This is a genomic window from Phytohabitans flavus, from assembly GCF_011764545.1.
Lineage (GTDB): Bacteria > Actinomycetota > Actinomycetes > Mycobacteriales > Micromonosporaceae > Phytohabitans > Phytohabitans flavus.
Window position 1 is genome coordinate 5,433,799 of the sequence record NZ_AP022870.1, and the last position, 227,004, is coordinate 5,660,802.

The 227,004-nt window shown below is 70.4% G+C and carries 213 protein-coding genes, 3 tRNA genes and 18 pseudogenes (2 of these 234 cut by a window edge); 119 read left to right on the plus strand and 115 right to left on the minus strand.

Translation table 11 applies throughout. The features are described 5' to 3' along the window. The 4 genes in view from Pflav_RS23640 to Pflav_RS23655 are tightly spaced (at most 48 nt apart) and all read right to left on the minus strand, a layout consistent with a single transcriptional unit that may run on beyond the window. Nucleotides 1–551, minus strand: the beginning of a protein-coding gene (locus Pflav_RS23640) for an HAD-IIIA family hydrolase (RefSeq protein WP_232071816.1). The gene continues 1,006 nt to the left of window position 1, outside the view; only the first 551 of its 1,557 coding nucleotides appear in the window; it begins with the start codon at nt 549–551; its stop codon lies off the left edge, out of view. Between the two features lie 35 nt (nt 552–586). Beyond that, nucleotides 587–1,543, minus strand: a complete 957-nt coding sequence (locus Pflav_RS23645; protein ID WP_173038278.1) for a glycosyltransferase family 2 protein — start codon at nt 1,541–1,543, stop codon at nt 587–589. Beyond that, nucleotides 1,540–3,177, minus strand: coding sequence for a carbamoyltransferase family protein (locus tag Pflav_RS23650; RefSeq protein WP_173038280.1), 1,638 nt, complete (start codon nt 3,175–3,177; stop codon nt 1,540–1,542). The genes Pflav_RS23645 and Pflav_RS23650 overlap by 4 nt, the downstream gene beginning before the upstream one ends. Before the next feature lie 48 nt (nt 3,178–3,225). Next, complete coding sequence (locus Pflav_RS23655; RefSeq protein ID WP_173038282.1) at nt 3,226–3,918, minus strand: DUF4097 family beta strand repeat-containing protein; 693 nt, start codon at nt 3,916–3,918, stop codon at nt 3,226–3,228. A 164-nt stretch (nt 3,919–4,082) separates the two neighbouring features. Between Pflav_RS23655 and Pflav_RS23660 the strand changes: the two genes are divergently transcribed. The 3 genes from Pflav_RS23660 to Pflav_RS23670 are packed head-to-tail and all read left to right on the plus strand — an operon-like array spanning nt 4,083 to nt 6,597. Then, nucleotides 4,083–4,889, plus strand: a complete 807-nt coding sequence (locus Pflav_RS23660) for an SAM-dependent methyltransferase (protein WP_173038284.1) — start codon at nt 4,083–4,085, stop codon at nt 4,887–4,889. Next, nucleotides 4,886–5,437 (plus strand): GGDEF domain-containing protein, encoded by a 552-nt coding sequence (locus Pflav_RS23665; RefSeq protein WP_173038286.1) that lies wholly within the window; start codon nt 4,886–4,888, stop codon nt 5,435–5,437. Before Pflav_RS23660 ends, Pflav_RS23665 begins: the two co-directional genes overlap by 4 nt. Continuing rightward, entirely contained in the window at nt 5,380–6,597 is a 1,218-nt protein-coding gene (locus Pflav_RS23670) for a putative bifunctional diguanylate cyclase/phosphodiesterase (RefSeq protein WP_173038288.1), read from the plus strand. Before Pflav_RS23665 ends, Pflav_RS23670 begins: the two co-directional genes overlap by 58 nt. Before the next feature lie 3 nt (nt 6,598–6,600). Here the strand turns inward: Pflav_RS23670 and Pflav_RS23675 are convergent, their stop codons facing one another. Together Pflav_RS23675 and Pflav_RS23680 are read right to left on the minus strand one after the other, a co-directional pair. Further along, nucleotides 6,601–8,196 (minus strand): phytoene desaturase family protein, encoded by a 1,596-nt coding sequence (locus Pflav_RS23675; RefSeq protein WP_173038291.1) that lies wholly within the window; start codon nt 8,194–8,196, stop codon nt 6,601–6,603. 9 nt (nt 8,197–8,205) lie between these two features. Further along, complete coding sequence (locus Pflav_RS23680) at nt 8,206–8,607, minus strand: ChaB family protein (RefSeq protein WP_173038293.1); 402 nt, start codon at nt 8,605–8,607, stop codon at nt 8,206–8,208. 101 nt (nt 8,608–8,708) lie between these two features. Between Pflav_RS23680 and Pflav_RS23685 the strand changes: the two genes are divergently transcribed. The 3 genes from Pflav_RS23685 to Pflav_RS23695 are packed head-to-tail and all read left to right on the plus strand — an operon-like array spanning nt 8,709 to nt 10,577. Beyond that, the gene (locus Pflav_RS23685; protein WP_173038295.1) at nt 8,709–9,683 is read left to right on the plus strand and encodes a YihY/virulence factor BrkB family protein; all 975 of its coding nucleotides are present in this window, start codon (nt 8,709–8,711) and stop codon (nt 9,681–9,683) included. Nucleotides 9,684–9,693: 10 nt separating this feature from the next. Beyond that, complete coding sequence (locus Pflav_RS23690) at nt 9,694–10,107, plus strand: DUF2795 domain-containing protein (protein WP_173038297.1); 414 nt, start codon at nt 9,694–9,696, stop codon at nt 10,105–10,107. A 23-nt stretch (nt 10,108–10,130) separates the two neighbouring features. Continuing rightward, on the plus strand, nt 10,131–10,577 hold the full coding sequence (locus Pflav_RS23695) for an SRPBCC family protein (protein ID WP_173038299.1): 447 nt from the start codon (nt 10,131–10,133) through the stop codon (nt 10,575–10,577). Here Pflav_RS23695 and Pflav_RS23700 read toward each other — a convergent pair. Both Pflav_RS23700 and Pflav_RS23705 read right to left on the minus strand, forming a co-directional pair. Then, a complete protein-coding gene (locus tag Pflav_RS23700; protein WP_173038301.1) occupies nt 10,568–11,752 on the minus strand; it encodes an MFS transporter in 1,185 nt (394 codons plus the stop codon). The genes Pflav_RS23695 and Pflav_RS23700 overlap by 10 nt on opposite strands. Nucleotides 11,753–11,783: 31 nt before the next feature. Further along, nucleotides 11,784–13,415: an alkaline phosphatase D family protein gene (locus Pflav_RS23705; RefSeq protein WP_173038303.1), complete on the minus strand. Its 1,632-nt coding sequence runs from the start codon at nt 13,413–13,415 to the stop codon at nt 11,784–11,786. Between Pflav_RS23705 and Pflav_RS23710 the strand changes: the two genes are divergently transcribed. The 3 genes from Pflav_RS23710 to Pflav_RS23720 all read left to right on the plus strand — a co-directional run bounded on the left by Pflav_RS23710 (nt 13,414) and on the right by Pflav_RS23720 (nt 14,826). Beyond that, nucleotides 13,414–13,749, plus strand: coding sequence for a hypothetical protein (locus Pflav_RS23710; RefSeq protein WP_232072728.1), 336 nt, complete (start codon nt 13,414–13,416; stop codon nt 13,747–13,749). The genes Pflav_RS23705 and Pflav_RS23710 overlap by 2 nt on opposite strands. A gap of 100 nt (nt 13,750–13,849) precedes the next feature. Further along, nucleotides 13,850–14,218 carry a DUF6401 family natural product biosynthesis protein gene (locus tag Pflav_RS23715; RefSeq protein WP_173038305.1) on the plus strand — a complete coding sequence of 123 codons (369 nt, stop codon included), beginning with the start codon at nt 13,850–13,852 and terminating at the stop codon, nt 14,216–14,218. A 191-nt stretch (nt 14,219–14,409) separates the two neighbouring features. Continuing rightward, nucleotides 14,410–14,826: a hypothetical protein gene (locus Pflav_RS23720; RefSeq protein ID WP_232071818.1), complete on the plus strand. Its 417-nt coding sequence runs from the start codon at nt 14,410–14,412 to the stop codon at nt 14,824–14,826. Between the two features lie 247 nt (nt 14,827–15,073). On the opposite strand, the gene Pflav_RS23725 is transcribed toward Pflav_RS23720, so the two are convergent. The 3 genes from Pflav_RS23725 to Pflav_RS23735 form a co-directional block, all read right to left on the minus strand. Beyond that, nucleotides 15,074–17,113 carry a glycerophosphodiester phosphodiesterase family protein gene (locus Pflav_RS23725; RefSeq protein ID WP_173038307.1) on the minus strand — a complete coding sequence of 680 codons (2,040 nt, stop codon included), beginning with the start codon at nt 17,111–17,113 and terminating at the stop codon, nt 15,074–15,076. 57 nt (nt 17,114–17,170) lie between these two features. Next, nucleotides 17,171–18,064 (minus strand): cellulose binding domain-containing protein, encoded by an 894-nt coding sequence (locus Pflav_RS23730; protein ID WP_173038309.1) that lies wholly within the window; start codon nt 18,062–18,064, stop codon nt 17,171–17,173. 76 nt (nt 18,065–18,140) lie between these two features. Beyond that, nucleotides 18,141–18,494 carry a VOC family protein gene (locus Pflav_RS23735; protein WP_173038311.1) on the minus strand — a complete coding sequence of 118 codons (354 nt, stop codon included), beginning with the start codon at nt 18,492–18,494 and terminating at the stop codon, nt 18,141–18,143. Between the two features lie 172 nt (nt 18,495–18,666). On the opposite strand from Pflav_RS23735, the gene Pflav_RS23740 reads away from it, so the two are divergent. The 3 genes from Pflav_RS23740 (at nt 18,667) to Pflav_RS23750 (ending at nt 21,258) form a co-directional block, all read left to right on the plus strand. Next, entirely contained in the window at nt 18,667–18,987 is a 321-nt protein-coding gene (locus Pflav_RS23740; RefSeq protein ID WP_173038313.1) for an STAS domain-containing protein, read from the plus strand. A 154-nt stretch (nt 18,988–19,141) separates the two neighbouring features. Beyond that, nucleotides 19,142–20,542 carry a glycoside hydrolase family 6 protein gene (locus tag Pflav_RS23745; protein WP_173038315.1) on the plus strand — a complete coding sequence of 467 codons (1,401 nt, stop codon included), beginning with the start codon at nt 19,142–19,144 and terminating at the stop codon, nt 20,540–20,542. A 122-nt stretch (nt 20,543–20,664) separates the two neighbouring features. Beyond that, nucleotides 20,665–21,258, plus strand: a complete 594-nt coding sequence (locus Pflav_RS23750) for a hypothetical protein (protein ID WP_173038317.1) — start codon at nt 20,665–20,667, stop codon at nt 21,256–21,258. A gap of 18 nt (nt 21,259–21,276) precedes the next feature. Here the strand turns inward: Pflav_RS23750 and Pflav_RS23755 are convergent, their stop codons facing one another. The 3 genes and pseudogenes from Pflav_RS23755 to Pflav_RS23765 all read right to left on the minus strand — a co-directional run bounded on the left by Pflav_RS23755 (nt 21,277) and on the right by Pflav_RS23765 (nt 24,079). Further along, nucleotides 21,277–22,461, minus strand: a complete 1,185-nt coding sequence (locus Pflav_RS23755) for a zinc-dependent alcohol dehydrogenase (protein ID WP_173042601.1) — start codon at nt 22,459–22,461, stop codon at nt 21,277–21,279. A 29-nt stretch (nt 22,462–22,490) separates the two neighbouring features. Beyond that, nucleotides 22,491–23,446: pseudogene (gene ligD, locus Pflav_RS23760) on the minus strand (non-homologous end-joining DNA ligase). A gap of 3 nt (nt 23,447–23,449) precedes the next feature. Continuing rightward, entirely contained in the window at nt 23,450–24,079 is a 630-nt protein-coding gene (locus Pflav_RS23765) for a glycerophosphodiester phosphodiesterase (protein ID WP_232071820.1), read from the minus strand. 106 nt (nt 24,080–24,185) lie between these two features. Between Pflav_RS23765 and Pflav_RS23770 the strand changes: the two genes are divergently transcribed. Then, nucleotides 24,186–24,692: a general stress protein gene (locus Pflav_RS23770; RefSeq protein ID WP_173038319.1), complete on the plus strand. Its 507-nt coding sequence runs from the start codon at nt 24,186–24,188 to the stop codon at nt 24,690–24,692. Nucleotides 24,693–24,725: 33 nt separating this feature from the next. On the opposite strand, the gene Pflav_RS43870 is transcribed toward Pflav_RS23770, so the two are convergent. The 9 genes and pseudogenes from Pflav_RS43870 to Pflav_RS48915 all read right to left on the minus strand — a co-directional run bounded on the left by Pflav_RS43870 (nt 24,726) and on the right by Pflav_RS48915 (nt 32,259). After that, entirely contained in the window at nt 24,726–25,601 is an 876-nt protein-coding gene (locus tag Pflav_RS43870) for a HoxN/HupN/NixA family nickel/cobalt transporter (protein WP_197938715.1), read from the minus strand. A gap of 74 nt (nt 25,602–25,675) precedes the next feature. Then, on the minus strand, nt 25,676–26,260 hold the full coding sequence (locus tag Pflav_RS43875) for a hypothetical protein (protein ID WP_197938716.1): 585 nt from the start codon (nt 26,258–26,260) through the stop codon (nt 25,676–25,678). Then, nucleotides 26,257–27,621 carry a tetratricopeptide repeat protein gene (locus Pflav_RS23780; RefSeq protein ID WP_173038321.1) on the minus strand — a complete coding sequence of 455 codons (1,365 nt, stop codon included), beginning with the start codon at nt 27,619–27,621 and terminating at the stop codon, nt 26,257–26,259. The genes Pflav_RS43875 and Pflav_RS23780 overlap by 4 nt, the downstream gene beginning before the upstream one ends. Then, a complete protein-coding gene (locus Pflav_RS23785; RefSeq protein ID WP_173042603.1) occupies nt 27,618–27,959 on the minus strand; it encodes a sortase domain-containing protein in 342 nt (113 codons plus the stop codon). The genes Pflav_RS23780 and Pflav_RS23785 overlap by 4 nt, the downstream gene beginning before the upstream one ends. Further along, nucleotides 27,857–28,246 carry a class F sortase gene (locus Pflav_RS23790; RefSeq protein WP_173038323.1) on the minus strand — a complete coding sequence of 130 codons (390 nt, stop codon included), beginning with the start codon at nt 28,244–28,246 and terminating at the stop codon, nt 27,857–27,859. The genes Pflav_RS23785 and Pflav_RS23790 overlap by 103 nt, the downstream gene beginning before the upstream one ends. Before the next feature lie 120 nt (nt 28,247–28,366). Further along, nucleotides 28,367–29,892: pseudogene (locus Pflav_RS23795) on the minus strand (DUF4331 domain-containing protein). A 368-nt stretch (nt 29,893–30,260) separates the two neighbouring features. Further along, nucleotides 30,261–31,601 (minus strand): AlkA N-terminal domain-containing protein, encoded by a 1,341-nt coding sequence (locus tag Pflav_RS23800; RefSeq protein ID WP_173038325.1) that lies wholly within the window; start codon nt 31,599–31,601, stop codon nt 30,261–30,263. A gap of 10 nt (nt 31,602–31,611) precedes the next feature. Continuing rightward, entirely contained in the window at nt 31,612–31,908 is a 297-nt protein-coding gene (locus Pflav_RS23805) for a putative quinol monooxygenase (RefSeq protein ID WP_173038327.1), read from the minus strand. Between the two features lie 84 nt (nt 31,909–31,992). Further along, nucleotides 31,993–32,259, minus strand: coding sequence for a DUF1684 domain-containing protein (locus Pflav_RS48915; protein ID WP_173038329.1), 267 nt, complete (start codon nt 32,257–32,259; stop codon nt 31,993–31,995). 6 nt (nt 32,260–32,265) lie between these two features. On the opposite strand from Pflav_RS48915, the gene Pflav_RS23815 reads away from it, so the two are divergent. Both Pflav_RS23815 and Pflav_RS23820 read left to right on the plus strand, forming a co-directional pair. Beyond that, entirely contained in the window at nt 32,266–32,514 is a 249-nt protein-coding gene (locus Pflav_RS23815; protein WP_173033947.1) for a hypothetical protein, read from the plus strand. Continuing rightward, the gene (locus Pflav_RS23820; protein WP_332107791.1) at nt 32,508–32,825 is read left to right on the plus strand and encodes a type II toxin-antitoxin system PemK/MazF family toxin; all 318 of its coding nucleotides are present in this window, start codon (nt 32,508–32,510) and stop codon (nt 32,823–32,825) included. Before Pflav_RS23815 ends, Pflav_RS23820 begins: the two co-directional genes overlap by 7 nt. A 38-nt stretch (nt 32,826–32,863) precedes the next feature. Here the strand turns inward: Pflav_RS23820 and Pflav_RS23825 are convergent, their stop codons facing one another. Beyond that, nucleotides 32,864–33,448 (minus strand): DUF1684 domain-containing protein, encoded by a 585-nt coding sequence (locus tag Pflav_RS23825; RefSeq protein ID WP_173038333.1) that lies wholly within the window; start codon nt 33,446–33,448, stop codon nt 32,864–32,866. Between the two features lie 148 nt (nt 33,449–33,596). Here Pflav_RS23825 and Pflav_RS23830 point away from each other — a divergent pair, with 148 nt between their 5' ends. Genes Pflav_RS23830 through Pflav_RS23840 form a run of 3 tightly spaced genes read left to right on the plus strand, consistent with a single transcriptional unit; the run spans nt 33,597 to nt 35,960 of the window. Then, nucleotides 33,597–34,457, plus strand: a complete 861-nt coding sequence (locus tag Pflav_RS23830; RefSeq protein WP_173038334.1) for an NAD(+)/NADH kinase — start codon at nt 33,597–33,599, stop codon at nt 34,455–34,457. A 35-nt stretch (nt 34,458–34,492) separates the two neighbouring features. Further along, complete coding sequence (locus Pflav_RS23835) at nt 34,493–34,957, plus strand: MarR family winged helix-turn-helix transcriptional regulator (RefSeq protein WP_173038336.1); 465 nt, start codon at nt 34,493–34,495, stop codon at nt 34,955–34,957. A gap of 10 nt (nt 34,958–34,967) precedes the next feature. Then, nucleotides 34,968–35,960, plus strand: a complete 993-nt coding sequence (locus Pflav_RS23840; RefSeq protein ID WP_173038338.1) for a pirin family protein — start codon at nt 34,968–34,970, stop codon at nt 35,958–35,960. 19 nt (nt 35,961–35,979) lie between these two features. Here the strand turns inward: Pflav_RS23840 and Pflav_RS47585 are convergent, their stop codons facing one another. From Pflav_RS47585 to Pflav_RS23855, 4 genes are all read right to left on the minus strand, one after another. Further along, nucleotides 35,980–36,105: a hypothetical protein gene (locus tag Pflav_RS47585; RefSeq protein WP_269474533.1), complete on the minus strand. Its 126-nt coding sequence runs from the start codon at nt 36,103–36,105 to the stop codon at nt 35,980–35,982. A 137-nt stretch (nt 36,106–36,242) separates the two neighbouring features. Further along, nucleotides 36,243–37,349 (minus strand): protein-L-isoaspartate O-methyltransferase family protein, encoded by a 1,107-nt coding sequence (locus Pflav_RS23845; RefSeq protein WP_173038340.1) that lies wholly within the window; start codon nt 37,347–37,349, stop codon nt 36,243–36,245. Between the two features lie 29 nt (nt 37,350–37,378). Continuing rightward, nucleotides 37,379–38,644, minus strand: coding sequence for an asparaginase (locus Pflav_RS23850; RefSeq protein ID WP_173038342.1), 1,266 nt, complete (start codon nt 38,642–38,644; stop codon nt 37,379–37,381). Between the two features lie 83 nt (nt 38,645–38,727). Next, on the minus strand, nt 38,728–39,708 hold the full coding sequence (locus Pflav_RS23855; RefSeq protein ID WP_332107792.1) for an MBL fold metallo-hydrolase: 981 nt from the start codon (nt 39,706–39,708) through the stop codon (nt 38,728–38,730). Between the two features lie 120 nt (nt 39,709–39,828). Here Pflav_RS23855 and sthA point away from each other — a divergent pair, with 120 nt between their 5' ends. Together sthA and Pflav_RS23865 are read left to right on the plus strand one after the other, a co-directional pair. Then, entirely contained in the window at nt 39,829–41,232 is a 1,404-nt protein-coding gene (sthA, locus tag Pflav_RS23860) for a Si-specific NAD(P)(+) transhydrogenase (protein WP_173038346.1), read from the plus strand. A gap of 937 nt (nt 41,233–42,169) precedes the next feature. Next, entirely contained in the window at nt 42,170–43,432 is a 1,263-nt protein-coding gene (locus tag Pflav_RS23865; protein ID WP_173042604.1) for an IS4 family transposase, read from the plus strand. A gap of 254 nt (nt 43,433–43,686) precedes the next feature. Here the strand turns inward: Pflav_RS23865 and Pflav_RS23870 are convergent, their stop codons facing one another. Continuing rightward, nucleotides 43,687–45,609 (minus strand): HelD family protein, encoded by a 1,923-nt coding sequence (locus Pflav_RS23870; RefSeq protein ID WP_173038348.1) that lies wholly within the window; start codon nt 45,607–45,609, stop codon nt 43,687–43,689. 50 nt (nt 45,610–45,659) lie between these two features. On the opposite strand from Pflav_RS23870, the gene Pflav_RS23875 reads away from it, so the two are divergent. After that, nucleotides 45,660–46,289, plus strand: coding sequence for a TetR/AcrR family transcriptional regulator (locus Pflav_RS23875; protein ID WP_173038350.1), 630 nt, complete (start codon nt 45,660–45,662; stop codon nt 46,287–46,289). Here Pflav_RS23875 and Pflav_RS23880 read toward each other — a convergent pair. Next, nucleotides 46,236–47,422, minus strand: a pseudogene (locus tag Pflav_RS23880) (fumarylacetoacetate hydrolase family protein). The gene Pflav_RS23875 and the pseudogene Pflav_RS23880 overlap by 54 nt on opposite strands. Before the next feature lie 19 nt (nt 47,423–47,441). Further along, the gene (gene hppD, locus Pflav_RS23885) at nt 47,442–48,635 is read right to left on the minus strand and encodes a 4-hydroxyphenylpyruvate dioxygenase (RefSeq protein ID WP_173038354.1); all 1,194 of its coding nucleotides are present in this window, start codon (nt 48,633–48,635) and stop codon (nt 47,442–47,444) included. A 110-nt stretch (nt 48,636–48,745) separates the two neighbouring features. On the opposite strand from hppD, the gene Pflav_RS23890 reads away from it, so the two are divergent. Beyond that, the gene (locus tag Pflav_RS23890) at nt 48,746–49,258 is read left to right on the plus strand and encodes an Lrp/AsnC family transcriptional regulator (RefSeq protein WP_173038356.1); all 513 of its coding nucleotides are present in this window, start codon (nt 48,746–48,748) and stop codon (nt 49,256–49,258) included. 65 nt (nt 49,259–49,323) lie between these two features. Next, nucleotides 49,324–51,201 carry a sigma-70 family RNA polymerase sigma factor gene (locus Pflav_RS23895; RefSeq protein ID WP_173038358.1) on the plus strand — a complete coding sequence of 626 codons (1,878 nt, stop codon included), beginning with the start codon at nt 49,324–49,326 and terminating at the stop codon, nt 51,199–51,201. 427 nt (nt 51,202–51,628) lie between these two features. Here the strand turns inward: Pflav_RS23895 and Pflav_RS23900 are convergent, their stop codons facing one another. Genes Pflav_RS23900 through Pflav_RS23935 form a run of 10 tightly spaced genes read right to left on the minus strand, consistent with a single transcriptional unit; the run spans nt 51,629 to nt 61,199 of the window. Continuing rightward, nucleotides 51,629–51,853: a helix-turn-helix transcriptional regulator gene (locus Pflav_RS23900; protein WP_173038360.1), complete on the minus strand. Its 225-nt coding sequence runs from the start codon at nt 51,851–51,853 to the stop codon at nt 51,629–51,631. Nucleotide 51,854: 1 nt separating this feature from the next. Next, the gene (locus Pflav_RS23905; protein ID WP_173038362.1) at nt 51,855–52,277 is read right to left on the minus strand and encodes a hypothetical protein; all 423 of its coding nucleotides are present in this window, start codon (nt 52,275–52,277) and stop codon (nt 51,855–51,857) included. 20 nt (nt 52,278–52,297) lie between these two features. After that, a complete protein-coding gene (gene manD / locus Pflav_RS23910) occupies nt 52,298–53,506 on the minus strand; it encodes a D-mannonate dehydratase ManD (RefSeq protein ID WP_173038363.1) in 1,209 nt (402 codons plus the stop codon). Continuing rightward, the gene (locus tag Pflav_RS46120) at nt 53,503–53,967 is read right to left on the minus strand and encodes a hypothetical protein (protein WP_232071822.1); all 465 of its coding nucleotides are present in this window, start codon (nt 53,965–53,967) and stop codon (nt 53,503–53,505) included. The genes manD and Pflav_RS46120 overlap by 4 nt, the downstream gene beginning before the upstream one ends. Beyond that, nucleotides 53,940–54,539 (minus strand): hypothetical protein, encoded by a 600-nt coding sequence (locus Pflav_RS46125; protein WP_232071824.1) that lies wholly within the window; start codon nt 54,537–54,539, stop codon nt 53,940–53,942. The genes Pflav_RS46120 and Pflav_RS46125 overlap by 28 nt, the downstream gene beginning before the upstream one ends. Beyond that, entirely contained in the window at nt 54,536–55,828 is a 1,293-nt protein-coding gene (allB, locus tag Pflav_RS23920; RefSeq protein ID WP_197938719.1) for an allantoinase AllB, read from the minus strand. Before allB ends, Pflav_RS46125 begins: the two co-directional genes overlap by 4 nt. Further along, complete coding sequence (locus Pflav_RS43885; RefSeq protein WP_197938720.1) at nt 55,825–56,973, minus strand: DUF6986 family protein; 1,149 nt, start codon at nt 56,971–56,973, stop codon at nt 55,825–55,827. The genes allB and Pflav_RS43885 overlap by 4 nt, the downstream gene beginning before the upstream one ends. After that, on the minus strand, nt 56,974–58,503 hold the full coding sequence (gene aceB / locus Pflav_RS23925) for a malate synthase A (RefSeq protein WP_173038365.1): 1,530 nt from the start codon (nt 58,501–58,503) through the stop codon (nt 56,974–56,976). It lies immediately after the preceding gene. A 9-nt stretch (nt 58,504–58,512) separates the two neighbouring features. Continuing rightward, entirely contained in the window at nt 58,513–60,045 is a 1,533-nt protein-coding gene (locus Pflav_RS23930; protein WP_332107793.1) for an NADH-quinone oxidoreductase subunit NuoF family protein, read from the minus strand. A gap of 11 nt (nt 60,046–60,056) precedes the next feature. Next, a complete protein-coding gene (locus Pflav_RS23935) occupies nt 60,057–61,199 on the minus strand; it encodes a hypothetical protein (protein WP_173038366.1) in 1,143 nt (380 codons plus the stop codon). A gap of 75 nt (nt 61,200–61,274) precedes the next feature. Between Pflav_RS23935 and Pflav_RS23940 the strand changes: the two genes are divergently transcribed. From Pflav_RS23940 to Pflav_RS23960, 5 genes are all read left to right on the plus strand, one after another. Then, complete coding sequence (locus Pflav_RS23940; RefSeq protein WP_173038367.1) at nt 61,275–61,499, plus strand: hypothetical protein; 225 nt, start codon at nt 61,275–61,277, stop codon at nt 61,497–61,499. A gap of 15 nt (nt 61,500–61,514) precedes the next feature. Then, a complete protein-coding gene (locus Pflav_RS23945) occupies nt 61,515–61,670 on the plus strand; it encodes a hypothetical protein (protein WP_173038368.1) in 156 nt (51 codons plus the stop codon). 33 nt (nt 61,671–61,703) lie between these two features. Further along, nucleotides 61,704–61,844, plus strand: coding sequence for a hypothetical protein (locus Pflav_RS23950; protein WP_173038369.1), 141 nt, complete (start codon nt 61,704–61,706; stop codon nt 61,842–61,844). A gap of 581 nt (nt 61,845–62,425) precedes the next feature. Beyond that, entirely contained in the window at nt 62,426–62,803 is a 378-nt protein-coding gene (locus tag Pflav_RS23955) for a type II toxin-antitoxin system RelE/ParE family toxin (protein ID WP_197938721.1), read from the plus strand. Further along, nucleotides 62,800–63,135, plus strand: a complete 336-nt coding sequence (locus Pflav_RS23960) for an XRE family transcriptional regulator (RefSeq protein WP_173038371.1) — start codon at nt 62,800–62,802, stop codon at nt 63,133–63,135. The genes Pflav_RS23955 and Pflav_RS23960 overlap by 4 nt, the downstream gene beginning before the upstream one ends. A gap of 13 nt (nt 63,136–63,148) precedes the next feature. Here the strand turns inward: Pflav_RS23960 and pucD are convergent. The 7 genes and pseudogenes from pucD to uraD all read right to left on the minus strand — a co-directional run bounded on the left by pucD (nt 63,149) and on the right by uraD (nt 69,647). Continuing rightward, a pseudogene (gene pucD / locus Pflav_RS23965) lies at nt 63,149–65,358 on the minus strand (xanthine dehydrogenase subunit D). Then, nucleotides 65,355–66,689, minus strand: coding sequence for an 8-oxoguanine deaminase (locus Pflav_RS23970; RefSeq protein ID WP_173038372.1), 1,335 nt, complete (start codon nt 66,687–66,689; stop codon nt 65,355–65,357). The pseudogene pucD and the gene Pflav_RS23970 overlap by 4 nt, the downstream one beginning before the upstream one ends. Beyond that, nucleotides 66,686–67,129 (minus strand): (2Fe-2S)-binding protein, encoded by a 444-nt coding sequence (locus tag Pflav_RS23975; RefSeq protein WP_173038373.1) that lies wholly within the window; start codon nt 67,127–67,129, stop codon nt 66,686–66,688. The genes Pflav_RS23970 and Pflav_RS23975 overlap by 4 nt, the downstream gene beginning before the upstream one ends. Continuing rightward, nucleotides 67,126–67,974: an FAD binding domain-containing protein gene (locus Pflav_RS23980; RefSeq protein WP_173038374.1), complete on the minus strand. Its 849-nt coding sequence runs from the start codon at nt 67,972–67,974 to the stop codon at nt 67,126–67,128. Before Pflav_RS23980 ends, Pflav_RS23975 begins: the two co-directional genes overlap by 4 nt. Beyond that, entirely contained in the window at nt 67,974–68,825 is an 852-nt protein-coding gene (pucL, locus tag Pflav_RS23985) for a factor-independent urate hydroxylase (RefSeq protein ID WP_173038375.1), read from the minus strand. The genes Pflav_RS23980 and pucL overlap by 1 nt, the downstream gene beginning before the upstream one ends. A 5-nt stretch (nt 68,826–68,830) precedes the next feature. Continuing rightward, nucleotides 68,831–69,103 (minus strand): hydroxyisourate hydrolase, encoded by a 273-nt coding sequence (gene uraH, locus Pflav_RS23990; protein ID WP_232071826.1) that lies wholly within the window; start codon nt 69,101–69,103, stop codon nt 68,831–68,833. Between the two features lie 49 nt (nt 69,104–69,152). Continuing rightward, nucleotides 69,153–69,647 carry a 2-oxo-4-hydroxy-4-carboxy-5-ureidoimidazoline decarboxylase gene (uraD, locus tag Pflav_RS23995; RefSeq protein WP_173038376.1) on the minus strand — a complete coding sequence of 165 codons (495 nt, stop codon included), beginning with the start codon at nt 69,645–69,647 and terminating at the stop codon, nt 69,153–69,155. A 109-nt stretch (nt 69,648–69,756) separates the two neighbouring features. Between uraD and Pflav_RS24000 the strand changes: the two genes are divergently transcribed. Further along, nucleotides 69,757–69,912, plus strand: a complete 156-nt coding sequence (locus tag Pflav_RS24000) for a hypothetical protein (RefSeq protein ID WP_173038378.1) — start codon at nt 69,757–69,759, stop codon at nt 69,910–69,912. Next, the gene (locus Pflav_RS24005; protein WP_173038380.1) at nt 69,906–71,279 is read left to right on the plus strand and encodes a helix-turn-helix domain-containing protein; all 1,374 of its coding nucleotides are present in this window, start codon (nt 69,906–69,908) and stop codon (nt 71,277–71,279) included. The genes Pflav_RS24000 and Pflav_RS24005 overlap by 7 nt, the downstream gene beginning before the upstream one ends. A gap of 257 nt (nt 71,280–71,536) precedes the next feature. Here Pflav_RS24005 and Pflav_RS24010 read toward each other — a convergent pair whose 3' ends face one another. Together Pflav_RS24010 and Pflav_RS24015 are read right to left on the minus strand one after the other, a co-directional pair. Beyond that, nucleotides 71,537–72,646: an XdhC family protein gene (locus Pflav_RS24010; RefSeq protein WP_173038382.1), complete on the minus strand. Its 1,110-nt coding sequence runs from the start codon at nt 72,644–72,646 to the stop codon at nt 71,537–71,539. Then, nucleotides 72,639–73,220, minus strand: a complete 582-nt coding sequence (locus tag Pflav_RS24015; protein WP_173038384.1) for a nucleotidyltransferase family protein — start codon at nt 73,218–73,220, stop codon at nt 72,639–72,641. The genes Pflav_RS24010 and Pflav_RS24015 overlap by 8 nt, the downstream gene beginning before the upstream one ends. An 18-nt stretch (nt 73,221–73,238) precedes the next feature. Here Pflav_RS24015 and Pflav_RS24020 point away from each other — a divergent pair, with 18 nt between their 5' ends. From Pflav_RS24020 to Pflav_RS24035, 4 genes are all read left to right on the plus strand, one after another. After that, nucleotides 73,239–74,402 (plus strand): epoxide hydrolase family protein, encoded by a 1,164-nt coding sequence (locus tag Pflav_RS24020; protein WP_232071828.1) that lies wholly within the window; start codon nt 73,239–73,241, stop codon nt 74,400–74,402. 82 nt (nt 74,403–74,484) lie between these two features. After that, nucleotides 74,485–76,590 (plus strand): glycogen debranching protein GlgX, encoded by a 2,106-nt coding sequence (glgX, locus tag Pflav_RS24025; protein WP_173038388.1) that lies wholly within the window; start codon nt 74,485–74,487, stop codon nt 76,588–76,590. Continuing rightward, nucleotides 76,590–78,827: a malto-oligosyltrehalose synthase gene (gene treY, locus Pflav_RS24030; protein WP_173038390.1), complete on the plus strand. Its 2,238-nt coding sequence runs from the start codon at nt 76,590–76,592 to the stop codon at nt 78,825–78,827. Before glgX ends, treY begins: the two co-directional genes overlap by 1 nt. Beyond that, nucleotides 78,824–80,320, plus strand: coding sequence for a DUF3459 domain-containing protein (locus tag Pflav_RS24035; protein ID WP_173038391.1), 1,497 nt, complete (start codon nt 78,824–78,826; stop codon nt 80,318–80,320). Before treY ends, Pflav_RS24035 begins: the two co-directional genes overlap by 4 nt. Nucleotides 80,321–80,329: 9 nt before the next feature. On the opposite strand, the gene Pflav_RS24040 is transcribed toward Pflav_RS24035, so the two are convergent. Together Pflav_RS24040 and Pflav_RS24045 are read right to left on the minus strand one after the other, a co-directional pair. Then, entirely contained in the window at nt 80,330–81,037 is a 708-nt protein-coding gene (locus Pflav_RS24040; protein ID WP_173038393.1) for a hypothetical protein, read from the minus strand. Between the two features lie 53 nt (nt 81,038–81,090). Beyond that, entirely contained in the window at nt 81,091–81,813 is a 723-nt protein-coding gene (locus tag Pflav_RS24045; RefSeq protein WP_173038395.1) for a PP2C family protein-serine/threonine phosphatase, read from the minus strand. A 200-nt stretch (nt 81,814–82,013) separates the two neighbouring features. On the opposite strand from Pflav_RS24045, the gene Pflav_RS24050 reads away from it, so the two are divergent. From Pflav_RS24050 to Pflav_RS43895, 7 genes are all read left to right on the plus strand, one after another. Further along, entirely contained in the window at nt 82,014–85,040 is a 3,027-nt protein-coding gene (locus Pflav_RS24050; RefSeq protein ID WP_232071830.1) for a glycoside hydrolase family 9 protein, read from the plus strand. Nucleotides 85,041–85,108: 68 nt separating this feature from the next. Next, entirely contained in the window at nt 85,109–85,360 is a 252-nt protein-coding gene (locus Pflav_RS24055; protein WP_173038399.1) for a CPCC family cysteine-rich protein, read from the plus strand. A 145-nt stretch (nt 85,361–85,505) separates the two neighbouring features. Beyond that, the gene (locus Pflav_RS24060; RefSeq protein WP_173038400.1) at nt 85,506–85,943 is read left to right on the plus strand and encodes a DUF3307 domain-containing protein; all 438 of its coding nucleotides are present in this window, start codon (nt 85,506–85,508) and stop codon (nt 85,941–85,943) included. Between the two features lie 10 nt (nt 85,944–85,953). After that, a complete protein-coding gene (locus Pflav_RS24065; RefSeq protein ID WP_173038402.1) occupies nt 85,954–86,460 on the plus strand; it encodes a GNAT family N-acetyltransferase in 507 nt (168 codons plus the stop codon). A gap of 245 nt (nt 86,461–86,705) precedes the next feature. Then, nucleotides 86,706–87,494 carry a Rossmann-fold NAD(P)-binding domain-containing protein gene (locus Pflav_RS24070; RefSeq protein ID WP_197938724.1) on the plus strand — a complete coding sequence of 263 codons (789 nt, stop codon included), beginning with the start codon at nt 86,706–86,708 and terminating at the stop codon, nt 87,492–87,494. Between the two features lie 14 nt (nt 87,495–87,508). Beyond that, nucleotides 87,509–88,237, plus strand: coding sequence for an LLM class flavin-dependent oxidoreductase (locus Pflav_RS24075; protein WP_197938725.1), 729 nt, complete (start codon nt 87,509–87,511; stop codon nt 88,235–88,237). Then, entirely contained in the window at nt 88,234–88,386 is a 153-nt protein-coding gene (locus Pflav_RS43895) for a hypothetical protein (RefSeq protein ID WP_197938726.1), read from the plus strand. Before Pflav_RS24075 ends, Pflav_RS43895 begins: the two co-directional genes overlap by 4 nt. Nucleotides 88,387–88,434: 48 nt before the next feature. Here Pflav_RS43895 and Pflav_RS24080 read toward each other — a convergent pair whose 3' ends face one another. Both Pflav_RS24080 and Pflav_RS24085 read right to left on the minus strand, forming a co-directional pair. Next, nucleotides 88,435–88,692, minus strand: a complete 258-nt coding sequence (locus Pflav_RS24080) for a UBP-type zinc finger domain-containing protein (protein ID WP_173038404.1) — start codon at nt 88,690–88,692, stop codon at nt 88,435–88,437. Nucleotides 88,693–88,694: 2 nt separating this feature from the next. Further along, a complete protein-coding gene (locus Pflav_RS24085; RefSeq protein ID WP_173038406.1) occupies nt 88,695–90,260 on the minus strand; it encodes a Na+/H+ antiporter in 1,566 nt (521 codons plus the stop codon). 139 nt (nt 90,261–90,399) lie between these two features. Between Pflav_RS24085 and Pflav_RS24090 the strand changes: the two genes are divergently transcribed. Beyond that, the gene (locus tag Pflav_RS24090) at nt 90,400–91,254 is read left to right on the plus strand and encodes an SGNH/GDSL hydrolase family protein (protein ID WP_173038408.1); all 855 of its coding nucleotides are present in this window, start codon (nt 90,400–90,402) and stop codon (nt 91,252–91,254) included. Here Pflav_RS24090 and Pflav_RS24095 read toward each other — a convergent pair. Together Pflav_RS24095 and Pflav_RS24100 are read right to left on the minus strand one after the other, a co-directional pair. Beyond that, complete coding sequence (locus tag Pflav_RS24095; protein WP_232071834.1) at nt 91,226–91,948, minus strand: EcsC family protein; 723 nt, start codon at nt 91,946–91,948, stop codon at nt 91,226–91,228. The genes Pflav_RS24090 and Pflav_RS24095 overlap by 29 nt on opposite strands. 69 nt (nt 91,949–92,017) lie before the next feature. Beyond that, nucleotides 92,018–92,782 carry a peptidase M23 gene (locus Pflav_RS24100; protein ID WP_173038410.1) on the minus strand — a complete coding sequence of 255 codons (765 nt, stop codon included), beginning with the start codon at nt 92,780–92,782 and terminating at the stop codon, nt 92,018–92,020. A 581-nt stretch (nt 92,783–93,363) separates the two neighbouring features. Between Pflav_RS24100 and add the strand changes: the two genes are divergently transcribed. Both add and Pflav_RS24110 read left to right on the plus strand, forming a co-directional pair. Continuing rightward, complete coding sequence (gene add / locus Pflav_RS24105; RefSeq protein WP_232071836.1) at nt 93,364–94,335, plus strand: adenosine deaminase; 972 nt, start codon at nt 93,364–93,366, stop codon at nt 94,333–94,335. 33 nt (nt 94,336–94,368) lie between these two features. Next, nucleotides 94,369–95,292 carry a proteasome assembly chaperone family protein gene (locus Pflav_RS24110; protein WP_173038413.1) on the plus strand — a complete coding sequence of 308 codons (924 nt, stop codon included), beginning with the start codon at nt 94,369–94,371 and terminating at the stop codon, nt 95,290–95,292. A gap of 69 nt (nt 95,293–95,361) precedes the next feature. Here Pflav_RS24110 and Pflav_RS24115 read toward each other — a convergent pair whose 3' ends face one another. Continuing rightward, complete coding sequence (locus Pflav_RS24115; RefSeq protein WP_173038415.1) at nt 95,362–96,114, minus strand: ROK family protein; 753 nt, start codon at nt 96,112–96,114, stop codon at nt 95,362–95,364. 610 nt (nt 96,115–96,724) lie between these two features. Between Pflav_RS24115 and Pflav_RS48920 the strand changes: the two genes are divergently transcribed. Continuing rightward, nucleotides 96,725–97,171, plus strand: coding sequence for a phosphoribosyltransferase (locus Pflav_RS48920; protein WP_173038417.1), 447 nt, complete (start codon nt 96,725–96,727; stop codon nt 97,169–97,171). On the opposite strand, the gene Pflav_RS47590 is transcribed toward Pflav_RS48920, so the two are convergent. The 4 genes from Pflav_RS47590 to Pflav_RS24140 all read right to left on the minus strand — a co-directional run bounded on the left by Pflav_RS47590 (nt 97,168) and on the right by Pflav_RS24140 (nt 101,043). Next, entirely contained in the window at nt 97,168–98,658 is a 1,491-nt protein-coding gene (locus Pflav_RS47590) for a PQQ-dependent sugar dehydrogenase (protein WP_173038420.1), read from the minus strand. The two genes, Pflav_RS48920 and Pflav_RS47590, sit on opposite strands and share 4 nt — an antisense overlap. A 65-nt stretch (nt 98,659–98,723) precedes the next feature. Continuing rightward, nucleotides 98,724–99,338, minus strand: a complete 615-nt coding sequence (locus tag Pflav_RS24130; protein WP_173038422.1) for a class F sortase — start codon at nt 99,336–99,338, stop codon at nt 98,724–98,726. 3 nt (nt 99,339–99,341) lie between these two features. Then, nucleotides 99,342–99,830 carry a hypothetical protein gene (locus Pflav_RS24135; RefSeq protein ID WP_173038424.1) on the minus strand — a complete coding sequence of 163 codons (489 nt, stop codon included), beginning with the start codon at nt 99,828–99,830 and terminating at the stop codon, nt 99,342–99,344. A gap of 85 nt (nt 99,831–99,915) precedes the next feature. Continuing rightward, on the minus strand, nt 99,916–101,043 hold the full coding sequence (locus tag Pflav_RS24140; protein ID WP_197938727.1) for a cellulose binding domain-containing protein: 1,128 nt from the start codon (nt 101,041–101,043) through the stop codon (nt 99,916–99,918). Nucleotides 101,044–101,164: 121 nt separating this feature from the next. Here Pflav_RS24140 and Pflav_RS24145 point away from each other — a divergent pair, with 121 nt between their 5' ends. Both Pflav_RS24145 and trmB read left to right on the plus strand, forming a co-directional pair. After that, nucleotides 101,165–101,797 (plus strand): hypothetical protein, encoded by a 633-nt coding sequence (locus Pflav_RS24145; protein WP_173038428.1) that lies wholly within the window; start codon nt 101,165–101,167, stop codon nt 101,795–101,797. A gap of 64 nt (nt 101,798–101,861) precedes the next feature. After that, nucleotides 101,862–102,551, plus strand: coding sequence for a tRNA (guanosine(46)-N7)-methyltransferase TrmB (gene trmB, locus Pflav_RS24150; protein WP_173038430.1), 690 nt, complete (start codon nt 101,862–101,864; stop codon nt 102,549–102,551). A 21-nt stretch (nt 102,552–102,572) separates the two neighbouring features. Here the strand turns inward: trmB and Pflav_RS24155 are convergent, their stop codons facing one another. Further along, the gene (locus Pflav_RS24155) at nt 102,573–103,607 is read right to left on the minus strand and encodes a response regulator transcription factor (protein ID WP_173038432.1); all 1,035 of its coding nucleotides are present in this window, start codon (nt 103,605–103,607) and stop codon (nt 102,573–102,575) included. A gap of 271 nt (nt 103,608–103,878) precedes the next feature. Here Pflav_RS24155 and Pflav_RS24160 point away from each other — a divergent pair, with 271 nt between their 5' ends. Both Pflav_RS24160 and Pflav_RS24165 read left to right on the plus strand, forming a co-directional pair. Next, on the plus strand, nt 103,879–104,871 hold the full coding sequence (locus Pflav_RS24160) for a TrmB family transcriptional regulator (protein ID WP_197938728.1): 993 nt from the start codon (nt 103,879–103,881) through the stop codon (nt 104,869–104,871). Between the two features lie 22 nt (nt 104,872–104,893). Next, nucleotides 104,894–107,376 (plus strand): annotated as a pseudogene (locus Pflav_RS24165) (DEAD/DEAH box helicase). Nucleotides 107,377–107,741: 365 nt separating this feature from the next. Here Pflav_RS24165 and Pflav_RS24170 read toward each other — a convergent pair. From Pflav_RS24170 to Pflav_RS24195, 6 genes and pseudogenes are all read right to left on the minus strand, one after another. Next, a pseudogene (locus Pflav_RS24170) lies at nt 107,742–108,811 on the minus strand (IS110 family RNA-guided transposase). Nucleotides 108,812–109,409: 598 nt separating this feature from the next. Then, nucleotides 109,410–110,186: an IS21-like element helper ATPase IstB gene (gene istB / locus Pflav_RS24175; protein ID WP_173032803.1), complete on the minus strand. Its 777-nt coding sequence runs from the start codon at nt 110,184–110,186 to the stop codon at nt 109,410–109,412. Further along, the gene (locus Pflav_RS24180; RefSeq protein WP_173032598.1) at nt 110,183–110,395 is read right to left on the minus strand and encodes a hypothetical protein; all 213 of its coding nucleotides are present in this window, start codon (nt 110,393–110,395) and stop codon (nt 110,183–110,185) included. Before Pflav_RS24180 ends, istB begins: the two co-directional genes overlap by 4 nt. A 128-nt stretch (nt 110,396–110,523) precedes the next feature. Then, a pseudogene (istA, locus tag Pflav_RS24185) lies at nt 110,524–112,044 on the minus strand (IS21 family transposase); the annotation flags it as partial. Nucleotides 112,045–112,221: 177 nt separating this feature from the next. Then, complete coding sequence (locus Pflav_RS24190) at nt 112,222–113,145, minus strand: endonuclease domain-containing protein (RefSeq protein ID WP_173038434.1); 924 nt, start codon at nt 113,143–113,145, stop codon at nt 112,222–112,224. A gap of 120 nt (nt 113,146–113,265) precedes the next feature. Continuing rightward, nucleotides 113,266–116,361, minus strand: coding sequence for a M14 family metallopeptidase (locus tag Pflav_RS24195; RefSeq protein ID WP_173038435.1), 3,096 nt, complete (start codon nt 116,359–116,361; stop codon nt 113,266–113,268). A 178-nt stretch (nt 116,362–116,539) separates the two neighbouring features. Between Pflav_RS24195 and recQ the strand changes: the two are divergent. Next, a pseudogene (gene recQ, locus Pflav_RS24200) lies at nt 116,540–118,380 on the plus strand (DNA helicase RecQ). Here the strand turns inward: recQ and Pflav_RS24205 are convergent. From Pflav_RS24205 to Pflav_RS24220, 4 genes are all read right to left on the minus strand, one after another. Next, nucleotides 118,360–118,920, minus strand: coding sequence for a DUF624 domain-containing protein (locus Pflav_RS24205; protein WP_173038436.1), 561 nt, complete (start codon nt 118,918–118,920; stop codon nt 118,360–118,362). The pseudogene recQ and the gene Pflav_RS24205 overlap by 21 nt on opposite strands. Continuing rightward, nucleotides 118,917–119,747: a carbohydrate ABC transporter permease gene (locus tag Pflav_RS24210; RefSeq protein ID WP_232071840.1), complete on the minus strand. Its 831-nt coding sequence runs from the start codon at nt 119,745–119,747 to the stop codon at nt 118,917–118,919. The genes Pflav_RS24205 and Pflav_RS24210 overlap by 4 nt, the downstream gene beginning before the upstream one ends. After that, complete coding sequence (locus Pflav_RS24215) at nt 119,744–120,610, minus strand: carbohydrate ABC transporter permease (protein ID WP_232071842.1); 867 nt, start codon at nt 120,608–120,610, stop codon at nt 119,744–119,746. The genes Pflav_RS24210 and Pflav_RS24215 overlap by 4 nt, the downstream gene beginning before the upstream one ends. Before the next feature lie 86 nt (nt 120,611–120,696). Further along, nucleotides 120,697–121,965, minus strand: a complete 1,269-nt coding sequence (locus Pflav_RS24220; RefSeq protein WP_173038439.1) for an ABC transporter substrate-binding protein — start codon at nt 121,963–121,965, stop codon at nt 120,697–120,699. Nucleotides 121,966–122,435: 470 nt separating this feature from the next. Here Pflav_RS24220 and hrpA point away from each other — a divergent pair. Both hrpA and Pflav_RS24230 read left to right on the plus strand, forming a co-directional pair. Next, nucleotides 122,436–126,136: pseudogene (gene hrpA, locus Pflav_RS24225) on the plus strand (ATP-dependent RNA helicase HrpA); the annotation flags it as partial. 93 nt (nt 126,137–126,229) lie between these two features. Beyond that, a complete protein-coding gene (locus tag Pflav_RS24230; protein ID WP_173038440.1) occupies nt 126,230–126,685 on the plus strand; it encodes a DUF6232 family protein in 456 nt (151 codons plus the stop codon). Nucleotides 126,686–126,765: 80 nt separating this feature from the next. Here the strand turns inward: Pflav_RS24230 and Pflav_RS24235 are convergent, their stop codons facing one another. Continuing rightward, nucleotides 126,766–128,970 carry a peroxidase family protein gene (locus tag Pflav_RS24235; protein WP_232071844.1) on the minus strand — a complete coding sequence of 735 codons (2,205 nt, stop codon included), beginning with the start codon at nt 128,968–128,970 and terminating at the stop codon, nt 126,766–126,768. A gap of 289 nt (nt 128,971–129,259) precedes the next feature. On the opposite strand from Pflav_RS24235, the gene Pflav_RS24240 reads away from it, so the two are divergent. The 8 genes from Pflav_RS24240 (at nt 129,260) to Pflav_RS24275 (ending at nt 139,113) form a co-directional block, all read left to right on the plus strand. Next, complete coding sequence (locus Pflav_RS24240) at nt 129,260–130,516, plus strand: acyl-CoA dehydrogenase family protein (RefSeq protein WP_197938729.1); 1,257 nt, start codon at nt 129,260–129,262, stop codon at nt 130,514–130,516. Nucleotides 130,517–130,578: 62 nt separating this feature from the next. Beyond that, a complete protein-coding gene (locus Pflav_RS24245) occupies nt 130,579–131,616 on the plus strand; it encodes a carbohydrate-binding protein (protein WP_173038445.1) in 1,038 nt (345 codons plus the stop codon). A gap of 44 nt (nt 131,617–131,660) precedes the next feature. Beyond that, nucleotides 131,661–132,698, plus strand: a complete 1,038-nt coding sequence (locus tag Pflav_RS24250; protein ID WP_173038447.1) for a LacI family DNA-binding transcriptional regulator — start codon at nt 131,661–131,663, stop codon at nt 132,696–132,698. 5 nt (nt 132,699–132,703) lie between these two features. Further along, a complete protein-coding gene (locus tag Pflav_RS24255) occupies nt 132,704–133,972 on the plus strand; it encodes a sugar ABC transporter substrate-binding protein (RefSeq protein WP_173038449.1) in 1,269 nt (422 codons plus the stop codon). A gap of 1 nt (nt 133,973) precedes the next feature. Further along, nucleotides 133,974–134,918 carry a carbohydrate ABC transporter permease gene (locus tag Pflav_RS24260; RefSeq protein ID WP_173038451.1) on the plus strand — a complete coding sequence of 315 codons (945 nt, stop codon included), beginning with the start codon at nt 133,974–133,976 and terminating at the stop codon, nt 134,916–134,918. Between the two features lies 1 nt (nt 134,919). Then, nucleotides 134,920–135,747, plus strand: coding sequence for a carbohydrate ABC transporter permease (locus Pflav_RS24265; RefSeq protein WP_173038453.1), 828 nt, complete (start codon nt 134,920–134,922; stop codon nt 135,745–135,747). Nucleotides 135,748–135,832: 85 nt separating this feature from the next. After that, complete coding sequence (locus Pflav_RS24270; protein ID WP_269474636.1) at nt 135,833–137,278, plus strand: glucoamylase family protein; 1,446 nt, start codon at nt 135,833–135,835, stop codon at nt 137,276–137,278. Then, nucleotides 137,275–139,113 (plus strand): GH39 family glycosyl hydrolase, encoded by a 1,839-nt coding sequence (locus Pflav_RS24275; protein ID WP_232071846.1) that lies wholly within the window; start codon nt 137,275–137,277, stop codon nt 139,111–139,113. Before Pflav_RS24270 ends, Pflav_RS24275 begins: the two co-directional genes overlap by 4 nt. A 171-nt stretch (nt 139,114–139,284) precedes the next feature. On the opposite strand, the gene Pflav_RS24280 is transcribed toward Pflav_RS24275, so the two are convergent. Then, nucleotides 139,285–140,121, minus strand: a complete 837-nt coding sequence (locus Pflav_RS24280) for a helix-turn-helix domain-containing protein (protein ID WP_173038456.1) — start codon at nt 140,119–140,121, stop codon at nt 139,285–139,287. Between the two features lie 198 nt (nt 140,122–140,319). Next, complete coding sequence (locus Pflav_RS24285) at nt 140,320–140,559, minus strand: DUF397 domain-containing protein (protein WP_173038458.1); 240 nt, start codon at nt 140,557–140,559, stop codon at nt 140,320–140,322. A 321-nt stretch (nt 140,560–140,880) separates the two neighbouring features. Between Pflav_RS24285 and Pflav_RS24290 the strand changes: the two genes are divergently transcribed. Together Pflav_RS24290 and Pflav_RS24295 are read left to right on the plus strand one after the other, a co-directional pair. Further along, on the plus strand, nt 140,881–141,066 hold the full coding sequence (locus Pflav_RS24290) for a hypothetical protein (RefSeq protein WP_232071848.1): 186 nt from the start codon (nt 140,881–140,883) through the stop codon (nt 141,064–141,066). 147 nt (nt 141,067–141,213) lie between these two features. Further along, the gene (locus tag Pflav_RS24295; RefSeq protein ID WP_173038462.1) at nt 141,214–142,815 is read left to right on the plus strand and encodes a flavin monoamine oxidase family protein; all 1,602 of its coding nucleotides are present in this window, start codon (nt 141,214–141,216) and stop codon (nt 142,813–142,815) included. Nucleotides 142,816–143,440: 625 nt separating this feature from the next. Here Pflav_RS24295 and Pflav_RS24300 read toward each other — a convergent pair. Next, nucleotides 143,441–144,583, minus strand: a complete 1,143-nt coding sequence (locus tag Pflav_RS24300) for a glycosyltransferase (protein WP_173038464.1) — start codon at nt 144,581–144,583, stop codon at nt 143,441–143,443. Between the two features lie 69 nt (nt 144,584–144,652). On the opposite strand from Pflav_RS24300, the gene Pflav_RS24305 reads away from it, so the two are divergent. Next, nucleotides 144,653–145,603 carry a 50S ribosomal protein L11 methyltransferase gene (locus Pflav_RS24305; protein ID WP_173038466.1) on the plus strand — a complete coding sequence of 317 codons (951 nt, stop codon included), beginning with the start codon at nt 144,653–144,655 and terminating at the stop codon, nt 145,601–145,603. Here the strand turns inward: Pflav_RS24305 and Pflav_RS24310 are convergent. Then, on the minus strand, nt 145,594–146,778 hold the full coding sequence (locus tag Pflav_RS24310; RefSeq protein WP_173038468.1) for a 4-hydroxybenzoate 3-monooxygenase: 1,185 nt from the start codon (nt 146,776–146,778) through the stop codon (nt 145,594–145,596). The genes Pflav_RS24305 and Pflav_RS24310 overlap by 10 nt on opposite strands. Then, nucleotides 146,778–147,566 carry a hypothetical protein gene (locus Pflav_RS24315; protein WP_173038470.1) on the minus strand — a complete coding sequence of 263 codons (789 nt, stop codon included), beginning with the start codon at nt 147,564–147,566 and terminating at the stop codon, nt 146,778–146,780. The genes Pflav_RS24310 and Pflav_RS24315 overlap by 1 nt, the downstream gene beginning before the upstream one ends. A gap of 512 nt (nt 147,567–148,078) precedes the next feature. Here Pflav_RS24315 and Pflav_RS24320 point away from each other — a divergent pair. Then, on the plus strand, nt 148,079–148,348 hold the full coding sequence (locus Pflav_RS24320; protein WP_173038472.1) for a DUF6343 family protein: 270 nt from the start codon (nt 148,079–148,081) through the stop codon (nt 148,346–148,348). 44 nt (nt 148,349–148,392) lie between these two features. Here Pflav_RS24320 and Pflav_RS24325 read toward each other — a convergent pair whose 3' ends face one another. The 3 genes from Pflav_RS24325 to Pflav_RS24335 form a co-directional block, all read right to left on the minus strand. Next, nucleotides 148,393–149,634, minus strand: coding sequence for an RNA polymerase sigma factor (locus Pflav_RS24325; protein WP_173038474.1), 1,242 nt, complete (start codon nt 149,632–149,634; stop codon nt 148,393–148,395). Beyond that, nucleotides 149,634–149,972 (minus strand): YciI family protein, encoded by a 339-nt coding sequence (locus Pflav_RS24330; protein WP_173038475.1) that lies wholly within the window; start codon nt 149,970–149,972, stop codon nt 149,634–149,636. The genes Pflav_RS24325 and Pflav_RS24330 overlap by 1 nt, the downstream gene beginning before the upstream one ends. A 237-nt stretch (nt 149,973–150,209) precedes the next feature. Next, a complete protein-coding gene (locus tag Pflav_RS24335; RefSeq protein WP_173038476.1) occupies nt 150,210–150,725 on the minus strand; it encodes a 2'-5' RNA ligase family protein in 516 nt (171 codons plus the stop codon). 131 nt (nt 150,726–150,856) lie between these two features. On the opposite strand from Pflav_RS24335, the gene Pflav_RS24340 reads away from it, so the two are divergent. The 8 genes and pseudogenes from Pflav_RS24340 to Pflav_RS24375 all read left to right on the plus strand — a co-directional run bounded on the left by Pflav_RS24340 (nt 150,857) and on the right by Pflav_RS24375 (nt 157,827). Further along, complete coding sequence (locus tag Pflav_RS24340; RefSeq protein WP_173038477.1) at nt 150,857–151,069, plus strand: hypothetical protein; 213 nt, start codon at nt 150,857–150,859, stop codon at nt 151,067–151,069. Next, entirely contained in the window at nt 151,062–151,577 is a 516-nt protein-coding gene (locus tag Pflav_RS24345) for a DUF6879 family protein (RefSeq protein WP_232071850.1), read from the plus strand. Before Pflav_RS24340 ends, Pflav_RS24345 begins: the two co-directional genes overlap by 8 nt. Before the next feature lie 23 nt (nt 151,578–151,600). Continuing rightward, nucleotides 151,601–152,452: a helix-turn-helix domain-containing protein gene (locus Pflav_RS24350; protein WP_232071852.1), complete on the plus strand. Its 852-nt coding sequence runs from the start codon at nt 151,601–151,603 to the stop codon at nt 152,450–152,452. A 223-nt stretch (nt 152,453–152,675) separates the two neighbouring features. Beyond that, nucleotides 152,676–153,683: a helix-turn-helix domain-containing protein gene (locus Pflav_RS24355; RefSeq protein ID WP_173038479.1), complete on the plus strand. Its 1,008-nt coding sequence runs from the start codon at nt 152,676–152,678 to the stop codon at nt 153,681–153,683. Beyond that, nucleotides 153,680–153,961 carry a hypothetical protein gene (locus tag Pflav_RS24360; protein ID WP_173038481.1) on the plus strand — a complete coding sequence of 94 codons (282 nt, stop codon included), beginning with the start codon at nt 153,680–153,682 and terminating at the stop codon, nt 153,959–153,961. Before Pflav_RS24355 ends, Pflav_RS24360 begins: the two co-directional genes overlap by 4 nt. Before the next feature lie 63 nt (nt 153,962–154,024). Further along, nucleotides 154,025–154,309, plus strand: a pseudogene (locus Pflav_RS48925) (calcium-binding protein); the annotation flags it as partial. A gap of 14 nt (nt 154,310–154,323) precedes the next feature. After that, nucleotides 154,324–154,638, plus strand: a complete 315-nt coding sequence (locus Pflav_RS24370) for a calcium-binding protein (protein ID WP_173038483.1) — start codon at nt 154,324–154,326, stop codon at nt 154,636–154,638. A 108-nt stretch (nt 154,639–154,746) separates the two neighbouring features. Beyond that, entirely contained in the window at nt 154,747–157,827 is a 3,081-nt protein-coding gene (locus tag Pflav_RS24375; protein ID WP_173038485.1) for a tetratricopeptide repeat protein, read from the plus strand. Here Pflav_RS24375 and Pflav_RS24380 read toward each other — a convergent pair. From Pflav_RS24380 to Pflav_RS24390, 3 genes are all read right to left on the minus strand, one after another. Then, entirely contained in the window at nt 157,799–158,263 is a 465-nt protein-coding gene (locus Pflav_RS24380; RefSeq protein WP_173038487.1) for a calcium-binding protein, read from the minus strand. The two genes, Pflav_RS24375 and Pflav_RS24380, sit on opposite strands and share 29 nt — an antisense overlap. A gap of 899 nt (nt 158,264–159,162) precedes the next feature. Further along, complete coding sequence (locus Pflav_RS24385) at nt 159,163–159,495, minus strand: PadR family transcriptional regulator (protein WP_173038489.1); 333 nt, start codon at nt 159,493–159,495, stop codon at nt 159,163–159,165. Nucleotides 159,496–159,551: 56 nt separating this feature from the next. Beyond that, nucleotides 159,552–160,214, minus strand: a complete 663-nt coding sequence (locus Pflav_RS24390) for a CPBP family glutamic-type intramembrane protease (protein ID WP_232071854.1) — start codon at nt 160,212–160,214, stop codon at nt 159,552–159,554. A gap of 138 nt (nt 160,215–160,352) precedes the next feature. On the opposite strand from Pflav_RS24390, the gene Pflav_RS24395 reads away from it, so the two are divergent. Then, a complete protein-coding gene (locus tag Pflav_RS24395; RefSeq protein WP_173038491.1) occupies nt 160,353–160,766 on the plus strand; it encodes an STAS domain-containing protein in 414 nt (137 codons plus the stop codon). Here Pflav_RS24395 and Pflav_RS24400 read toward each other — a convergent pair. Together Pflav_RS24400 and Pflav_RS24405 are read right to left on the minus strand one after the other, a co-directional pair. After that, nucleotides 160,671–161,639: a sigma-70 family RNA polymerase sigma factor gene (locus tag Pflav_RS24400; protein WP_173038493.1), complete on the minus strand. Its 969-nt coding sequence runs from the start codon at nt 161,637–161,639 to the stop codon at nt 160,671–160,673. The genes Pflav_RS24395 and Pflav_RS24400 overlap by 96 nt on opposite strands. A gap of 162 nt (nt 161,640–161,801) precedes the next feature. Then, entirely contained in the window at nt 161,802–163,208 is a 1,407-nt protein-coding gene (locus Pflav_RS24405; RefSeq protein WP_173038495.1) for an FAD-dependent oxidoreductase, read from the minus strand. Between the two features lie 94 nt (nt 163,209–163,302). On the opposite strand from Pflav_RS24405, the gene Pflav_RS24410 reads away from it, so the two are divergent. The 10 genes from Pflav_RS24410 (at nt 163,303) to Pflav_RS24450 (ending at nt 172,131) form a co-directional block, all read left to right on the plus strand. Beyond that, nucleotides 163,303–164,292 carry an NAD-dependent epimerase/dehydratase family protein gene (locus tag Pflav_RS24410; RefSeq protein ID WP_173038497.1) on the plus strand — a complete coding sequence of 330 codons (990 nt, stop codon included), beginning with the start codon at nt 163,303–163,305 and terminating at the stop codon, nt 164,290–164,292. Next, the gene (locus Pflav_RS47595; protein WP_197938732.1) at nt 164,289–164,900 is read left to right on the plus strand and encodes an amidase family protein; all 612 of its coding nucleotides are present in this window, start codon (nt 164,289–164,291) and stop codon (nt 164,898–164,900) included. Before Pflav_RS24410 ends, Pflav_RS47595 begins: the two co-directional genes overlap by 4 nt. A gap of 2 nt (nt 164,901–164,902) precedes the next feature. Then, nucleotides 164,903–165,703, plus strand: coding sequence for an amidase family protein (locus tag Pflav_RS47600; RefSeq protein ID WP_197938733.1), 801 nt, complete (start codon nt 164,903–164,905; stop codon nt 165,701–165,703). A gap of 117 nt (nt 165,704–165,820) precedes the next feature. After that, complete coding sequence (locus tag Pflav_RS24420) at nt 165,821–166,648, plus strand: SMP-30/gluconolactonase/LRE family protein (protein ID WP_173038499.1); 828 nt, start codon at nt 165,821–165,823, stop codon at nt 166,646–166,648. Between the two features lie 70 nt (nt 166,649–166,718). Further along, nucleotides 166,719–167,534 carry a class I SAM-dependent methyltransferase gene (locus tag Pflav_RS24425; RefSeq protein WP_173038501.1) on the plus strand — a complete coding sequence of 272 codons (816 nt, stop codon included), beginning with the start codon at nt 166,719–166,721 and terminating at the stop codon, nt 167,532–167,534. A gap of 7 nt (nt 167,535–167,541) precedes the next feature. After that, nucleotides 167,542–167,790 (plus strand): hypothetical protein, encoded by a 249-nt coding sequence (locus tag Pflav_RS24430; RefSeq protein ID WP_173038503.1) that lies wholly within the window; start codon nt 167,542–167,544, stop codon nt 167,788–167,790. Then, nucleotides 167,787–169,331: an AfsR/SARP family transcriptional regulator gene (locus Pflav_RS24435; protein WP_173038505.1), complete on the plus strand. Its 1,545-nt coding sequence runs from the start codon at nt 167,787–167,789 to the stop codon at nt 169,329–169,331. Before Pflav_RS24430 ends, Pflav_RS24435 begins: the two co-directional genes overlap by 4 nt. A 178-nt stretch (nt 169,332–169,509) precedes the next feature. Beyond that, nucleotides 169,510–170,196 carry a carbon-nitrogen hydrolase family protein gene (locus Pflav_RS24440; RefSeq protein ID WP_173038507.1) on the plus strand — a complete coding sequence of 229 codons (687 nt, stop codon included), beginning with the start codon at nt 169,510–169,512 and terminating at the stop codon, nt 170,194–170,196. Between the two features lie 64 nt (nt 170,197–170,260). Beyond that, nucleotides 170,261–171,034 carry a sugar phosphate isomerase/epimerase family protein gene (locus Pflav_RS24445; protein WP_173038509.1) on the plus strand — a complete coding sequence of 258 codons (774 nt, stop codon included), beginning with the start codon at nt 170,261–170,263 and terminating at the stop codon, nt 171,032–171,034. Further along, nucleotides 171,031–172,131, plus strand: coding sequence for a Gfo/Idh/MocA family protein (locus Pflav_RS24450; RefSeq protein WP_173038511.1), 1,101 nt, complete (start codon nt 171,031–171,033; stop codon nt 172,129–172,131). Before Pflav_RS24445 ends, Pflav_RS24450 begins: the two co-directional genes overlap by 4 nt. A 48-nt stretch (nt 172,132–172,179) precedes the next feature. On the opposite strand, the gene Pflav_RS24455 is transcribed toward Pflav_RS24450, so the two are convergent. The 4 genes from Pflav_RS24455 to Pflav_RS46150 all read right to left on the minus strand — a co-directional run bounded on the left by Pflav_RS24455 (nt 172,180) and on the right by Pflav_RS46150 (nt 175,744). Further along, nucleotides 172,180–173,418 (minus strand): hypothetical protein, encoded by a 1,239-nt coding sequence (locus Pflav_RS24455; protein WP_173038513.1) that lies wholly within the window; start codon nt 173,416–173,418, stop codon nt 172,180–172,182. A 2-nt stretch (nt 173,419–173,420) separates the two neighbouring features. Continuing rightward, the gene (locus Pflav_RS24460; RefSeq protein WP_173038514.1) at nt 173,421–173,933 is read right to left on the minus strand and encodes a SigE family RNA polymerase sigma factor; all 513 of its coding nucleotides are present in this window, start codon (nt 173,931–173,933) and stop codon (nt 173,421–173,423) included. 258 nt (nt 173,934–174,191) lie between these two features. Beyond that, complete coding sequence (locus Pflav_RS24465; protein ID WP_197938734.1) at nt 174,192–175,214, minus strand: Gfo/Idh/MocA family oxidoreductase; 1,023 nt, start codon at nt 175,212–175,214, stop codon at nt 174,192–174,194. Beyond that, the gene (locus tag Pflav_RS46150) at nt 175,211–175,744 is read right to left on the minus strand and encodes a hypothetical protein (protein ID WP_232071856.1); all 534 of its coding nucleotides are present in this window, start codon (nt 175,742–175,744) and stop codon (nt 175,211–175,213) included. Before Pflav_RS46150 ends, Pflav_RS24465 begins: the two co-directional genes overlap by 4 nt. Before the next feature lie 12 nt (nt 175,745–175,756). On the opposite strand from Pflav_RS46150, the gene Pflav_RS46155 reads away from it, so the two are divergent. Further along, entirely contained in the window at nt 175,757–176,092 is a 336-nt protein-coding gene (locus Pflav_RS46155; protein ID WP_232071858.1) for a hypothetical protein, read from the plus strand. Nucleotides 176,093–176,097: 5 nt separating this feature from the next. Here Pflav_RS46155 and Pflav_RS48930 read toward each other — a convergent pair. Next, nucleotides 176,098–176,400 (minus strand): annotated as a pseudogene (locus Pflav_RS48930) (Gfo/Idh/MocA family oxidoreductase); the annotation flags it as partial. Next, nucleotides 176,397–177,467, minus strand: a complete 1,071-nt coding sequence (locus Pflav_RS24480; protein ID WP_173038517.1) for a zinc-binding dehydrogenase — start codon at nt 177,465–177,467, stop codon at nt 176,397–176,399. The gene Pflav_RS24480 and the pseudogene Pflav_RS48930, both read right to left, overlap by 4 nt. A 102-nt stretch (nt 177,468–177,569) precedes the next feature. Here Pflav_RS24480 and Pflav_RS24485 point away from each other — a divergent pair, with 102 nt between their 5' ends. The 5 genes and pseudogenes from Pflav_RS24485 (at nt 177,570) to Pflav_RS24500 (ending at nt 181,463) form a co-directional block, all read left to right on the plus strand. Beyond that, nucleotides 177,570–178,502 carry a sugar phosphate isomerase/epimerase family protein gene (locus Pflav_RS24485; protein ID WP_173038518.1) on the plus strand — a complete coding sequence of 311 codons (933 nt, stop codon included), beginning with the start codon at nt 177,570–177,572 and terminating at the stop codon, nt 178,500–178,502. Further along, nucleotides 178,499–179,230 carry an orotidine 5'-phosphate decarboxylase / HUMPS family protein gene (locus Pflav_RS24490; protein WP_173038519.1) on the plus strand — a complete coding sequence of 244 codons (732 nt, stop codon included), beginning with the start codon at nt 178,499–178,501 and terminating at the stop codon, nt 179,228–179,230. Before Pflav_RS24485 ends, Pflav_RS24490 begins: the two co-directional genes overlap by 4 nt. Nucleotides 179,231–179,283: 53 nt before the next feature. Further along, nucleotides 179,284–179,916 (plus strand): annotated as a pseudogene (locus Pflav_RS48085) (sugar phosphate isomerase/epimerase family protein); the annotation flags it as partial. An 80-nt stretch (nt 179,917–179,996) separates the two neighbouring features. Further along, nucleotides 179,997–180,116, plus strand: a pseudogene (locus tag Pflav_RS48090) (sugar phosphate isomerase/epimerase); the annotation flags it as partial. A 153-nt stretch (nt 180,117–180,269) separates the two neighbouring features. Continuing rightward, the gene (locus tag Pflav_RS24500) at nt 180,270–181,463 is read left to right on the plus strand and encodes an epoxide hydrolase family protein (RefSeq protein WP_173038520.1); all 1,194 of its coding nucleotides are present in this window, start codon (nt 180,270–180,272) and stop codon (nt 181,461–181,463) included. Here Pflav_RS24500 and Pflav_RS24505 read toward each other — a convergent pair. The 10 genes and pseudogenes from Pflav_RS24505 to Pflav_RS46175 all read right to left on the minus strand — a co-directional run bounded on the left by Pflav_RS24505 (nt 181,456) and on the right by Pflav_RS46175 (nt 192,389). Continuing rightward, complete coding sequence (locus Pflav_RS24505; RefSeq protein WP_173038522.1) at nt 181,456–182,505, minus strand: tartrate dehydrogenase; 1,050 nt, start codon at nt 182,503–182,505, stop codon at nt 181,456–181,458. The two genes, Pflav_RS24500 and Pflav_RS24505, sit on opposite strands and share 8 nt — an antisense overlap. Continuing rightward, a complete protein-coding gene (locus tag Pflav_RS24510; protein ID WP_173038524.1) occupies nt 182,502–183,329 on the minus strand; it encodes a DeoR/GlpR family DNA-binding transcription regulator in 828 nt (275 codons plus the stop codon). Before Pflav_RS24510 ends, Pflav_RS24505 begins: the two co-directional genes overlap by 4 nt. A 40-nt stretch (nt 183,330–183,369) precedes the next feature. Beyond that, a complete protein-coding gene (locus Pflav_RS24515) occupies nt 183,370–184,275 on the minus strand; it encodes an aldolase (RefSeq protein ID WP_173038526.1) in 906 nt (301 codons plus the stop codon). A 10-nt stretch (nt 184,276–184,285) separates the two neighbouring features. Beyond that, nucleotides 184,286–185,161, minus strand: a complete 876-nt coding sequence (locus tag Pflav_RS24520; protein ID WP_173038528.1) for a carbohydrate kinase family protein — start codon at nt 185,159–185,161, stop codon at nt 184,286–184,288. Nucleotides 185,162–185,169: 8 nt separating this feature from the next. After that, the gene (locus Pflav_RS24525) at nt 185,170–186,015 is read right to left on the minus strand and encodes a carbohydrate ABC transporter permease (RefSeq protein WP_173038530.1); all 846 of its coding nucleotides are present in this window, start codon (nt 186,013–186,015) and stop codon (nt 185,170–185,172) included. After that, nucleotides 186,008–186,994, minus strand: coding sequence for a carbohydrate ABC transporter permease (locus tag Pflav_RS24530; protein ID WP_197938735.1), 987 nt, complete (start codon nt 186,992–186,994; stop codon nt 186,008–186,010). The genes Pflav_RS24525 and Pflav_RS24530 overlap by 8 nt, the downstream gene beginning before the upstream one ends. A gap of 7 nt (nt 186,995–187,001) precedes the next feature. Beyond that, nucleotides 187,002–188,308 (minus strand): annotated as a pseudogene (locus Pflav_RS48935) (ABC transporter substrate-binding protein). 279 nt (nt 188,309–188,587) lie between these two features. Next, a complete protein-coding gene (locus Pflav_RS24540) occupies nt 188,588–190,063 on the minus strand; it encodes a cellulose binding domain-containing protein (protein WP_173038532.1) in 1,476 nt (491 codons plus the stop codon). Continuing rightward, complete coding sequence (locus Pflav_RS46170) at nt 190,063–190,329, minus strand: cellulose binding domain-containing protein (protein ID WP_232072731.1); 267 nt, start codon at nt 190,327–190,329, stop codon at nt 190,063–190,065. Before Pflav_RS46170 ends, Pflav_RS24540 begins: the two co-directional genes overlap by 1 nt. Continuing rightward, nucleotides 190,227–192,389, minus strand: coding sequence for a hypothetical protein (locus Pflav_RS46175; RefSeq protein ID WP_232071862.1), 2,163 nt, complete (start codon nt 192,387–192,389; stop codon nt 190,227–190,229). Before Pflav_RS46175 ends, Pflav_RS46170 begins: the two co-directional genes overlap by 103 nt. A gap of 223 nt (nt 192,390–192,612) precedes the next feature. Here Pflav_RS46175 and Pflav_RS24550 point away from each other — a divergent pair, with 223 nt between their 5' ends. From Pflav_RS24550 to Pflav_RS24575, 7 genes are all read left to right on the plus strand, one after another. Then, the gene (locus Pflav_RS24550) at nt 192,613–193,215 is read left to right on the plus strand and encodes an NAD-dependent epimerase/dehydratase family protein (protein WP_232071864.1); all 603 of its coding nucleotides are present in this window, start codon (nt 192,613–192,615) and stop codon (nt 193,213–193,215) included. Between the two features lie 264 nt (nt 193,216–193,479). Beyond that, nucleotides 193,480–194,814 carry a sugar ABC transporter substrate-binding protein gene (locus Pflav_RS24555; protein WP_232071866.1) on the plus strand — a complete coding sequence of 445 codons (1,335 nt, stop codon included), beginning with the start codon at nt 193,480–193,482 and terminating at the stop codon, nt 194,812–194,814. After that, nucleotides 194,811–195,629, plus strand: coding sequence for a carbohydrate ABC transporter permease (locus Pflav_RS24560; RefSeq protein WP_232071868.1), 819 nt, complete (start codon nt 194,811–194,813; stop codon nt 195,627–195,629). Before Pflav_RS24555 ends, Pflav_RS24560 begins: the two co-directional genes overlap by 4 nt. Then, complete coding sequence (locus Pflav_RS47605; protein WP_269474534.1) at nt 195,626–195,760, plus strand: hypothetical protein; 135 nt, start codon at nt 195,626–195,628, stop codon at nt 195,758–195,760. Before Pflav_RS24560 ends, Pflav_RS47605 begins: the two co-directional genes overlap by 4 nt. Further along, nucleotides 195,757–196,620 (plus strand): carbohydrate ABC transporter permease, encoded by an 864-nt coding sequence (locus tag Pflav_RS24565; protein ID WP_173038534.1) that lies wholly within the window; start codon nt 195,757–195,759, stop codon nt 196,618–196,620. Before Pflav_RS47605 ends, Pflav_RS24565 begins: the two co-directional genes overlap by 4 nt. Before the next feature lie 25 nt (nt 196,621–196,645). Beyond that, nucleotides 196,646–197,551: a 5-dehydro-4-deoxyglucarate dehydratase gene (locus Pflav_RS24570; RefSeq protein WP_173038536.1), complete on the plus strand. Its 906-nt coding sequence runs from the start codon at nt 196,646–196,648 to the stop codon at nt 197,549–197,551. Continuing rightward, the gene (locus Pflav_RS24575; RefSeq protein ID WP_173038538.1) at nt 197,548–198,285 is read left to right on the plus strand and encodes a sugar phosphate isomerase/epimerase family protein; all 738 of its coding nucleotides are present in this window, start codon (nt 197,548–197,550) and stop codon (nt 198,283–198,285) included. Before Pflav_RS24570 ends, Pflav_RS24575 begins: the two co-directional genes overlap by 4 nt. Here the strand turns inward: Pflav_RS24575 and Pflav_RS24580 are convergent. Both Pflav_RS24580 and Pflav_RS24585 read right to left on the minus strand, forming a co-directional pair. Beyond that, nucleotides 198,261–198,653: a hypothetical protein gene (locus Pflav_RS24580; RefSeq protein WP_173038540.1), complete on the minus strand. Its 393-nt coding sequence runs from the start codon at nt 198,651–198,653 to the stop codon at nt 198,261–198,263. The genes Pflav_RS24575 and Pflav_RS24580 overlap by 25 nt on opposite strands. A gap of 55 nt (nt 198,654–198,708) precedes the next feature. After that, nucleotides 198,709–199,719, minus strand: coding sequence for a hypothetical protein (locus Pflav_RS24585; RefSeq protein WP_173038542.1), 1,011 nt, complete (start codon nt 199,717–199,719; stop codon nt 198,709–198,711). A gap of 272 nt (nt 199,720–199,991) precedes the next feature. Between Pflav_RS24585 and Pflav_RS24590 the strand changes: the two genes are divergently transcribed. Continuing rightward, on the plus strand, nt 199,992–200,612 hold the full coding sequence (locus Pflav_RS24590; RefSeq protein ID WP_173038544.1) for an L-threonylcarbamoyladenylate synthase: 621 nt from the start codon (nt 199,992–199,994) through the stop codon (nt 200,610–200,612). A 31-nt stretch (nt 200,613–200,643) separates the two neighbouring features. On the opposite strand, the gene Pflav_RS24595 is transcribed toward Pflav_RS24590, so the two are convergent. Together Pflav_RS24595 and Pflav_RS24600 are read right to left on the minus strand one after the other, a co-directional pair. Further along, nucleotides 200,644–201,492, minus strand: coding sequence for a spermidine synthase (locus tag Pflav_RS24595; RefSeq protein ID WP_173038546.1), 849 nt, complete (start codon nt 201,490–201,492; stop codon nt 200,644–200,646). A gap of 54 nt (nt 201,493–201,546) precedes the next feature. Continuing rightward, on the minus strand, nt 201,547–201,909 hold the full coding sequence (locus Pflav_RS24600) for a hypothetical protein (protein WP_173032640.1): 363 nt from the start codon (nt 201,907–201,909) through the stop codon (nt 201,547–201,549). Between the two features lie 46 nt (nt 201,910–201,955). Here Pflav_RS24600 and Pflav_RS46180 point away from each other — a divergent pair. The 13 genes and pseudogenes from Pflav_RS46180 to Pflav_RS24665 form a co-directional block, all read left to right on the plus strand. After that, nucleotides 201,956–202,156: pseudogene (locus Pflav_RS46180) on the plus strand (methionine adenosyltransferase domain-containing protein); the annotation flags it as partial. A 194-nt stretch (nt 202,157–202,350) separates the two neighbouring features. Beyond that, complete coding sequence (locus Pflav_RS24610) at nt 202,351–202,956, plus strand: ArsR/SmtB family transcription factor (protein ID WP_173038550.1); 606 nt, start codon at nt 202,351–202,353, stop codon at nt 202,954–202,956. Then, complete coding sequence (locus Pflav_RS24615; RefSeq protein ID WP_173038552.1) at nt 202,953–203,684, plus strand: SRPBCC family protein; 732 nt, start codon at nt 202,953–202,955, stop codon at nt 203,682–203,684. The genes Pflav_RS24610 and Pflav_RS24615 overlap by 4 nt, the downstream gene beginning before the upstream one ends. A 423-nt stretch (nt 203,685–204,107) precedes the next feature. Further along, nucleotides 204,108–205,184, plus strand: coding sequence for a hypothetical protein (locus tag Pflav_RS24620; protein ID WP_173038554.1), 1,077 nt, complete (start codon nt 204,108–204,110; stop codon nt 205,182–205,184). A gap of 10 nt (nt 205,185–205,194) precedes the next feature. After that, nucleotides 205,195–205,929 (plus strand): prepilin peptidase, encoded by a 735-nt coding sequence (locus tag Pflav_RS24625; RefSeq protein WP_173038556.1) that lies wholly within the window; start codon nt 205,195–205,197, stop codon nt 205,927–205,929. Nucleotides 205,930–206,217: 288 nt separating this feature from the next. Then, the gene (locus tag Pflav_RS24630; protein WP_197938736.1) at nt 206,218–206,424 is read left to right on the plus strand and encodes a Flp family type IVb pilin; all 207 of its coding nucleotides are present in this window, start codon (nt 206,218–206,220) and stop codon (nt 206,422–206,424) included. 28 nt (nt 206,425–206,452) lie between these two features. Continuing rightward, nucleotides 206,453–206,827 carry a TadE/TadG family type IV pilus assembly protein gene (locus tag Pflav_RS24635; RefSeq protein WP_173038558.1) on the plus strand — a complete coding sequence of 125 codons (375 nt, stop codon included), beginning with the start codon at nt 206,453–206,455 and terminating at the stop codon, nt 206,825–206,827. A gap of 5 nt (nt 206,828–206,832) precedes the next feature. Further along, nucleotides 206,833–207,969 (plus strand): Tad domain-containing protein, encoded by a 1,137-nt coding sequence (locus Pflav_RS24640; RefSeq protein ID WP_269474637.1) that lies wholly within the window; start codon nt 206,833–206,835, stop codon nt 207,967–207,969. Nucleotides 207,970–207,990: 21 nt separating this feature from the next. After that, the gene (gene cpaB, locus Pflav_RS24645; RefSeq protein WP_173038576.1) at nt 207,991–208,779 is read left to right on the plus strand and encodes a Flp pilus assembly protein CpaB; all 789 of its coding nucleotides are present in this window, start codon (nt 207,991–207,993) and stop codon (nt 208,777–208,779) included. A gap of 33 nt (nt 208,780–208,812) precedes the next feature. Next, nucleotides 208,813–209,895 carry an AAA family ATPase gene (locus Pflav_RS24650; protein ID WP_173038578.1) on the plus strand — a complete coding sequence of 361 codons (1,083 nt, stop codon included), beginning with the start codon at nt 208,813–208,815 and terminating at the stop codon, nt 209,893–209,895. Between the two features lie 104 nt (nt 209,896–209,999). After that, a complete protein-coding gene (locus Pflav_RS24655) occupies nt 210,000–211,511 on the plus strand; it encodes a CpaF family protein (RefSeq protein WP_232071870.1) in 1,512 nt (503 codons plus the stop codon). Further along, nucleotides 211,511–212,497: a type II secretion system F family protein gene (locus Pflav_RS24660; RefSeq protein ID WP_173038581.1), complete on the plus strand. Its 987-nt coding sequence runs from the start codon at nt 211,511–211,513 to the stop codon at nt 212,495–212,497. Before Pflav_RS24655 ends, Pflav_RS24660 begins: the two co-directional genes overlap by 1 nt. A gap of 1 nt (nt 212,498) precedes the next feature. Beyond that, on the plus strand, nt 212,499–213,434 hold the full coding sequence (locus Pflav_RS24665) for a type II secretion system F family protein (RefSeq protein ID WP_173038583.1): 936 nt from the start codon (nt 212,499–212,501) through the stop codon (nt 213,432–213,434). 350 nt (nt 213,435–213,784) lie between these two features. Here the strand turns inward: Pflav_RS24665 and Pflav_RS24670 are convergent, their stop codons facing one another. The 3 genes and pseudogenes from Pflav_RS24670 to Pflav_RS24675 all read right to left on the minus strand — a co-directional run. Further along, complete coding sequence (locus tag Pflav_RS24670) at nt 213,785–214,018, minus strand: hypothetical protein (RefSeq protein ID WP_173032642.1); 234 nt, start codon at nt 214,016–214,018, stop codon at nt 213,785–213,787. A 9-nt stretch (nt 214,019–214,027) separates the two neighbouring features. Then, nucleotides 214,028–214,210: pseudogene (locus Pflav_RS48940) on the minus strand (serine/threonine-protein kinase); the annotation flags it as partial. 71 nt (nt 214,211–214,281) lie between these two features. Then, a pseudogene (locus Pflav_RS24675) lies at nt 214,282–214,971 on the minus strand (serine/threonine-protein kinase); the annotation flags it as partial. Here Pflav_RS24675 and Pflav_RS24680 point away from each other — a divergent pair. Both Pflav_RS24680 and Pflav_RS24685 read left to right on the plus strand, forming a co-directional pair. Beyond that, complete coding sequence (locus Pflav_RS24680; RefSeq protein WP_173038587.1) at nt 214,903–215,289, plus strand: hypothetical protein; 387 nt, start codon at nt 214,903–214,905, stop codon at nt 215,287–215,289. The pseudogene Pflav_RS24675 and the gene Pflav_RS24680 overlap by 69 nt on opposite strands. Nucleotides 215,290–215,342: 53 nt before the next feature. Further along, nucleotides 215,343–215,579, plus strand: coding sequence for a hypothetical protein (locus tag Pflav_RS24685; protein WP_173038589.1), 237 nt, complete (start codon nt 215,343–215,345; stop codon nt 215,577–215,579). 126 nt (nt 215,580–215,705) lie between these two features. On the opposite strand, the gene Pflav_RS24690 is transcribed toward Pflav_RS24685, so the two are convergent. Further along, nucleotides 215,706–216,716: a hypothetical protein gene (locus Pflav_RS24690; protein WP_173038591.1), complete on the minus strand. Its 1,011-nt coding sequence runs from the start codon at nt 216,714–216,716 to the stop codon at nt 215,706–215,708. A 67-nt stretch (nt 216,717–216,783) separates the two neighbouring features. Between Pflav_RS24690 and Pflav_RS24695 the strand changes: the two genes are divergently transcribed. The 4 genes from Pflav_RS24695 to Pflav_RS24710 all read left to right on the plus strand — a co-directional run bounded on the left by Pflav_RS24695 (nt 216,784) and on the right by Pflav_RS24710 (nt 219,987). After that, nucleotides 216,784–217,371: a TetR/AcrR family transcriptional regulator gene (locus Pflav_RS24695; RefSeq protein WP_173038593.1), complete on the plus strand. Its 588-nt coding sequence runs from the start codon at nt 216,784–216,786 to the stop codon at nt 217,369–217,371. Nucleotides 217,372–217,617: 246 nt separating this feature from the next. Then, nucleotides 217,618–218,388, plus strand: a complete 771-nt coding sequence (locus Pflav_RS24700) for a hypothetical protein (protein WP_232071872.1) — start codon at nt 217,618–217,620, stop codon at nt 218,386–218,388. Next, nucleotides 218,385–219,188, plus strand: coding sequence for a hypothetical protein (locus Pflav_RS24705; RefSeq protein WP_173038597.1), 804 nt, complete (start codon nt 218,385–218,387; stop codon nt 219,186–219,188). The genes Pflav_RS24700 and Pflav_RS24705 overlap by 4 nt, the downstream gene beginning before the upstream one ends. Before the next feature lie 19 nt (nt 219,189–219,207). Continuing rightward, nucleotides 219,208–219,987: a hypothetical protein gene (locus tag Pflav_RS24710; RefSeq protein ID WP_173038599.1), complete on the plus strand. Its 780-nt coding sequence runs from the start codon at nt 219,208–219,210 to the stop codon at nt 219,985–219,987. 654 nt (nt 219,988–220,641) lie between these two features. On the opposite strand, the gene Pflav_RS24715 is transcribed toward Pflav_RS24710, so the two are convergent. After that, nucleotides 220,642–221,331 (minus strand): hypothetical protein, encoded by a 690-nt coding sequence (locus Pflav_RS24715; protein WP_173038601.1) that lies wholly within the window; start codon nt 221,329–221,331, stop codon nt 220,642–220,644. 884 nt (nt 221,332–222,215) lie between these two features. On the opposite strand from Pflav_RS24715, the gene Pflav_RS24720 reads away from it, so the two are divergent. The 3 genes and pseudogenes from Pflav_RS24720 to Pflav_RS24730 form a co-directional block, all read left to right on the plus strand. Continuing rightward, nucleotides 222,216–222,701, plus strand: a complete 486-nt coding sequence (locus Pflav_RS24720; RefSeq protein WP_232071873.1) for a hypothetical protein — start codon at nt 222,216–222,218, stop codon at nt 222,699–222,701. A 47-nt stretch (nt 222,702–222,748) separates the two neighbouring features. Further along, the gene (locus tag Pflav_RS24725) at nt 222,749–224,611 is read left to right on the plus strand and encodes a tetratricopeptide repeat protein (protein ID WP_173038603.1); all 1,863 of its coding nucleotides are present in this window, start codon (nt 222,749–222,751) and stop codon (nt 224,609–224,611) included. Nucleotides 224,612–225,200: 589 nt separating this feature from the next. After that, nucleotides 225,201–225,836 (plus strand): annotated as a pseudogene (locus tag Pflav_RS24730) (LacI family DNA-binding transcriptional regulator); the annotation flags it as partial. 105 nt (nt 225,837–225,941) lie between these two features. On the opposite strand, the gene Pflav_RS24735 reads toward Pflav_RS24730, so the two are convergent. From Pflav_RS24735 to Pflav_RS24750, 4 genes are all read right to left on the minus strand, one after another. Next, nucleotides 225,942–226,016 (minus strand) — tRNA-Val (locus Pflav_RS24735). Between the two features lie 12 nt (nt 226,017–226,028). Then, nucleotides 226,029–226,099 (minus strand) — tRNA-Cys (locus Pflav_RS24740). A gap of 37 nt (nt 226,100–226,136) precedes the next feature. Further along, a tRNA-Gly gene (locus Pflav_RS24745) sits at nt 226,137–226,209 on the minus strand. Between the two features lie 143 nt (nt 226,210–226,352). Continuing rightward, nucleotides 226,353–227,004 carry the 3' portion of a class I SAM-dependent methyltransferase gene (locus Pflav_RS24750; RefSeq protein ID WP_197938738.1) on the minus strand. Its footprint extends 104 nt past the window's final position, so only the last 652 of its 756 coding nucleotides appear in the window; its start codon lies beyond the right edge, outside the window — the gene reads right to left on this strand; the stop codon is at nt 226,353–226,355.

Consider the following 227,004-nt stretch of genomic DNA (forward strand, 5'->3'; position numbering starts at 1 on the left):
CGGGCCGTACCCGCCGGCACGAGGCGGGCGCGGCGCAGGATCTGGTGTACCGCCGCATCCAGGTCGCCGGCCACAGTGGGCGCGGCGGCAACCTCCTCGGGTCGGGTGACCGCCGTGGGCACCAGGATGCCGGCCGCACCGGCGGCACCGGCGGCCGCCATGTCGCGGCCGATGTCGCCAACGACCACGCAGCGCTGGGGTGTGGTCCCCAGCGCCGCGGCGGCATCGATGATCAGGCCAGGCTGTGGCTTGCGACAGCGGCACCCGTCACGCTCCCCGTGCGGGCACACCTGCCACGTGTCGAACGGCCCGAGCAACTCCTCCACCCGCGCGTTTACCTTCGCCACATCCTCAGCGGTCAGGAGACCGCGACCCACGGCTGACTGATTGGTCACCACGCCGAGCTTGAAGCCGGCCGCGCGAAGCCGATCCAGGGCCGCCCGCGCGCCGAACATCGGGCGCACGAGTGCTGGATCCCCGTTGTACGGCACGTCCTCGACGAGCGTGCCGTCGCGGTCGAAGAGCACCGCGTCGAACAGATGGCTTCGCACCTGACGCTGGTTCCCGGCAAGAGGAGCAGTAAACATCACCTCAACCCGCCCCCGAGCGGGCGAGCGCCCCGCCATTTCCACCAGCCGCGCAGCCACTGCGCGGTCGCCAGTGGAGGGATGAAAACGCTGGTCAGAAGCGTCGTGCCCACCTCTCGGACGGTCCTCGGGCCGGGCCCGACACGGGCGGCCGCGAACTCGGCCGTACCGCCGAGCCAGAGCGCCGCCGCGACGAGCCGAAGGCGTGGCACAGCGACCGCCACAGCGAGCGCCGCGGTGACCACCACGTGCCACGGCCGCCGTCCGGGCAGCGCTTCCACGAGCGCCCGCCACCGCGGCCCGTACATGTGCCACAGCAGCGCGTCGTCGGCGTTGCCGCGCTGCGCCCGCAGGCACACCCACGGCCCCTCGGATCGCACCGGATGGGTGACCCGGCGCAACCCGCGCACGAGGTCCCAGCCCGCGCGCCGCACCCGGTAGGCGAGCTCGGCGTCCTCCCGGTACGCGCGCGGGAACCGCTCGTCGAACCCGCCCGCCTCGGCGAGCGCGGCCCGCCGGTACGCCATGTCCGCCGTGACCCATGGGGACCGTTCCAGGCCTGCCGTGGAGCGCTCCCAATCCGTGGGCCGGCGGTCCGTGGGCAGCGGCACCCGCACCCGGCCCTGCACGCCGCCCACCCGCTCGGGCACGTCCAGGTCGGCGCGGAGGCGCGTAAGCCAGTCCGGGTCGGGCTCCACGTCGTCGTCCAGAAACGCCACCCATGGGAAGCGGGCGGCCCGCCAGCCCGTGTTGCGCGCCGCCGCCGGCCCGAGGCCGCGCCCGGCAAGCAGTTTCGGGTACGCGTCGAGGCCGGCCGGGAGGCTCAGCTCGCCCACCCGATCGGGGCGGTCGTCGACCACCAGGATCTCCGCGCCGTCGCTTGTGGACGGCGCGAGGCGCTCCAGGAGCGTGGCGAGGCTGGGCCGCCCGACGGTCGGCACCACGATGGAAATCAACGGAACGACTCCGCGCGGTGTACCGCGTACGGGCCGATCGCGAGCAGGTCGACCGGCGCCGAGCCGAACAGCTCCATCGCCTCGCGCGGCGTGTCCACCATCGGCCGCCCGGCGGTGTTGAGCGAGGTGTTGACGACGACGGGCAGCCCGGTCAGCCGGTCGAACTCGGCCAGCATCCGCGCCACCAGCGGCTCGTCGGCACTGTCCACTGTCTGCACCCGCGCCGTACCGTCCACGTGCACCACCGCCGGGATCCGGTCCCGCCACCGCGGCCGTACCGTGTGGACGAACAGCATGTACGGGCTCGGCAGCACGCCCTCGAAGACCTCGGCCGCACGCTCGGCGCGCACCATCGGCGCGATCGGGCGAAACTGCTCACGCCCCTTCACGTCGTTCATCCGGCGGGTCGTGTCCGGATCGCCCGGGTGGGCGAGCAGCGAGCGGTGGCCGAGCGCCCGGGGGCCGTACTCAGCGCGCCCCTGAAACCACGCCACGATGCCGTTGCCGGCCAGTACCCGCGCGGCCTCGGCGGCGATGGAGTCGGGCCGGCTGAACGGCAGCGCGGCGCGGCGCAGCTCGGCCTCGATCTCGTCGTCGCTCCACCCGCGCCCCAGCGCGACGCCCGGCATGGGCTCCGGGCGCGGGCCGCTCGCGCGTGCCAGGTGCAGCGCGGCACCGAGCGCGGTACCGGCATCCCCCGCGGCCGGCTGCACCCACACGTGGTCGAACGGGCCCTCGGCGGCGATCCGGGCGTTGGCGACGCAGTTGAGCGCGGTACCGCCGGCCATCGCCAGCACCCGCGGCCCGCCGGCCGCCTCGTACGTCCACCGGGCCAGGTCGAGCAGTACCTCCTCCAGCCGCGTCTGCACGCTGGCGGCCAGGTCCGCGTGTTCCCCCGTGATCTCCTCGCCGGCCGCCCGGGGCTTGGCGAGCGTGTGCCACGCGATCGGCTCGACGGTGAAACCGCCGTCGCCGTTCGCCCGCACTAGCTCGCGCAGGAGGGGCAGGTGCCGCGCCGCGCCGTACGACGCGAGCGCCATCACCTTGTACTCGTCGCTGGAGTGCTGGAATCCCAGGTGGCGGGTCAGGTCCTCGTAGAGCAGGCCGAGCGAGTGCGGCAGCCGCTGGGCGTACAGCGGGGTGAGGTAGCCGTCCCGGTACACGCCGGCGAGGTGGCTGGCGGACTCGCCCCGCCCGTCCAGCACGAGCACGGCGGCGTCCTCGCGGTACGGCATCGCGAGCCCGGCCGAGGCGGCGTGCGCGACGTGGTGGGGTACGAACCGGACCGCACCCGGGTCCAGCCCGGGCAGGGCGGTGGCCAGGAACTGGGGCGCCCGCAGGGCGTACTCCACCCGCAGCCACTCCCAGGGGTCGCTCTCGCCGAGGTCGTCGCCGCAGAGCGCCGGGTCGTACGAGTAGGCGACCGCGTCCAGGTCACCCGGCTCCAGTCCGGCCGCCGAAAGGCACCACGCGGCGGCCAGTTCGGGCAGCTCCCAGGCACTGAAGGCGACCGGACGTTTGCCGTGCTTGCGGCGGCTGAACCGCTCCTCCTCGGCGGCCGCCACGATCCTCCCATCCACCACGAGGGCCGCCGCCGGATCATGAAAGATCGCGTTGATACCGAGCACCCGCATACCGCGGGCGATACCCCTCAAATCCGGCTTTAACCTTCGACCGGCGCTCTAGGCGGCGCGCACCGTGACGTTGCCGACGTCGGCGGTCAGCTTGACCCGGTTGTCGGCGTCGGGGCGGTTGGGCAGGTCGATCGTGGAGTCGCCAAGGTCCATGCGCACCTCGAAGTGGTACTCCTCGTCGGTCGGCAGGTAGACGGTCGTGCTGCCCACGTCGTTGCTGACGTCGAGGCTCGCCGGCGCCGCGCCGTACCGGAGATTGACGTCGCCCACGTTCGTACGGATGCGTGTCGTGCCGGCCAGGCCGGTGCCGTTGACCGCGCCGACGTCCGTGCTGACGTCGATCGGGCCGGTGATGCCGGTGATCGTTACCGGCGCCGCGTCCGCGTCGATCTTCACCGCGATACCCGCGGGCACCTCGATCCGGTAGTTGGTCTCGCAGGTCTTCCGGATCCTGAGCTGCGCCTCGCAGCCCTCGTCGACGAGGTAGAGCGTGCCGCCCTCGGTGCGGTGGCTGGTCCTGGGCGCGGTACCGCTGTAGTCCCGGCGCTCGGTCACCCGGACCCCGCCGGCGCCGGCGACGACCTCGATGAGGCCGGCCTGGCCCTTCACGTCGATGTTCTTGATCTCGCCGGAGACGTCGTAGGTCTCGGCGGTGCTGGACTTCTCGTCGAGCACGCCGCACCCGGCGGCGGCGAGCAGGGTCGCGGTGGCGATGCCCAGAGTGGACAGTCTGACAAGCATGTGTCGATCGTCCCGGCGTGTCGCACCTAATCGGATCCGGCTTCGACCCTGACCCGGCCCGGAACCCTTGCCCCTACGGGCGCCGATGCGAATGAATCGATCGCGGAATTGAGCCGTGGGGCGGAACACAGGATACTTGGGGTCCCACCCACCAAAGGAGCGCGATGACGGACCAACCGGACTGGGCACCCGCCGAGGTCGACCAAAACACCGCGACCGTGGCCCGAGCGTATGACTACCTGCTCGGTGGGTCGCACAACTTCGCGGCCGACCGGGCGCTGGCCCGCCAGCTGATCTCCGTCTTCCCCGATGTCAAGGTCCAGGCGAGGATCAATCGGGCATTCCTGCACCGCGCCACGCGGTACGTGCTGGACCAGGGCATCCGCCAGTTCCTCGACATCGGCTCGGGCATCCCCACGGTGGGTAACGTGCACGAGATCGCCCAAAAGGTGGACTCCGAGGCGCGCGTGGCCTACGTGGACATCGACCCGATCGCGGTCGCGCACAGCCGGCAGATCCTGGCCGACAACCCGCGGGCCACGGCCATCCGTGAGGACCTGTCCCAGCCGCGCGCGATCCTCGACGACCCGTCGGTGGCCAAGCTGCTCGACTTCGACGAGCCGGTCGCGCTGCTGCTTGTCGCCGTGCTGCACGCGGTACGCGACGACCGCGACCCGTACGGCGCACTCGAAGTGCTCAAGGAGCGGCTGGCCCCGGGGAGCTACCTGGTGATCGGGCACGGCACCCACGAGAGCCACCCGGACGAGTACCGCGAGGCGGCCAAGGCCATCGAGCGCACGCCCACCCCGCTGGCGATGCGCACGCATGCCGAGATCCTGCGGTTCTTCGACGGGTTCGAGCTGGTCGAGCCGGGCCTGGTCTGGACGCACGAGTGGCGCCCCGAGTCGCCGGACGACGAGCCGAGCGGCCTATCCGCACTCAACTACGGGGGTGTGGGACGCAAGCCATGACACCGGCCGAGCGGTTCGCGCGCGTGTGGAGCCGGTCGGTCCACGACGCCAGCTATGTGCTCCTGCCCAGCGCCGAGCGGGACGCGTTCTTCCTCGACCTGACCCGGCGGATCGTCGCGGCGCTGGGCGCCGACCGGTTCGACCCGGCGGTGGGCTACCAGGTCGGCGTCGACCTGGCCAGCACCGAGGAGATCGCGCCGGAGGCGCTCGGGCGCACCATCACCGAGCTCTCCACCCGCCTTCTCTCCACACTGGAGCTGTCCGATGTGGTCAGCCGCGACCGGCTCACCGCGCTTGTCGAGGCGCTGTCGATGGGGTATGCCACGGCGCTGCACGACCACACGCTCGACCGGCAGGAGGCGGTTCGCCGGGCCGACATCGCCGCGCGCTCGGAGACGGAGCTGGCCCTGCGCCGCAGCGAGGAGCGGCTGCGCCACGCCGCCCTGCACGACTCGCGCACCGGCCTGCCCAACCGGGCCCAGCTCACCCATTGGCTCGGCGAGCTGCGCACCGACCCGCCGGGCCGGCCCGCTTCGGGGTCTGCCTGATCGGCCTCGACCGTTTCGGCGCGGTCAACAACAGCCTGGGCTACGCGGCCGGCGACCGCGTCCTCGCCGCGGCCGCCCAGCGGCTCGCCGAGCTGCCCGACGGCGTCGCCTGTCATCTGGGCGGTGCCGTGTTCGCGCTGCTGATCCGCGGTACGGCCGAGCCGGAAGACGCCATCAAGGCGGCCGACCGCGCGTTGGCGGCGCTGCGTACGCCGTTCGAAGTGGACGGTCACGAGTTGCCGATGTCCGCCAGCGCGGGCGTCGTGGAGCGGGCCGTGGACGACGGCGATCCGGCCGACGCGCTGCGCGCCGCCGCGATGGCGCTGCAATGGGCCAAGGTGGACGGTCGCGACCGGTGGCGGTTCTTCGACGAGGCGCGCAACGCGAACGCGGTGGACCGGTACCGGCTGTCCGCCGAGATGCCGGCCGCGCTGGCCCGGGGCGAGTTCGGGCTGGCGTACCAGCCGATGGTCGACCTCACCACCGGCGGGGTGGTGGGCGTGGAGAGCCTGGCTCGGTGGGACCATCCGGAGCTTGGGCAGCTCGCGCCCGACCGATTCATCGCGCTCGCCGAGGACTCGGGCTTCATCCTGCCGCTCGGCATGCACCTGCTGGAGATGGCCTGCCGCCAGGCTGTGCGCTGGCACGGCGACGGCGCTGAGCCGCCCTTCGTGAGCGTCAACCTGTCCGCTCAGCAGCTCTGCCATCCGGGCCTCGCGGCCGAGGTCGCCGTCGTGCTCGACCAGGTCGGCCTGCCACCGCACCGGCTCCAGCTGGAGATCACCGAGCACGCGGCGATGACCGCCGAGGGCGACGCCATCGACAACGTACGCGCGCTCGCCGGCATGGCCGTGCGGGTCGCGCTCGACGACTTCGGCACCGGCTACTGTGGACTGTCCTACCTGCGCCGGCTGCCGGTGCACGCGATCAAGCTGGCCGGCTCGTTCGTCGCCGGCCTCGACGGCGACGGCGTCACCTGCCGTACCGACGAGGCCGTGCTCGCCTCCCTGATCCACCTTGGACACACGTTGCGGCTCACCGTCACCGCTGAGGGCATCGAGTCGGAGCGGCAGCGCACACGGCTGTACGAGCTCGGTTGTGACCTGGGCCAGGGCTGGCTGCTGGGCCGGCCCACGACGGCCGACAAGCTCTTCCGCTAGGGGTCAGTAAAGCGCGCGGTACGCACCCGCGATCACCGCGTGGTACGCGTCGCCGGTCAGGAAGCGATTGCGGGCCAGTGCCGCGCGGGCCGCGTTCGCACCGGGGCCGCCGTGCACGCCGCCGCCTGGGTGCGCCGACGAGCTGGCCAGGTAGAGCCGGTCGACGGGCGTGTCCGCCCGGCCCAGTCCGGGGATCGGCCGCAGGAAGAGCTGCTGGTACGCCGCCGAGGTGCCGCCGCCCAGCGCGCCGCCGACCAGGCTCGGATTCTCCTGCTCCAGGTCACCCGGGCCGGCCACGTGCCGCCCGACCACGAGCCGGCCGAAGCCCGGCGCGTACTCCTCCAGCACGCTCTCCATCCGCGCCACGTGTGCCAGCACCTCCTCCGCGTGCCACTCGTGGCGGAACGGCAGGTGGGTGTAGCACCACAGCGACTCCGTGCCCGCCGGCGAACGGGACGGGTCGGCGGTCGTCATCTGCCCGACCAGGAGGAACGGGTCGCGGGGCACCTCGCCGACGGCGAGCTCGGCCGCGTACCGGGCCAGCCCGTCGAGGTCGGCGCCGAGGTGGACGGTACCCGCGCCGCCCGTGGCCGGGTCCTTCCACGGCATCGGCGCGGAGAGCGCCCAGTCGACTTTGACCGTCGAGCCGTCCCACCGGAAATGGTCCAGGTCCTCGACAAGCCGGGACGGCAGGTGCGCCGCGCCGACGAGGTCGAGGTACAGCGCGGGCGCGGGCACGTCGGCGAGCACCGCCCGCCGGGCCCGCCACAGCTGACCGTCCGCCGTGGACACGCCCATGGCACGTCCGCGCGCGGTCAGTACGCGCTCGGCGCGGGCGCCGTACTCGATGTGCCCGCCACTGACCCACAGCCGGGAAACGAGCGCGTCGGTGATCTTCTGAGCCCCGCCCTCAGGGACCGGCCAGCCGTACTCCTGGCCCAGCATCGCCAGGAGCCACCCGAACACGCCGCTGCCGGCGTCGTCGACGGACAGGTCCGTGTGCAGCGCGCACCCGGCCATCAGCAGCTGGGCGCCCTCGCCGCGGAAGATCTCCTGACCGAGCTTGCGGGCGGGCACGACGATCCGGCGGGCCAGGCGCAGGGCGCCGTACAGCCGGAGCCGGGCGAGCAGCCCAGCGCCGCCGCGCACCGGTGGAAACGGCGTGAAGAGCGTCTCCAGCATTGGTGCGGAGACATTGGCCCACTCGGCGTACGCGTGTTGCCAGCGCTCCCCGTCACCGGCGGCGAACTCCTCGACCGAGGCCGAGGTGGTCTCCAGCTGCCGGTTGAGCCGGGCCGCGCGCCCGTCCGGGAGCACGTGCGCCAGCACGTCCGGCGCGTGCCGCCAGGTGAGCCCATGGTCGCCGAGGTCGAGCGCGTGCATCACCGGCGAGGCGTACCCCAGCGGGTAGAACGCGCTGTACAGGTCGCTGAGGTAGCCGGGCGCGGTGACCTCGGCGGACCTGACGGCGCCGCCGGGTGCGGCCGCGGCCTCGAGTACGACCACGTCCCACCCGGCGTCTGCCAGCAGGTTGGCGGCGACGAGGCCGTTTTGCCCCGCGCCGATGACGACGGCGTCGGCGACCTCGGCAGTTGTCACTCCAGCAAGCTACCGCTCGCGGGCCTTCGCCGTGCGGCGATTGTTTGCCTTCTCAATGGCCTTGACCAGCTCTGCCTTGTTCATGTCGGTTCGGCCGGGGATGTCGAGCTTGCCGGCCACCTCCACGAGGTGCTCCTTGGACGCGTTCGCGTCGACGCCACCCGCGGTCGGGACCGGGGTTTCGCGGTAGGAGCGCTCGGACTGCTCGTCGCTCGGGCCCTTACGACCCTTCGGCTCCCAGTGGTCGCCGACCTTCTCGAACGAATGCTTCAGCGCGGCGAACGCGGTGCGGTGCGACCGCTCCCCCTCGCCGTACGTCTCCACGGCCGAGTCGTGCGTCTTCGCCCAGGTGTCCTGCGCCTTCTCGTTCGAGCGTCGGATGGTGCTGGGCATGTCCTCACGTCCAGGCATGGCCACCTCCTCGGTACTCGTGTGAATGCTCCACCCCATCCCCTACCCTCCGCCCGGAGGCGCAAACGTTTGTGCACGTCACGGGGTGGGTAGAGGCGGTCATGGCGTCAACCGCGGCATCCGCCGGCACCACTGCCCGGAGAGCGTCCCGGGCGTCCTTCTCGACCTGGCGGGGCGTGGCCGTCCGCGCCGTCCGCGAGTTCATGGACGACAACTGCACTGACTGGGCGGCCGCGCTGACGTACTACGGCGTGCTCTCCCTCTTTCCCGCGATGATCGTGATCGTTGCGCTCGTGGGGCTGGTCTCCGAGGGCGAGCGCACCGTCGACACCATCGTCGAGATCGCCTCTAGCCTGGGCGCCGGCTCGGTCGTCAACAACCAGAGCGTCATCGCCCAGATCCGCGAGGTGACCAGTGGGGGTTCGGCGAGCGTGCTGCTGAGCTTTGGCCTCATCGGCGCGCTCTGGTCCGCCTCCGGCTACATCGGCGCGTTCACCCGGGCCTCGAACGCGATCTACGACGTCAGGGAGAGCCGCAAGTTCTACAAGCTCCGCCCGCTCCAGCTGCTCATCACCGCCGCCGCGCTGGTGCTGCTCGCGATGTTCGCACTCATGCTGATCGTCAGCGGCCCCGTCACCACCGCGATCGGCAACGCGTTGGGTGTCGGCGACACCGCACGCATGATCTGGTCGATCCTGAAGTGGCCGGTACTCGTGCTCGTGGTGATGCTCCTGCTCGGGCTGCTGTTCTGGATCGCGCCGGACGTCGAGCAGCCGCGCTTCCGGTGGATCACGATCGGCGGCGCGGCGACGCTCGTGGTGTGGGCGGTCGCGTCGTTCGGCTTCGGGCTCTACGTCGCCAACTTCAGCTCCTACCAGGGCACCTACGGCACGCTCGGTGGAGTGATCGCGTTCCTGGTCTGGCTGTACCTGTCGAACTGCGCGGTCCTGCTCGGCGTCGAGATCAACGCGGAGGCCCGCAAGGTCGCGATGCCGGAGAAGGGCGTCGAGATCAACGCGGAAGCCCGCAAGGTCGCCATGCCCGAGAAGGGGTTTGCCTCCGAAAAGCCCGGGTAGGACCAACCGCATGGATCGGGGCAGCAGCAAGCACGGCCCGCGCTTGGACGAGGAGATGGCCCGCGAAGTCGAGGGCACCGTCCAGGGCAGCGTGGCCGGATCGCGGGTCGAGGAATGGCGCGAGCCGGAACCGTCCGGCGAAGACCAGCCCGACGCCGCTCAGGTGCCGGCGGGAGATCGCCGGTCCGGGGCCCCGCAGGGCATGACGAACGAGGAGGTGGACCAGCGCAGCGAGTTGGGCAAGTACCTCGACCTGTCCGTGCTGCCCGCCGACCGCGCGGCCCTGCTGCGTTCGGCCCGCAAGAACCAGGCACCGGACAACATGCTCGACGCGCTGGACCGCCTCCCGGCGGACCGGACGTTCCGGACGGTGTCGGAGGTGTGGGCCGTACTCGGGCACGCGAACGAGACGACGCGCTGGTAGAAGCGCTGGTAGGAGGCCCCCAAATGGGTGGTGTGACCGAATCTGTGGACGTGGCGGTCCCCGTACGGACCGCCTACAACCAATGGACCCAGTTCGAAGAATTCCCCCACTTCATGCAAGGTGTCCAGGAGGTCCGGCAGCTGTCGGACACCATGACCCACTGGAAGACCGAGATCGCCGGCGTCAAACGCGAGTTCGACGCCCGGATCACCGAGCAGATCCCCGACGAGCGGGTGGCCTGGAAATCGACCGAGGGCACCCACCAGGCCGGCGTCGTCACCTTCCACCGGCTGGACGACAACCACAGCCGGGTGACGGCACAGATGGAGTTCGAGCCGCACGGCGTGGTGGAGCAGACTGCCGACAAGTCCGGCGCCGTAACCCACCGGGTGAAGGCCGACCTCAAGCGGTTCAAGGAGTTCATCGAGGCCCGCCGCCAGGAGACCGGCGCCTGGCGCGGTCAGGTCTGAGCGGTAGCAACAGCTTTCGTCGTCGTCTCGTCGCCAACCCGGCGGCGGGACGACGCCGCGTAGAGGAGCATGAGCACCAGGCTCATCACGACCAGGGACGGGCCGAGTGCCTCCACGTCGATGCGGCTGAGCAGGATGCCGACCAAGCCGGGCAGGAGCGCGCCGCCGAGGGCCGAGCCGCCGAGCTGTACGCCGATCGTCCGGTCCGCGTGCGCCTCGCCCACCCGGCTCGCGGTCATCAGCGTCATCAGCGGGAAGACCGGCGCGGCCGAGAAGCCGATGATGCCCAGGCCGAGCGCCGCCACCCAGCCCGGTGCGGGCAGCGCGACGAGTACCGCGCCGCCTGCCATACCGGCGAGACTTGCCCACAGCACCTGGCCGCTGCCCACCCGCTCGGCGACCACGCCCTGCACGACCCGGCCGAGGAAGAGGCAGGCCCAGTACCCCGAGACGCAGATGCCGGCCACCGCGTCGCTGAACCCGCGCCCCTCGGTCAGCAGCGTGAACGCCCACAGGCCGGCCGCCACCTCGACCGCGACGTACACGGCGAAGGCCGACGCGCCCAGCCACACCGCCGGGATCACGAGCGTGGCGCGGATCGGCACCGGGGCCGGCGCGGGGGCGTCAGCGTGCGCCGGCCGGTGTACGGCCCAGCGGTTCACCGTCACCACGAACGCGGTCGCGAGCACTACCTGGGCGGCGGCGACCACCCCGTACCCCCATCGCCAGGACAGGCCCGCGGAGAGCGCGGTGGTCATGATCAAGGGGCCGATGGCGACGCCGAGGCCGAAGAACGCGTGCAGCCAGTTCATGTGGCGGGGGCCGAAGGCCGCCGCCGCGTAGGCGTTGAGGCCCGAGTCGATCGCGCCGCCGCCGAGGCCGAGCACCAGCGCGAACGCGACCATCACGCCGAGCGCCGGGGAGACCGCGTACGCGGCGAGGCTGATCGAGCAGAGCGCGGTACTGCCGGCGAGCAGCCGCCCCACGCCCAGCCGTGCGATCGTGAACCCCGCCGCAACGCTCGACGTCAGGTAGCCCACAGTGCCGACCGTGAGCAGCACGCCCACCGTCTCGCGCGGTACGCCGAACTCCTCGCTGACCGACGGCCAGCCCACACCGAGCAGGCCGTCGGGCAGTCCGAGGCTGATGAACGCGAAGTAGGCCAGGAGCAGCATGCCCCGCGGGTACGAGTCACGAAGACCGATCTTATGCCGGTGCCGACTCCCGGCGGATCTTGGACGATCCCGTGCCCACCGACCAGCCGGCCACCCAGCGCGCGGTCGTGTTGGCGCGGGTGCGATCGGCCAGGTGGTACCAGTCCATCCGGCAGCGCTGCGTGGTCACGTCGAACACCCCGAACCCGTGGCCGTCGAGCTCGGTCCACTTCACGTGCGGGTTGGCCGCGCGCACGATGCTGGCGGCGAGGACGCTGAGCGCGCCGCCCGGGCTTGTACCCAGGAAGTCGTTGATGTTGTCGCTGGTCACCGAGGGCACCACGAACTCCGCCGCGGCCGGGTTGCCGGATCCGGTGGTGCGGGTGACGAGCTCGTTTGCCCAGGAGGTGTGGATGTCGCCGGTGAGGAAGACCACGTCCTTGGTACCTGTCGCCCGCAGGTGGTTGACAAGCTCGTCGCGGTCGGCGTTGTAGCCGTCCCACTGGTCGGTGTTGACCGCGAACCCGTTCGCCGGGATGCCGAGCAGCTTGCCGAGCGGACCGAGCAGCCAGGCCGGGAGCGTGCCGACGTCCAGCCGCGAGATCATCACCGGGTTGCCGACAAGCTTCCACTTCGCCTGCGACGACACGAGGCCCTGCTTGAGCCAGCTCATCTGGTCGTCACCGGTGATCGTGCGGGCCGGGTCGTCCACGGCCGTGCCGGAGGCCTGGAGCGAGCGGTAGGTGCGAAGGTCCAACATGGACAGCTCGGCGAGGCGCCCGAACCGCACCCGGCGGTAGATCGAGCCGCTGGCTCCGAGCCGGACGGGCATCCATTCCGCGTACGCCTGGCGGGCCGCCGCCAACCGCGCGGCGAACGCACCCTCGGTGGCCGGCGTGTGGTTTTCCGCGCCGCCCGCCCACTGGTCGTTGGCCACCTCGTGGTCGTCCCAGGTGATCACCCAGGGCACGGTGGCGTGCAGCGCCTGGAGGTCCGGGTCGGTCTTGTAGAGCGCGTGCCTGATCCGGTAGTCGGCCAGCGTCAGCACCTCGTGCGCCGGCCGCACCTGCCGCACGACGCTTCCGCCCGCGTCGAACTCGCCGGTCCCGTACTCGTACAGGTAGTCGCCCAGGTGCAGCACCAGGTTGAGGTCGCCGCGAGCGGCCAGGTGCCGGTACGCCGCGAAGTAGCCGGCCTCCCAGTTGGAGCAGGAGACGACGCCCATGCGTACCCGGTCGATGGCCGCGTCCGGCGCCGGAGCGGTCATCGTGCGACCCACCGGCGACCAGCCGCCGGCGTAGCCGAAGCGGTACCAGTACGTCGTACCCGCCGCGAGGCCGTCGATGTCCACCTTGACCGTGTGGTCGCGCTGCGGTCCGGTGGTGAGCGAGCCTTCTCGGGTGATGCTGGTGAAGTCCGGGTCCGCCGCGACCTGCCAGGTCACCTGGACCTCGGGGCCGGCGCCCGAGCCGGGCTGCGCGTCTTCCGTGGGCGTCACCCGGGTCCACAGCAGGATGCCGCCGGGCAGCGGATCGCCGGACGCGACCCCGTGCCGGAAAGCGGACGACGCGGCCGCGGCGGGGGATCCGGCTGGGCCGGCGGCGGCGATGGTGGCGAGCGTCGCGCCGGTGGTGAGGCCGGCGGCACGCAGTAGAGTACGGCGATCGAGCGGCACGTTGGTCATGGTCGATGTATCTATCAGCGGTACCTTGCGCTCCGCCGACGCCCAGACGTCCAAACCGGACGCACACGGCAACATCGGCCGAACGACCGACGGGCGATGCGGGCAGATCGCGCAAAACTGTCCGGATGCGCCGTTCCCCCAAGCCATCGGCTTCCTGACCGCACGCCAGCGCAAGCTCGCCTGGCTCGGCTTCATGCTTGTCGCGTGCCAGGCGCCCGTCGCCGCGAAGGTACTGCCGGACGCCTCGTGGCTGTTCAGCATCGTGGTCGCCCTGACGGTAGCGACGGTCATCATGGCGGATGACTCGATGCGACGGCGTCCCGCCGCAGAGTAGTCACGCTGCGTGAGGTCCGTCTCAACCCGAGCGGACCAGCCCAAGATTCAACCGACCGGCGGAGGCTGGCCAGGCCACGCCCCCGCTAGCGTCGATCCCCATGACTGGGCTGTTCAGCGGCTTTACCTCACGCGCCGCCACGCGTTCGGCACGTTCCGAGATCAACGGAATGATGTCGGCGTTCGGTGCGGCCGGCCTCGAGGCCGCCGCCCGCCACCCCGGCCTGCTCGCCACGCTCGACCAGCACGCCGCGGCGATCCGCGACAGCCTCCTGGGCGACCTGCGGCCGCTCACGCCGGTACACCTGGCGGGCTACGCGGAGGGCGTCCGCGACGCGGCCGCCGAGCACGGGTGGCGCCTGCCCGCGGGCCGGATCGACTGGTCGGCCCGTCCCGACTGGGTGCTGACCCGGCTGCTCGCCGTCTGCTACCTGGCCCACGCCCCCATACCCGCGCCACGCCGCAGCTGACCGCTCTTCGCGCGCTCCCAGGCTGGCCCTTCGCCTCGGCCCTTCTGCTGAGGCGGCCTCGGCCGAAGCGGCCGGCCTACACCGAATGACGGGTAAACGACAGTCGCCGCCCGCCGCCAACCGATACCCTCGCCCGCGGAGCGGCCTGGGACGGGTCGTCCTAAAACGTGCGTTGTAGACAGGAGATCCGAATGGCCCGCCGGGTGTTCATGGGGATGGCCGCGCTCGTGCTAGCGCTCGGCGTCGGCGCCTGCGGCAAGGACTCCCCCGACCCGGCCCCGTCGTTCTCCCAGCCGCCCAGCACGCCGGCGCCGGGCCGGGAGGCCATCGCCGGCATCGCGCCCGAGCCGGACCAGGCGACCGCACTGGACTACGTGGACGCGCTGATCAAAATCGACCGCGACATCGTGCACAACAAGGAAGAGAAGGCCGTCGACCGCGGCCGCGACCTGTGCTCCGCGGTAAAGAGCACGCCCGGCGACGAGAAGAAGCTGGTCGACGCCACGCTCCAGCGCTTCACGTCGCCCAACCACCCGGACGGCTTCGGCGAGGCCAAGTCCAAGCGCATCCTGGCCGCCACGCGCAAGTACATCTGCCCGTCGTACTGACCCGCGCCGCGCGTATCCATCCACAACAAAGACTGAGCTACCGCGACGTCCGCGGTGGTCCAGACCGCCGCTCCCGCAGCCTCACCCTCCGCGCTTCACAACCCCGCCGGCATGGCCGGCGGTGAGGCCGCGGGAGCACCTGGTGCGCGCGATGCGCAGATCTGGCGAATGTCGACCTGCTGTGCCGCCAAGGGCTGGGAAAAGCGGAAGCCCGCCCCGAAGGGCGGGCTTCCTGGGAGCGGGAACGTCAGCGGAGGCCGTTGCGGATCGCGACCGAGATGAGCGTGTCGGGGTCGTCGGAGATGATCCCGTCCACGCCCAGGTCGATCACGCGCTGAATGACCGCCGGGTCGTTGACCGTGTAAGGCACCACCTTGAGGTCGTACCGGTCCTGGAGCACCGGCACGGTCGGGCCGTGGAAGTAGGTCGGGTCGGTGCGCAGGTACCAGTCCGGGTTCTGCGCCGCGACCTGAGCCGGGTCGTGCACCTGCCAGTTGGACGAGACGGTGGCGGCACCCGCGGCGCGGACAAGCTTGCCCAGGTCGCGGTACTTCCACCAGTCAAGCCCACCGGTCCACGGGCTCTTCACCTTCGAGTTGCCGTACACCGCCTGGAGCGAGCACTCGTCGGCGAGCGTCGAGCACTCGGCCGGGCCGTACTGCCAGACCAGCGCCACCGTCTCGATCCGCCGGTCGAGCTTGCGGGACAGCAGGATCGTGCGCCAGTCGAACGACTGGATCGTCACCCGGTCCTCGAAGTCCGCCTTCTGGATCGCCTTCACCAGGAGCTTCGTGAAGACGTCGTACGGCGCGGTGTCGTTCGCGGTCGGGCTGATCTTGGTCTCGATGTTCATCCGGATGTCGTGCCGGCCGGAGGCCTTGACGAGCGCGAACACCTCGCCCAGCGTGGGGATCCGGGCACCCGGCGCCGCCACCTGCTGCGGGAACTCGGCCAGCGTCTTCGACCCGCAGTCGATCGTCTTGATCTGCCGCAGGGTCAGGTCGTGCACCCGCTTGCCCACGTACGGGTACTCCGGGTCACCCGCGAACGCCGGCGCCGTGTCCTCGCAATGCGAGCCGTTGATCGTACGGTCGTGGATGACCACGAGCTGCCCGTCCTGCGTGACACCGGTGTCCAGCTCCAGCGTCGAGACAGCGCGGTTGGCGAGCGCGTACTCGAACGCGGGGAGCGTGTTCTCCGGCCGCACCGCGCGCGCACCCCGGTGGCCCTGGATGTCGAACGGCGACGTGTACCCGCGCGGAAGCTGGTACCCGCGCTGCGCGATCAGCCCGCGAAGCCGGTCGGGGTAGTCGGTGATGATGCCGTCCACACCGTCGTCGATGAGCTTGGCCATCGTCGGCAGGTCATCGATGGTCCACGGGATGACCTTGATGCCGTTGCGGTGGGCGTGGCGGACCATCTCCTTGGTCACGTACGGCTTGTAGCCGGGGTCGACCACCGAGCCGTTCTGCGGCGTGCCGTGCACCGGCGAGAAGGCGTACGCCCCGAAGCTCTTGATCGCCTTGATCGGGTCGCCACCGAAGTTGTCGATGTCGATGCCGCCCAGCCACGGCGAAGCGCCCGGCTGACCGGTCTGGAGGAAATCGATGTTCGTGAGCGCCACCACGGGGAGGCGCGGCTCGACCTGGCGCATGCGCATCAGCGCGCCCCAGTCGAAGCTCTGGATCGTGACCTGGCGCAGCAGCCCAGCGTTGCGGATCTCCCGCGCGGTCACCTGGACGAACTGCTCCCGCGGCGCCGTCTCGGTCGGCGCCCCGGCCTCCACCTTGGTCTCGATGTTGAGCTTCACACCGTCCGCGCGGTACCGCTTGACCAGCGCGAACACCTCGCTCAGCAGCGGCATCCGCGCGCCCGGCACGGCGAGCTGGCCAGGCTTGTCGGCCAGCGTCTTGCTGCCACAGTCGAGGGTGCGAACCTGGGCGAGGGTGAGCGTGTTGACGTACTTGCCCACGTACGGGTACTCGGAGTCGCCCGGGGTGGCCGGGGCGGTGTCCGTGCACTTCGTACCGGTCACGCGACGGTCGTGGGTGACCACCGCCTGGCCGTCCTCGGTGATCTGCACGTCCAGCTCCAGCGTGGTGACGCCGAGCTGGAGAGCGTTGCCGAAGGAAGCGAGCGTGTTCTCCACCCGCAGACCGAGCCCACCGCGGTGGGCCTGGACGTCGAACTCCGGTTTGTGCTTCGGGTGCGCCACAGCCGCGCCGGGCAGCGCCGTGACGGTCAGGCCCGCGGCCAGGGCCGCGAGCGCGATTCTCCTGGTTATCACGGGCGTGATCGTCGCGAAGCGGAGCAGCCTTGGCGCGTGCGCGGGGTGAACAAGAAGCTAACTACTACAGCTACGGCCGTTGATCGCGCATCCGGTGGGCTCGCCGGCCAGCAGTCCCGGCACCTCGAACGTGAACGCGACCGACCCGCCGGCCACAAGCTCGCGATTGCCGGGCAGCGGCGTGAACGTCACCAGCTCGCCCTCCTGCCGCGCGTCCGCCCCCGTCACACTGTCCACTTTCTGTCCAGTGGGGAGGCTGAGCGTCACGGTCCAGCCGTCGGCCGCGCCCTTGCCCTGGTTGGCGATGGTGACCTGGCCGCGGTAGCCGGTGAGCCCGAGCAGGCCGGTATTCGCCTCGCGGGAGTAGCGCGCGACAAGGTCGGCCGGCACGGGCGGCGCGCTGGACGCCTCGGGCGTGGGCGGCGCGCTGCTGACCGCCGCCGCGCCGTCTCCAGTGGACGGATCGGCGCCGCCGCTCGGTGCCGCGTCCGGCGTTGGCTCGGCGCTCGGCCCCGCTGCCCCGGGCGCGCTCTGTGTGGGCTCGGCGGACACCGTCGGGCCCTGCTCCCCCGCCGTCTCCACCGGCGGCAGCGGCAGCCGCACCGCTCCGGTGGGCGGCCGGCTGGCCATCAGAACGGCATAAGCTCCGCCGACGATGGCCACCGCGGCCACCAGCACGAACGCGACCGCAAGACCCACTTCCGTGCGGCTCCACGGTGGTCGCCCTTGCTTTTTCGATACGCGGAACGGCGCCCCGGTCGCCGGCGATCCGTGCCCTCCGTGGCCTCGATCCGGGTGCGATGGCGTCGGCGGCTCCGCCGCGTGGTCCTGCGCGGTCATGCTGTCGTCGAACTGCTGAAGCTCGGCGACATACCCCATCACGCCGGCGTCGCGCTGCCGCGGGAGCGACGCGTCGACCGCCTCGTGCGTCCCGGTGCGATCAGCCGTCACGCCGCGACTATATGCGTGCCGCTCATATCGGGCGCAACCCCCTAATCCCTAGTCCTGAATCCCTGGTCGTGCGGGATTACCAGCAGAGGCAGAACGGGTGGCCGGCGGGATCCGCGTAGACCCGGAAGGTGACCTTTCCCTCCGGCGTCGGCAGCGGGCGCGCGCCCAGCGCCAGCGCCTTGGGCTCCGCCTCGTCGATGTCGTCGACCGTGATGTCGAGGTGGAACTGCTGCGGGAACGCCGGGTCGGGCCAGCGCGGCGGGACGTGGTCGGGCGCCTCCTGGAAGCTCAGCGTGGTCACGCCGTCGCTGATGTCGACCCAGTCGCGGTCGTCGCTGGTGATCGGCATACCGAGCAGCTCGGAGTAGAAGCCAGCCAGCACGTGCGGATCGGGGCAGTCGAGCACCACTGAGGACAGGCGACCGATCATGATGCGCTCCTTCATGGGGGTTTTCCTCGGCCGTCCGATCCTGCTCCACAGGTACGACAGTTTCGGGATTGGTGTGATCGTTGCCGTACGGTGACCGTTTGCCGATGTGCACGTGAAATCCCACCGCACTACCGTGTCCACTAGGCGATACCCCGCGTTGGGAGGGCACGGCGTGGTCGGAGCCTTGGTCCGCACTCGCGTGGCGAGCAACGGCACTATGGTCGTGCAGGTGCGCGGCCATGTCAGCGAGGCTGCCACTGTGCAGCTCCGGCGTGCGCTCCTGCACGCCCTGCTCCGGGTCCGCGCGGGCCGCCTTGTCGTCGACCTACGCCACGCCGGCTGGGTCGACCCGCTCGGCGTGGGTGCCGTGGTCGCCGGCTGCCAGGTCGCGAGCGACAGGTCCGTCTCGGTGGTCGTGCACCGCCCCACGCACGGCGTGGCCCGCCGCCTAGAGGCCGCCGGCCTGCCCGAGAAGGCCCTCCTGCGCCGCTAGCCTAGCAGGCGTCATCGACCTTCGTCGATTTTTTCGAAACGCGGGAAGCCGGTTCGACGCGGGGTCTTCACATCCGCGCAACATACCCGTACGGTAATCGATGTCCATGGGAGCGCTTCCAACGAGGAAGCTCTATGCCGGGAAGGAGTCCCGCATGCGCAGGAGATCCGCGCTCTCCGCCATCGGCGCGGCCGCCGCCGCAGCGCTAGCCACGGCGACGGTGGTCGGTGTCGGGCTGCTGCAGCCCCAAGCCGCGTCGGCCGCCGATTCCGTGTTCTATGTGGATCCGGAGACCAACGCGGCCCGCTGGGTCGCCGCCAACCCCAACGACTCGAAGGCCGCCGTGATCCGCGACCGGATCGCGAGCGTGCCCCAGGCTCGCTGGTTCACCACCACCAACACCTCGGCTGTACGCGGGCAGGTGAACACCTTCGTCGGTGCCGCCGCCGCGGCCGGCAAGATCCCGATTCTCGTTGTCTACAACGTGCCCAACCGCGACTGCGGCGGCGCGAGCTCCGGCGGCGCGCCAAGCCACCAGGCGTACCGCGCGTGGGTGGACGAGGTCGCGGCCGGGCTCGCCAACCGCCCGGCGTACATCGTCCTCGAGCCCGATGTGCTCGCCCTCATGAGCGACTGCCAGAGCGCCGCCCAGCAGGCGGAGACGTCCGCCTCGATGGCGTACGCGGGCAAGCGCCTCAAGGCCGGCTCGTCGCAGGCCCGGGTCTACTTCGACGCGGCGCACTCGGCCTGGCTCTCGGCCAGCGAGATGGCACGCCGCCTGGTCGCCGCCGACATCGCCAACAGCGCGGACGGCATCTCGCTCAATGTCTCCAACTACCGGGCCAACTCGGAGCTCATCTCGTACGGCAAGGCCGTCATCGCGGCCACCGGCCGGAGCAGCCTCAAGATGGTCCTCGACACGAGCCGCAACGGCAACGGGCCGGCCGGCTCGGAGTGGTGCGACCCGCCGGGGCGCGCGATCGGCATCCCCAGCACCAACAGCACCGGTGACGCCGCGGTCGACGCGTTCCTCTGGGTCAAGCTGCCGGGCGAGGCGGACGGCTGCATCGCCGGCGCGGGTCAGTTCGTCCCGCAGCGGGCGTACGACCTGGCGATCGCCGCCGGACCGGTCACCACGCCGCCGACCACCCGGCCACCCACGACCCCGCCCACGACTCCCCCGACGACCCCGCCCACCACGCCCCCGACGACCGGGCCGACCACGGGGCCACCGCCCACCACGGCGCCGCCCGGCACGTGTGGCGTGGTCTTCGTGCCCAACCAGTGGACCGGTGGCTTCACCACCGACGTGCGGATCACCAACCGCGGCGCGGCGGTGACGAGCTGGACGCTGCGGTTCACGGTGGGCTCGGGCGTGCGCCTCACCAACGGCTGGAACGGCACCTGGAGCCAGTCCGGCACCCAGATCACCGTCACCAACGCCGGCTGGAACGGCAGCATCCCGAGCGGTGGCACGGTCAGCACCGGCTTCCAGGGCACCGGCACCCTGGGCACACCGACCGGAATCACCTTGAACGGCACGGCCTGCACCTGACGTACCACCCCTCCTGATGGGTGGCCCCGCGCGGGTGTGGCGCGGGGCCACCCTCCAGGTCCCCCTAGATTGCCCCCTTTCCTCTAGATAAGCCGGTTTCCTCCAGATAGGACGGTGCCGACATGACCGCCGACCTGACCACCGCCACGGATCCCCTCGCGCCGCCCCCGCGCCGCCGCAACCGGGCCCGGTGGATCGCCGTCGCGGTGGTGGTGGTCGCCGCCGCCGTGCTGGCGGTGCTGCTGCGGGTCGCCGGCTCCGGTGGCCCGTCCCGCCCGCCGACCCTGGAAAACCAGCTCTCCGACCGGATCGTCGCGATCATGGAGCAGGCCACGCCGACAGATCACCACCAGCACGGCCACGGCAGCATCGGCGAGGTCAAGGGCCAGGTGCTGTGTGCGGCGAAGACGCTCGGCTTCGAGCCGGCCGGCGCGAAGACGGTGGCCGAGGTCCGCATCGTGTACGGGTACCACCTGTGCGCGGTCGTCGAGCCGGGCCGGGCGTGGGACTTCGCCCAGAAGCTCTCCGGCCCGATGTCGGTACAGCTCACCGAGCCACCGGTGGTCAAGGTCGCCGAGGGTGGCGAGGGCTTCCAGGACCGGGTCCGCGAGATCATCCCGCCGCCGTACCAGGAGGCGGCGCTCCAGGAGCTCCTCGACGAAGACCAGATGCGCGACCTGCGCGAGCGGTTCGACAAGGCGTTCAGCAAGGTCTGACCGCTCCCGCTGCGCGGGCTACGGCTGGAGAAGGATCTTCACGGCGCCGTCCCGCTTCTTCTGGAACATGTCGTACGCGCGGGCGGCCTCGGCCAGCGGCATGTGGTGGGTAGCGAAGGTATCCACGCCGAGCGGGTCGTCGTCCCGGGCGAGCAGCGGCACGAGGTCGTCCACCCACCGCTTGACGTTCGCCTGGCCCATCCGTACCTGTACCTGCTTGTCGAAGAGCGTGAGGATCGGCAGCGGGTCGGCCATGCCACCGTACGAGCCGATCAGCGAGACAGTGCCGCCGCGGCGCACGATGTCGATCGCGGAGTACAGGGCGGTCAGGCCGTCCACGCCGGCGCGTTCCATCGCCTTGGCCGCCAGCATGTCGGGGAGCAGGCCGGCCACCTGCTGTACGAGCCTGGCACCCGTGGAGCCGTGGGTCTCCATGCCGACCGCGTCGATGACGGCGTCGGGACCGCGGCCGCCGGTACGGTCCCGGATCTCGCCGACCAGGTCGTCGGTCTCGCGCAGGTCGATCACCTCGATGCCACGGTCGCGGGCGCGTTCCAAGCGTGCGGGCACGAGGTCGACGCCGATCACCCGGCCGGCGCCGCGGAAGGTGGCGATGCGGGCGGCCATGTCGCCGATCGGGCCGAGGCCGAGCACGACGAGGCTGCCGCCGTCCGGGATGCCCGCGTACTCGACTCCCTGCCACGCCGTCGGCAGCACATCCGACAGGTACACGAAACGGTCGTCCGGCATGCCCTGCGGCACCTTGATCGGCATGTACTGGGACTGCGGCACGCGCAGGTACTCCGCCTGGCCGCCGGGCACCCCGCCGTACAGCCTCGTGTAGCCGAAGCGCGCGGCGCCCATCCCGTGCTCCCGCACCTGCGTGGTCTCGCACTGGCTCTGCAAGCCCTCGCGGCACATGTGGCAGTACCCGCAGCAGATCTGGAGCGGGACCACCACGCGGTCCCCGGGCGCGACCGTGCGTACCTCCGGCCCAGCCTCCTCCACGATCCCCATCGACTCGTGCCCGAGGATGTCCCCCTCGCTCATGAAAGGCCCCAGCACCTCGTACAGGTGCAGGTCCGAGCCGCAGATCCCGGCCGACGTGATCCGGACGATCGCGTCGGTGGGTTCCTGGATCTTCGGGTCGGGGACGTTGTCCACACTCACGTCCCGCCGGCCCTGCCAGGTCACAGCTCGCATGCCCACGGGGCTTCCCCCGGCGGTACCCCTCAAACCCCCTCGCGACGGGCGCGGGCCCGGCGCTTGCCCTCGTGCATCGCCTGCACGCGGGCGATGGGGATCGCGTGGCCCTCCTCGACGAGATCGTCGGGAAGCCGTTGCGGCGCGGGCATCCGCTCGGCCCACGGGTCGGCGTCGCCGAGCAGCCCGACGGCGGTGTGGATATTGAAGTCGGCGGGCTTGACCCGGTCGAGATCCTCCCAGGCGACCGGGAACGACACCGGCAGGCCGGGACGCAGCCGCGGGCTGTACGCCGCCACGACCGTCGCGCCACCGGCCCTTGTGGAGTCGAGGAAGACCTTGCCGGCCCGGTCCTCCTTGATGAACGCGGTCGTCGCGACCTCCGGGTCGATCCGCTCGGCGCGGGCCGCGAGCGCGCGGGTGGCGGCGGCGACATCCATGATGTTCACGGACTCGTCGACCGGTACGAAGATGTGCACGCCCTTCGAACCGCTCGTCTTCACGGCGCCCTCGAGCCCGGTGTCCGCGAGCGCCTGCCGCACCAGGTGGGCGGCGGCCACAACCTGGTCGAACGCGTCACCCTCCGGCGGGTCGAGGTCGAGGATGAGGTCGGTGACCGCGTCCCACCGCTCGGCGCGCATGAGCGCCGGGTGGTACTCGATCGCCCGCTGGTTGCCGAACCACAGGAGCGTGCGGCGATCGTTGCAGAGCGCGTAGTGCACCTCGCGCTTGGACGCGTCCGCCCAGCGAGTCACGGTCCGGACCCAGTCAGGCGTGTACTTGGGGACGTTCTTCTGCATGAACGCGTCCTGCCCGCGCAGGATCCTGATCACCGAGAGCGGCCGGTCGTGCAGCATCGGGATGATGCGGTCGCGCATCGCGTCGAGATAGTCGACGAGCTGCCGCTTGGTGGCGCCGGCCCCTCGAACAGCTGCTGGTCCAGGTTGGTCAGTGCGACGCCGTCCCGCTCCTCGTCAGCTGCCATACCTCACCCTGCCATCACTTCGCGGAGCAGGTCCAGGTTCTTGCTGATCACCGCCGTCACGCCGAGGCGGCGGGCGTGCGCGAGCGCTTCCGGCGTGTCCACCGGCCAGACCATCACGACCTCGACCGACTCGCGCAGCTCGGCGACGATCGCCGGGGTGAGCAGCTCGCGGCGGATCGATACCCCGTACGCCGGCTGCCGCCGCACCCGCGCGCGCAACCGCCCCAGCGTGAACCGGTTGCTGGACGAGTACACCCGCCGCACCGGGTCCTCGAACGAGTCGAGCATCTTCCACTGCTTCGTGCACACCGTGATCGGCGCGTCCGGGGCCGCCTCGCGCAACAGCGACGCGACCCTCGGCGCGAGCGCCGCGGCCGGACCCTTCAGGTCGAGCATCAACCGAGAGTCACCATTCGCGGCGGTGAGGACCTCGTGCAGCTCTGGGAGGACGATGTCGCGCCGCCGCTTGAGGATCCACGTGTCCCAGAGCCAGTCCGGGCCCAACGTCTTCATGTGGCGCACCTCGATCGCGCCCTTGAACAGGTGGATGTCGGCCTCTACAAGATCAACTCCGGCGTCGAGGGCGGTCCGCAGACCGATCGGGTCGTTTCCGGCGCGGTGCGCGATGGCCATGATTGGAGGCACGACTCAGCGTAACCCGGCTCGTTTGTCTGATCCTGTAGCGGGAAGCTGACGCCGGGTGGCACGCTGATGGCGAATGCGGCACGAGGAGGCTCTCATGGCCACATCTTGGACAGGGCCACCGGTCGGCGGTGCGGACACGCCCGCGCGACCCACGGTAAGCATGGTGAGCTACTCCGACTACCCCTCGGCCCAGCGGGCGGTCGACTACCTGTCGGACCACGAGTTTCCGGTCGAGCGCACGGCCATCGTCGGCACCGACCTGCGCCTGGTGGAAAACGTGCTGGGCCGTATGACCGTGGGCCGCGCCGCCCTGGCCGGCGTGGCCACCGGCGCCTGGTTCGGGCTCTTCATCGGCCTGCTGTTCGGCCTCTTCAGCGAGTCCAACTGGCTCGGCGTGATCCTCGCCGGCGTGCTGATCGGCGCGGTGTGGGGCGCGGTCTTCGGCGCGATCGCGCACGCGATGACCGGCGGTCGCCGCGACTTCACCTCGCGCAGCTCACTCCAGGCCGCGCAGTACGCGGTGACGGTCGACGCCGAGCACGCCGAGGCCGCCCGCCAGCTGCTCACCCGCCTCAACTGGCAGGCCAGCGGCGCCAGCTGACCCGGGGGTCGGGACCGGCTGCGATTAGCGGCACTAGGTGCCGAGGCGGAGTAGCGGTCCGAGCGTCTGGGCGGCCAGGACAAGGCCGACGACAAGGACCAGGGTCGCGGTGGCCAACGGGGTAGCGGCCGCGACCCTCCCGGAAACGGCGTCGACCCGGTGGGCGAGGCGTCCGTGCAGGTGAACCAGGAGAAGTCCGGCGGCGGTGAGGGCGGTGGCCATGCCCAGGCCGTAGGCAATGACGAGCAGGACCCCGAACCAGGTACGACCCAGCGCGATCGCGCCGAGCAGGACGATCAGGGCGGAGGGGCTGGGTACGAGGCCGCCCGCGACGCCGATACCGATCAGCCCTCGGCGGCCCGCCTTGCGGTGCGGATGCGGGTGCGGGTGACCGACCCGATGTGCGTGGTCGTGTTGATGCTGGTGCTGGTTTACCGGTGCGGCTGCGACGGCGACCAACTGCGGATTCGCGTGGGCGTGATCCCCGCACGGCAGGGGATCGGGCGCCCGCCGGCGCCTTCGCTGTGCCGTGAGTGCGGAGGTGAGCAGTCCGATTCCGATGGCGGCGATGAGCAGCCCGCTGGTGAGCCCGAGCCAGCCCAGGAGTGTTTCCCCGGCGAGGCTGGTGACGGTGGTGAGGAGCAGTCCGACTACGAGTACGCCGCTGGTGTGCGTGGCGGTGACGGTGACGCCGACGGTGATCGCGTCGCGGTAGTTGCCCTGGCGGCCGGCGATGTAGGCGGCCATGACCGACTTACCGTGCCCGGGTAGGGCGGCGTGGGCGGCGCCGAGCAGGAGGGCGAGCAGGATGCCGAGCAGCCCGGCCAGTGGGGTGAGATGGTCCGATCCGACGATGTTGTTGAGCCGGTCCCCCAATGTGCCCACCGCGCGGCTCAACGGCCCTGCCATCGAAACTGATGCTTGGGCCACGCCGTCCGTGCCGGTGTTGCCTGGGGCGGTGCGGAGTTCGACTGTTCGTTGATTCAGGGGCGAGGCGAGCAGATCGTTGGGGTAGGTGCGGAGTTCGTCGCTGATACTCGTCGCGGGGACCGGGGATCCTTGATCCCTACTCCGTGGCCGGTGGCGGTGATCTCGTGCCAGCCGATCCGGTTCGGTTGGTAGCTGTCCCGCAGGGTTACGGTCGCCGGCCGGCGCAGGTCGGCGACGGCGGTGAGCTGGCATTCGGTTCTACCGGTTTGGAGGTTCGCCGCGCCGGGTCGGTAGGTGAAGTCAGCGCTGGTGACCTGCCATGGGAACGCTTTTCCACCGATGTCGATCCGCAGGTTGTCCGCGAACTGCTGGCAGGTGGTGATGGCGTGGTGGGCCCGCTCGGCGGGGCTGACCGTGCCGTCGCCATCTCCGTCGAGCGTGGCACGACGCTGGAGGGTGGGTATCTCGGCGTCGTCCAGGACGGCGGTGTCGTCGATGCGGTCCGGGTGCAGGCGCAGGCCGTGGTAGTGGTTGACGGTGAAGTTGCCCAACGGGTGCGCGCTGGCCGGCGAGATCGGGGCGACGACGACCGCCACGGCGGCGAGCGCGACGAGTGCGCAGCGTCGCGGCCAGCTCATGCCGGGCCGCCGAGCGCGTCCAGGACGATACGCGCGATCGGCGCCTGGAGGACGTCGAAGTGCGGGTTGATCGCCAGTGCGGTGCTCAGATCCCGGCGGGCCTGGGCGCGGTGGCCGAGCGTCTCGTGGATCACCCCGCGGTGGTAGTAGAACGTCGCGTTGCGCCAGCCGAGGCTGGTGGCCGTCGTCGCGTACTCCAGCGCCTCGGTGTCGCGGCCGTTGCGATGCAGCGCCCAGGCCAGCGCGTCGGCGGCGAGCACGCTGCGGCGGGCCTCCCACTCGGCCTGTGCATGGGTGAGCGCCTCGGCGGGCTGACCGTGGTCGGCGAGGAAGGTCGCCGTGGTGAGGTGGTCGACGGCACCGTTGCCGGTGAGGAGTTCCCGCGCCGCGTCGACGAGCTCGTACTGCTCTTTCGCCTTGTCCGGCTGCCCGGCCGCGGTCAGCGCGTCGCCGTACTCGGCAAGGATCTCGGGTAGCGGCAACACCCGCGTGACGCGGTCGTATCCGTCGAGAGCCTCGGCCGTCTGGCCGAGGGCGGCCTGTGCCTTGGCACGGCCGGCGTGCAGCAGGCGGTACTCCGGGTCGGTCGCGATCCCTTGCTCGTACTGGCTGAGCGCTTCGGCCGGGTCGCCGTTGTTGAAGGCGAGTTCGCCGAGGTAGTAGCGACAGAAGGCGATGTCGGCCGGGGAGACTGCGTCGGTGAGTGCGCGTTGCAAAGCGTCGCGGGCCTTGGCCACCTGACCGCGCTGTTCGAAGTCGTACGAGGCGCGGGTGAACGACGACACCCCGGGTTCGAGGTCCAGCATCCGCTGCAACGAGTTACGCGCCTGCTCGTACTCGCCGAGTTGGGTCAGGGCGTCGACCAGCACACCGTGGACGCTCCCGGCAGACGGGTTGACGCGTTCGGCCCGCCGACCCCAGTCGAGCGCGGCCTTGAAATCGTGGCGGGCGTTGGCCAAGGCGGCCATGCCGACCATGGCCTGCCAGTTCGTGGTGCTCTCCAGCTCGAGTGACCGCTTCAGCGAGCCATCGGCCTTCGGGTAGTAGGACGGGTCGGCGGTGATCCGTCCCTGCTGGACGTAGGCAGCCCCGAGCTGCGCCCAGGTCGACCAGTCCCTGGGCACCTCTTTGAGCCGCTGCTGCGCGGCTTCGATCGCCGATTCGAACGCCCGCCCACCCGCTTGCGGGCCGATGGGTACGGCCGGCCCGGGCTTGGCCCGTTCAGATCCGGAATCGTCGCGCCGGTCCCAGACGAGTGGTGTGCCGGCCACCAGCACGAGGCCGGCTAACACCAACACGACCGGCACACGCGTCCATCCCCGGGCGAAGGCGGCGACTCGCCGGGCGACCCGACTCTTCATGATCCATCTTTCGAGAGCATGGCGTAGGCGACGAGGTTGCCGCGGTAGCTGCCCGCTCGACGGTCGAAGTCACCGGTGCAGGTGATCAACCGCAGCTCGGCCCGCTCTTTCGGGGCGTAGACCTCGTTGGCCGGGAAGGCGGTCTTCGCGTACTCGGCGACGCGGTAGACGGTGAAGCGGCGGACCACGTTGTCGATACCCCGGACCTCGATGGCACTGCCCGGCTTCAGCTCTCTCAGCCGGTAGAAGACGGCAGGGCCGTCTTCCGAGTCGACGTGTCCGGCGATGACCGACGGTGGGCCGCCACCTTCGCCGGGGTCGGGCCATTGGCGTACCAGCCGGCGACCTGATAGTCCGACGGGACGGTGAGAGTCCCGTCCGGGTTGCGGTTGAGATCCACCAGGGGCGTCCGGACGCCGATCGACGCGATGGTGAGCTCGGCGGGCGGTGCGTTTTCCGCCGGCAGCCCCACGACCTTCGGCTTACCTGAGGCGGCGGCGTACACCGGTGGCGCGACGCGCGGCGCCGGTGGGGATGCTGGTGCGCCCGTGTAGACGATGGCGAGTGCCATTCCGGCGGTCACGAACGCCACGGCGGACGCCAGCCGCCAGCCGATGCGATTCATCGCCGTCTCCTTCCGGCCCGGGGTGCGGCGCGACCAGCTCGTCGCGCCGCACCCGCGAGGTTCACTTACCGCTGACCGCCGTGGTGCTCAGACCGGTCCGCCGGCGACGCCGGGCGAGGACTAGCCCGGCACCGAGGAACGCGATGGCGCCAAGCCCGCTGGCGAGCCGTACCCAACCGGTCGCCGTGGGGCCGTGCCGCCGGCACCGCCGGGGACGCCGCCGGACGGCATGCCGACGTCGATCTGGTTCACCGCGACATTGCTCGGCAGCGCGAGGTACGGGAACGTCTTCCCGAACGGCACGTTGTTCGTGTTGACCTTGTCGCCCGCGGCCAGCGCCGGCACCAGGGCACCGGTCTGGGCCGCGCCCTCGAACGCCTGCAACTCGATGTCGAGCACGTCGTCGGCGAGCCGGCGCCCGTTCGGGAAGCCCTGGTTGTCACCGGCCAGTACGCCGAGACGGTTCGGGTTGGTGGTCACCGGCACGCTCATGTTGAGCCGCAGCTCCTCCGCCGGCACGAAGTTCTTCGGGTCGACATCGCCGTTGAGGATCTGCGAGTTCAGATCGGCCTGGATCGGCGGCGTCGAGCCGTCCAGCGTCGGCGCGTCCTTCGCGATGCCGGTCAGGAAGATCTCCACCAGGTCGTTGCGCGGGGTCGCCGGAGCCGGGATGTTGTAGAGCGTCTGGATCACCTGCGGCAGCTCCGGATTCAGCACCCGGTCCACCAGCGCCTGGTTCTTGGCGTCGTCGGCCGGCGTACTGGCGTTGAAGGCATCCTTTTGGTTTGCCGCCGGCACCAGCTCGTTTACCAACGGGTTGCCCAGACGGGACACCTGGACCTGCGCACCACTGGCCTCCGCATCCTTGACGTTCATGCTCGCCTTGGACGTCGCGCTCCAGATCCCGATCACCGGGTTCTTCGTCTCGTCCCCGTTCAGCGCCAGCGCCGATTTGGGCACCTGCAAGGCGATGGACTGCACGTTGTAGCCGGCAAGGGTGTCCTGACCACGCTCCGAGAGGTTGGCGCCGTAGATCAGATCAAAGACCCGCAGGTCCAGGAAGAACGGATCCTCGGCCTGGCCCACGTACGTCACCCCGCCGCCCTCGACGGGTGTGATCGCCTGGGTACGCAGGCGCCCATAGTTCGGTATTGAGGCCGGGCCCACGTTTGACGGGCCACGATCCCGTCCTCGACCAGCACCCGCTCGCTCTTACCGCTGATCGCGGTCAGGGTGTACCGCTGCTTGAACAGCAGCGTCGGGTCGGTCAGGTTATTGACCACCCCGTTGTTGTAGAGGAATGTTTTCCCGTCCCGCTGGTCGTCGTTGGTGAACACCCACCGGTACGTGATGTCCGCAACGGCGTCACCATTGTTGTCGATGTTGATGTCATAGTTCGCGTTCGTCTGGAAGAAGTAGAAGTTTGGCCCGCCATTCGGCTCCTGAAAAGGCAACCAGTTCGCGATCAACGTGACCGTGTCCTGCTTGTCCGGGCTGACGAACGCGTACACATCGGTGTTGTCGACCGTCGGATCCCCGCGATCAGTGGCGCCTCCCGGTGACTCGACGCATCGGCGACCTCCGTGACGAGACTTGCCCCACCGCCGCCGGCGACCACGGCGAGCGCTAAGGCCGCCGTACCACACACCAAGGGCCCATGCCCTGGCCTGCGTAACACTCTGCTCCGTGCCATATCCGACTTCCCCCGCAACAGCTTCAACCGATGAGGCAAAACACAGTCAGGGCCGATTCAAACCGGCATCATGACGTGAGCTGCGAGAAATCTCTGACGTTCCCCGATAGCGTGGAGGCCAGAGCCGCGGCAGGGCGGCCGCAGCGTCAGGCTCACACCCGCGAGCGGCGACCTCATCGTTATGGGCGGCCGCTGCCAGCGCGACTGGCGCCACGCGGTGCCGAAGCAGGCGACGCCCGCTGGCGCCCGAATCAGCGTCAACTTCTCCAGCCTCACCCAGGCAACCCGCGACTAGCGCGCCCGCTGTTCGCGTTCAGCGGGTCAGAGCGGCCGGGGCAACTCGTCGGCGAGCAGGTGGGTGGCGGCGAGCGCGCGCCAGGGCCGCCACGCCTGCGCGACCGCCACCGCGTCCGGGCCCAGGGCCGCCACCAGCGCCGGGTCGCCAGCCGGAAACGCGTCCCGCTCCCCAAGCCGCATCGCGAGGTGGTGGGCGGCCGCGTCGCCGATACCCGGGATGGCGGTCAGCGACGCGACGAGGCCGGCCAGGTCGTCGGTGCCGTCCAGGCGGATCTCGCCGGCGCCGACCGCCGCGGCGAAGCGGCGGACCGGGTCGGGCACACCGGCGGCCGACGCGACGACCTCGGCGGCGGGAAACACGCGGTCCAGGCCACCGTCGAGGCCGGGCACCACCGGCCCGTGGTCCCGCGCCAGCCGGCCGAGCAGCTCGCGCGCCCCGGCGGTGTCGTGGTGCTGGCGGGCGATCGCCGCGACGCCCGCCTCGAAGGGTCCCCACGCGCCGGGCACCCGCAGCCCCGGCCGCTCCTTGAGCAGCGGCCCGACGATCGGGTCGCCGGCCAGGTGGCCGGTGGCGGCGAAGTCGACATCGAGGCCGAGCATGCGCCGCACGCGTTCGACGACGTGGATAAGCCCCTCCCAGTAGGGCAGGTGGGCGCGGAGCAGCAGGTGGTCGTGGCCGCCCCGCCAGATCTCGAGCAGGCCCGGCCCGCCGTCGAGCGTGATGGTGCGGCGGTAGGTGCCGCCGTCGACGGCCTCGACGCCCGGGATCGCCCCGCCGGCGAGGAACGCGAGCGTCGCGTCCCAGTCGTACGGCGGCTCTACCGGCAGCCGCAGCCCCAGCCCACCGTCGGCGGTCAGCCGGTCCGCGCGCCGCCGCCGCTCACGCAGGGCCTGGGGCGTGGCCCGGAAGACCTCGCGCATGGTGCGGTTGAACTGCCGCAGGCTCCCGAACCCCGACGCGAACGCCACGTCCGCCACCGTCAGGTCGGTGTCGTCCAGCATCCGCCGCGCGAAGTGCGCCCGCCGCGAACGGGCGAACTGGTCGGGCGTCACGCCGAGGTGCTCGTGGAACAGGCGCCGCAGGTGCCGGCTGGACATGCCGAGCCGCCGCCCGAGATCCGCCTCGGTGCCCTCGTCGAGCGCCCCGCCGATGATGAGCTGCACCGCGCGGCAGACCAGCTCGGGCGCGTCCCAGGGCAGCTCACCGGCGATGCGGTAGGGGCGGCAGCGCAAGCACGCGCGAAAGCCGGCCGCCTCCGCGGCGGCGGCCAGCTCGAACGTGCGGACGTTCTCCGCGCGCGGCCGCGCACCGCAGCCCGGCCGGCAGTAGATGCCGGTCGTGACCACGGCGGAGTACGTCGTCATGGCGCCATGCTCAGTGCGCGACCAGCAGCTCGTGGTCGATCTCCACGAACTCGACGATAAGCCCCGCGAACTCCCCCGCGATCAGCTCGCGGTAGGCAGCCGACGAGGTGTGCGCGTCGTACGCCGCCTGGTCCGCGAAGTGCTCGACGAAAAGCAGATAGTCCGGCTGCGTCGAGTCGCGGTACACCCGGAAGGAGAGGGTCCCCTCCTCGACCGCCGGCCCCTTCGGCGCGAACTCCCGCACCACCGCCTCCGCCTTCGCCTGCATGCCGTCCTTGAGCTTGATGGGAAACACCTTTGCCAGCACGGAATTTCTCCTCCTGATTGATGGTCGTTCTCGCAGGAGAGAGCTTTCCGGCCCCGACCCGCCGGGTCTGGCCATATCTGGACATCAGTGGTAGGCCAGCTCGCCGGCCTCGATGGGAGCGGTGAGCCGGCTCTCCTCCGGAGCGAGCGGACAAGCCCACCGGTCGTCGTACGCGCAGCTGGGGTTGTACGCATCACAAATGTTGAATGACTGCCCACAGCGTCGGCGAGGCCAGACGCTGGCGACGGGCCTCCGACCAGCTGGTTCGGTCACCCTTGGCACGCTTGTCGCGTCGGGCGATGGCGGGGGCCCTCGCACGGCACCCCGCCTCGGCGGGTCGAGCGGTAGCATAAAAGTATGACCGTCAAGCTCAGCATCAGCGTGCCCGACGACGTCGCCGCCTACCTACAAAGCCAGGGCAACGCGTCCGCCGCCATCGTCGATGCCGTGCGGCGCGTCCTGCCGCAGGCACGCCGCGAGCGGCAGCGGGCGGCAGCTCAAGCCTACGGAGAGTACATGCGCCGCCGGTCGGCACAGCAGGCCGAGGACGACCAGGCGATGATCGAACACAGCAACGACATCGCCCTACGCGACGCCCAGTGGTAAGGCGCGGGCAGGTCTGGACTCTCCTACGCGGCGGTAGTCAGCATCGCGTCCTGGTGGTCAGCAACGACGAGTACAACAGCGTCGAAGAACTCGCTATCTGGTCCCTGACCGTCGTTCGCGACGTACCGCACCCCAACCACCTGGTCGTCCGTCTCGATGCCGACGACCCGCTCACCGGCGCGTACGTCAGAATTCACAGTGTCGTGCAGATCCTGGACCGGACGGCGCTGCGCGACAACCACGGCTTCGTCTCGTACACGACCATGAACGCCGTCGAAGCAGCATTGCGCGAATTCCTCGAACTGCCGTAGCAAAGGTCACCCGGGCCTCACCAACGCGGAGCCAGCCATCAGTGATAAGTCAGCTCGCCGGCCTCGATGGGGGCGGTGAGCCGGTTCTCGTCCGGAGCGAGCGGACAAGCCCACCGGTCGTCATAAGCGCAGCTGGGGTTGTACGCGTAGTTGAAGTCGAGCCGCACCCGGTCGCCGGGCAGCAGCACCACTCCCCGCCCGAACGTCCCCTTCACCGTGTCCGCCAGGTAACGCCCAGCCCCGTACGTCATCGACCCGTACGTGCCGTCGCGGAACGGCAGGAAGATGCCACCCCCATACGCCTCGATCCAGAAGAGCGTCAGCGGGCCCCACGGCGTGATCGCGCGGGCCACCCGCCGGTACCGCATGACGCCGTCCGGGCCGCCGGTGTCGATCTCCAGCGTGCCCTCCGCCGCTTCGAGGGGCGCCTCGACCACCGCCGTCGGGTTCTCCGGGAAGTACCGGAGGCCGGCGAACGTGGCCCGCTCGCCCGGCGGGATCGGTGACTGTGTGTGTTCGGCGAACAACCGGTCGCGGGCGACGCGGAATTCGCCCAGGTCGAGCCCGGAGAGGTACATGCGCGCGACCTGCTCGCGCCAATCCGCCAGATCCAGAATTTCCACGCTCTCGAACCCTAACCGCCCATCCAACGTATTCACGGCGGATGAGGCACTACTTTGCCCCTACGGCCCCGGGGCCGCGCGAACGCCGGCAAGCCCAGCCTGGCGGCCGCCGCTGATACCGTTTCTCCGTGACGTTCCGGACACCCCGATGATCCACACGGTCGGGCTGGTGCTGCATCCACAGCGTGACAGCCGTGCGGCCATGTCGACCATCGGTGCCTGGGTGCGCGGGCATCAGGCTACGCTCCTCGGGCTGCCGGAGGAGGTGGCGCGGACCGAGGGTGCCACGGCGGTCGCGGCGGAAAAGCTCGCCGAGCATTCCGACCTCATCGTGAGCCTCGGCGGTGACGGCACGATGCTGCGCTCGATGCGCCTCGCTTCCGGCGGCCGCGCGCCGGTGCTCGGCGTCAACCTGGGGCGCCTCGGATTCCTCGCCGAGATCGACGTGCCGCAGCTCCCCGAGGCGCTGTCCGCGATCGACGACAAGCGGTTTACGGTCGAGGCCCGGTCCGCGGTGCGGTCCCGGTTCCACGAGCAGGAGGTGCTGGCCTTCAACGAGGTCGCGCTGGTGCGCCGCCCGGGTGGGCCGATGGCCGCGATCGAGCTGTTCGTCGAGGGGCACCCGTTCATCCACTACGTGGCCGACGCGCTGATCGTGGCGACGCCGACCGGCTCGACGGCGTACAGCTTCTCGGCCGGCGGCCCGATCGTCTCGCCGCTCGCCCAGGGGCTTGTGGTGACGCCGGTCGCGCCGCACTCGGCGTACAACAGGGCGCTCGTGCTGTCGGAGAGCGAAAAGGTGGCGCTGCGGGTGCTGCCGGCCAGCGGCGACTTGGAGGTCGAGTCGGACGGGGCGGTCGTCGGCCGTCTCTGCCCCGGCGACACCGTCGAGGTGTCCGCGGTGCCCGGCGCGGCGAAGGTGGTGCGCCTCGGGCACACGACGTTCTACCAGCGCGCCCAGCGCAAGCTCCGCCTGACGGGCTCGACCGAGGTCGACCGCTCCTGGTAGTTGGTTCAAATCTGAAATAGAGCTACCGTGGGGGCATGGCCGAGCCGCTCACCCCCACGGAGATGGTTGGCTGGCGGGCGTATATCGAGTCCAGCCAGCGGCTGATGACCCAGCTTGAAGAGGATCTGCGCGCCGACAGCGGGCTGACCTTCAACGACTACCACGTCCTGGTGCTGCTTTCCGAGGCGCCGGGCCAGCGCCTGCGGATGGGTGAGCTGGCCAGCCGGCTGGTGTTCTCGCCCAGCCGCTTGACGTACCAGATCGGCTCGATGGAAAAGCGCGGGCTGGTGGCCCGCGAGAGCTGCCCGGATGACCGCCGGGGCAGCGAGGCCGTGCTGACGGCCGAGGGCCTGCGCGCGCTGCGCGAGGCCGCGCCGCACCACCTTCGCTCGGTGCGCGCCAATTTCATGGACGACCTCGACGAGGCCGAGATCGCCGTCCTGACCCGCGTCTTCACCCGGCTCGGCGAGCGCCTGCGCGCCGAGCGGGTCGCTCAGTAAGGAGACCGAAATGCCCGCCATCACCGTCGACGACGTACTCGTCCTGCCCCGACTGCCCAAGCTGGATGCGGCCACGACCGAGTACCGCGCGGTCCGTCGCCTCATCACCGCGCCCAGTGGCTTCGAGGGCGAGGGCTTCCCGGTGCGCCGCGCCTTCGCCGGCGTGCCGCTGACCGAGCTCGACCCGTTCATCCACCTCGACCAGATGGGCGAGGTCGACTACGCGCCAGGCGAGCCGAAGGGCACGCCGTGGCACCCGCACCGCGGCTTCGAGACCGTCACGTACATCATCGACGGCATCTTCGACCACCAGGACTCCAACGGCGGCGGTGGCACGATCACCAACGGCGACACCCAGTGGATGACCGCGGGCAGCGGGATCCTGCACATCGAGGCGCCGCCGGAGCACCTGGTGGTGAGCGGTGGCCTCTTCCACGGCCTCCAGCTCTGGGTCAACCTGCCCCGCGCGAAGAAGATGAGCCCGCCCCGGTACCAGGACATCCGCGGCCGCGAGGCGAGCCTGCTCACCACGCCCGACGGCGGCGCGCTGATCAGGGTCATCGCCGGCGAGGTCGACGGCCACCAGGGACCGGGCACCACGCACACCCCGATCACGATCGCGCACGTCACGCTCCAGCCGGGCGCCGCGCTCGACCTGCCGTGGCGCAGCGACTACAACGCACTTGTGTACGTGCTGGGTGGCCGTGGCAAGGTCGGTACCGAGGGCCGCCCGGTCCACACGGGACAGTTGGCGGTGCACGGGCCGGGCGAGGCGCTGCGGGTGACCGCCGACGAGCGGCAGGACGCGCACACCCCGGCACTGGACCTGTACATCATGGGCGGTGAGCCGATCCGCGAGCCGGTGGCCCACTACGGCCCGTTCGTGATGAACACCCGCGAGGAGCTTGTGCGGGCGTTCGAGGACTACCAGGCGGGCCGGCTGGGGGTCATCCCCGCGAAGCGGGTCCCGCACTCGGGTGGCGAGGAACCGCCCGTTTCTTAGGGGTTCCTCGCCTGAAGCGTCACAGGGACACGAGGTACATACCGGCGACGCCGAGCAGGACCATCAGCAGCATGGTCAGCAGCAGGCCGCGGCCGGTATCGACAGGCGCCTTGGCCTGGTCGGTGGTGATGGACTCGGTGGTCACTGTGGCCTCCTGGGGGTCTCGCTCGGGTCACATTGACGTTATGGCGGCACCCGTACCTGGGTAATCACGGTTTCGTGCCGCCGACGAACGCGGTCCCCTCATACCCACTGCGCCGGAAGGAAACACCACCCCGCGGGTCAGGGAGCCAGGCGCCAGTCGTCGGGTACCCAGATCGGGTTGGCCGGCTCGCCGTCCAGAGTCATCGGCGTGCGCCAGGCGGGTACCGCGGGTCGACCGCTCGCCACCCAGCGGTCGACAAGGCCGCTCGCGCGCTCGGCGTACATCTGCGCGTGCGGGCCGCTGCCGTCGACCGCGCCGTCCGGCCAGATCGTGGCGCCGCCGCCGGAGGTCTCGTCGAGCAGCGCGCAGCCGCCGTTTCCGGCGCTGTCGGGCGTCTGGGCGTACGAGGTGCGGGCGTCCCACGCACCCAGCGCGAACCACATGTCGTGGTAGCGGAAGACGTCCAGCGGCGGGTCGAAGCGGGTCGGGTGGCTCACCGCCGGCGGGGGCAAGGGGGCGCCGCCGAGCGGGTGCGCGCCCGGGTACACAGCGGAGAGCGGGCCGGCTGCGGACATAAAGCCAGCCGGGCAGACGCCCACGGCGTGCACCGTGCCGTCCGGACCGGGCGCGATGCGGAGCACCGGGTGGTGGCCGGCGTGGCGGATCGGCGCGAGCACGAAGCCGCCGGGCGCGAGCTGGTCGAGCCACAGGGGCGAGGTGCCGGCGACGCCGACGGTCACGATCACCCGGTCGTACGGGGCGCCGGCCGGCCAGCCCGCGTACCCGTCGCCGAGCTGAAGATCCACAGTGGCGGAAACGCGGGACAGGGCGGCGGCGGCCCGCTCGACCACGTCCGGCTGTACGTCCACTGTGGTCACTCGCGCGCCGGTGGTGGCCATGAGCGCGGCGTTGTACCCCGTACCCGCGCCCACCTCCAGCACCCGCGTGCCCGGCGTGAGGTCGAGCGCCTCGATCATCGCGGCCATCAGCGACGGCTGGCTGGACGAGCTTGTCGCGCGGCCGTCCACGACCTTGGTGACGAGGACGTCGTTGGTGTACACGGCGTCCAGGAAGTTGCCGGCGTCCGGGGCGACCCACGTACCGTCCCGGCCGTGGAAGCCGTCCGTTACGAACGCCTCCCTCGGCACCGTCGCGAACGCCTCCGCCACCTCGGGACGCGTGATGGCCCCCTCGCGCCACAGCGCATCGGCGAATCGCCGGCGCAGCTCGCTTGAGGAGGCCATCACACCACCGTAGAGGAGGAGGTCACCTATTAGGACAGGTCGAACTCCGGGTTGCCCTCCTCGGTCACCCACTTGCGGACCTTCTCGACGTCGCCGCCCGAGAACGCCAGGCTGAGCATCAGCAGCAGCCGTGCCTTCTGCGGCAGCAGGTCGTCACCGGCGATGATGGGCTGGGTCGTGCTGCCGCCGTACACCGAGCCGGAGCCGGTACGCGTCGTGCTCACGAAGACCACGCCCTTGGCCGCCGCCGCGGTGCGGGCAGCGCTCTGCGCGGACGAGAGGCCGCCGGCACCGGTACCGGCCGTGACGATGCCCTTGACGCCCGCGTCCGCGAACGCCGTGATCGCCTCGCCGCCGGCCTGCTGGTAGCCGGTCACCACCTCGACCCGGGGCAGCGCCTCGGGGCCGACCTTGGTGAGGTTGAACGGCGTGTACCACTTGCTCTTGTCGTCGCACTCCTGGATCCGGGCCGGGGCGCGGCCGACCTTGATGTTCGGGCCGTCGATCCAGCCGAGCACGCCGAACTCGCGGGTCTGGAAAGTGTCCATCCGGTACGAGCTCGTCTTCGTCACGTCACGGGCGGCGTGGAACTCGTCGCCGAGCATCAGGACCGTGCCGTAGCAGTACGTGGCCTGGCTGGCGGCCAGCACGATCGCGTTGTAGAGGTTGGCCGGGCCGTCCGCGCCGATCACCTTCGGGCCGTCCGGTGCGACCGCGGCCCACGGGCGCATCGCACCGGTGAGCACCACCGGCTTCTGGCTGCGCACCGAGAGGTCCAGCCAGTACGCGAACTCCTCCATCGTGTCGGTACCCGTGGTCACCACCACGCCGTCGGAGGACTTGAGCGCCTTCTCCACGGCCAGGGTCAGCGCGTGGAACTCGGGGATCGTGTACCCGCCGGAGCCCTTGTTGCCGAACTGCACGGTGGCGACGTCGGCGACCGCGCCGATCTCCGGCTGGAGGTAGCCGACCATGTCACCGATGGCGATCTGGCCGGAGCGGTAGTCCTGGAAGCTGCTGCGCGAGGTCGCGACCCCGGAGATGGTGCCGCCGGTGCCGATGACGGTCACCTTGGGCTTCTTGGTCTTCGCCAAGGCGACGGCCTGGGTGTACGCGACGCTTTCGATATTCGTCAGGGTTTCGACGCCGTCGACCTTGACGGACGTGGAGTCAGTTTCAGGAGCGGGGGCCGCCGACGGCTGGCCCAGCGCGGAGACGACCAGAGCCGCGGTGACCGCGGCCGATACGACGGGGAGCAGTAGGGCGCCGAGGCGCGAAAACGATCTCTTCGGCATGCGGGAGATCGTCAGGGCCACTCGTTTCAGTCACGTTGCCCCGACGTTGCGTGGCTTGATGATCTATACGAGAAACCGCATGATCAGCCACTTAACGGCTGCCACCAGGCGTCGACCACCGGCGGCGCGCCCACGTCGACCCGCTCGCCCGGCCGCGGGATGGCCACCCGCACGTCGAACGCCTTCGCCTCCCGCCACAGCCGCTCGACCGGCTCGCTCCACCCGTGGTACGAGAGCACGAACGTCGCCCAGTGCACCGGCAGCAGCAGCCCGGCGCGCAGGTCGACGTGCGCCTTGACCGCGTCCTCCGGCGTCATGTGGATGTCCGGCCAGGCCACGCTGTACGCGCCGATCTGGATGAGGCTGGCCTCGAACGGGCCGTACTGCTCGCCGATCGCCGCGTACCCCTCGAAGTAGCCGGAGTCACCGGTGTAGAAGACCTTCCGCCCAGCGACCTCGACCACCCACGAGCCCCACAGCGTACGGTCGCGGGCGATGCCCCGGCCGGAGAAGTGCCGCGCGGCGGTCGCGGTGAGCCGCAGGCCGGCGAGGTCGATGCCGTCGTCCCAGTCGAGCTCGACGATCCGCTGCCGAGGCACCCGCCAGCGGTCGAGGTGTGCGCCCACCCCGAGCGGTACCAGGAATGGCGCCTCCTGCGTGCGGACCAGCTCACGGACGGTGTGCAGGTCGAGGTGGTCGTAGTGGTCGTGCGAGATGACGATCGCGTCCACCTGCGGCAGCGCGCCGAGCGGTACCGGCGGCGGGTGCAGCCGGCGCGGCCCGGCGAACTGGAACGGCGAGGCCCGCTTGCTCCACACCGGATCGAAGAGCACCCGCCGCCCGTCCAGCTCGACGAGCGAGCTGGCATGCCCGTACCAGGTGAGATGCAGGCCCTCGGCGGGCGCCGCACCGGCCCTGACCAGCGGGACCGGTCCGGTGGGCCGGCGCACCTCCTTGCCGAAGAGCAACCTGCGCGCGGCCGTCCGCGCCGCGCCCGGCGGGAGCACGGTGGCCGCCACCGTGTTGTGGAAGCGCCCGTCCCGGTACAGCGGGGACGCACCCACCACGGCGGTGTCAGGGCGCCCCCGAGCGCGGCGGGACCAAACCTCATCGCCCAACCGTACGACGACCATGACCGTTTCTTCGTAAGGCTTCGGTAACCAGGGCCTGCGAGAATGGTCCGCGTGTATGACTTCGACGTGCTCGTGCTGGGCTCCGGCCCCGGCGGGCAGAAGGCCGCGATCGCCGCCGCCAAGCTCGGCCGCCGGGTCGCCGTGATCGAGCGACGTCACATGATGGGCGGGGTGTGCATCAACACCGGCACCATCCCGTCGAAGACGCTGCGTGAGGCCGTGCTCTACCTGACGGGGCTCAACCAGCGGGAGATGTACGGGCAGAGCTACCGACTCAAGGACGACATCACCGTCGACGACCTCACCGCGCGCACGCAGCACGTGATCGGGCGGGAAATCGACGTCATCCGCAGCCAGCTCGCCCGCAACCGCATCCGCCTCCTGACCGGCACCGGCACCTTCGCCGACCCGCACACGCTGCGCATCGTCGACGACACCGGCCGCGAGTCCACGGCGACCGCGGAGAAGATCGTGGTGGCCGCCGGCACCCGCCCGGCGCGCCCGGCGTCGGTGCAGTTCGACGACCGCACGATTATCGACTCCGACGGCATCCTCAACCTGGAGCACGTCCCCCAGTCGCTGGTCGTGGTCGGCGCGGGCGTGATCGGCATCGAGTACGCGTCGATGTTCGCCGCGCTGGGCTCCAAGGTGACCGTTGTGGAGCGGCGCGACCGGATGCTGGAGTTCTGCGACCTGGAGATCATCGAGGCGCTCAAGTACCACCTGCGCGACCTCGCGGTGACGTTCCGCTTCAGCGAGACGGTCGCCTCGGTCGAGCACCACGCCAACGGCGCGCTCGCGGTTCTGGAGAGCGGCAAGCGGATCGCCGCCGACGTGCTCATGTACTCGGCGGGCCGCCAGGGCATGGCCGACCAGCTCAACCTCGAGGCGGCCGGGCTGACCGCGGACAACCGCGGCCGGATCAAGGTGGACGAAAACTTCCGCACCGAGGTGCCGCACATCTACGCGGTCGGCGACGTGATCGGCTTCCCGGCGCTCGCGTCGACATCGATGGAGCAGGGCCGCCTGGCCGCCCACCACGCCTGCGACGAGCCGGTGCGCGCGATGCACCAGCTCCAGCCGATCGGCATCTACACGATCCCCGAGATCAGCTTCGTCGGCCGCACCGAGGACGAGCTGACCGAAAACCGGGTGCCCTTCGAGACCGGCGTGTCCCGCTACCGCGAGCTGGCCCGCGGCCAGATCATCGGCGACTCGTACGGCATGCTCAAGCTGCTCGTCTCCCCCGACGACCGCACGCTGCTCGGCGTGCACGTCTTCGGCACCGGGGCCACCGAGATCATCCACATCGGACAGGCCGTGATGGGCTGCAAGGGCACGATCGACTATCTGGTCGACACGGTCTTCAACTACCCGACGCTGGCCGAGTCGTACAAGGTGGCCGCCCTGGACGCGATGAACAAGATGCGCAGCATCGACCGCATGCGCGCATAGACAATCCTTTCCAGACCAAAGATTTTTGAGCTACCGCCACCTCTGTCGTGGTCTGGATTCATTGCCACTGAGCCTAGTTTGATCTAGAGGCTATATTCCAAGGCAGATCTGGATTCCAAGGCAGATCTGGGCTGCCGCGATGTCCGTCGGGGTCCGGACCGCTGCTCCCGCGGCCTCACCCTCCGCGCTTCACAACCAACCCGACCCGCACGCCACCGGCGGGCGACATCCGGGCCAGGCCGCAGACGGACCAGCGGCAAGAGGTGAGCGCGCCAACGATGGGCGGGCCCCGGCGCTTGGCCGCTGCTTGGGTTGTGTCCCGCCGCCTCGCCTTCCGCGGCGACAAGCCCATCCCCCATGGGCTGGCAGGCAACGCTCCGCCACGCATCGGCCCGGTCCACGCGATCTCGATCACCTGCCGCCGGCCTTCCGGCCGGGTTGGCAGCAAAATCCCTGATTTTGCTGTGACAGGCGGCCTTGGAAGCAACAAAATCAGGGATTTTGTCAGGATCTTGACCAGTGATGCCGCCGCGTGAGATCTAGGGGAGTTAGGGTTGGTATGACGCGCTAGCTCCCCCTAGATCTCGACAGACCTGGACCTCGAAGCCGAGGTGCGGCGGGATGTCGATCTTGATTCTGGCGGCGATCTCATTGCGGCTGGTGCCCAATACCTGAGCGATGAGCCGTTCGGGACGGACCGGCATGGGAGGCGCGTGGAGTGCCCAGCATCCGTCCCAATCAAGCGCGAACCGGTTGTGCCGGGCGATCGACGGGGTCGGGAAGGGTATCCACGGCCGCGCCAGCTGGGTTGGGTTGTGGACCGCGGAGGGTGAGGCAGCGGGAGCAGCGGTCCGGACCCAATGCCACTCACCTTAGTTTGATCTTGGTGGGTGGGTGTGTCGGTGTGGGTTGGTGGTGTTGGTGTGGGTGATGATCGCTGGTTGTGTTTGGGGCTGGTGGGCGGTTGACGGACTGGGTCTCGGTGGGGGTGTTGGCCGGGTCGGTGCCGCGGGATGTGGTCGATGCGGCGGTGGCGGTGTATGGCCGGGAGTCGAAGCGGTCGGATGGGAAGTTGCCGGCGCATGTGATGGTGTACTTCGCGATGGCGTTGGCGTTGTTCGCTGAGGATGACTATGAGGGGGTGCTCGCGCGGCTGGCTGAGCCGTTGATGGCGTGGGGGTGTTGGGATGCGAGTTGGTCGATGCCGGGTTCGGCGGGGATTACGCAGGCCCGGCAGCGGTTGGGGGCCGAGCCGGTGCGGGAGGTGTTCGAGCGGGTGGCTCGGCCGGTGTGTGGGGTGTTGACCCGGGGTGCGTGGCTGGCTGGGCGGCGGTTGGTGTCGGTCGATGGAAGTGAGCTTGATGTGCCGGATAGTCCGGCCAACGCGGAGTTCTTCGGCTATGCCGGCGGGGCTACGAGACGTTCGGCGTTTCCCAAGGCCAGGTTGGTCACGTTGGTCGAGACCGGTTCGCGGGCGCCGATCGGTGCGGTGATCGGGCCGGTCGTGGGTAAAGGGCAGGGGGAGCAGAGCCTGGCCCGTGGGTTGTATCCGTTGCTGGAGCCGGGCATGCTGCTGTTGGCCGATCGTAACTTCTACGGCTGGCGCGACTGGTGTGCGGCTACCGATACCGGCGCGGACGTGTTGTGGCGGGCCGGTGGCGCTGGCGGCGCGATCGCCCTACCCGTCGTGCAAGATCTGCCCGACGGCTCGTATCTGACCGTGGTGTATGCCTCCCGGACGCGTCCAAGCGAACGTGACCGGATCCTCGCGCTGGCCCGTGACCCGGCCACCCGGGCCGACATCGACCCGCACCGCGCCCGCATCGCCCGGGTCGTGTCCTATCAGGTCACCGACCGCGCGGACAACGACGAACCGATCAGCCTGCTCACCAGCATCCTGGACCCGGCCGACGCCCCGGCCGCCGTGCTGGCCGAGGCATACCACCAACGGTGGGACCACGAAACCAGCAACGGCCAACTCAAAACCCACCTGCGCGGCCCCGGACGGGTCCTACGCTCGAAAAGCCCGGCCATGGTGACCCAAGAAATCTACGGCTACCTGCTGACCCACTACGCGATCAGCGCCCTGATCTGCCAGGCCGCCACCGAAGCCGACATCGATCCCGACCAGGTCAAATTCCACCGCACCGTGCGTATCCTGCGCCGTCGGGTCCAAGACCCGACGGCATTTTCCCCCTGACCACCGCCACCACCTCATCGCCGCCATCGGCGCCGACATCACCCACCACCGACACCTCAACCAACACCGCCACCGCAGCTACCCCCGCGTCGTCAAACGCATGCGCCACAACAGCTACCGAGTCAAACAACCCCACGACACCGGCACCCGCCACACCAACCCACCCACCACCAAGATCAAACTAAGGTGAGTGGCATTGGGTCCGGACCACCGCGGACATCGCGGTAGCTCAAATCTTTTGTGTTGAAATTTGCCTAGGCGATCGCTGGCGGCAGCGGGCGGTGGTGGACGATGTCGAGGCGAGAGACTGCCCTCGTCAGGGCTACGTAGAGCAGGCGTGGCGGGAGGTCGGCGGGCTCGACGAGCACGACGTGGTCGAACTCTAGGCCCTTCGCCATCGCCGGGTGCAGCACCGTCACGCGGTCGGCGGTCAGTGCGAAGGGCTCGCGTGTGATGACGCCGATCGAGCCCTCGTGCCCTAGTGCCTCGCGCACCGCCTCGGCCGTCGCCGCCGCCAGGTCGTCTGCACGGCGGACGTGTAGCGACCCCTCGCCGCGGACCGCACGGGTCGGCGGCACGTCCACGTCGAGTGTGGCGAGCAGCCGGTTGGCCAGCGCCAGCACGGCAGCCGGCACCCGGAAGCCGGCGGTCAGCGCCACCACCCGCGCCTTTGGCTTGCCGAGGTGGGTCAGCTGCTCGTACCAGCTCGTCGCCGCCCACGGTGTGGTGCCCTGGGCGAGGTCGCCGAGCACGGTCAGCGAGCCGTGCACGCTGCGCCTGGCCAGCGCGCGGCACTCCATCGGGGACAGGTCCTGCGCCTCGTCGACGATGATGTGCCCGTACGACTCGGGGTGGTCGATCAGCCCGGCGACCTCGTCGACCAGCACAAGGTCCGCGGCCGACCACCGCGCCCGGCGCCGGACGATCGCCTCCTGCTCCGCCGGCGTCAGGATCCCGTCGGCGGCCGCGGACGGGTCGCGGAGCAGCTCGGCCACCACGTCCGCCGGGCGCACCGCGGGCCACACCTGGTCGAGGAAGTCGCGTACCGGGCGGGAGCGGCCCATCCGCTGGATCCAGGCGGCGCCCGGGGCATACCCGCGCGCCTCGGCCTGGCGCTGGAGGAGCCCGACCACGCGGGAGCGGAGGCGTTCGCGGCCGATGCCGTACGGCAGCGACTCCTGCCAGACCTGCCCGATGAGTCGGCCCAGCGCCGCTTCCGGGATCCGCCACCGGGCCGAGTTCTCGGCGACCGTGAGTGGGCCGGAGGGCTCGCCGAGCCGGGCGTACAAGGCGCGGCTGAGCACCGAAGCCATCCGCGCGTCGTGCTTCACGGCCGCCGCCGCGTCGCTGTCGGTACCGGTGACCCGGCGGCGGGCGAGCACCTGGTCGAGCGTGCGCTGCGCGATGTCGACCTCGCCGAGGGCCGGGAGGACGGCCGAGATGTACCGCAGGAACGCGGGGTTGGGGCCGATGACGAGCACGCCGTCCCGCTTGAGCCGGCGGCGGTGGGAGTAGAGCAGGTACGCCGCGCGGTGCAGCCCGACCGCAGTCTTGCCGGTGCCGGGCGCGCCCTGTACGCACACCGACTCGTCCAGGTCGGCGCGGACCAGGTCGTCCTGGTCGGGCTGGATCGTGGCGACGATGTCCCGCATCGGCCCGACGCGCGGCCGCTCGATCTCCTCGGCGACAAGGCGACTCGCGAGAAGGCGACTCGCGACAGGCCGGCTCGCGACAAGCTGACCGGCACCCAGGTCCTCGTCCTCGAAGCCGGTCAGGGTGCCGCCCTGCCACCCGTACCGCCGGCGCACCGCGACGCCCATCGGATCGCGGGCGCTGGCCCGGTAGAAGGTGCGGGAGACCGGCGCCCGCCAGTCGATGACCATCGGCTCGCCCGCCTCGTCGGTGATGTGCCGGCGGCCGATGTAGTAACACTGTCCACTGTGGTCACCGGCGGCCGGGCCCGTGCCGAACCGCAGGCGCCCGAAGTAGAGCGGCCCGTCCGGCTCCTCGGCAAGCTCCTTGGCGTAGCTCTTGAGCATCCGGCCGAGCATCTCCGCGGTGTACCGGTCACCGGCGACCTGCTCTCCGGTGGCGACGCGGTGCCGCGCGAGGTCGAGCATGCGGGCCAGCGCGGCCCGGGAGGCCGCGAGGTGCGCCCGCTCCTCTTCCAACGTCATGCCACTAGCTTAACTCAGTAAAGAATTTATCCGAGTGTAGTATCGCTGGCATGGCCGGCCTCCGCGAGCGCAAGAAGCAGCGCACCCACGACACGATCTCCGCGGCCGCGATCGCGCTGTTCCTGGACCGCGGCTACGACGCCGTGTCCGTGGCGGACGTGGCGGACGCGGCCGAGGTCTCCAAGCCGACCCTGTTCAAGTACTTTCCGACGAAGGAAGACCTGGTCCTGCACCGCATCGCGGACCATCAGGGCGAGGCGGCCCGCGTGGTGCGGGAGCGGCGGCCCGGCGAGAGCCCGCTCGCCGCGCTGCGCCGGCACTTCCTCGACGGCCTCGACCGGCGCGACCCGGTGACCGGCCTCAACGACCACGAGCGCGTGCTCGCGTACCACCGGATGGTCTTCTCGACGCCAAGCCTCGCGGCCCGGGTGGCCAGCTTCGCCGAGGCGGACGAGGTCGCGCTGGCCGAGGCGCTCGGCGGTGGCCTCACCGCGCGGGTGGCGGCCGGCGCCATCGTCGCGGCCCAGCGCATCCTGGCCCGGGACAACTGGCAACGCCTGATCGACGGTCAGCCGGCCGAAGAGGTCCACCCAGAGGCGGTGGCGGCGGCCGATCGCGCCTACGACCTACTGGAGTCGGGGCTCGGCCACCACTACCCCGGTGACCTCGCCGAGGGCTAGCTCCGGGCGGCCTGGGGCGGCGGGCACCCTCCCCGGATCACGACTTCGTCGCCGTCCTCCAGAAACGAGCTAGTCACGCCGGCGTGGCTCAGCTCCATCAGCGATCCCGCCTGGTCCGGCTCCGGGCCGCTGACCGTACCCGAGGCGAAGAGGTCGCCGGGGCGGATCGAGGCGCCGTTGACGGTCATGTGGGCGAGCATCTGCGCGGCGGTCCAGTACATCGCCGGGAAGGGCGGGCGGGACACCACCGTGCCGTTGAGCTCGACCTCCAGCGCGATGTCGAGCCCCCAGGGTGGCAGCGCCGCATCGTCCAGATAGGACGCGAGCGGTACGTTGCGCGGCGGGGGCGGCGTCCGGGCATTGTGGAAGGCGTCCAGCGGTACCACCCACGGCGAGACCGACGTGGCGAAGGACTTGCCGAGGAACGGGCCGAGCGGCACGTACTCCCATGCCTGGAGGTCGCGCGCGGACCAGTCGTTGACAAGACAGACGCCGAAGACGTGCTCGGCCGCGTCCGCGAGGGCCACCGGCTCACCGAGGCGGGTACCGGCGCCGAGCACGAAGCCCACCTCGGCCTCGATGTCCAGCCGCAGGCTCGGGCCCACCTCGACGCCGTCGCCGACCCGGCGCTGCCCGTGCGGGCGGGCGATCGGGGTACCCGAGACGACCACCGTGCCGGACCGCCCGTGGTACCCGATCGGCAGGTGCTTCCAGTTTTCCGGCAGCGGCGGCGAGTTGGGGCGGAAGATGCGGCCGATCGCCGAGGCGTGGTGCTCGGAGGCGTAGAAGTCGACGTAGTCACCGAGGCTGAACGGCAGGTGCGTCCGGCCGATCGGCGCCAGCAGCGGCTCGACGACGGGCCTGACTGATTCGTCAGTGAGCCAGGAGCGCAGCGCCACCCGGAGCCGGCGCCAGGTCGTGGCCGGCTCGGCCAGCAGCGGGTTGAGCACCGGCTCGGACACCAGCGGCGCCAGCTCAGGCAGCAGCCGCTCGCAGGCCCTGGCCAGGTCGAGCGCCACGTCGCCGATCCGCACCACCAGCCGCGATGCGCCGTCCCCTGTGGATACCGCGCCGTACGGCAGGTTGTGCACACCATACGGGTGCCCGGCATCGACACCGGGCACCCAGGTCACGAGGCTCACAGGACAGACACTAGAGGTTGCCCCGCCGCTGCTGCTCGCGTTCGATGGCTTCGAAGAGCGCCTTGAAGTTGCCCTTGCCGAAGCCGAGCGACCCATGCCGCTCGATGAACTCGAAGAACACCGTGGGCCGGTCCCCGATCGGCTTCGTGAAGATTTGCAGCAGGTAGCCGTCCTCGTCCCGGTCGACCAGGATCTTCCGCTTCTGTAGCTCCTCGACCGGTACCCGCACATTGCCGATGCGGGCGCGCAGCTCGGGGTCCTCGTAATAGGAGTCCGGCGTGTCGAGGAACTCCACACCGGCCGCCCGCAGCCTGTCCACCGTGGACAGGATGTCGTTGGTGGCGAGCGCGAGGTGCTGCGCGCCAGGCCCGCGGTAGAACTCCAGGAACTCGTCGATCTGGCTCTTCCGTTTGCCCACGGCCGGCTCGTTGAGCGGGAACTTCACCCGGTGGTTGCCGTTGGCGACCACTTTGGACATCAGCGCCGAGTAGTCCGTGGCGATGTCGTCGCCGATGAACTCGGCCATGTTCGTAAAGCCCATGACCCGGTTGTAGAAGGCGACCCACTCGTCCATGTGGCCCAGCTCGACGTTGCCGACCACGTGGTCGAGCGCCTGGAAGAGGCGAGGGCGCTTGGGGAGCGTGGAGGCGCGGGCGACGTACCCGGGCAGGTAGGGGCCGTGGTAGCGGGAACGGTCGACGAGCGTGTGGCGGGTGTCGCCGTACGCCGCGATCGCCGCCAGCCGCACCGTGCCGTGCTCGTCGGTCAGCTCGTGCGGCTCTTCGAGGATCCGCGCGCCCTGCGCCCGTGCGTGCGCCACGCAGGCGTCCACGTCGGGCACCTCGAGCGCGATGTCGCTCACCCCGTCGCCGTGCCGGTCGTGCAGCGCCACGAGCGGGCTCTGCGGGTCGACCGCGCCGGCGAGCACGAACCGCACGGCGCCGCTGCGCAGCACGTACGCGCAGTGGTCGCGGTTGCCCGTCTCGGGGCCGGAGTAGGCGACCAGCTCCATCCCGAAGGCAAGCTGGTAGAAGCGGGCGGCCTGGGTCGCGTTGCCGACCACCCACACGATCGCGTCCCAGCCGATCACCGGGAACGGGTCGGCCTGCTCGTCGTACTCCACCAGCCCCACGAGTTGCTTGAGCTGCTCGAGGCTCAGATCCGCGAGCCGCTCGTCATCGGTCAGGACGTGTTCGACGGTCATGCCCACCATCTGAACGCTTCCTCAGGCGCTATGCAACTGGCGTACCGTGAGCTAGTCATGTTGAGCAATTGGCACAGGGATTCTCGCAAAGAGCTAGGCGGATTGACTAGATGGATCTTGACGCACTCGACGTGGCCCTGCTGCGGCTGCTGACCGAGCACCCGCGGATCGGCGTGCTGGAGCTGTCCCGCCTCGCCGGGGTCGCCCGCGCCACCGTCAGCGCTCGGATGGAGCGGCTGCGCACCTCGGGCGTCGTAACGGGGTACGGGCCGCAGGTCGACCTCGCCGCGGCCGGCTATCCGGTGCAGGCGTACGTGACGCTGGAGATCGCGCAGGGGCGGCTGGACGAGGTTACCGAGCACCTCGTGGCGCTCCCGGGGGTGCTGGAGGCGTACGCGACGACCGGCACGGGCGACGTGCTCTGCCGGCTCGCCGCCCGCTCCAACGACGATCTCCAACAAATCCTGCTCGAACTCAACCGCTCGGCCGGTATCCGCCGTTCCACAAGTGTGGTGGTCCTCTCGACAGTGGTCGCGCATCGCACGCTGCCGTTGCTCACTCACGGTCCGCAGCGGGGCGCACACCACGCGCCGTCGTACAAGAATCGCCCTGAGTTTCTGTAATGCGGTGGCTGCACCGCCGGTCTCCATTTACAAACGGTCGATGCTGTGAAGAGGGAGGCAGGCGGATGTCCCGTCCCGGTCGGGCCACACCGGACGCCGCGTTGGTCAACGCGGCGCAGCAGGGCGGTGCGCACGCGCTCGACGCGCTTGTCGCGGCCTCGCTCCCGCTGGTCTACAACATCGTCGGGCGCGCGCTCCGCGGCCACGCGGACGTCGACGACGTGGTCCAGGAGACGCTGGTACGGGTGGTGCGTTACCTGCCCGACCTGCGCGACCCGAGCGCCTACCGCCCCTGGCTGGTGGCGATCACGATCCGCCAGGTGCGCGACTGGGACCTGCACCGGCGTACCGCCCCGACGCGGGCGATGGCCGTCGAGGCGATACAGGAAGTGCCCGACCCCGGCCCCGACTTCGCCGACCTCACCATCGCCCGGCTCGGCCTGACCGACCAGCGGCGCGAGGTGGCCGAGGCGACCCGCTGGCTGGACGCCGACGACCAGGAGCTGATCGCGCTCTGGTGGCTGGAGGAGGCAGGCGAGCTGGAGCGCTCCGACCTCGCCGGCGCGCTCGGCCTCTCCCCCAACCACGCGGGCGTGCGGATCCACCGCATGAAGGAGCAGATCCAGACCGCCCGCACCGTCGTGCGCGCGCTCCGCGCCCGGCCCGGCTGCGCGGCCCTCCGCGCGGTCGCCGCCACGTGGAACGGCAAGCCCGACTCGCTCTGGCGCAAGCGGCTCGCCCGGCACGTGCGCGAGTGCGGCGTGTGCGCCCGTACCTCCGGTGACCTGGTCCCGATCGACCGCCTGCTCGCCGGCATCTCCATGCTGCCGGTGCCGGCGGCGCTCGCCGGCAAGATCGCCGGGCCCACCGCCCAGACCGTGGTGGTGGCCAAGGCGGGGGCGGCGACGGCCAAGGCAGGCATGGCGGCGAAGGCGGCGGCGGCCGCGGGTTCGAGCGGCTTCGCCATACCGATCACCGCGGCGGCCACCGTCGTCGTGCTGGTGACGGCGACCCTGATCGGGGTGAAGCTCAATCGTTCCCCCGAGCCCGAGCCGGCCGCGAATCCCCTGCCGGTGCTTGTCACACCCGCCAGCACCCCTTCCGCGACGCCGACTCCGCCAGCGCCGACCACCACGCCGCCGGCCTCGCCCACCGCGACCCCCAAGGCCCGTCCCACCACCAAGGCGCCCGCCCCTCCACCGGCCGCCACGTCGCCCAAGAAGGGCGTCGCGGTCTGGAACTTCAACGGCGTCAGCCAGGCGCTCGCCAACTCAAAGGCGAGTTGGTACTACACCTGGAACCCGCGACACGAGGGCGTCACCACGCCGAAGGGCGCGCAGTTCGTACCGATGATCTGGGGTACGAAGGACATGAACGACTCCGCGCTGGCGGCGGCGAAGGCGGCCGGGCCTTACCTGCTCACCTTCAACGAGCCGGACCTGGACGGCCAGGCCAAGATGACCGTGGAGCAGGCGCTCGAACATTGGCCCCGGCTCCAGGCGACGGGTAGCAAGCTGAGCAGCCCGGCGGTAGCGTTCGGCGGTAACGACCCGGGCAGCTGGCTCGACCGCTTCATGTCCGGCGCCAAGTCCCGCGGCTACCGGGTCGACTTCATAGCCTTGCACTGGTACGGCGGTGACTTCGTCACCCAGAACGCGGTCGACCAGCTCCGCCGCTACCTCCAGGCGGTGTACGACCGGTACAAGAAGCCGATCTGGCTGACCGAGTTCGCGCTCATCGACTTCTCCAGCGGCGGCCGCTTTCCGACCCAGGCTCAGCAGGCCGCGTTCATGACCGCGTCGGCCAAGATGCTCGGCGGCCTCTCCTTCGTGCAGCGGTACGCCTGGTTCGGCCTGCCCGCGACGGACAAGGACCAGAGCGGCCTCTTCAGCAGCGGCACCACACCCACAGCCGTAGGCCGCGCCTTCATCGCAGCCCGCTAACACGATGCGATGGCCTCGCCCACCTTTCAGGGGAGGCCATCGGTCATGCCTTCGGCGCCGGGGATTGACGCAAAGCAAACGACCTATTCCAAGACAGATTTGAGCTACCGCGATGCCCGCGGTGGTCCAGACCGCTGCTCCCGCGGCCTCACCCTCCGCGGTCCCCGACCCCCAGTGGTCAATGTCCCGGATATTGCCCACTGATCCGGGCTTTCCGGATCTTGAACGCTCGGATTAGCCTGCGGCGTCGTGGCCCGCCGCACACGACCTCGCCTTCTTGGGGTTTGTGAACGTTTCCCGTTGCTGGGGCAGCGGTAAGCGTTCACAAAGGCTGGAGCCTGGCCGAGTGGTCTCTGCGGTCGCTGCGGCTGCCTGCCGCAAGGCCGGCGGCGGGGGTTGTGAATCGCGGCGGGTGAGGCCGCGTCTCTTAGTCGGTCTCGTCTGGGTATTGGAAGACGTCGTCTAGTGGGACTTTGAAGACTCTCGCTATGCGGAAGGCCATCTCCAGTGACGGTGAGTAGCGGCCTTGCTCGATCGCGATCACCGTTTGGCGGGTCACGCCGATCCGGTCGGCCAGGTCGGCTTGGGTCATCTCCCCGGCGGCGAAGCGCAGGGCGCGGATCGAGTTGGTGACGCGGGTGGGCTTGACCATGTCAGAAGCCCCGCCGGTACGCCACGATCTTCGACACCGCGGAGCCGAGCGCGGCCAGGCAGAACGCGAAGTAGAGCGAGCTGGCGATCCAGAAGTAGGCGGCCTCGGTCATCGCCAGCACCAGCGGCGCCAGCGCGCCGATGCTCATGACATGGAAGCCGACCCACTCGCCGCGGCGGTGGATCTCTCGGTCGCGCTCGTCCTTCTTGTCGACGTCCTCGCGGCGGGAGAACATGCCGGCGACGATGTTGGCCAGGATGTTGAGCACCATGGCGGCGACGATCGCGGTGATCAGCGGACGGATGTATGCCACGTCGGCGGCGCTCGTGTCGGCGAGCCGGGACAGCATCACGGCCGCGTAGACCGCCGGCACGACAACCGCGATCGCCGCGTAGATCCACGACCGCTTCTCCTCGAAGGACATGATGTCAAGCATACTTGACATCACCAGCTGTGCAGGGTGCCGTCCTCGAGGCGGTTCACAGGCAGGGCCGCCGGCTTGTACGGGTACCGCGCCGCCAGGTCCTCGTCGATGTCCACGCCGAGCCCCGGCTCCTCGGATGGGTGCAGGTAGCCGTCCTCGAAGCGGTACGTGTGCGGGAAGACCTCGTCGGTCACATCCCCGTGCGGCATGTACTCCTGGAGCCCGAAGTTGGGGATGCTGATGTCGAGGTGCAGCGCCGCCGCGAGGCAGACCGGCGACAGGTCGGTGGCGCCGTGCGAGCCGCTGCGCACGTGGTAGAGCGCCGCGTAGTCGAAGATGCGCCGCAGGTGGCTTATGCCGCCCGCGTGTACCACGGTCGCCCGCACGTAGTCGACGAGCTGCTCGCTCACCAGCTGCTGGCAGTCCCAGATGCTGTTGAAAACCTCGCCCACCGCGATCGGCGTCGTGGTGTGCCGCCGGATCAGCCGGAACCCTTCCTGAAGCTCGGCCGGGACCGGATCCTCCATCCAGGTCAGCGCGTACGGCTCCAGGCTCTTGCCCAGCCGCGCCGCCTCGATCGGCGTGAGCCTGTGGTGTACGTCGTGCAGGAGCTTGAGGTACGGCCCGAACTCCTCCCGCACCCGCGCGAACACCGTGGGCACGTGGTCGAGGTAGCGCTCGGTGGACCAGACCGCCTCGGTGGGGACGGCCGCGTTCGCCGGCTCGTACCGTCCCGGGCCGGTGTGCACGCCGTACACATCGGACAGCCCAGGGATGCCGGCCTGCACGCGTACCGCCTTGTAGCCCCGACCTACGAAGTCGGCCACCCGCGCCAGCACACCGTCCACTGTGTCCGCGCTGGCGTGCCCGTACACCGTGACGCCCTCGCGCGACCGCCCACCCAGCAGCTGATAGACGGGAAGGCCGGCCACCTTGCCCTTGATGTCCCACAAAGCGGTGTCGACCGCGGCGATCGCGCTCATCGTGACCGGCCCGCGCCGCCAGTAGGCGCCCTTGTAGAGGTACTGCCAGGTGTCCTCGATGCGCGCCGCGTCCCGCCCGATCAGCAGCGGGACGACGTGCTCGCTCAGGTAGCTCGCGACGGCCAGCTCACGCCCGTTGAGGGTCCCGTCCCCGACGCCCGTCACGCCCTCGTCGGTGACCAGCTTCAACGTGACGAAGTTGCGACCGGGGCAGCTCACGATCACCCGGGCGTCCACAATCCTCACTCGTCGTCACTCTCCTGAACTGCGCGGGTCGTGGCTTGCCAGCGGGCGGACAGCGTGACCCGGGCGTCTTCGGTCAGCTCGCCGTAGAGGCGGAGCCGGGCCATCCCGCCATCCGGGAAGACGTCCAGTCGCACGTGGGTGGCGGCCTGTGGCGCCGGTGGGATCGGGAAGCGGTGGCGGGTGTCGGGCTGGAGGCGGGTGCGGGGCAAGATGTCGAACCAGCTCGCGGGGTCGTCCACGTCCGCGCTCCGGGCGTCCACGCCGCGCAGGCTCGCGGCGCCGGGGGCGTTGCCCTTGAAGTGGCTCGTGTCCAGCTCGGCGATGTGTACGACACCCGGCGCGGCCAGCTTGACCAGCACCCAGTCGTTGCCGTCGTCGCGGCGGCGGGCGGTCTCCCAACCCTCACCCATCACGCGGGCCAGGCCGGGCGCGATCAGGCGGTGGGGCGGGCCGTAGAACATGTTGCTGCACCCGACAACCTGGCCACCGTGCTCCATCGCGGCCAGGTCCAGCACGGCGGGAGCAGGGTGGGGTCAGGCACGACCTCGCCGTGTACGCGTAGGCGGGCCACGCCGCCGTCCGGGTAGATGCTGAGGCGTACGTGCGTCCAGCGGTGTGGATCGTCCACTTCGAACTCGTTGCGCGTGTCCCCGGCGAGCGGCGACTTCGGCACGAGCGGGCTCCAGGCCGCGGACGCCAGCTCGGCCGGGCTCGGGTAGCCGTCCACCGCCACACCCTCGATCGAGGCGTACGGCGGGTAGTTGCCGGTGAAGAACGCCGTGTCCACCACGACGCCGCGCACGATGCCCGGCGCGCCGAGCCGCACGATGGCCTGGTCAACCCCTGGCTCGCGGCGCCGGCGGGTCTCCCAGCCGTCGTAGACCTGGCCCTTCGGCCCGAAGGTGCGCGCCTCGAAGCTCGGCGGCGCGTCGGTCACCAGGTTGTCGCCGGCCGCGAAGAGCTCGTCCGAGACGTACGGGACACCGCCGCCCAGCGATCGGGCCGCGAGGTCGGGCAGCAGCCGCCAGCTCACGCCGCACCTCGGGTCAACAGACGGCCACGCGGGCTCACACCGTCCACAACGGAGCCGCGCAGCCAGGTGGTTTGGACCTTTCCCAGCAATGCGCGGCCGTGGTACGGCGTCACCGGGTGGCGGTGCCGCAACCGTTCCGCGTCCACCACGAAGGCGGCGTCCGGCTCAAAGGCGACAAGGTCGGCGTCGTACCCCACGGCGATCCGCCCCTTGCGGGTCAGGCCGGCGATCTCGGCCGGGCGCGCGGCCATCCAGCGCACCACGTCGGCCAGGCCGAAGCCGCGGGCGGCGGCCTGGGTCCAGACCACGGGCAGGCCAAGCTGGAGCGACGCGATACCACCCCAGGCGGCCGCGAAGTCGCCGGTGTCAGCGCGCTTCAGCTCAGGGGTACAAGGCGAGTGGTCGGAGACGACACAGTCGATGGCGCCGCTCGCCAGCCCTTGCCAGAGCGCGTCGCGGTTGGCCGCGTCCCGGATCGGCGGGCAGCACTTGAACTCGGTCGCCCCGTCCGGCACCTCCTCGGCGCTCAACGTGAGGTAGTGCGGGCACGTCTCGACCGTCACATTGGGGACGTCCACGGTGGAGGGCAGGGCCGAAGCCGCGGACAGGTGCAGCACGTGCAGCCGCCGTCCGGTCTCGCGGGCCGCCGCCACGACGGTACCGACCGCGCCGGTCTCCGCGCTCGGTGGGCGGGACGCGACGAAGTCGGCGTAGTGCGGCGAGGCGGCCGCCGGGGCGATGGCGGCCGGGTCCTCGGCGTGGATGACGAAGAGCGCGTCCACAGCGGACAGCGCCTCCTTCAGCTGCGCGGGCGAGAGCGGCGGAAACTCCGGCACGCCCGAGTCGACGAGGAACGCCTTGAAGCCGAAGACGCCGGCCTCGTACAGCGCCGGCAGCTCGCCCGCGTTGCCGGGGATCGCGCCGCCCCAGAAGCCGGTGTCCACATGGCACTGGCCCTCCGCCGCGGCCCGCTTGACCGCCAGCGCGCCGGCGTCGACGGTCGGCGGCAGCGAGTTGAGCGGCATGTCCACGATGGTCGTCACACCGCCCGCCGCCGCGGCGCGGGTGGCGGTGGCGAAGCCCTCCCACTCGGTGCGGCCCGGCTCGTTGACGTGTACGTGGGTGTCGACGAGCCCGGGCAGCAGTGCCACGTCGCCGAGGTCGATACCCTCGACTGCCTCGTACGGCTCGATCGCGGCTATGCGACCGTCCGAAATACAGACCGCAGCCGGCCGCTCCCCTTCCGGCAGCACCGCCCGACGCGAGCGGACAACGAGATCGAACGTCACGAAGCCTCCGATGGGTCGAGCGCGCCACAGTGGACACCGCGCGCCAGGAAGCCTTCGAGCGCCCGCGCGGTCGCCGGCTCGTCGAGGATGCCCCCGGCGCGCCGCTCCCGGTAGGCGGCCAGGCGCGCCCTGGCTGCCGGGGCACCGTCGCGGAAGAACCCGTACGTCGCCGCGAAGCGGGTGGGCAGCTGCGCCGGGTGCAGGTCCCAGCCCTGGTAGAAGCCGCGCTCCAGCGAGCGGCGCACAAGCCGGGAGTGCAACGCCCATGCCTCTTGCACCGCTGAGGTGTCGCCGACCGGGAGTACGTTCGTCGAGCCGTCGGAGAGGCGTACACCTGTGCCGGCGACCGCCACCTGCATGACCGCCTTGGCGTGGTCGGCGGCCGGGTGCTCCATGCTCTGCTGGACGGCGGCGATGCCGAGGCTGGCGCTGTAGTCGTACGTGCCGTAGTGCAGCCCGGTGAGCCGTCCCGCCGCAGCACCGACGAGCTGCGCTACCGTCGCCCGGCCATCCGCGCCGAGCACCGCGGGTGGCGTCTCGACCTGCGCCTCGAAGCGGAGCGCGCCGGCCGCCAGCCCGTACGCCTCCTCAAGCCGTCCACACAGGACCACCATCGCGGCGACCTGCTCCGCCGCGCTCACCTTGGGCAGCGTCACGACGAAGCCGGGTGGCAGGCCGCCGTACCAGAAAAGGAAGACCGCCAGCGTGCGGGCCGCGCGCCGACGGGTGGCCGCCTCCAGGCTCTTGACCCGCAGCCCCACGAACGGCGGCACTGGCCCGTCCCGCAGCGCCGCGGCGGCGGCCACCGCGTCGGCGTCCTCGGTGGCGTCGTCGCGGATCCCATACCCGTCTTCGAAGTCGATCCGCAGGTCTTCGATCGGCTCCCGCTCCAGTTTGGACAGCACCCGCTCGCGCAGCTCCTCGCCGAACGGCAGTGGCGGGTGTGCCTTCAACGCCTCCCGCGCCGCGGTGCCCCACTCGTCCAGCAGCCCGGGGTGCATCCGGTCGGCGGGCACGTACACCGTGTGGACCGGCTGCCGCCCCTCCGCGTCACCCGGGTAACGCTCGGCCAGCGCCGCGTCGACCCCGCCGAGCAGGCCGTCCAGCTCGGCGAAGACGGAGTCCAAAAAGGAGTCAGGGTGCATCTACACCTCGATCAGCTCATAGGCCGGCACGGTCAGGAAGTCGGCGAAGTCGTCGGCCAGCGCGACCCGCTCGAAGAGGTCGCGGGCCACTTTGTACCGCTCAACGTCCCCGAGGCGAGCCAGCTCCTCGTCGCCGATCCGCCGTACCAGCTCGGCGGTGATGGGGGTGCCGTCCTCCAGCCGTACCCCCTGGTGGGCCCATTGCCAGATCTGCGACCGCGAGATCTCCGCGGTGGCCGCGTCCTCCATCAGGTTGTTGATCGCGACCGCGCCGTTCCCGTGCAGCCACGCCTCGATGTACTGGAGGGCGACCGAAACGTTGCCGCGCAGCCCCGCCTCGGTCACCGCGCCCGGAGTGGCCGCGATGTCGAGCAGCCTGTCCGCGGTGACCACGACGTCCGGCCGCAGCCGGTCGACCTGGTTGGGTTTGTCGCCGAGCGCGGCGTCGAAGACCTCGCGGCACACCGTCACCAGGTCGGGGTGGGCCACCCACGAGCCGTCGAAACCGTCGCCCGCCTCGCGCTCCTTGTCCTCGCGCACCTTGCCGAGCGCCACCTCGTTTACCGCCGGGTCGCGCCGGCTCGGGATGAAGGCCGCCATGCCGCCCATCGCGAAGGCGCCGCGCCGGTGGCAGGTGGCGACGAGCAGCTCGGTGTACGCCCGCATGAACGGCGCGGTCATCGTCACCGAGGCCCGGTCGGGCAGGACGAACGCGGGGCCGGCGTCCCGGAAGTACTTGATGATGCTGAAGAGGTAGTCCCACCGGCCGGCGTTGAGCCCGGCCGCGTGCGGGCGCAGCTCCCACAGGATCTCGTCCATCTCGAACGCGGCCGGGATCGTCTCGATGAGCACCGTGGCCCGGATCGTGCCCTGCGGGATGCCGAGCACCTCCTGGGCGTACGTGAAGACGTCATTCCACAGTCGAGCTTCGAGGTGACTTTCTATCTTGGGCAGGTAGAAGTACGGCCCGCTGCCCCGCTCGACAAGCTCGCGCGCGTTGTGGAAGAAGTACAGTCCGAAGTCGACGAGCGCGGCCACCGCCGGTCGCCCGTCGACGGGCAGGTGCCGCTCGTCGAGGTGCCACCCGCGCGGGCGCATGACGATCGTCGGGTATGGCCCGCCACCCAGCTCGTAGTGCTTGTCCCCGGTGTCCAGGGAGATGGTCCGGCGTACGGCGTCGTAGAGGTTTTGCTGGCCACCGACCACGTTGGACCAGTGCGGGGTGTTGGCGTCCTCCAGGTCGGCCAGCCACACCTTCGCCCCGGAGTTGAGCGCGTTGATGGCCATCTTCCGCTCGGTCGGTCCGGTAATCTCGACGCGCCGGTCGGTGAGGTCGGCCGGGGCGGGTGGGACGTGCCACTCGGTGAGGCGGATCTCGGCGGTCTCCGGGAGGAAGTCGAGCCGCCCGGTACGGGCCACCTCCGCGCGCCGCTCGGCACGGCGGGCGATCAGCTCGTCGCGGCGGGACACAAACCGCCGATGCAGGTCGGCGACGAACTCCCGGGCCTCGTCACTGAGTATCTCGGTCACTCAAGAACGTTAACCCCTAGCGGAGCGGTTTTGACGGCCTGCGCTTGGGTTCCTTCGTCTTGCCGCGCTTGCCACCTGGCGTGATGCCGGTGAGCCGGAGCGCGAGGCCCGGGCACATGTCCACAGCGCGCCGGGCATCCGCCTCCAGCCAGGCCGGGACGGGGTGTCGGCGATCGCGGGGTACCCGTTGCCGTCCAGCCGGATCAGCTCGGGCACCAGGTGGGCGCAGAGCCCATGCCCGTCGCACCGGGTCCAGTCGACGACGAGCTTGCCCACGCCGCCGGTCGTACCCTCGGTCTCCGGCGAGCTCGACAGCGGGAGCACGCCCTTGACCGGCCGGCCGCAGCCTTCGCTGTACGCGTGGGTGGCGATGTCCTCGGCGAAGACCTCCAGCGCGGAGAGCGCGAAGCGCGACGTGCCGTCCGGGTGGCTGCACGCGCCGCGCCCCTTCACCACGCCGGCCGCCGCGCGCACGGCGGCCTGGCCGCCGCCGCCCTGGACCAGCTTGGAGACGGTACGCGCGAGGTCGGGCAGGCCGAGGCGGCAAGGCCCGCACTGGCCGGCGGACTCGGCCGCCATGTAGTGCATGACCCGCTCCACCTCGCCGAGTGGGCAGGTGTCCTCGGGCAGCGGGATCATGATGCCCGCGCCGAGCGTGCCGCCGACCTCGGTGAGGCTCTCCCGGGAGATCTCCGCCCGCGAGGCGGCCTCCGCGGTTATCCACTTTCCGTGGTACCCGCCGAGGAGCAGCCCCTGCCCGGGGTTGGTCCCGCACATGCGCAGGACCTCCTTCAGCGGTACGCCGGTCGGCGCCTCCACCACGCTCGGCTTGCCGTTGGCGGTGATGGTGAGCAGGACGGTGCCCGGCTCCTTGGCGGTACCGACCGCGGCGTAGTCGTACGGCCCGAGGCTCGCCGCGAACGCGAGCTGGGCGTACGTCTCCGCGTTGGACAGCAGCGTGGGCAGCCCGTCGACGCCGGAGTCGCTGGACCGGATCTTGCGGCCGGGCGGGATATGCGCCTCGCCGTTGATACCGCGGACAAGCGCGCCACCCTCACCCGAGATGAACCTGTGCGGCACGCCGACGATGCGGGTCGGCGCCGGCATCCGCCGCTCGGCGAGCGCCTGCCGCAGCGACTCGTGGCCGACGTGGTCCTTCTCCACGCCGATCACGATCTCCTCCGCTTCGAGCGCCCACGCGGCGAGCGAGGCACCGTCGAGGATCAGGTGCGGCGCGCGGGCGAGCAGCACCTTGTCCTTCCACGCGGCCGGCTCGCCCTCGGTGGCGTTCACGACCACCACGATCGGCTTCTCCTGCCGCATCGCCGAGTCGATGACCGCGCGGACCTTGCGTGCGAACGGGAACGCCGCTCCGCCTCGCCCGGTGAGCTTGATCTGTTCGGCGAGGGAGATCAGCTCCGCGCTCGACAGTGGGCGCAGGTCACCGTGGACCTGCTGGTGATCCCAGAGATCCAGCCGCCCGAACTGTTCAAAGCCCGCAGTCAGCCGGGCCGGGCCGGCACGACCAACGGCCGGAACCATCCCTCCACCACTCACCGCCCGCTACCCTCCCTAGGTCGGGTCCAGTAGGCACCGTTGTCCATGTCCTCGCCACCCGCGGCACGGCGGCCACTGCGTGACCGGCCCGCGGGCACCGGGTCCACCACCGGCGGGTACGGGCCGGGACGCTCGCGCTCGTACTCCGGCTCGGCCGCGTACCGGATCGGGCCCTCGTCGTCCTCGCCGAGGCTGTGCCGGCCGTCGTCCCGCCGGCTTTGCCGCGGCTCCTCCTGGCCGCGCGACGAGCGCGAGCGGCGCGAACGGCCGGGCTTGTCCTCGCCGGTCACCAGGCGGAGCGCGGCCCGCCGGGGCGCCTCATCCTCGTACCGGGGCTCGTCGTAGCGGCTCTGGTCGTAGCGCGGCGCCGGACCCGAGACCGGCTCGCGGCTCTGGTCGTAACGCGGGGCCGGGCCGGAGACCGGCTCCCGGCTCTGGTCGTAACGCGGGGCCGGGCCGGAGACGGGCTCCCGGCTCTGGTCGTAACGACCGACCGGCGCCGATACCGGGTCGATGTCCGCGTACCGCTCGTCGGCGGGCGAGGTCCACCGCTCATCGCGGGTCTCGGCCCGGCGCCGGCCACCGCTCTGCTCGCCACGGGCGTACCGCTCGCGCTCCTGCCGTGGCACCCGCTCCTCGCGTGGCGCCCGCTCCTCGCGCGGCACGCGCTCCTGACGCGATACCCGCTCCTGACGCGGTGCCCGCTCCTCGCGCGGTGCCGGTGAGGAGGGCGCCGGGCCGTAGTCGGAGACCGGCTCGTTGCCGCGCAGGCTCTCGTACCACTCGCGCTCGGTGGCCTGGGCCTCGTCCTTCTTTCCGCCCTTCGACCGCTTGCGCCACTGGGTCGCGCTGCGCTTGTCCTCGGTGCGGGATCCGGAACGGGACGCGCGGCGCTCCTGCTGGCGCAGGTCGTCGAGTCGCTCGCCCACGTCGGCCCGCTCATCGCGGCGGGCCGGGGCCCGCTCCAGGACGCGGCGCTCCTCAGCCCGCTCGTCCATCTGCTCCAGCCGCGAGCGCCGGGCATCCGAGCGCTCCGGACGCTCCGAACGGGACGCACGCCGCTCGCCCGGCGATACGAGCTCGTCCGGCGTCCGCTCCTCTTCGCGGGGGCCGCGCGGCTCGGCCGTCGCAACCGGCATCGCGTACCCGACGCGGGTTTCCTGCCGCTCGCTCTCTTCCCGCTCGCGGGCGGGCGGGCGGTGGTCATCATCCGGGTGGCGGTGTTTTCCAGCTCCTCGTCGCGGATGGCGCGCTGCTCGCGGGTCGAGGTCATCAGCCCCTCAGGGCGGAACCCGCCGTCGGTGACCCGCGGGATGATCGCGGTCTCCACGTTGACGCCGACCGCGGACGGCCCGGTCTTGCCGGTGGTCCGGCGACCGAGGCTGACGTACACCCGGACCAGCAGCGCGATCAGCACACCGACCAGGCAGGCGGCGTAGCTCAGCACCACCCAGGTGGCGGCCGGCCGGCCGGCGTTGAGCCCGTGGCCGAGCGCGGCCGGCCAGGCGACGTACGAGCTGGCGTGCAGCGTGCGCCACATCCACGGCTTGCCGCTGCCGGCGAAGCGCGCCCGGATCAGGCCAGTCCAGAAGGTGGTGACCATCAGGTAGCTGGCGACCGTGCCGAGCCCGATGTAGACCGGGTTGAGCGTGTTGGTGAACGGCACGACCGGGTCGATCAGCGTCGCCGACCCGGACAGCACCTTCATCGCGATATGCAGCCCGAGGAAGACCATCGCGATGATCGCCGTCGCGCGGTGCAGGCCCTGGAAGAAGACCCGATGACCGATCTTCAGGAAGAAGCGGTCCGTGGCGACCAGGCCACACATGACCGTGAGCGAGAGCGAGACCAGCGTGACCACGCCGGCGAAGAAGTTGAGGAACGCGAACACGTAGACGGAGGCCAGCGCGCCTCCGAACGTGGTGCTCGCGGCCCACATCGCCAGGGCGAGGAAGACGACACCACCGAGCAGCGGGAGCCGCGGAAGCTTCCGCTTTGCGCCGGTCGTGCTACTTGTCGTCTCCACCGTCCCTGTGTCCTCGTCGCGTTCCACGGAGCGCTCTTCGTACTTCCGCTTCAGCAAGACTTACCGACCTTCCGCAACCTAGTGACTTGCCCTTCACCCGGTTCGATCGTGCTCACTGCATCGGGGGCTCCCTCGCCTCGCACAGACGTCTCCGTCCCACGTGTACGTACCGGGGGCGAACTTGGTTGAACCGAGTTTGGAAGTCCTGCGTGTCTTAAGGGACGCATAAGGGGGCGCTAACCGGGCGCTGCGGTCCGAAACCGCTGGTACACGACCGACCCTCCTTTGAGCCCCTAGTCGCTCTGGCACCAACTTAACCCCTGCGTTAAGCTAGGTCGCGTGCAGGGCTGGCAGATCCTCCTGGTTGACGACGTCGCCGAGTGGTTCGATGACCTGACCAAGAATGACCCGAAGTCCGCTGACCTGGTCGAAGACGCCGTCGACCGGCTCGCGGCCGACGGGCCAACACTCGGCCGTCCACTCGTCGACCGGATCAAGAGCTCCCGGCACCACAATATGAAGGAACTGCGGCCGGGTTCGACCGGCGCCAGCGAAGTTCGGATCTTGTTCGCCTTCGACCCGGTGCGCCGCGCGCTTCTGCTCGTCGCCGGGGACAAGTCAGGCAACTGGCAGGGGTGGTACGACACCGCCATCCCGCTGGCAGACGACCGCTACGACGCACACCTGGCCGAGCTCGAAACGAGGGAATACCGATGACCGTCAATTGGGACGATGCCAAGCGGCGCGCCGAGCAGACCCGGCGCGCGGCGGGCCATCCCGTGCGCTCAGACGCCGAGCGAGCGGCCGGCCAGCGACGTATCGACGACGAGATCCACGCCTGGCGACTGGCCGAGGTCCGACGCAACCGCTCACTTACACAGCGCGAGGTCGCCGAGACAATGGGTGTGTCCGGGCCGCGCGTGTCCGACGTCGAACGCGGCCGGCTCGATGTCGTATCTGTCTCAGTGCTGCGTGCATACGTGGAGGCACTGGGTGGCCATCTGAAGGTCACCGCCGAGTTCGACGATCACAGCTACGTCGTCGCCTGACCCGCTGGCCGTGTCAGGTGGTGATGTGTTCGGGGCGGATGGGGACGCGGCGGAGGGCTTTGCCGGTAGCGGCTCGTACGGCGGAGACGATCGCGGGGGTGGACGAGATCGTCGGGGGTTCGCCCACGCCGCGCAGGCCGTACGGGGCGTGGGGGTCGGCCAGCTCCAGCACGTCCACGGTCATCGGGGGTATGTCGAGGATCGTGGGGATCAGGTAGTCGGTGAAGGACGGGTTGCGGACCACCCCGTTCACGACCTGGATCTCCTCCATCAGTGCCAGCCCCAGCCCCTGTGCCGTACCCCCTGGATCTGGCCTTCGACGGCGAGCGGGTTGACCGCCTTGCCCACGTCCTGCGCGGTGGCGATCTCCACCACCTTGACCAAGCCCAGCTCGACGTCGACGTCCACGGTGGCCCGGTGGGCCGCGAAGGCGTACTGCACGTGCGCGTTGCCCTGCCCGGTCTCCGGGTCGATCGGGTACGTCGGGCGGTGCCGCCACTCCACCGTCTCCTCGATCGGCTCGTCGCCGATCGCCTCGGCCAGGTCGGCGACCACCAGGCCGGCGGCGTTGACCACCTTGCCGCCCACGATGCCGGCGCCGCCCACGCGAGCCAGCAGCGTGGCCCGTACTGCCTGGCAGGCGGCCCGCACCGCGCCGCCGGTCATGTACGTCTGGCGGGAGGCGGACGAGGAGCCGGCGCTCCCCACGGTGGTGTCCGCGGTAGCGACCGTCACCCGCTCGACGCCGAGCTCGGTACGGGCGATCTGCGCCTGCACCGTCACCACGCCCTGCCCCACCTCGGCGGCCGCGGTGTGGACAAGTACCGCCGGCTCGCCGCCGATCAGCTCCAGGCGCACGCGGGCCGTGGAGTAGTCGTCGAAGCCCTCGGAGAAGGCGACGTTCTTGATGCCGATCGCGTACCCGACGCCGCGCACCACGCCTTCACCGTGGGTAGTGTTGGCAACACCGCCGGGCAGCTCACGCAGGTCCAGGGTGGACGGTGGTGGCGCGGGGCGGGCGCGGACCCGAGCGAGCAGCGAGGCGACCGGTGCCGGGCCCTCCACGACCTGGCCGGTGGGCATCCGCGAGCCGGCCGTCATCGCGTTGCGGATGCGCACCTCGACCGGGCTCATGCCGAGCGCGGCGGCCAGCTTGTCCATCTGCGACTCGTACGCGAAGCAGGCCTGCACCGCCCCGAACCCCCGCATCGCGCCGCACGGCGGGTTGTTCGTGTAGTACACGCTCGCTTCCATGTCCACATTGGGCACCTCGTAGGGGCCGATGCCCAGCGTGGCCGCGTTGGCCGCCACCGCTGTGGAGCTTGAGGCGTAGGCGCCGCCGTCGAGCACGATCCGCGCCCGCACGTACACAAGGTCGCCCCCGCTCGTGGCGCCGTGCTCGTACCGCAGCTTGGCCGGATGCCGGTGCACGTGGCCGTAGAACGACTCCTCGCGGCCGTACACCATCTTGACCGGGCGCCGCGTGTGCAGCGCAAGCATGCTGGCGTGCACCTGCATCGAGAGGTCCTCGCGGGCACCGAACGCGCCACCCACCCCGGACAGGCTGAGCCGCACCTTCTCGGCGGGCAGCCCGAGGCAGGCCGCGACCTGTTTCTGGTCGACGTGCAGCCACTGCGTCGCGACGTACAGTTCGACGCCGCCGTCCTCGGCCGGCACCGCGAGCCCCGACTCCGGGCCGAGGAACGCCTGGTCCTGCATGCCGACCTCGTACTCGCCGGTGACCACCACGTCGGCCGTCGCGTGTGGGTCGCCGGTGCGCACCGGTACGCGGCGCAGCAGCTCGCCCTCTTCCGGGTCGGTGACCGGTGGCAGCTCGAAGTAGTCGACCGCGATGTGGCCGGCCGCCCGGCGCGCGGTCTCCGGGTGGTCGGCCGCCACGATCGCGACCGGCTCACCCTGGTAGCGCACCTCACCCATCGCGAGCACGGGCTGGTCGGCGATCTCCAGGCCGTACCGCTTGGCGCCCCGCACGTCCTCGTGCGTCAGGACGGCATAGACCCCCGGCAGCGCGAGCGCCGCGGTCAGGTCGATGCCGCGGATCCTGGCACGGGGGTACGGGCTGCGCAGCGTCGCACCCCACAACATGTCCTCGTGCCAGAGGTCGGAGGAGAACGCGAACTCCCCCTTCACCTTCAGCGTCCCGTCCGGGCGGCGCGGGCTGGTGCCGATCCCGTCCCGCACCGCCTGGTCCACAGTGGTCATCTCACGAGCCTTTCGTGTGCGCGGATGCTACGGCGGGCCAGGTCCCTCGCGTCGGCGGTGCGCAGCTCGCCCCGCTCCACCACCGGCCGCCCGCCAACCAGCAACAGCTCCACAGTGGCCGGCGGGCCGAACACCAGCGCGGCCACCGGATCGTCGATGCCGGCGTGGCCGAGGTCGTCGATCCGCCACAGCGCCACGTCGGCGAGCTTGCCAGGCTCCAGCGAGCCCAGCTCACCGGCCCGCCCCAGGCACCGCGCCCCGCCCATCGTGCCGAGCGACAGGGCCTGCCGGGCGGTGAGCGCCTCGGGGCCGCCGCGCAGCCGCGCCGCGTACAGCGCCATGCGCAGCTCAGCCCCCAGCTGCCCGCCCTCCTGCGACGCCGCGCCGTCGACGCCGAGGCCGACCGGGGCGCCGGCGGCCAGCAGGTCCGGTACGGGCGCCACCCCCGCGCCCAGCCGAGCGTTGGAGCTGGGGCAGTGCGCGACCCCGGTACCCGTGGCGCCGAACTTCGCCACCGCGCCCGCGTCGAGGTGTACCGCGTGCGCCAGCCACACGTCGTCGCCGAGCCAGCCGAGCCGCTCCGCGTACTCGACCGGGGTGCAGCCGAACTTCTCCCGGCAGTACTCGTCCTCTTCCGCCGTCTCCGCGAGGTGGGTGTGCAGCCGTACGCCCCGGCGGCGGGCCAGCGCGGCTGCCTCGCTCATCAGCTTTCCGGTGACCGAGAACGGCGAGCAGGGCGCCACCGCGATCCGTACCATCGCGCCCGGCAACGGGTCGTGAAAGCGGTCGATCGCCTCCTCGGTGGCGACGAGCGCGGCCTCGGTGTCCTCCACGACCTCGTCCGGCGGCAGCCCGCCCGAGGAGCGGCCGAGGTCCATCGAGCCGCGGCACGGGTGGAAGCGCAGCCCGATCTCACCCGCCGCGGCCACCTGCGCCGCCATGAGGTCGCCCACGCCGGAGGGGTAAACGTAGTGGTGGTCGGTGCTTGTCGTGCACCCGGACAGCGCCAGCCACCCGAGCCCGGCCGCGGTCGTCGCGGCCACCACCTCGTCGTCGAGGCGGGCCCAGATCGGGTACAGCTCGGTCAGCCAGCCGAAGAGGTTTTCCTGCTGGGCGAGGCCGCGCGTGGCCCACTGGTACAGGTGGTGGTGGGTGTTGACAAGCCCGGGAGTGGCGAGGCAGCCGGTGCCGTCGACCCGCTCCCCCTCCCCGGGGTAGCGCCCGGCGCCGACCGCGACGATGCGGTCCCCCTCGACGGCGACGTGCCCGCTGGTGTACTCGGTGCCGTCGACGTCCACCGTCGCGACCGCGCACCCCTCGATGACGATCATCGGGCCGCCAGCCGCACGGCATCGAGGATCTTCTCGTACCCCGTACACCGGCACAGGTTGCCCGCCAAGGCTTCGCGGATGTCCGGGTCACTGGGTCTCTCGTTGCGCGCCAGCAGGTCGTGCACCGCCACCACGAGTCCCGGCGTGCAGAATCCACACTGGACCGCGCCGGTCGAGAGGAACGCCTCCTGCACCCGCCCGAACTCCAGCCCTTCCACCGTCACCACGTCCCGCCCCTCGGCCTGGCCAGCGGCGACGAGGCACGAACAGACCGGCGTGCCGTCGAGGTACACCGTGCACGAGCCGCACTCACCCTGCTCGCAGGCGTTCTTCGAGCCGGGCAGGCCGAGCCGCTCGCGGAGCACATACAGCAGGCTCTCGCCCGGCCACACGTCGTCGGCCTGGCGCTTCTCGCCGTTGACCGTGCAGTTCACTCTCATCGCAGTCCCTCCCAGGCCCAAACGAGCGCGCGGCGGGCGAGCACCGACAGCGCGTGCCGCCGGTAGGCCGCGGTGCCGCGTACGTCGTCGATCGGGGCCGCGGCCGCCGCCACAAGGCGCCCGAACTCGGCGGCCACGCCGGGCGGCACCGCGCCGCGCGAGTCCCAGTCCAGCTCCGCGACCAGGAACGCTTCGGCCGCCGTCGCGCGTACGGGGGTCGGCGCCGCCGAGCCGATGCCGGTGCCGACCGTCCGCCGGACCGGGTCCAAGGCCAGCGCGAACGAGCACACCGCGATCACCATCGCGTTGCGCGTGCCGATCTTGGCGAACTGCTCGCCGGCCCGGGCGGTACGCACCCGGAACGCCGCGATCAGCTCGTCCGGCGCCAGCACGCTCCGCTTCGGGCCGGTGAAGAACGACTCGACCGGCACACGCCGCACGCCGCGTACCGATGCCAGCTCGACCTCGGCGCGGGCGGCCAGCAGTGGCGGATGGGCGTCGCCGGCGGGTGAGGCCGAGCCGAGGTTGCCGCCCACCGTGCCCCGGTTGCGGATCTGCGGCGAGCCGACCGTGCGGGCCGCCATCGCCAGTCCGGGCAGCCGGCCGCCGAGCTCTTCGATGATCCGCCGGTACGGCACACCGGCACCCACCCGCAGCATGTCGCCGTCCGTGCCCCACTCCGTGAGCGGTGCGACGCGGGAGAGGTCGAGGAGCGCGGGCGGGCGGCGGCGGTCGAAGTTGAGCTCCACCATCACGTCGGTACCGCCCGCGATCGGCACGGCGTCGGGGTGCGCGGCCTTCGCGGCCAGCGCCTCATCCCATGTGGACGGTTGGAGGAAGTCCATCAGAACGCCCCGTCGTACGAGGGTGCGTCCGAGCGCAGGACCGCGCCTTCGATCAGCCCGTACGGACGGTCCGCCGCCACGAACACCTCGTTGGGGTTGTCCAGCTCGAACGGTGACAGGTCGACCAGCAGGTGGTGCTTGTTGGGCAGCGCCAGCCGCACCTCGGCCACCTCGGGGCGCTCCTCCAGCACCCGCCGGCCCATCGCGTAGAGCGTCTGCTGGAGCGAGAAGCTGTACGTCTCGACGAACGCCGCCACGAGCGCCGCCCGCGCCGCCTCGTACGAGGCGGCCCAGTCGGTCGCGTCCGAGTAGCGCCATCGGGCCGACACCGCGGTCGCCAGCACGCGCTCCTTGGTCTCCGGCAGCGTCGTGTACGGGTCCTTCACATACCCCCAGAACTCCGAGTCGGTCGAGTTCAGCAGCACCAGGTCGGCGAGGCCGGCCACCACCCACTCGCCGGCACCGTCCACAGTGACGGTCGCGGTGCGCGTCTCGGCGCCGTCGCGCTGGAACGAGTGCGGGCCGAGGCGGCGCCACCCGTACTGTTCGATGTGGACGCGGGCACCGTGGATGGTCGGCTGCGTCGCGACGAAGTGGCGGGCCAGCCGCAGACCGAAGTCTTCCGGCTGGTCGACGCCGTACTCCTTGGCGAACGCGTACACCGTGTTCTTCTGGGTATCGGTGGGGAGCACGCCGGCGTTGTCACCGGACAGGTGAGTGGCATCGAGGTCGCCGGAGAGCGCGACGCTCACGTTGAGGTCGCGCAGCTCGTGCCGCTCACCGTCGCGCACTACTCGGACGACTCGGGTCTCCGCCTTGCCGTACCGGTTGGGCCCCAGCACGATCCCCATTTGCGTCAGCTCCCCCGGTAGGTCGTGTAGCCGTACGGGCTCAACAGCAGCGGTACGTGGTAGTGCCGGGTCGGATCGGTGACCCGGAACGCGACCACGACCTCCGGGAAGAACGCGTCCGGTCCACTGTGGGCGGCGGTGTCGAAGACAAGGCGGTACCCGCCCGGGCCCCACATCTCGGCGGGGACCCAGTCCCGCAGGCGGCCGTCAATGTCGGTGTGACCTGCGGCGAAGGTCCGCCAGCCGTCGCCGGCCCACCGCTCCAGCCGTACCGGCACCCCCGCGCGGGCTCTCCGGTCGCGTTGTCGAGCACGTGTGTAGATAGACTCATGGCACTATTCTCTCCAGCCGCAGCAGGGCGATCTTGCGCAGCTCCTCCCGCACGACGGGGCGCTCGGCCTCCTCGTCGTGCGCCAGCCGCGCCCGCGCCGCCGCGAGCATCTCCGGCGCGCTCTTGCCGGTCGCGAAGATCAGAAACACGTACCCGAACCGCTCCTCGTACTCCCGGTTGGCCTCGACCAGCGCCGACGCGACCGACGGGTCGTCCGCCCCGGCCTGCTCCCGCCGCGACCAGGCCGCCTCCCGCCCGTCGCCCGCCGGCCGCTCCCCGATCCGCGGGTGGGCGGACAGGGCAAGCAGGACGTCCGCCCAGGTCAGCCCTCGTGCGGCAGCGTCGCCCGCCGCCTTCAGCGCCATCCGGTCCGGGTACGGGCGACCGCCCGCAACCGCCTTCGCCCAGGCGGGTGCGGCACAGCACGCGAGCAGCTCCCGCTCGGCCTCGGCGAGCGGGAGCGCATTGAAATCGACGAGACCCTCGCTCATTCGGCCAGTAGACCAGTCCGACAACCGGCCATGAACCGGCTCTGACACCGAAACCGCAACATACGCGCCGTAGTGTTTTCGTAGGTTCCTACAAGCGGCCCCTTGGGAGATGCGAGCGATGCTGCTGCGCGAGGTGCTCGACCAGCCTCGGCTGAAGCTTGCCCTGCTCACGGGCGCGGAGGGGCGCGAGCGGCCGGTCACCCGCCTGTACGTCACCGACCTCCCCGACCCCGCCGCTACCTGGCCGGCGGCGAGATCGTGCTGACCGGCATGGTGTGGCGGCGCGGGCCGGAAGACTCCGAGGCGTTCGTGGCCGCCTGCGCCGCCGCGAAGGTCACCGCGATCGGCGCGGGCGACGCGGTCTTCGGCACCGTCCCGCCCGACCTTGTCGAGGCGTGCGCCCGCCATCGCATCCCGCTCTTCGAGGTGCCGGTCGAGGTGTCGTTCCGCGAGATCGTCGACGCGGTCAACCCGTCACTGTGGGCGCAGCGGGCGAGCGGACTCGCCACCGTACTCGGGCGGCAAAGAGGACTTGTGGCGGCGATGGCCGCGGGTGCCCGGCTGGCCGACCTGCTGTCACCTGTCGCCGCCGACCTCGGCCTGGCCTGCTGGGTGTACTCGCCGACCGGTCGGCCCATCGCCGGCTCGGACGCCGCGCCGCCCGGCGGTGAGCTCGCCCGCGCGTTCCTCGGGGCCACGCGGCTGCCGGCGACGGCCGGTGGTTACACGCTGACCGGCGTGCCCGGGCGGCCGGAGCACCGGCTGGCGTCGTGGTTCGTGGCGTTCTCGGCGGAGGCGGCGGCACCGTCGGGGCTGCCCGACGGCGCCGAGGAGCTGGTCAGCCTTGTCGCGCTGGAGCGCGCCCAGCTCGACGAGGTGGTGCGCGTGGAGCGCCGCCTCGCCGATGGTCTCGGTCGCCAGCTGGCGACCGGCGCGGGCGCGGCCGACCTGCGGGCCGGGGTGCTGTCGTGCGGGCTGGAGCCGGAGGCGACGTTCGTGGCGGTGGTGGCCGGCCTGACCGGGCTGCGCACGCCGCCCGACCTGACCGTGGCGGTACTGGAGGAGGCGCTGCGCGCGGTCTGCCCGCACGCGGCCGTCACCCAGCTCGCCGACCAGGCCGTCCTTGGCATCGTGACGGTGGCGCCCGAGGTGGACGTGCCGGCCGCGCTCCGGTCCGCGGTCGAGGCGCTCACCCCCGGCCTCGGCAGCGGGCGGCTGGCGATCGGCGTGAGCGCGCCCGCGGTCGGCCTGGCCACGCTGCCCGGCGCGGTCGCGGAGGCCAGGCACGCACACCGGTCGGCGAGCGGCCGCACGGCGGTGGTCTGCTCGACCGAGCTGGCCTCACACCAGCTGCTGCTGGCCCGGGTGCCGGCCGACGCCCGCGACGCGTTTCGGGATCGGCTGCTGGGGCCGCTTGTCGCGTACGACAAAGCCCACGACGCCGACCTTGTGCGCACGCTGGCCGAGTTTCTGGAGTGCGGCGGATCGTGGAGCCGGTGCGCGGAGCGCCTGCACGTACACGTCAACACGCTGCGCTACCGGATCAGCCGGGTGGAGGCGCTGACCGGCCGGGACCTGGGTCGCTTCGAAGACCGCGTCGACTTCTTCCTCGCCCTCCGCCTGTCCCGCTGAGCCGCTTGGTCCCGGGCAGGCAGGCGTGGCGTGGCGACCGCCGAAGCCGCCACGCCACTCTCCCATCGAGGAGGGCCTGCGGCACCGGCGCCGATCGACGCCGGTGAATAGCGAGTATCACACCGAACCCGAAAGGGAGTCAACGGTTTCCGGAAAGGTACCGATATCAGGCCGGACCTTAGCCGACAGCAGTGCCCTCCCACGACCAGCACAAATGCATGATTGCAAAGAGCCGAGGCCCGGCGCGTATTCGAGAGCTACCGGTGGATCCGGCCGGTTGTCTCGGAAAGTCGGACCCCGCGGCCACCCCATCGGCTCGCGATGATCTCGGCGGCGATGCTGACCGCGGTCTCCTCCGGCGTACGCGCGCCGAGGTCGAGCCCGATCGGCGAGGCCAGATTGGCCAACGCGTCGTCGCGCACGCCCGCCTCGCGCAGCCGGGCCAGGCGGTCGTCGTGAGTGCGGCGGGAGCCCATCGCGCCGACGTACGCGAGCGGCATGTCCAGCGCGACCTGTAGCACCGGCACGTCGAACTTCGGGTCGTGGGTCAGCACGCACACCACCGTGCGCTCGTCGATCCGCCCGCCCTCGGCCTCAGCCGTCAGGTAGCGATGCGGCCAGTCGACGATCACCTCGTCGGCCTCGGGGAAGCGCTTGGCCGTGGCGAACACCGGCCGCGCGTCACACACCGTCACCCGGTAGCCGAGGAACCCACCGATCCGGGCCACCGCCGCCGCAAAGTCGATCGCGCCGAAGACGATCATGCGCGGTCGTGGCGCGTACGCCCGCACCAGCACGCTCAGCCCACTGCCTCGGCGCTGCCCGTCAGGTCCATAGTGGAGCACGCCGTTGCGTCCGGCGGCGAGCAGCCCGCGCCCGTCGTCGGTGGCCGCGTCGTCGAGCCGCGCGGAGCCGAGCGTGCCCTGCCGCTCGCCCGGCCCGATCACCAGGTGGCGCCCCAGCCGCTCGGGCGGCCCGTCGACGCAGGTGAGCACCGCGACAGGCTCGCCCTTGTCGATCGACTCGGCCACCTCCGCCAGCCAGGGGAAGCTCTCCCGGTCGACCCGCTCCACGAAGAGCTCGATCGTGCCGCCGCAGGTGAGACCCACGGAGAAGGCGTCGTCGTCGCTCACCCCGTACCGCTGGAGGCGCGGCACCCCGTCGGCGATGGCCTCCTGGGCAAGGTCGTAGACCGCGCCCTCGACGCACCCGCCGGAGACGCTGCCGACCGCCGTGCCATCCGGGCCGACAAGCATCGTCGCGCCTGGCTGCCGGGGCGCGCTCTTCCACGTCGCCACCACCGTCGCCATCCCCACTGGCTGGCCCGCCTGCCACCAGCGCAGCAGGTCGTCGAGGACGTCACGCATGAGATCCAGTGTGCTCCTCCGGCGTGTCCACATCACGATCATCTGCCACGTCCTCGCACGGGACGACCCGCACGGCCGCACTGTGCGCGGACAGGTATGGGCGCGCACCCACGTCACCGATCGCGACCGCCGCGACGCCCGCCCAATGCTCGCGTCCGAGCAGGACCGGATGCCCCCTGCGGGGCCCATAACCCGCCATCACCAGCGCGTCGGGCGAGGCCAGCGCCGCGACCCGGCGCACCGCCGCTGGGGTCACTCCAGGAAGATCAACCAGGAGTACGAGCGCCGCCTGCACGCCGAGCTCCAGGGTTGCCCGGAGGCCGCTTCCGAGTGACGAACCCATGCCGGTCGGCCACTCCGGGTTTTCCACCACGATCGCGTCGCCCAGGCTCGCCTCGGCGCGCACCCGATCGGCGGCCGCACCCAGCACCACCACGACCGGCTCGCACCCGCCCGCGCGCAGCGTCTCCGCGGCCCGCTCCACGAGCAGCCGCCCGCCCATCCGGACGAGGGCCTTCGGCATGCCGTACCGGCGGCCGGCCCCCGCCGCGAGCAGCAGCCCGGCGACGGTCATCGCCCTACTCTATTGCCCGTGGAGAAGTTCGAGATCGACGTAGCGGAAGCCGTTCTCACCGACCTGCGCGACCGCGTCCGCAACACCCGGTGGCCCGACCCCGCACCGGGCGAGCCGTGGGCACAGGGCACCGACGAGACGTACCTGCGTGACCTGCTCACTTACTGGGCGGACGGGTACGACTGGCAGGCCCAGGAGCGGGAGCTCAACCGCTTCGCGCACTTCCGTACCACCCTCGACGGGACGCGAGTCCACTTCGTCCACGCCCGTGCCACGGGTGGCGGTGGCATCCCGCTCGTCCTCACGAACGGCTGGCCGAGCACGTTCGCCGAGCTGCTCCCGCTTGTACCGCTGCTCACCGACCCGGCCGCGCACGGCATCGACGGGCCGGCGTTCGACCTGGTGCTCCCGTCCCTGCCCGGCTACGGCTTCTCGGCGCGCCCGCCGCGCACCGGTGTCACGTACCGGTACGTCGCCGGCCTGTGGCACCGCCTGATGCGCGAGCTGGGGTACGAGCGGTACGCCGCGGGCGGCAGCGACTTCGGCGCGGGGGTCGCCACGTACATGGGGCTCGACGACCCCGCCCCGCTCATCGGCCTGCACTTCAGCACGCCGGAGATCCCGCCCTACACCGGGCCCGGCTCGCGCCCGCTCAGCGAGGCGGAGCGCGCGTACCGCGAGGGCTTCACGCGGTGGGGGCTGACCGAGCGGGGCTACCAGGAGATCCAGTCGACCAAGCCGCAGACCCTCGGGTACGGCCTCGCCGACTCCCCCGCCGGCCTGGCCGCCTGGATCCTCGAGAAGTGGCGTGCCTGGTCCGACCCGGCCTGCACCATCGACCGCGACGTCCTCCTCACCACCGTCACGCTCTACTGGATCACCGGCACGATCACGTCCTCGATGCGCGACTACTACGACAACCGGTGGTTCCGGGAGCCGCTCGGGCCGGACGACTTCGTGGACGTGCCGACGGGCTTCGCCAAGTTCAACAAGCACTTCGCCGACGAGGGCGACATGCCGCGCGAGTGGATGGAACGCCTCTTCGCCGTCCGCCGCTGGACGCCTATGCCCCGGGGTGGCCACTTCGCGGCCGCCGAGGCTCCGGAGCTGCTGGCCGCCGACATCGCCGCCTTCTTCGGCTCGGTATGGCGATCGCGGCATGACGGCGTGATCCTCGGGTAACCAGGGTCAACCGGTTCAAACCGTCAATCGAATCACGTGCCTATGCCGATCAAAAGTCCAGGTCAGGACGTACTGTGAGGTCATGTTGGTCTGGCCTGGGCGCCGATACCCCTTAGGCGCGACTTATGACGGTGTAGGCACGAATTTCGCTCTCTACTCCGAGGTGGCGGAGGCGGTCGAGCTCTGCCTCTTCGACGCGGACGGCACCGAGCAGCGGATCGAGCTGCACGAGGTCGACGCGTTCGTCTGGCACGCCTTCCTGCCTGGCGTCGAGCCGGGCCAGCGCTACGGCTTCCGGGTGCACGGGCCGTACGACCCGGGCCGCGGGGTCCGCTGCAACCCGAACAAGCTGCTCCTCGACCCGTACGCGAAGGCCGTCGACGGCGATGTGCGGTGGGACCCGGCGCTCTACGGGTACGACCTGGAGCACCCGGAGCGCATGTCCGAAGTGGACTCGGCGGCGTTCATGTCGAAGGCGGTCGTGGTCAACCCGTACTTCGACTGGGGCAACGACCGCCCGCCGCGCCGGCCGTACCACGACACGCTCATCTACGAGGCGCACGTCAAGGGGCTCACCTGGCGGCACCCGGGCATCCCGGAGCAGCTGCGCGGTACCTACGCCGGCATCGCCCACCCCGCGATGATCGACCACCTCACTCGGCTGGGCGTGACCGCGATCGAGCTGATGCCGGTGCACCAGTTCATCCACGACCACCGCCTCGACGAGCGCGGGATGCGCAATTACTGGGGCTACAACACGATCGGCTACTTCGCGCCCTACCACGGGTACTCGGCGATGGGGCACCTGGGACAGCAGGTGCAGGAGTTTCGGGGCATGGTGCGGGCGCTGCACGCCGCCGGCATCGAGGTCATCCTCGACGTGGTCTACAACCACACCGCCGAGGGCAACCACCTCGGCCCAACGCTCGCCTTCAAGGGCATCGACAACGGCGCGTACTACCGGCTCGTCGACAACGCCCCGCAGCAGTACATGGACTACACCGGGTGCGGCAACAGCCTCAACATGCGCGGCCCGCAGACGCTCCAGCTCATCATGGACTCGCTGCGGTACTGGGTGCAGGAGATGCACGTCGACGGCTTCCGCTTCGACCTGGCCGCCGCGCTGGCACGGGAGTTCTACGAGGTCGACCGGCTCTCCACGTTCTTCGAGGTGGTGCAGCAGGACCCGGTGGTCAGTCAGGTCAAGCTCATCGCCGAGCCGTGGGACATCGGGCCGGGCGGCTACCAGGTCGGCAACTTCCCTCCCCTGTGGACGGAGTGGAACGGCAAGTTCCGCGACACCACCCGCGACTTCTGGCGCTCGCAGCCGGTGCTCGCCGAGTTCGCCAGCCGGATCAGCGGGTCGGCGGACCTCTACCAGGACGACGGGCGGCGCCCCTTCCACAGCATCAACTTCGTCACCTGCCACGACGGCTTCACGCTGACCGACCTCGTGTCGTACAACGACAAGCACAACGAGGCGAACGGCGAGGAGAACCGCGACGGCGAGAGCTACAACCGCTCGTGGAACTCCGGGGTGGAAGGCCCCACCGACGACGCCGACGTGCTCGCGCTGCGGGCCCGGCAGCGCCGCAACTTCCTCGCCACGCTGCTGCTCTCGCAGGGCGTACCGATGATCAGCCACGGCGACGAGCTGGGCCGCACGCAGCGTGGCAACAACAACGTGTACTGCCAGGACAACGAACTGTCCTGGGTCGACTGGGAGAACGTGGACGAGCGGCTGCTCGACTTCGTACGCGGGCTGACCGCCTTCCGGGCCCGCCACAAGGTGTTCCGCCGCCGGCGCTTCTTCACCGGCGACCTGGTCAAGTCGCGCAGCGCGTCCACCCCCGTCGCGGACATGGAGTGGTTCACGCCGGACGGGCGCCAGATGCAGGCCACCGACTGGGACAGCGACGTCGGCGCGCTGGCGGTCTTCGTCAACGGCGAGGGGATCCGCGAGCGCGGCCGGTACGGCGAGCGCCAGTCGGACGACTCGTTCCTGCTCTGCTTCAACGGCCACCACGAGCCGATCGAGTTCGTGCTGCCGCCGGCGGAGTACGGCGAGAAGTGGCAGACGGTCATCGACACGTCCGAGGCCGGACCGTTGAGCCCGGTGATGCTCGGCGCGGACGCGAAGGTGACGGTGCCGGAGAGATCCCTGCTGGTCCTGGACCGGGCAGTCTGATGAGCGGGCCGCACCCCACGTACCGCATCCAGGTGCGGCCGGACTTCGACCTGCTCAAGACCGCCGAGCTGGTGGACTACCTCGCCGCGCTCGGCGTGGGCGCCCTGTACAGCGCGCCGCTGCTCGCCGCCACGCCCGGCTCCGCACACGGGTACGACGTCGTGGACCACTCGCGGGTCAACCCGGAGCTGGGCGGGGCGGCGGCGCTCGACCGGCTGCGCGCGGCCCTGCGCGGGGCCGGCCTCGGCCTCGTCGTGGACATCGTGCCCAACCACGCCGGGGTCGCGGTGCCCTCGGCCAACCCGGCCTGGTGGGACGTGCTGCGCCGGGGACAGGGCTCTCCGTACGCACCGTGGTTCGACGTCGACTGGGCGCAGGGCCGGATCCGGCTGCCCGTACTCGCCGACGATCGCGCGGCGCTGGACGACCTCAAGGTGGTCGGCGACGAGCTGGTGTACCAGGAGCAGCGCTTCCCGATCGCGGACGGCACCGGCGGGGGCGAGCCGCGCGAGGTGCACGACCGGCAGCACTACCGGCTCGTCTCGTGGCGGGAGGGCCCGAGCTACCGGCGGTTCTTCGCGGTGTCCACGCTGGCCGGCCTGCGCGTCGAGGACCCGGACGTGTTCGGCGCGACGCACGCGGAGATCCTGCGCTGGGACGCCGACGGCATCCGGGTGGACCACCCCGACGGGCTCCGCGACCCCGGCGCCTACCTGGCCCGGCTGCGCGCGGCGGCGCCGTCCGCGTGGCTGCTGGTGGAGAAGATCTTGGAGCCGGGCGAACGGCTGCCCCGCTCCTGGCCGGTGGACGGCACGACCGGGTACGACGCGCTGGGCGAGGTGTGCGGGCTCTTCGCCGACCCGGAGGGCGAGGAGACGTTCAGCCGCCTCGCCGGGAGCGCGAGGTGGCCGGACATCGCGTACAAGGCCAAGATGGAAGCCGCCACCACGCTGCTGGCCGCCGAGCGGGACCGGCTGGCCCGGCTCGCGCCGGAGATCCCGCGCGCCGCGGACGTGCTCGCCGAGCTCGCCGCCGGCTTCGAGGTGTACCGCTCGTACCTGCCCGGCGGCGCCCGCCATCTCGCGGCCGCACGGGTCGAGGCCGGCCTGCGCCGCCCCGACCTCGCCGACGAACTGGACGCGCTCACCGCCCGGCTCGGCGACCCGGAGGACGAGCTGGCGATCCGCTTCCAGCAGTACACGGGCGCGGTGATGGCAAAGGGTGTCGAGGACACCGCCTTCTACCGGTACACCCGCTTCGTCGCGCTCAACGAGGTGGGCGGCAATCCCGGCCGCTTCGGCGTGACACCGGCGGCGTTCCACCGCGCGGCCACGGTGCGCGAGCGGGACTGCCCGCACACGATGACGACGCTGTCCACGCACGACACGAAGCGGTCCGAGGACGTGCGGGCGCGGCTCGCCGTTCTGACGGAGATGCCGGCGGAATGGGCGGCGACGCTGCGCCGGTGGACGGCGGCCGCGCCACTCCAAGATCCAAATACTGCCCTTCTGCTTTGGCAGACCGTGGCCGGCGCCTGGCCGATCGAGCGGGAGCGGCTGCACGCGTACCTGGAGAAGGCGGCGCGCGAGGCGGGCGTCTCGACGAGCTGGGGCGACCCGGACCGCGACTTCGAGGCGGCGATGCACGCGGCGGTCGACCGGGCCTACGACGACGAGGCGCTACGCGCGGACATCGCCGCCTTCGTCAAGACCATCACGCCGTACGGCTGGTCGAACTCGCTCGGCCAGAAGCTCGTACAGCTCGCGATGCCGGGCATACCGGACACGTACCAGGGCACGGAGCTGTGGGACAACTCGCTGGTCGACCCGGACAACCGCCGGCCCGTCGACTTCGGCGCCCGGCGTGACCTGCTCGCCCGCCTCGACACCGGGTGGCTCCCGCCGGTAGACGAGACCGGGGCGGCGAAGCTGCTCGTGACGAGCCGGGTCCTGCGGGCGCGGCGCGACCACCCGTTCACCGGCTATTCACCGGTGGCGGTGGAGGGTCCGGCGGCCGAGCACGCGGTGGCGTTCGACCGGGGTAGCGTTGTGGCCGTAGCCACCAGATTGCCAGCTAAGTTGGCATGTCGTGGGGGCTGGGGCGGCACTAAGCTTGCGTTGGCTCCGGGGCGCTGGACCGACACGTTGACGGGACGCACGTGGCAGGCCCGGCGGGTGCTGATATCGGAAGTGCTGTCCGCCTATCCAGTTGCTCTTTTGGTGGTGGCTGCCAGATGACGCGTTTTAGTGTGTGGGCGCCGGAGGCCTCCCGGCTTCGCGTGCGCATCGACGGGATCGACCATCGCATGGCGCTCGACGCCGGCGGGTGGTGGCGCACCGACGTCGACTGTGCCGCGCACGGCACCGACTACATGTACCTGCTGGACGACTCCGACGAGCCGCTGCCGGACCCGCGTTCGCGCTGGCAGCCGTATGGGGTGCACGGTCCCAGCCGCACCTACGACCACGCCGCCTTCCCGTGGACCGACGACGAGTGGACCGGGCGTGACCTGTCCGGCGGCGTCATCTATTCGGTCCGGGTGGGCGGTTTCACGCCGGACGGCACCTTCGACGCCGCGATCGCCCGCCTCGACCACCTCGCCGACCTGGGCGTCGACGCCGTCGAGCTGCACCCGGTCAACGTCGAGCGCGGCTCGGCCCACCACAGCGCGTGCTGGTACACGCCGCACCCGTCGTATGGCGGTCCGGACGGGTTGAAGCGCTTCGTCGACGCCTGCCACGAGCGCGGTATCGCGGTGGTGCTCAACCTGGCGTACGACCACCTCCAGCCGGGCGCCGGCGCGCACCGCATCGGGCCGTACCTGGCCGAGGTGGCCAACACGTGGGGCCACACGCTCGCGCTCGACGGACCGCACGGCGCTGGCATGCGCAGCTTCATCACCGACAACGTGCTGATGTGGCTGCGTGACTACCACGCCGACGGGGTCCGGCTCGACGCCGCGCACACGCTGATCGACCGCGACGCGCTGCTGCTGCTCGACGAGCTCTCCGCCGCGGTCTCCGCCCTCTCGATCGGCCTGGGGCGCCCGCTGGCGCTGATCGCCGGCTCGGGGCTCGCCGGTGCCCGGTTCATCCCCGGCCCCGGCGCCGACCTGGCCGAGCTGCTCGCACCCTCACCGGGCGGCGCGGCCGGCATCCCGGCGCTCGACCGTGACCACCGCGCCGAGTTCGGCTCGCTCGAGCAGCTGTTCGGCATCCTGCGCGCCGGCTTCGCCACGGTGCTCACCACCGACCGCCCCACCGCCGCCCTCTCCCCCGGCCTGCTCCGGATCGGGGCGACGCTGCTGCTCACCGCGCCCTCGACGCCGGTGCTCCAGATGGGCGAGGAGTGGGCCGCGCGGATGCCCTTCGGGCCCGACGGGGTGTCGACGCCCGGCGCGCTGGACTGGTCCGAGCTCGACAAGGCCGAGCACCGCGACATGCTCGACCTGCACCGGCGGCTGATCGTGCTGCGCAAGAGCCAGCCCGACCTCGCCTCGCCGGTGCTCCGTCGCAGCGAGGTCTGGCACGGCGGCAGCTTCCTCGCCATCCGCCGCGGTAGCTGTGTGGTGGTCGCCAACCTGCGCCGCACGACCCAGCGCATCAACCTGCACGGCACCGCGCGTTCGGTGCTGGCCGCGACCGAGCCGGGCCTTGTGCTCGTCCACGACGCCGCCGACCTGCCCGGCGAGTCGGCCGCGGTCATCGCCTGCTGCCGCTTCGACCGCTGAGCCCTTTCGTTACTGCGGCGCGGAGTTGATCCGCTGAAGCTCGATGGTCCAGGTCGGGCCGATCTGGAGCAGCGAGTTGCCGTCGCACGTGTACCGCTCCGGGTCCACGCTGCCGCTCAGCTGCGTGCGACCGGTCTCCCGGCCGCTCTGCCGCCAGATCACCGTGCCCGTCGCCCTCGCGTTGCTGTACAGGATCTGGCCGCCGCCGGTCTGCCAGTTGTAGTCCATCCGGCCGGTCGTGATGACCTCGTAGGTGCGGTTGTTGACCTTGGCCCGCGCGTTGATGCCGCGGTCGCCGTACCGGACCTGGAGCGTGCCGTCGGCCCGGAAGTGCTGGACCGCGCCCGAGCTGCGCAGCCGTACCCGGACCCCGTCGATCGTCGTGTCGGTCTCGTGCGAGGTCTCCCGCCAGGTGCCGATCAGGCACGAGTCGTGCCGCGGATCCTCCGAAGTGGACGGCTCCGGCGACGGGGACTCCTGCGGCGCGGCCGAGGAGGCCGAGGGCGCCGGAGACGACTGGGACGCGGTCGGGGAGGCGGCCACCGGCACGGGATCGTCGTTCTCCAGCCCGGAGGAAATGATCATCGCGGCGGCGATGATGCCGATGATCAGCAGCACCACGAGCCCGCCGACGAGGACCGGCAGGGCAGCGCCAACCTGGTTGTTGGGCTGTGCGGGCTGCTGCGGCGGGGGCTGGTGTGGCGACCCGGGATGCATGGACGGAACGTTATCCCGTCACCGCACCACCGGCTACGCGCCCGTCGATCGGCTCAGCCTTCGGCGACCATGTCCGCGATCACGACCGTGATGTTGTCCGGCCCGCCGGCCCGCAGCGCCAGGTCCACCAGCCGCGCGGCGCAGTCACCCGGATCCGGGTACCCGCTGAGCACCTCCTGCATCGTCTCCGCGCTGACCACATTGGACAGGCCGTCGCTGCACAGCAGCCACCGGTCGCCCACGGTCGGCCGCATGAACGTGTACGCGGGGGTGGCGTCGCCGCCCTGGAGCGCCTGCGTGACCACCGCCCGCCGCGGGTGGTGGCTGGCCTGCTCGGGAGTGATCACACCCTCGTCCACGAGCATCTGCACGAACGTGTCGTCCCTGGTCATCTGCTGTAGCTGCCCATCGCGGAGCAGGTACGCGCGGGAGTCGCCGACGTGCCCGAGCGCCAGGGCGGTACCGGTGAAAAGCACGGTCGTGAGGGTGGTGCCCATGCCGTCGCGGCTCGGGTCTTCGGCCACCGCCTCGCGGATGCGACCGTTGGCCGTGGCGAGCGCCTCGCGCAGCGCCTCGATCAACCCATCGTCGGGAATCTCCCGGTCCAGCGGCGCCACGGACTCGATGACGATGCGGCTGGCGAGGTCACCGGCGGCCATACCACCCATGCCGTCGGCGACGGCGAGCAGGTGTGGTCCGGCGTGCACCGAGTCCTGGTTCGCGGGCCGAACCAGACCGGTATCGCTCACCGCCGCGTAGCGCAGCTTCAGGGTCATGGCAGGGAGCCTGCCAGGGCGACGTTTGGATGTCTCTAGTAGATCACCGGTCCCGCCCGTTATGGGGTTAAATTCCTTTTTGTTCTACGGGATGCTCGGGGACGGCGGCGACATCCCGAGACATCGATTGACATCAGCGAAACGCGCTGGCAACATCGATGGCGATTGGGAGCGCTCCCACATCCGGAAGGGATCCGCCCGTGACCCGACGCCCCACCGCCATCCTCGCGGCCCTCGCCGCCGCCTTCCTGGCCGCCACCGCACTCACCGGGACGGCCCACGCCGAGGAGGTCGAGCACATAGACAACGGCACCTTCGACGGCACGACCGCCCCTTGGTGGAACACCCCCAACACCCCGATCGCCGCCGTCGACGGCCGCCTCTGCGCCGAGGTGCCGGGCGGCACTGCGAACCCTTGGGACGCCAGCATCGGCCACAACGACATCCCGCTCGTCGACGGCGACGCGTACCGGCTGACCTTCACCGCCTCGGCCACCGCGTCGGGGCCGGTCCGCGCGAACGTCCAGCTCAACGAGACGCCGTTCACCACGGCACTGTCCCGCGAGGTCGTGCTCACGACCACACCGCAGACCTTCACGTACGAGTTCGACGGCAACATCGACTCCACGAACGGCGCGTTCACGTTCCAGCTCGGCGGCTCGGCCAATCCCTTCACCTTCTGCCTCGACGACGTCTCGCTCACCAGCGAAGGCTCCGCGGGCGGCGGCGGGCCGGAGCAGGTCGAGAACGGTGACTTCAACGACGGTACGGCCGGCTGGTACTCGTACGGCACCACGTCAACGGCCGTGCTCGACGGCCGGCTCTGCTCCGAGGTGCCCGGTGGCCTCGCCAACCCGTGGGACGCGGGCGTCGGGCAAAACGGCGTGCCACTTGTCGCCGGCTCCGCGTACACGTTCTCGTTCGACGCCTCGGCCGCACCGGGCGCCACAGTCCGCGCGGCCGTACAGCTCGGCGTCGACCCGTTCACCGCGTATTTGAGCCGGGACGTGACCGTGACCGGCGAGACCCAGCACCTCGAGTTCACCTTCACCTCGCCGGTCGACACCGACCAGGCGCAGGTCGCGTTCCAGGTCGGCGCCAACCCGACCGCGTACACCCTCTGCCTCGACAACGTCTCCCTGCTCGGCGGCGAGGAGGAGCCGCCGTACGTGCCGGAGACCGGCCCCCGCGTCCGGGTCAACCAGGCCGGCTACCTTCCGTCCGGCCCCAAGGGCGCGACGGTCGTCACCACCGCCACCGAGGCGCTGCCCTGGCAGCTCAAGAACGGCGGCGGCACCGTGGTGGCCAGCGGCCAGACCGCGCCGCGGGGCACCGACCAGGCGTCCGGGCAGAACGTCCACACCGTCGACTTCGGCTCCTTCAAGACGGTTGGAACGGGGTACACGCTGACCGCCGACGGCGAGACGAGCCATCCGTTCGACATCGCGGGCGACGTCTTCAAGCAGCTCCGCTCGGACTCCCTCCAGTTCTTCTACGCCCAGCGCAGCGGCATCGCGATCGACGGTGGGCTGATCGGCGAGCAGTACGCCCGCCCCGCCGGCCACCTCGGCGTGGCCCCCAACAAGGGCGACACGGACGTACCCTGCCAGCCCGGCGTCTGTGACTATCGGCTCGACGTGCGCGGCGGCTGGTACGACGCGGGCGACCACGGCAAGTACGTCGTCAACGGCGGCATCGCCACGGCCCAGCTGCTCAGCTCGTTCGAGCGGACCAAGACGGCACCGACGGCCGGCGGCGGCGCGGGGCTGGCCGACGGTACCCTCCGCGTGCCGGAGCGGGGCAACGGCGTGCCGGACGTGCTCGACGAGGCCCGGTGGGAGCTGGACTTCCTCATCCGCATGCAGGTGCCGGCCGGCAAGCCGCGCGCCGGGATGGCGCACCACAAGATGCACGACGCCAACTGGACCGGCATCCCGATGGCCCCGGAGGACGACCCGCAGCCGCGCGAGCTGCACCCGCCGTCCACGGCCGCCACGCTCAACCTCGCCGCCACCGCCGCGCAGGGCGCTCGCCTCTTCGCGCCGTACGACGCGGCGTTCGCGGCGAAGGCGCTCACCGCGGCGAAGACGGCCTACGCGGCGGCCAAGGCCAACCCGGCCGTGTACGCCAACCCGCAGGACGGCAACGGCGGCGGCACATACAGCGACAACGATGTGACCGACGAGTTCTACTGGGCGGCCGCCGAGCTGTACCTGACCACCGGCGAGGCGCCGTACTTGACGGACCTGACCGCCTCACCGCACCACACGAGCGCGGACGTCTTCGGCTCGACCGGCTTCGGCTGGGGCAGCACCGCCGCGCTCGGCCGGCTCGACCTGGCCACTGTCCCGAGTGGACTGCCGGCCGCCGAGCGGGACCGGCTGCGCGCCTCGGTGCTTTCCGCCGCCGACGCGTACCTCACCACCCAGGCCGGCCAGGCGTACGGCCTGCCGATGCCGGGCCACCGGGGCGCCTACTTCTGGGGCGCCAACAGCAACATCCTCAACAACATGGTGGTGCTGGCCACCGCGTTCGACATCTCGGGCACGGCCAAGTACCGGGACGGCGCGATCCAGGGCGTGGACTACATCCTGGGCCGCAACGCGCTCAACCAGTCGTACGTGACCGGGTGGGGCGAGAAGGCGTCGCAAAACCAGCACAGCCGCATCTTCGCCAACCAGGCGGACGCCTCGCTGCCACACCCGCCGGCCGGCTCGATCGCGGGCGGGGCGAACGCCAGCCTGGACGACCCGTTCGCCAAGCAGCTCCTCGACGGGTGCCAGCCGATGTTCTGCTACGTCGACCACATCGAGTCGTACGCGACGAACGAGGTGGCCATCAACTGGAACTCGGCCCTGGCCTGGGTCGCCTCGTTCCTGGCCGACCAAGGTGCGGCCGGTCCGGCGCCGGCGACTCGCTGCCAGGTGAGCTACGTCGTGCACGGCACCTGGACCGGCGGCTTCACCGCGCAAGCCACCATCACGAACACCGGTACTTCCGCGATCGACGGGTGGTCTCTGCGCTGGGCATTCCTAGGTGGACAGAAGGTCACCCAGTCCTGGCTGGCCGACACCACCCAGTCCGGTGCCACGGTCACGGCTCGGAACCAATCGCACAACCGCCGCATCGAACCGGGCGCTTCGAAGACGTTCGGCTTCAATGCCTCGACCAGCGGACCCAATCCGTCACCTGGCTTGTTCGCCCTGAACGGCGCCACGTGTAGCTGAAAGATCGCCCATATAGCCACCCGTCCCCGGGTTACGCCGGGGGCGGGCGGCGTGAAAGGGTAGAGCGCGTGGGTGGTAAGGGTCAGGCATCGGTCGTAAGCCGCTGTCCATGCTGTGGTTACCGGACCGGGTGCGTGACATGCCCGGTCTGTTTCTGGACCGACCCCGCGCAGGCGGATCCGGGGGCGTTCGTCGCGGTGGGCGGGCCAAACGGCGATCTCACGCTGAGCGAGGCCAAGCTCAACTTCGCGCTCTACGGCGCCAGCCATCCGAAGTATCGGGACGTGGTGCGCAAGCCGCGACCCGAAGAGATCGTGTAGCCGTCACCGTAGCCAGTCGAGCAGCTTGTCACGGCGCTTGAGACCTCGGCTCATCCCGGCCGAGGCCCGTGAAACCTTCGCCACAATCCTCAGAACTGTCAGGTACCACGCTGATCTAATCTGAGCCGTCGCGCAGGATGCCATGATGAGCGCCGAGCAACTGACCATCCAGGCCACCTTCGGGGTGGCCCTTCTCGCGTTACTGATCGGGCACCAGCTCGGCGACCACGTCGCGCAGACCGACAAGCAGGCCGACAACAAAGCCGCCAGCGGAAGCGCCGGAGTCCGGGCGATGGTTGGACATCTGCTGAGTTACCACCTCACCGCCGGCGCGGTGCTCGCCGGTACCGCGTTCACGCTGGAGCTGCCGCTGTCGCTGCCCGGCGTCGTCGCGGGCTTCGCCTTCTCGGTCGTCAGCCACGCGATCCTCGACCGCCGCACGCCGGTACGCCAGTTGCTGCGGTATACCCGCTCCCCGGTCTTCGCCGAGCAGACGTCCCCGGTCTGCGGCATGTACGTCGCCGACCAGGCCCTGCACTGGTTCTCCCTTCTCGTCTCGGCGCTACTCATCGCGAGGCTGTAGAAAGGCACCCATGCGCATCACCCCCGGCGGGCCCGGCGACATCGACACAGTTCTCGGGCTGCTCGACGACGCGACGGCCTGGCTGGTGAGCATCGGCCGCACCGGCCAGTGGGGCACCCAGCCGCGCTCGGCAAACCCTCGGGCGGTCGCCCAGATCACCGAGTGGGCCGAAGCCGGCCGGCTGCACCTGGCCCACCTCGACGGGCAGGTCGCCGGCGCATTGGGAGTCGGTGCGGCGATGCACTACGTACCGCCGGCAACTGAGCCCGAGCTGTACGTCAACCTCCTTGTCACCGGCCGGGCCTTCGCCGGTCGCGGCGTCGGTGCACGGCTGCTCGACCACGCCCGGGAGATGGCCCGCGAGCGCGGCGCGCACCTGCTGCGGGTGGACTGCTACGCCGGCGGCGACCGGAAGCTGGTCCGGTACTACGAGGGGCAGGGCTTCACCGCCACCGATACGTTCGCTGTGAGCGAATGGCCTGGTCAGGTGCTGGTCCAGCGCTTGCGCTCTGGGTGAACAGGGCTGGGCCGCCGGGTACCCGGCTGGTTGTCTGGTCCAATGGAGATCTTGGTTCTGGGTGGCACGGCATGGTTGGGTCGCGAGCTCGCGCGGGAGGCGCTGTCCCGCGGCCACGCGGTGACCTGCCTGGCCCGCGGTGAGAGCGGCGAGGTGGCCGGGGCGCGACGCTTGTCGTCGCCGACCGGAGCACGCCGGAGGCGTATGACGAGGTCCGCGGGCAGGACTGGGACGCGGTCCTCGACGTGTCCTGGCAGCCCGGCTTCGTGCGCGGGGCGCTCGACGCACTCGCCCCGAGAGCCCGGCACTGGACGTACGTCTCCACTGGCAACGTCTACGCCGACCACGGCACGCCCGGCGACGACGAGTCGGGCCAGCTGCTCCCACCGACCGACCTGGACACCGTGGACCGGGCGCTCTACGGCGAGGCGAAGGTGGCCTGCGAGCGGGCCTGCGTCGCGGCGGCCGGCGACCGGCTGCTGATCGCCCGCTCAGGACTTATCGGTGGGCCGGGCGACCACACCGACCGCACCGGGTACTGGGTGGCCCGGGCCGCCCGGGATCGCGCGGCGCCGCTGCTGGTACCCGACGTGCCCGACCAGGCCACGCAGGTGGTCGACGTACGTGACCTGACCGCGTGGCTGCTCGACGCCGCAGCGGCGGGGACGACCGGCACGTACGACGCGGTCGGCCCGTTGGTGCCGCTCGGCGAGTGGATCGCGCTGTCCCGCAAGGTCGGCGGGCACGACGGCCCGGTGGTCAGCGCCGACCCGGCGTGGCTGCGGTCGCGGGAGGTGCCTGAGTTCATGGGCGAGGAGTCGCTTGCCATGTGGGTGAGCGCGCCCGGCTGGGGGTCCTTTATGGACCGGAAGGGCGCCGCCGCGGTCAGCGCCGGGCTGCGGCACCGCCCGCGCGAGCAGATGCTCGCCGACACCCTGGCCTGGGAACGGGAGCGGGGTCTCGACCGTCACCGCGAGGCTGGCCTGAGCCCGGGCCGCGAGCGGGAACTCATCGCGGCCCTGTCAGAGGCGTGAGGCAGGATCGCGGCATGACGACTCTTGGCGCCGTGTACCTGCCGTACCTCCCGCCTGAGCGGCTGCGCGCCGTCGCCCAGGCCGCCGACGAGGCCGGCCTTGAGGAGCTCTGGCTGTGGGAGGACTGCTTCCTGGAAGGCGGGGTGGCGAGCATGTCCGCCGCGCTCGCCTGGACCGAGCGGCTCCGGGTCGGCATTGGGCTGCTCCCGGTGCCGCTGCGCAACGTCGCGGTGGCCGCGATGGAGGTGGCCACCCTCGACCGCCTCTTCCCTGGCCGGGCCTTGGTGGGCATCGGCCACGGCGTCCAGGACTGGATGGGCCAGGTCGGCGTGCGGGCCGAGTCGCCGGTCACCCTTCTCCGCGAGTACGGTACGGCGCTGCGCGCGCTGCTGGCCGGCGAGCGGGTCACGACCAAGGGGCGGTACGTGTCGCTCGACGGCGTCGCGCTCGACTGGCCGCCGCCGGCCCGTCCTCCGCTCTTCGTCGGGGCCGTCGGTCCCCGGTCACTGCGCCTGGCCGGCGAGCTCGGGGACGGCACGCTGCTCAGCGGAGGCACCCCGCCCGATGAGGTACGGCGGGCTAGGGCGCTCGTCGACGAGGGGCGCGCCCGCCGTGCAGAGGGCGCCGACGACCCGCACCAGATCGTGGTCAGCGTGCACGCGGCCATTGGCCCGGACGCGGCCGAGCGGCTGGAGGCCGAGCGGGTGAAGTGGGGTATGACTCGATCGCGCAGCGGAGCGTGACGGGCAGCGCGGAGCAGATCGCCGAGGGAATCGCCGCCTGGGTCGAGGCGGGTGCCACCACTGTGGTGCTTCAGCCCACCCCGGACGACCCAGACCCGGAGGGCTTCATGCGCTTCGTGGCCCAGGAGGTCCGGCCCCTGGTGCCGTGAGTGCCGGTGGCCGGGCCCAAGGCCCGGCCACCGGATCGTCCGGTCCGCTCAGCCGAGCTTCTCGTCGACGAAGCACCAGCGCCATTCCTCGCCCGGCTGGAAGGACTTGATCACCGGGTGTCCGACCTCGCGGAAGTGGGCGCTCGCGTGCTTGGCCGGCGACGAGTCGCAGCAGCCGACCCGCCCACAGGTGAGGCAGAGCCGCAGGTGCACCCAGTCGCGGTGGCCGGCGGCCAGGCAGTCCTGGCAGCCCTCCGTGGTCTGCGGCTCCACCGTGCCGGCCTCAGCGAGATGAGTACAGGCCATCCTTAGTCCTCCGTCGTTCGCAGCAGCAACGACTCCTCCAAGTCCAGATCGCGCTGGGCCCGGCGGAGCACCTCCTCGGGAATGCGTCCCTCGTCGCGGGCATTCCGGAACACCTCGCGCTCGGCGTCGATCATCTCGCGGCGGAGCCGACCATACGCTTGGGACGGTGTCTCCGTCGCGCCGCCCAGCCGCTCCCACGCCTTGTTGACCCGGTGCTCGGCGACCTCGCGCAGCCGCTCGACAGTCGCGGCCGGCGCGCCGTCGGCGAGCGCCTCCAGCCGGTCGCGGGCGGCTCGGCTGGCCGCGTTCTGGGTCGCCGCCTCGACGAGCGTGTCCTGCGTCGGGTCGTCCGGCGGCACTCGCAGGCGCCGCGCGACCCAGGGCAGGGTCGCGCCCTGTAGCACCAGCGTCACCACGATCACCGCGAACGCGAGCCAGACGAAAAGCTCCCGAGGGTACGCCACCTCGCTGGTCTCCGGCAGGGCGAGCGCGGCGGCCAGCGTCACCACGCCGCGCATCCCGGCCCAACTGATCACTGTCGGCATACTGAGCGTGGGCGACGGGTCCCGCTGGCGCATCTTGGGCACGAGCCGGGCCGCGTACGTGGCCGGGAAGACCCAGGCGAACCGCGCCACGAGCAGCGTGAGCACGACCGCCGCGGTGACCCAGACGACCTCGGTCCACGGTGTGTCCAGGTCGCGCACGATCTCGCGGAGCTGTAGGCCCACCAGCAGGAAGACCATACCCTCGAGCAGGAACCGGGCGATCCGCCAGAACCCGTCGGTTTGCAGCCGGGAGGCCGCCGACATGAGGGTGGGCATCCGGTGGCCGATGTAGAGCCCGGCGACCACCACCGCCACGACCCCCGAGGCGTGCACGGCCTCGGCTGGCAGCACGATGACGAACGGCGTGAGCAGTGACAGCGCGGTGTCGACAAGCGGCTCCTTGATCCGCCTGTGCAGGTACGCGATCACCAGCGCGGCGGCCCCGCCGATCAAGATGCCACCGCCGGCCGCGAGCGCCACGTCGACGGTCACGTCCATGAAGCCGACCGCCGCACCGGTCGCGGCGGACACCGACACCCGCAGCAGCACGAGCGCCGTGGCGTCGTTCACCAGGCTCTCGCCTTCGAGGATCGTGACCAGCCGGCGGGGCAGCCCGATCCGCCGGGCCACCGCCGTGGCGGCGACCGCGTCGGGCGGCGCGACCACCGCGCCGAGTGCCACGCAGAGCGCGTACGGCACCGCGGGCAGCAGCAGGTGCAGCACGGTACCCACGGCGAACGCGGTGAAGATGACCAGCCCGATCGCGAGCAGCAGGATCGGCCGCAGATTGAACCGGAAGGCCGGCACCGACATCTCGATGGCCGCCACGTACAGCAGCGGCGGCAGGATGCCGATCAGCACCATCTCCGGCTCGAGGTGCACCTCGGGCGCGAACGGCAGGAACGACAAGCCGAGCCCGGCGATCACGAGCACGATCGGCGCCAGAAGCCCCAGCTTGCGGGCAAACGCCGTGCCGATCACCGAGATCCCCACCAGCGCGATGATCTCGCCCAGCCCATCCATGCGCAGAAGCTTATGCGGCCCCCGCAGGTAGTGGCCACCGCGCGGGCGTCGACTGCGGAAGCGGGCGGCACCGTCCGCAGACAATTCGTTACAGTAGTCATGCCGTTGCTGTCCGCCACCGAGACATCGGGAAGCCACGATGCGCCGACGCTGGACGACCGCCCTGTTCGCCCTGGCCGCGATCCTGGCGCTGGCGTGCGAAGAGGGCAGCGCGGGCGGCCGGGCGGACCGGACACCCGGCCCCATCAACAGCAGCCTCCCATCGTCGATGGCCGCCCTCGGCGACTCGATCACCACCGCTCACGGCGCCTGTATCACGTTCACCCGGTGCAAGCGGCAGTCCTGGTCGACCGGCGACAGCGGCCTTGTCGACAGCCACTACCGCCGGTTGCTCGCACGGAACAGGGCGATCAAGGACAACGCGCACAACTTCGCCGAGCCAGGCGCCCGGGTTGCCGACCTGCCCGGACAGGCCCAGAAGGCGGTCGACGCGAACGTCGAGTACGTGACGATCCTGATCGGGGCCAACGACGTCTGCCGCAGCAGTGTCGAGGAGATGACGCCGGTCGAGGACTTCCGGCGAGAGCTCGACACGTCGCTGGACATCCTCAAGGGTGGGCTACCCAAGGCGCGCGTGCTCGTGGTGAGCATCCCCGACCTCAACCGCCTCTGGGTGATCGCGCACCGGGAGAACCAGGCGGTGCGGGCGTGGGCGCGCAACGGCACCTGCCCGCCGCTGCTGGCCAACCCGTCGTCCGAGGCCCGGCCGGACGTCGAACGCCGGGCCGCCGTGGCCGAGCGGGTCAACGAGTACAACGCCCAGCTCGCGGCGGCCTGCAAGGCGTACGGCCGGCAGTGCCTCTACGACGGCGGCGCCGCCCACCGTGTCCAGTTCCACACGTTCCAGATCAACCGCCGGGACTGGTTTCACCCCAGCTCGGAAGGTCAGGAGACGCTCGCCGAGGTCACATTCCCTCGCCGCTTCGCTGTCTAGGCAGCCGCGGCTGCCGGTAGAGCGCCTGGGTCCGCTGGGACAGGTCCTTGGTCGCCGCCGAGTTGGCCCAGCTGCCGAAGACGATGCCGGCGCCGGGCACCACCTTGGCGACCATGCGCTTCGCCGCGCCGACGCCGGCCATCTGGGCCAGCTTCACGCCCAGCCGCAGAAACGTACGACCGGCCGCTGCCGGCTGCCCGAAGAGGGCGCCGGCCCGCTCCCGACCCGCGGCCACGCCCAGCGCCAGCCGGGCGGTCTCGGCGACCTTGTGCACCTTCTGTAGGACGAGCAGGTCGGTCGCCCGGTCGCTGTGCGTCGGGTCGATCCCGTACGCCGCGGCGACGTGCAGCACCATCCGGGCCTGGGTCCAGGCGAGCACGCCCACGTCGACGACCGCACCGGGCAGGCCGGCGGCGCCGGAGACCGCGCCGGAGAGGCGGGCGAAGTTGACGAACCGGCGCGTGGCACGGCGCGCCAGCTCGTCGGGGTGTATGCCGGGCTGCTGAGCCCGGGACAGCTCGGCCCAGCGTCTCGCCTCTGGGCCGAGGCGCCGGACGGCCTCGAGGGCGAGGTGCTCCGGCGCGTACTGCGGGTCGCTCTTCATCCGGTCCCACAAGCCGGCTGGCGGCTCGGCGGGCCCGTCTTCCGCGGTGGGGTCCTCTGGCGCCGCCGCTGGCGGCTGAGGTTCAGTCACGGATGCCTCCGGGGGCGAGGGGGGTCACTCCATAGTGCCCGGAAGGAACCACCCCTCGCCCACCGGCGCTCAGCCGTTGGTTACGCCCTGTTGAAGGAGCTGCTGCACCACCGCGGTCGCGACGGGCTCGTGCGGCGCGTACGCCTCGGGGAACGCCGAGACCTGCACCGCCTGCGCGGCGTACGTCAGCGGCATCTGGTCCCAGCCGGGCACCTGGAGCAGACCCTGGTAGAACTTCGTCGCCGCGTACTCCGGCTTCATCAGGTCCGCCACCGGACCCCAGCCGGAGCTGGTGCGCTGCTGGAAGAGGCCGACCGAGTCGTGGTCCCAGCCGGTGCCCTGGTGCGGGTACAGCTTGGACTCGGGCAGCACCTCGCTGGCCCGGTTGAGCAGGGTGCTCTCCTGCATCGCGGTGGCCACCGCGATGACCATGCCGCGCTGGGGCACGCCGTTCTTGGCGCCGGCCCGGATGATCGCGGCCGCGTTCTCGGTCTGTACCTGCGAGAGGCCGGCGACTGGCGTGAGCTGGGCCGGCGCTGCCTTCGGTGCCTCCTCCTTCGGGGCGGCGGGGGGCTGCTGGGCCGCCGGCGGCTGCGCGGGGGGAGCGTCGTTCGTGGACTGCTTCTGGCCGTTGTCGGCCGCCTGGGGGGCCGCGACCTGAGGGGGTGCGGGCTCGGGCCGCTCGGCACGGGACACCACGTCCTCCGCCTCCTGGGCCCGCTGCGCCTCGGCGTGCGCGGCCACCACCGGGGAGACCACGGTCGCCGGGCCGGTGGCGGCGCCGGTCTCCGCGAGGGCGGCGAAGCCGAGGACACCGATGACGCCGGTGGCCACGCCGAGCCGGACCTTACGTGTGTTCAGCTGCTCTCGGATCTGCGCCCAGTCGCGGGCGCGAAGCCAGGCGGGCGCATCGACCGACCACCGCTTCGCACGCTCTCCGACTACCGAGGGCAACGTCCGTAGCCATGACGGAACGTGAGTGTTGCCGGGCGCTCGATGCCGTACGGGGGACCCGCCATCAGCCGAACGGCTACTGCTGGCTGCGGCGGCGGACTGGGGGGTCTTAGTGTCGTCGTCACGCATCAGGCGAGGTTAGACAGCACCCCTCGCGATTACATAGAGTGATTTTGTGACGCCCGCCACTTTGTTGGCGAAGCAAACCCGTCACCGAGCGTCACGGAAGCGCCATGAGGCGATAACCTCGCCAGACCGGCAAGTCGGGTATGCCCAGAGAGTCCTGACATGAGGGCAGATATCCTCCGCCTTGAATGATCAGAAACCGACATGCCTCGACCTCGTACGTTCGGCTGAGTCCCCCTCGACTTCCCGGGAACCGTACGGAGGAACGGATCCAACGCCCCGTAGTCGGATGTGGACGTGTCGTAGTTTGCCACCGCGCGACTAGCGTCGAGCCTGTGCGTGACCTCCGCCACCTGCCGAAGGCCAACCTCCACCTCCACCTGACCGGCTCGATGCGCCCCGCGACGCTGGCCGAGCTCGCCGACCGGTACGGCGTACCCGTGCCGCCACCGCTCGTCCCCGGTATGACGCACGGGTGGGCCGCTTTCCAGACCCGCTACGACGCGGCGCGCGCCGCGCTGCGTACCGCCGAGGACATCGCCCGTGTGGTGGCCGAGGCCGCCGCGGACGACGCGGCCGACGGCGCGGGGTGGCTGGAAATCCAGGTCGACCCCACCTCCTACGCCGACCGGCTCGGTGGCCTGGAGCCGGTGGTCGAGGCGGTGCTGGCCGGCGCGCGGGACGGCATGACCGGCGTCGTCCTGGCCGCGAGCTGGGCCCGCCCGCCCGAGGTGGCGCAGGAGGTGGCACGCCTGGCCGCCCGGTACGCCGGCGCCGGTGTGGTCGGATTCGGACTGTCCAACGACGAGCGGCGCGGGCGGGTGGCCGACTTCGCGCCGGCGTTCCGGATCGCGGCGGACGCGGGGCTGCTGGCCGTGCCGCACGCTGGCTTCTACGAGCCGGCCTGGCACGTCCGGGACTGCGTCAACCTGCTCGGCGCGCACCGGATCGGGCACGGCATCACCGCGAGCGCCGACCCGGGCACCCTCGACCTGCTCGCCGCGAAGGGTGTGGCGCTGGAGGTGTGCCCCACGTCATACCCGCCGCTCGGCGTCATCGCCGACTTCACCGCCCTTGACCTGCGTAGCCTGCTCGACGCTGGTGTCCGGGTGGCCCTCGGCAGCGACGATCCGCTGCTGTTTCCGGGCGGCCTGCACCGGCAGTACGAGATCGCCAGGCAGGAGCTGACCTGCACCGATACGGAGCTGGCCACGCTGGCGCGGCAGTCGGTGGAGGCTTCGGCGGCGCCGCCGGAGATACAGCGGCGGCTCATGGCGGGAATCGACGCCTGGGTCGCGGGGGTTTAATTACGGGTAAGGAATTCGTCCCGAGGAGGACCGGTGCTCGATCCGCATGGCCTGTACGAGCTGGCCGACGACCTGCCCGACCTGGGTCGACCGGTGCTGGTGCAGGCGCTGAGCGGCTTCGTCGACGCGGGCAACGCCGTGCGCCTGGCCCGGGAGCACCTGCTGGAGACGCTCGGTTCGCGGCCGGTGGCCACGTTCGACATCGACCAGCTGCTCGACTACCGCTCCCGCCGCCCTCCGATGATCTTCGTCGAGGACCACTGGGAGTCGTACGAGGCGCCCAAGCTTGAGCTGCACCTGCTGCACGACGACGCCGGTACCCCGTTCCTGCTGCTCACCGGCCCTGAGCCCGACCTGCAATGGGAGCGGCTCGTGGCCGCGCTGATCGAGGTGGTCGAGCGCCTCGGCGTGCGCCTGACCGCCGGACTCAACGCGATCCCGATGGCCGTCCCGCACACCCGCCCGACCGGGATCACCGCCCACGGCACCCGGCGCGAGCTTGTCGCCGGCTACGAGCCGTGGCTCCAGCGGGTCCAGGTGCCGGGCAGCGCCGGCCACCTGCTGGAGTTCCGCCTCGGGGAAAAGAGCCACGACGCGATGGGCTTCGCCGCCCACGTGCCGCACTACCTCGCCCAGGCGGAGTACCCACCGGCCGCGGAGCAGCTGCTGACCTCGGTCTCCAAGTCAACCGGTCTGCTGCTGCCGACCGAGGGCCTGCGCCAGGCCGCCGAGTCCGTGCGCGCCGACATCGACCAGCAGATCGCGCAGACCGCCGAGGCCGCCGAGCTGGTGCGGGCGCTGGAAGAGCAGTACGACGCGTTCACCCGTGGCCGCCAGCGCGGCGCCAACCTGCTCGCCGACAGCGGCCCGCTGCCCACGGCCGAGGAGTTGGGTGCCGAGCTGGAGCGCTTCCTCGCTGAGCAGGGCAAGTCCGGAGACTCCGGGCCGAGCCAGTAAGCCGGCCGCCCTACCCGTCCTGGCCGGTCCGTCGCGCGGGCCCCTGCCCGCGGCCCGGCCTGGCGGCGCTCAGGGGCGGGTCAGTGACCAGGCCCGGACGCCGCCGATGATGCCGGCGCTGTTCGGCACGACCACCACGTCGTCGCCCATGCGTGTGAGCTGCTCCGGCCGGATCCGGCGGGCGTTGCCGCCACCTATATATAGGCGGTCCCACATGAAGACCGGCCGCAGGCCGTCGACGATCGCCCGGATCCGCCGCGACCAGAAGCCGTCCCCCAGGCGGCGCCGCTCGTGCTCGCCGATGTACGTGTCGTAGCTCATCCCCCACCGCACCGGCGCCTGGGAGAACTCCAGGTGCGGCGCGAGGATGCCGCCGTCGAAGAGGGCGCACCCGAGCCCGGTGCCGAGCGTGAACACCAGCTCAAGCCCGGTGCCGGCGACGACCCCAGCGCCGTGCACCTCGGCGTCGTTGAGGACGAGGGTCGGCAGGCCGAAGGCGTCGGTGAGGGCCGTGCGGGCGTCGAATCCCGCCCACTGCCCGACCAGGTCGGCGTCGACCTTGGTACGGGGCCCGTTCCGCGTCACGTAGTGCGGTGTCGCCACGACCACGCCGTGCCGGATCATGCCCGGCATCCCCACGGTGGCCCGGTCGGCGGTGGGAAGCTTGCCGGCCAGGTCGCTGAGGGTCTGTACGAACAGGGACGGCGGTAGCGGGTACGGCGTGGGCACCCGGACCGGCTGGGCGCGCATGGTGCCCGCCTCGTCCAGCACGGAGGCCTTGATGCCGCCGCCGCCACAGTCGATCGCCAGCGTGGTAGTCACCCCGACAGTCTGCCTGGCCCGACGATCACTAGCAGGGCGGATCCCCACCCGCACGCCCTCCGGGCGGCGGCACCTCCGGCCGCGCGGTCATGGCTAGCGTGTGGCCGCGTCGATGGCTTGCCACCACCGGTCGGCGGCTTTCTCCAGCACCGGCAGTGCGGCGCCGATCGCTTTCGCTGCCTGACGACCGTGCCCGAAGTCGGCATAGGCACGCCCGATTTATGAACCAGCGAATAAACGCCACAATTATCGACAGGTGTTGTTTCAGGATAGCGGCGCGAGGCAACGGACGGCCATTCCCAAGCGGCCTGCGGCAATTGTCAGATCAGTGACGAATGCCTGACAGCGGGTCGACACCAGCGCTGTCGATCGTGCCCAGAGGCGCCACCGATCGTTGCTCAGAAAGGCGGCTGTGCCTCGACGCGTGGGCACGGCTGGACCACGACAACCACGCATCCTCTATAGTGGACAGTCGAGCGCGGGCTGGCGGGCCGGGGCTGACCCTTCGCTTTGACATCTTGCTTTCGGTACTCTGTTCAATATCAATCTCTGCCCAATATCAATCTGTCGTCGATCGGCCGGACGATCCAACAAACGAGAGCCAACGGGTATGTTGATCTCATGGGAACAGGCCTGCCTGCTCGCGGATGACCTCGCGACACAAGTAACAAAAGGCGACTGCCAGCTGAATTTTATCGTGGCGATCGCGCGCGGAGGCTTCGTCCCAGCGCGGCTGCTCTCCGCGCGGCTGGACGTCGCGCGACTGGCAAGCATCGGCATCAGGTACATCGACGACAGTCGCACGCGGCGCGAGTTCTACAGCTTTCCGCATCCGGTCGGCAACGACCATCGGATCCTGCTCGTCGAAGACGTACTGGAGACGGGGCAGAGTCTCCTGGACGCTCGGGACAGACTCGTCGAGGCGGGGGCACGGGTCTGGACGGCGGCGTACTTCTACCAATCCAGATCTGCCGTGCCCCGGACTTCTCGCTGGGCGTGCGGGACGAGCCGGTCATGTTTCCCTGGGACTGAGGATCTCCCCGCCGTTCTGCCCTAGGCGTTCGTACACACCGTCCCGTTCAGGCGGAACTCGGCCGGGCGGTTGTTCGTACCGCTGTAGCTGGCCTGGAAGCCAAACGTCTGGCTGCCGTTGGTCGGGATCGCGCCGTTCCAGCCGACGTTCCGCGCGGTCACACCGGTACCGCTCTGGGTCACGGTCGCGTTCCAGGCGTTGGTGACCTGCTGGTTGCCGCCGAAGCTCCAGGTCAGCGTCCAGCCGTTGATCGCCGCGGCGCGGTTGGTGATCGTCATGTTCGCGGTGAAGCCGTTGCTCCACTGGTTCAGCTGGTACGCCACCGTGCAGCTGCCGGTCACCGGCGGCGTGGTCGGTGGAGTGGTGGGCGGGGTGGTCGGCGGCGTCGTGGGTGGCGTGGTGGGCGGGGTGGTTACGGTACCCACCGGCGGGAAGCGCAGCACCCGGTCGTCGTTCGCCGCGGGCGTGCCCCGGCCATCACGGTTGCTTGTCGCGACCCAGAGCCAGCCGTCCGGGCCGACCGCGACGGTGCGCAGCCGCCCGTACTGCCCCTGGAGCTCGGCGGTCGGGTTGCCCGAGGTGCCACCGCTGCCATTCAGCGGGACCTTCCACAGCCGGGTACCGCGGAGCGCGGCGACAAGCAGCGTGTTGCCGTCCACGGCCGCGCCGCTTGGCGACGCCTCGGCGGTGGTCCACTGCACGATCGGGTCGCGGAAGCGCGGGTCACCGGCCCGCCCCTCGACCGTCGGCCAGCCGTAGTTGCCGCCCGGCACGACGTTGTTGACCTCGTCCCAGGTGTTCTGCCCGAACTCGGCGGCGTAGAGCCGACCGGACGAGTCCCAGGCCAGCCCCTGCACGTTGCGGTGGCCGAGGCTGTAGACAAGCGAGCCGGCGGTCGGGTTGTCCGGCGGTGTGCTGCCGTCCGGCCGCATCCGCAGGATCTTGCCGTTGCGGCTCTGCGGGTTCTGCGCGTTCGCCGTGTTGCCGGCGTCACCGACGCCCGCGTAGAGCATGCCGTCCGGCCCGAACGCGATCCGGCCGCCGTCGTGGATGCTGGCCCGAGCCAGCCCGGTCAGGATCGGCGTCTGGGTCTGCGGGTTGGCGAGCGTGAACCGGACGATCCGGTTGTCCGAGGCCGACGTGAAATACGCGTACACGAATGCGTCCTGCGCGTATGTCGGGGAAACCGCGAGCCCCAGCAGGCCGGCCTCGCCGGTCGCCGAGACGCCGCTGATCGTGGCCACCTGCTGTGCCTGCCCGCCGCCCGGTGGGATGCGCAGCACACGGCCACTGTTGCGCTCGCTGACCAGCGCGCTGCCGTCAGGCAGGAAGGCGAGGCCCCATGGCACGGTCAGCCCGCTCGCCGCGGTCTGCGGGCGGGACCAGTCGAAGTTGCCGTTGGCGAAGGTGGTGATCGGAGGCGCGGCGGGCGCGGTGGCCGCCGCGGCCAGCCCGGCACCGCCGGCGGTCGCCAGGACGGTGGCAAGGGCAATGACGATTCGGGTACGCACAGCGATCTCCTAGCTGATGGGCCGGTGCCCAGCCGGCCAGCAATACAGCGATCGCCGTCAATCTATCATGCGTTCTTCGTCGCCACGAGCGATGCAAATGCGACGATGTTGTCCTGGTACCCGGTACTCCCGCCGACCCATTGGCCGCCGCAGGTGATCAGGCGGAGGCTTGGGCGGGTGTAGTCGCCGTAGACCCGGTCGGCGGGCAGTTTGGACTTGCCGAAGCGCTCGACGGAGTTGACCTCGAAGATCGCGATGGAACGGTCCCGTCGGGTGATCTCGACCTTGGCGCCGGGCTGGAGCTTGGGCAGCGAGAAGAAGATGGACGGGCCGTCCTTGGTGTCCGCGTGCCCGACAATCAGCGCAGGGCCGAATTCGCCCGGGGTCGGGCCACGGTCGTACCAGCCCGCCTCGTTGTGCCGGTGCACCGAGGGGACCGAGATCGAGCCGTCGTCGGCGAGGCCGACCCCGTGTACCGGCGCTCGCACGCCGATCGAGGGGATCTCGATGCGGATCGGCCGGCTCGATTCGAGCACCGGAAACTCGCGTGGCGGCGGCGTCGACTCGCGGGACAGGGCGTCCCAGAGTCCGGTGTCCTCGGTCAGCCCGGCGCCGACCGCGAGCACCCCGGCGAGCGCCACCACGATGGCGATCGGGCCGGTGAACCGCGGGGCGGCCATCGGTCAGGTCGTCTCGGCGCGGCGCCGGCGCAGCGTGTACACGCCGAGCAGCGCCCCGACGACGATCGCGACCATGCCCCCGCCGACCAGCAGGCCGCCCGAACCGTCGTCGGCCATGCCGCCGAACCCGGTGGCCGGCCCCTCGCTGGGCCGCCCGCCCTCCAGCACGTTGAGCCGGGCCGAGGCCGCCTGGCCACCGTCGCAGCTCAGGCGCACGTCGTAGCGGCGGGGGTCCTTGTCGGCGGGCACTGTCACGGCCGCGGTCAGGACGTCGAACTGCGGGTACACCTTGACCTCGCCGAACGCGTCCGACTCCACAGTGGCCGGCTTGGTGTTGTCGTCGCAGCTCGCGCGGATGCCGACCAGGTATCCAGCCTGGACGGTCGCCGGATTGAGCTCGACATACGTCGCCGCGGCCCGGGCGGGCACCGCGGTGGTCAGGACCACAGCCAGCACGGCGGCGGCCGCTGCGATGGCGCCGCGTCCTCCCATGGTCGGATTCTCCCCGTGATCGAGGCGTCCTTCAAGTCGCCTTCTCGTGGGTGGGGCCCTGGGGTGGACACGGCGCCGCCGGTTCCTACGAAGCGGTGCAGGTGAGGGTCGGTGCGGTGTTGCTGCCGGTCCAGCTGGCGATGAAGCCGAAGGTGGCGGAGCTGTTCGGGCCGATCGCGCCGTTGTAGCCGGCGTTGGTGACGGTCACAGTGGACCCACTCTGCGTGTACGAGCCGCCCCACATCTGGTTGACCTGCTGACCGTTCGCGAAGGTCAGCCGCACGGTCCAGCCCCGCGTGGTCGCGGTACCCGTGTTCCGCACGGTGACCTCGCCCTGGAAGCCGCCCGGCCACTGTCCGACGGCCCGGTACGTCGCGACGCACCCGTCGCGCGGCGGCGCGGTGGTCGGCGGCGCGGTCGTGGGCGGTGCCGTGGTCGGTGGGGCAGTGGTCGGCGGGGCGGTGGTCGGCGGGGCGGTCGTGGGCGGCCCGGTCGTCGGGGTCACGCCACCGAGCGCCGCGGCGAGCGCCGGGTACCACCGGTCCGACATCTTCTGGTCGCCGGCCGCGTTGGGGTGCACGCCGTCGTACGTGTCGGTCGCGGTGTTGAAGCCGGTCCAGTGGTCGACCACCGTGATCGGCGACTGGCTCGTGGTCTTGCCCGCGGCCCAGCCGGGGATCGCGTTGTTGAACGTCACCACCCGCTGCCCGCACTCCGGGCACTGGCTCGTACCCATCGGGATGATCTTCGCGACCAGGATCCGCATGTTCGGGTTGCTGGCCCGCATCTGGTCGACAAGCTTCGAGAACGCGGCCAGGATGACGTCGGGCGACCGGTTGCTCCACACGTCGTTGGTGCCGAAGTGCATCATCACGATGTCCGGGCGGGTGGCGGCGAGCCAGCCCACCAGCTGGTTCTGGTCGGCGACGTTGGTGGCCAGGAAGCCGCCGTGACCCTCGTTGTCGCCGTCGTACGCCACGCCGCAGCCCTGCGGCGGGAGCGTGCCGACGAAGTCGACGTCGGTGAGGCCGCTGCTCCGCAGCCGGTTCCAGAGGGTGGCACGCCAGCAGCCGGGCGAGCCGGTGATCGAGTCGCCGAGCGGCATGACCCGCACCGGGGCGGCCGCACTGGCCTCCGGGGCAGTCATCACCTGCTGGGCGGCGATGAACGCGACGACGGCCAGTAGGCCGGCGAGCAGGGACCTTCTCCACATGGACGGCATTGAAACATGTAGATGCTTGCCAGCTCAACCGGTTCAGGAACTAAGTTTGTCGTACCGTCGCATTAGAATGTGTGTACGAACACGGCTCGTCACTTTAGGTTAGGAGACTGCTGTGACCGGCGCCCCTCCCCCTTACGCCACCCTGCTCGCTTTCACCCGTTATGTCGGTCGCACCGGCCCCCGCAAGGCCACCTTCGTCTCCGGCCTGCGCCGGCAGCGCGAGTCCGGCTCCGGCTTCAACCCGCACGGCACGCTGGTCAAGGCGCTCAAGGCGGACATACAGTTCCGCACCGGCGGAGCCCACCTCACCGCCGCCGTCGACCTGGTCCGACCACGCTGGCGCCCGCTGTACGAGGTGCTCACCCCCGGCGCCCTCGCCTACCTGGGCACACTCGGCGATCCGGCGGCCGTCGGCGTGGCACAGACGCGCGACGCGCTCGGCGTGCTCGGCGGCCTCTCCATCAAGGTCAACCCGCACCTCGGCGTGCGCTACGACGACGGCCGGGCCGAGGCGGTCCGCCTGCACTTCGACCCCGACCCGCCGGCCGACGAGGCGCTCCTGGCCACGCTCCACCTGATGTCCCGCCACATGCCTCAGGTGCTGCCGCACGCCACGCCCGTCGTCGTAGACGTGCGCCGCGGAAAGATCCACCGGCCCGACCCGGCGACGAAGCCCGAGGAAGTCGAGCGCTGGCTGACCGGCGAGGCCGCCGCTTTCGCCACGATGTGGACCGCGGTCGCCTGACACAGGCAGTTTGGCGGCGCCGGTCGAGGGGGCGCGACCGGCGCCGCCGTATCCTTGGCGAGTTATGTCGACAGGCACCCACCTCGCACGTGTGCGCACCTTTCATCCCCGCCGCGGCCGGATGAATGGGCGCCACGCGGACGCGCTCACCCGGCTCTGGCCACGCTGGGGGGTCGCCATCCCCGAGACGCCGACCACCCGGCTCGACCTCGACGCGCTCTTCGGGCGGCAGGCGCCGGTGGTGCTGGAGATCGGCTCCGGCATGGGCGAGGCGACGATCGAGATGGCCGCCGCTGACCCCGCCCGCGACTACCTCGCCGTCGACGTGCACACCCCCGGCGTGGCCAGCCTGCTCGCCGTGGTCGAGGAGCGCGGGCTGACCAACGTGCGGGTCGGCCTCGGCGACGCGATCATGCTGCTGCGGCACATGCTCGCGCCGGCGAGCCTCGACGCGGTGCACGCCTTCTTCCCTGACCCGTGGCCCAAGGCACGCCACCACAAGCGCCGGCTCTTCCAGCCCGACCACGTGGCGCTGCTGCGCTCCCGGCTCGCCCCCGGCGGCCGGCTGCGGTGCGCGACCGACTGGGCCGAGTACGCCGAGGTCATGCTGGAGACCCTGAGCGCCGACCCGGACCTGGTCAACGAGCACGAGGGGTACGCGCCACGCCTGGCCGCCCGCCCGGTCACGAAATTCGAGCAGCGCGGCGTCGAGGCCGGCCGGGAGATCTTCGACCTGGGCTTCCGCCGCCGCTAACGTGCACCACAGTAGACAGTCCTAAGTGGATTCCACGCGCCCGTCTAACGCATCGGTGAGAAGGCCGCTCGACGCCGGATCGAGCACGAGATAGCCGGCCGCCACCAGGTTGAGCACCGGCACAAGCTGGTGCTCGACCTCGCTCGACGGCACCAGGCCGAGCACCCCGTACGCCACCGCCTCCGCCATAGCCTGCCGGTCGACCGGGTCGTCGTGCACCATCACCGCGGTCCAGCCGAGCGCCGCGCCCGCCTGCCACTGAGCCACCGTGGGGTTGACGAGTACCCGTACCACGGGGCCCCGATGCGAGCGGAGCCAGTGCACCTGGGCGACCGCCTCGGGACCCTGCTCGCGTACCACCGCCAGCCGGTGCGCGATCAGCGTGGTGACCACCCGGTCCACCACCAGTCCCGGGTTGCCCACAGCCACCGCGAGCACCGGACGTCCCACCGGTGACGGCTCCTCGGCCTGGTCGGCGGGCGGCGGTGCGGGCCGAGCGGGCGGCGGCGTGCCCAGCTTCGCGTACACCCGGCGCCGGTGGTTTTCGACCGTGCCCGCGCTGATGCCGAGCAGCTCCGCGACCTCGCCGATGTTGTGTCCGGAGCGCAGCAGCAGGAGGATCTCGCGCTGGCGGGCAGTGAGCGCGGCGCCGTTCGCGGTCTGCCAGGCCCCGGCCGGGAGTGCGCGGAGCACGGCGAGGAGGCCGCCGAGGCCATGCGTGTACGGCACGAGCGCGGCCAGGCCGGCGTCCCGGAGGGCGGCCAACTCGGCGGTCGACAGCCGCTCGTACGCCAGCACCACCGCGACGCCCGGGAGCCGCTCACGGAGCGCGCGGAGCGCCGGCACGCGCTCGCCCGGACCCGGCCCGCCATCGACGAGCACGACGTCCGGCCGCTGCGACTCGACGAGCGGGATCAGCTCGGCGTCACCGGTGACCTGCCCCACGAGGGTGAAGTCCGGCAGCGTGCCGAGGTAGGCCGCCAGCGCGTCGCGGCGGAGCCGATCACCGGAAAACACCGCGATGCGGCTGGGTCCCGGCGCACTTCCACTGCCCATGGGCCGCCCCTGGCGAGGAGCACAGTCTCCATCGACGAGCACAGATTTATCAAACAGCATAGCCGCTGCCGGTATGGCTTATCTACAGGAACACCGACGATGAACGGCCAGTGTGGACAGTCCGCGCCGGGCGGCCGGGGCTGGGGCCGAGGGTGGCGTACGCCAGAGGGGGCTCGGCCCCTGCCGGTCCGGGTTGCGGCCGGGATCACTCTCACACTTGTCACCGGGGCGGTAAAGGATCTACGGTCAGCGCAGCTGCGCCATGTCGCAGATGCGTCAACGAGGGATGTGCACCGTGCTCCAGGCCGCCGGGCTGAGCGCCGCGGAGGAGTCCACGTACCTGTCGCTGGTGCGCCAGGGCAGCGCCCCACTCCCCCAGCTCGCCGACCGGATCGGCCTCACCGCGGCGGGCACCCGTCGCGCGGTCGCCGGCCTCCAGCGCAAGGGTCTCGTACACCGCACCCCGCCGCCACAGGAGCGGGTCGTGCCGGTGCCGCCCGACCTGGCCGTGGAGCAGCTGGTGCGGCGCCGCATGGAGGAGCTGGAGCGTACCCGCGAGGCCGCGCTCCTGCTCGCTGACGAGGCCGAGCACCTGGTGGCCGACCGGAGCACCGAGGAGCTGATCGAGATCGTCTCCGGGCGGGCGGCGGTGGGGCGCGCGTTCGACCGGGTGCAGCGTACGGCGCGCAAGGAGATGCGGGTGCTGACCGCGCCGCCGTACGCCAAGGGCACCGGGGTCAACCGCACCCAGCTCGACCGCGAGGCCGCCGGTGTCAGCTACCGGGCGGTGTACGACGCGAACGCCCTCGCCGACCCGGACATGGCCGCGGCCGCCGCCACCCATTTGCGGGCTGGTGAGCAGGCACGGCTCGTCGAGACGCTGCCGACCAAGCTGGCGATCGCCGACCGGGAGTTGGCGCTGCTGCCGCTCGCGTACGCCACAGCTGCCCACGACGCCGCCCTGCTGGTGCACCCGTCCGGGTTGTTGGACGCACTTATCGCCCTGTTTGAGACCATCTGGGCGGTCGCCACGCCGCTCGCGCTCGGCGACGACGACCAGCCGACCGCCGATGCCGGCTTCACCGCCGCCGACCGGCAGCTGCTGTCGCTGCTGGTGGCCGGGCTCACCGACGAGGCGGCCGCGGCTCGGCTGGGTGTGAGCCGGCGCACGGTGGTCCGCCGGGTACAGCACCTGATGGAGCTGACGCACTCCCGCTCCCGACTCCAGCTCGGTTGGCAGGCGCGAGAGCGCGGGTGGCTGTAAAACCTGGCATCCTTGAACAGCCATGACGCTCACTGACCTCATCCCCCGCGATGCCCAGGGCCCCGACGCCACCTTCGACGCGTTCGCCACCTGGGCCGCCGACCAGGGGCTCGCCCTCTACCCCCACCAGGAAGAGGCGCTGATCGAGATCGTGTCGGGCGCCAACGTGATCCTGAGCACCCCCACCGGCTCCGGCAAGAGCCTTGTGGCGCTCGGGGCGCACTTCAGCGCGCTCGCCACCGGCCGCACCACCTTCTACACCGCGCCGATCAAGGCGCTGGTGTCGGAGAAGTTCTTCGCGCTCTGCGAGGCCTTCGGCGCGGACAACGTCGGCATGCTCACCGGCGACGCCAGCGTCAACGAAGATGCCCCGATCATCTGCTGTACCGCCGAGATCCTCGCCAATATCGCGCTGCGCGAGGGTGCCGAGGCGGACGTCGGCGTCGTCGTGATGGACGAGTTCCACTTCTACTCCGAGCCCGACCGGGGCTGGGCGTGGCAGGTGCCGCTGCTGGAGCTGTCGAAGGCCCAGTTCGTGCTGATGTCCGCGACGCTCGGCGACGTCTCCTTCTTCGAGAAGGACCTGACCCGGCGCACGGGCCGGACCACCGCCGTCGTCCGCTCGGCCGCTCGGCCGGTCCCGCTCTTCTTCTCGTATGTGACGACGCCCCTGCACGAGACCATCGAAGAGCTGCTCAACACCCAACAGGCACCGGTCTACATCGTCCACTTCACCCAGGCGGCCGCGCTGGAGCGCGCACAGGCGCTGATGAGCGTCAATCTCGCCACCCGCGCGGAGAAAGACGCCATCGCCGCTGCCATCGGTAACTTCCGCTTCACCGCCGGCTTCGGCAAGACACTGTCCCGGCTCGTGCGGCACGGCGTCGGCGTGCACCACGCCGGCATGCTCCCCCGCTACCGGCGCCTTGTGGAGACGCTCGCCCAAGCCGGCCTGCTCAAGGTGATCTGCGGTACCGACACGCTCGGCGTGGGCATCAACGTTCCGATCAGGACGGTGCTCTTCACCGCGCTGAGCAAGTACGACGGGACGAAGACTCGCCTGCTCAAGGCCCGCGAGTTCCACCAGATCGCGGGCCGCGCCGGTCGGGCCGGCTTCGACACCGTGGGCAACGTCGTCGTGCAGGCCCCGAGCACGTCATCGAAAACGAGAAGGCGCTCGCCAAGGCCGGCGACGACCCGAAGAAGCGCCGCAAGGTGGTGCGCAAGAAGCCGCCGGAGGGCTCGATCGGGTGGGGCAAGCCGACTTTCGACCGGCTTGTCGAGGCCGAGCCGGAGCCGCTCACGTCGAGCTTCGGGGTCAGCCACTCGATGCTGCTCAACGTCATCGGCCGCCCCGGCGACGCGTTCACCGCGATGCGCCATCTGCTCACGGACAACCACGACGACCGCCCCACACAGCGCCGCCACATCCGCCGCGCGATCGCCATGTACCGCGCACTGCTCGCCGCCGGCGTGGTGACCCGCGCGCCGATCAGCCTGGCCGTCGACCTGAAGTTCGACTTCGCGCTCAACCAGCCGCTGTCCCCCTTCGCGCTGGCCGCCATCGAGCTGCTCGACCGCGAGTCCGTCTCGTACCCGCTGGATGTGCTCTCGGTCGTCGAGTCCATCTTGGACGATCCACGGCAGGTGCTCTCGGCGCAGCAGTTCAAGGCCCGCGGCGAGGCGGTGGCCGCGATGAAGGCCGAGGGGATCGAGTACGAGGCGCGGCTCGAGCTGCTCGAAGATGTGACCCACCCCAAGCCGCTGGCCGACCTGCTGGACGTGGGCTACGAGGCGTACCGGAAGGGCCACCCCTGGGTCGCCGACTACCAGCTGTCGCCGAAGTCGGTGGCCCGCGACATGTACGAGCGGGCCATGACCTTCACCGAGTACGTGGCCTTCTACGGCCTCTCCCGCTCGGAAGGGCTGGTGCTGCGCTACCTCGCGGACGCGTACAAGGCGCTGCGCCAGACCGTGCCCGACGAGGCCAAGACCGAGGAGCTGATCGACCTTGTCGAGTGGCTCGGCGAGCTGGTCCGCCAGGTCGACTCCAGCCTCCTCGACGAGTGGGAACGCCTCCGTGGCGGCACCGACGGCCCGGCCGCTGAGATCCCGGTCGACGAACGCCCGCCCGCCGTCACCCGCAACGCCCGCGCCTTCCGGGTCCTGGTCCGCAACGCCCTGTTCCGCCGAGTCGAGCTGGCCGCCCTGCGCCGCTGGGACGAGTTGGGCGCGCTCGACGCCGAGGCGGGCTGGGACGCCGAGGAGTGGGAGGCGGCGCTGGAGCCATACTTCGCCGAGCACACCGACATCGGCACCGGCCCGGACGCCCGCGGCCCCTCCCTGCTGATGATCGACCAGGGCCGCGACCGCTGGACCGTCCGCCAGATCATCGACGACCCGGCCGGCCACCACGACTGGGCCATCACCGCCGAAGTCGACCTAGCCGAATCCGACGACCTAGGCGCCGCCGCCATCCACATCGTCTCAGTCGCTTCCGCGTGAAGGCCGCCTTCGGGACGCGCCGCATCGGCGCCACCCTGCGTCCTTCTTACGGATCCCTCCATCATGGAGATTTGAGTCTTCACAACCGAGGTTGATCACGCCGGGCGTGAAACCTGGGGGCGGCTTGCGGTCGCGGACGGGTTGCGTCCCCGGGTGGTGCGTATGCGCTGGGATCGCCACAATCGGTGAGGAGAGGAGGTGCGCCACCTTCACAACGAGAGGCACTCTGACTGCGGGTATCCCTCTTCCTCGTGTCGGTGCCCAATATCGTTCTTTCGCCCCGACTGCCGGTTGGGTGGTTAAACGCGTCCTAGGTGCCGGTAGGTTTCCGGTCAGCTACCGCGATGATGATGCTCCTATGGATGTCAAGCGGCTAGTTCAAGATCGTTTGTTGTGATGTGTTGGTAGAGCTCGCGGGCGACGTATCGCTTGAGGCATCGGATGATTTCTTTCTTGGACAGGCCTTGCTTGGTGCGTCGTTCGGCGTAGGCGCGGGTGCGGGGGTCCCAGCGTAGGCGGGTGAGTACGACGCGGTAGAGGGCGGCGTTGGCTTGTCGGTCACCGCCGCGGTTGAGGCGGTGGCGGCTGGTTTTGCCGGAGCTGGCGGGGATGGGGCGGCGCCGCAGAGCATGGCGAACGCGGCTTCGGAGGTGAGTCGGTCGTGGTTTTCGCCGGCGGTGACCAGTAGTTGGCCGGCGACGTCGGGGCCGACGCCGTGGACAGCGAGCAGGTCGGGGTTGATGGCGGCCACGAGGGGTTCAAGTAGTTCGTCGAGGTCGGTGATCTCGGCGGACAGTTGCTGGTGACGGCGGGCCAGGCAGCGTAGGGCGAGCTTGACGGCAGTGGCCGGCGTGGCGGCGTCGGCCCGGTCGGGCCGCAGGGTGGCGCAGGTCGCGATCAACTGCTTGACGTTCAGGCCACGCAGTCGGGCGCGTAGTTCGTCGGGGGCGGTGACGATCAGGGTTTTGATCTGGCGTTGGGTGTCGGCGCGTTGTTCGACCGCGCTGCGCCGGGCCACGCGTAGGTTGCGGAGGGCTTCGACGCGGCCGTCGCGTTGTTTGGGGGTTCCGGTGCGGTGGCCGGCCAGGGCGGTCTTGGCGGCTTGGACGGCGTCGATCGGGTCGGACTTGCCTTGCGAGCGGCGGGTCTTGCGGTCCGGGCGGTCGACCTCGATCACCTCGACGCCGGCGTTGCGTAGTTGGCGGGTCAGGCCGGCGCCGTAGGCGCCGGTGCCCTCCACCCCCACGCGGGCCAGTCGTCCGTGTCCGCGCATCCAGGCCAGCAGGGCCGTGTAGCCGGCTGTGGTGGCCGGGAACTGCTCAGTGCCGACCACCCGTCCGACCAGGTCGATCACCGCGACGGTGTGCGTGTCGAGATGGGTGTCCACGCCACCGACGACCTCGATCGCGGCGGTGTCGGGTGTAATAGAGGGCATCGTCGTCCTGTCGTTCGTGACTGGGGGCAGGGCGGCACGCACCAGCCGGGCAACGCGGACAAGACAGAGACGGGGCCTCTAGCCAGGCTCCTATGAAGTCACAACGCCACGTCCAGTGAGTGCACGAGCACCTCCCGACCAGGGCCGACAGATCATCTTCCAAGACCCCAAGGTCAGTCCGCCGTCGGGTCAGACCCCGGACGGGAGGTGCTCACAAACATCATCTCTGTCCGCCGTGGTCCAGACCGCTGCTCCCGCGGCCTCACCCTCCGCGGCACACAACCCAAACCCGCCCGCCGCTACGGCCGATCAAGGAAAACCAGATCTCTCCGGCCGCCGTAGGCCGGCACCACCCACTCTGAGGCCTCCGACACGGGGACAAACCCCACTAAAGCGCCCACCGGGGGTGTCGCTGGGGCCAAGCCGAGTAGATCTAGTCGACTTTCTGTCGCTGGGGCAACAGAAAGTCGACTAGATCTACTGCTCGGGTGTCCAACCCGCTGCCGCCAACGCGCGGCGGAGTTGGGTGTCGTCGCTCACGGAATTCCCCGGGTCTGGGCTCACGTAATTCCCCAGGGTGTGGCCCTCGGTTGATGTTCTACTTGGTGCCGGTCGGTGTTGTCGAGCCGGCTCGGCCGGGTCGTTTGTTGGGGCGGTAGCTGGGTCCGTTCATGAAGACCTGGTGGCTGGTGTTGATGAGCCGGTCCAGCAGCGATTCGGCGACGACGGGGTTGGGGAACAGCGGATACCAGTCGGCCGGTGACCGGTTCGAGGTGGCGATCAAGGACCGGCCGGCCTGGGCGCGTTCGGAGATGAGTTCGTAGAGGTCGTCGGCCTGTTGGGCAGTCAGTTCGCGCATGGCGAAGTCGTCCAGGATCAGCAACGCGGGACGGGCGAGCTCGGCGAGGCGGCGGGGCCAGGTGCGGTCGGCGTGGCCGCCGGCGAGGTCGGCTAGGGCGCGGCTGGTTTTGGTGAAGCGGACGTCGGCGCCGCGGCGGATGGCGAGGTGCCCGAGGGCTTGCGCTATATGGGTTTTGCCGACGCCGACCGGGCCGTGCAGGATGACCGACTCGCCGGCCTGCAGCCAGCGCAGCGCGGCCAGGTCGCGGATCTGCGCGGCGGGCAGTTTCGGGCTGGTGTGAAAGTCGAACTCCTCCAGGGTGGTGGTCTGGTCGAAGCGGGCGCGGCGCAGCCGGCGTTGCATGCCCATGGTTTCCCGGCGGGTGATCTCGTCGTGGCAGAGCACCTGCAGGAACTCCAGGTGGCCGAGCTCGCCGGCTTGGGCTTGGGCCAGGCGGGCGTTGAGGGTGTGCAGCATGCCGGAGAGCTTCAACGCGCGCAGGCTGTCGTGCAGCGCGGTGTCGACGATGGTCACGAGGTCTCCTTGGGCTGGTAGAGGAAGTGGTGCAGGGCGGCCATCAGGTCGGCCCAGTCGGTGCCGGCCGGGCGGGGAAAACCGTTGCGCTGCAACACTTCGGCGACGTCGTGCAGCAGGCCGTAGGTGAACCGGGGATCTGCTCCGCCGGGCTGGGGCAGCGGGTAGGCCGGCTGCGGCGCCGTCGCCGTGGTGGTCTGGTCGGTCATGCCAGCACTCCCGCTGCGGCGCTGGGCTGCTCGTCGTCACCAGCGTCGCCGCGGTCGTCGTCCGCGATGACCGTGTCCATGTCGAGCGTGACGTTCGGGGTGGGCAGGGGGATGACGTTCGCGAACAGCTGCGAAGGGCCGTGCAGGTGCGCTGCGGCGCCGCCGTCACCAGCGGACGGTGGTGGCGGGTCGGTCTCGGCGCCGGCGACCAGGATGCCTTTGACCGTGCGGTAGGACGGGTCGCCAGCCGCGATCGCCTTGGTGCAGGCGGCCTCGAGACGGGCGGTGCCGTGCTTGTCGGCCAGTCCGAGCACGCCCTGCGCGGCGCGGAGCCGGAACAGAGCGTTGACCTCCAGAAGCCCGGCGATGACCTGAGCGCAGGCGGGGCCGATCTCGGCGGAGCGGGTGCGGCACCAGGTCGGCGTCCGCATCCGGAACGCGATCTTCTCGGGCGGATAGTGCCCGAAGTCGGTCTGCTTGCCTTGTGGCTTGCGGCCGTGCGTGGCGATCAGTTGTCCCTTGTGGAAGATCTGGACCACCAGCGGTGTCTCGCGGGCGTCGACACGCTGGCCGATGAACCGCCACGGCACCGAGTAGATCGTCTTACCGACCTTGGCGTGGATGTCCGGTCCCACCACCGCCGTCGACCACGTCGCCAACGCGAACGCCTTGCCAGGCAACGGTTGCAGCACTTCTGCTTCGACAGCCGCGAACACGGACGCCGGCGCCGCACCGCCCAGCGGCCGGCAGGACCTGCGGCCGGCGACCTCGGCGCACCACTGGGTCGCAGCGGCCTGCATCGCCTCCAGCGACGCGAACTGGCGACCGCGCCAGAAACTGTCCCGGATATACGGCATCGGCCGCTCGATGCGGGCCTTGTCCCGCGGCTTGCCGCGTCGGGCCGGGTCGACTAGCACCCCGTAGTGGGCGGCCAGTTCAGCATAGGAGCGGTTGATCTTCGGGTCGTAGAGGTCAGGCTTGTCCACCCCGGTGCGCAGGTTGTCCGGCACCAGCCGCCGCGGCGTGCCACCGAAGAACGCGAACGCCTCGATGTGTGCCTCGGTCCAGGCCCGCTGATCCATGGTCAGGACCGGCCGCACGAACATGTGCCGCGAACACGCAAGGACCATGGCGAACGCCCACACTCGACGCCGCTTGCCGGTCGCCGAATCTACCCAATGGCCCAGATGCCCGTAGTCGATCTGGGCCTCCTCACCCGGCGGGAAGTCCGTCTCATCGCGCAGCACCACGACCCGGTCCCGGCGCACCTGTTCCGGCAGGTTCGCCGCCACATACCGCTTCAACGACGCCACCGACGCGGTCAGGCCGTGCTCGTCCCGCAGCCGCTGGTGGATCGTCGCCTGCGTCACCCCCAACTTCAGCTGGGCAGTGATGTACTCGTGATGCTTAGCGATCTGCGGCCAGGTCACCTGCCGCAACCGGGTATCGGCCAACTGAGGGAACCACCGCGTCACCAGCGCCGCCCAGTCCTGCTGACTCATCGCCGGCCCACCCGGCACGAACCCAGCCGCGACCGCCGGGGCCAGGTACTTGCGGATCGTCTTACGATCCACACCCAGCGACGTGCCCACCTCGCTGATCGACCGGCCCGCGTACCAGTGGATGAAGATCTCGGTCACATCGACCACGTCGAACGTTCTCCTCGCCATCAGCTCCCTCACCCGTCACCCGGACAAGGGAGAACTCTTCAAGATCGCGAGGACCACCCCACTGGGAGCCCTAGGCGCCCAGGCGCCTCACCTGGGGAATTAGGTGAGCGAGCGGGTGGGGAATTACGTGAGCGTCAGACCGCTACAGGTGGGGAATTACGTGAGCGCCGACAGTTGGGCGGCCACCTCCGCCGGGTGGCGGCGTACCTGGCCGGCGGAGAAACGCAGGATCCGGTCGCCCTCGATCCAGATGTCGTTCTGTCGAACCATGTCCTCTTCCCAGTGCCGGACCTCCATGTGGTGGGCGCCGTCGACCTCGACGTGCAGCCGCCACTCCCGCCAGTACGCGTCCAAGAAACGCGTGCGGCCGTTCGCGTCCGTGCGCTGTTCCTGCAGGTCGGGTGCGGGTAGGCAGTGACGCCGGCAGAGCCGCAGGAAGTCGATCTCCGACAGGGCGGTCGCGCCGCCCTCGGCGTAGCGCGCAGTTTCGATGACGACCGCACGCCGCCGTGCCCTGGGCATCCGGTCGGTGACCGCGATGATCTCCGCCGGCGTTGCCAGGCGCTGCTGGCAACCGGCCGCGATGATCGCTCGGGCCTCGTCGTCGGTCCGCGCCCATGCGGCCGCATCCACGAGCGCGCGCGGCGTCGTTGTCCGCGTCGGGCGGGCGGCCTGGACGTGTTCGGCAGGAAGCACAGCGGTGCGGTGCACCCGCACGCCGGGCATGCCGGGCAGGAGCCCTCGCCGGGCGAGGGCGCTGGTGCGGGTCCCAGGGACGAGCAGGTCGATGGGTTCGGCGCGAAAGCCGCGCAGCCCCGCCTCGGCGGCCGCGGTCAGCCCGCCCAGCACAGCGTCCCCGCCCACCGACAGCACCGCGACCCACAGCTGCTGCTGGCGGTTGAGTTCGCCCGGATGGCTCACGAGAACGCCCCGGCACCATCGTCGCCACCGGCCCCTGGCCAGCAGATGCCGGACCTTCGAAGGGGTCAGCAGGCGGGCGGCCTGTGCCGCCGTGAGGACGTTGCTCTGCTCGAAGAGCACCCACTCGAACTCGTCCGCTTCGCCGCCGGGCAGTCGCATCGCGACAGTCCACTCCGGACCGAATCGACCTTCAGTCGCCCTGGCGACAGGAAATCGCCTAGATCTAGGACAGCGAAGAGGGGCCCGCGGGGGCGGGCCCCTCTTCTTTCTACTGTGGAGTTAGCCCAGCAGGTGGTCGAGCGACTTCTGCATCAGATCGTCGCGGGCCGCCGGTGCGAGGCCCTCCAGGCCGAAACCGGTGTAGACGGTGTCCGGGGTGACGACGATGCCGCCCTCCTCGAACGCCGTCTGCGTGCGCGACCAGTCGCCGCTGTTCGGGTCGGAGCCCGGCGCGGGGCCGGCCACCGTCCAGCCGCCCAGGTCGGTCTCGAACGAGGTCTCCGCCGCCGGCGCGCCGTTCGCGAAAACGCGCACGTCGTCGAGGAAGACGCCGAGGCCCTGGGTGGCCCAGTCGGACACGTACGAGATGGAGAGCTCGACCTGCTTGCCCGCGTACGCGGACAGGTCGACCGACCATTCCACCCAGCCGCCGGACGGGCCGGAGGCCGCGTTCCACGAACCGGTCGTGCCGGTGGGCGAGCAGTCCGCGCCCTGGTAGTGGGCGAGGAACGGGTGCAGCTGCGGCACCCAGCCCGCTGCGCAGCTCTCGCCGGTCTCGGTACCGGTGTGCCCGTTGGCGTCCGGCAGTGTGGTCCACGCGTCGGTGCCCACCTCGTGCGCCTCGACGAAGAGGAAGTCCCACGCCGCCTCGGTGTCGTACGAGCTCCAGAACCGCAGCTCGCCGCTTGACGCGCCGGTCAGGTCGACCGTACGGGTCAGCCGCTTGTACGACTGGTCCGACTGGCCACTGTAGACGTAGAACGCGCCGGTCAACGGGTCGAACGGTGCCGCGCCCGGCCGGTCCCAGCTGCCCGCGATCTCGCTCGTGAACTGCGGGAACTGCGCCGCCGGCAGGAAGCTGGACGTCGGCAGGAACGAGGCGGTGTGCGCCTGGTTGTCCGCCGAGCCCTCGGCGTTGAGCGTGCCGTTCCAGCCGGCCAGCGGCCCGCTGCCGTCGACCGGGTAGTGCGAGCCGTCCGCTGCCGTGCCACCGCCGCTGACGTATGTGTGCGCGCCCAGCCAGTACTGCGGGAAGTCGTTCAGCAGCGGCAGGCAGGTCACGTCGTCGGGGTTGGTGCACTCGGGCGGCGCGGCGGGGTTGTAGAAGTACGCACCGTTCGCACCCTGGGCGAACAGCGCGTTCTGCCCGCCGACGAGTGCCTTGCCACCCTCGTTCAGGTAGTCACGAACGGCCAGCTCGGTGTCGAGCGCGGCCTTCGTGGTCGTACCGGGCACCTGCCCCACCGACCGCTGGATCACGTCGTCGCCGGTCTCCCAGACCACCGCCTTGTAGTGCGAGAGCACGCCGAGGTGGTGGGGCGCCTTGCGGCCCTGGGTGTCGAAGTCGTAGACGTCGGTCGTGTACCCGGCCTTGTTGATCGCCGCGACGTGCTCGTCGGCGTACTTGGCCGAGGTGCCCTGCTGTGCCGGGCTGAGACCGGTCACGTCCTCTTCCGCGAGCACGAGGACCTGACCGCCGATGTCGCTGTTGACCGTGTACGTGAAGTGGTCGCTGGCCACGACGCCGACCTTCGGCTTGCGGCCGGTGAACCACACCTCGACCCGGTCACCCGGCTTCGCCCCGGTCACCTTGCCGCGCAGCTCGGCGTAGTAGTCGTCGTGGGTGCCGCCGTACTTCTCGCCACCCTTCCACTCCTTGACGTCCACGGTCTTCGGACGGGCGCCGTTGATCGTGTAGTGCATGTGGACGTCCTTGAGCGCCCGGCGGGCGATCGTGGCGACCGGCTGGTTGCGGCCGAACGACACGTCGAACGAGTCGATCACGAAGTCCGGGGTGCTGCGGCCGACGACCGAGACCGGCTCGTCGGGGTCCAGCGCCGACTTGCCCACCGCGAGCGCGAACGGGATGTTCTTCGCGACCTCGGCGGCGATCAGGTTTTCGTCGTCCGGGAAGATGAAGTCGCTGATGCAGTCTTCCGGCTCCCACGCGTCGTCCGGCACCGAGGCGGACACGGTGGTGCAGGTCGACATCTCCGGCGTGAAGCCCAGCGTGCCGTACTTTTCGGTCGCGTGGCTGTCAGTGTCACCGTTGGTGATGTAGAGCTCGGCCGAGATGTCCGGGTCGTAGCCGGGGATCGCCGGGTTGGCGTCGTCGCCGGCCATGGCCTTGTAGATCTCGTCGTCCGGGGTGGGTGTGGACTGCTGCCACCCGGCGCCGTAGAGCAGCAGCTCGGCGGCGGAGTGGTAGTTGATGAGGAACTCGAAGCCGACCCTGCGGAAGAACTTGTCGAGCGCCTGCGTCTCCGGCTCCGAGTTGGGCCCGGTGCCGCGGAACGTGTCGCTCGCGAGGTCGGTCGAGGAGCCCTCGTTGTCGTAGCCCCACTTGTACCCGAAGTTGCGGTTGAGGTCGACGCCGTCGAGCGTGGTGATCTGGCCGTCGCCGTCGTTGTCGCGCAGGTTCTTACGCCACAGGCGGTTGTCCCCGGTGAACGTGAAGTCGTACCCGTCCGGGTTGGCCACCGGGAGGAACCACAGCTCGGTGTTGTCGACGAGCTTGGTGATCTCGGCGTCCGTGCCGTACGAGTCGAGCATGTGGTGCATCAGCCGGCGGACCATCTCCGGCGTGATCCACTCACGGGCGTGCTGCGCACCCATGTAGAGCGTCGCGGGGCGCTTGCCGTCCTCGAGGTTCTTGGCATTCTTCGTGACCTTGACCGCGAGGATCGGCTGCCCGTTGATCGTCTTACCGACCGTCACCAGCTTCGCGATCTTGGGGTACCGGGCCGCAGTCGCCGTGAACTCGTCCCGGATGCCGCCCTTCTCGCTGTATGACCGGAAAGCGGACCATCCTTCCGCCGACTGCTCGCGCAGCGCCTGCGAGGCGGTCTTGCCCTCCACTTTCTTCGGCGACAGCTTCACGCCCTTGGTCGCGAGCTTCGCCGCTTGGAATCCGCTCAACACCAGCTCGACGGCAGTGTTGCCGGACTTGTCCGTGGCAGTCGACGCCTCTTCGAGGTCCACACCGGCGGACCGGGTGGTCTCGAGCTGTTGTGGCGTAAGCGTGCCGACGTACACCTCCAGCTTGTCCTGGCCGCCGCCGGGTCTCGACGGCGCCTGAGCTCCCGCCGGTATAGCGGGTGTCAACGCACCCACCAGAGTGAGCACGCAGGCTGTCGCCAACCGTGCTGTCCTCATCGCGCCTCCTCTATTTTGAAGGTCGTTCACGCGTGAGCTTCGTGTTACGGGCGGTGAGTGTCAATCACCCCTTCGGCCCTGGTGGATTTCAGAATGACCGTCGATACGCCGCGCCTGTCCACAGTGCGACCGCGAGTTCGGGCGGACCCCGGCGGGCCGACGCTCGTAGAATCAGCGGGTGGCTCCCGCAGTAGATCTTGAGACCGAGGCGCTCCGCGTCCTCCGCCGGGTCTTCGGATACGACGCGTTCCGGGGTGACCAGCGCGAGATCATCGAGCATGTGGTCGGGGGCGGCGACGCGCTCGTCCTCATGCCCACCGGCGGCGGCAAGTCGCTCTGCTACCAGATCCCCGCCCTGGTCCGCGAGGGCACCGCGGTGGTGGTCTCCCCGCTGATCGCGCTCATGCAGGACCAGGTCGACGCGCTGCGGGCGCTCGGGGTGCGGGCCGACTTCCTCAACTCGACGCTCGACTTCGACACCCGCCGGGCGGTCGAGGCGACCTTCCTCGCGGGCGACCTCGACCTGCTCTACCTGGCCCCCGAGGCGCTCGGCACGCCCGGCGTGCAGCGGCTGCTCGACCGCGGAAACATTGCGCTCTTCGCGATCGACGAGGCGCACTGCGTGTCGCAGTGGGGCCACGACTTCCGCCCCGACTACCTCGCGCTGTCGATGCTGCACGAGCGCTGGCCGGATGTGCCGCGCATCGCGCTCACCGCCACCGCCACCACGGCCACACACGCGGAGATCGCCAAGCGGCTCCAGCTCGAGGGTGCACGCCACTTCGTGGCGAGCTTCGACCGGCCCAACATCCAGTACCGGATCGTTCCCAAGAACGAGCCGCGCAAGCAGTTGCTCCACCTGCTGCGCACCGAGCACGCGGGCGACGCCGGCATCGTGTACTGCCTGTCCCGCGCTTCGGTGGAGAAGATCGCCGAGTTCCTTGTCGCGAACGGCGTCACCGCCCTGCCGTACCACGCCGGGCTCGACGCGCGCACCCGCGCCACCAACCAGTCTCGCTTCCTGCGCGAAGACGGGCTGGTCATGGTCGCCACGATCGCGTTCGGCATGGGCATCGACAAGCCCGACGTGCGCTTCGTCGCCCACCTCGACCTGCCCAAGTCGGTGGAGGGGTATTACCAGGAGACCGGCCGCGCCGGGCGCGACGGCCTCCCCTCGACCGCCTGGCTGGCGTATGGGTTGCAGGACGTCGTGCAGCTCCGCAAGCTGATCGACGGCTCAGAGGGCGACCTGGCCCACCGGCGCAACCTCGCCGCCCATCTCGACGCGATGCTGGCCCTGTGCGAGACCGTCGAGTGCCGGCGGGTGCAGCTGCTCGCGTATTTCGGGCAGGAGGGCAGCCCGTGTGGCAACTGCGACACATGCCTCGCGCCGCCGGAGTCGTGGGACGGCACGGTCGCCGCGCAGAAGCTGCTTTCCACCGTGCTGCGGCTGCACCGCGAGCGGGGCCAGCACTTCGGCGCCACCCAGTCGATCGACATCCTGCTCGGCAAGAAGACCGACAAGGTCACGCAGCACCGCCACGACCAGCTCACCGTCTTCGGCATCGGCACCGAGCTGAGCGAGAGCGAGTGGCGGGCGGTGGTGCGCCAGCTCCTGGCCCAGGGGCTGCTCGCGGTCGAAGGTGAGTACGGCACGCTCGCGCTCACCGAGGGCAGCAAGGGGTACTGAGCAAGCAGCGCAAGGTCAAGCTCCGCCGCGAGCCCGAGCGGGTCGCCACCGCCAAGGCCGCCAAGGCGCGCAGCGGTGCCGCGGCCCCGGTCCAGCTGTCGCCCGAGGCCGCGCCGGTCTTCGAGCGGCTGCGCGCATGGCGCGCCGCGACCGCGAAGGAGCAGGGCGTGCCGGCCTATGTCGTCTTCCACGACGCGACGCTCCGGCAGATCGCCGCCGAGTCGCCCAGGACCCTCGCCGCACTGAGCACGGTCAGCGGGGTCGGCGAGGCCAAGCTGGCCAAGTTCGGCCAGCAGATCCTGGAGACCTTAGCGGTCGGCGAGGACTAGCGCGCGGCGTTCGACCGCGACGGCGGCCATCAGGACACAACCCAGCGTTGGTACCGCCAGCGGCAACAGCTGCCAGGTGATGAGCACGAGCAGGGCGAGCGCCAGCACCAGGAGCAGGGACCCCGAAGGATCGCCCGTGGCGGCGCGGACGGTGGCCTGCCGTACCAAATCGGACCAGGAGCGACCGGGCGACCAGGTGGCCGCCGCGCGGAGCAGGACCACCGACAGGGCCGTCGCGGCTATGCCGCAGAACGCGGCGACGTAGGCGCCGCCGGGCACCGCGGCGCGCAGGAGCAGACCGTCCACAGTGACCACCGCGAACGCCGCGGCCACGCCGAGTGAAAGCTTGACGCTGCCCGGGAACGCGGCGCGGAAGCGGGCGAAGTAGGCACGTACCGCCGTCGTCTCACCCTCCACATGTGCCCGGATGTGCGCGCAGCCGGCCGCCAGCGCGGGCAGCAGCGTGACGAGCGGGAGTGCGAGCAGCGCGGTGAGGAGGCCGGCGAGCAGGCACTCTCCGAAGAGGACGAAGCGCCTCATCCCTTCAGCCCCGATGTGGAAACTCCCTCGACGAGGAAGCGTTGGAAGAACAGGAAGAAGAGGACGACCGGCACGAGCGCCAGCATCGACATCGCCATCAGCGCCCCGAAGTCGGAGCCGGACGCCTCGTCGACGAAGAGCTGGAGGGCGAGTGGCAGCGGGTACTTGTCCGGGGTGCTGAGGTAGATGAGCGGGCCGAAGAAGTCGTTCCAGCTCCAGATGAACGTGAAGATCGAGGTCGTGATCAGCGCCGGTCGGGCGAGCGGCAGGATGATGTGCCAGAAGATGCCCCAGTGCCCGGCGCCGTCAATCTTCGCCGACTCGTCGAGCTCGTGCGGGATGGTCCGCATGAACTGCACCATCAGGAAGACGAAGAACGCCTCGACCGCGAGAAACTTGCCGAGCAGCAGCGGCACGTACGTGTCGATGAGGTCGAGCCGCTGGAAGACCGCGTACTGCGGGATGATCAGCACGTGGAAGGGGAGCAGGAGCGTGGAGATCATCAGGGCGAACATGGCGCCTCGCCCCCGAAAGCGCAGCCGCGCGAAGGCGTAACCGGCGAGCGCCGACGAGGCGACAGTGCCCACAACGGACAGTACGGCGAGGACGGTCGAGTTCCAGAAGAAGCGGGCGATGCTGATGCCCGCGATGCCCTCGACCGCCCGCTCGTAGTTGACGGTCGTCGGCTCGGTCGGGAGCAGGCTGAGGCCGCCGATGATGTCCTCGGACGGCTTGAAGGTCGCGGCCACCACCCACACGATGGGGTACAGCACGATCGCCAGTACCGCGATGACGCCGGCGTGCCACGCCACAGTGGACAGTTTCATCGGCGGTCCCCGGAGTAGTAGACCCATCCGCGCGCGGTGCGGAAGAGGAACAGCGTGATGAGGCCGACGCCGAGCAGCAGCATCCACGCCATGGCCGAGGCGTAGCCCATGCGGAAGTCGGAGAAGCCCCGGTCGTAGAGGTAGATGGTGTAGAAGAGCGTGGTACCGGCGGGCGAGCCGTTGGGACCGCCCACGATGTAGGCCGACGTGAAGACCTGGAACGCGTTGATGGTCTCCAGCAGCAGGTTGAAGAAGACCACCGGCGAGATCATCGGCAGCGTGATGGCGCGGAAGCGCAGCCACCGCCCGGCACCGTCCACATGCGCCGCCTCGTGCAGCTCGACAGGCACCTGCTTGAGTCCGGCCAGGAAGATCACCATTGGCGCGCCAAGCTGCCACGCGCCCAGCAGCACCAGCATCATCAGCGAGAAGTCCGGGTTGCCGGCCCACCCACCGGTGTTGATGCCCACGACCCGCAGCATCCGGTCGACCACCGCGTCGTCGGTAAACAGCGCCTTCCACACGATGGCGAGGCTTACGCTCGCCCCGATCAGCGACGGCCCGTAGAACGCCGCCCGGTAGAAGCCCTGGCCCTTGCGCTTGTTGTTGAGCAGTACCGCGACGGCCAGCGCGGCGGCCAGCTTCACCGGCACCGCGACCGCGACGTAGATGGCGGTCACCTGTACCGACTTCAGCCACCGCGCGTCCTCGAACATCCGCTTGTAGTTGTCGAGGCCGACCCACTCAGGCGCGGTGAAGAGGTTGTAGTCGGTGAAGGAGAGGTACAGGGACGTGAGCATCGGGCCGATCGTCAGCAGCAGGACCCCGAGGATCCACGGGGAGAGGAAGAGGTACCCCGCCACCCCGTCGCCCGACCGGCGGGCCCGTGTGCGCGGGCCCGCCGGTTGTCCCGAGGCTTCCGCCTGGCGCGTTGGCGCGACAGTCGCCATCAGGATTCGAGCGTCTCATTCGCCTCGGTGAAGAACTGGTCCACCGCCTGGTCCACGCTGATCCGGCCGTACTGAAGCTCCTCCGAGATCCGGATGAACGACTGCTCGATCGTGCCGGCGCCCTTTGGCGGAGCGGGTGGCGCCTTCTCCAGCTGTCCCTTGATGCTCTCCTCGTACGCCGCCACCGCCGCGAACGGGCCCTCCAGCTTGACCGCCGCACGCTGGGCGTTGGTGGCTGGTATGCCTCGGTTTGCGCCGAGGATCTGGCCCGCCTCGGGGTCGTTGATGAAGAAGTCGATGAGCTTCGCGCTCTGCTCCGGGTGGTCCGACTTCGCCGAGACGCTCATCAGCATCGAGGGCTTGAGGTACTGCCCGAGCTGCGCCGGGTTGTCACTGGGCACCGGGCCGAGCTTGAGCTCGGTCTTGGTCGCGGCCGCGTACCGGGTCATGAAGTTGTCCCAGCCCAGGTCGCCGGCGATCAGGTCGAGCTCGAGCGCGAACTTCGGCTTGATCTGCACGCCCTTCTCGACCGGCAGCACGATCTTGGCGTCGGCGAGCTGCTTGCCCTCCTCGAAGAACTTGGCCAGCCGCGGCTTGTCGAAGCCCAGCTTGCCGTCCTCGGTGTAGAGCAGCTTGCCCTCTTGGCGGAGCTGCACCTCGAGGTTGTAGTACGTGCCGATGTAGTTGCCACCGCCGTACACCTTGCCGCCGGTGCTCTTTGTGATCTTCTCCATCGCGGAGCGGTAGTCGGTCCACGTCCAGCCGAGCTTCGGCTCCGGCACGCCCGCCGTGGCGTACGCCGCCGGGCTGTAGACGTAGCCCCACGTGTTGCCGGCGACCGGCACGGCGTAGAGCCCGTCGTCGACCTCGCCGGCACCCTTGAGCCCTTCGAGCAGGTCACCGGTGTCGAGGTTTTGGCCCTCCTGCTTCTTGAGGTCGTAGAGCGCGCCACGGTCGGCGTACTCCCGCAGGTAGGCGAAGTCCATCTGGAGCACGTCCGGCGCGTTGCCGCCGGCCGTATCGGTGGCCATCTTCTGCCAGTACGCCTCGAACTCCTGGAAGCTCGGGGTGACCTTGATGTTGGGGTTCTTCGTCTGGAACAGGTCGATCGCCTTCTGCACCAGGGCGGCGCGGTCGGCGTTGCCCCACCACGAGTAGCGCAGCGTGACCGGCCCCGACTCCGCCTCGCCGTCCCCGCCGCAGGCCGCACCGGCGAAGACGAGCGAGGCGGCGGCGAGAACGGTCGTGAACCGTTTCATAACGCCCATGTGAGAACCTCCGAGGCCCAAGTGAGGTGCGCCACAGGTAAGCGCTTGCCTGGCCCAGGTTATGGTCGCGTTACATCGACGTCAATGCCGGTCCTAAAACGTTACAACCGCGTGATGTTGGGCTGGAGCCCAAACAAAAGAGGAGTTGATCAGGGAGTTTGTGAGGTGGCGCACCGGCGGACACGCCCACCAAGTCCCTGATCAGCTGCGAGAGGGGGGCGGCGGGGGCGGGCTTAGGAAAGTCCCCGCGGCGGTAACCGCGAGGACCACCCGCTTTGCCTTCGGCACAGGGCCGCTGCTCCTTTTGGGGCGCCAGCAGGAAGTCTGCAACCACGCCGCCCCCGAGGTCACTAGCTTGCGCGCTTCGCAAACGCGACATGTCTCTAAGAGGCCACCTTGTCAGAGGCTCGCGCCAGCGGTACCGAAAATGCGCTGGCCAGGCGGGATAAGCTTGTGGGGACATGGATCGGGAGTTGCGACTGGCCGCTCGCCGGGAGAGCGTGCCGGAGATCACTTACCCCGAGGCGCTACCGGTCAGCCAGAAGAGAGACGACATCCTCGCGGCCATCCGCGACCACCAGGTCGTGATCGTGGCCGGCGAGACCGGCTCCGGCAAGACCACCCAGCTGCCCAAGATCTGCCTTGAGCTGGGGCGTGGCGTCGAGGGGTTGATCGGCCACACCCAGCCTCGGCGGATCGCGGCGCGGACCGTCGCCGACCGGATCGCCGAGGAGCTGGGCACGCCGCTGGGCTCCACCGTCGGGTACAAGGTGCGCTTCACCGACAAGGTGAGCGACGGCACGCTGGTCAAGCTGATGACCGACGGCATCCTGCTGGCGGAGATCCAGCACGACCGGATGCTGCGGCAGTACGACACGCTGATCATCGACGAGGCGCACGAGCGCAGCCTCAACATCGACTTCATCCTCGGGTACCTCAAGCGGCTCCTCCCCCGCCGCCCCGACCTGAAGGTCATCATCACCTCGGCCACGATCGACCCGGAGCGGTTCTCCCAGCACTTCGACGGCGCCCCTATCGTCGAGGTCTCCGGCCGCACGTACCCCGTGGAGGTGCGCTACCGGCCGATCGGCGAGGACGACGAGGAGCAGGACCAGACGCAGGCGATCCTCGACGCGGTCGACGAGCTGTCCGCCGAGGGGCCGGGCGACATCCTCGTCTTCCTCTCCGGCGAGCGGGAGATCCGGGACGCCACCGACGCCCTGCGCAAGCGCGACCTGCGGCACACCGAGATCCTGCCGCTCTACGCCCGCCTGTCCACCGCGGAGCAGCACCGGGTGTTCCAGGCGCACACCGGGCGCCGCGTCGTGCTCGCCACCAACGTGGCGGAGACCTCGCTGACCGTGCCCGGCATCAAGTACGTGGTGGACCCCGGGACCGCGCGCATCTCCCGGTACAGCCACCGGCTCAAGGTGCAGCGCCTGCCGATCGAGCCGATCTCGCAGGCCTCGGCCAACCAGCGCAAGGGCCGCTCCGGCCGTACCTCCGACGGCATCTGCATCAGGCTCTACTCCGAGGACGACTTCGTGTCCCGGCCGGAGTTCACCGATCCGGAGATCCTGCGCACCAACCTCGCCTCGGTCATCCTCCAGATGCGCGCGCTGGGGCTCGGTGACATGGCCGCGTTCCCGTTCGTGGAGCCGCCGGACCGGCGCAACATCAAGGACGGCGTCGACCTGCTCCACGAGCTCGGCGCGCTCGACGGAGAGCGGCTTACCAAGCTCGGCCGCCGCCTCGCCCAGCTGCCGGTCGACCCGCGGCTGGGGCGGATGGTGCTGGAGGCCGAGCGCAACGCTTGCGTACACGAGGTGCTCGTCATCGCCGCCGCACTGTCCATACAGGACCCGCGCGAGCGGCCGGCCGACAACCAGCAGGCCGCCGACGAAAAACACGCCCGCTTCGTCGACAAGGAGTCGGACTTCCTCGCGTACCTCAACCTGTGGAAGTACGTGGAGGAGCAGCAGAAGGCCCTGTCGTCGAACCAGTTCCGGCGGATGTGCCGCAACGAGTTCCTCAACTACCTTCGGGTACGCGAGTGGCAAGACCTGTACGGGCAGCTGCGCCAGGTGGTCAAGCCGCCCAAGGCACCTCCCGCCGACGGGCAGCGGATCCACCTGTCGCTCCTCAGTGGACTACTCTCCCACGTCGGTCTGAAGAACACCCAGCGGCACGAGTACCTTGGCGCGCGCGGCGCCAAGTTCGGCATCTTCCCCGGCTCCGCGCTCTTCAAGAAGCAGCCGCAGTGGGTGATGGCCGCCGAGCTTGTGGAGACGTCCCGGCTGTGGGCGCGCATCGTGGCCAAGGTGGAGCCGGAGTGGGTGGAGAAGCTCGCCGGCCACCTGGTCAAGCGCAGTTACAGCGAGCCGCACTGGGAGAAGAAGCAGGGCGCGGTGATGGCGGTCGAGCGGGTCACGCTCTACGGCGTACCGCTGGTCACCGGCCGCAAGGTGAACTTCGGCCGGATCGACCCGCCGCTGGCCCGCGAGCTGTTCATCCGGCACGCGCTTGTAGAGGGTGACTGGGAGACGCACCACGCGTTCTTCCAGGACAACCGGGACCTGCTCGCCGAGGTGGAGGAGCTTGAGCACCGGGCCCGGCGGCGGGACATCCTGGTCGACGACGAGACGCTTTTCGCCTTCTACGACCAGCGGCTCCCCGCCGACGTGGTCTCGGCGCGGCACTTCGACAGCTGGTGGAAGAAGACCCGCCAAACGCAGCCCGACCTGCTCACGTTCGAGAAGGCCATGCTCATCAACGAGCGGGCCGGCAACGTGCGGGCGACCGACTACCCGGACGAGTGGCGGCAGGGCGAGCTGGCGCTGAGGCTCACCTACCAGTTCGAACCGGGGACCGGTGCCGACGGCGTGACCGTCCACATTCCACTGCCGCTGCTCTCCCGGGTACGTCCGGAAGGCTTCGACCGCCAGGTGCCTGGACTGCGCGAGGAAGTCGTGGTGGCGCTGATCCGGTCGCTGCCCAAGCCGGTGCGGCGCAACTTCGTACCGGTGCCCGACTACGCCCGCGCCGCGCTGGACCGGATGTCGCCGGACGGCTCGCTGCTCGACGCGCTGGAGCGGGAGCTGCGCCGGATGACCGGTACACCCGTGCCACGCGACGCCTGGGACCTGTCGAAGGTGCCGGACCACCTGCGCATGACGTTCCGGGTGGAGGACGACGCCGGTGCCACCCTCGCCGAGGGCAAGGACCTGGCGGCGCTCCAGGACCGACTCCGGGCCACCGTCCGCGAGACGGTCACCGCCGCGGCACCCGGCATCACCCGGCACGGCCTGCGCACGTGGGATCTCGGCGCGCTGCCCCGCACGGTCCAGCAGGAGCGCGCCGGGTACGCGGTGACGGCGTACCCCGCGCTCGTCGACGAGGGCGAGGCGGTCGGCGTCGGCGTCTTCGAGACGGAGGCCGAGCAGCGGTACGCGATGTGGCAGGGCAGCCGCAAGCTGCTGCTCCTCAGCCTCGCCACGCCCGCGAAGGTCATGCAGGGCCGGCTGTCCAATGAGGACAAGCTGGCGCTCAGCCGCAACCCGCACCGAAGCGTGGCCGACCTGCTGGAGGATGCCGCGGGTGCGGTCGTCGACCAGCTGATGGCGGATGCGGGCGGCCCGGCGTGGGACGAGGACGGCTTCGGGAAGCTGCGTGACGCGGTCCGCACCGGGTACGTGGACGGGCTCGTCGCGGTGGTCGCCCAGGTGCGGCGGGTGCTCGCCGCCGCGTACCAGGTGGAGCAGCGCCTCAAAACGCTGTCTTACTCCCCTAACCGCGGGGGCCCGGAATGCGCCTCGACCTCATGCCCTCGCTCGCGGACGCCCGGGCCCAGCTCTCCTCGCTTGTCTTCCGCGGCTTCATCACCGCGACCGGCCGGCGGCGCCTGTCCGACCTGGGCCGCTACCTCACCGCGATCGAGCGCCGGTTGGACCGGCTGCCGCAGAACCCGCAGCGTGACCTCCAGCAGACCCGGGTGGTCGAGGAGATCCAGCGGGAGTACGCGCAACTGCGGCAGGAGTTGCCGCCGAGCGACGCGCTCCACGAGATCCGCTGGATGATCGAGGAGCTGCGTATCAACCTGTTCGCGCAGGCTCTCGGCACCGCGTACCCCATCTCAGAACAGCGCATATACCGCGCAATGGACAGCTTGTAGGTCCAGCCAGGGCGCAATCTGCCACCTGGCAGATTGCGCTATTGCCATAAGCCTCCTAGCCACCGATAGTGAGGGGTAGCGAAGGAGGCCGCGATGAGCATCGACCACCTCAGCCGTCCGGGCCGGTCGCCCGGTTCCACCACCTTCTACAACCAGCGCGGCGTCGCCGTCACCGACCAGTGGCTGGTCGTGGGCGGCAGGCGGTTTCAGATCGCCGAGCTGGACCACTTCGAGCGAGCCCGTGGGCCGATGTCGTCCCCCGTTCGCGCAGCCCTCCTAATCGGCGTCGCCGAGCTTGTCGTCGTGGCGCCGGTGGCGTTCGTGTTCAGCACGCCAGCGGCCTGGGCCATCGCCGCGCTCACCGCGGCGGCCGCCTTGGGAGGCATGATGTTCGCCGGCCAGCGGTGGCCGGCGAGCTTCCAGATGTGGGCCGACTACCGGAGTCGGCCCACATTGCTTTTCGAGACCGGTAACGAGCAGGAATTCGGTCAGGTCAGCCGGGCGCTGATCCGCGCCATCGAGCGCGGCAGGCGAAGCCCGCACCGGTGAGACCCGGCCCTGCGTCCGGACCGCCTGCCACAGCCCGGACGCGCGGAGCCGGCCGGGGCCATTGGCCCCGGCCGGCGTCATCACCCGACCGTGCAGGCCGTGGTGTTGAGCGAGAACGCGGTAGGTCGGTTGTTGGTACCGCTCCAGGTGGCGTTGAACCCGACGCCGTCGAGGGTCTGGCCGGGGTTCAGCGTGCCGTTCCAGGTGGCGTTCGTGACCGGCACGCGGGCCCCGTCCTGAGTGACGACTCCGTTCCAGAGCTGGGTGATCTGCTGCCCGTTGGGGAAGACGAAGCGCAGCGTCCAGGCGTCCGGGATCGGCGTGGAGCCCGTGTTGGTGATGGACATGTTGATCTGGAACCCGGTGGTCCACTGGCTCTCCACCCGGTACGTGACCCGGCAGCTGGCCGGTGGCACGTTGCCTTCGGCGAAGAACACGTTGCGGGGCAGTTCGGCGCGGGGAACGTCGCTGTTGAGCGCGATCAGGTCGCCGAGGTTACGGCGGTAGTCGATGCCGTAGGTGTTCTGGATGTACTGGAGGGCTGGGTCGTTGGCGTAGAAGAAGCGGTCGCCGTCGCGCAGCCGCTGGAACTCGCGGGTCCAGATGGCCCGCTGGAGCTCGCCGAACTCGGTACCCGGCACGTGCGGCTCGGCCAGCGCGCCGACGAACGCGTCGACGTTGTTGACGTTGCCGTACACGCCCTGGAGGCGGGCGGCGAGCGGGCTGGCCCGGTTGAACCGCACCGGGGTACCTTCCACGGCGTCCTCGTCGGCCTGGTCGACCTCGGCGTTGAAGACGTCGAACAGCCGCGGGAAGTTCAGGCTGGCCGGGTTGTCCAGCCCGGTCCCCGGCGGGAACGCCGCGCTGGACTCGCCGGTGATCTGGGTGAACGACGTGCGGGTCGGCAGCCCGTACGCCTGGCGCATCTGGTTGTACGTCGGCATGCCGTGGTCCCGGCCCCGCTCGACGTCGATCGCGCCGAGGTCGAGCACCGCGTCGAAGCACTCGGGCAGCCCTTCACCGTCCAGGCACTCCGGGTTGCCGGAGACCGGGATCTGGAAGAGCACGCTGCGCAGCTGGTTGTCGATCATTTCCTCGTTCTTGTACTGCGGCTCGCCGCCGATCGCCTGGAGCACGGGCCCGAGCCCGACCGAGGGCACCAGGTTGGGGTTGAAGAAGGCGCGGTTGAGCGGGACGACCAGCTCGACCTCGTCGCCGTCCTGGACGATCTCGATGCCCTGTGCTTGGAACGCGGCAAGCTGGGCGGGCGTGTACCGGTCGGCATCAGCGGCGATCTCCATCTCGCCGTGGATCTGGCTGTGCACCCGGTACCCGACGGTGGCGAACTCGTTCGAGAGCGCGGTGTTGATGTTCGCGTTGTAGCCCCGGTACGCGGGCAGGCTGATGCCCATCGCCGGTAGCCACTCGCTGTAGGTGATGTACTGCTGCTCGGCCATCACGACCCGGCGGGCGATCTGGAACTTGTCCTCTTCGGACAGCGACGCGGGCAGCAGGCCCACGATCCGGTTGTGCTCGCGCGCCATGAGGGTGTGCGTCGCGGTCAGGAACAGGTTCTCGTTGGCCCGTACGTCACCGGCGACCATCGCGCTGGCCGGGTTGGCCCGCAGGATGCCGTCGATCTCCATCGCCGGCGCGGTCGAGGCGTTGCCCCGCGCGTTCGCCCGTGGCAGGTAGCTGTTCTGGAGTAGCAGGCGGGCGTTGTTGTTGGCCGGGTTGCCGTCGACCGTGCCTTCCCGCAGCCAGTCCAGGCGCGCGTTGGTGCCGCCGTAGATGGCGAACCCGTTGATGTACGACGGGTTGGTGTTCACCTGCTGGCGGGCGCTCGTCGCTCCGGTCCCGGGGGCCGGATCGGAGCGGGCGAACGGAATGAATCCGAGCGTGTTCTCGAACTCCTCCAGGGGATCATTCGCATTGAATGGGATGTTGGCCGTCTCCCCCGCTGGATCACCCGGTGCCCGACCCAGCCGGAGGCCGAACGTGTGATCCAGCAACTGTCCCCAGGTCCACCCCCACGCCGTCACCTGGCGCTCGGAGAAGACATTCTGGGACACGTCGTTGAATACCCGGTTGCTGATGTAACGAGAGTTCGGCCCACTCACCGGCCGGCTCCGCCCGTCCGCGTAACGGGCCGCCGCGACCCGCGAGTACGGCTGGTTGGCCTGGCCCCACGTGGGATTGGCCGCGTTGTTACCGGACCCGTCCAGGCTCTGCACCGTGAACGGAACGGCCAACGTGGACACATCCGCCGCGGCGAACGCGGGCACGGACGGACCAGCGACCGTTGTGAGGATGACGATCCCGACGAGAATTGGCGCACGAAGGCAGGGTCTTTTCCGCATCGTACCTCCCATGCAAGCGGTTCTATAAACAACGAAGGCGTGCGATTTGGCGCCCCGGATGAAACCGCGTGCCTGGTTCGGAAGACTGATCCCGTCAAATTTCGAAGTCAATAGATTCAAATAAACGCAAAACCCTTGGGGGTTACAGTTATCGAAAAGGCATCGATAAGTCGGGTAACACGGGGCGGGCCCGGCACCGGTAGGGTTGGGCGGCGTGACTGCCACGACGCCCCGCACCTTGCTCGGCGCGGCGATCCCCGCACCGTCTGCGGCCCGCTTCCGCGCCGACGAGCTGGCCGCGCTGGCCACCCTCCAAGATGTACTCGACGCTGACATCGCGCCCGCTGCGGCGCAGGCCGATGCCACGGGCCGCTACCCCACCGCCTCGGTTGCGGCACTCAAGCGCAGCGGCATCCTCCAGAGTGGACTGCCCGCGGAGTGGGGCGGCCTCGGCGCGTCCCACCGCGTCTCCCTCGAGGCGCAGGTGCGGATCGCGGCCGCCGACTCGTCCGTCGCGCAGATATTCAAGGTGCACGACGAGCTGACCCGCGAGATCTTCGTCTACTGCCCGGACGAGCTGCGCCCCACGCTTTCCGGAAGGATCCGGGACGGCGCGATCCTCGGGCTGGCCGTCGCCGAGTCCGGGCACAAGGTGGACGACCCGTGGCGCACCGTCGTGACACCCAAGCCCGACGGCGGGTTCACTGTGGACGGCGAGAAGATCTACACGACCGGCGCGGCCGAGGCGGACCTGATCGCCGTGTGGGCGTTCAACCCGGCGGCCGAGGGCGCGGCGGAAAACTTCTTCCTCGGCCTCCAACTCAACCTGACACCGCCCGACGCCGAGGGAGTCACCGTCCACCGCGACTGGGACATGCTCGGCCAGCGCGCGACCGATTCGGGGACGGTGACGTTCCGCCAGGTGCGCACCGACCCGGCGCTGCGGGCGAGCGTGCCCGGCCGCGCCCCGCTCCCGCAGAATTCGCTTCGCTACCAGGCCGGCTTCGCCGCCGTACTCGTGGGAATCGGGATCGGCGCGCTGAGCGCGGCGGTGCCGTTCGTGGCGTCACGGGCCCGCCCGTGGCCGCCCGCCGGTGTGGACAGTGCAGCCGAGGACCCCGTCGTGAAGCGGCTCGCCGGCGAGCTGACCGCGGGGCTCGCGGCGGCGTACGCGCTGACGATGGCGACCGGTGACTTGCTGGACGCGTTCGAGCGGGGCGAGTTGAGCCGCACCGAGCTCGCCGTGCCGATCTTCGCCGCGAAGACGGCCGCCACGAAGGCCGCGCTGGCCGCGACGACCGACGCGTTCGCCCTGATGGGGACCAGCTCGACGCGCACCGGCACCGGGTTCGACAGGTACTGGCGGGACGCCCGGACGCTGGCCCTGCACGACCCGGTGGACTGGAAGCACATCGAGATCGGCGCTAACGTCCTGTCGGGTTGGGACCCGCCGCCCGGAATTTATACCTGACGCGTGTTCATCCGATAATCCAGCAGCACCGTATTGGACCGGAGGGGACCAAGCGAGGTGCGATGACTGCGGATCGCGAACGCCAGCCTATCGACCGGCTGCGGGTCGGCGGGTGGCTGCCACCACCGCGTAGCGCGGGCCGGCGTGTGCTGGCACTGCCTGCGGCGCCGGAGCCGCTGGCATTGCCGGCAGCGCCGGAGAGGATCGCCTTGCCGCCACCACCGGCCGTGCCGGCGAGGGGCGCGCACGCCGCGCCGGACGACGACGAGCCGGAGCCGCGCGAGGCACGACCGGCGCCGTACGAGGCGCCGGCGGTCGACCTGGACGCGCCGGTGTCCGCACCCGTGCCTCCGCCCCGGCGCCGGGCCGCTGCCGAAAGCACCGGTGCCGGCCTCGCCCTGGGCGTCGGGCGCTATGTCTACCAGGGACGGCGCCGCCTCAGCGAGATGATCGCGCCCGGGCCGCGCCGGCAGCGGGTCCGGGTCGGGGCGGCCGGGATCGCGGTCCTGGCACTGGCGATCGTAGCGGTGGCCATGCTCTCGCCGGACGGCGGCGAGCCGGACGGCGGGCGGGGGCTCGCGCTGCCGGCGCCCCCGCCCAAGGTGCCGGCCCCCAGCGCCGACCAGGGGATCGGGCCGGCTGACATCCCGGCCGCCGCCAAGCCCACGCCCACCCCGTCCCGCGCGAAGGCCGCGCCGCCGGAGGGGCCGTTCACCCGCGCGTACGAGGCGGAGGACGCCGCGCTCGTCGGCGGCGCAGAGGTGCTCTCGCTCCGCCGGGCCTCGGGCGGCCGGATCGTGCAGAACATCGGTAGCGGGCCGGGCGAGGCGCCTGGACTTATCTCGTTCACCGAGGTGGACGTGCCGACGACCAACCGGTACGCGCTGACCGTCGAGTACGTGAGCGGCGAGGACCGTTCCGCGATCCTGTCCGTCAACACCGAGACGCATCTACGGCTGGAGTTCCCGTCGAGCGGCGGCTTCGACGTGGTTGCCTCGCGGACGTTCACGATCCAGCTGGTCGGCGGGCGGAACAACCTGACCTTCAGCAACCCGGACGGCTTCTCGCCAAGACTGGATCGAATCAGTCTTCTCGGCTGAGGTTTAGCACAAGCACCACTCGGGTATAGACTGCCATCGTGGCGATGAAAGCGCTTTCAAAGCGGCGCACTGGAGTGACCATCTACGAGGTCGCTCAGAGGGCCGGTGTGTCGATCGCGACGGTGTCGCGGACGATGCGCGACCCGGATCTCGTCACGCCTGAGACGCGGGCACGGGTGCTCGCCGCCGTCGAGGAGCTCGGTTTCAGGCCGAGCCGGTTGGGCCGTTCGCTGGCCGAGGGCCAGCACGCGGCCAACGGGATCGTGTTCCCGGACCTCGTCGGGCCGTATTACGCCGAGGTGGTCCTCGGCTACGAGGAGGTCGCCGCCGACCTCGGCCGGAGCGTGCTGATCCTGGCCACGCACGGCCGGCGGGACGCGGCGACGCAGGTGCTGGAGCTCGCCAGCCGGGTCGACGGCATGGTCGTCATGGGCCGTACCGTCGGCGACGACGTCGTGGAGCGCATCGCCGCGAGCGGTCCCCCGCTCGTGCTGGTCGCCCGCGACCCCGTCTCCTCTGTGGACACCATCCGCACCGACAACGAGCGCAGCGCGCGCGAGCTGGCCGAGCACCTGGTGGCACACGGCCACCGGCGGTTCGCCTTCGTCGGCGACCCGGACGACTCCCCTGACGTCGCCGGGCGGTATGCGGGGTTCGCCGCCGGGCTGCGCGCCGTGGGCGTTGCCGTGCCGGCGCCCGTGCGCTGCGCTTTCGACATCGAGGCCGGCCGTGCGGCGGCCGGGGCGCTGCTGCGGCGGCGCACCCGTCCACAGGTCGTGGTGTGCGCCAACGACGAGGTGGCCCTCGGCGTGCACACGGCGGCGACCGACGCCGGCCTGACCGTGCCGGACGACCTCGCGGTCACCGGCTGGGACGACGTGATGGCGGCCCGGTTCGCCGGGCTGACCACCGTCCGTCAACCGATGCGGGAGCTGGGCGCCACCGCGGCGCACTGGCTGCACGACCGCATCACCGAAGGCGGCTCGGACCGGTCGCGCCCGCGGGCCGCGGTGCGCAGCCAGGTCCTCCCCACGCAGCTCACGGTCCGCCGGAGCTGTGGCACCCATCCCCCTGGGAGGTAGACAAGATGACAACGCATCGGCGGTTGGGCACCGCCGCGGTGCTCGTCGCGGCCTTGGTGCTCGGCGCCTGCGGCCGCGACTCAGGCGGCGGCGAAGACGCCGCGCAGCCGGTTTCCGAGGGCAAGGCAAGCGGCGAGATCACGGTATGGGCGATGGGGACCGAGGGTGAAAAGCTCGGCGCGTTCGCCCAGGACTTCATGGCGGAAAACCCGGACGCGAAGGTCAACGTGACGGCGGTGCCGTGGGACGCCGCCCACCAGAAGATCGCCAGCGCGATCGCCGGTAAGCAGACCCCGGACGTGTCGATGCTCGGTACGACGTGGATGGGGGAGTTCGCCAAGACCGGCGCGCTCGACCCGACACCGGACGGCAGCATCGAGAAGGGCGCGTTCTTCCCGGGTGCCTGGGACACCACCGTCGTCGACGACACCTCGTATGGCGTGCCGTGGTACGTCGAGACCCGGCTCATCTACTACCGCAAGGACCTCGCCGCGAAGGCCGGCGTGACCGCGCCGACGACGTGGGACGAGCTGAAGTCGTTCGCCACCGCCATGCGGGACAAGGGCGGCGCGAAGTGGGGCATGAACCTTCAGCCCGGCGGCACCGGAAGCTGGCAGAGCTTCATGCCGTTCGCCTGGTCCAACGGGGGCAACCTCACCGACGGCGACGCGTTCACTCTGGACAGTCCACAGGTGACTGAGGCGCTCGCGTACTACCAGTCCTTCTTCAAGGACAAGCTCTCGCCGCCGACCGACCTGTCGCTTCAGGGCGCGCTGGAGCAGAGCTTCATCAACGGCACGCTGGGCGCGTTCATCTCCGGCCCGTGGCACGTCGGTCTGCTGACCGAGCAGGGCGGCGCCGGGTTCAAGGACAAGTTCGCGGTGGCACCCATGCCGCGCAAGCAGTCCGCGACGTCGTTCGTGGGCGGCAGCAACCTGGCCGTCTTCAAGGACGGCAAAAACCGGGACGGGGCCTGGAAGTTCGTCTCCTGGCTGAGCCGGCCCGAGGTGCAGATCAAGTGGTACCAGGCGGTCTCCGACCTGCCGGCGGTACAGGGCGCGTGGAACGACTCGACGCTCTCCGGTGACCCGTTCCTGGCCACGTTCGGCGAGCAGCTCAAGGACGCCAAGTCGCCGCCGGCGATACCCACCTGGGAGCAGGTGGCCGCGGTGATCGACGGCGAGGTCGAGAAGGTCGCCAAGTCGAACGCGGACCCGGCCGGGGCCGCGAAGACGATGCAGCAGCGAGCCACCGGCATCGGCACCGGCGTCTGACATGGCCACGGCGACAGCACCAGCCAAGGCACCGGCCGAGGCGAACGCCACGGCCGGTGCCCGCCCGCCGTACCGGCTCCGGCAGGGCCTCGCCGGCTGGGCCTTCGCCACCCCGTTCACGGTCCTTTTCCTGCTCTTCATGGCGCTGCCCGTGGTGGCGTCGCTGGTGATGAGCCTGACCGACCTGCGCTCGACCGACCTGCGGACACCCCTCGCGGTGGAGTTCGTCGGCTTGGACAACTACGCCCGGCTGTTGGACGACACGCAGTTTCGCCGGGCGGCGCTGAACACCGCGATCTTCGTGGTCGTCGGCGTTCCGCTGACGATCGCGGCCGGGCTGGCCGCGGCGAGCGCGCTCAACTCGGGGCTGGTGAAGTTCCGCACGCTCTTCCGGGTCGGCTTCTACCTCCCGGTGGTGACGAGCATCGTGGCGCTGGCCGTGGTGTGGCGTTTCCTGCTCGACCCCGAGGCCGGGCTAATCAACAACGCGCTGCGGGCGGTCGGTGTGACGGGGCCGAATTGGCTCGGCGACCCCAACCTGGCGCTGCCGTCGATCATCGTGATGGCGGTCTGGCGCAACTTCGGCTTCCTGATGGTGATTTTCCTGGCCGGGCTCCAGGCGATCCCGGCAGAGCTGTACGAGTCGTCCAGGTTGGACGGTGCCGGCCGGTGGGCCCAGTTCCGGTACATCACGGTGCCGATGCTGCGCCCCACGCTCCTCTTCGGCGGCGTGGTCACCAGCATCGGCTACCTCCAGCTCTTCGAGGAGCCGCTGGTGATGACCCGGGGCGGACCGCTCGACTCCACGCTGTCCGTCTCGTACCACATCTACAACCAGTTCGGCTTCGGCAACTACGGCTACGCGGCGGCGGTCAGCTACGTGCTCTTCGCCGCGATCGTCGGCCTGTCCGTACTCCAGTTCCGCCTCCTCGGATCGAGGGACTGACATGCGCCGCAGGGATCTCGTCGCGCGCGTCGGGCTGTACACGGTCCTCGGCGCCGGGCTGCTCGTTGTCGTCGGCCCGTTCCTGTGGGCCGTACTGTCGTCGATGAAGCCGGAGGCGGAGATCCGCCGCATCCCGGCCACGTGGTGGCCGGAGGTCTTCACCCTCGACAACTACCGCGAGCTGCTGTCCAGGCTGGACTTCCCACAGGCGTTCGCCAACTCGGCGATCGTCGCGGTGCTGACCACCCTGGGCAATCTCGCCTTCTGCTCGCTGCTCGGGTACGCGCTCGCCAAGCTGCGCTTCCCCGGCCGGCGGGCGCTCTTCCTCGTCGTGCTCGGCACGCTGATGGTGCCGAGCATGGTGACGTTCGTGCCGCAGTTCGTGTTGGTCAGCAACCTCGGGCTGGTCAACTCGTACGGCGGTCTGATCCTGCCCTTCCTGGCCACACCCTTCGGTGTCTTCCTGATGCGGCAGTACCTGCTGTCCATCCCGGACGAGCTCATCGAGGCGGCCAGAGTGGACGGTGCCGGCGAGCTGCGCATCTTCGCGCGGATCGTGCTGCCACTGTGCGGCCCGGCGCTGGCCACGCTCACCATCCTCACGTTCCTCGCCTCCTGGAACAACTTCCTGTGGCCGCTCGTCGTGGCTACCACCGAGGACAAGTACACGCTCCCCGTCGCGCTCGCGCTGTACAGCGTGGGCCAGAACCGCATCGAGTACGGGCTCGTGCTCGCCGGTGCGGTCGCCGTCCTGTTGCCCGTGGTCATCGTGTTCGTCCTGCTTCAGCGCCACTTCCTGCGGGGCATCGCGACGACCGGACTCAAGTGAGGGTTTCCATGCGACGTCTCCTCGCCGCGGCCTCCGCCGCGGTCCTGCTCCTGCCCGCCGCCCCCGCCTCCGCGTCCGAAGACCCCTGCGCACGTATGCCCGCGACACCTGGCGGTCGATGGTCGCCATGGTCGACCCGGCCACCGGACTGCCCGCCGACAACATCGGTGGCGACCTGGCGCCGGCCAGCCGCTCGGCGTACACGTCACCGACGAACATCGGCGGTCTCATGTGGTCGGCCGTGGCCGCCCGAGACATCGGCACCATCTCCCGCCGCGAGGCGTCCAAGGTGGTCGGTGCCGCGCTCGATGGCCTGTCCGACCTGGACCGGCACGACGACTCCGGCATGTTCTACAACTGGTACGACCCGCACACCGGCGCGGTGCTGCACACCTGGCCGGAGGATGGCAACGTGGTCACGCCGTTCCTGTCCAGCGTGGACAACGGCTGGCTGGCGGCCGCGCTGCTGGTCGTGCGCAACACGTTCCCCGAGCACCGGGCGCAGGCCGCCGCTCTGCTGACCCCGATGGACTTCGGCTTCTACTACAACCCGGCCGCGCGCGGGCCGGACATCCCGGCCGGGCTGCTGCGCGGCGGGTTCTGGGACACCCAGCCGCCCGGCTGCTCGGTCGTCGACAACTACCGCGACCGCGGGCCGGACGTCTGGTACACCTGCAACCACTACGACATCGCGGTGACCGAGCCGCGGATCGCCAGCTACCTCGGCATCGCGTTCGGGCAGATCCCGCCCGCACACTACTTCGCGACCCAGCGGACGTTCCCGGACACCTGTGACTGGTCGTGGCTGGAGCAGAAAGCGGTCGGCTTCCACACGACCCACCTCGGCGTGCCGGTCTTCGAGGGCGCGTTCACGTACCGGGGCATCCAGTTCGTGCCGAGCTGGGGCGGCGACATGTTCGAGGCGCTGATGCCGGACCTGTTCGTGCCCGAGGCGAAGTGGGGCCCGCGCAGCTGGGGCCGCAACCACCCGGCGACGGTGGCTGGGCAGATCGAGCACGGCCTGCGCGACGCGAAGTACGGCTACTGGGGCTTCTCCCCCGCCTCCGACCCCTTCGGCGGGTACAAGGCGTGGGGCGTGGACGCGATGGGCATGGACCCGGGCGGCTACCCGTCCGACGTGGAGGCGTCCAACTACGACGCCGGTTTCGGTGACTGCCGCGCGGGCGGTCCGGCACCGACCTATGGGGACGGTGTGGTGACGCCGCACGCGGCATTCCTCGCCCTCCCGTACGCCAAGCGCGCGGTCGTGGACAACCTTGCGAAGATGCGCGCCAACCTCGACGCGTACGGGCCGGGCGGCTTCTACGACGCGATCGCGGTGCGCAGCGGCACGGTGGCCAAGCGGTACCTGGCGCTCGACCAGTCCATGATCTTGGGCGCCCTCGGCAACGAGCTGGGTCACGACTCGGTCCGCCGGGCGTTCGTGACGCCCCAGATCGAGCGGGCGTTGCGGCCGCTGATGGCGATGGAGACATTCAACGTTCCGGCGCGTCAGGAGGCGGCCTGGTGACTTCGGTCGAGGAGCAGGCCCGTGCGGGCTGGGCGCGGCTCATGGGGTCCGGCGGTGCGCAGGACCGGGCCCCGGGTCAGATCGTGCCGGCCGACCTGCCGGCGCCGAATGGGCTCGTCGCGACCGGTGGCCGCGGCCACGTGACGCTCAGCTGGGAGCCGGTGCCGGGCGCGATCGGGTACGCCGTGCACCGCGCCACCGCCTCGTCCGGCCCGTACGAGCCGGTCGACCACGGCGGTGGAGACGTGCTCGCGGTGCCGCACGGGCCGTACGCGGACACGACCGGCGAGCCGTTCCGCCAGTACTGGTACGCGGTCGCGCCGCTCAGCACGGTGACCTCGATGGGCCCGCTCAGCGTGCCCGCGGTGGCGGCCGCCAGCGCCGGCGCTGCCGACGGCCTGGCCGAGGTGGCGGTGCACGTGGCCGCCGACGTCGACGCCGGTCCGCTGCACCGGCCGTGGCGGGCGATGGTCGGCTCCGAGCACCTGAGCCACCTGCTGTGCGAGGACACGACCGGCGGCCGGCCGATCGGTGCCGAGCTGACCGAGGCGCTGCGCCGGGTCCGCGACGAGTTGGGCGTCCAGCAGGTACGGGCGCACGCGATCCTCTGCGACGACCTCGGCGTGTACAAGGTGGTCGACGGTCGGCCGCGGCTGGACTTCAGTGGCGTCGACCGGGTCTACGACACCGTCCTGGAGCTGGGCATGCGGCCGGTCGTGGAGCTCTCGTTCATGCCCCGTGACCTGGCCAGCGACCCTTCGCGCACCGTGTTCGCGTACGAGGGGATCATCTCGCCGCCCCGGGACTGGGAGCAGTGGTCGTGGCTCGTGCGGGAGCTGACCGCCCACCTCGTCGAGCGGTACGGGCTGGACGAGATACGCGACAACTGGTGGTTCGAGGTGTGGAACGAGGCGAACCTGTCGGTCTTCTGGTCCGGCACGCCCGAGGAGTTCTGGCGGCTGTACGACGAGACCGCCCGCGCGGTGAAGGCCGTCGACCCGGGGCTGCGCGTCGGCGGCCCCGCCTCGGCCGCCGTCGGGTGGATCGACGACCAGCTGGCCCGGACGTCCCCTGTGGACTTCGTCTCCACCCACACGTACGGCAGCCCGCCGCTCGACCTGCGCCCGCTCGCCGGCGACCGCCCTCTGCTGTGGACGGAGTGGGGCGTGACCGCCACGCACGGCAGCGAGGTCAACGACACTGTGTTCGCGGCGGCGTTCCTGCTCCGGGGCATGCGCTCGACGTCGCGGCGGGTCGACGCGCTCGCGCCGTGGGTCGCCTCGGACCACTTCGAGGAGCTGGGGCGGCCGCCACGGCTGACGCACGGCGGCTTCGGGCTGCTGACGGTCGGCAACCTGGCCAAGCCGAAGTACTGGGCGCTCACGCTCGCCCAGCGGCTCGGCGACACCGAGCTGCCGGTCGCGCTCTCCGGCGACGGCGCGGCCGGGCTTGTCGAGGCGTGGGCGGCGCGGTCAGGCGACGGCACGGTCACGGTCCTGCTGTGGAACGCGACGCTCGATCACGCCAAGGCCGATGGCGACCCCGAGCTGGACCGGGCGGTCACCGTGGACGTGACCGGCCTGCCCTCGGCCGCGTACCGGCTGACACATTGGCGGGTGGATGCCACGCATTCGAACATCGCGGCGCTCTGGCGCACGATCAGCGAGGGCCGCGACTGGCCGGACGAGCGGCAATGGGCAGCGCTGCGCGAGGCGGACCGGCTCGCGGAGGTGGAGCCGTCGCGCGTGCTGGAGGCCCGAAACGGTACGACGGCGCTCGCCTTCGACCTCCCGATGCCCGCGATCTCCTGCATGGAGCTGGTCCCCATGCCCTGAGGGCCAGGCCCCGTCTGGGAGCGGTTAGGGCGCCCATGCCGCCCTAACCGCCCCAGACCGGCCGTAGGCCGAAATGGGGTGGGCTTTGCCAAGCGCGGAGGGTGAGGCCGCGGGAGCAGCGGTCTGGACCACGACGGACGTCGCGGTAGCTCAAATCTCTTTAGAGAGTGTCTACGGCTCGCTGTCGTACTCGTGGAGGACGCGCTCCAGCAGCGCGAGCGTGCGGTCGGGCGGCGCGGCCTCGACGCAGAGGCGCTCCATCGCCGCCGCATACTGGTCGACGTCGTCGCGCTTGTCCAGGTAGAGCGCGCTCGTGAGCTGCTCGGTGTAGATCACGTCGGGCAGCTCGGCGTCGGGGAAGCGGAGGATCGTGAAGGCGCCGCCCGCCGCCGCGTGCCCGCCCGCGCTGAACGGGACAACCTGGATGGTCACATTGGACAGCTTGGTGGCGTCGATCAGCGCGGCGATCTGGGTGCGCATCACGGTGCGCCCACCGATCGGGCGGCGCAGCACGGCCTCGTCGAGCACCGCCCACAGGTGCGGGGCGCCCGGGCGGGTGAGCAGCTGCTGGCGGGCCATGCGCACGTCGACACGGCGGTCGATCTCGTCGAGCCCCGCGGCACCGTGGCCGATCATCACGACCGCCCGCGCATACTCCCGGCTCTGGAGCAGGCCGGGGACGAACTGCACCTCATACGTACGGATCATGCCGGCGCTGGTCTCGAGCCCGAGGTAGGCCTGGAACCAGGACGGGAGCACGTCGCTGAAGCGCTGCCACCACCCCTGTGTATTGGCCTGCCGCGCCAACGACAGGAGCGCCTCGCGCTCGGACTTGTCATTGACCCCATACAACGTCAGGAGATCGGCCACATCCCGCTCCTTGAACCCGACCCGGCCGAGCTCCATCCGACTGATCTTGGACTCGGATGCCCGGATCTCCCATCCGGCGGCTTCGCGGGTCACGCCATTGGCCTCGCGAAGCTTGCGCAGCTGTGAACCAAGCAGCATCCGCAGAACTGTCGGCCCGCCAACGCTGGCCTCCGGCCCTGTCGTCACGCTGCCCTCCCTGCTTCATCGCTGCCGGGGGTAAGCATGCCATGACCGTATGACGAGGAGGATCCCCGTTTCGTTCATCATTGGCGCAGGGGACGCAAAGGGGCTGGCCGGTGGCACCGACCACCCCCTACCGTCGGGCTTTGCCCTCCCTCAGCTCAGGAGGTGGTCAAAGTCCCCGTCTCGGGCGCCCAGGATGAACGCGGCTATCTCTTCCGTGGTGTAGATCAGTGCGGGCCCCTCAGGGTCTCGCGAGTTGCGGACGGCGATCCCCGCTCCGCCGGGCAGTTCGGCCACCTCGACGCAGTTTCCGCTGGGGTTGCTGCGGCGGCTCTTCTGCCACGCGACCACCGGCAGCTGGCCGGCGGGCGTGCCGTTGACAATCTGGCTCATCGACGTCTTTCTCATGGGCCTGCGTACGGGCTTGGGGCACGGACGCCAGGGTTGGATCAGATCATCTGCACGTGCATCAGCCCTTGCGTCTGCAAGGGCCAGCTAGCATGATAACTCTGTGCTACTAGTGCAAGGTCGTTCACGTTTTGTGACGGAAACGCGGGCCAATGGCGGCCCGCGGGGCACCCCCTCTGTCCCCACAGCCATCACGAAGCCAAAACCACCTGCTGGGAGTAGAGCATGGCAGCCCCAACTTTCGACCCAACCCAGCGCGACCCTAAGGCCGTGGCGCCTACGGACAGTTACAGTCCGTCAGACCGTGTGTGGGTCTACCGTGGCGGCGACTGGCGTGCCGGCGTCGTCGAGACGGTCTCCCCCAGGGCCGCGACGGTGACCTACCGGCCGAGCAGTGCCCGCGGCACCGGCGTCGACACGCTGACCGCGTCGTACATGGTTCCCCGCGCGGACGTGGACCCGCTTCTCGATCGCGCACCACAACGCCGCTGACGTCCTTGTTCGGTCCTGACCCCCGACAGGATCGGACAAGGCAGGCACTCGTTACCGCGCACTAACGCGATTGAAACAGATCGTTGCGAATGTTTCCTCTCTGATCTTGAGGTCCTTCGATGTAAGGGCCTCCGGTCGAGAGGAGACATGGTGGCGACACCACAAACCCGCCGGCAGTTCCTCCAAGCGGTCGGAGTGACCGGCGGAGCGGGCGTCCTCTACAGCACGATGGGGGCGCTCGGCCTGGCGCCGGCCGCGCAGGCGGCGCCGCCGTTCCGCGCGCCGCGCGAGTCGGACTTCACGCTGAGCGGCCGCTCGCACAAGTCGGTGCTTATCCTCGGCGCCGGCATCGCGGGCCTGGCGACGGCGTACGAGCTGCGCAAGGCCGGCTACAAGGTACGCGTCCTGGAGGCGCGCAAGCGGCCCGGCGGTCGCAACTGGACGGTGCGCGGAGGCACCGTCGAGACCGACCTCGACGGCCACACCCAGCGCGCCGGCTACGCCAAGGGGCAGTACCTCAACGCGGGGCCGGCCCGCATCGCCCAGCACATGGTCACGCTGGACTACTGCCGCGAGCTCGGCGTGCCGATCGAGATGTTCGGCAACCAGAACGCGGACGGCTACTACTACAACGAGGGCGTGGGCGCGCTCTCCGGTACCCCGATCCGGCACCGAACCGCCAAGGCCGACGTCTACGGGTACGTCTCCGAACTGCTCGCCAAGGCCACCGACCAGGGCGCGCTGGACGGGCAGCTCACGCCCGACGACAAGGAACGGCTGCTCGCCTTCCTGCGCAACTTCGGCTCGATCGGCGGCCGGGCGGACGGCTGGAAGTACAGCGGCAGCACGCGGCGGGGGTATCTCGTGGACCCGGGTGCCGGCTTCGAGGCGGGCACGCCGAACCTGCCCCCGCACGCACTGTCCGATGTGCTCGCCAGCGGCGTGGGGCAGTACCTCTCGTTCGAGTTCGGCTGGGACCAGGCGATGCTGATGTTCCAGCCGGTGGGTGGCATGGACCGGATCGCGTACGCGCTGGAGGAGGCGGTCGGCGGCCACCACATCACGTACGGGGCGGAGGTGCGCTCGATCACCAACAAGGGCTCGGGCGTCGAGGTCGTCTACACCGGACCGGGCGGGCGGACCAGCCTCGCGTCGGCGGACTTCTGTGTGTGCACGATCCCGCCGCAGGTGCTCGTGAAGATCCCGTCCAACCTGACCCAGGCGGTCAAGGACGCGCTCGGGTACGCGCAGCCGAATAGCACCGGCAAGATCGGACTCCAGTACGGCCGGCGGTGGTGGGAGGAGGACGACAAGATCTACTCCGGAATCACCAACACAAACCTCGACCTCGGCACGATCTGGTACCCGTCGTACGGCTACCACGGCGCCAAGGGGATCGTCGTCGGCTACTACAACTTCGGTGGCAGCGCGGACCTGTACGCGTCGCTCACGCCCGCCCAGCGGCAGGCGCGGGCCATCGAGCAGGGCGTGAAGATCCACGGCGAGAAGTACCGCACCGAGCTGGAGACGGCCTTCTCGGTGGCGTGGCGGCGCACGAGGTACAGCGAGGGCGGCTGGGTTTCCTGGCCCTCCCGCACCACCGGCCACTATGGACGGCTGCTGGAGCCGGACGGCAACGTCTACTTCGCCGGCGACCACCTCAGCTACTACATCGCCTGGCAGGCCGGCGCCTTCGAGTCGGCCCGCAAGGTGGTCACCGACCTGCACGCCCGCGTGCTGTCGACCTAGGGGTTCTATTAGAGATTGGGCTACCGCGATGTCCGCGGTAGTCCAGACCGCTGCTCCCGCGGCCTCACCCTCCGCGTTCACACGACCAAACAGCGCCGAGCGCGGTGGGCCTAGGCGTTGTTTGCGCGGGGCTCTCAAGCTGGGCGCACTGATGCGCCCAGCCCCTGGGCGCCGCGCGAGTTGGCTCCGGACGGGCCCGCACGCACGCGATAGCCGCCACCCGCTGGATCGATCACGACCACAGGCCCGCCCCCGGCGGGTCGGGGCGGCCTCGGCGACGGCGGTCGCCCCTCGATCGACGAGCGGCCTTGCCGTCCGTGTCGAGAAATTGCCTCTGGAGGGGCAATTTCTCGCCACGGACGCATCCGCAACCGTGCGCCGCGCCCTGATCAAGGGCCGGGCGGCCGGCCCCTACCCCCGCCACCGGCCGGACCGGCTGGGGTTGGGGTGTGAACCGCGGAGGGCGAGGCCGCGGGAGCGACGGTCCGGACCACAACGAACGTCGCGGTAGCCCAAATCTCTGAAATGGATCTGGAGAGCTTCTGGGGTCAAGGTGCGCGCCCTCCGCGTCCGCGACGATTTGCTCGGCTGACACGGTTTGCCTAGGACGGGTGACTGAGGCGCGTCAGGGGGATACGAGGTCGGCGGGTGCGGGGAGTTTGGCCATGCGCGTGGCCGCGGCTAGCGCGGACCGCGCGATCGCGTCGTCGGCCAGGAGCTTGGCGACCGTCGCGGCGTCCACCTCGGACGGTGGGCACCAGACGCCCAGGCCCAGCGCGGCGACCTGCCCCGCGTTGATGAACTGGTCGGCGCCGTGCGGGAGGACGAGCTGCGGGACGCCGGCGGCCAGGGCGGCCATTGTCGTGCCGGAGCCGCCGTGGTGGACCACCGCGGCGGCGCCGGTCAGCAGGTGGTGGAGCGGGACCCAGCCGACCGGGCGGACGTTGGGCGGCAGCGGGCCGAGCGGGGCCAGGTCGGAGTCGCCGCCCAGCGCCAGCACGAAGTCGGCGTCCACGTCGGGCGCGGCGGCCAGCATCCGGGACAGGCCGCCGACGCCCTGTAGGCGCGGCACGACGGTGCCGAGCGTGATGAGCACGCGCGGGCGCTCCGGCGGCTGCCACAGCCACTCCGGCAGCTCGCCGCCGGCGTTGTACGGCACGTACCGCATCGACAAGGCCGCGCCGGACGGGCCCAGCATCATCTCCGGCGGCGCGACGTGGATGACCGGCCGGTGGGCTGGGAGGGTGAGTGGGGTGCCCACCCGCTGGTACGCCTCCGCGAGGTGGGGCAGGAAGCGGGCGGCGAGGTCGTGCTCGCTCTGGAAGTTGAAGCCGTGCTCGACGGCGGGCACACCGAGCGCACTCGCCACCGCGAGCCCCGCGCCCTGAAGCCGGGAGTGCACCACGAGGTCGGGCCGCCAGCGCCGGGCCACGGCGGCGGTCGTCGCGGCCGTCACGGCGGAGATCTCGCCGAACGTGCGTAGCAGCAGCTCATGCACCTCGTGGCCGGCCTCGGCGATCCGCTGGCCGCGCTCGCTCATCCGGCGGGCCCGCTCGTCGGGAGGGCCGGTGGCGGTGCCGAAGATGGCCGCGATCGCGGTGGCCGGCGCGGTATCCACGACCGGCAGCCCGGCCCGCACCGCCGCCGCCACGCCCTCTGCCGCCGTCGCCACCAGCACCTCGTGGCCCGTCGCGCGCAGCGCCCAGGCCAGCGGGACGGTCGGGAAGAGGTGGCCGATCCCCGGAGACACCGCGAAGAGCACGCGCACCGGCCCTAGGCTAGCATTGACCGGCGCCGACCCCTGCGATCCCGCCTGACCGTCCATCATGGAGGATCTGTGGCCAAGCCGGGCGACATCCCGTTCACCGTCGACCTCCACATGCGACTGCTGCTCAGCCTCGACCGCGGGCACAGCGTGCAGCGGGCCGTCGCGGCCGCGGTGCGGCCGGGCGCGCGGGTGCTCGACGCCGGCACCGGGAGCGGTCTGCTGTCCTTTGTGGCCTTGGCCGCCGGCGCCGGTGAGGCCGTCGCGGTCGACCGCCACCACGTGGAGATGGCCCGCACGCTGGCCGCGCACAACGGGCTCACCGACCGGATGACGGTGGTCGAGGGCGACCTGTCCCGGCTGGAGTTGTCCGGCGTCGACCTGACCCGCCCCTTCGACCTGCTGCTCGCGTTCATCCACGTCAACAACCCGCTGGTCGACGAGGATCGCGCCCGGGTGGTGTACGAGGTACGCGACCGCTTCTGCGCCGCCGACTGCACGGTGCTGCCAGAGGCGGTGCGCTACCGGGCCGTGGGGTGCGACCGCCTCGACTGGGACCTGCCCACCGAGCTCGCCGACCTCGACGACGCGGCCGGCATCCTCCGCGGGGCGTATGGGCTGGACTTCCAGCCGCTTGTCGACGCGACCAAGCAGGGCGTGGCGCGGTCGGCGAGCCGGCCGGAGAGCGCGGTGCGTCCACAGTGGCGCTCCCCCACGACGATGGGTGCGCTCCGCTTCCCTCGCGCGGACGTGCGGGTGCTGACCGGGAGCCACGACTTCGCGACGTTCGACTACACCGGGCCGGCGTTCACCGGATTTCCGCCCGAGGTGCGGCTGACGATCGCCACACCTGGGCGGTTGAGCGGGGTGATCTGGACGCAGGAGCTGCTCTGCGGCGGCCAGTCGGTGTGGACCACGGAGTCGTACAGTCCACTTGCGACACCCCGCACGGTGGCCGCTGGCGACGAGGTCGTGCTCGCCACAGGGGATGAGTGGCGCGCGACGAACGTGCTTCACCAGTAGCCGATGTAGTCCTCGAGGAAGGCCGCGCCGTACGACGGGGAGGCGATGATCCGCTCCAGCCGGGCCATCTGCACCCGGTGCAGGAACGGCGCGGTCGGCGTGCCCAACCCCGGCGTGTTGACCAGGTCCATCATCCAGTGCACAAACTCCTGGATCCGCCAGATCCGGGCCAGCCGCGTCGCCGAGTAGGCGTCCAGCCGATCGTGGTCGTGCCGGATGAAGCGGTCCATCAGCCCAAGCGCGAGCTCCTCGGCGTCGGCCAGCGCCACGTTGAAGCCCTTGCCACCCACCGGCGGTAGGACGTGCGCCGCGTCCCCGGCCAGGAAGAGCGAGCCGTGCCGCATCGGCGCGCAGACCAGGCTGCGCATGCGCACCATGCCGGTGGAGAGGATCGGTCCTTCGTGGAGGGCCCACGGCTCGTCGAGCGCCAGCCGCAGCCGGATCTCCTTCCAGATCCGCTCCTCCGGCCAGTCTTCGGTGCTGTCGTCGCGCGCGCACTGGAGGTAGAAGCGGCTCACCTCGGGGGTACGGCGCACGTGCACGCAGGAGCCGGACTCGTGGATGGAGTTGATGACGCAGTCGCTGGAGGGCGGCGCATGGGCGAGCACGGCCAGCCACGCGTACTCGTACTGGTGCTCGTAGGTCTGTAGCGCGCCGGCTGGCACGGTGCGGCGGGCGACGCCGTACTCTCCGTCGGCGCCGACCACGACCTCGCACTCGATCACGTCGGAGCCACCGGAGGGGCTTTCCACCTCGATCCGGGGGCGGTCGCCCTCGATACCGGTGATCACCCGTGCCGGGGTCTCGAAGCGGAGGTCGCCGCCGTCGCTCAGGTACGCGTCGACAAGGTCGCGCACAAGGAACTGCTGCGGGTAGATGTAGTGGCTGCGCCCCTGCGCGATCGGGTCGTACCGCAGCGGGTAACGGCGCCCGCCCATCCGGAACTCGATCTTGTTTTCCACCTGGCCGGTGGCGAGCAGCCCGCCGGCCAGGTCGTGGCGGCGCAGCAGGTCGACCACGCGGTGCTCGACGGTGCCGCCGCGGGAACGCTGCTCCACGTACGCCCGGTCGCGGTGCTCGACCACGACGCAGTCGACCCCGGCCCGGCGCAGCAGCGTGGCGACGAGCATCCCGGCGGGTCCCGCACCGACGATGCCGACCTGTGTGGCTGTCATCAGCCCTCGCTCCGTTCCGTAGAGACTGCCGGGGTGGCCCCGAGATACGACGCCGGCACGGCCGCGCGGGCCGCTGTGCCCTCGGGGGTCAGTGCGAATAGGCGCGCTCGCATCAGCTGCCGGAGCGCGGTGAGCCCGGCCTGGGTGGAGCGGCCCCGGGAGGCGGCCGCCATCCGGAGGCTGGGCAGCACCTCGCCGCCGAAGCGGGCGCAGATGAACTTGTGCGCCTCGTACGCCGTGACGGTCGCCTCGACGAACTGCTCGAACGCCTCGCCCGCCGGCCCTTCCCCGTGTGCCGCCGCGGTCGCCCGCAGCCGCGCGAAGAGGCGGATCAGGTGGGCGTGGTCGCGGGTCTGTAGCCCGCTGAAGCCTTCGCGCACGCTGGGTGGGCTCATCGCCGGCCGGATGCGCGCCTCGTAGTCGACCGGGCCGAAGTCGGCGGCGAACTTGATAGCCGCCGCGGAGCTGCGCATGAACGCGGCCGCCACCCGTACCGCCGCGTCCGCGTCGGCAGCTGCCTCGTCGTCGTCCGGGTCGCCGCCGGCCGCGCTCGCCTCCAGGTAGCAGTTGAGGCCGACGATCACGCCTTGGAGCAGCGCGAAGAAGAGCTGGTGGCCGACGAGCCACCGCCGCTCCGGGTCGTAGCCGGCCGGGGTGTGCCGCGGCGCGCGGCGCAGGACGACCGGCACGCCCTCCTTGAGACGGTCGCCCGCCGCGTACCGCAGGAGCGCGTCGAGCCCGGCGAACATCTCCTGCCACTCCACCGGGTCCAGAATCGTAACGCCCATGGCCAGGCCGTTTTCGTGTGCCCAAGAATGTGCTTGAAGCAAACCCCGCACAAACACGAAGGCTGACCTTTGTTTCACCCGGGTGACCTGGAAATAACGGTCATGCTCCACGTGCTCGACGTCGTCATCTTCGGTCGCCACAATGTCCGACCACTCTCCATCCCATAGACCAGGATCGAAGAGCGCTTCAATTACTCCAGAGTACGCCAGATCGCGTGTCACGTCCGCGACCTGGGCTCTTGTCGTCGGCAACAGCGCGGGATAAGGCAAGCGCAATAGGCCACCAGGCACGGCGTCCCCGCCCTTCGGAGAAGGTTTCAGGCGACGAGAAATGGACAGCGCAGGCCAAACTCAAATCGCATTTGACAGCGCCGCTGCAGTCCCTCAAGATTCTCGGTTAGCACCTTACCGCTGTCAATCCCTCGCGCCGATCTTCTACGTATTCGCAGGTGGCGGCCGTGCACCATCATTTATCAAGTGTGGGGCTGCCGAGATTGGGTATGCGAATGGACATGACCACACAACCCGGGCAGCCCCCTGGCCGGCGGGGGACGATCGGACGGCCGTACAGCGCGCTCAACACGCGGCTCATCCTCGCCTCGATCGGCCTCGTGATCATGGTCGCGTTCGCGGTGCTGCTCGCGCTCGCCGACCAGCCCGTGCTGGCGGCCATCGCGGCCGCGCTCGCGGTGGTCGCCGTGATCGACATCCTGGTCGTCATCCGCCGCATCCGGATCCGCCACCGCGAAGACCCCAACCGCCGCTACTCCGTCTTCGAGTGACTGACGACCTAGTCTTGCGCCGTGCGGATGCGAGTCGCTGGGTTTCACGAAGCGGCACGAGACGTACGGCTACCGCCGACCTGCCTGAGCCGTCCGGCGAGATAGCGGCGCTCCGCTTCGGTCGGGGCCAGCGACAGCGCCTCCACGTAGGCCGCCTCGGCCTCGCTCTCCCGGCCGAGGCGACGCAGCAGGTCGGCCCGGGTCGCGGGCAGCAGGTGGTACCCGCGCAGCGACTCGGCCACCGCCTCCACCAGCGCCAACCCGGCCGCCGGCCCGTCCGCCTCGGCCACCGCGACCGCCCGGTTGAGCTCCACGACCGGCGACGGCAGGTACTGGCGCAGCAGGCCGTAGAGACCCGCGATCTCGGTCCAGTCGGTTTCCTCGGCGGTGCGGGCGGTCGCGTGGCAGGCGGCGACCGCGGCCTGGATCTGGTACGGCCCGGGCTGGCCCCTGCGCAGTGCCGACTCGAGCAGCGCCACGCCCTCGTCCACGAGCGCCCGATCCCACCGCGAACGGTCCTGGTCCGCGAGCGTCACCAGGTCCCCGGCGGCGTCGACCCGGGTGGCGCGGCGGGCGTCGTGCAGCAGCATCAGCGCGAGCAGCCCCACCGCCTCCGGCTCGTCCGGCATCATGCCGACAAGCCACCGAGCCAGCCGGATCGCCTCCGCGCAAAGGGCGGAACGGACGAGATCGGCGCCCCCGCTGGCCGCGTACCCCTCGTTGAAAAGCAGGTAGAGCACGGCCAGCACCGACGGCACCCGCTCGGGCAGGAGGTGGTCGGGCGGCACGCGGTACGGGATGCCGGCGTTGCGGATCTTTTGCTTGGCCCGCACCAGCCGCTTGGCCATCGTCGCCTCCGGCACGAGGAACGCGCGACCGATCTCCCCTGTCGTGAGGCCGGCGAGCGTACGCAGCGTGAGGGCAACCCGCGCCTCCATCGGCAGCGCCGGGTGGCAGCACGTGAAGATCAGGCGGAGCCGTTCGTCGGGAAAGCCGGTGGGCTCGTCGGGGTAGGCCAGCATCGCCACCTCCTGAAGCTTGGCCGCCTCGTTCGCCATCCGCCGCAGCCGGTCCAGCGCCCGGTTACGCGCCGTGGTCGTGAGCCACGCGCCGGGACGACGCGGGACACCGTCGCGCGGCCACCGCTCCAGCGCCGCCGCGAACGCCTCCTGCGCGCACTCCTCGGCCAGATCCCAGTCACCTGTCATCCGGATGAGAGTCGCCACGACGCTCCCCCACTCCCGGCGGAACGCCGCGGCGACCTCAGCCGCCACCCCAGCGGCCATCAATCCCAGAAGGGCCGAACCTCGATGGCGCCGTACTTCGCCACCGGGTGCTTGGACGCCACCTCGATGGCCTCGTCGAGGTCGGCGCACTCGATGATGTCGTAGCCCGCGATCTGCTCCTTGGTCTCCGCGAACGGCCCGTCGAGCAGCAGCACTTCCCCGTCACGTACCCGCACGGTGGTCGCGTCGCTGGTCGCCCGGAGACGGTTGCCCTGGACGCGCACCCCACGCCCGTCCATCTCCGCGACCCACTTGATCGCCGCCTCGGTGACCGCGTTGCCGGCCTCCTCACCAAGCTCCACCGACTCGTCGGCGGTCACCAGCATCATGTACCGCATGCGTCCTCCCTCGTCCTTGCCTTAGGACTCCGTCGTTTGCCATACGACGAACGGCACCCCGCCGAGAGGACCACCTCCGCGGACCAATTTCACGATCAAGACATGAGCTACCGCGATGTCCGCGGTGGTCCGGACCGCTGCTCCCGCGGCCTCACCCTCCGCGCTCCACAACCCCACAGGCCAGCACGGCCGAAGGTGCGGCTTCTTGCGGCGTCGAAGATCCAGACAGAAACCGCATCATCCGCCGAGCGGGAAGGCAGCCCTCCGCTCCCAACGACCTTCCTTATTAAGAGCGAACCAATACACCTCGTCGGCCTTTGCCTTGAGCGGCAGCTCGCGGGCAAGCGCGGCCTCGACTGGACGCAGCTCCGCCTGATCGGCTTGGCCGATCGTCAGGTGCGGCACGACGTCATCGAACGCGCCGCCGTACCTCGGCGCCTCCGGCCAGAGTGCCGCGCTCCGGTCCGACAGATCGCGCAGCTGGTGCTCGGGCTCGGGTGCCAGGTAGAGCACCGTCTCGCCGAACCAGTGCAGCTCGTTGAACGTCACCTCGAACGGCTCGACGCTCGCGGCCAGATCTCGCACCTTCGTCAACGCGGCGTCATCGACCGTCGCGGCCGGTATCCACGGAAAGTGGATCGTCACGTGCGCGGGCACGCCGATGGCAGCCCGGGGGTCGTGCCTATGTCGGTGGGCACCAACGGCGTACTCGACATCGGGGAACGGCACGACCAAACCACTGTCAGGAATCATGGCGGCATTGTCCGCTGCGTGGCAGCTCGACCGCGAACGGGTTTGACGCAAACTCGCGCACAAGCCTTGAGTCGCTTGCTAGGCGCCCCACAAACTCGGAGACGCCTGACAACTGCGGAAGGAAGGTCATCATGGCACTCCGGTTCCTGGGGAAGGACCCTGGCTCACCGAGCGGCGGATCACCAACGCTGTACTACGACGAGAGCGACGACACATACGTCGTCCAAGGCTGGAAGGTCACGGATCCCGAGCTGCTGGCCCAGATGGACATCCCCGATCATGAGACGGTGGTCCGGATCCCGCGACGCATGACCCAGTTCTTTTCGGAGGTCAACGGTGGCTGACTTCAACGGCACGATCGAGGAACTGCTCGCGGCGTGCCAGCGAAGCGCCCTACACCTGGAGATACGGGACAGCTACGCACTCGATGATCCGGTGTTCATCGACTGGCAGGCGGGCCAGGCGATCGACCCGGCCGAGCGCTGGCGTGAGTGGTTCGACGTGGTGTCGGCGACTACGGCACGCGGGGTCCAGATCAAGCGCGCCCGAGTCGTCTCGGAGCCGATCAGCGAGTACATCCGTTACGAGTACGACGTAACCGATGGTCTGAACATCGCGTCGGGCGAAGAGATCCGCTGGCTCCCGCGCCGGAGAGCATCCGACATCGCGTTGCCTGGCAACGACTTCTGGCTCTTCGACGACGACCTACTTCTCTTCAATCACGTCGACGGCAACGGCGGATGGCTCGGCGTGGAGCACTCCACCGACCCCTCGGCCGTCAAACTCTGCGCCTCGGCGTTCGAAGCGGTGTGGGAACGGGCCATCCCGCACGCGGACTACCACCCCACGTGACGGCAAGCGGCCATACTCGATCAGTGGCATCTCCGTCTTCCAGCGCACAACAGGTGCTCGAAGCGCTCGGCACCCGACTACGCGAGATCCGCACAGAGGCGGGACTGACCGGACGTGACCTCGGCCGGCTGGCAGGTTGGCACTCCTCGAAGGTCAGCCGGATCGAACACGCCCGGCAAGCTCCATCCGCCGATGACATCACCGCATGGTGTGAGCACAGCGGGACCGAAGACCAGGCGGCCGACCTGATCGCCACGCTACGTGCTGCCGAAGGCATGTTCGTGCAGTGGCAGCGGATGGAGCGCACAGGACTACGGGTCGCGCAGGAATCGGTCGTGCCACTGTGGGAGAGGACCCGCCGGTTCCGCATCTACTCATCGTGGCTGATCCCTGGCCCATTGCAGACACCCGCGTACATCCGGGCGCTACTTCATGCGATCCGGGTTCGCCGCGGCCTCCCCGATGACGTCGAGGCGTCAGTACGGGTCCGCGTCGACAAGCAGCATGTCATTCACGAGGGAGGCCATCGCTTCGCCGTGGTTTTGGAGGAAGGCACGCTGCGCTACCGCATCGGCGATACCGACACGATGGCGGGCCAGCTCGGCCACCTGCTCGCGATGGCGGCGTTGCCCTCCGTGAGCCTGGGCATCGTCCCACTCGACGTGGACCGCTCCGCGCTCTGGCCGTTGGAAGGCTTCTTTCTCTACGACGACGAACAGGTCAACGTGGAGTTGGTCTCGGGCCATCTGACGGTGACACAACCCCGCGAGATCGCCATGTATGCCGACGCGTTCGCGCAGCTCGCAGACCTCGCCGTCTACGGCGCAGCCGCCCGCACTTTGATAACGGCGGCCATTCGCGCACTTGACAACTGAGCAATCGCAAACTCGCGCACATCCATTGAGCTGCGCTCGGCGCCGTACCTAGCGTCCTCTCCTAAGCGCTCAGCGCGGGAGGTGATTGGTGTGGTCCAGGTCGTGATGGCCGCGGTTGCGTTGGTGGTGGGCTTTCTCGGGGGTCTGTTGGTGTTCAAGCGGTCAAATCGTTGGTGCCCCGTCTGTGGCTATCCGCTCGCCTGCACGAATTGCCACCGCACTCGTGCATCTCGCGCTGACGTGCTCGGTGATGGTCCGACGCGCCGGGCCGCCTGATGCCCGGCTGCAACAAGGAGGTTCGGCGGTGCCAACCAAACGAGAGCAGTTCATGTACTCGGTCCGCGCACGGTATCTGGGTGAGCGGATGCGGGGCCTGCGTGAGGAGCGTGGGCAGACGTTGAAGTACATCGCTGCCTACCTCGGGGTGGAGTTCTCCACCCTGGCGCGGTACGAGCGGGCGGAGTGGCCGTTCCGCGTCGACCATGTGATCGCGCTACTGGACGTATACGGGGTGTTTGAGGAACGCCAGCGCGAGGAGCTGGTCGCCTTGGCGCGTAACGCATGGCGGGTGTGCGCGTGGGAGGTGGCAGGGGTCAAGGACGCAGTCACGGCGGGGGCTAACGAGCAGCCGATCATCGACCAGTGGTGGATCCAGTCCAAGGCAGAGGAACTGTGCGTGTACGCCCCGGTCCTGCCGCCGCCGCTGCTTCAGGCCAGGGACTACGCCGAGACCCTGATCCGGTTCCGCGACCCGCAGATGCCGATGATGAAGGTCGAGGCAAAGGTCCGCGAGCTGATAGACCGGCAGCAGGTGTTGGACGACCGCCCACCGATCCGGCTGACGGTAATCCTGGAGGAAGCGGCGCTTTCCCGTCGCGCGGCGGGGCCTGCCGTGACTCTGGCGCAGTGGGAACACCTGGTCCGCGCGGTCGAGCGGCCACACGTCAACGTCCTCGTCCTGCCCACCAACGCCACCCTGCACCACGGCATCGACGGCGGATTTACCCTCTGCCGGATGCACCCGCCGTACCCGCCGGTGGCGCTGCTGGACCAGCTGACCGGCCGCGCCGCAATCGAGGCCGATGCGGCCGAGCAGTACAGCGTCGCCTTCGACAAACTGAAGGAGGCCGCGCTCAACCCGACCCACTCGATCGGTCTGATCCAGCAGGAAATCAACGACCTCGGCACGCAACGACCAACGTCGACCGGTCGTGAAGGGGTGGCCGCATGACGATCCCGTTCGACTCCGATGCTGTCCGGGCCGCGGTCGCCGCCGCCGCTCATGCGGTAGCCGCAGAATGCGAACGTCTCGGCGTCATCATCACGGCCGAGCAGTGCGAGACGCTGACGGTCGCGGTGATCAGCCACTACCAGGCGTTCTCCGCGGGGGTCCGCTATGCCGACCGCAACTCGCGCACGGACCTAGGCGATCCCGGAGCCGGAGCCCCGAAGGAAGCGGCCCCGGTTCGGAGCGGGAGCGACGATGACGCCGTGCTGACCGGGCCCTGAGGGGCGGTTGCGAGCCTCGGTCTGCCTGCCGCGGCGGCGGGCGGATGGCGAGGAGGAAAGATCATGAGACTGCGTCACGCGGCCGCGGTGGTGTCCGCGGCGATCCTGGTGTCGCTGAGCCTCGGTGCGCCCGCGCGGGCCGAGGATCCGGACCCGTGCGCGCCGAGCTGGGTGGGAGTCACCCTGTTCGGCGGGGCGGGCTCGGACGTGATGGTCGGTGGACCGGGCAACGACACGTTCTTCGGGCTGGGCGGCGACGACCTGCTCATCGGCAACGGCGGCGACGACGTCCTGGTCGGCGGGGACGGGGACGACCAGATCCTCGGCGGCGACGGAAGCGACACGATCAGCGGCGGGGCGGCATGGACACGCTCTCCGGCAACCTGTGCGGCGACGACGTCTCCGGCGACGAGGGCAACGACTTCGCCCAGGGCAACGAGGGCCCGGACACCGTGCAGGGCAACGAAGGCGACGACGTACTCCAGGGCAACCAGGGTCGTGACCTGGTGCAGGGCGGCTACGGCGACGACGACGTCTTCGGCGGCGACGGCATGGACGACCTCTACGGCGGCCCGGGTGTCGACGACCTCGTCGGCGGCGCCGACCCCGACTTCGCGGACGGCGGGCTGGCCTTCGACACCACGTGCAGCGCCGAGGTCCTGGTGGCCTGCCCGTGAGAGGCACGCGCTCCCCGGGCCGCGAGGCCCGGGGAGCGGCCGAAATACGTCGCGTCGGCTACACGACAGGCCGAGGGTAACCGGCGCGTAGCGATCGATAGTGTTTGCGTGGCACCCGCGGGCTGTCTCCTTCTCGTCGCCGCCGCCGGATACGGCAAGACGACGGCGCTGGAGAGCGCGTGCGCCATCGTCCCCCCGTTTTCGGATCCGTCCACTCTCGACATCGGCGTGGACGACGTGTGCCGTCTCAGCGGGCCGGACCAGGTGCGGTTGGCGCACTGGGTGGCCGGCCTGGCCGCCGACGTGCGGGTCTCGCTGGCCGCGCGTCGCCCGCTGACGCCGGAGGCGCTGGCCGCATTCCCCGGCCCGGTCGCCGAGCGCGGCCCCGCCGACCTCGCACTCACCCCGGACCAGGTGCTCCGCACGCTCCGCGACGAGCACGGGGTGGGCGACGCCGACCTGGCCTACCTGGCGTATGAGCTCACGGCCGGCTGGCCGGCCCTCGTGCACCTGGCCGGCACAGCGCTCGACCGGCAGGGCGCGGGGCGGCACGACCTGCTGGCGGCGCTTTCTGAGCCGGGCACGGCGGGCGCGTCGTGGGTACGCGAACAGGTGCTCGCCGACCTGCCGGCGTCCGCCATGCGGCTGCTCGGCACGGTCATCGACCTGGGCCCGCTGTCGGAGCCGCTGTGCGCCGCACTGGGATCGTCCACTGAGGATGGTCCGGAGGAGACTGTCGAGACGCTGCGGTGGCTGGCCGCCACCGGCCTGCTCGTCCCGGAGCGGAGCCTCGGCGGCGGCACGCTGCGGGTCGTACCGGTGCTCCGCGCGGTGGTCGCGCATCAGAGCCCGGCAGCGCGGCGACTGGGCGGCGACGACGGTCGCCGGCTGAGGATCGAGGCCGCGGAGTGGTACCGGGACAACGGTCACCCGCTGGCCGCCGCGTGCGCCCTCGCGGCAGCGGGAGAGGACGGACCGGTCGCCACGCTGGTCGAGGCGCACGGCGACGAGATGCTTGCCGCGGGCGGCGGACCCGACGTCGCGCGGCTTGTGGACACACTTCCCGCTGGCCGCCGGTCTGCTCGGCTGCGCCTGGTGCGCGCCGACGCGCTGCGGATGGCCGGGGACGTGGCCGGCGCGACCAGGGCGTTCACGCCGCTGCTGGCGGAGGCGGATCGGGCCGGATGCTGGCCTGCCGCCCTGGCCTGGCGGGCGGCGATGCTGCACTATATGCGCGGCGACTACCGAGGCGCCCTCGACCTGCTCGACCGCGTGACCGGCGGACCAAGCGGGACGAGCGCTGACGACGTGCAGGTGCTGGCCTGCCGGGCGACCGTGCTCGTGGTGCTCGGCGAGACCGAGCGGGCGGCCACCACCGCCACGGAGGCACTCGCCGCGGCCGCGGTGGCCGGTGACGACCAGGCGTGGGCGGCGGCGCACCTGGCGGCCGCGCACATGGCCGTGGGCGTACGCCGCGACGAGCACCTGGCCCGCGCGCTCGCCGCCGCCGAGCGCGCCGGTGACGTGGTGCGCCAGGCCCGGGTGCTGGCCAACCAGGCGGACTGCCTCCTGCGCGACGCCCGCTACCCGCAGGCGCTGCGCGTGGCGGTCCAGGCGGTACGCGCGGCCGAGGTGGGCGGGCCGCCGGGGGTCCTGGTGACGGCGCTGCACAATGCGGGCGAGGCGCTGACCCGGCTGGGGCGGTACGACGAGGCGACCCTCCACTTCGAACGGTCCATCCAGGTCTCGCACCGCGCCGGTCTGTCCCGCACCGCACCGGGGCTGTACGGGATCGGCGAGGTCAACCGCCTCCTCGGGCGGCGGCAGCAGGCACGGATCGCGTTCGAGCAGGCGGCCGAGCTGTCCCGCGCGTACATGGAGCTCCAGATCCTGGTGCCGGCGCTTGTCGGGCTGGCCCGGCTGCTCGTGGACTGCGGCGAGCCGGACGCCGCCCGCGCCGCCGCCGGGGAGGCCACGAGCGCCGCGGACAACGGGGCGCGCTCGGGGCCGGGGTTCGCCGCCCAGGCGCACCTCGCGCACGGCTGGGTCTCGCTCACGGGTGGCGACACCGCCGCGGCCGAGCAGAGCGCGGGACGGGCGGTCGCGGCGGCGCGGGCGTGCCGGCAGGCGGACGTGCTCGCCGAGGCGCTCGAACTCGCCGCCGCCGTCAGTGGCGAGGCGGGACAGGCACGCGCGGCGCTCGCCGAGGCGGAGGCGATCTGGCGCCGGGCCGGTGCGGAGCCGGCCGCCGACCGCGTGCGCGTACTCCTGGGCAGGCTGCCGGGCGCGGACGGGCCGCAGCGGTGGGCGGCGCGGGAGGCGGCGAAACGCCTCGTGGCCCTCGGTGTCCCGGCCGTGGAGGGTGCGCCGTTGCTGCCGGCCGAGGCGGCACCGGTACGGGTAAGCGTGCTGGGGCGCTTCGAGGTGGTCGTGGGCGGGCAGCCCGTACCGCTGCCGGCGTGGCGTTCGCGGCAGGCGCGCACGTTGCTGAAGATTCTCATCGCCCGCCGCGGCCGGCCGGTGCCCCGGGGCGAGCTGTGTGAGCTGCTGTGGCCGGACGACGAGCCGTCGCGGACCGCGCACCGGCTCTCCGTACTCCTGTCGGCCGTTCGGAATGTGCTGGATCCCAGCCGGCAGCGGCCGGCGGACCACTACCTGCGCGCCGATCCCGCCGGGGTTTGCTTCGACATCGGGCGGGTGGCGCTGGACGCGGAGGATCTGCTGCGCGACGCCGCGCACGGGTTGCGCCTGGCCCGCGAGGGGCACGCCGAGCGGGCCCGGGAGATCCTCGCCGAGGTGGACGCGGCGTACCGAGGTGACGCGTTCGACGACGAGCCGTACGAGGGGTGGGCCGACGGGCTGCGCGAGGAGGCGCGGGCGGTATGGCTGCGCGCCCTGCGCGAGCTGGCCGAGCTGTGCCGCCAAGCCGGTGACCTCGACCAGGCGGCGACCACGCTGGTACGGCTGCTGGTGGCCGACCCGTACGACGAGCCGGCGCACCGCGGGCTCGTCGAGGCGTTGCGGGTGGCGGGGCGGCACGGCGAGGCGCAGCGGGCGTTCGAGCGGTGGGCGGGCGCGATGCGGTCGATTGACGCGCCGGTGCCCACCGCCGCGATACTGCGGCCTCGCGCGCCGGGGAGGACGCGCGAGGCCGCCGCGATCAGCATGGATCGGTCGCCAGCCAGTTGATCATGTAAATGATGTAGTAGGCGTCGGTCGACGGGTCGTTTGAGCACTCGTTGGAGCCCTGCCCGCCGTCGATCGTGTCGTTGCCCGGGCCACCCAGCATGACGTCGTCACCGAGGTTGCCGTGGAGGTCGTCGTTACCGTCCAGGCCGGCGATCTGGTCGTGGCCTTCGTTGCCTTTGAGAATGTCGTGGCAGGGCCCGCCGATCAGCAGGTCGTTGCCCGGGCCACCGATGATCGTGTCGTTACCCCCGCCCCCATCGACGACGTCGTCGCCGCCGTAGGCACGAATGAAGTCCGGTCCGCTGGTGCCGACCAGGTAGTCGGCCCCTTCAGTACCCTCAATGTAGAGACCAAAGTTGATGTCACAGACGTCCACCGCCGACGCGGGTGTGCCGACCGCCGAGGCCGTAGCCGCCGCGACCAGGCCGGCGACCACCCACAAGGCCGCCTTCGCCCGTACTCCCATGACGCTCCCCCTCTGAGCTGCCGATCGCCGGAAGGGCGACCGCGGGCAGCGTCGCACCCGGCCGTCATCGTGGCGTCATTGCCCAGCTCAGAGCCTGCCGCCCGGCGACCTAGAAAGAGATTTGGGCTACCGCGATGTCCGCGGTGGTCCAGACCGCTGCTCCCGCGGCCTCACCCTCCGCGCTTCACAACCCGCCCCCTGCCCGTGGTCATCCGAGCAGGCCACCGGCCCGCGGGCTCCGGAGTTGGTCGCCCTGACCGCGTGCCTTGAGACCTAGCGACCGGTGTCGCTGGGGGCGGCGAGGCGATCGGCCCCCGAAAAGGCCCCTTTGTGAAGACCTATGGTTGCCCTGGCAGCAATAAGTCTTCCCAAAGCCCGACGAGTCACCCTCGCTGTCGAGGGCCCTGATGATCGTTCGCGCAGAATCCGGGCAGAGCTTTCGAGGTCGGGGTCGGTCGAGGGCTGGAGGCCCCGGATTCGCGTTGACGGGACCGAACCTCCACGCCAAGACGCCGATCAAGGCCGATGGGCGTCGATTTCCTTGATCGATGCAAGCAGCAGAGTGTCGCGCTGCGATCGTGGCGAAAAATTACCCCGCCAGGGGCAATTCTTCGCCACGGACAAGCGGAGCACCCACCGATCAAGGGAAACAGGCGGTCAAAGATTCGCCAGCTCGATGCATCGCCCACCGAGTGGGCCACGGCCGCACCGCCGGCCAAGCCGGCCGGGAGGGTTGATCGTGAACCGCGGAGGGTGAGGCCGCGGGAGCAACGGTCTGGACCACCGCGGACATCGCGGTAGCTCGAATCTGCTCGTGGATTGATTTGCTCCACCATTGTGGACAGACCCAATGAGCTGGACGCCGAAGGTCAGGCGCCCTCGGGGCGGAGGCGGAGGCTGCGGGACTGGACGCGGGGCTCCGGCGCGGCGGCGGCTTCGGCGGCCAGCTCGGTGGCGAGCTCCAGGCCGGGCCCGGTCAGTCGGTAGAGGTGACGGGGTGGCCGGCCGGCCGCTGGGGTGGTCTCCCAGGTGGTCTCCAGCAGGCCACGGTCGGCGAGGCGGATGAGGATCGGGTACATCGAGCCGGCCTTGAGCCCCACCTGCTGGCACAGCTCGTAGCCGTAGCGCCAGGCGGACGGCTCCTCCGCGAGCGCCAGCAGCACCGCGACCGTCTGCGCCGACGGGCGCCGGGAACGCGTCATAGGCTAACTCTATATAGCTAGATTTGGACTGTCCACCCGACGGCGGCGATCACTGGCTAACGGGCGCCGTGGTAGAAGAGGTCGCCGAAGCCGATCGTGAAGGCCAGGACGCCGTACAGCGCGTGCTCGACCGAGACCGCCAGCAGCGAGCGGGTCTTCTGGTACCGCCGGGCGAAGAGCCAGCCGCCGGCGAGCGTGAGCAGCACCGACAGCACGTTCCCGAAGATCACGTGGGCGAAGCCGAACGCGGTGGCGCTCGCGGCCGCCGCCCAGGCGCCCGTGCCCAGCAGCGGCGCGTACCGGTGCAGCAGGAACGCACGGTAGATCAGCTCCTGCGGGTACACCGAGAGGAGCGGGTAGAAGACGGCCACGAAGGCCCAGATCAGCGGCTCCTCGCGGGGTAGGTCGAAGAGCTGCTCCGGCCGGGCCACCGCCAGCACCACGATGCCCACGACCGCGGCCAACGCCCAGCCAGCGAGGATCGCGGGCAGCGCCGCCGGTACCGCGGCCGCCCGGGTCAGGTCGCGCCGTTCGAACCCGGCCTGGCGGCGCAGGTAGACGTACGCGGCGACGCCGCCGACAAGCAGGAACGGGATCGGGCTGCCCGGGCTGCCGAACAGCGCGTACACACCCACGACGCCGAAGAACAGGGCCAGGAACTCGGCGGCCAGCCAAACCTTGGTGGCCGGCCGCGGTGGTGCGATGGCGGTCTCCTCCACGTCCGCAACGGTACGGCGGTAAGCGGGTCGCTACGCGGGCGGCCGGGTGAACGTCCGGGGTGATATGACCCATCGCGATGACTTTCCGCGCGCCGGACGGTCTCATCTGTATAGCCGTCCGGCGACTGGAGGCCTGGCATGAACGCGCCCGTGTTCGTGGTGGGCCCGTCAGCCTGCCGCGCGGACGTACCGGCGCTCTCCGAGCATCTCGCCGCGATCGTGCGGGACTCCCCGGCGGACGTGGTGATCTGCGACGTGCGGGAGATCACCAGCCCGGACGCGAGCACGATCGACGTACTGGCCCGGCTACAGCTGATGGCGCGGCGGCTGGGGTGCGGCATCCACCTCTACGGCGCGCATCCTCGGCTGCGCGGCCTGCTCGTGCTCACCGGCCTGAGCGAGGTGCTGCCGCTGCTGCCCGACCCGCCGCCCGAGGACGCTGGCGACGTCGCGGGCTCAGGCGGCCTCGTCGGGGTGGGACGGGAGGCGGAAGAGCGGGAAGACGCGCTCCACGTCGAGGAACGAGTTGATCCCGGTGATCTTGTTACCTGAGGTCTCCAGGACGATAAGCGCCCACGGCTCGTGCCGGCCGTCCGGGCCGCTCGGCCGGTACTGACCAAAGGCGGGCAGCCCGTTGGCCACGGTCGGGACGAGGCGCGAGCCGCGGCAGTGGGCGCCGGGGCCGAGCATCCACTGTCTTATCTCGTCGTGGCCGCGAAACCAGAGCGCGATCGGCGGCATCGAGACCGTGGCGTCCTCGTGCAGCAGCGCGGCGAGGGATGCCATGTCATACGCCTCGAACGCCTGCACGTAGCGGGAAAGCAGGTCGCTCTGGTCCTTGTCGAGCGGCTCAAGTCGGTCGCCGGTCAGGTCGGCCGACGCGATCGTCGCCCGGGCCCGCTGGAGCGCGCTGTTGACCGAGGCGACGGTGAGGCCGAGCAGCTCGGCGGTCTCCTGCGCGGACCAGGCGAGCACCTCGCGCAGGATCAGCACAGCGCGCTGCTTGGGCGGCAGGTGCTGGAGCGCGGCGACGAACGCCAGGCGGATCGAGTCGCGGGCCACAGCCACCTCGGCCGGGTCGCTGCGGTCGGGCACCACGCGGCTGTCCGGCACCGGCCCGACCCAGACCTGCTCGGGGAGCGGCACGACCTCGGTGACCTCGCGGGCCTTGGCGGACGGGCCGAGCTCCATCGGCCGGGCCCGGCGCTGGGCACTGCCGAGCATGTCGAGGCAGACGTTGGTGGCGATGCGATACAGCCAGGACCGGAGGGCCGCGCGCCCCTCGAACTTGTCAAACGCCTTCCAGGCGCGCACCATCGTCTCCTGCACCGCGTCCTCGGCCTCGAACGCCGAGCCGAGCATCCGGTAGCAGTAGCCATTGAGCTCGATGCGGAACTCCTCCAGGCGCAGCTCGACGTCCACCACGCTCGTGCACCCCCATTGGCCTCGTTGATCCGAACCTACCCGAGCCCTCTGACAAAGCTGTTTCCCCAGCGCAGCGGCGTACGGCGCACGTGCCGCACCGCCTGACAAGGACAAGGGCCCGCTCGTGATCGAGCGGGCCCAGGTCGAGCCGCGGACAGCAGATCAGGCGGTGATGCTGGGCAGCAGCTCCTCCGTAAACCGCCACAACAGCGACGAGTCATGCGTGTGGAACGCGGCACCGGTGTAGAACGTGCGGTTTCGCCCCTGTAGCCCGTACAGCCGCCGGTAGAAGCCACCCGCGATGTCACCGGGGCGGACCACCAGCTCGAACGGGTTGTGCGCCTTGAAAATCTCCAGTCGGTCCAGCTCGACCGGGTACGAGCCGGCCGTGCGCAGCCGCCGGATGTCCGCGACGATCGCGGCCCGCACCGCCTGGTTGCTCATCGGGCCCTCGCTGCCGTACTTGACGCCCCACAGGTTGGGCACGCCGGTCACGGTGAGGCCGTACCAGCCAGGCAGCGGCGCGAGGTTGTACGGGGTGTCCGCACCGACGTTGACCAGCGAGACGCCAGTGGGCATCCCGGAAAGACGGGCCACGGCCGTCCAGTACCGGTGGTGGCGGAAGCGACCGAAGATGGCCCGCTCGGTGGCGTCCAGGTCGAAACCGTCGAAAGTGGACAGCAACGGCGGTGCGGTGACGAGCAGCTTGCGGCAGCGGATCACGCGCGGGCCGGTCGGTGTGTCCACCCGCACCTGGATGCCGCGCGGGCCCCGGTGCACATTTGTCACGCTCGCGTTGAGCAGCGCGTCCCCGCCGAGGAACGTGGTGGCCTGCTCGTACAGCTCGCTGTTGTTACGCCGCTGGGTGATGAGCAGCGAGCCGGTGAGCACGCTGTTCATGACGCTGAGGCTGACGTTCTTGAGCACGTAGATCGCCGGGATCCGGAGGATGTCGCCGAGACCCTGCGCGTACCCGTTGAGCAGCTGGACGATCGACTCCAGCCCGTGCTGGACCGCGAACTCACCGAACGGCAGCAACAGCTCGGCCGGTACCGGATCGGGCAGCTCGAAGCCCTGGTCGAGGTACGGATACTGCTGTAGCAGCGCGATGTACGCGGGCAGCGCGGCGGGCGGCGGCGGCGCGTAACCGGGCACGACCTGGCCGGTACGGAAGTCGACGTAGTGGTTCGTCGTACCGCCCTGACCGGTGTACCGGACCAGCGGCACCCCGAAGCGGCCGAAGAAGTCCCGGACCAGCGGCATGTCGTGATAGATGAGCACGCCGATGTCAGTGGTGCCGCCGGTCACCGGGTCGTGGTACGTCTCGGTGTGCCCGCCGAGCCGCCCGGCCCGCTCCACCACCGCCACGCTGTGGCCGAGGTCGCGGAGGCGGACCGCGGCGTACGTGCCGCTCGCGCCACCGCCGATCACGCAGACGTCGCGGCGGATGACGCCGCTCGCTTCTTCGCCCGACGCTGACGCCGCCGAGCCAGGGGTCAATGCGGCGGCAGCCGCGGCCACACCGGTGCCGCCGAGAATTCGCAACGCATCCTTGCGGGTGACACCCATTCGGGTTCCTCTCTACATTGGACGGATCGCGACCAAGATCCAGAACATGATATTTCCTCGGACTCACACCGGGGATCGGCGTTAAGGTGGCGGCGTGGGTGATCTCCGGGTGCTCTTCATCGGCGGTAGCGGCATCATCAGCTCCGCCTCGTCTCGCCTCGCCGTCGCGAGCGGCATCGACCTGTACATCCTCAATCGCGGGACCACGATCCACCGCCCGCTGCCGCCGGAGGCGACGCTGCTCCGCGCGGACGTGCGCGACCCCGACTCGATGGCCGCCGCGCTGGGTGACCTCGACTTCGACGCGGTGGTCAACTGGGTGGCGTTCACGCCCGAGCACATCAGGACCGACCTGACCGCGTTCGCCGGCCGCACGAAGCAGTACGTCTTCATCAGCTCGGCCTCCGCCTACCAGACCCCGCCGGCCCGGCTGCCGGTCGTGGAGTCGACGCCGCTGCGCAACCCGTTCTGGCAGTACTCCCGCGACAAGATCGCGTGCGAAGACCTGCTGGTCGCCGCGTACCGGGACACCGGATTCCCGGCCACGATCGTGCGCCCCTCGCACACGTACGACCGCACGCTCATCCCGTTCGACGGCGGGTGGACGGTCGTCGAGCGGATGCGGCAGGGCAAGCCGATCGTCGTGCACGGCGACGGCACCTCGCTGTGGACGCTCACCCATCACGAGGACTTCGCGCGCGGGTTCGTGCCGCTGCTCGGCCACCCTCGGGCGATCGGCGAGGCGGTGCACATCACCTCGGACGACGTCCTGACGTGGGACCAGATCGCCCATGAGCTGGCCTCGGCGGCCGGCGTGCAGCCGCGGATCGTGCACGTGCCCTCCGACGCCATCGCGGCGGAGGACCCGGAGTGGGGCGCGGGCCTGCTCGGCGACAAGTCGCACTCGATGGTCTTCGACAATGCCAAGCTCCGCGCGCTGGTGCCGGGCTTCGTGGCGACGATCCCGTTCCATCAGGGCGCCCGCGAGATCGTGGCCTGGCACGACGAGGACCCGGCCCGCCGCCGGGTCGACCCCCGCTTCGACGCGGCCATGGACAAGCTCGTCGCCGCGTACTCCAGGTGAACCTGTGGGAGTACGCGAGCCTCGACGCGGTCGGCCTGCGCGACCTGATCCGGTCCGGCGAGGTGACCGCCGCCGAGGTCGAGGAGGTGGCCCGCGAAGCCCTGGAGGTCGCCAACGCCGAGCTCAACGCACTGACCCTCCCGCTCTTCACGCCAGCGCTGGAGCATGACGCGGACGGCCCGCTCGCCGGCGTGCCGTTCCTCGTCAAGGACAGTGGGCCGTTCGCCCGGGGTGTGCCGTTCACGCTGGGCAGCCGGAGCATCCGCGGCGCCACCGCGATGGTCGACCACGACCTGATGACCCGCTTCCGCGCCGCCGGGCTTGTCACGCTCGGCCAGACCACCGCGCCTGAGCTGGGACTCAGCTACGCCACCGAGTCACGGCTGCACGGCGCCACCCGAAACCCCTGGGATCTCGCACGCGGCGCCGGCGGGTCGAGCGGCGGGTCGGCCGCGCTGGTGGCGGCCGGGGCGGTGCCGCTGGCCCACGGCAACGACGGCGGCGGCTCGATCCGGATCCCGGCCGCCTGCTGCGGCCTTGTCGGACTCAAGCCCAGCCGCGGCCGTACCCCTCCGGCCCGGCCGCCGGCGAGGTCGGCTTCGGGCTGATCGTGGAATTCGGACTGGCCCGTACCGTGCGGGACGCCGCCCACCTGCTCGACGCGGTAAGCGCACCGGCGGTCGCCGACAAATACTTCGCGCCGCCGCCGGCCGGCCCGTACGCCGAGGAGGTCGGTGCCGCCCCGGGCCGCCTGCGGGTCGCGATGACCACGGCCGCCTGGTCCGGCGTACCCGTGGACCCGCAGGTCGCGGGCGTCGCCGAGACCGCCGGCAAGGTGCTGGAGCTGCTCGGCCACGAGGTCACCGAGGCGAGCCCGGCCATCGACGCGGAGGCGGTGGTCGAGGCCGCGATGCTCGGCCTGTACGGCACCGGCGGCGCCATGCTGCGCGCACCCCGCCGCCCCGATCCCGCGCTGATGGAGGCGTTGTCCCGGCGGGTGCTGGCCGAGACCGAGGCGGCGACCGCGCTGGACCTGCTGGCCGCGGTCGACGCCCAGCACCGGGTCACCCGCCCGGTCGGCCTCTTCCTCAACCGGTACGACCTGCTGCTCACGCCGACGCTCGGGCAGCTTCCGGCACCGCATGGCACGCTCGACTACGACGACCCGGACCACACGGCGCGCTCGTGGCTGCGGCGCATCTTCGAGTACGGCCCGTTCACCGCCGCCTTCAACATCTCCGGCCACCCGGCGATCAGCCTGCCGATCGGCCAGAGCCGGGAGGGCCTGCCGATCGGTGTGCAGCTCGTGGCCGGATACGGCCGGGAGGACCTGCTCATCCGCGTCGCCGCCCAGCTCGAGGAGACGGTCCCCTGGCACACCCGCCTGCCGCCCTTCCACGTCGCACGCTGAGGCGGCGATCCCGCCTGCCGCATTTCCACGTCGCGCGCTGAGGCGGCGAGGTCGAAAACGGTGGGCCAGCTTCTACGTCCCAGGTGAGAGCACATCCCAATACACCTGGAGGACGACATGAACACCCTGCTCACCGGACTCGCGATGGGTGAGTCGCCGCGCTGGCACGACGGGCGGCTGTGGCTGTCCGACATGGGAGCCAGCGAGGTGGTTCGCGCGGACCTCGACGGCAAGAGCGAGATCGTCGCGACAGTACCGGGAATGCCAATGGGGCTCGGCTGGCTCCCCGACGGGCGCTTCCTCGTCGTCTCGTCGCAGGACGGCAAGCTGCTGCGCCAGGAGCCGGACGGGTCGATGGTGACCCACGCCGACCTGTCGCCGCTGTCCCGGTTCCCGTGGAGCGACATGGTCGTCGACGGGCGCGGCAACGCGTACATCGGCAACATCGGCTTCGACTTCGGCGAGGGAGAGCCGGCGCCGGGGACCCTCGCGCTTGTCACACCGGACGGGGTCGTACGGGAGGTGGCCGGCGACTTCGAGTTTCCGAACGGGCTGGCCGTAACGCCGGACAACGGCACGCTGATCGTCGCCGAGTCGTACGGCAACCGGCTCACCGCGTTCGACATCCTGCCCGACGGCGGGCTCGCCAACCGGCGGGTCTGGGCCGACCTGCCGGATGGCTTCCCGGACGGCATCTGCCTCGACGCGGACGGTGCGGTCTGGTATGCGGACGTGCCCGGCCAGCGCTGCGTACGGGTGCGCGAAGGCGGCGAGGTGCTCCAGACGGTGGGCTTCGACCAGGGCGCCTTCGCCTGCGTCCTCGGCGGGCCGGAAGGCACCACGCTCTTTGTCACCACCGCGCCGTGGCCGCCGGCGCAGGACGGTTCGCGCTCCGGACGCGTGGTCACGGTGGAGGCGCCGGCGCGGGCTGTCGGATACCCGTAAGTCGCGTCACACGCATCCTCACACGGTGCCACGGTCTCCTGGGGTCGAGAGATCACGCAAGGAGGGGACCGTGACGGGCACAATCGACTTCGAGACGATCAAGAAGAACCAACGGGCCGGTTGGGAGACCGGTGACTATCCGCGGGTCGGCAACACCCTACAGATCATCGCCGAGCTGCTGGTGGAGGCGGCCGACGTCCGGGCCGGCCAGACGGTGCTGGACGTCGCCTGCGGCCAGGGGAACGCGGCGATGGCCGCCGCCCGCCGCTTCGCCGAGGCGACCGGCGTCGACTACGCGACCAACCTGCTGGAGCAGGGGCGGGACCGGGCGGCGGCCGAGCACCTGGACGTGACGTTCCAGGAGGGTGACGCCGAGGCGCTGCCGGTGCCGGACCAGGCGTTCGACCTGGTGGTGAGCACGGTCGGCGTGATGTTCGCGCCAAACCACCAGCGGGCGGCCGACGAGCTGGTCCGGGTCACCAAGCCAGGCGGCAGGATCGCGCTGGCCTGCTGGACGCCGACCGGCATGATCGGCGACCTCTTCAAGACCGTCGGGAAGTGGGCACCGCCGCCGGCCGGCGTCCGCCCGCCCACGCTGTGGGGTACCAGCGAGCACCTGGCCAGCCTCTTCGGCGACCGGGTGGAGTGGACCGCGCTCACCGGCCGGACGTACACCTTCCGGTACCACTCCCCCGCGCACTTCTCGGAGTGGTTCCGGCAGTTCTACGGCCCGATCACGCGGCTGGCCGGAACGCTGTCGGACGAGGACCGGGAGCGCTTCGCGATCGACCTCGCCGAGGTGGCGGTCCGCTTCAACCGGGCCAGCGATGGCACGGTAGCGGCGCCCGCCGATTACCTCGAGTCCGTCGGCGTGGTGCGCGGATAATCCGGCCGTGTACACAGTCAGGTTGCTCGGACCGCCAGCCATCGAGCTGGACGGCCAGCCCACGCGCTCGCCACGTGGCCGGAAGGCGTGGGCCCTCCTGAGCTACCTGCTGCTCGCCGAGCGGCCGCCCAGCCGGCGGCACGTGGCCGAGCTGCTCTTCGCCGACGCCGACGACCCGCTGGGTGCGCTGCGCTGGACACTCGCCGAGCTGCGCCGGGTGCTGGGGGCACGGTCACGTTCGTCGGTGACCCGGTGACCACCGCCGTGGGGGACGGGATCGCGGTGGACGTACACGGGCTGGCGGATCCGGACGGCGACCCGGCTCCGCTGCTCGCCCTCGACGGCGAGCTGCTCGAAGGGGTGAGCCTGCCGGCCTGCCTGGAGTTCGAGTCGTGGCTGCTCGTGGCGCGGCACCGGGTGTCGGCGACGCTGGAGGCACGGCTGCGGCAGACGGCGGTCGCGCTGCTGGCGAGCGGGGCGGCGAGCGAGGCGGTCGGGTATGCGGCCCGCGCCGTCGCCCGCAACCCGCTCGAAGAGGGCAATCACGAGCTGCTGGTACGCAGCCTCGCGGTGGCCGGCGACCGGGCGGCGGCGCTGCGGCAGATCGCGGTCGGGGAGGACCTGCTGCGGCGCGAGCTGGGACACGAGGCGTCGGCGGCGCTTCGCGAGGCCGCCAACGTGGGGCCCGAGTCGGCGATGGTGACCCCGCTCAGCGGGCGGGCCGCCGCACTCAGCCAGATGGAGGCCGGCCGGGCCGCGATCGCCGCCGGTGCCGTCGACGCGGGGCTCCAGTGCCTGCGCCGCGCGGTCACGGAGGCATCGCGGGCCGGCGACGGCGCGGTACAAGGGCGGGCGCTCTGTGCGCTCGGGGGTGCCCTTGTACACGCGGTACGGGGGCGGGACAACGAGGGGGCAGTTGTCCTGGAGGAGGCGATCCATCTGGCCGGCCGGGCCGGTGACCGGGCCACGGCGGTCACCGCGCACCGGCTGCTCGGCTTCGTCGAGGTGCAGGCCGGCCGGCGGGGTACAGCCGAGGCGTGGCTGGCCAAGGCCGTCGCGCTGGCGGAGACCGACGCCGAGCTGGCCGCGATCCTCGGCGTACGGGGGATGAACGCCTCGGACGGCGCCGACTACCCCACCGCCTTGGCCGCTCTCGACGAGTCGGTGGAGCGGGCGGCGAGCGGCGGCGACGCGCGGCAGCAGGCGTGGTCGCTGTCCATCCTGGCCCGCGCCCACCTGCTCCGCGGCGAGCGCAGCCAGGCCACCGCGGCGCTCGACATGTCGCTGGCGCTGGTCCAGGAGCAGCGGTGGATGGCGTTCCTGCCTTGGCCGCAGACCCTGCGCGCGGAGCTCGAGCTGTCCGCCGGCGACACTGATACCGCCGCCGACACCCTGGAACGGGCCTGGACGCTCGCACTCCAGGTCGAGGACCCGTGCTGGGAGGGCATGGCCGCGCGCGGCATCGGCCGGCTGCATGCCATGCGGGGCGACCGCGCCGGCGCCGAACGGTGGCTGGGCGAGGCGCGGCGGCGCTGCTCGGGGATGCCGGACCGCTACCAGTGGGTACACGGGTACGTGCTGGACGGCGCCGCGACCACTGCCATCGAGCACGGCGACCGCGAGTGGGCCGAGGCGCTGGTCGGCTCGCTGGCGTCGCTGGCCGCGCGGTGCGAGCTGCGCGAGCTGGTGGTCCGGGCGCACCTGCACAGGTACCGCCTCGGCGACGCCTCCGCCCTCGGCGCCGCCCGCCTGCTCGCCTCCGGCATCGACAACCCCGCGCTCGCCGCGATGCTGTAGCTAGGGCCTGTTTCAAAATCCTTGCCGGGCTGCGCCGGGCCCAGACGACGACCGGCGGCGCCGGGCGTAAGGCCGCATACAACACCGGTATGCGACCTTGCGCCCGACTTGCCGGATCGCCGCCTGGATCCCGGCTCGCCTCGACAATCCTTTTGAAACAGGCCCTAGATTCGCGGGTATGCGTGAGCCGCTTACCGTCGCCGCCGCACAGCCGCACATCGTCTCGCACGACCTCGCCGCCAACGTGGCCACGCACGCCGCCGTGGTCCGGGCCGCGGGCACGCGCGTGGTGGTCTTTCCCGAGCTGTCCCTCACCGGGTACGAGCTTGAAGCCTCCACTGTGGACATCGACGACCCGCGGCTCGCCCCGCTTGTCGAGGCGTGCGCTTCGTCCGGGGCCTTGGCGCTGGTAGGGGCGCCGGTCGACGGCCCGCACATCGCCATGCTGGCCGTGGGCGGTCGCGGCGTCTCGGTGGCCTATCGCAAGGTCAACCTCGGCGGCCAGGAGCCGGCCCACTTCAGGCCCGGTGACAAGCCAGCCGTGATCGAGGTCGACGGCTGGCGCCTGGGGCTGGCGATCTGCAAGGACACGGGCGTGCCTCGGCACGCGGCGGATACGGCCGCGCTGGGCATCGACGCGTACGTGGCCGGCGTCGCCGAGGACCGCCCGGACGTGCTGGCGGAGCGTGCCCACCGCACGGCCACCACGCACGGGGTGTGGGTGGTGGTGGCCAGCTTCGCCGGCCCGACCGGGGGCGGCTTCGACACGACGGCGGGCCGGTCCAGCATCGTCAACCCGGCCGGCGAGGTGGTCGCCCGGGCCGGCGCCGAGCCAGGCGACCTGGTACGCGCAACGCTCAGCTAGCCGAGGTGCTCGGTTCGTAACATGACATGGTGCTACCAGCACATATATCTGTTAGCCTCCGAACATGGTCCTGCAATCTCTCTCCCTCCAGCTCTACAGCGTCCGTCACGCTCTCGACGATGATCTCCCGGGCACACTCGCCCGCGTGGCCGAAATCGGCTACCAGCAGGTCGAGGCCTCGCACAAGCTCTACTCGCGCGGGCCGGAGCTGGCCCAGGCGGTGCGCGACAACGGGCTCGGCGTGCCGACCTACACGTCGCCCCTTGTCACCCTTCCCGGACGGGAGGTGCCGGACCCCCAGGCGGTGTTCGCGGGCGCCCGCGAGCTGGGCGCCACCGCGGTCATCGACACGTACATCCCGGAGGAGCACTGGACCTCCCGCGAGGACGTCGAGACGATCATCGAGGGGCTCAACACCGCGGCGGTCGCGGCGGCCGAGCACGGACTCCGGGTGGGCTACCACAACCACTGGTGGGAGCTGGAGCAGCGGTTCGACGGGCGTACCGCGCTGGAGGTCCTGGTCGACGGCCTGCGCCCCGAGGTCGTTATGGAGATCGACGCGTACTGGGTCGCGGTCGGCGGCGAGGACGTGCTCGCGCTGCTCGACCGGCTCGGTGACCGGGTGCGCTTCCTGCACCTCAAGGACGGCCCGATCAGCCGAAACAACCTTGAGCAGCAGCCGGCCGGCAAGGGCAAGCTGCCGATCGAGGCGATCATCGCGGCCACGCCGCAGGTCGAGGCGGGCGCGGTCGAGTTCGACGAGTACGCCGGGGATATTTTCGAAGGGATCGCGGCGAGCTTCGAATACCTCCGCACCCGAACGGCGGCAACGGCATGAGCGGACCTGTTGGCGTCGGCGTCATCGGCGCCGGACGGATCAGCGGGCAGTACCTCGACAACCTCACCAACTTCCCCGACCTCGAAGTGCGCGTCGTCGCCGACCTCTTCGAGGACCGGGCGGCCGAGCAGGCCAAGGCGTACGGCGTGGCCGAGTGGGGCCCACCCGAGCGCGCCATCGAGCACCCCGATCTCGACATCATCGTCAACCTGACCAACCCGGTCGCGCACGCCGAGGTCTCGCTCGCGGCCATGCGCGCGGGCAAGCACGTGTGGTCGGAGAAGCCGTTCTCGCTCGACCGGGAGAGCGGCCGCCAGCTGCTGGAGACCGCGGCGCAGACCGGGCGGCGGATCGGCTGCGCGCCGGATACGTTCCTCGGCGCTGGCCTCCAGACCGCGCGGCGGATCATCGACCGGGGCGACATCGGGCAGCCGCTGACCGGGCTCACGCTCTTCGAGGTGCCGGGGCCGGTGGACGACCACCCCAACCTCGAGGTGCTGCTGTCGCGCGGCGCCGGCCCGCTCTGGGACATGGGGCCGTACTACCTGACCGCGCTCACCCAGTCGCTCGGCTCGTTCCGCTCGGTGGTGGGCCTGGGTCGCACGTCGCGGCCGAAGCGGGTGCTCCAGGTCGGCCCCAAAGCCGGCCAGGAGATCACCGCGGCCGTGCCGACGCACGTGACGTTCCTCGCCGAGTTCGTCGAGGGCGGCGCGTCGACAAGCGTGCTGAGCTGGGACTCACCGCACCGCCGCGTGGGGCACGTGGAGATCGTCGGCACCGAGGGCACGCTGACCATCCCGGACCCCAACCACTTCGACGGCGACCTGCTGATCCGGCGCAAGAGCGACGACAAGCCCATGGTCGTGCCGGCCACCGGTCCGGTCGCCGGGCGCGGGCTGGGCACGCTCGACATCGCCCGCTCGGTCAAGGCCGGGGTGCCGCACCGGGCCTCGGGCGAGCTCGCGTACCACGTCCTCGACACCATGGCCTCGATCGCCGAGTCGATCGAGCGCGGCGGCCCGGTCGCGGTCCAGAGCCGCGCCCCGAAGGCCGACCCGATCCCCGAGGACTACGACCCATACGCCCGCACCCTCTGAAATCTTCAGAGACTTGAGCTACCGCGACGTCCGCGGTGGTGGCTGGACTCAGCGGCAGTTCCAGACGACGGCGACGGGGTCGCCGCCGTCTCCGGTCAGGGAAGCCTGGCCGGCGGCGGTGGCGCCGTCATCGCTGATCGTGTAGGGGATCACGGCGCGGAGGGACACGGCATCGTGGAGGCCGGGCAGGCGGACGTAGCGGTCGCCGGCCACGAGGCTTGCCTCGTCGGTCTCTGCGACCACCCAGCCGTTTCGGTTGACCGCGTTCACGATTACGGAACGGTCGATCATGTCCAGCTCGCCGGTGGGCAAATGCCATCGTGGCGCGGCGAGGTGGCGTGTGGCGCCCTCGTCGAGGGCAGACCAGCCGGCCACCCATCCGTTCCGGATCGCGTCGGCGGTGTACGTCGTGGCGGGCTTGCCGTTCATCGTCGGTTTGGGCAGCGCTTCCAACGTGCCGTCTGGCCGCCACAGGTAGGCCTGGTCCCACGAATTGCCGCGGCTGAGCCGGCCGACGATCGTGCCGTCCTCGTCGACGGCGGCGGCCCAGCCCTGCCACCCGCTACCGTCTGGGGTGGCGAGCATGGTGGGTTGGCTGGTAGGGGATCGCCACATCGCGGGGCGGCCGTTCACCGAGCCGACGACGACCTCTCGCTCGTTGATCGCGCGGGCTTCCGCGTCTTCGCCGGGCATCCGGGTGATCTTGCCGTTGCGGTAGACCCAGGCCGCGGTGACAAGGTCCTCGCTGTTCACGAAGCTAGACCCGACGGCCACGCCGGTCGAGGTGACGTCGCTTAGCTGCGGGTCGGCGCCGGTCATGGTCGCAGTGCTGACCTTGCCGCGGTCCCAGATGAGGATTCGGTCGGAGCGACCGCCCTTGGGGTACGAGCGCCCCACGATGTACCGGCCGGTGGGGTCGCCGCCGGTGACGATGCTCTTGGCCGGATGACCGGCGGGCATCGGCAGGCGCCGGACGGTGCAGCTGGCCGGCGGAGCAGGCACGGTGGCAGCGGCGGAGGGTGTGCCTGTCGCCTCGGCGGCCGGATCGGGTAATGGCGGCGTCACCCCGCCGAACGGGGCGGCCTCCTGCGCCGGGCGGGCGATCGTCCAGACCGCGACGAGTGCCAGGACTGTCACCGCGGCCGCGCCACCGGCGCTGACCAGCCGCACGGTCCGACGACGGCGCTCACCGTCAGCGATGGCCTGGGCGATGTCCACCTGTGACGGCCCGGCCGGCTCCCGCACCAGCGGCTGGAGCAGCTCAGCGGCATACCTGTCCCTGTCCATCCTCAGTTCCCCTCCCGCAACGCGCTCACCGCTTCGGCATCGAGCAGCCGGCGCAGCGTGGCCAGTCCTCGGTTGGCTTGGCTCTTCACCGTCCCGGCCGAGCAGCTGAGCGCCTCCGCGACGTCCTCGATGGACATGTCGCAGAGGTAACGCAGCACTAGTACCGCCTGCTGGCGGCGGGGCACCTGCGCCAACGCCGCGCGCAGCACCATCGCGTCCTCCACGCGATGGTCAGCAGGCGACGGCCGCTCTGGTAGCGCTGCCAGCAGTCCCACCCGGGACCACGGCCGGCGCCGTTCGTCCAGGAACGTACGCACGAGCATGCGCCGCACATACTGGTCCAGATGCTCGACGTGGCTGACCTGGCGCCACCGCACGTAGAGCTTGGTAATCGTCTGCTGCACCAGGTCGTCGGCGCGGTGCTCGTCACCGCAGAGCAGATACGCCACCTGACGCAACGTCGCCAACCGCCCGCTGACGTACTCGACGTACTCCTGCCGTTCCTCGGCCCGCATCCGTGCCCTCCCACACCGCTGTCCGACTAGAACGAGCCGAACAGACCCTGCGGTTGCACGTCGCCGCAAACAAGCCCGAAACAGGTGGCGAGCCCTGCCGGAGGCAAAGAAGGGTTATCTGCAACCCCGAGCAAGACAGCACAACTCATCAACCTTGACCAGCCCGATGCCGGCGGTGGGTTGTGAAGCGCGGAGGGTGAGGCTGCGGGAGCAGCGGTCCGGACCACCGCGGACGTCGCGGTAGCTCGGATCTCGTTCTTATCGGGCGTGTAGTGACTCGATGATGTTGATTGCCACCAGGGCGTCGCGCGGGTCTACCGGCAGCGGGCCGGAGCCGCGCAGTGCGGTGGCCAGGCGGGCGTAGAACTCGCGGTAGCCGCCCCGCTCGGTCGGCACCGGCTCGGCGTCCGTGTCGCGGCCCAGCTTGCCCCACGCCTCGGCCGGCTCCACGCCGAAGCCCTCGTCGAGCGGCGACATGCCGGACGCTAGCTGCGGCTCCTGCGGGTCCAGGCCCCACTTCGTGAAGGCCGCATCGGAGCCCAGCACCCGGTAGCGGAACCCGCGCTGCGCCACCATGCTGCTCATCGCCAGGTGTGACCGCACACCCGATGCGTGGGTGAGCGCGATGAAGCTGTCGTCGTCGTTGACCGCGCCGGGGCGGTGGCGGTCGAGCTCGCCGTAGTACGACTCGACCAGCCCGAAGAGCTGTACGGCCTGGTCGATCAGGTGCGCGCCCAGGTCGTACGCCACACCGCCGCCGTCCACACCGGACGTCTCCTGCTTCCACTGTGGACGAGGGCGGGTGCTGCTCCACTCGAAGCGCGACTCGAACCGCCACACGTCGCCGAACGCGCCCGCCTCGACAAGCTTGCGAACCGTGAGGAAGTCGCCGTCCCACCGCCGGTTCTGGAAAACCGTGAGCGGGACACCTCGACGCTCGGCCAGCTCGACGAGGGCCAGAGCCTCCGCGCCGCGTACCGCCAAAGGCTTGTCGACGACGGTGGCGAGCCCGCGCTCCAAGGTCTGGGTCGCGATGGTCGCGTGGTCCGGTGTCGGTGCCCCGACCACGACGAGGTCGAAGTCGTCGGCGGCGAGCAGCTCGTCCACAGAGGACAGGATGCGCGCGGACGGGTAGAGCCCCGCGGCGGCGGCCGAACGCTCGGGGTTGGCGGTCACGATACCGGCCAGCTCGTACGCCGGATCGGCGCTGATCAGGGGCGCGTGGAAGACGCGCCCGGCCAGCCCGTACCCGACGATGGCCGCGCGGATCAGATCGCTCACCTGGTCAACTCCCCTACGAGCTTGCCGACCTCGCCGCCCATGACGGCGCCGGTGCGGCCGGCGAAGGCCGCGAGGATGCGCTGGCAGTCCAGGATGTCCGCCCGGCCGGCCGGCAGGCCGGACCGGGGCTCGGTGCCCTCACGGACCATCGCGTGGAACGCCTCCAACTGCGTCTCGAACGCCTCTGTCGCGCTCCGGCGGACCACCCGCCGCTCGGCGTCGCCGTCCAGAGTAGTCACGGTCAACTCGGTGGGCGCGTGCAGCAGGTAGGGCGACGGGAATACAAGCTCGACCGCGCCGGCGCCGTGCACCACGCGCACCGTCTCCCGGTACGCGGGGAAGTCGGGCAGGTAGTGCCAGGCCAGGCTGAAGCGGCCGCCGCCGGCCAGCGTGCCCACCGCCGAGATCGAGGGCGGGTGCTCGCCGAACGACTTGCGGTCACGCCCCACATCCCGGACCGTGTGGCGGGCGGACTGGCGCCAGATGTCGGCGTAGTCGATGGTCGCCGGCGGAGCGCCGAAGCTGCGCATGATCGAGAGGTCGTGCGCGAGGCTGCTGACCAGCGCACCTCGGTACGCGCGCCAGGTGCCCTCGTCCGCCTCCCCACCGCCGCCTGCCACAGCTCCCGGTCCTCGGCGTCGCCGGCCGGGTTGGCGATCGGCGCGCTCGGCCCCACGACGCGGGCCAGCGCGAGCTGGGAGGGGCCCGTCGGGTGCAGCACCGACGCCTCGATGCTGCGAATGTCGTCGATGTCGGCGAGGATCCGGGCCGCCTCGATCACCGCGGGGTCGTACTGCTTCATGTACCCGAGCAGGATCGCCGGCACCCCGAGGTCGGGCACCGCCGCGATGATCCGGTCGACCTCCGCGGTGGTGTAGGCCAGCGGCTTCTCGCAGAAGACCGGCAGCCGCCGCTCAAAACCCGCCAGAACCTGCGCGGTGTGCGACCCCCGCGCCAGCACCATCAGCGCGTCCAGGCCACCGTGGTCCAGCATTTCATCCAGTACGTGGAACCGCTGCGACCCGGGCACCCCGAACCGATCGCCGAGCACCTCGGTCACCTCGGGCGAGAGGTCGCAGATCGACGCGATCGTGAAGAGGTCGGGTCGCTTCACGAGCAGTGGCAGGTGCACCGCCTGGGCGACCGCCCCGAGGCCGACGATTCCGAGCCGGATCGGCGCGCTCACTTACCCTCCCCGGCGGCGAGCGCCCACGGCATCCGCAGAGCGGACTTGACGTGCTGGCCGCGCTGCATCGCGGAGAACGCCTCTTCCCACTGCTCGATCGGGTACACGCCGCCGAGCACCCGGTCCGGGTGGAGGCGGCCGTCAGCGAAGAGGCGCAGCACGTTCTCCCAGGTGCTCCAGGTGTGCGAGTAGCAGCCGTAGAGCGTGACGGCCTTCTTCACCAGCGGGTCGATCGTGAAGCCGAGCGGCTGTGGCCCCCAGCCGACCTTGGCGATCGCGCCGCCCGGCCGGACCATCCGCATGCCCTGCTCCATCGCCACGCTGACCCCGGTCGCGTCCACGACGAGGTCGGCGCCGAGCCCGTCGTGCAGCGAGGTGACAAGCGCCAACGGGTCCTCGCGGGTGATGTCGAGTACGTGGTCCGCGCCGAGCGCCTTGGCCTTGTCGAGCCGCTCCGCGTCGATGGCGGTGCCGAGCACGACAGTGGTACCGGCGCCGCGCAGGATGGCGATCTCCAGCGCGAGGATGCCGATCGCGCCCGCGCCCTGGATCACGACGAGGTCGCCGGGGTTGATTTCGGCGCGCTCGACCACCGCGTTGTACGCCACCGCGTACGGCTCGGTCATCGCGGCCGCGTCGAAGCTCACAGCCTCCGGGATGCGGTGCAGCACGCGCGGCTCGGCCACCATGTACTCCGCCATCGCGCCGTCGCGCTTCAGCCCATACCCCTCGCGCCAGGGGCAGAGGTTGTACCGGCCGGAGCGGCACAGCGCGCAGACACCGCAGATCGAGGCGGCGGTCTCGCACACGACGCGGTCGCCCACCGCCCAGCCGGTCACGCCCTCGCCGACCGACGCGATCACGCCGGCTGACTCGTGGCCCAACGTCACCGGAAGCACGCCCACCGAGCTCTTGCTCTGCGTGTTGTGCCACATGTGTATGTCGGATCCGCACACACCCACCGTGTGCACCCGCACCAGCACGGTCCCCGGACCGGCGACCGGCTCGGGCAGGTCCCGCACCTCCAGCGCACCGTCGGCGGCCGCGTACTTCACCAACGCCTTCATGGGCTCAGCCTTCCAGAATGCTCGACTTGGCCCAACAATAGTTCAGAAGCGACTCAAAGTCTGTACGCTTGCCACCATCTTTTGGTGCTAGGGTCTCAAGTCATGAGGATCGCGGCCTTCCCAAAGGGCGACCTGCACGAGATGGTGGTCAGCCGCACAAAGCCGGTTTTCACCTGGATCGAGGAGGCCCGCACCCTCGGTGTGGACGGGCTGGAGCTGCACACAGGTTTCCTGTGGGAGAGCGGCGAAGCCTACCTCGACCGGGTCGGCGAGGCGATCACCGCAGCCGGCTTCGAGATGCCGATGATGTGCGCTTCGCCTGACTTCACCCACCCGGACAAGGACGAGCGGGCCCGCGAGGTGGAGCGGCAGGCGGAGTTCATGCGGGCGACCGCGCGGCTCGGCGGCGCCGGCGCCACCTGCCGGGTGTTGAGCGGGCAGGCACATCCCGAGGTCGCCGTCGAGCAGGGCCTCGACTGGGCGGCCGAGGCGATCACCTCGCTGCTCCCGCTCGCCGCCGAGCTCGGCATCATGCTGGCGATAGAGAACCACTACAAGGCGAGCACGTGGACATATCCGGAGTTCGCCCAGGCGCCTGACGTCTTCCGGGCGCTTGTCGACCGGATCCCGGACCGCGTGCACTTCGGCGTGCAGTACGACCCGTCCAACGCGATCGTCGCCGGCGCCGACCCGGCCGAGTTCCTGCGCACGGTCATCGACCGCGTGGTGACGATGCAGGCCTCCGACCGCTACCTCGAGCCGGGCACCACGCTCGACGACCTGCGGCAGGCGGACGGCACCATCGGCTACTCCCCCGCCCTCAAGCACGGCGTGATCGGGCAAGGGCTCAACGACTACGACAAGATCTTCACCATCATGGTCGACGCCGGGTATGACGGCTGGATCAGCATCGAGGACGGCGTCAACGGCCTGGACGAGCTGGCAGCCTCCGCTGCGTTCCTGCGCGCGGCGCGGGACCGCTGGTTCGGCGGCTCGACGGCGGTCCGGGTGCGCGCTCTGGAGGCGAATCAATGAGTACATCCATTCGGGGCCTCAAGCGCTCCGACCTCACCCACGGGATCGTGCAGGTCTCGCTCGACCTCAAGACGCTCGACGACGCGCTGCGGATGGCCGCGATCGCGGTCGAGGCGGGCGCCGACTGGCTGGAGATCGGCACCCCGCTGGTGCTGGCCGAGGGCACGCGGGCGGTGCGGGCGCTGCGCAAGGAGTACCCCAACCACCCGCTCGTCGCGGACCTGAAGGTCATGGACGGCGGCTACGGCGAGGCAGCCATGTACGCCGAGGCCGGCGCGGACGCCGTCGTGGTGATGGGGCGCGCGCACGACGCCACGGTGCAGCGGGTGTGCGAGGCCGGCGAGGCGTACGGCCTGCTGGTGATGGGCGACGACATGGCCGCACCGGACCGGGTCGCCGAGGCGCGGCGGCTGGAGGAGCTGGGCGTCGGCATGGTCCTGCACCACATCGGCCACGACCACCGCAACATGCACCGCGAGCTCAAGCTCTCCCCGCTCACCGACCTGCCCGGCATCGTCGCCGCGACCACCGTGCCCGTGCAGGCCGTCGGTGGCCTCTCCATCGACCAGGCGGTCGGCTGCCCGCGGATCGGTGCCGGCGTGGTGGTCTTCGGCGCCCCGCTGGCGATCGACGACGAGACCTCGTTCACCATCCCGGAGGGCGATCTCCCCCGGATCCTCGGCGACGCGATCGCCCGAGTGCACGCCACGCCGGTGGAGCAGTCGTGAAGCACCCGGTAACGCTTTTCACCGCACAGTGGGCCGACCTCCCGTTCGAGGAGGTGTGCAAGCTCGCGGCCGGCTGGGGCTTCGACGGCCTGGAGATCGCCTGCAAGTCGCAGCACCTCGACGTCGACCGGGCGCTGGAGGACGAGGAGTACCTGCGCGGCCGCAAGGAGATCCTCGACCGGTACGGCCTGCGCGTCTGGACGCTCTCCAACCACGCACAGGGCCAGCTCGTCTGCGACGACCCGCTGGATTTCCGCCACCAGAACATCGCCGGCTCGCGCACCTGGGGCGACGGCGACCCCGAGGGGGTACGCGCCCGCGCGGCCGAGCAGGTCAAGAAGACCGCGATCCTGGCCCGCAAGCTCGGCGCCGGCGTGGTCACCGGCTTCACCGGCTCGAAGATCTGGCGGTACGTGGCGATGTACCCGCCGGTGCCGGAAGAGGTCATCGACGACGGCTACGCCGACTTCGCCCGCCGGTGGAACCCGATCATGGACGTCTTCGACAGCGAGGGCGTGCGGTTCGCGCTGGAGGTACACCCCAGTGAGATCGCGTACGACTACTGGACCACGGCCCGCACGCTGGAGGCGATCGACCGGCGCTCGGCGTTCGGTATCAACTGGGACCCGAGTCACATGATGTGGCAGGACATCGACCCGGCCAACTTCATCGTCGACTTCGCCGACCGCATCTACCACGTGGATTGCAAGGACACCCGCATCCGCGCCAAGGACGGCCGGGTCGGCCGGCTCGGCTCGCACCTGCCGTGGGGCAGCCCCGGCGCGGCTGGGACTTCGTCTCGGCCGGTCAGGGCGACGTCCCGTTCGAGGACGCGTTCCGCGCGCTGGCCGCGATCGGCTACGACGGCCCCATCTCCATCGAGTGGGAGGATGCCCGGATGAGCCGCCTCGACGGCGCGCCGCGGGCGCTGGCCTTCGTGCGCTCGCTGCTGTGGGAGCCGCCGCACGCCCGCTTCGACACCGCTTTCACCCAGGAATAGTGAGGCACCGCCCGGTCAGGCGCGCGAAGACTTGGCGGTATGTCGAGCAGCACAGCTGAGATACGCCCGTTCCAGGTCGCGATCCCCGAGGCCGACGTCGCCGACATGCGCCAGCGCGCGGCGGCGACGCGGTGGCCCGGCCCGGAGACGGTCTCCGACCAGTCGCAGGGCGTGCAACTCCAGAAGATCCAGGACCTCGTGCGCTACTGGGGAACGGGGTACGACTGGCGGAACATCGAGTCACGGCTGAACGAGCTGCCGCAGTTCATGACCGTGCTCGACGATCTCGACATCCACTTCATCCACATACGCTCGCCCGAGCGGGACGCCATGCCGCTGATCCTCACCCACGGCTGGCCCGGCTCGATCCTGGAGCTGCTGAAGGTCATCGGCCCGCTCACCGACCCGACGATGTACGGCGGGCGAGCCGAGGACGCGTTCGACGTCGTGATCCCCTCGATGCCCGGCTACGGGTTCTCGGCCAAGCCGAGCAGCCCGGGCTGGGATCCCGACCGCATCGCGCAGGCGTGGGACGAGCTGATGGGGCGGCTCGGCTACGACCGGTACGTGGCGCAGGGCGGCGACTGGGGCTCGGTGATCGCGGACTCCATGGCCCGCCAGGCGCCGCCCGGACTGCTCGGCATCCACGTCAACATGCCGCCGACGATCCCGGCCGAACTCGTCAGCCCCATCAACAGCGGCCTGCCCGCGCCGCCCGAGCTGACCCCCGACGAGCGGGCCGCGTACGAGGCGATGAGCACCTTCTTCGCCAAAAATGGCGCGTACGGCGTGATGATGCAGACCCGGCCGCAGACCCTGGGGTACGGGCTGACCGACTCGCCCGCCGGCCTCGCCGCCTTCATGTACGACAGGTTCGCCCAGTGGACCTTCAGCGGCGGTGACCCCGAGCGCTCGCTCACCAAGGACGAGATGCTCGACGACATCTCGCTGTACTGGCTCACGAACAGCGCCGTCTCGGCCGCCCAGCTCTACTGGGAAAACAACAACAACAACTTCAGCGCCGCGGCCCAGCGGACCGCCGACATCCAGCTCCCGGTCGGCGTGACGGTCTTCCCCGGCGAGATCTACCGGGCCCCGCGCAGCTGGACCGAGCGGGCATTTCCCCAGCTCATCTATTACAACGAGGTGGACCGCGGCGGCCACTTCGCCGCCTGGGAGGAGCCGGGGATCTTCTCCGAGGAGCTACGCTCCGCCTTCCGCCCGCTCAGGTGAGATTGGCCCGGACCGCGGCGGCCACCTCCGCCGTGGTCGCGGTGCCGCCGATGTCCCGGGTACGCACGCCGGACTCGAGTGCGGCCTCGAAGGCGGTCACCAGCTCGGCGGCGGCCTCGGCGTGACCCAGCGTGTCGAGCATCAGCGCGCCGCTCCAGATCTGACCGATCGGGTTGGCGATGCCCTTGCCGGCGATGTCCGGCGCGGAACCGTGCACCGGCTCGAACATCGACGGGTGCTTGCCCTCGGGGTTGAGGTTGCCGCTGGGCGCGCAGCCGATCGAGCCGGCCACCGCCCCGGCCAGGTCGGAGAGGATGTCGCCGAAGAGGTTGGAGGCGACGATCACGTCGTACCGCTCGGGGTGCAGCACGAGGCTGGCGGCGAGCGCGTCGACGAGCTCCTGCCGGCCGGTGACCCCGGGATAGTCGGCCAGCACGCCGCGCACCACCTCGTCCCAGAACGGCATCGTGTGCACGATGCCGTTGCTCTTGGTGGCCGAGGTGAGCAGCCCGCGCCGGCCGGCCGCCAGCCCAGCCGCGAAACGGGCCACCCGCTCGACCCCGCGGCGGGTGAAGACCGACTCCTGGATCGCGATCTCGTCCGCCGAGCCCTGGTAGATGCGGCCGCCGATCTCCGAGTACTCGCCCTCGTTGTTCTCCCGGACGATCACCAGGTCGATCTCCCGGCCGGCGAGCGGTGACGGTACGCCCGGCAGGGTGCGGACCGGGCGGAGGTTGACGTACTGGGCGAACGCGCGGCGGATCGGGATCAGCAGCCCCCACAGCGTCTCGACGTCGGGGATGTCCGGTACGCCCACCGCGCCCAGGAAGATCGCGTCGTACCCAGCCAGCGTGTCCAGCCCGTCCACCGGCATCATCCGGCCGTGGGCCCGGTAGTGGTCCGAGCCCCAGTCGAGGTGGTGCCAGTCGAACGCGATTCCGTGCCGCGCGCCCACCGCGTCGAGGCACTCCACGGCCGCCGGTACGACCTCCTGCCCGATGCCGTCGCCGGCGATGACCGCGATCCGGTGCCGTGCCGTCACGATGCCGCCGCCACCGAGGGTGTCTCCTTCGTGGACACCGCGATCACCTCGACGTCCTGCCCTTCGAGCATGCGCTGGTGCTCCTCACTGAGTCCGTCGTCGATGATGATCGTGTCGATGGCCGACCACCCGCAGATCTTCACCATCGCCGACGTGACGAACTTGGACGAATCGGCGAGCAGTACCACCCGGTCGGCGACCTCGATGAGTGCCCGCTTGGTTATCGCGTCGAACCCGTTGCCGCAGAACGCGCCCCGGTCGCCGACCCCGCTCGCGGCCAGGAAAAGCGTCTCCACCTGGAGGCTGGAGATGGCGGCGAGCGTGGCCGGACCGTCGAAGGAGAGCGACTCGGCGTGCAGCAGCCCGCCCAGGCACATCACCTCGGTACCGGGGTTGCCGATCAGGCTGGAGACGACCGGGAACGAGTGGGTCACCACGGTCAGCGCGCGGTCGGGCGGGAGCAGCTCGGCGACCTGGTGTCCGGTCGTGCCGGCGTCGATCGCGATGACCGAGCCGGGGTTGACCAGCTCGATCGCCCGGAGCGCGATGGCCTGCTTGGCGTCGGCCATCTTCATGTCGCGCAGCCGGTAGTCGCTCCCCTCCATCTCCTGCCGGGACAGCGAGCCGACCCCGCCCCGGAACCCACGCACCTTGCCCTGCTCGACAAGGCGCAGTACGTCGCGGCGGATGGTCATCTCGGATACGTCGAACGCCTTCGACAGCTCGGTGATGGTGCAATAGCCGTGTTCCGCGATGAACTGCACGAGTCGCTCCCGCCGCTCCGGCGCGGAGGTGTACCGGAAGCTCTCTTCCACTGTGCTCATCGCCCGCACTCCCCAGTTCCGCTGTCATTCACCCGTGACACTACGATCCCCGCGCCTCCGCCACGATCGCGCTCAGGGCGCGCAGGCGCTCAACCGACCGAGTGGCCAGCGCTTGATCGGTATCCGGGTCGGCGACCGTGTCGGCCCAGATCGCCCGCCCGGCGAGGAATCCGCTGGCCCCGCCGAGGCACGCCGCGCGCAGCGCATCGGCGAAGTCGGGCTGGGCCACGCCGTTCGACAGCACTACCCAGGGCACCGGCACGATGTCCGTCATCAGCTCGGCGTGCTCCCGTACCCGGGAGACGTCGCCGGGAGCGTAGCCGGGCACCTCGGCCTTGTAGATCAGGCCGCCCAGCGGGGCGATCTCCCGGGCCGCGTCGAGGATCGCCGCGTGCCGGTCCGCCTGGTTCTCCCACACGTCGCTGCCGGCCGGCCGGGCGATCGCCTCGACAAGGCTGGCGACGCCGGCCTCGCGGGCCACCGCCACGAACGCGCGGACCAGCTCGGCCCGCTCCTGCTCGCGGCCGTCCGGGCGCCACAGCACCAGCAGCTTCACCGCGTTCGCGCCGACCTGCTTGACGAACTCCGGGGTTACCTCGGTGTCCAGCCCGGTGTCCACGACCGCCTCGCCGGGCGGCTGCACCAGGTCGTCGGCGGCCAGGATGAAGCCGCAGGCCGGGCTGAGTGTCTCGGGGCGGCTGTCGGTTACCGCGTACGGGCGGTCGAGGAGCACCGCCGACGCGAACGGGGACAGCACCCGCGCCGCCGTCGTCTTGAAGCGGCGCAGCGCATCGTCGCCCACCTCCTTGCCGTCTACCTGCGGAAACATCCGGCGCAGCGACTCCCGCTGGTCGAGCGCGAGCATGGCGAAGCCACCCTCGGCCGTCCTCAACGGGTCGAGAAGCTCACCCGTCGCGGGATCCGCCGTGACTTGATAGCTGGACATTGCACTCCGTTCATACGCTTACGCCGGGGTCCACCGTGGACAGAAAGCGCTCGGTCTCGTCGGCGTCCGGGATGCCGGTACGGCCGTCGAGGGCGCGGCAGGACAGGGCCGCCACCGCATTCGCCCGCCGGGCCGCGTCCACCAGCGAACGCCCTTGTACCAGCCCGGCGAGCAGGGCGCCGTGGAAGACGTCGCCGGCGCCCATCGTGGACACCGGCGACTCCACGGTGATCGGCGGTACGTGGTGCACCTCGCCGTCGACGAGCACGTAGCTCCCCTCGGCACCGGCGGTGGCCACCACCTCCCGGGCGCCGGCGGCCGCGGCCGCGCGCATGCTCTCGGCGAGGGTGGCGGCCGGAAACGCGTCGGCGAGCCCACCCACCGCGGGGGCGTACAGGTCGAGGCCGGTCACGTCGAGGCCGGAGACGGGGTTGCCGCCGTCGAGGCTGATCTTCGCGCCGGTGTGTTCCCGGGCTGCCGGGTACCCCGTCTGGTCCAGATGCAGCCACCTCGCCACGCCGGCGGGGACCGGCGGAGGCGGTGGGGACGGGGTGGTGACGATCATCCGCGTGCCCTGCTCCCGGGACACGACGATCATGCTCTGCGTAGTGCGTACGCCCGGGCGGGTGACCAGCCAGGTCGTGTCCACGCCGGCCTTCTCAAGGAGGGCCCGGCTGAGCGCGCCTTCCGCGTCGTCGCCCACAACGCCGCAGAAACCAACGGGCACGCCCAGCCGGGCCAAGGTGACCGCCGCGGTCGCCGCCGGGCCCCCGCCCGCCACCGTGAATGGCGTGGCGACGACCCGGCCGTCCGGGCCCGGAGCCCGATCGACCACGGCGATCGTGTCGACGGTGACGGCGCCGACACAGAGCACGTCCAGTGGCATTCCCGCTCCTACGACTTCACCGCGCCCGCCGTGAGGCCGGCGACGAGGTAGCGCTGGAGGATGAGGAAGCCGACGACGATCGGCACGCTCACCACGAGGGAAGCGGCCATCACCTGGTTCCAGTAGACGTTGACCTCGGTGGAGTAGTTCTGGAGGCCGATCGAGAGCGTGCGGGACTCGCTGTTGGTGAGCTGCGAGGCGAAGAGGATCTCGCCCCACGCGGTCATGAACGAGTACACCGCCACCGCGACGATGCCGGGCCGCGCGCTCGGCAGGATGATCCGGAAGAGCGCGCCGATCGCCGAGGCGCCGTCCACCTGCGCCGACTCGTCCAGGTCGCGAGGGATGCCGTCGAAGTAGCTGGCCAGCATCCAGATCGAGAACGGCAGCGTGAAGGTCAGGTAGGTGACGATCAGGCCGAGCCGGGTCTGGTACAGGAACGTGTCGCCCAGCGCCTTGTCGATGTTGACGAAGACGAGGAAGAGCGGCAGCAGGAAGAGCACGCCCGGGAACATCTGCGTCGACAGCACCACGCCGGAGAACGCGCCCCGCCCGCGGAAGCGGTACCGGGAGATCGCGTACGACGCGAAGATCGCGATGATCACGCTGAAGACCGTCGCCGAGATCGTGACGATGAGGCTGTTCACGAAGTACTCGGCGAGCGGCACCGTCGTCCAGATGTCGACGAACGGCCGCAGCGTCAGGTTGGAGGGCCACCACTCGAAGGGGCCCTGCACGTCGGGCAGCGGCTTGAGCGCCGAGGTGACCATCACGTACAGCGGCATCAGCGTGAACAGGCCGAGCGGGATCAGCACCACCCAGCGGAAGATCCGGAACGAAAGCTGCTCACGCATCGCGGTTCACCCTCCGGTTCCACAGCGCCCACAGCCCGGCCACCAGGATCAGGAAGAGCATCAGCAGGACCGACATGGCCGAGCCGAGGCCGAAGTTCCAGGTGATGAACGAGCTGTTGTAGATGTGCGCGGTAAGCAGGTTGGCCGACTCGGGCGGGGTCGGTCCGAAGAGGACGAACGGGGTGTTGAACTCCCGGAACGTCCAGAGGAAGAGCAGCAGCACGAGCACCGCGTTGATCGGCCGCATCATGCCGAGCGTGATGTGCCGTACCTGCTGCCAGGTGTTGGCCCCGTCGATCGCCGACGCCTCGTAGACGTCGTCCGGGATGACCTGCATGCCCGCCATGATCATAAGGAAGGCGAACGGCCACTGCTGCCAGATCGAGACCACGACCACCGACACGAACGCGTTGCTGCCGATCAGCCAGAACGGCCGGTCGCCGGTGAGGTGCAGGTTCATCAGCAGCTCGTTGAGCAGGCCGTTGTCCCGCTGGAGGACGAACTTCCAGGTGATGATGCCGGCGTACGCGGGCAGCGCGTACGGGATCAGGAAGAGCGTCCGGATCAGGCCGCGCCCGCGCCCGAAGCGCTGGAGCGCGAGCGCCGCCGACATGCCGAAGCCGAACGAGATGCCCACGGTCAGCAGCGTGAACGCGAGCGTCAGCCCGAACGAGCGGAGCAGCTGCCAGCCCAGCGGACCGGAGAAGTCCAGCGCGATCTCGTAGTTGCCCAGGCCGCTGAAGGGCGCCTCGCCCCAGTTCGTGATGAAGAACTGGGTCAGCTCGATGAAGCTCATCCAGATCCCGACGATCATCGGGATCACGTGGATCAGCAGCTCCAGCAGCACGGCCGGCAGGATCAGCAGGTACGGCGTGCTCTTGCGCCAGGTAAACCACTTCCGGCGGGGCTTCGCCGCGGAAACGGCCGGGCGCGGCCCACCCATCGTCTGGGTGGGCCGTCCGGTTTGCGTCATGGCCATCGCCGGCTCACTTCGTCGTGGCCATCTTCTGCTGGGCCTGCTCCAGCGCACTCCGGATGTCACCATCGGAGATCGTCGCGCCGGTGGCCGCCTTCCCGATCAGGCCGACGACCGCGCCGCCGACGTTGGCCTGGAAGGCCTGGATGCCGGAGATCAGCGGCAGCGGCTTGGACTGGTCGGCGAGGATCGTGGTGAAGGCGTCCAGCTTCTCCTTGTCGTCCGTGAACGCGGCGGGTACGCCGGTGACCGCGGGAAGCGACGTGTACGCCTTGTTCAGGATCTGCTGTTCCTCGGCGCTGGTCATGAACTTCACGAACTGGAGCGCCTCGTCGAGGTGCTTGGTGTTCTTGAAGATGGAGATGTTGGACCCGGCCACAAAGCTGCCGATCGGCTGCTTGCCCGCCGGTGCCGGGATCGGCACGATGCCGTACTGGTCGGGCTGCATGCCGTTCTTCGACATCACGTTGATGGCCGAGGTCTGCGCCATGTACATGGCCGCGTCGCCCCGCGCGAACTCAGCGGCCGCCTGCGCGGTCTCGCTGTACTGCGCGGCGCTGGGGTTGACCACCTTGTACTTGCTGAGCAGGTCGACGTACTGCCGAACCCCGTCGATCATCCCCTGCGACGTGAACGAGGGCTTGCCGGACGTGTCGAACGCCGAGCCACCGTTCTGCTCGCTGAAGATGAACGAGAAGTGCATGCTCGAGTTGACCGTGGCGCCGGGGATCACGATGCCCCACTTCTTCTGCGCCGGGTTGGTCAGCTTCTGCGCGGCCGAGACCAGCTCCTCCCAGGTCTTGGGGGCTGGAGGCCGGCGTCGGCGAAGAGCTTCTTGTTGTAGTACAGCGCGTAGACCTGGCTGTACAGCGGGATCGAGGTGGGCGGCTGCCCGGTCGCGCCCGCGGTGGCGAAGGCGGAGCTGACGAAGTGGTCCTTGCCGCCGATCTTCTCCAGCGCCGCGTCGTCGAAGGGATAGAAGGCGCCGGTGGACTGGAAGGTCACCGCGTTCGTATTGCCGATGTTGAGCACATCGGGGCCTTGGCCGCTGACCGCGGCCGAGAGCGTGTTGTTGGTGAGGTCGGACCAGGGGACGACCTCGAGCTTGACCTTGATGCCCGTCTGCTGGGTGAATTTCTCCAGCTCAGGCGTCAAGATCGCCTTGTCGTTGTCGAGGCTGGCGCCCTGGTTACTGGCCCAGTAGGTCAGGGTGACACCAGACCCGCCACCGGAGTCATCGCCGCTGTCGGAGCACGCGGCCATGGTGGCGGCGAGCAGTACGGCGGAAACGCCGGCTGCGATGGTTCGAATCTTCATCGAGCGACTCCCTAGGGAGGTTGGCGAGGAGGGTAGGAGCTACTTCCCCACCCGCCGCGTGGGTGTTGCCATTGGAACACCGCCGTAATGTTGGTGTCAACAGAACATCTTTTGGGAACTCTAGCTCATCCCGTGGCCGGTGCGCCGGGACTGTGCCGGGAGCGCTGTGAAGAGAGAACCAACCAGCGCACAAATGAGCCCGCGCCACACAGGTGGTGTGGCGCGGGCTCGGTGGAACGCGGCGGGCGCCGGCCGGGGCACCCACCGCGCGCTCTCAGGTCAGCCGGGCGTGACCGCGATGTTGGTCAGCCCGGTGACGGCGTTGGTCACCGTGTTGCTGGAGTACACGACGTTCAGGTGGCCGGGGCACCGGGACGTGGAGGTCACGTTGATCGCGTACCGCCCGACACCGCCGAGGTTGGAGGTGTTGTTCCGCCACACGTTGCCGCAGCCGTACCCGTCCAGCAGGTTGTGCGTCTCGTACCCGTTCGCGAAGACCCCCGGCGAGCTGAACGTGCCGACGTTGCCCTCGAAGAGGTAGTCGTTGCCCTTGGCGTCGACCCACGAGTCGCCGGAGTTCTGGCCGGTGATGCCCTGCCCGTTGAACCGGTTGCCGCGCACGATCCCGTCCTCGGTCCCCTCCTTGACGTCGATGTGCTCGGCGGCCACGTTGGGCCCGATCTCGTTGTTGAGCACCTGGATCCGGTCCGAGCGGTCCACGCCGCCGGAGTTGCCGTGACAGCCGAAGTTGGACTGGGACGAGCCGATGTACACCCCCTCGCCGAAGCCGGGCTGTACCAGGCCGGTGTCGGTGATCCGCGAGTTGCGGATGACGCCGTCGGCCGAGGAGCGCCGGAAGTGCACGGCCTCGTCCTCGACGTGGTGCACGTACAGGCCGTCGATCGTGACGTGGTGCGAGTTGTCCAGCACCACACCCTTCTTCGACTCGGCAACCGTGAAGCCGGTCAGGTTCCAGTACGGCGCGTTGAAGAGCCACAGCCCGTACCCGGAGTCCCAGCCGGCGGTCGGTGCCGGGCAGGAGGGCGCGGTGCCGGACGGCCCGTCATTGATCAGGATCGCGCTCCGCGGCCCGGTCAGCGTGATCCGGGACGAAGCGGTGCCGGCCCGCTGGGTCAGGAACGCGCCCCGGTACGTGCCAGCCGCCAGCCGGATGGTCTGGCCGGGCTGGGCGGCCGCGAGCGCGGACTGGAGCTGGGCCGCGCTCGACACGTCCACCACCGGGCCGGTCGGCGGGCCTGTCGTGGGCGGGGCCGTGGTGGGCGGGGCCGTGGTGGGCGGCGCGGTCGTCGGCGGGGCGGTGGTGGGCGGCGCCGTCGTGGGCGCGGGCCCGCCGCCACACGGACGGCCGTCGATGGTGCAGTTCAACGGGGTACCGAGGCCGGCAACGTTGAAGCCGAAGGCCTCGGAGCCGCCCGGTGCGATGTCGCCGTTCCAGGTCGCGTTGGTGAAGCGGTAGTGCTGCCCGGTCTGGGTACGCACCGAGCTCCACGAGCTGCTCACCCGCGAGCCGGCCGGCAGGTCGAACTCCACCGCCCAGCCGGTGCTGGCCGCGTCGCCCCGGTTGGTGATGACGTAGTCCGCGCCGTACCCGCTGCTCCAGGTGGAGGTCTGGGCGAAGGCGGCGGTCAGGTCGGGCCCGGCGGCGGAGGCGGGCGTGGCGAGCGCGACGACCGTCGTGGTCAGGCCGCCGAGCGCGAGGGCGGCGATCGCGGCGGCTATCCGGGTACGGCGCATCAGCAGGGCCTTCCGTTGACGGTGCAGTTGACGGGGGTACCGGTACCGGCGACGTTGAAGCCGAAGGCCTCGGACGCACCGGGGGCGATGTCGCCGTTGTAGGTGGCGTTGGTGAAGCGGTAGTGCTGCCCGGTCTGGGTACGCACCGAGCTCCACGAGCTGCTCACCCGCGAGCCGGCGGGCAGGTCGAACTCGACGACCCAGCTCGTGACCGCGGTACTCCCCGGTTGGTGAGCACGTACTCCGCGCCGTACCCGCTGCTCCAGGTGTTGGTCTGGGCGAACGCGGCGGTCAGCCCGCCCGCGGGCGGCGGCGTGGACGGCGGTGGTGTCGTCGGCGGCGGCGTGGACGGCGGCGGCGCGGTCGTCGTGGGCGGCGGGGGTCCGGTCGTCGTGGGCGCCGGCGTGCTGCCACCAACGGAGATCAGGAAGAGCGACGGGCCGGGGTCGGTACGGGTCGCGTCCACGCCGTGCCCACCGGTGTAGTCGCGCTGCTCGTTGTGCGCCCAGTCGGCGATCGGGGTACCGCCGATGTCGAGGTGCTGGAAGGTTCTGCCGTTCCAGCCGAACTGGTAAACGCGCGTGCGGTCCGGGTAGTACGCCGTGTAGGGCGCGGTGTCCGAGCCGAGCTGCTTGCTCATCGCGTTGTTGAAGAAGACGTTGCGCGGGCCGGAGGAGCCGGACCACTTGACCGCCTTCTTGCCGGCGCCCCACCAGATCGGGTACCAGTTCGAGTCGTCCGGCCCGCCGCCGCCCTCCTCACCACAGTGGGCGGTGCAGTTGCCGGAGCGGTGCGCGTACGGCACGGTCACGGTGTTCAGCTCGAAGAGGTTGTTGCGCTCCCAACCGCCGTGCAGGTTGAGGTCGGAGTCGAAGTCGTTGCCGATGACCACGTTGCCCGACGCCGACCACTGGAAGGTGAAGTGGCGCAGGTTGCGGGAGACGTTGCTGGCGTAGAGCGAGTCCCAGACCCGCGAGCCGCGGAAGTACCCGTTGCCGCCCTTGCCCTTGTTCCACGAGCCGTCGAGGTGGTTGTCGACGATCTGGAGGTTCTTCGCCTCTTCGGTGACGATCGGGTGTGAGCCGGTCATCTCGGCACGGATCCCGCGCACCCACGAGTTGGCCGCCCACTTGAAGACGATGCCGTGCATCTGGGCGGCCGGGTCGAGGTTGCCGTAGTTGTGCGTGGCGTCGGCCCGGTCCAGCCCAGGCATGTCCTGTGTGATGTACAGGCTCTCGAAGCCCACGCCGAGCACTGGGTCGACGAGGGGCGCGGCCTTCGACTGGTACACCGTGCCGTCGATCGCCGCCGAGCCGTCCGATGTGGAGTTGACCGGAACGTCGTACTCCAGCGGCTTGTCCACTGTGATCGTACGGTTCGCGGAGTCGACGGCGCTGATCGTGAAGATCTGCTGTCGCATGTGGAGGTTCTGGAGCGGCCACTCGGTCGGGAGCGCCTGCTGCTGGGCGTAGAAGTTCGTCGAGTTCGCGGCCCGGATGTTGACCAGCGCTCCGGCGGTGAGGTTGGTCATGGACGCGTTGCTGGCCAGGTGGACGACCGTGTCTCCGGTCCGGGCCGCGTACGCGGTGTCGCCGGGTTTGCCGCGCAGCGCCACGCCGGCCTTCCAGTGCACGTTCACCGTGCCCTCGAAGATGTCCTTGCGGTTGGCCGGCGCCGACGCGTAGTCGCTGGCGTAGCTGGAGTGCACGCCGCGCGACTGCACGCGGAAGAGGCCGCGCCCGGGCCAGAGCCAGCCGCCCTTGCCCTGGCCGTGGACCATGCCGTCCTCGTCCCAGTCGGAGCCGTCCGGGGTGAGGGCGTCGTAGCGGGTGTTCGCGTCCGGCCGGTACACGATGCGGGTGCCGGTGGCCGGGTCCGCGCCGGTGCCGCGGATGACCAGGTAGTCGGCGTCGACGTGGATTTCCTGGCTGACGTTCAGCACGCCGGCCGGGAGTGTGATGAGGCTGAGCCGCGTGTAGCCGGCAGAGGGCGAGCAGCCGGTACGGATCGCGTCGATCGCGGCTTGGAGCCCTGCGGTGTCGTCGACACCGTCGCCGGGCCGTACCGAGTACTGGCTGGCCAGCTCCGCGGTCGTGATCTGGCAGGTGGCGCTGGGGTTGATGTCGTTCGAGCCGGGCAGCGCGGCGCCGCCGCGGTAGCCGGCCCGGCGCCAGTCGTACAGCCCGGTGATCGGGGCGCGGCGGTTGGCGGCGGACAGGTCCAGGGTCAGCGGGGCGGCGGCGGTCGGCGTCGCCGATATCGCGAAGACGGCGACGGGTACCGCCACGACGAGCGCGGCGAGCGCGTATCTGGTGGAACGGGGCACCACGACCTCCAAAGCGGTCGATATCTTCTGCCAGGAGAGTTAACTGTTCTGAAATCAGCCCGTCAATAGCCATCTACAACGTGGCACGCCCTCTACATATGTGGCACATGCGTCTACATATATGGAAGCTGTCCCTCCACGCGGATAGCGGCTATGCTGTGGCACCTGTGACGCGGCCAACACCCCGGCCGCCCGTCTGGCGCAGCCGTTCATTGGAGGGACGATGGCGCACGACCGCATCCTGATCACTGGTGGCGCTGGCAAGGTCGCCACGCTCCTACGCCCGCGGCTGGCCCGCCCCGGCCGCGTGCTGCGGCTGCTGGACGTGCGTGGGCCAGCCCCGGTGGAGGACGCCGGCGACGAGGAGGTGCTTGTCTCCTCGATCGACGACCTCGACGCGATGGTGGCCGCTACGGCCGATGTAGACGCGATCGTCCACCTTGGAGGGCAGGCGCGCGAGTCGGACGCCGAGGAGGTGTTGCGGCTCAACGCCTACGGCACGTACTGCGTGCTCGAGGCCGCCCGCCGGAACGGCGTGAGCCGGGTGATCCTCGCGTCCTCCAACCACGCGGCCGGCTTCCACACCAACCACGGCGTCCCGGACGACGGGCTGCCCGCGGACGTGCCCGGCCGCCCCGACACGCTGTACGGCTGGAGCAAGGTCGCCGCCGAGGCCGCCGGCCAGCTCTACGCCGACCGGTTCGGCATGGACGTGATCTGCCTGCGGATCGGGCTCTGGTTTCCCACCCCGCCCGGGCCGCGCGGGCTGGCGATGTGGCTCTCCCCGACGACGGCGCGCGGCTCGTCGAGGCGGCGCTCCGCGTAGAGAGCCCCGGCTACCGGCTCGTCTGGGGATCAGCCGCAACACCCGCCGCTGGTGGTCGCTGTCCGAGGGCGAGGCGATCGGTTACCACCCCAAGGACGACGCAGAGGTGTACGCGGAGCAGCTCGTCGCCGAGCACGGCGAGCCGGACTTCGCGGGCGATCCGGTGATGACCCGGGTCGGCGGCCAGTGGTGCGACGTCCCGCTGGGCGCCCGCTACTGACCCTGATGTTATCCGTCCAATATAGATAGTTAGGAGGCAGCGTCGTGGCCCACACACGAGGCGCCGCCCGGCTCGTCGCGATCCTTACCGCCGCTTCGATGGGCCTTGTGGCCTGCGGTGGCAGCGACACCGGGGCGGAGCAGGACGCGAAGGCACCGCTCCAGATCTGGATCCGCAAGCCACCCGGCTCCCCCACCGAGAAGACCGCGAAGGATCTGGCCGCCGCGTTCACGAGCGCGACCGGCGTACCCACCACCGTCACCGCCCTCTTCGACGACTTCGAGACCAAGCTCCAGCAGGCCGCCGCGCAGAAGCAGCTGCCGGACCTCGTCATCAACGACACCGCCCAGCTCGGCACGCTCGTCAAGCAGGGCCTCGTACGTGAGGTAGACAAGGCCGGCGTCGCGGGTGGCGACCAGCTCACCCCGGCCGCGTGGGAGGCGGCGAAGGGGGCGGACGGCAAGACGTACGCGGTGCCGTTCTCCGCCCAGTCGTTCGCCCTCTTCATCCGCTCCGACTGGCGGCAGAAGGTCGGCCTCCCTACGCCCACGAGCTGGGCCGACCTCGACGCGCTCGCCACCGCGTTCACCACCAAGGACCCGGACGGCAACGGCAAGGCGGACACCTTCGGGTACGCGGTGCCCGGCTCGACCAAGCGCGGCTACACCTCCTGGTACTTCACGAGCTTCCTGTGGTCGGCCGGCGGTGACTACTTCAATGAGTCGGGCGGCAAGTTCGCGCCGGCGATCGCCAGCCCGCAGTCGGTGGCCGCGGTCGACTGGTTCAAGAAGCAGTTCTGCGTGGACAAGAGCGTGGCGCCCGGCGCGGTGACGATGGAGACCACGCAGGCACACCCGGTCTTCGAGACCGGCAAGGCCGGCATCTATTTCACCGGGCCGTACAACATGGGCCGCTTCGACAAGAACCTCGGCAAGGACAAGTACGAGGTGGTACCCGCGCCGGCCGGCCCGGGTGGCAAGGCGGCGGCGCTGGCCGAGGGCGAAAACGTGTACCTGATGGCCGGCTCGAAGAACGAGGCGGGGCAGAAGAAGTTCGCCGAGTTCGCCATCTCCGGTCAGGGCCAGACGATCGGCATGGCCGGCGACACCGACGGCAGCATCGTCCGCCTCCCGGTGAACTCCACAGTGGACCTCGCGAGCGTGCGTAAGGACACCCGCTGGCAGGTCTTCGACAAGATCTACAAGGACACCGGGCGGTACACGCCGAATGTTCCTGAGTGGACGCCGTTCCGCCAGGCCTCGGCCGAGACGCTCAACGCGATCGTGGCGAACTGCGCGTCCGATATCCAGGCCGAGCTCACCAAGCTCGACGAAACGTTCGGCGAAGAGCTCAGCAAGCAGGGGGTCGCCGCGTCATGACGACCACGCTGCGGGAGCCGGCGGTACGGCGGCACGAGCCCCGGCCGCCGGCACCCGCCGCCTGGCGCCGCCGGCTCCCCGCGCGGCTCCAGGGCTACGCGATCGCCTGGCTCTTCCTGCTGCCGGCGCTGCTGCTCTTCACGGTTTTCAAGTTCGTCCCTATGGTCCGCGCGGTCGAGATGAGCTTCCACGAGGTGCGGCCGTACCTCGGCGACCGCTGGGTCGGCATGGACAACTACCGCGAGGTGGTTACCGACGAGGCGTTCCTGTCCGCGATCTGGCACACGATCGTGCTGGCCGTGGGGCAGACCGGCGGCTCGATCGTGCTGGGGCTGGCGCTCGCGTTGCTCGTCGAGGGGACCGCACGCCACCTGTGGTTCGTACGCACCGCGATGTTCCTGCCGACCGTCGCGGCGATGGCGGTGGTCGCCGAGCTGTGGCGGATCCTCTACTACCCCGGCTCGGACGGCGCGCTCAACAGCATCCTCGGTTGGGTAGGGCTCGGACCGTCCCAGTTTCTCAACTCCGAGGACACGTCGCTCTGGTCGGTCATGGCGGTGGGCATCTGGCGCGGCGCGCCGTACGACATGATGATCTTCATTGCCGGCCTGGCCGGCGTGGACCGCACCCTCTACGAGGCGGCCGCGGCGGACGGCGCCGGCCCTGGCGGCGCCTCTGGCACATCGCGATCCCGGCGCTGCGTCCGGTCTTCGCGATCCTCTTCACGCTCGCGGCGATCCGCGGGCTGCGGGTCTTCACCGAGATCTTCCTGCTCACCAACGGCGGGCCGAACGGCTCGACCGAGGTGCTCATGACGCTCATCTACAAGCTCGGCCTGGAACGCAACGAACTCGGCATCGCTGCGGCCGGCTCGATGGTGCTGCTGCTCGCCACGGTGGTGCTCACGCTCGCGGTCCAATTCGCCCGGCGCCGGGAGGCCCGATGAACAGGTTCGACTCGGCCCTCGGCTTCACCGCGATGCGCGGCCCGGTCGCGCGGGTCGTCCGCGTGGCCCTGTACACGCTGCTGGTCTTCGTCTTCGCCGGCCCGCTGCTGGCGCTGCTGGTGGGGGCGTTCAGCCGGGTGCCCGACCCGAGCCGGCTCTCGCTGGTGCCGAGCGAGTTCACATTGGACAACTTCCGGGCGGCGTTCGAGCGGGACGTGCTGCGGTACCTGCTCAACTCGTTCATCGTGGTCGGTGGCGGGCTGCTGCTCCAGATCGCGGTGAGCGTCTCGGCCGCGTACGCGTTGGCCCGCAAGAAGTTTCCCGGCATGCGGCTTGTCTTCCTGCTCATCCTCTCCACGATGATGCTGCCCGAGGAGATCCTGGCCATCCCGCTCTCGCTGGTGCTGGCCGACGTACCCGTCATCCACGTCAGCCTCATCGGCTCCCTGCTCGGCATGATCGTGCCGGTCGCCGCGTGGGCCTTCTCGATCCTGGTGATGACCGAGTTCATGAAGGAAGTGCCGGTCGAGCTGGAGGAAGCCGCCCGCATGGACGGCGCCGGCGAGCTACGCGTCTTCTGGTCGGTCGTGCTCCCGCTCTGCCGGCCGGCGCTGGGCGTGATCGGCATCTTCGGCTTCACGATGATCTGGGACCAGTACATGCTGCCGCTGCTGGTCGCCCAGGATGCCAGCCAGTTCACGCTGCCGCTGGCACTGCGCACGCTCCGCTCCGACGACCAGGTCGGCGTGGGTGTGCTGCTCGCGGCCGCGCTGCTCGCCCTGCTGCCGTCGGTCATCGCGTTCCTGGCGATGCAGCGGCAGTTCATGAAGGGCCTCACGTCCGGCGCCGTCAAGGGCTGAGCCGGTCTCTACAGATTGGATCCCGATGCTGCTCTCGTTTCCGCTGACCCCGTTCACGCCGGACGACAAGGTCGACCTGGACGTCTTCGCCGAACACGTCGGGCAGCAGGTGGCGGCCGGCCCGGCGGCGCTCTACGTGGCGTGCGGCACCGGCGAGTTCACCGCGCTGCACCAGGACGAGTACCGGGACGTGGTGGCCACCGCCGTCCGCGTCGCGGCCGGCCGCGTCCCGGTCTACTCCGGCTGCGGCGGGGGCCCGCAGGCCGCCCGCGACTTCGCCCAGCTCGCCGCGGAGGCGGGCGCCGTCGGACTGCTGCTGCTCCCGCCGTACCTGGTCTCGTCGACGCCCGCCGGCCTCGTCCGCCACGTCCGCTACGTGGCCTCCGCGACGCGCCTGCCCATCACCGTGTACCAGCGGGCGAACGCGATACTCGACCCCGCCGCCGCGGTAGCGCTGCTGGACATCCCCACGGTCGTGGGCATCAAGGACGGCCGCGGCGACGTGGACGCGATGCTGCGGCTGGTGACCGCGGTACGCGCCAGCGGCCACCCGCGCGCCGCCAGCTTCGGCTTCCTCAACGGCCTGCCGACCGCGGAGCTGTCCGTGCAGGCGTACCGGGCGATCGGGGTGGACAGCTACTCGTCGGCGGTGCTCTGCTTCGTGCCGGACATCGCCACGGCGTTCCACCGCGCTGTCCAGGCCGATGACGCGCAGACGATCCGTACGCTGCTGGCCGAGTTCTACCTGCCGTTCGTGGCGCTGCGCGACGCCGTGCCCGGCTACGCGGTATCGCTGGTCAAGGCCGGCGCGCGGCTCAGCGGCCTGGCGATGGGCTCGGTACGGCCGCCGCTTGTCGACCCGTCGGACGAACACGTGGCCCAGCTCGCGCGGACCATCGACCGCGGGCGTGCCGCCCTGGCCCGGCTGTGACAATCCGTCCCGGCCTGGTCTCGGTCACCTTCCGCCACCTCGCACCGTCCGATGTGGTCCGGGTGGCCCGTGAGGCCGACCTGGCCGCCATCGAGTGGGGCGGCGACATCCACGTCCCGCACGGCGACACGGAGGCGGCGGCGCGGGCGGCCGCACTGACCGCTGACGCCGGCCTGACCGTCTCCGCCTACGGCTCGTACTACCGCCTGGCCCACCCGGACCTGCTCGATGCGTCCACAGTGGTACGCACTGCGGTGTGGCTGGGCGCCCCGACGATCCGTGTGTGGGCTGGCCGCGTCGGCAGCGCCGAGGCACCTGCGGACTACCGCCGCGCGGTGGTGGACGACGCGCTGCGGGTGGCCGACCTAGCCGAGGCGGCGGGCGTGACGGTGTCGCTGGAGTGCCACCGCAATACGCTCACCGACACGCGAGAGTCCACACTGGAGCTTTTTGGCGCACTGCGCGACGCCCCGATCCGCGCGACGTGGCAGCCTCATCAGGAGCGGGACGCCAAAGCCAACGAGGGCGACCTCCGCGCGGTACTGCCGATGCTGGCCAACCTGCACGTCTTCGCCTGGACGCCGGACCGCACCCGCCTCCCCTGCACAAACACCGCACGGAGTGGTCCCGCTATCTGGCGACAGCATCCGGCGCACCAGGCGACCGCTACGCCTCTTTGGAGTTCGTCGCCGACGACGACCCGGACCGCCTACGCGCCGACGCCGTTACCCTGAGCGCCCTGCTGACCGCCGGCGGGGGCTGCTGATCGCGCCTTCGCGGCGCGGTTGGCCCGCGACTGGAGGTAGAGGTGGATGAAGAACAGGCTGGAGAACGCCACCTGGAGCACACCGAGAACGTTCATGCTTGGCTCTTGCCAGCCGCTGGGCATGTGCTCCCGCGCCTCAGACAGGAGACCTGCGGCGCCGGCGGAGACGGCAACCGTCGCCCAAAGCCGAGGATGGTGCAACACGCGACCGAACAACCTGACAGTGCTGGCGCGCCGGCTGCGTGCCAGGACAACCCCGGCCAGGACGATTATGGCCGTGCTGCCGCCGATGACCACGGTGATCAGCAGTAGCGAAGCCATTTCGAATGCGGCCACGCCACCAGGGTAGTGCGGTGGGTCTGGCGACTCCAGGCCCACCGCACGCGGTGCTTTAGCAGCCGGTCCAGCGCACGGCGCGGATTTCGTCCGTAAGCAGGTTGTTGTGGAAGCCAACCACGGTGCCGTTGTCGGCGATTGCGGCGCCACCAACGCCGTCACCCGGGCTCGGCGCCGGCAGCGTCACCACCGTGCCGCCACGCTGCAACGTCGTACCAGCCAGGACCACCCCGCTGGCGTTGACATCGGTCGGAGCGGACTCCAGCCCCGGGTCGAGCACCTTAACTCGACCAGTGCGCAGGTCCCAACGAAGCCCGACAAGGACGCCGCCCTGGAAGATCTGACCGACCGCCCAATGCCCACCAACCGCGCTGGCCAACGCCCCCGTGGCGTTGTCAGGGCCGGCCAGGGTCCGCACCACGCCGCCCGGAGTACGCAGCCACGAGGTCGGCTCGGAGAAGCCGGAGACCCCGACGACCGTGCCGTCGTCGGTGATACCGGCGAGGTCGACCAGGTCCGCCGGCGTGTCCAGCACCCGTACAGTCCCCGGCCGCGACGCCGGCCACAGCAACCCGTACGTCGTATTGGCCGGGGTACGGCCGATGCCGACGATGTCGCCGCGGGAGTTGATCCCCTCCACCGTCACCTGGTCCGCCTCGTCGATCAGCGGCAGCAGCGTCGCCTTGCCAGCGTGGTAACGCCACGGGTGCCTCAGGAAGCCATCTTCATCTCGAGCATTGCCGATGACAACGCCAGCGCTGTTTACGTCGACCAAGACCGAGCGCGGCAACGGCGGCTTCACCTCGACGAGCCGCTGACGGTCCCACAACAGCAACGGGAAGCTGTCCGTAGCCTGCCGCACGATCGCCGACCCCAGCACGTACCGACCCGACGGGTCCACCGCCACAGCTTCGCTGCTGAACGTGTCCGCCGGCACCGGCAGCGTCCCCATCCTGCAGCTCCCCGCCGTCACAGTGGATCCGGCCTGGGCGGGGACGGCTGACACGCCGACAATGGTGGCCGCGATCGCGGCCCCGGCGACCAACCGAGCGAGAGTGCGCTTCATCCAATCTCCATTCGGGAAAGGCGGCGAGCCGATGCCCACCGCTCGCCTCCCGAGAGTCCCAGTCGTCGCGATGATCCCTCAATACATTGGCTGTTCGAAGGCGTTCGAGTCAGTTCCGGCCATCGCCGCCCAACGAGAGGCACGCTTCGAAGGCCCGCGTCCCAACGGGCCGCAAATGAAGCACCGCGGTGCGCCGCGGGCTCACGACATTCCCGTTGGAGCGCCCTACGTAAAGCCTGGCGGGGTTGGGCGGCCGTAACTACGCTCGGTCGGTGGCGATCTACCTTGAAGTGCATCCGGACAACCCGCAGCCGCGTTCGATCCGACAGATCGCCGACGTGGTGCGCGCGGGTGGACTGATCGCATATCCGACGGACTCGTGTTTCGCGCTCGGCTGCCAGATGGGCAACAGCGACAGCCTGGAGAGCATTCGCGACATCCGAAAGCTCGACCCCGGCCACCACTTCACCCTCGTGTGCCGGGACTTCGCCCAACTCGGTCAACTAGTCAAGATCAGCAACTCGGTGTACCGGCTGATCAAGGCTGCCACGCCCGGCCCCTACACGTTCGTGCTGCCGGCGACCCGGGAGGTGCCTCGGCGGCTGATGCATCCGCGTAAGCGCGCCGTCGGCGTGCGTATCCCCGATCACCGCGTCGCACAGGCACTGCTGGCCGAACTCGGCGAACCGCTGCTGTCTAGCACCTTGCTGCTGCCCGGAGAGCCCGAGCCGATGACGAGCGGCCAGCAGATCAAGCAGCGACTCGATCACCAGATCGACGCCGTGATCGACTCCGGCGACTGCGGGACCGAGCCCACCACGGTGGTCGACCTGTCCCAAGACGAACCGCAGATCCTACGGATCGGGGCCGGCGACCCGTCACGGTTCGAATAATCCATTGTTGGTTTCGCCCGAGATCCACCTGTCAAGCCAGGTCGGCGCCGGCGCTGACGTCGTTCGGGTGCGGATCGTGCAGTGGCTGGGCACCGGCGACGAAGCGGTCCAGGGCCGCGCTGTGCAGCACGACTCCGGCGACCGGGTCACGCAGCGCGCGGGTGGTCAGTCGGGCCACCGGCAGCCGGCCGGGTCTCCGCGCGGCGGCCAGCACGATGTTGCCGTACCGCCGGCCGCTCAGCATCGCCCGTCCGGCGATGAGGCAGACGTCTGGCAACACGGCGCCAAGCGTCGCCGCCTGCACCCGCGAGTAGCCCAGCGGGGGCAGGTCGGTCAGGTTGACGGTGTAGAGCCCGTCGGGCCGCAGCACCCGCGCGACCTGCGCCGCGAACTCGACGCTGGCGACGTGCGCCGGCATCTGGGCAGCCTGGTAGACGTCGGCGAGCACAAGATCGTAGCTGGCGGCCGGCTCGGCCTCGATCGCCTCCCGGGCATCGGCCACCTGGACCCGCAGATCCCCTCGGGGCAGCGGCAGCTCCCGCCGGACCAGGTCGAGCAGGGCCACGTCGCGCTCCACAACGACCTGGGTCGAGCCGGGGCGGGTCGCGGCCAGATAGCGCGGCAGCGTGAAGCCGCCGCCGCCCAGATGCAGCGCGCGTAGCGGCTCACGCTTGGGCGCCGCCGCGTCGACGACCGAGGCCATCCGGCGTACGTAGTCGAAATGCAGGTATGTCGGGTCCGACATGTCCACATAGGACTGAGGTACGCCGTCGACGTACAGCATGTGGGCGCCCGGACGGGCGGAATCGAGCGTGAGCTCGACGACGTGCGAGCCGACCGGCGCCCGCACGGCGGCGCGTCGTCGCTGGTGCCGGCCCATGCCCACACGGTAGCCCGGGTCAGGCCGGGATCACACGGCTTCCGCCAACGACGGTTACGGATTGTGAATCCCGAAAGCACGTGATGGCGCGTCGCACGGCGCAACCTCATCCTCACCATCGTCACCGAGCACGTCGGCTTCTCGGTCTGGGGGTTGTGGCCGGTACTCGTGCTGTTCATGACCCCGCGACACGGCTTCACGCTCACCGATGCCGACAAGTTCCTGCTGGTGACGGTGGCCACCCTGGTCGGCGCGGTCATTGAGCAGCCCTTCTCGATCGGAGGCGGGCACTGCTACGAGGGGTTCGTCGACAACCGCGAGGTGAAGACGATCGTCGACATGTCCGAGATGAAGGGCATCCGCTACGACCCCGCCCGCAATGCGATCGAGGTGGAGGTTGGTGCCAGCCTCGGCCACCTCTACTACACGCTGTCAAGCAGTGGAGGGTGCTCCTGCCGGGCGGCGCCTGGCCGCGGCGGTCGCCGAGGTGTTCGACCTGCGGCCGGCGGCGATCGTCGCCGATCTCGACCTGCTCCGCCCGATATACCGGCGGACCGCCGCGTATGGGCACTTCGGCCGGCAGTCGGACGAGTTTCCGTGGGAAAAGGTCGACCGGGTGGAGAAGCTCAAGCAGGCAGCGGCCCCGCGGCAGCTCACGGCATAACGGTTAGATGGCTGGCCGTCCTCGGCTTCCCCGGGCCGAGGGCGGCCAGCGCCTTACGCGGGTTTGGATTGTGTATCGCGGAGGGTGAGGCCGCGGGAGCAGCGGTCTGGACCACCGCGGACGTCGCGGTAGCTCAAATCACCGACAATATTTTTCTTCTTGACGAGAGGACTTGTCGGTGAAAACGTGAACGTATGCAGGACGTCGCAGTGATCGAGGACGCCGCCGCCGCGGAGGTCGCGCTCGATCCCGTTCGGGCTCGCATGCTCGCGGAGCTTGCGGAGCCACACACCGCGACCACGCTGGCGATGCGCCTCGGGCTAGCTCGGCAAAAGGTCAACTACCACGTGAAGACGCTGGAGCAGCACGGTCTCGTGGAGTTGGTGGAGGAGCGGCGCAAGGGCAGCATGACCGAGCGCGTGGTGCGGGCGTCGGCTGCGGCCTACGTGATTTCGCCGACAGCGCTCGCCGCGGTCGCTCCCGATCCGGCGCGGTCGCCCGACCGGCTGTCGGCGCGGTGGCTGCTCGCGCTCGCCGCACGGCTGGTCCGGGAGACCGGCGCACTCATCAACGGCGCGGCGCGGGCCGACAAGCCGCTGGCCACGTTCGGGCTCGATGCCGAGGTGCGGTTCGCCAAGCCGGCCGACCGCGCCGCGTTCATCGGCGAGCTGACCGACGCGCTCGCCGGAATTATTAGCAAATATCACTCGGAAACGGGGCGCACGCATCGCGTTGTCGTCGCGGTGCACCCGGGCATCACCGAAGATGCCGACCCGCCAGCAGAGGGGCAGAAGTCATGACACATCCATTCGAGGTCCGCGGCGAGATCACCGTGGACGCCACGCCCGACCAGGTCTGGGACGCCATCGCGTCGGGGCCGGGGGTCGACTCCTGGCTTATGGGGCGCACCGAGATCGACGGTGACAACAAGACCAGCACCTTTGAGATGTTCGGCAACACGGCGACCTCGGCCATCACGGTGTGGGAGCCGGGGCACCGGTTTGCGACGCAGGAAGAGAAGAACCCGGACGGCACGTTCGCGGCGTTCGAGTGGCTGATCGAGGCGCGCGACGGTGGCGGTGCCGTGGTGCGGTTCGTGCACAGTGGCTTGCTCGGCGAGGACTGGGAAGCGGAATACAACGCGCTGTCGGTCGGCGACCACGCCTACCTGGCGAAGCTCGGGGTTTACCTCGCGCACTTCGCGCCGCGCACGGCGACGCGGTCGACATTCCTGCCCGGGCCGACCACCAAGGACTCGTGGGCGGCGATGACCGCGGCCATCGGTGCCGGCACCGATGCCGCGGACGGGCAGCCGGCCCGGCTCACCGTGCCCGGTGTCGAGCCGGTCGACGGCGTCGTGGAGTTCGCCGGCTCGCCGAGCTTCGTCGGTATGCGCACCGAGGACGCGATGTACATGCTGATCCACGGCTACAAGGACCAGATGTTCGCGACCGCGCACTACTTTGACGACCGCGACCGGTCGGCCGAAAACGAGGCGTGGCAGGCATGGCTGGGCGCGCTCGCCTAGCTTCGTCGCCCAGGGCCTGTTTCAAAATCCTTGCCGGGCTGCGCCGGGCCCAGACGACGACCGGCGGCGTCGGGCGTAAGGCCGCATACAACACCGGTATGCGACCTTGCGCCCGACTTGCCGGATCGCCGCCTGGATCCCGGCTCGCCTCGACAATCCTCTTGAAACAGGCCCTAATCCAGCCACACGAAACGGCGCCCCGCCGACCACCACGGCCGGCGGGGCACCGCCGTGCTGGCGTTCTGGCTCGGGCCCTGCGGTTGGTGACGGCCCGTACGGCGTGTGACCAGCTCGGAACCGCCTGAGGTGGTTAACCGTGGAGGTCAATACCCGGTCGAACAAGGCGGGTTCGTTCAACAGCGAGTTCGCCGATCGCGTCGTCCTTCGATAAAGTTCGGTATGGCTCTTGCCGCGCTTCGCCGCGTGCGCATCGGCGTCCTGATCTCAGTCGCGATCACCGCGTTGATGCTTCGGTGGTCCGTCGAGGCGCCATGGTGGTCGGAGCGCACCGATGTCGGTGGCTTTCACGCGTCCGCGGTGGACCTGGCGGGCTTCGGCGGGAGCCCATTCGCGTGGTGTGCGGCCGTTGCCTGTCTAGCCTTTGCGGTCGCAGCGTTGCCTGTGCCGCGCCGCGTCCGCCGGACGGCGTGCGCCGCGGGGCTGGCGGCCTCGGTCGGGGCCGCGTCCGTTTGGGCGGTGCTCCTCGGGCAGGTGCTGCGCCGGGACGCGGACACACGTCGCGGCTGGGCCGCGGAGATCTGGGCACGGCATATCGCCAGCGGGGGCGCCGATGTCAGTCCCCCATTGGCAGAGACTAATGCCGACGGCCTCAACCTCGCTCTCATCGTGGTGTTCCTGCTGTTGGTGGTCGGGGGTGTGCTGGCCTTTCCACGACGCCACGAGCGGACAGTGCTGCTGATAGCCACGATGGTGAACATCGCCGCGGCTCTGACAACGCCACTGGCGGCGGTCTGGGTTACCACGGGGCCAGGGACGGCGAAGCGCGACTGGTTCTGGACGTCTGAATTGCTTGCGGCGGCCGGGCCGACGGTCGTCGCCCTCGTGGTGATGGTGCCGATCCTCGGTGCCGGTCTGTTTCTGCGGCCGGGCGGTGCAGCTCAGGGATGGCGGGTTGTCTGGGCGATCACGGCGTCCATTTACTGCTATGTGGCCTACTTCGTGGTAATGATCGACACGTCCTCCGGCCCTCCCCTTCACGATGAGGATGTCCCAGATTCCGCCGCGTTCCCCACCGACTGGGGCGTCGGGGTGATCGGGCCGTTCTCGCTGGTGGTATTCCTTCCGCTCATCGTCGTCATCCGCGTCGTGTGCGCGGACTCGGCTGCGGTCAAGCGCGCTGCCATCAAGGCCCTCCGGGTCGGCCCACTCACAGATCACAGTGGGCCCGCATTGCCGGCAGTCGCGGATCCCGGACCAATCGGCAAAGACGAAGTTCTGAGCGATCGCGTCCAGGCTGACCCGCCGCTAGGGGCTCTCTAGCATGGCGGTCGTGCTGGTCATCTCCTGTGCCGTCCTGGGCGCGCTCGTCGGTGCGCTGACGCCACGGGTCGCCTACCGCCTGTCGGTGGAATACGGATCGCCGTCGCGGTCGGCCTGCGCGCATTGCGCGCGGCCGTTTCCTGCCGGTCTTGCCGGATGGGTACGCCCCGAAGCCCGCTGCCCGGGCTGCCGCACCCGACTAGGCCCGTCACCGGTGCTGACGGCGCTCGTGGGTGCGGTGTCGTTCGGCACGCTCACCTGGGCGCTGGGAGCAGTGCCCGCGCTGCCGGCGTACCTCTTCGTGGCCGGACTCGGACTAGTGCTCGCGTTCATCGATCTGGCCTGCTTGCGACTGCCGGATCCGCTGGTCCTGGCCGCCTTCGTGGTCGGCGGGTGCTGGCTCACCGCTCTGGCCTTTGTGGACGGAGCAGCCCCAGCGCTCGGGCGGGCGGCGCTGGCCGCGCTTGTCTCGGCCGGCGCCTACCTGGTGCTCGCCCTGCTCCCGGGTGCGAATCTCGGCCTCGGCGACGTCAAGCTCGCGGGACTGCTCGGGCTGATGCTCGGCTGGCTCGGCTGGCCGGCCGCCGTGCTCGGGCTCGTGCTGCCGCACCTCATCAACGGTCCGGTCGCGCTCGCGCTGTTGGTGTCGCGGCGGGCCGGCCGGAAGACGGACATGCCGCTCGGTCCGGCGCTGCTGGCCGGGGCACTGCTCGCGGTGGTGGCGGCAGCACGCGCACTGCCCTGAGCGCAATGTCGATCATCCGACAGAATCCATCCGTCCGTCGGGCTCGGACCCGGTTTGTTGGGTAGGCACCATTTGCCTGAGCCACGTCGTCCCAAATCGACGGAGTGATCCGATTCGGCTGGCGCATCGGTCGACGGTGATTCATCCGATCGAAGGCCCTGGGCAGGCCGGTTGCCTGACTAGTGCCGCGGCCGTCGCTTGTGCAGGCTCACCACGGCGGCCGTATCGGGCCGCTTCGACTTGACGCGGTGCCGCCCCAGCGGCGGCGACCAGGGGGTGCAGCCGTCCATGCCCACGCTTATGCTCTCGCTCTACTGCAAGGCCAAGGCACTGTTCGCGTCTCGCGACCGCGGGGCTACCGCGGCGGAGTACGCGATGATCGTCGCCGCAGTGGCCGCGGCCGTCGCCCTCGCCGTCTTCGCGTTCGGCGACAGGATCACCGCCCTCTTCGACGGTGCCTGTAACTCCATGACCGAGGGCGGCGGGGACTGCTGAACGACAGCACGTTCGCTGAGGGGGGAGCATGTCGCAGGCGAGACGCCGTCGACCGCGCGACCGGGGTGCGACCGCGGTCGAGGCGGCGCTCGTGCTGCCGCTGGTCCTGCTGATCGCTTTCGGCATCATCGATTTCGGACGCATGCTCAACGCACAGATCAGGGTTACCGAGGCCGCGAGGGAGGCCGCACGAGCGGTCTCCCTCGGCCACGACACTGAAGAGATCACGGAAGATCTCGGCACCGAGCGAGCCGTCGTCCTGGACAGTTGCGCCAACAACCCGAACGCCCGCGTCCGGGTGACCTACGAGTTCGAGTTCGTCACGCCGTTCGCCCTCATGGCCGACTTCGCCTCCGATTCGTTCGACCTGACGTCCATTGGGGTGATGCCGTGCCGGAGCTGAGCGGCGTGCTCGGTCGCCTGGGCGGCCGGCGCGGCGACCGCGGCACGGTCGCCGCACTCGTCGCGGTACTACTCGCGGGCGGCGTGCTGCTCGGCATGGGCGCGCTCGTGGTCGACGTCGGGCGGATCTACGTGGAGCGCGCGGAGCTACAGGGTGGCGCGGATGCGGCATCGGTCGCGGTGGCCAGGGCGTGTGTCACCCGGCCCGACAGGTGCACCGACGGCCAGATGAGCGCAGTGGCCGACGACTACGCTGCCGACAACGCGAAGGACGGGCTCGCCAACGCCACGGTCTGCGGGTACGTGCCGCGGATGAGCGGCCTGTCGGGCCCGATCGAGGACTGCCCTTCCGGGCAGCCCGACAACCTGACGAAATGCTTCGGCGTGCGGCCAGCGAAGCCGACGCCGTTCATCGAGGTGCGCACGACGACCGAGGTGGAGGGTGGCACAGCCCTGCCGCCGATCTTCGGTGGCGCGGTCACCGACACCGACGGCGCCACGGTCGCCGCCTGCTCGCGGGTGACCTGGGGCCCTGTCCACACGGCCGAGGCCGAACTGGGTTTGGCGATCTGCAAGACGCAGTTCGACGAGGCGACCATGCGCCGCGGAGTGCGAGTCTTCCAACCGCCGCCCGTGGGCGGTGACCACGCCCGCGGAGTGAACGAGATCACGCTGCGTGTCAGCATGGGAGACAGGTCATGCGGAGGGGCGCCGAGCGGGTTCGTGTGGATCAAACACGATTCCAGCGGAGACACGTGTCCCCATCCGCTGAAAGTCGACACGGACGAGGGAGCCGCGGCTCACGGCCGGGATATCACGGGAGGCTGCGCCCGCGCGTTGGAGGAAATCGTCCGTAATCCGCGACCAGTCGCGGTGGCGATCTACAGCAGCGGACACTCCGGGAACGTCACGACCGAGGGTATCGCGATGTTCGTCCCTACGGGCTGGCGTTATCACGAGGACTTCTGGGAAAAGGGTCCGGACCCGCGCAACCGGCGATCCGACCTGAGCAGAAGAAGGCTCTGTGCCCGCGACCCCGCCACCATGTGCCTCTATGGCTACTTCACCACCAAGATCTTTAGCGCCGATACCGTCCCTACTGACGACCACTACGGCGCGGTCGTCGTCAAGACCATCGGATAGCTCGCAAAGGACAGCCGTCGCATGACTCGTCGCATCCTCGCCGCGTTCGTCGCACTCCTGTTCGCGGCGATCGGCACGACCGCCGTCCTCCTCTACGTGCGGCGCGCGGACGACCGGGCGGTCGCCGCCACGAGCGCGGTGACCGTGCTCGTCGCCAAGCAGCGCATACCGGCGGGCACCACCGGCGAGAGCATCCGCAGCAGCGGACTTGTCGAGCCGGTACGGATGCCGGCCGGTTCGTTGCCGGACGGCGAGACCTTCGCCGAACTCCCGACCGACGTGGACAAGCTGGTGGTCACCTCGGACCTGCAACCGGGACAGCTCGTGCTACGCCGTATGTTCAGCGAGTCAACTCGCACCTCGGGCGGTCTCGCGATCCCGGAGGGACTGATGGCGGTCAGCGTCGAGGCTACCGTTGCCGAGCAGGTCGCCGGCTATGTGCGGCCGGGCTCGCAGGTCGCGGTATTTGTCAGCTACCGGGTCATCGAGGGGAAGACCAAGTCTCTCGGCAGCGCGTCGGGCGGTGACGGCGTCACCGGCACCGCCGTACTGCTGCCGAAGGTGGAGGTCATCGCGATCGGTGAGTACGGCGATGGCGGCCAGACCACGACGACGCCCCTGGACGAGACGACGACGGAGGACGGGACCGAGCGCAAGAAGACGGTAATGGTCACCGTGGCCGTGGACACCCGGCAGGCCGCAAAGCTCATCAATGCCGCCGAGGCCGACGCCCTCTACCTCGCGCTGCTGAGCGACAGCTCCAAAGTCGCCCCCGGCGCGGGCGTGGACAGCAGCAATGTCCTCGGCTGAGCTACCGCACCACCCGCTGCTGGGGAGGCTGACATGACCATTCTCTACGAGCCCTCACGCCAGGCCGCGCAGTACTTCGCGATGCTGATCGGCGGCGACGTACGTACGGCCGGCCAGCTCGCGGAGCTCGAGGCGATCCTGGAGGAGGATCCTCAGGAGCAGCTCGTACTTTTCGGACCAAACACCCCGGTCATCGAGGCGGTGAGCCTGGCGGCCCGGCAGCGACTCGCCCGTCCGACGCTCGGCGTGGTGTTACTGAGGCACCATCTCGAGGTCGACGTGCTCGCCGAGGCCATCCGGTCGGGTGTGCGCGAGGTCGCCAACGTCAACGACCCACCCAGCATCCTTGCCGCCTGCGCCCGCTCCCAGGACCTGTCCCGGCGGTTGCAGGGCGGGGCCAACGGCCGGGCCGGGACCGCCGAGGCGTCGGACTTCGTCGATGGCAAGGTGGTCACCGTCTACGCCGCCAAGGGCGGCTCGGGGAAGACGATGCTCGCCACCAACCTCGCGATAGCGCTGGCAGCGGGTGAGAAGCGGGTCTGCCTGATCGACCTCGACCTGACTCTGGGCGATGTCGCGATCATGCTTCAGCTCGCCCCCGAGCGCACCATCGCCGACGCGGTCCCGGTCGCGGACCGGATCGACGAGACCGGCCTGCGGACCATGGTGACCAACTACTGCCCAGGGGTGGACGTGTTGCTCGCGCCGGTCCTCCCGACGGTGGCGGCGCAGATCAGCCGGGACCTGGTCACCGAAATCCTCTACCTGGCCCGGTCGATGTACGACTACGTGGTGGTGGACGGGCCGGCGGTCTTCAACGACCACGTGCTGGCCGCCCTGGACTCGTCCCACCGGTACATCCTCGTCGCCGCGCCGTCGGTCACCGCGATGAAGAACCTGCGCATCCTGCTGGACACTTTCGACGTCCTCGACTATCGAAAGGAAAACGCCCTCGTTGTGATCAACCGGGCGGACCCGCGGCTCGGGCTCACGCCGGCCGACATCGAGCGGGTCCTGCGGATGCCGATCACGGCGCAGATCCCGGCCAGTCGCGACGTGGCGATCGGCATCAACCGGGGATGCCCATCGTGCTGGAGCAGCCGACCCACCCGGTAAGCGAGGCGATCCGGGAATTGGCGACGCAGCGGATCGGCGCCGATCTCACGACGCCCCGCGGCCTTAAGGCAATGCTGTCTCGTCGGGGAAGGCGGTAACTGGCGGTGGCTGAAGGCAACGGAGGAAACGGTCGCGCGGGCTACCACGCCCCGGACGAGATCCCGCGGGCCGGGACCGGCTACTCCGCGGCCGAGTTGCTGGCGCTCAAGGAAGACTCGCCCTATCCGGTCACGGCCATCCCGGTCACGGCGGTGCCGACGACCGCGTTCCCGACCACCAGCGCGGCCCCGCCGACGTCGGTGCCATCGGGTTTCGGGCGGCGCAACGCCCGCCACGCGTACGATCCGCTGGCCGACGTGCGGCGCCGAGCCCACGACGCGCTGCTCGAACAGCTCGGCCCGCAGATGTACGAGAGCGGCAACGACGAGGAGGAGCTCGAGCGCCGGGTACGCGAGGTACTGCCGGGCCTGCTGGCCAAAGAGGAGCAGCTGACGGCCGCGGACCGCGGCCAGGCATTCCGGCAGATTCTCGACGAGATCGTCGGGCACGGGCCGATCGAGCCGCTGCTCCGCGACGCGGACGTCACCGAGGTCATGGTGAACGCCTGGGACCGCATCTACGTCGAGCGGTTTGGTCGCATCCAGTCGGTCGAGGCCGCGTTCCTGGACGAGGCGCACCTCCGCCGGGTCATCGACAAAATCGTGTCCCGGGTGGGCCGGCGGATCGACGAGGCCAGCCCGATGGTCGACGCCCGGCTGCCCGATGGCAGCCGCATCAACGCGGTGATCCCGCCCGTCAGTTTGGACGGCGCCGCGCTGACGATCCGCAAGTTCGCCGCCAACCCATACAAGATCGATGACCTGGTGGCCTTCGGCACCCTCAACCAGCAGGTCGCGACGGTGCTCGCCGCGTGTGTGCAGGGGCGCCTCGACGTGCTCGTCAGCGGCGGCACCGGCACGGGCAAGACGACGATGCTCAACGTGCTCTCCCAGATGCTGCCGGTCCACGAGCGCATCATCACCATCGAGGACGCGGCGGAGTTGCGGCTCGGGCAGGACCACGTTGTACGCATGGAGTACCGGCCGCCCAACGTCGAGGGTCGTGGCGAGGTGACCATCCGCGACCTCGTCCGCAACGCCCTGCGAATGCGCCCGGACCGCATCGTCATCGGTGAGGTACGCGATGGCGCAGCACTGGACATGCTCCAGGCCATGAACACCGGCCACGACGGCTCGCTGACCACCATCCACGCCAACTCGCCCCGGGACTCGCTCTCCCGGCTCGAGACCATGGTGCTGATGTCCGGGATGGATCTGCCCGTGCGGGCCATCCGCGAGCAGGTCGCGTCCGCGATCGACCTGATCGTCCACCTCACCCGGCTCCGGGACGGCACCCGGAGGATCACCCAGATCACCGAGGTGGTCGGCATGACGGGCGACGTGGTCGAACTGCGGGACCTCTACCTGTTCGACTACAAGTCCGGCACCGACCGGTACGGGCGCTTCCAGGGTGAGCTGATCGCGACGGGCACGCGGCCGGCCTTCCTCGAATCGCTCACCGACCAGGGCGTCGCGCTGTCGCCAGAGCTGTTCGAGATGCCGGCGAGGACCGACTAGTGAACGTTCCGGAGTCCGCGCTCTACCTCGCCATGGCCGGCACGGTCTTCCTGGCATTGCTGCTCGTCGCTGTCCTGATCATCGCCCCCACGCTGCGGCTCACTCAGAAGCGCCGCCGGCTTCAGCAGATCGAGCGGTACCGCATCGAGCAGGTCCGGACCCAGGTGGCCGCGGCGTCCTCGCCAGGGGGCCCGCTCACCCGCGGCGCATTGGCGGCCACCGAGCGGATGATGCGGTCCGGCGGTCTGGAGGAGCGGTTCGCGCGCCAACTCGACCGAGCCGGAATGACATTGCGACCGCATGAGTGGGTGCTGCTCCGGATCGCCGTCGCGGTCGGCCTGACCGTGCTGCTCACGCTCGCGTTCGGCCCGGTCGGGCTGCCGTTCGGGCTCTTCTTCGGCTGGGCGATCACCGCGACCTATCACCGCAGGCGGGCCCGGCTGAAGTCCGAGCGGTTCGCCAGTCAGTTGCCCGAGGCGCTCCAGATGGTAATCGGCTCCCTGCGCGCGGGCTTCTCGCTGCCGCAGGCCATCGACGCGATGGTGCGGGAAGCGGGCGAACCGATGACCACCGAGTTCCGCCGGGCGGTGGCCGAGACCCGGCTCGGCATGTCGCTGGACGATGCGCTGGACCGGCTGGCGGTACGGGTGGACAACCCCGACCTCTCCTGGGCGGTCATGGCCATCCGGGTGCAGCGTGAGGTGGGCGGCAGCCTGGCGGAGGTACTGAGCACCACGGTTGAGACCATCCGCGAACGGGAGCGGTTGCGCGGGCACGTCCGGGCGCTGTCCGCCGAGGGGCGGATGTCCGCATGGATCCTCGTGTCCCTGCCAATCCTCGCCGCGGCCTTCATGTTCACGTTCCGCCAGGAGTATGTCAGCCCGCTGATCCACGACCCGCGCGGCGTCCTCATGCTGATGGTCGGGGCGACGCTGGTGTGCCTGGGCGGGTTCTGGCTCTCCCGTGTGGTGAAGGTGGAGGTCTGACGTGGATCCACTCCTCGCCGCCGGGCTCGGCGCCTTCTTCCTCGCGCTGGCTGTCGCGTCCCTCACGGTGGCGTTTGGCGCCTCCAGACGTCCCGGTGTGGCGCAGGCGCTGGTCGACATCGACCGGGTCTACGCGCCGGGCGCGCAGGCCGGCGCCCCGCTCCTCGGTGACCGCGCCCTGCGGCCGGTGGTCCGCGCGCTGACCGGGCTTGGGCGCAGGCTGACACCGAAGAGCGCGGCGGCCTGGATGCACAAAGGACTCGACCTCGCCGGCAACCCGGCCGGATGGTCGCCCGAGCGCATCTTCGAAATGCAGGGGCTCGGCTTCGTCACGCTCGGCTTCCTAGGTGGGCTCGCGGGGCTTGTGCTCGGCGCGATGGGCGTCGTCGGGCTGGTACCTGGCGCGGTCGTCGGGGTCCTTGCCGGGGCGCTGATCGGTTTGCTGTTGCCGTACGTCGTGGTGTTCGACCTCGGTCAGCGCCGCCAGCAGAAGGTGCGCGATCTGCTACCGGACGCCCTCGACATGCTCACCCTCTCCGTCGAGGCCGGGCTCAATTTCGACGCCGCACTCGCGCACGTCGCTACCGGCACCCGCGGCCCGCTGTCGCGCGAGATCTCCCGTGCCCTGCACGAGATGCAGATGGGCAAGCAGCGCTCCGAGGCGCTGCGGGCGCTGGCCGATCGGACGACCGTCCGCGAGCTGCGTACGGTGGCCATCGCCGTGGTGCAGGCCACCGAGCTCGGAGTGCCGATATCCAGCGTGCTTCGCGAGCAGGCGAACGAGATGCGCGTGCGCCGGCGTCAGCGGGCCGAGGAGCAGGCGCGCAAGGTGCCGGTCAAGGTGCTGTTCCCGCTGATCTTCTGCCTCTTCCCGGCACTCTTCATCGTCGTGATCGGGCCGGGGATACTCCGCATCATGGACACCCTCGTGCGCTGAGCCGCCGGATCGGTGGCTTCAGCGCCGCCGGCGCGACCCGCCGGACGATCCGCCCGAGGGGGATGACGGTTTTCCGGATGTCGGCAAGCTCGGCCACTCGGTCGAGCCACCGTGTGGCATGAGCGAGGAAGCCTGTGGCGGCACCTGACGGGCCGGCGGGGCCGAACGGGCGCTGTAGCGTGAGGCGAGGCGCGCCGCGCGTGCGGACCGCGCTCCCCGCAGCGCCGACACCGGCCAGGCGCCGACCACCGACGACAGACCCGTCGGGTGGCCCTCGGCGGCGCGCAGCGCCTCGAGGTGGGCGGCCATGGCGGGGTTCCGCTCGGCCTCACCGGTCGGGATGGCCACCATCAGGCCGGTGTACCCCCGGCCGGCGAGACCGGGGCGGCATGTACGGGAACCCAGGTCACCTGCCGGTCCACCGAGGCGACCCCGGACGCCGGACCGGGCGAGCGGAGCCACCAGGTCAGTTCGTCCGGATCGAGTGACGCCAGCGCCGGAAGGTCGGCGAGACCCGACTCGACATCGGCCAGCCGCTTGCCGACCGCCGTCGCGGTCGGCCGGTCCGCAGGATCCAGGGCCATGCAGCCCTCGATCAACGGCCAGAGCAGCGACGGCAGGCCCGGCGGTGGCACCGGGAAGCAGCTCTCGTGCCGGGCGAGCACGTCGAAGAGGCTTCCGCCCCGGTACGGGCTGCGCCCGCAAAGCAGTTCGAAGAGGACGATGCCGAGGGCGTACACGTCGGCCGCCGGGGTGGGCAGCTCTCCGGCGACCACCTCAGGGGCGACGTACTCGGGGTGGCCTGGACGACTGCGGCTTCTCCCTCGGCGCCAGCTGGGTCGTCAACGGCCACGGCGGCCGCGATGCGCCGGGCGGTACCGAAGTCGGCCAGTCGCACGAGACCCTCGCCAGCCGAAAAGAGCAGGTTGGCCGGCTTGACGTCGCCATGCACGACGCCCTGCCGATGCAAGTAGGCGAGCGCGCCAGCCACCTGGGCCACGATGTCCACAGCGGCCGCCGGCGCCAGCGGCCCGTCCCGGCGTACCCGCCGACGCAGGTCTTCCCCGTCGACCAGATCCATCACCAGGGCATGCTGCGTGTCCTGCGGAACGAAGTTTCGTGACCGGATCACCGACGGGTGGTCCAGCTCGGCGAGGATCTCCGCCTCGGCGAGGAACGCGTCGACCAGGTCCGGCTGCTCAGCCGCCGTCGTGTGCAGGATTTTGACCGCCACGACATCGCCGGTGGCCAGGTCCTCCGCCCGCCACACGGCACCGATCGCCCCCGGGCGATCTCGGTCAGAAACCGGTATCGCCCGTCCAACAGCCTGTCCACGATCCCCCAAAACCCTCCCTGTCCAGCATAGGAGCGGGCCGCGGACTATCGAATCCTGCTGGCGGGTATCAGATACCGGATCGGCCGGACTCAAGGCTGGTGCCTGAGCTGTCTCACGCGCGAGGATCGCACCATGTGGGTCAGTGACTGGGGCGAAACGGCTGACGAGCCGCCAACCCCCGAGCAGATGGAGCAGTGGCACCGGCGGATGTCCCCACCAGACAACGAGTTTCCGGCCAGCGTCGGCCTTGCCATCCTGCTCGGACGCAGCGAAGACGCGGCGGTCGGGATCACTCAGGTCGAGGCGTTCTCGACCGGCTTTCGGTTCACGCTGGCCGTCCGGCTGCGCCAGGTACCACCAGCACTCACCCACCGTGGGCTGTTCACGCTCATCGGCTCCCACACCCACCAGGCATCGACATCCCGCTGGAGGACCGCCTGCTGCTCGGCATCGAGTACCCCGACGGCCACCGAGCCTCCACACTGCACGACACCCGAATGCGCGCCCCGAGCGCGGTAGACGCAACACAGCTCGCCCTAGTCCAGCAAGGCGGAGGCGGCGGCGAACGCAGCGTGGACCTGACCTACTGGGTGACGCCGCTACCGCCCTCCGAGGGAACGGTGTCCTTCGTCCTGGCCTGGCCGCGCTTCGGAATGCCCGAGTCCCGCACGAACATCGACGGCGGCGCCATCTGCGCCGCGGGCGCGCGCAGCCACATTCTCTGGCCACCACACCTGGCGACCGAACCCCAACAGCCGCCAGCCCCGCCCCGTCCATCCTCCGGCTGGTTCGCCGAGCCGCCCAGCTAACTCGGCCCTGTGCAGGTCACCGTCGTCTGAATCGGGCTGCGCAACATCCGGCGGGACCCGCGGGTCGTGTCGTCCTTTAAGAGATCCCTGCCGGTGGGCGCCGAGGGCGGGGCCGAAGTCGCGCGACTACTTCGCGAGGGTCTGAGTGCGCGTGCGGCCGTATTCGGCCAGGGCGTGGAACGCGGCCTTCGGTGTCCACGAGCCGTCCGGGAGCACCCGCACGATTCCGCGCGCGGCCAGGTCGTAGTCGTGTTCCGGGTCGCCGGTGGTCGGTAGGTGCCGGTTCGCGAACGTGTATACGAACGCCGCCTCCACCCCGCCGGCCTCGTAGTCGCGCAGCAGGTCCAGGACGTAGCGGGCCTGGCCCTCCTCGTCACGCTCCAGCTCCGCGGTGAGCTTCGCGGCGCGGCCGTGCTCGTCGTACGTCACAGGCTCCGCCCCTCCCGCGACGTCGGCCGCGCCGCGGAACGTGCAGCAGCCGAACTCGGTCGCGGCGTACGGCTTGCCCTGCCCCACGGCCGCCGCCAGGGTTTGCGGGAACGCCGTGGCGTTTGTCGCGTCGCGGTAGCCGGCGTCGCTGGCGATGATGTCGAACATTGCCCAGTCGACGTCCTCCAGCGGGATCGAGGCGTAGCCGACGGGGCCGCCGAACCGCTCCCGCACTGCGGGGACCACCTCAGCGAGGAAGTCGCGCACCGCGGCGCGCGCGGCCGGGACCGCCTCCCGCATCCGCATCGGATCGGTGAGCAGGGCCATGCGCTCGGCCAGGTCACGGCCGGGCAGGAAGCCGTCGGTGAAGATGGAGATCTCGGAGCCCGTGAGGTACACGACCGAGGCCCCGCTGCGCCGCAGCCGCTCGGCCCGCTCGGCGCCGTCGAGCACGAACGCCATGAGCCCATCGCGGTCGAGGCCATTGGTGAACGGGCAGTACCACACCTCGAGCCCAGCCTCGGCGGCGAATCGCGCGGCCAGCTCCAGCCGGTCCTGGACACCGCCGGTGATGCGCACCGCGTCGCAGTGCAACTCCTCACGGATGATGCGCAGGTCGCGCCGCACGGCGTCGGGGTCGAACGGCTCGTGGGTCGTGGAACCAGCGCTCACGAAGCCGGTGTCGTAGTTCATGCCGAAGACGCGCATCGGGAGTTCTCCTCGCTCGTAAGGTACGTCGCGTACCCTATAGGGTACGTCCAGTACCCTGCAAGACATGAGCACGAGGCGCCGGGGCGAGGAACTGGAACAGGCGATCCTGCACGCGGCGGCGGAGGAGCTGCGCGAGTCCGGCTACGCGGAGATGACCATGGACCGGGTCGCCGCCCGGGCCGGGACCAACAAGAACGCCATCTACCGCCGGTGGCCGCATCGGGCGGCGCTGGGCATCGCGGCGTACCGCCACCTCTCCGACGCCGTGATGCCGAACCCCGACACGGGCACCCTGCGGGGCGACGCGCTCGAGATGCTGCGGCAGGCGAACCAGACGTGGTCCTCGCCGCACGGAACCGTCCTACGCGACCTGCTGGCCGCCGCCGCGGACGACCCCACGCTGCTCGACCTCATACGTGAACGGTCCGGCGCGGACACTATGGACCGTGCCTGGCTGACCATGCTCGAACGCGCCGTAGCACGCGGCGAGGCACCCCCGACGGCCGTCCATCCGCGCGTCGCGACCACGCCGATAATGCTGCTACGAGCCGAGTACGCGATGCGCGGCTTCCCCTCGGTCCCCGACGAGGTACTCGTCGAGATCATCGACGAGGTCTTCCTGCCGCTCGTACGCGGCCGCGCCCATCCGTGACCGTCACAGCAGTTCGCCGTCCTCCCCGACCGGTGCCGTCGCTCCCGCGCGGCCTCACCCGTCCGCCGTTGGTCACGCGCGTCCCGCCGCCCCGCACACCGTCCTTATTGGACAGTGCGCTATCGCGCAACATTGGTTACGGGAAGGTCACGGCGGCGCTCGCGCAGGTCAGGCGTTGTTTGCATTGATCCGACTCGACGATCAGGAGTCGAAGAGGGAGGTCCAGTGCGCAAGAGACTGAGAATGGTGAGCGCGACCGCCGCGGTCAGTATGGCGCTCACGGTGGGCGCGGTGGCGCCGGCGAGACCGGCGCAGGCGGCGATCACCGGCTGGTTCAGCGCCGTCATCAGCGCGGTGGTGACGCTCGCGTCGAGGGGCGGCAGCGGTTGGGACCCGCAGCTCGAAGCGGCCAAGCAGCAGATCATATCCGCCGTGGAGAGCTCCAAGCAGGAGATCCTCAACCACATCGACGCGATCGCCGCGGCCGATGTGGAGGCCTGCACCCAGGCCGCCGTCACCAAGGTGGCGCAGATCGACAGCATGCCGGGCAGCCTGCTCGGGCCGTTCGTGAACGGGGCGGTCGACTGCGCGGCCCTCTCCAGTTCCTACTTCAACGCCGTGCAGGATCCCTGGGCGGCGGACAACATCGGCAAGCTGATGGGCGTCATCTACTCGATCGCGATGCTCGGCTTCGCCAAGTACAACCTCTCCACCAGGACGCTGCTCGACAACCTCATCCGCGGCTACCAGGCGGTCCAGGTCAAGATGAGGCCGTCGAACTGCGGCATGGGGAACGCGTATCCAGGCAACGACATCCCCCCGCGCCCAGGCGAACCCATGTACTGGATCGTGTGGTGCGACGCGTACAACGGAGACCTCGGCAACGCGACGGTGATCTCGTACTATCCGCAGCAGCCGGTCACCGACGCCGCATTCGACGAGGCCGCTCTGCAGGCCGGGCGGAACACGTCCTACGCGATCGCCGTCAACGCCCTCCCGACGCTGCGCGCGGCGTGATGATGAGGAGGACGCTGCGTGGCCTCGCCGCCGCGGCGCTGTCCCTGTCCCTGCTGCTGTTCGGGACCGCGACACCGGTGAAGGCGGCGGACAACGCGAACTACTGGCCGTACATCAGCCTGCTCATGAGCGCCTTCGACAAGGGGCGGGACGGCCTCACCCCGACCGAGGCGGCCGCGCTGATCCAGGAGATCGTCGGCGCGGTCGACGGGTCCAAGGTGGACCTGCTCGACCGCCTGGACAGTCAGGTGACCAACGAGCTGAAGGGCAAGGCCGAAGCCGCGCTGACAAAGGTCGAGCTGCTGCGGGTGCCGTGGCTGGCCGGCGCTGCCATCAACAGCATGCACGACGCGGCGTTCGCGGCGAAGGCGCACATCGCCACGGTCAGCGGCAACGACGCCGCGCTGGACACGGTGGGCCGCGCGATGATCGCGCTGTTCACCGAGCTCAACACAGCGTATGTCACGGTCGACGCGGACGAGGGCACGAACATCGCGCCAGGGCCGCGGCGCTACTTCCGGCAGGGCCTGGAGCAGCTCATCCAGGCGATGACACCCTCCTGTGAGTACACCGGCATGCCGAACGCCGGCGTGATCTCGTACGTCTGCGAGTACGACGGCCGGACGGTACGGGCGGTGTACATGGCGACCACCAACACGTACACAGTGGACGGTGGAGCGCCGCTTTCAGGGCGGATCGACGCGGCGTTCGTCCACGACTTTCTGATGGCCGGCACCGCGCGGGAGCTCGCCAAGCGGGCACTGGAAGTGCTGGTCCGCGAGGGCGTCACCCTGCCATAGTCCCCGGAGGAGTGTGCACATGAGACACAGACTCGCCACCGGCCTGGTCGCCGCCGTCGCCGCCGTCGTCATCACGGTCAGCGGCACGGCGCGGCCCGCGAAGGCGGCGTGGCTGGACTGGGCCGCCGTCGTGGTATCGGTGGTACAGAGCCTCAACACCGGTGGGGGCGGTGGCGGCCTCGCACAGGCTACCCAGCAGATCATCGCCGCGGTGGAGAGCTCCAAGCAGGAGATCCTCAACCACATCGACACGATCGCCGCCGCCGATGTGGAGGCCTGCACGGAGGCCGCCGTAACGAAGATCGCCCAGATCGACAGCATGCCCGGCAGCCTGCTGGGCCCGTTCGTCAACGGGGCGGTCGACTGCGCGGCCCTCTCCAAGTCGTACTTCAACGCCGTCCAGAGCCTCCCCGCCGCAGACACCATCGGCAAGCTGATGGGCGTCATCTACTCGATCGCCATGGTCGGCTTCGCCAAGTACGGCCTCTCCACCACCGCGCTGCTGGACGGGCTGATCGCCGGCTACCAGTCGGTCGTCACCAAGCTCGCCCCCACATGCGGCGACTCGACAATCAGGGAGTACGACTCGATGGGCCGCCTGGTCACCGTCGAGATCACCAACACCTGCGTCGCGTACAACGGCGACCGCGCCAGCCAGACCGAGTTGTACTACCTCGGCAGGCTGCGTGGCCCCGCGATCGACCGCGCCCAGGTCAGCAAGGACGCCACCCGCAACACCAGCCGCTGGGTAGCCCAGAACGCCCTTCCCGGCCTCCAGTCGGCCCGCGCCGGCATGTAGTCCCCGCACCAGACGGCCCGCCCCGCCCCCAACGCGGCGGGCCGTCGCCGCGCCGCCCCTGTGATCAAAGACCCGTACATGGCCTGAGGCTGCAACGCGGTCCTCGCCCGGACACGGGGGGGTTAGGAAGGCAAACGGTGCGCCTGGACGGCGTCGAACCCGCGTCTGCCTCCGCGCTTCGGGGCGCGTCTACCCCGCGTTCGAGTGGGCGATACTGGGTTTGAACCAGTGACCTCTTCCGTTTCAATAATGTCAAGTTCGATCCGCCACGTGCACCGATGGCTATACAGCCTGGTCACGCTGTTGGTAGCTATTGGTCTGGCGATGGCCAGGAGAGCGGTTCGCCACAAGATCGTCTTCCAGATTTCTCCCCACCCGCTAGCGGCTGGGTGTTGGTGGTCGGCTGGGGCTTCCCGTCGCGCAGGCTTCGCCCTGCCGGGCCGCGCCCGCCTGGTCCAGGTGGAGCGGCCCACCGGACGAACGACCTGGACCAGGCGGGCGCAGTCTGGCTGCCTGTGGTGTGCGGCGGGCGAGCGGTGCGGCTGGGCATCCCGGAGCAGCCCGGGTCCAGGGCGGGCAGCCCTGGCCGCCGGAGGCCGGCCCTGGGGCGTAGGGCCGGAGGCCCTACCCGCCGGAGGCGTTGACCCCTGCGAGCTAAACCCGGTACCACCACGACAGGCGCGGATGCCTACGAGCCTCGACTCGGGTGAGCACTGCCTGCCTAACGTCATACGCAAGCTTCTCAGCAAATCGCTGGACGGCCTCGTTAACGATCCGCCGCGCATCCTCACGTGCATCGTTCTCTGTCGCACGCAGCGCTTCTATCTGCTGCTCAAGGGCGATCCGTTGGACCCTGGCGGGATCCTGCGACTCGGAGGCGGGGAACAGCACCTCGGCTTGGGCACGTTGATGCTCCCCAACAAGGGCTGCACGCTCGCGAGTTGCCTGGTTGCGGCGTTTGGTTGCCTGGCGGTAATCCTCGCCCAAGCCGACGACTTCGATGGCATCTATCGGCGCGGTCAGTCCCATGGCATGCTCCCAAAACGGAAGCGAAGCGGCCAAAAGGTCAAGCCGAAGCCGGTACCGTGCCAACGATCTGCTGGGCCGCCGGTACATGTCGGACACCTTCTCGATATCGTCGAGGTCCTTTGCCGGCTCACGCAGAATCTCCAGCTCGAAGACTCTGCGGCGTTCATCGGTGATGGCCGTGTGTGCCGACCTCTGCGCCCGTCGCGCCAGGAGAAGCGCTACGACGGCAACTACGAGCCCTCCCGTACCGACCACCAGGTTGATGTAGTCGAGCCAATCTTTGGCAACATCGACTTCGGGAACGGAAGCCAGCACGTCCTGAGGGTAAGCGATGGGTGCACCGCCGAAGCCGCTCGCGCCCCGGTTGATGGTGACCGCCCGTCCGACGGCTGACTCCCCTACTGCGTGTACCAGCCTATGTTCCCGGCCTGCAGTTGGGCCGGGGTACAGGCGTGAGCGCCTGAGCCCCTCGTAGCTGCTGCCGGCTCGCGCCGGGAGCGAAGCGGCAAGGCGCGACCGGCCGGCAGAGGTGCGCGGAAGCGGCCCGTAGGGCCGCCTTGAAGACGTACAGAAAAATTCTCACCGGCAAGAAGCCCGACAAAGAAGCCCGACAAGGACGCTGGGCAGGAGCAGCCTCCAGAATGCTTGTCATCCGGGGCCCCACTGGGGCCGCTATCGGTGCATAAGGATTCTCTATACGTCTTCAAGGCGGGCCGCAAGCGGCCCGCACGCGTAATCCGCTCGGTCGGTCGGCCGCGCCTAACGCCTCCGGCGACGGCGCGGACCGACAGCGGCACGCGCGACCAGCGCCAGATACACGAAGCCCCGAGCGCTCCGGGATTCCGGAACGGTCGGGGCTTCGGTACGTGGGGGCACGGCCGGTCGACGCACGCCCCGGCTTCCATCAGGCGCCTGGCGCCATTTAGCCGGAACGAGCATGGCCTCCGGCGGCCCTGCCGGAGGCGGCCTACGGCAGGGCGAAAACCCTATGCCTCCGGCGGGTGCTCTGGGAAGCTCCCCGCCGCGCGCCGGAGGCAATCAGACCGGCTGGGCAAGCCCGCGCGACGGGAAGCCTCACCTTTCCCCTTTGTCAACAACACGACGCTCAAGCGTGGCCCTGCTGCCTGACCAGCGGCGGCCTGCAGCACCGTACCCCGGATGGGTGACTGCCCCGGCTGTTGTAGCGGGGTGCAGCCGCGATGACGCTGCTACCCTGCGTGGTGCGTCCAACCTGGACGGTGATCAACATAGTGGTCGGAAAGGGTATCGGGATGGGAGTGGAACTGATCGTGGCGGCGTTGGCGGCCGGCGCCAGCGCCGGGGTGGCCGGGACCGCGACCCAGGCGATCACCGACACCTACGGGCTGCTCAAACAGCTGCTCAAACGCCGATTCGGCGGGAGGGAGCAGGCTCGGGAGGCGTTGGAGGCGCAGGAGACTGAGCCAGGAGTGTGGCAGACCCGGATCGGCGACGACCTACGCCAGAGCGGCGCGGCCGAGGATGAGCAGATCCTGGCTGCCGCCCGCGAGCTGATCGCCCTGGCTGATCCGAAGACGGCGGCCATGTTTCACATCGGCACGGTCCACGGCGCGGCCGGTCAGTTCTATGCGCCGGTCACAATCGACCAGCGCACCCAGGGGCCAGGGGCAGGGGCGCTCCCCCCGGCGTCGCCGGCAGCCGGCTAGCGGCCTCGGCTGCCGGACCCCCTCACGGAGGGGCGGATTTCGGCCAGGTGACCGGTCCTGCCGGCATCTTCAACGCACCGGTCAACGTCGGCGGTGCCGGCCGGCCGGTCGTTTCCTTCCCACACCAGGTGGGGGCGGTGCCGCGTCTGGCACACGGCCGCCAGCCACGCCCCGCCGATGGGCTGCTGGCCACCGCGGTCGGCGGTGGGGGTACGACGGTGGTGTGTCAGGTGCTAGCCGGTATGGGTGGGGTCGGGAAGACCCAGTTGGCCGCGAACCTGGCCACCCAGCTGTGGCAGACCGGGCAACTCGATCTGTTGGTGTGGGTCACCGCCAGCAGCCGCACGACCATCCTGGACACCTACTCGCGTGCCGCCGCCGACCTGACCGGTGTCGAGGACCAGGACCCGCAGCACGCCGCCGACCGGCTCCGCGCCTGGCTCGCCGCCACCGGACGGCGGTGGCTGGTCGTGCTGGACGACATCACCCACCCCACCGACCTGACCGGGTTGTGGCCGCCGGACACCGCCACCGGCCGCACCGTGGCCACCACCCGCCGCCGAGACACCGCCCTACTGGCCGGCCGGCGGCTGATCGACGTGGGGGTGTTCACCACCGCCGAGGCACACGCCTACCTGATCGGGCAACTCGGCGACACCAACAACCGCCTCGATGAGGCCGACGAACTGGCCGGCGACCTGGGGTATCTGCCGATTGCGTTGGCGCAGGCCGCCGCCTACATCCTGGACCGGGACCTGACCTGCGCCGCCTATCGAACCCGACTGCACCGCCGCCGCCTCGACCGGCTACACCCCGACACCCTGCCCGACGAACAACAGCAGACAGTCACCGAAACCTGGGCACTATCTATCATCCAGGCAGACGCCGCCACCGACCACCTCGCCGGCCAGATCCTGCGGCTGGCCGCACTGCTGGACGCCAACGGCATCCCAACCGACCTATTCACCACCACTGCCGCCCTCGACTACTACCGGCACACGCTCGGCCCAGACGTCGACGCCGACGCCGCCGCCGACGCCACCCGCGCGTTGTACCGGCTCGGCCTCGCCGACGCCACCCGCGACCCCGACACCGGCATCACCCTGGTCCGGGTACACGCCCTGGTCCAACGCGTCGTCACCGAAGCCACCCCCGACGACCAGCGGCAAGCCTTTGCCCACGCCGCCGCCGACGCGATCATGGAGCTGTGGCCGGACATCGAACACGACAGCCTCACCGCCCGACTCGGCCGGCTCCTACGCACCAATACCACCGCCCTGACGGTCGCCGTCGGCGACCACCTGTGGCACAGCTGTCAAGGCGAGCTAGACGCCCACGTCCTGCTTTACCGCGCGGGCGATAGCCAGGGTGAGATCGGCCAGGTCGTCGCCGCCCGCAACCACTACCAGCAATTGGCCGCCGACGCAGCGCAGATCCTCGGCCCGGACCACCCCGACACGCTACGCATCCGCCACAACCTCGCCTACTGGCGGGGGAAAGCGGGGGACGCGGCCGGCGCTGTCCAGGCATTCGAGGAGGTGCTCGCCGACCAGCTGCGGCTTGTCAGCCCGGACCACCCCGACACGCTGACCACCCGCAGCAACCTCGCCTACTGGCGGGGGGAGGCGGGCGACGCGGCCGGCGCTGCCGAGGCGTTCGAGGAGATGCTCGCCGACCGGCTGCGGGTGCTCGGCTCGGACCATCCAGACACGCTACGCACCCGCCACAACATTGCCGGCTGGCGAGCGGAGGCGGGGGACGCGGCCGGCGCCGTCCAGGCATTCGAGGAGGTGCTCGCCGGCCGGCTGCGGGTGCTCGGCTCGGACCATCCAGACACGCTACGCACCCGCCACAACATTGCTGCCTGGCGGGGGAGGCGGGGGACGCGGCCGGCGCTGCCGAGGCGTTAGATGAGGTGCTCGCCGACCGGCTGCGGGTGCTCGGCCCGGACCACCCCGACACGCTGACCACCCGCAACAGCCTCGCCTACTGGCGGGGAAAGCGGGGGACGCGGCCGGCGCCGTCCAGGCGTTCGAGGAGGTGCTCGCCGACCAGCTGCGGGTGCTCGGCCCGGACCACCCCCACACGCTGACCACCCGCGACAATCTCGCCTACTGGCGGGGCCCAAGTTGACGCGGAAACACGAGGGACCGCCGCCACCTGACCCAGACCCGACGGTCCCTGCCGAACGTCGGCAGATGTGCCAGATATGCGCCAGATCAGCCGGCCGACAACGGGCAATGGCAGGTGGCTACGGGTGTCTGCCCGCCGGCTACCTGAGGTCAAGAAATGGCAGCGAGCCGCCGTCGCACATAGACCGTACTGGGAGTGTGGGAGTCAGGACTCACCGCAGCGTGCTCGGCAAATGCCAGCGAGCCGTGCCGAAATATGTGCCGAACCTCGGGTGGCCGACTCCCGATAGCACGACTGTTTGCACAGGTCGGCGACGCTAGACGGCTCCCGTCGGAGCCGAGCCCTCCGGAGCGGGAACTGACGATCAACGACGCGGCGCGCCAGGTCGGCCCGAAGCTGGCTGACGTCGCTCGCCGTGCTGGCGTGTCGGTAGGCACCGTTTCCGGCGTCCTGAACCAGCGATCCACGGTGGCCGAGCCGACCCGCGATCGGGTGCAGGCGGCGATCGCGGACCTCGGCTACGTCCGGGGCGCCGTGACCGGCACGCTTGCGCCGCATTGGCACCGGAACGGCTTCGCGACCTGGCTGTTTCAGCCAGCGGCGAGCGGCTGGTATCCGGACAAGGCACCCCGCAAGGCGCGACCGGTGCCGGTGCTGGCCGAGCCGTGGCCCGGCGTCCCGGTCCGGGGCCGCAACGCGACTGGGCGGGCTGATGCCTGCTGGCTGCCGGTCGCACCTCGCCTGACACCGCACGGGCTGCGTCACACGTACAAGACGCTCATGGTCGAGCTGGGCACGCCTGCCACCTTGATGGACGCGCAGATGGGCCATGAGGACGGCGCGGTTCAGGCACGGTACGCGCACATCACGCCAGCCATGACCGAACGACTCCTCGACGGACTGACGGAGCTGTGGTCAGCCGCGCTGGGAAAACGGCGCGGCCTCAGCCCCGGGTCGCCGGTCGCGGTCCTTGACCGCCTATTGCGGGAGGACGCGCCATGAGGCGAGACGCAAGATCGTCTCCCAAGTTTCTCCCAGCGGGGGTCTCCCACGAAGAAAGGCCGGCTCCTCGTTCTGAGGAAACCGGCCTTGACCTGCGCTTTTATGTGGTGGGCGATACTGGGTTTGAACCAGTGACCTCTTCCGTGTCAAGGAAGCGCGCTCCCACTGCGCCAATCGCCCGTATGTGGTGCGAGGTGGAGACGGGATTTGAACCCGTGTACACGGCTTTGCAGGCCGTTGCCTCGCCTCTCGGCCACTCCACCGAGGTGACCCCCGACGTGTTGTCGCGGCCTCACTCCGAGCGGACGACGGGACTCGAACCCGCGACCCTCACCTTGGCAAGGTGATGCGCTACCAACTGCGCTACGTCCGCACTGCCAGCCAGAATGTTTTCCGGGCGACGGATGAGAACTTTAGCCGAGTCCCGAAGCAACTGCCAACTCGGTTCCGCCTCGGCGCGTCGCGGGTGACCGCGGCCGCCCACCCGCTACCGACTGGCGCCAGCGGGTCTCGTGATCAGGACGGACGTGTGCCCAGCGCGTACCGAAAGGCGTTTACCAGGCAGTATCGACCGTCCTCGGTACGGTACCGCCTCGCGGCGGCCAGCACCACGGGCGCTTTTGCGGCGACCGTCTCCTCGTCCTCGCCCAGTAGTACGCCGCGGACCAGCGTGTCGTCGTCGGCGGCGTGCCACGGCAGCTCCACCAGGCCCGCCGCGACCACCTGTAGCCCACCCTCGCCGAGCAGGCGTTCCAGGCCGCCGGGGTGACGTAGCTCGCCGTCGGGCTGGGGTTCCTCCCCGTCGGCGCGGGCCACCGCCTCCTCGATCGCGTTCAGGTCGTTCTGGGCGGCTTCCGCCCAGTTTGCGACTGCCACATGGCCCGCCAGTGTTGTGACGCGGACCATCTCGGCAAGCGCGTCCAGGGTGTCCTCGGCGAAGTGCAGCGCGTTGACCGACACCGCAATGTCGAAATGGCCGTCCGGCCACGGCAGGCCTTCGGCGTCGCCCAGGCGGACGTCGGCGGCGGGGAGTCTTGCGCGGGCCAGCTCGACCATGGCGGGGGCCGGGTCGATACCGGCGGTGGTGAGGCCACGGGCGGCGGCGTACGCGAGGAGGTCTCCAGCGCCGCACCCGACGTCGAGCAGCCGCGTGCCGGGTCTGGCACCG

Coding starts and splice junctions, on each gene's coding strand:
- Pflav_RS23650 (WP_173038280.1), bottom strand. CDS start 3,177: ATGCGGGTGCTCGGTATCAACGCGATCTTTCATGATCCGGCGGCGGCC.
- Pflav_RS23655 (WP_173038282.1), bottom strand. CDS start 3,918: ATGCTTGTCAGACTGTCCACTCTGGGCATCGCCACCGCGACCCTGCTC.
- Pflav_RS23660 (WP_173038284.1), top strand. CDS start 4,083: ATGACGGACCAACCGGACTGGGCACCCGCCGAGGTCGACCAAAACACC.
- Pflav_RS23665 (WP_173038286.1), top strand. CDS start 4,886: ATGACACCGGCCGAGCGGTTCGCGCGCGTGTGGAGCCGGTCGGTCCAC.
- Pflav_RS23680 (WP_173038293.1), bottom strand. CDS start 8,607: ATGCCTGGACGTGAGGACATGCCCAGCACCATCCGACGCTCGAACGAG.
- Pflav_RS23685 (WP_173038295.1), top strand. CDS start 8,709: ATGGCGTCAACCGCGGCATCCGCCGGCACCACTGCCCGGAGAGCGTCC.
- Pflav_RS23690 (WP_173038297.1), top strand. CDS start 9,694: ATGGATCGGGGCAGCAGCAAGCACGGCCCGCGCTTGGACGAGGAGATG.
- Pflav_RS23695 (WP_173038299.1), top strand. CDS start 10,131: ATGGGTGGTGTGACCGAATCTGTGGACGTGGCGGTCCCCGTACGGACC.
- Pflav_RS23700 (WP_173038301.1), bottom strand. CDS start 11,752: ATGCTGCTCCTGGCCTACTTCGCGTTCATCAGCCTCGGACTGCCCGAC.
- Pflav_RS23710 (WP_232072728.1), top strand. CDS start 13,414: ATGGTCGATGTATCTATCAGCGGTACCTTGCGCTCCGCCGACGCCCAG.
- Pflav_RS23705 (WP_173038303.1), bottom strand. CDS start 13,415: ATGACCAACGTGCCGCTCGATCGCCGTACTCTACTGCGTGCCGCCGGC.
- Pflav_RS23715 (WP_173038305.1), top strand. CDS start 13,850: ATGACTGGGCTGTTCAGCGGCTTTACCTCACGCGCCGCCACGCGTTCG.
- Pflav_RS23720 (WP_232071818.1), top strand. CDS start 14,410: ATGGCCCGCCGGGTGTTCATGGGGATGGCCGCGCTCGTGCTAGCGCTC.
- Pflav_RS23735 (WP_173038311.1), bottom strand. CDS start 18,494: ATGATCGGTCGCCTGTCCTCAGTGGTGCTCGACTGCCCCGATCCGCAC.
- Pflav_RS23745 (WP_173038315.1), top strand. CDS start 19,142: ATGCGCAGGAGATCCGCGCTCTCCGCCATCGGCGCGGCCGCCGCCGCA.
- Pflav_RS23750 (WP_173038317.1), top strand. CDS start 20,665: ATGACCGCCGACCTGACCACCGCCACGGATCCCCTCGCGCCGCCCCCG.
- Pflav_RS23755 (WP_173042601.1), bottom strand. CDS start 22,461: ATGCGAGCTGTGACCTGGCAGGGCCGGCGGGACGTGAGTGTGGACAAC.
- Pflav_RS23765 (WP_232071820.1), bottom strand. CDS start 24,079: ATGGCCATCGCGCACCGCGCCGGAAACGACCCGATCGGTCTGCGGACC.
- Pflav_RS23770 (WP_173038319.1), top strand. CDS start 24,186: ATGGCCACATCTTGGACAGGGCCACCGGTCGGCGGTGCGGACACGCCC.
- Pflav_RS43870 (WP_197938715.1), bottom strand. CDS start 25,601: ATGGCAGGGCCGTTGAGCCGCGCGGTGGGCACATTGGGGGACCGGCTC.
- Pflav_RS43875 (WP_197938716.1), bottom strand. CDS start 26,260: ATGAGCTGGCCGCGACGCTGCGCACTCGTCGCGCTCGCCGCCGTGGCG.
- Pflav_RS23780 (WP_173038321.1), bottom strand. CDS start 27,621: ATGAAGAGTCGGGTCGCCCGGCGAGTCGCCGCCTTCGCCCGGGGATGG.
- Pflav_RS23790 (WP_173038323.1), bottom strand. CDS start 28,246: ATGAATCGCATCGGCTGGCGGCTGGCGTCCGCCGTGGCGTTCGTGACC.
- Pflav_RS23800 (WP_173038325.1), bottom strand. CDS start 31,601: ATGACGACGTACTCCGCCGTGGTCACGACCGGCATCTACTGCCGGCCG.
- Pflav_RS48915 (WP_173038329.1), bottom strand. CDS start 32,259: ATGCTACCGCTCGACCCGCCGAGGCGGGGTGCCGTGCGAGGGCCCCCG.
- Pflav_RS23815 (WP_173033947.1), top strand. CDS start 32,266: ATGACCGTCAAGCTCAGCATCAGCGTGCCCGACGACGTCGCCGCCTAC.
- Pflav_RS23830 (WP_173038334.1), top strand. CDS start 33,597: ATGATCCACACGGTCGGGCTGGTGCTGCATCCACAGCGTGACAGCCGT.
- Pflav_RS23835 (WP_173038336.1), top strand. CDS start 34,493: ATGGCCGAGCCGCTCACCCCCACGGAGATGGTTGGCTGGCGGGCGTAT.
- Pflav_RS23840 (WP_173038338.1), top strand. CDS start 34,968: ATGCCCGCCATCACCGTCGACGACGTACTCGTCCTGCCCCGACTGCCC.
- Pflav_RS23845 (WP_173038340.1), bottom strand. CDS start 37,349: ATGGCCTCCTCAAGCGAGCTGCGCCGGCGATTCGCCGATGCGCTGTGG.
- Pflav_RS23850 (WP_173038342.1), bottom strand. CDS start 38,644: ATGCCGAAGAGATCGTTTTCGCGCCTCGGCGCCCTACTGCTCCCCGTC.
- Pflav_RS23870 (WP_173038348.1), bottom strand. CDS start 45,609: ATGACGTTGGAAGAGGAGCGGGCGCACCTCGCGGCCTCCCGGGCCGCG.
- Pflav_RS23875 (WP_173038350.1), top strand. CDS start 45,660: ATGGCCGGCCTCCGCGAGCGCAAGAAGCAGCGCACCCACGACACGATC.
- hppD (WP_173038354.1), bottom strand. CDS start 48,635: ATGACCGTCGAACACGTCCTGACCGATGACGAGCGGCTCGCGGATCTG.
- Pflav_RS23890 (WP_173038356.1), top strand. CDS start 48,746: ATGGATCTTGACGCACTCGACGTGGCCCTGCTGCGGCTGCTGACCGAG.
- Pflav_RS23895 (WP_173038358.1), top strand. CDS start 49,324: ATGTCCCGTCCCGGTCGGGCCACACCGGACGCCGCGTTGGTCAACGCG.
- Pflav_RS23900 (WP_173038360.1), bottom strand. CDS start 51,853: ATGGTCAAGCCCACCCGCGTCACCAACTCGATCCGCGCCCTGCGCTTC.
- Pflav_RS23905 (WP_173038362.1), bottom strand. CDS start 52,277: ATGTCCTTCGAGGAGAAGCGGTCGTGGATCTACGCGGCGATCGCGGTT.
- Pflav_RS46120 (WP_232071822.1), bottom strand. CDS start 53,967: ATGTTCTACGGCCCGCCCCACCGCCTGATCGCGCCCGGCCTGGCCCGC.
- Pflav_RS43885 (WP_197938720.1), bottom strand. CDS start 56,973: ATGCACCCTGACTCCTTTTTGGACTCCGTCTTCGCCGAGCTGGACGGC.
- Pflav_RS23930 (WP_332107793.1), bottom strand. CDS start 60,045: ATGGTTCCGGCCGTTGGTCGTGCCGGCCCGGCCCGGCTGACTGCGGGC.
- Pflav_RS23935 (WP_173038366.1), bottom strand. CDS start 61,199: ATGCCGGTTGCGACGGCCGAGCCGCGCGGCCCCCGCGAAGAGGAGCGG.
- Pflav_RS23960 (WP_173038371.1), top strand. CDS start 62,800: ATGACCGTCAATTGGGACGATGCCAAGCGGCGCGCCGAGCAGACCCGG.
- Pflav_RS23970 (WP_173038372.1), bottom strand. CDS start 66,689: ATGATCGTCATCGAGGGGTGCGCGGTCGCGACGGTGGACGTCGACGGC.
- Pflav_RS23975 (WP_173038373.1), bottom strand. CDS start 67,129: ATGAGAGTGAACTGCACGGTCAACGGCGAGAAGCGCCAGGCCGACGAC.
- Pflav_RS23980 (WP_173038374.1), bottom strand. CDS start 67,974: ATGGACTTCCTCCAACCGTCCACATGGGATGAGGCGCTGGCCGCGAAG.
- pucL (WP_173038375.1), bottom strand. CDS start 68,825: ATGGGGATCGTGCTGGGGCCCAACCGGTACGGCAAGGCGGAGACCCGA.
- uraD (WP_173038376.1), bottom strand. CDS start 69,647: ATGAGCGAGGGTCTCGTCGATTTCAATGCGCTCCCGCTCGCCGAGGCC.
- Pflav_RS24000 (WP_173038378.1), top strand. CDS start 69,757: ATGCGAGCGATGCTGCTGCGCGAGGTGCTCGACCAGCCTCGGCTGAAG.
- Pflav_RS24010 (WP_173038382.1), bottom strand. CDS start 72,646: ATGCGTGACGTCCTCGACGACCTGCTGCGCTGGTGGCAGGCGGGCCAG.
- Pflav_RS24015 (WP_173038384.1), bottom strand. CDS start 73,220: ATGACCGTCGCCGGGCTGCTGCTCGCGGCGGGGGCCGGCCGCCGGTAC.
- glgX (WP_173038388.1), top strand. CDS start 74,485: ATGTTGGTCTGGCCTGGGCGCCGATACCCCTTAGGCGCGACTTATGAC.
- treY (WP_173038390.1), top strand. CDS start 76,590: ATGAGCGGGCCGCACCCCACGTACCGCATCCAGGTGCGGCCGGACTTC.
- Pflav_RS24035 (WP_173038391.1), top strand. CDS start 78,824: ATGACGCGTTTTAGTGTGTGGGCGCCGGAGGCCTCCCGGCTTCGCGTG.
- Pflav_RS24040 (WP_173038393.1), bottom strand. CDS start 81,037: ATGCATCCCGGGTCGCCACACCAGCCCCCGCCGCAGCAGCCCGCACAG.
- Pflav_RS24045 (WP_173038395.1), bottom strand. CDS start 81,813: ATGACCCTGAAGCTGCGCTACGCGGCGGTGAGCGATACCGGTCTGGTT.
- Pflav_RS24060 (WP_173038400.1), top strand. CDS start 85,506: ATGAGCGCCGAGCAACTGACCATCCAGGCCACCTTCGGGGTGGCCCTT.
- Pflav_RS24065 (WP_173038402.1), top strand. CDS start 85,954: ATGCGCATCACCCCCGGCGGGCCCGGCGACATCGACACAGTTCTCGGG.
- Pflav_RS24075 (WP_197938725.1), top strand. CDS start 87,509: ATGACGACTCTTGGCGCCGTGTACCTGCCGTACCTCCCGCCTGAGCGG.
- Pflav_RS24080 (WP_173038404.1), bottom strand. CDS start 88,692: ATGGCCTGTACTCATCTCGCTGAGGCCGGCACGGTGGAGCCGCAGACC.
- Pflav_RS24085 (WP_173038406.1), bottom strand. CDS start 90,260: ATGGATGGGCTGGGCGAGATCATCGCGCTGGTGGGGATCTCGGTGATC.
- Pflav_RS24090 (WP_173038408.1), top strand. CDS start 90,400: ATGCGCCGACGCTGGACGACCGCCCTGTTCGCCCTGGCCGCGATCCTG.
- Pflav_RS48920 (WP_173038417.1), top strand. CDS start 96,725: ATGTTGATCTCATGGGAACAGGCCTGCCTGCTCGCGGATGACCTCGCG.
- Pflav_RS24130 (WP_173038422.1), bottom strand. CDS start 99,338: ATGGCCGCCCCGCGGTTCACCGGCCCGATCGCCATCGTGGTGGCGCTC.
- Pflav_RS24135 (WP_173038424.1), bottom strand. CDS start 99,830: ATGGGAGGACGCGGCGCCATCGCAGCGGCCGCCGCCGTGCTGGCTGTG.
- Pflav_RS24140 (WP_197938727.1), bottom strand. CDS start 101,043: ATGTGGAGAAGGTCCCTGCTCGCCGGCCTACTGGCCGTCGTCGCGTTC.
- trmB (WP_173038430.1), top strand. CDS start 101,862: ATGTCGACAGGCACCCACCTCGCACGTGTGCGCACCTTTCATCCCCGC.
- Pflav_RS24155 (WP_173038432.1), bottom strand. CDS start 103,607: ATGGGCAGTGGAAGTGCGCCGGGACCCAGCCGCATCGCGGTGTTTTCC.
- Pflav_RS24160 (WP_197938728.1), top strand. CDS start 103,879: ATGCGTCAACGAGGGATGTGCACCGTGCTCCAGGCCGCCGGGCTGAGC.
- Pflav_RS24180 (WP_173032598.1), bottom strand. CDS start 110,395: ATGACCGACCAGACCACCACGGCGACGGCGCCGCAGCCGGCCTACCCG.
- Pflav_RS24190 (WP_173038434.1), bottom strand. CDS start 113,145: ATGCGACTGCCCGGCGGCGAAGCGGACGAGTTCGAGTGGGTGCTCTTC.
- Pflav_RS24195 (WP_173038435.1), bottom strand. CDS start 116,361: ATGAGGACAGCACGGTTGGCGACAGCCTGCGTGCTCACTCTGGTGGGT.
- Pflav_RS24205 (WP_173038436.1), bottom strand. CDS start 118,920: ATGAGGCGCTTCGTCCTCTTCGGAGAGTGCCTGCTCGCCGGCCTCCTC.
- Pflav_RS24210 (WP_232071840.1), bottom strand. CDS start 119,747: ATGAAACTGTCCACTGTGGCGTGGCACGCCGGCGTCATCGCGGTACTG.
- Pflav_RS24220 (WP_173038439.1), bottom strand. CDS start 121,965: ATGGGCGTTATGAAACGGTTCACGACCGTTCTCGCCGCCGCCTCGCTC.
- Pflav_RS24230 (WP_173038440.1), top strand. CDS start 126,230: ATGAGCATCGACCACCTCAGCCGTCCGGGCCGGTCGCCCGGTTCCACC.
- Pflav_RS24245 (WP_173038445.1), top strand. CDS start 130,579: ATGACTGCGGATCGCGAACGCCAGCCTATCGACCGGCTGCGGGTCGGC.
- Pflav_RS24250 (WP_173038447.1), top strand. CDS start 131,661: ATGAAAGCGCTTTCAAAGCGGCGCACTGGAGTGACCATCTACGAGGTC.
- Pflav_RS24255 (WP_173038449.1), top strand. CDS start 132,704: ATGACAACGCATCGGCGGTTGGGCACCGCCGCGGTGCTCGTCGCGGCC.
- Pflav_RS24260 (WP_173038451.1), top strand. CDS start 133,974: ATGGCCACGGCGACAGCACCAGCCAAGGCACCGGCCGAGGCGAACGCC.
- Pflav_RS24265 (WP_173038453.1), top strand. CDS start 134,920: ATGCGCCGCAGGGATCTCGTCGCGCGCGTCGGGCTGTACACGGTCCTC.
- Pflav_RS24280 (WP_173038456.1), bottom strand. CDS start 140,121: ATGCTGCTTGGTTCACAGCTGCGCAAGCTTCGCGAGGCCAATGGCGTG.
- Pflav_RS24285 (WP_173038458.1), bottom strand. CDS start 140,559: ATGAGCCAGATTGTCAACGGCACGCCCGCCGGCCAGCTGCCGGTGGTC.
- Pflav_RS24295 (WP_173038462.1), top strand. CDS start 141,214: ATGGTGGCGACACCACAAACCCGCCGGCAGTTCCTCCAAGCGGTCGGA.
- Pflav_RS24310 (WP_173038468.1), bottom strand. CDS start 146,778: ATGACAGCCACACAGGTCGGCATCGTCGGTGCGGGACCCGCCGGGATG.
- Pflav_RS24315 (WP_173038470.1), bottom strand. CDS start 147,566: ATGGGCGTTACGATTCTGGACCCGGTGGAGTGGCAGGAGATGTTCGCC.
- Pflav_RS24320 (WP_173038472.1), top strand. CDS start 148,079: ATGACCACACAACCCGGGCAGCCCCCTGGCCGGCGGGGGACGATCGGA.
- Pflav_RS24325 (WP_173038474.1), bottom strand. CDS start 149,634: ATGGCCGCTGGGGTGGCGGCTGAGGTCGCCGCGGCGTTCCGCCGGGAG.
- Pflav_RS24330 (WP_173038475.1), bottom strand. CDS start 149,972: ATGCGGTACATGATGCTGGTGACCGCCGACGAGTCGGTGGAGCTTGGT.
- Pflav_RS24335 (WP_173038476.1), bottom strand. CDS start 150,725: ATGATTCCTGACAGTGGTTTGGTCGTGCCGTTCCCCGATGTCGAGTAC.
- Pflav_RS24340 (WP_173038477.1), top strand. CDS start 150,857: ATGGCACTCCGGTTCCTGGGGAAGGACCCTGGCTCACCGAGCGGCGGA.
- Pflav_RS24360 (WP_173038481.1), top strand. CDS start 153,680: ATGACGATCCCGTTCGACTCCGATGCTGTCCGGGCCGCGGTCGCCGCC.
- Pflav_RS24370 (WP_173038483.1), top strand. CDS start 154,324: ATGGACACGCTCTCCGGCAACCTGTGCGGCGACGACGTCTCCGGCGAC.
- Pflav_RS24385 (WP_173038489.1), bottom strand. CDS start 159,495: ATGACGCGTTCCCGGCGCCCGTCGGCGCAGACGGTCGCGGTGCTGCTG.
- Pflav_RS24395 (WP_173038491.1), top strand. CDS start 160,353: ATGAACGCGCCCGTGTTCGTGGTGGGCCCGTCAGCCTGCCGCGCGGAC.
- Pflav_RS24405 (WP_173038495.1), bottom strand. CDS start 163,208: ATGGGTGTCACCCGCAAGGATGCGTTGCGAATTCTCGGCGGCACCGGT.
- Pflav_RS24420 (WP_173038499.1), top strand. CDS start 165,821: ATGAACACCCTGCTCACCGGACTCGCGATGGGTGAGTCGCCGCGCTGG.
- Pflav_RS24440 (WP_173038507.1), top strand. CDS start 169,510: ATGCGTGAGCCGCTTACCGTCGCCGCCGCACAGCCGCACATCGTCTCG.
- Pflav_RS24445 (WP_173038509.1), top strand. CDS start 170,261: ATGGTCCTGCAATCTCTCTCCCTCCAGCTCTACAGCGTCCGTCACGCT.
- Pflav_RS24450 (WP_173038511.1), top strand. CDS start 171,031: ATGAGCGGACCTGTTGGCGTCGGCGTCATCGGCGCCGGACGGATCAGC.
- Pflav_RS24455 (WP_173038513.1), bottom strand. CDS start 173,418: ATGGACAGGGACAGGTATGCCGCTGAGCTGCTCCAGCCGCTGGTGCGG.
- Pflav_RS24460 (WP_173038514.1), bottom strand. CDS start 173,933: ATGCGGGCCGAGGAACGGCAGGAGTACGTCGAGTACGTCAGCGGGCGG.
- Pflav_RS46150 (WP_232071856.1), bottom strand. CDS start 175,744: ATGCGCAGCTTCGGCGCTCCGCCGGCGACCATCGACTACGCCGACATC.
- Pflav_RS24480 (WP_173038517.1), bottom strand. CDS start 177,467: ATGAAGGCGTTGGTGAAGTACGCGGCCGCCGACGGTGCGCTGGAGGTG.
- Pflav_RS24485 (WP_173038518.1), top strand. CDS start 177,570: ATGAGGATCGCGGCCTTCCCAAAGGGCGACCTGCACGAGATGGTGGTC.
- Pflav_RS24490 (WP_173038519.1), top strand. CDS start 178,499: ATGAGTACATCCATTCGGGGCCTCAAGCGCTCCGACCTCACCCACGGG.
- Pflav_RS24500 (WP_173038520.1), top strand. CDS start 180,270: ATGTCGAGCAGCACAGCTGAGATACGCCCGTTCCAGGTCGCGATCCCC.
- Pflav_RS24510 (WP_173038524.1), bottom strand. CDS start 183,329: ATGAGCACAGTGGAAGAGAGCTTCCGGTACACCTCCGCGCCGGAGCGG.
- Pflav_RS24515 (WP_173038526.1), bottom strand. CDS start 184,275: ATGTCCAGCTATCAAGTCACGGCGGATCCCGCGACGGGTGAGCTTCTC.
- Pflav_RS24520 (WP_173038528.1), bottom strand. CDS start 185,161: ATGCCACTGGACGTGCTCTGTGTCGGCGCCGTCACCGTCGACACGATC.
- Pflav_RS24525 (WP_173038530.1), bottom strand. CDS start 186,015: ATGCGTGAGCAGCTTTCGTTCCGGATCTTCCGCTGGGTGGTGCTGATC.
- Pflav_RS24530 (WP_197938735.1), bottom strand. CDS start 186,994: ATGGCCATGACGCAAACCGGACGGCCCACCCAGACGATGGGTGGGCCG.
- Pflav_RS24540 (WP_173038532.1), bottom strand. CDS start 190,063: ATGCGCCGTACCCGGATAGCCGCCGCGATCGCCGCCCTCGCGCTCGGC.
- Pflav_RS24550 (WP_232071864.1), top strand. CDS start 192,613: ATGGCGCACGACCGCATCCTGATCACTGGTGGCGCTGGCAAGGTCGCC.
- Pflav_RS24560 (WP_232071868.1), top strand. CDS start 194,811: ATGACGACCACGCTGCGGGAGCCGGCGGTACGGCGGCACGAGCCCCGG.
- Pflav_RS47605 (WP_269474534.1), top strand. CDS start 195,626: ATGACGCTCATCTACAAGCTCGGCCTGGAACGCAACGAACTCGGCATC.
- Pflav_RS24565 (WP_173038534.1), top strand. CDS start 195,757: ATGAACAGGTTCGACTCGGCCCTCGGCTTCACCGCGATGCGCGGCCCG.
- Pflav_RS24570 (WP_173038536.1), top strand. CDS start 196,646: ATGCTGCTCTCGTTTCCGCTGACCCCGTTCACGCCGGACGACAAGGTC.
- Pflav_RS24585 (WP_173038542.1), bottom strand. CDS start 199,719: ATGAAGCGCACTCTCGCTCGGTTGGTCGCCGGGGCCGCGATCGCGGCC.
- Pflav_RS24595 (WP_173038546.1), bottom strand. CDS start 201,492: ATGGGCCGGCACCAGCGACGACGCGCCGCCGTGCGGGCGCCGGTCGGC.
- Pflav_RS24610 (WP_173038550.1), top strand. CDS start 202,351: ATGCAGGACGTCGCAGTGATCGAGGACGCCGCCGCCGCGGAGGTCGCG.
- Pflav_RS24615 (WP_173038552.1), top strand. CDS start 202,953: ATGACACATCCATTCGAGGTCCGCGGCGAGATCACCGTGGACGCCACG.
- Pflav_RS24630 (WP_197938736.1), top strand. CDS start 206,218: ATGCCCACGCTTATGCTCTCGCTCTACTGCAAGGCCAAGGCACTGTTC.
- Pflav_RS24635 (WP_173038558.1), top strand. CDS start 206,453: ATGTCGCAGGCGAGACGCCGTCGACCGCGCGACCGGGGTGCGACCGCG.
- cpaB (WP_173038576.1), top strand. CDS start 207,991: ATGACTCGTCGCATCCTCGCCGCGTTCGTCGCACTCCTGTTCGCGGCG.
- Pflav_RS24650 (WP_173038578.1), top strand. CDS start 208,813: ATGACCATTCTCTACGAGCCCTCACGCCAGGCCGCGCAGTACTTCGCG.
- Pflav_RS24670 (WP_173032642.1), bottom strand. CDS start 214,018: ATGGCCCTGGATCCTGCGGACCGGCCGACCGCGACGGCGGTCGGCAAG.
- Pflav_RS24680 (WP_173038587.1), top strand. CDS start 214,903: ATGTGGGTCAGTGACTGGGGCGAAACGGCTGACGAGCCGCCAACCCCC.
- Pflav_RS24690 (WP_173038591.1), bottom strand. CDS start 216,716: ATGCGCGTCTTCGGCATGAACTACGACACCGGCTTCGTGAGCGCTGGT.
- Pflav_RS24695 (WP_173038593.1), top strand. CDS start 216,784: ATGAGCACGAGGCGCCGGGGCGAGGAACTGGAACAGGCGATCCTGCAC.
- Pflav_RS24710 (WP_173038599.1), top strand. CDS start 219,208: ATGAGACACAGACTCGCCACCGGCCTGGTCGCCGCCGTCGCCGCCGTC.
- Pflav_RS24720 (WP_232071873.1), top strand. CDS start 222,216: ATGACGCTGCTACCCTGCGTGGTGCGTCCAACCTGGACGGTGATCAAC.